This window comes from Rhizobium cerradonense (assembly GCF_030182455.1).
In the GTDB taxonomy this organism is placed as follows: Bacteria; Pseudomonadota; Alphaproteobacteria; order Rhizobiales; family Rhizobiaceae; genus Rhizobium.
The window spans coordinates 1-165,030 of sequence record NZ_JAQJCK010000014.1; the positions used below are offsets into that span (position 1 = coordinate 1).

Genomic DNA, 165,030 nt, shown 5'->3' on the forward strand with positions numbered 1-165,030 from the left:
GACTTTCGGACCGGTGGCTCCGCTCTTCCGCTTCAAGGATGAGGCCGATGTCATTGCCCAGGCCAACGACACCGAATTCGGTCTTGCCTCCTATTTCTATGCCAAGGATCTCGCCCGCGTCTTCCGCGTCGCAGAAGCGCTCGAATACGGCATGGTCGGCGTCAATACCGGCCTGATCTCGACGGCCGAAGCGCCATTCGGCGGCGTCAAACTCTCCGGTCTCGGCCGCGAGGGATCGCGCTACGGCATCGAGGAGTTCACCGAAATCAAATATGTCTGCCTCGGCGGCGTCGTCTGAGGCCAAGGAAGGCCCGAGATAAGCATGACCCATCCCAGCTTTCGTCTCACGGCGAGGCTGCAGCAATTGAAAGAGCCGGCTGTTCGCCGTGGAACATTGCGCAGGGGATGGCACAGCGCCGAGACAACGCAGTACCAAATAGGGAATGATATATGGACAGCGAAGAATTCCGTCATTGGTCTCGAAAAGTCGCCGACTGGGGCACCGATTATCGCGCGGGCCTGCGCGAGCGGCCGGTACGGGCGCAAACGAAGCCTGGCGACATCGCCCGGCAAATCGCTGATGCGGCACCAGAAGCGGGCGAGGCCATGGAGGCGATCTTCGCCGATTTCGAGCGCATCATTCCGGATGGTCTGACGCACTGGCAGCACCCTCGCTTCTTCGCCTATTTCCCGGCAAATGCCGCACCAGTCTCGGTGATCGCAGACTATCTCGTCACCTCCATTGCTGCGCAGTGCATGCTGTGGCAGACATCGCCGGCGGCGACAGAGCTTGAAACTCGCGTGGTCGACTGGCTGCGACAAGCTATGGGACTTCCGAATGGTTTTGCCGGTGTCATCCAGGATTCCGCCTCAACTGCGACGCTCGCAGCCGTCCTTGTGATGCGCGAAAAAGCTCTCGGCTGGAAGGGCAACAGCGAGGGGCTTTCAGCGCACAAGGCCGTACGCGTCTATGCCTCCAAACAGGTGCACACCTCCATTGACCGGGCGATCTGGATAGCCGGCATCGGCGAGGCGAATCTCGTGCGCGTTCCCACCAAGGGTCCGCTCAACGGCATGGACCCTGAAGCGCTCGATGCCGCGATCAAGGCCGACCTTGCCGCCGGCCATATTCCGGCCGGCGTCATCGCCTGCACGGGCGGCACCTCTATCGGCGCCTGCGACCCGATCCGCGCCGTTGCGGAAGTCGTGAAGGCGCACGGGCTCTACCTGCATGTCGACGCCGCCTGGGCCGGCTCCGCGATGATTTGCCCGGAGTTCCGTCGGCTTTGGGATGGTGTCGAGGCTGCGGACTCCATCGTCTTCAACCCTCACAAATGGCTCGGTGCCAATTTCGATTGCTCGGTACAGTTCATCCGCAGCCCGGAAGACCAGGTACGCACGCTCGCCATTCAGCCGGAATACCTGAAGACGCATGGCCATGACGGCATCATCGACTACTCCGAATGGTCCGTGCCGCTCGGCCGTCGTTTTCGCGCGCTGAAACTCTGGTTTCTCATGCGCTATCACGGGCTTGAAGGGCTGCGCACAATGATCCGCAACCATGTGGCCTGGTCGGAAGAACTGGCAAAACGACTTGCCGCCGAGCCGGATTTCGAACTCGTTAGCGAACCGGTGCTCTCGCTCTTCTCCTTCCGCCACAAAGGCGGTGAGGACGTCGACCGGCACAATATTGCGCTGGTCAACGCCATCAACGACGATGGCCGCATCTATCTCACGCAAACACGCGTCGACGGGCGTATCGCTATTCGCTTCCAGGCAGGCCAGTTCGAGATGACCCGCGATGACGCCGACATGGCCTTCACGGTGATCACCGAGATTGCCCGCAGTTTGACATAGGAGACCATTTTGACCGAACGGCCCCGCCTCGCCAGCTTTTCTCACCACGGCACCCTGAAATATGGTCTCGTCAAGACCGATGGTGTCGTCGACCTCTCTGCCCGCCATGGCGCAACATGGCCGACGCTCCGCGAAGTCATCGAGGCCGGTCGCCTCGCTCAACTCGCCGAGGAAGGCAAGGCGCTGAAGCCGGATTTCGCGTTCGACGACATCCGCTTCGAAATTCCCATTCCGTCGCCGGAAAAGATCATTTGCGTCGGGGTTAACTTCCCCGACCGCAACGAGGAATACAAGGATGGGCAGGCGGCCCCTTCCAACCCTTCCCTCTTCATCCGCTTTCCGCGGTCGTTCACTGGGCATGATCAGCCCTTGATCCGACCGCCGGAAAGCCCGCAGCTAGACTATGAAGGCGAGATCGTCATCATCATCGGCAGGGGTGGTCGCCGGATCGCCGAAGCCGATGCCTTCTCCCATATCGCGGCTTTGTCGCTCTGCAATGAGGGCACGATCCGCGACTGGGTGCGCCATGCGAAATTCAACGTCACCCAGGGCAAGAACTTCGATCGCACCGGCGCGATCGGGCCCTGGCTGATCCCCTTCACCGATGCAGCACAGCTTGAAGACATCGAGCTTAAGACTCGCGTCAACGGCGAAGTGCGCCAGAGCGACCACACGAGCCGGATGATCTTCTCCTTCCGCAAGATCATCAACTACATCTCTACCTTCACCACGCTCGTCCCCGGCGACGTCATCGTCACGGGCACGCCGACCGGCGCCGGCGCCCGCTTCGATCCGCCGATCTGGCTGAAACCCGGCGATGTCGTCGAAGTCGAAGCCGACGGCCTCGGTATCCTGAAGAACACGATCGCCGACGAGGTGCTCTGATGCTGTCCCATGACGAAATCCAGGCAGCCGCCGAAAGCCTCGATCAGGCAGAGCGGACCCGTGTCCAGACCGGGCTTCTCTCGCTCAAGCACCCGCAAATGACCATGGACGATTCCTATGCCGTCCAGAGCGCCTGGGTGAAAAAGAAGATTGCGAGCGGCCGCAAGCCAATCGGCTGGAAGATCGGGCTGACGTCGAAGGCGATGCAATATGCCCTCAACATCAATATTCCCGATTCCGGCGTGCTCTTCGACGATATGGTCTTCGAGGATGGTGCGACCGTACCGGCCGATCGCTTCATCCAGCCGCGCATCGAGGCCGAGATCGCCTTCGTGATGAAGGCTCCACTCAAGGGGCCTGATATCTCGATCTTCGATGTGCTGAATGCCACCGACTACGTGACGCCTGCCCTCGAAATCCTGGATACCCGTATCCTCCGGGTCGATCCGGAGACGAAGAAGGTGCGCACCATCGTCGACACCATCTCCGACAACGCCGCCAATGCCGGCATCGTCACCGGTGGTCGCGCCGTGCGGCCGGACCAGATCGACATGCGCTGGATGGGCGCGATCGTCAGCCGCAATGCCGAGGTCGAGGAAACCGGCCTTGGCGCCGGCGTGCTCAACCAGCCCGCACGCGGCATCGCCTGGCTTGCCAATCGACTGTCGCAATATGGCGATGGCATCGAAGCCGGCCAGATCGTGCTCGCCGGCTCCTTCATCCGCCCGATCGAGGCGCGGCACGGCGACACGATCAATGCCGATTTCGGTCCCTACGGCTCGGTCAGCCTGTTCTTTGCATGAGGGAGTGCAGCATGCCGGCGCCCAAGAATCTTTTCAAACAGGCCCTGAGGGAAGGGCGGGCGCAGATCGGCCTCTGGCAGGCGCTTGCCAATGCCTACACCGTCGAGATCTGCGCCGGCGCCGGATACGACTGGCTGCTGCTCGACGCCGAGCATGCGCCGAATGATGTGCCGCTTCTCGTGTCGCAATTGCAGGCGATGAAGGGCACTGCCAGCCATGCGGTGATCCGCCCGCCGATCGGCGAGACCTGGATCATCAAGCAGATGCTCGATATCGGCGCTCAGACCCTGCTGATCCCGATGGTCGACAGCAAGGAGATGGCCGAAGCCATGGTCAGGGCAGTGCGATATCCGCCGCATGGCGTGCGCGGTGTCGGTGCTGCCCTTGCCCGCGCTTCCGCCTTTAACCGTATTCCGGACTATCTGCCGACGGCGAATGACGAGATCTGTCTGCTCCTGCAGGTGGAAAACCGCGCCGGGCTTGCCGCGCTCGATGACATCGCCTCGACCGAGGGCGTCGATGGAATCTTCATCGGCCCCGCCGATCTCGCCGCAGATATGGGCTATCTCGGCAAGCCGGGCGCACCTGAAGTGCAGGCAGAAGTCGAAAAGGCGCTTGCGAAGATCCAGTCGCATGGCAAGGCGGCCGGCATCCTGATCGGCGACCTCTCGCTTGCGAAACGCTATCTCGAACTTGGCGCGACCTTCGTCGCGATTGGCAACGACGTCACCCTGCTTGCCAATGCCACGACCAAGCTCCTGGATGATTTCAAGAAGGCTGATGCCGCCAAGCCGCCGGCGGACGCAAAAGTCTACTGATTTCCTGAACCTCCTCGGACATTGCACGTTTGGCTGCTTCCAATCGTGGGGATTCCCCACGCGCGGGCTGCATTGTGCACGCTCAGTCAAAACAGACTGCAGAGCTGGACGCGACGCCTCCAGACACACCGGTCATCATGAGCCGGAAAGCCAGGAGGAGGAAACATGCGTTTCAAGAACAAGACCGCCTTGATCACCGGCGGCGGCACGGGCATCGGAGCGGCGGTCGCGCGCCGCATCCGGCAAGAGGGCGGCAATGTCGCACTCGTAGGTCGCCGTCCTGAACCGCTTCGCGCCGTTGCCGAAGAGATCGGCGCTGCCGTCGTCGTGGCTGATGCGGCCGATAGCGCCGCCATGAAAGCGGCTGTCGAAAAGGTCGTAGAAACCTTCGGAGGCCTCGATATCCTCATTGCCAATGCCGGCGGTCACGGCGTTGGGCCGACGGTCAGCATGTCGGACGAAACATGGGACCTCGCCGTCCGCCTCAATCTCAACACCGCCTTCGTCAGTGCCCGTGAATCCCTGCCGCATCTCATCAGGAGCCGGGGCAACATCGTCGTCCTCGCCTCGATTGCCGGGCTCTTCGCCGGGCCGGATGCGGCGGGCTACGTCACCATGAAGCATGGCTGCATCGGCCTCGCGAAATCTCTGGCCCGCGACTATGGCCGCAAGGGCGTGCGCACCAACAGCGTGTGCCCCGGCTGGGTCACGACAGCCATGGCCGACGAGCAGATGGAATTCATCGTCGAGAAATACAAGCTGAGCAGCATCGAGGAGGCCTACGCGCTCGTCACCAAGGACGTACCGCTTGGCCGGCCGGCGACCGCCGAGGATGTCGCCAATGCCGTCTGCTTCCTGGCTTCGGGCGAAGCATCGATGATCAACGGCGCGGTCCTAACCGTCGACGGCGGCGCCGGCACGGTCGATCTGCCGACCTTGGCATTTGCAGAATAACAGGGAGGAGACACTGATGAACCAGAATCCCAAGGACTGGAAAACCTACGACGAATTCGCCTATGGCATCGATACGAACCGCCTGCCTGCAACGGAGGCCCTGACCGGATCGTCTCACAGGATCTCGTTCGACGACGGTCGCACGCTGGAGCTTGCCTTTGTGAAGGGCGAAGTCAGATGGTCCGACGGCAAGGACGGTGGCACCGACATGTCCGAGGTGATCGAAGTAGCGCCGAAGACCTATTTCGTCGAGATCATCTTTGCCGGTCGCCCCAAGGAGGCCGAGACGCTGATCCTCAACACCGAAACGCGCCGCGTGCTTTCCATCTACTCCATCGTTCGGGATCTCAAGGATTCTGTCGGCGAGCCGCAGGTCGCACAGATCTTCCGGCCCGGCGTCATCGAGGGCGGTGCGGCGAGCGGGCTGGTGCCGCATGAGAGCCGCGATCTGATCGGGCTGAGGGCACATTTCACCTACAGTCCCAACCACGTCTACGAGCACACCTATCTCTCGTCTGAGCGCTATGCTTGGCAATGCCTTGTCGGCGTTCAACGCGGCCACGGCGACGTTGATCTCACCACGACCTATAAGTTCGACGACAACCTCTACATCTTCACTTTCCGCGAATTCAAGATCGCGGTCGCATCCACTTTTTTCTATAATTTCAATGACATGCGCTCTACAGGCAAGTTCCTGGGTATCACCGGCGACGGCCGCATCCAGAACAGCCCGGCCGGCGCCTTCATTCGCAAGGCGTCGATGACCTATTACCTGCCCGGCCAAGAACCTGTGTGAGGACGCCATGCGCAAAGCATTCGATATCGTAAAGGCGCATTACGACGCCAACGACCGCCGCGACGTGGATGGCATGCTCGCCGACATCGCCTCCGATTGCCGCTGGACGGAGATGGATGGCTTTCCCTGCGCCGGCACCTATGTCGGCCCGCAGGAAATCTTCAAGAACGTCTTCCAGGCGCTCGGGCGAGCCTTCGACGGATACACCTTCACGCTCGAACGTCTTCTCGACGCCGGTGACGAGGTCGTTGCCGTCGGAGGTTATAGCGGCACGAACAAGCAGACCGGAAAGGCCTTCAAAGCCCGTGTCGTGCATGTCTGGGGCGTGGCAGGAGGCAAGATCCGGCGTTTCGAGCAGTTCACGGATACGCTGAGGGTGGCCGAATCGATGCGATGAGGAACAAGATGGCTCGGCTCCAGCCGGGCCACCTTATCCGTCTAGGACATCCTGGCCTTGCGCCATTGCGACGGCGAAACACCGTAGCGATGGCGGAATGCGCGCGAAAAATGCGCGCTGGAGGAAAAGCCGAGAGCAAAGGCAATCTCGGATATTTCTCCCGCATAGCCGTCGGCGTCCTGCAACTGTGCCGCAGCTTTCTGCACGCGCAGATCCCAGATGTAATCCGAAGGAGTCAGGCACTCGACCTCGAATGCACGGTAGACGTAACGTACCGAGCAGCCCATGCGGCGCGCGATCATCGTTACCGTCAGATCCGGCCATTCGAGATTGATATCGATGAAATCCTTGATCCGCTGCAGCAGCACACCCAGCGGATTGGCAACCGGCCTAGCCTGTTGCTGATCGGCGCCAATCATGGTGCGCACGAGCTCGATCATGGTCTGGCCGACACTCGAACGCCGAGCCTCGTCAAGATGATCGATCTCATGGAAGGTCGAGTCCATGAGCGCGAGCAAAATTCGGCACATGCCGTCTTGCTCGGCATGGACAGTGAAAGGCTGTGCCAATCGTTCCACGGCCGCATGGGGCAGCGCGTGGCGCGGCAATTGCAACAGCAATTGGCGAACCGGCGTGCTGTTCGTCAGCATATAGGGGCGGCTGGGGTCGTAGATGACAAGCGCATTCCGCGAGACCGGGGCATGCAATCCGCCCTGTGCGAGCGAGGCGCTGCCTTCCGTCTGCACGATCAGCTTGATCGCGTCAGGATTATCAGGTGCCGCCATCACACAATCGCCGAACACGACATGCCGATCCGCCTCCAGCCGTGTCAGCCGGCAAGTGCCCAACATGGCCGAGATCAGCCGGCTCTTTTCTTCATCTGCGGTGCCGAAATCGAGCCGGACATTGCCGAAGAGATTGCGTGCCAGCCCCGCAAACGCTCGACCGCTGGCGCTGTCGACATGCCGATGAAGTGCTGCGGCCATGATTGCTGTCCTCAAAAAGGCGAAATATTTTCGTCGCTTCAGCTTGCCAGATAAGCGCCATGCAGAATGTCCGGCTGGGCCTTGAGCGTCGCGGCGGTGCCGGAAAAGACGAGGCGCCCGCGCTCCAAAACAAGAGCCTGATCGGCCAGATCGAGCGCGAGATTGGCAAACTGCTCGATCAGCAGGACGCCGATGCCGCGGTGGGCGGCGATTTTCAGCGCCTCGGCCAGCCGCTTGACGACGGCCGGCGCCAGGCCGAGCGATAGTTCGTCGACGATCATGAAGCGGGGTTTGGCAATAAAGGCCTGCGCCATGGCCACCATCTGCTTCTGACCGCCGGAAAGATCCGACGCCGACTGGCGCCGCCGCTCCGAAAGTTCCGGAAAAATCTCATAGGCATGCGCCAGACCTTCCCGCCGCGCAGCAGCTGATCCCTCAAGCGCCGCGACGAGAATATTATCTTCGACGGAAAGCTGCCCGAGCACGCGATGCCCTTCCGGCACGAGCGCAAGACCAGCCCGGCGAATGCGGTCGGGCGAAAACCCTTCGAACGCTGTGATGCCCAGGCGCACGGAACCGCCACGCGGCAGGACGCCCGCCATGGCCATGACCGTGCTCGACTTGCCGGACCCGTTGGCGCCGAGCAACGTCGTGATCTTCCCGGCCGCGACCGAAAAAGAAACGTCATGAATGACGCGCTTGCCGCCGCGCTCGACGACGAGATTTTCGACGCTGACTTCGGATGCGATGCCCATGTCAAAATTCCCCCAGATAGGCGCGCCGCACGTTCGGATCGGCCAGCACGGCCTGCGTTGGGCCGAGCGCCAGGAGCTTGCCGTAATCGAGCACCATGGTTTCGCCGCACATGGACCGGATGAGATCGACGTCATGGTCGATGATCAGCACCTGCGCCCGGAACTCCGCCGGAATGCGCAGCACCATTTCGCGAAAGGCTCTGCCTTCCTCTTCGGTCAGGCCTGCGGCCGGCTCGTCGAGCAGAATGAGTTTCGGCTCGCCGACTACGCATTTTGCCAACTCGACGAGGCGGCGCTGGAAAAGATTGAGGGATTGGCCGAGCCGATCGGCAACATCCGTCAGGCCGACAAAGGTAAGAGCCTGGTCGATCGCACGAGTATGATGCCCGGTGCTAACGACATGATCGGCGATTGCGGCGATGTTACCGGCAACCGTCAGATCCTCGACCACCTGCTCCGTCTGGAATGAACGGCGCAAGCCGGAACGCACCCGCTGCAGTGGCGTCAGCGGCAGCAACGCCCGCTCGCCAAGCGAGACTGTGCCGTGGATGGGTTTCACGAACCCGGAGAGTACGTTGAGCAACGTCGTCTTGCCCGCACCATTCGGGCCGATGAGTCCGGCGACAGGCGCTGTCAGCACGGCGCTGAGCTCATTGATCGGCCTGATACCACCGAATTGGACGATGAGATTGTCGATCTTGATCATCCTGCCCTCCCCCGGGAAAGAGCGGCATTCAGCCGGGCAATGAGAACCGATATCTGACCGGCAATGCCTGTCGGCGCGGTCGCCAGCGCATGGAACAGGGCGACGCCGAAGATCCCGATCGTGACATAGCCGTCAATGCCAAGGTCGGTCAGCAGTGCAGGTACTGCACGCAGCAGCAGGCCCGCAATGACGGCGCCGTACCAATTGAAGACACCGCCGACGATGGCGAGGGCGAAGAGGTTGAGGCTTTCGAAGGCACCGAAGGCGCGCCCGTCAAGCTGGCCGACATTGCCCGCCAGCAAACCGCCAGCAAGGCCGGCGAGAAAGCCGCTCAATGCAAATGCCCAGGCCTTGTAGATCAGCACATTGACGCCGCTTGCAACAGCAACCGTCTCGCCCTTGCGGATAAGCGCCCAAGCGCGGCCGGGATGGGCGAGCTTATGCCACTGCGCGATTAGCAGGCCGATTGCCGCTACCGCACAGACATAGAGGAAATAGGAGACTTCGCCATCGGCGATTGCCGGCCGTGCCAGCATCGCGCGGCCAGAACCATCCGCCCGACCCAGGAAACCGAGACCGCCATCGGGGAAGCCCCAGGCACTGATGACGATCTGGAAGGCGCCGGCCAGCATCAGCGTCACGAGCGCGAGATAGAGGCCACGCAGGCGCAGTGCCGGCACGCCGAATGCCAGTCCCACCACCGAAGCGACGACACCGCCCGCAAGCAGGCTCAATTCGAACGGCGGATGAAAAGCGTGCCCGACGCGAAGCGTCACCCAGCCGCCGACACCGACAAGCGCAAACTGGCAAAGGGAGACCAGACCAAGCTGACCATAGAGAATGGCAAGGCCCGCAACGGACAGCGACAAAGCGACCGCGGATGTTGCGGCGGACAGCCAGAAGGAATTGGCAAGGCAGGCGACGAGGATCGAAAAGACCAACATCGTCACGGGCGCATGAAGAAGCTGCTTGGGCAGGCGCACCATCGATATGCCTTCGGCGGTTGGGTCGATTGTTTGCTGCTGAATGCTCATCGGTCCTTCAACGCGACTTTCGCGGTGCCTCCCAGGATGGTGACTGCGATAAGCGCGATGACAAACGGTGCCGCTGCGCGATAGGGCGATATCCAGGCGATCGGCGTCAGCACGGCTTCGGCGATGCCGATCAGAATGCCAGCAACGGCCGTTTGCCACAGCGACTGCAACTGGCCGAGGATCGCAGCCGCGATTGCAGGTATGACCAGCAAGGTCAGAAAGGTTCCCTGCAGCCGGACGAGATCGGCCAGCAACAGGCCGGCAAAGCCCGAGAAGATGCCGGTCATGATCCAGGCAGCGGTCTCCGTATAAAGGATGCGCACGCCGAGAATGGCGCTGAGATCACGATCATTGGCAAGCGCGCGCATGTCGAGGCCCAGGCGCGTGCGGGTCAAAAGCAGCGTAATGGCAACGACCATGACGACGGCGAGGATGATGGCGATGATGCGCGTGAAGGTGAGGCGCACAGCGAAAATCGACACGAACATCTGGTCGGTCGGAAACTGCAGGCGACGCGGCAACTCGCCCCAGATGACGCCCATAATCGCGATCAGGATCAGCGCAGGCGCCAAGGTGCCGACGGCGCGCACGACGATATCGCGATGCGACAGCATGGGCGCGAATATCCGGCCATAGAGAAAGCTGATCGCCGTCGAGACGGCAACGGCGGCGAGGATGGCGACGGCGAGCGGCATCTTCCACTCCAGCAATTGCCACGCGCAATGCGCACCGATAGCGCCAACGGCACCGAATGCGAAGTTGAGTACGCCGGTCGCCCGAAACAGGACGACAAGTCCGACGCCGGACAGCGCATAGACAGCGCCAATGCCCAGCCCGGAAATGACGAAGGGTAGAAGATTCATTGAATCGATCCTTTCGGGTCGCTCGGCTCCGCGACGTCCGCCGCGGAACCGATGGCAAGCGTCAGGGCTCAGTTGATGCCGGCGGACTTTTCGAAGGCGCGGATGTCCTTCAGCTCCGGATCAGGCGACGGAGCGCAATCGGAGACGACCTTCCACTTTCCGCCCTCGGCGACGGCCATGCGCGTCGTCGAATTGGCGTTGTGGCGCGGCTGGCCATCACCGAAGTACCAGGGAGCGCAGAAGATATCGCTCTTGAAGTCCTTGATCCGGCGCACGGCGGCAGAGGCGGTCTCGCGATCGATCTTGCCTGGATCGAGCGTCATCAGCGCCGTTTCGGCGATGCGCGCCGCCAGATAACCGGCCTGGGCAAAGGTGTCGCGCGGGTCCGACTTCTGGCCGTACTGGTCCATGACGGCGAGCCAGTTCTGATTGTCCGGCGTCGTTGCCTCGAGATCATTGAATTCCATGTTGACATAAAACTTGCCGTCCCAACCCGAGCCGATGGTCGATGGAACCGAAAGATCATAGGCAGAGGCGGCGCTGAGGAAGGTGATCGTCTGATTGAGGCCCTGCTCTTCGGCAGCCGTCAGCAGCGGCACGGTCACGCCCTTCGACAGGCCGAGCACGATGACATCAGGCTTGCTCGAAGCCGCCTGCAGGATGATCGACGTGGCGTCGGCCGAGCCCGGATCCATCAGGATCGTCTGCGCGGCAAAACCCTTTTCCTTGGCGAGCAGCATCACGCCGTCGCAGGACCAGGTGCCGACATTCGGAATGTTCGGGCCGATGCAGACGACCGACTTGGCATTCAGCTTGTCGAGCGCATAGCCCATCGCGCCGAGCATCGAGACGCGCGGTCCGGCATTGGTCGGCGCATAATTTTCAGCAAAATAGCACTCACGCGGCACACCGACGCCGGCGACGACAAGAATGCCCGACTTCTTGTAGAAATCGGCGTTCGCACCGCACTCGACATAGCTGGAATTGCCGACCATCAGCACGGCCTTCTGGTCGTTGACGAGCTTTGCCGCCAGTTGCGCGGCGATCTCCGGGTTCCACTGATCGTCCTCGACCAGATATTTAACCGGTCGGCCCTTGATGCCGCCATTGGCGTTCAGGCAATCGAAATAGGCCTTTGCCGCCTTGGTGGAATTGGAAAAATCGTCGGGTCCGGTCTTGCCGGTAATGGCGCCGATGACGATCGGCTCGCCCGTTGCCGGCTTGCCGCTATTATCGCCGCAGGATGCGGCCGCATGTGCGCTGAACGCAGAAACCAGCGTCAGCAAAAGGCCGATTGCCAGCCCTCTCAGATTGATACGCATTGTCTCCTCCAGTTTGTTGTCCCGCTCCCCACGGGCTCTTTGCTTCCCCAATTTCCGGCTCAGCTGGAAATCGCCTTTCCTGTCATGAAGGCAGCAGCCTTTGCCGCGATCATCATCGTCGGGGCATTGGTGTTGCCCGACACAAGGGTCGGCATGACCGAGGCATCACAGACGCGCAGCCCCTCGATCCCACGCACCTTCAGGTCCGGCCCGACAACGGCCATGCGATCGTCCGCCCGGCCCATGCGCGCCGTTCCAGCCGGATGGAACACGGTCTTGCAGGATTGACGGATGTAATCGCGCAGTGCTTCGGGATCCTTCTCGACCCCCGGCTTCGGCAGCACCCGGCGCTTGACCAGCTTGGCAAGGGCCGGCGCATCGAGAATGCGGATCGCCGTTTCGACACCGCGCACCAAAGTTTCAAGATCGGCGGGATCGGAAAGCAGATTGGCGTTGAAATCCGTCTGCTCGTTCGGATTGGCGCTCTTCAGCCGTATCCAACCGCGCGAGCGCGGCCGCAGATAACATGGTCCGATGCTGAGGCCGTGACCTGGCTCCGGATCGCGGTCGACGAAGCCGATCAGGACCGGCAGAACGTGGAACTGCACATCCGGCTGCCCCGTGCCGGCGGTGTCGACGAAACCGCCGCACTCGACGACGTTCGACGACAACAGCCCACGATGCGAGGTCAGATAGCGCAGCATGTGACCGGCAGCCCGAAGGCCCTTGTCATGACCGAGGATCGAAATCGGCTCCCGCGTCTCACCCTGCACCGGAACTTCCAGATGATCCTGATAATTGCTCCCTACACCGGGCAGGTCCGCCACGACCTTGATGCCGAGTGAGGAGAGATGCCCGCCATCGCCGATGCCGGACAATTGCAGGATCTTCGGCGTTGCGATGGCGCCGGCGGTGAGCGCGATCTCGCGGGATGCCTTGAATATCGTACCGTCGAGCAGCTCGACGCCGACGGCCTTCTGCCCCTCGAACAGGATGCGGGCGACCTTGCGCTCCGTCAGCACGGTCAGGTTCGGCCGCTTCTCCGCCTCGCGTAGGAAGGCTTGGGCCGAACTCCAGCGTCGGCCGCCATAGGTCGTGCTTTGGTAGAAGCCGACGCCGGCCTGATCCGCGCCGTTGAAATCGTTATTATGAGGAATGCCGATCTCAGTCGCCGCCTTGACGAAGGCCTCGCTTAGCGGATGGCGGTGGCGGGGATCGGAAACGCGCAAGCTGCCCTTGCTGCCGTGGTATTCGCCGTTCAGCCGCTCGTTGTTTTCCAGCGAGCGGAAGGCCGGAAGCACATCCTCGTAGGACCAGCCCTGGCAGCCCATCTGCGACCAGGTATCGTAGTCGTTGCGATGGCCGCGAATATAGATCATCGCATTCACCGAGCTGCCGCCACCCAGCACATTGCCTTGCGGCACGATGCTCGGCCGGCCATTCAAACCCTTATCAGGGTTCGAGGCATAGGGATGAATATCGATGCCCTTGCCCAGGACCTTGAAGAAGGTCGCGGGGATATGGATCCAGGGATCGGAATCCCGACGCCCCGACTCGATCAGCAGCACCTTATGCGCCGGATTTTCCGAAAGCCGGTTTGCCAGTACGCAACCCGATGAGCCGCCGCCGACGATGATATAATCGTAAGTCGTCATGGCTCAGCTCAACACCGTCTGGATTGTCGTGAATTCCTTCAGTCCTTCCACGCCGAACTCGACGCCGATGCCGGACTGCTTCACGCCGCCGAAAGGTGCGTTCGGCTGGATCGTGCCGTGCTTGTTGATCCAGACCGAACCGCATTCGAGCTGCACGGCATAGGGCTTCGCCTTCTCCGCATCGGAGGACCAGACGGAACCGCCGAGACCGGCCGGGTTCTGATTGGCGCGGGCGACGACCTCGTCGATGTCGCTATAGCGGATGATCGGCAGGGCCGGACCGAATTGCTCCTCATCGACCAGCCGCACGCCATGGTCGACATCGGCAACGAGCGTGATCGGATAGAAATAGCCCGGGCGATCCATTGGCGCACCGCCGGTCAGGATGCGGCCGCCACGGGCACGCGCATCCTCGACCAGTTCGCGCACCTTGTTGAATTGCATCTCGTTCTGTATCGGCCCAAGGATGCTCGCCTCGTCCAGGCCATCACCGACGACGATCTTGGAAGCGTAATCAGCAAGGCCGTGGCAGACCTCTTCATAGATGCTGTCGTGCACATAGAGACGCTTCAGCGCCGCGCAGGTCTGACCGTTATTGATGAAGGCGCCCCAGAAGAGACCTTCGACGATAGCCTTGGGATCGGCATCGGGCAGGACGATGCCGGCATCATTGCCGCCGAGCTCCAGCGTCAGCCGCTTCAGGGTCGCGACCGCCGATGCCATGACCTTCTTGCCGGTTTCCGTCGAGCCGGTGAAGATCATCTTGGCGACGCCCGGATGGGCGGAGAGTGCTGCGCCGATGCTGTTTTCGCCGGTGACGATATTGACGACGCCGGGCGGCAGGACCTCGTTCATGATCTCGACGAGGCGGATCGTCGAAAGCGGGGTCAGGGGCGACGGCTTGATGACGACCGTGTTGCCGGCACGCACGGCCGGAACGATATGCCAGCAGGCGATCATCACTGGCCAGTTCCAGGGCGTGATCGAACCGACGACGCCGATCGGCTTGCGATGCAGCTCGACACGGCCTTCATTATCGTCCTGCAGGACCTCAACGGGCAGGTCGAGCTCGGCGGTATGGCGGGTCCAGGCGAGCGCGGCGCCGATCTCAAAGCGTGAGCCGAGGCCATTGAGCGGCTTGCCCTGCTCCCGCGTGAGGATCTGGGCAAGTTCCTCGGCATGTTCGTCGATCTTCTCCGCCATGTCGCGGCAAGCCTTGGCGCGCTCTTCGCTCGAAACTTGCGACCACGTCTTGAAGGCGGTGGCGGCGGCCGCAACGGCCTGATCGAGGTCTGCTTCGCCGGCAAGCGGCATATGACCGACCACCTCGCCATTCGACGGATTTGCGACCGGTGCATGATGGGACGTGGCAACAGGCTCGCCACCGATAAGCAGGGTATACTGCTTCACGACATTCTCCTCCCGTGACTTTCGGGAGGACTATGGCCGTTGCCGCAAAACTCGTCTTGGGGAGAAACGCGCCTCGTCTTGGACTGGAGCGCAGAGTATGCCTCAGTCCAATTTATAGGCGGGTTCGGCAGAGCGAAGCAATTCGCTCGGCGCACAATCGAACAGCTCTTTGAAGCTGCGATTGAAGTAGGAAATGTCGTTGAATCCGGCCGAATAGGCGACTTCGGCGATGGTCGTCTGGTTGCGCTGCTCCTTGAGCTGCTCGATCTTTTCGCGTGCGAAGCGCAGCCGCTTGTCGCGGATGACGGTCGTGCAGGTCATGCCCATGCCCTGGAAATCCTGCTGCAGGGTGCGGATCGACACGCCAAGCCTCGTCGCGAGCCACTTGGCATTCAGATCGCTGTCGGTCAGATGCTTGTCGATGAGAATATCGACCATTTGCATACGTTTGCTGGCGCTGTCGTGCAGCGAATTCAGGCTCGCCGTCTGAATACCCGTCGACAGAAACGCTTGGCGTGTCGTGTCGAACATGAGTTGGCGAAGGAACGGCGAGGCTGCTTCGCTGTCCGGCGTGGTCATCATCTTGGTGATCAGCGCGCGCAGCATCATCGCCATCGGATCGGTCGCAATCAGCTTTCGCGCCACGTCGAAATCGATCCTGCTGTCCGAATACATCAATTGCCGCGGCAGGTGCAGAGACAGATGATTGGAGAAATGGCCCCGGAAATAAAATGTCGTCGGTCGCGTAGAGTCCACGAGAATGCATTCGCCGACATCGAGGATGTTCTGTTGACCGGAATGTTCCACGCCGCAAGCACCCTCGAGCTGCAGGATCAGGAACAGATGCTCGTTGGCATCGCGGCGAATATCGTCCCAATCGCGGTGAACATAGTCGAGATCATTTGAAACATGGGCGAACTCCATGCCGCACACGTCGATCCGGCTCGCCGTACCGACCACCCTGTCGCCGCGGCTCATCGTATGCGCGTTGAAATTCCCACAGATGCTTTGAAGCTCATCCACCCATTGATCGTAAGGCGTCGGTGACCAAGCCCGATCCACGAGGCTGCGGTTCTGCAACAGGTCCAACTCTGCCTCCCAACAGTGTCAGCATGGTTTGAGACTGCAGCAGCCCAGGCAGATCGTCAACCATTTATTTAACACATTAATTAAGGGAGCCTGTGCGATGCTTGAAGCACTCACTCTTCGCCGCCCGCATCTCCTTCGAGCTTGAGCGCCGCCAGCTCGTCCAGCATATCCAACAATTGTTCGACGCGCTGCGGACCGAAGCGCTCGCCTATATCGGCATAGACCTTCAAACTCTCCGGCATGACCGCATCGATCAATGCGCGCCCTGCAGGCGTGATCCGCATCAAAACCCGTCGACCGTCAGCCTTGTCCTTATGCTTCGTGATGAAACCGCGCTCCTCCAACGAGCGAATCATACGCGTCAGGCTCGGCGCCAAGATAGAAGCCTTGTCCGCCACTTCGCTTGCATCGAGTGTACCAGCTTCAAACAGCACGCGGATGACCCGCCACTGCTGCTCGGTTACGTCATGCGCCGCCAAGATCGGCCGGAAGTGACTCATCACCGCTTCACGGGCGCGCAACAGCCCGATCGTCAAGGATCTCCGCCGCTCTTGCAGCGACTGGCCCATCGATGACGAGGGTGTTTGGGATTCATCCTGCTGCCCATTCTTCATGCGGGTTCTATCTTGCATTTCGGCCGATCGCGCCATTGTGGAATTTCGATCCTTTCCGAGCTTCGTGAAGCCGTTGGAAATCATACGGATAAGTTCATCAACATAGAAAGGAGTGATCACAAGCTCAACTCAGAAACAAGCAGGCCATGTTGAAAGGCTGCGTTTTCGATCGCATCGAGACCAGCCGTAAACGGAAACAGTTTTTAAGTAGCCATCAGGATGATCGTTGGGAGTACGAGCCAGACCCACCTCCACATCTTGGCGACCCATAGGAACAAAAATCCCTTTGTTGCCGTTTTAGCGCAGAGGTAGATCATGTTAACGCATGAAACATGGCAGGAGCCCGTAAGCCTGGAACTACACCGGATCGGCGAGTTTCGAACGATCAGGAGCAGTTTGGAAGCACTCGATTGTCTGTCGACGGATTGGCCCGCCGAAGAAGATCAGGCTTATGAGGATGCGTTGATGATCTGTCGCGCCGCAGTCGAAGGCAAATCCACTCCTGAGCTTGCGAGAGACGCCTTCATCGTCGCGGCGTACGAAGCCCGCATCTACATGAAGCTCGGTTGTTTCATCCCAGATTTTGTCACTATCGAGCCACCGAAAGCGCTATTCTGAAATCGCGATCGGCGCCCGCCCTGCATATCGTCCTTGATCGGCGCTGCGAAAGTGGTCTTGCCCGTCCTCGAACGAACCTCATATTTTGCCTACAAGCGAAAGTCAGAGCGAGGAAACATGATCATGGCCAGCCTGCCCGTTACCACACGCATCGTCCTTGCATCACGCCCATCCGGAAAGCCCGTAGCGGCGAATTTCCGGGTCGAGCAAGAAACGCTCCGGGATCTCGCCGAGGGCGAAGTGCTTCTCCAAATTCTTTATCTTTCCCTCGACCCCTATATGCGGGGCCGCATGGACGATGCAAAGTCCTATGCCAAGCCGGTCGAAATCGGCGACGTGATGGAAGGTGGAACGGTTGCCCGGGTCGTCAGCAGCCGCAATGCAACATTCAAGCCAGGGGATATCGTCCTTTCGCATTCCGGCTGGCAGAGCTATGCGATTTCAGACGGTACCGCATTGCGCAAGCTCGATCCCGAGGCGGCGCCGATCACGACCGCACTCGGCATTCTCGGAATGCCTGGCTTCACAGCCTATGCAGGGCTCCGCAATATCGGCAAACCGAAAGCCGGCGAAACACTTGTCGTCGCTGCGGCGAGTGGTGCTGTTGGCTCCGCCGTCGGCCAGATCGCCAGGATTTTCGGGGCGCGGGCTGTCGGAATAGCAGGCGGACGCGAGAAGTGCGAATATGTGCGCGAAGAACTCGGCTTCGACGCGGTGGTAGACCATCGTTCTGATGATTTTGCGGCAGAACTCGCCGCCGCCTGTCCGAAGGGGATCGATGTCTACTTCGAGAATGTCGGCGGCCACGTCTGGAGCGCGGTCTTTCCTCTGCTCAACGACTTTGCGCGCGTTCCGGTCTGCGGGCTGATCGCACACTACAACGAAACCGCTTCCGCCTCGAGCGGACATGATCAACTCCCCGTCGTGATGCGAGCCATTCTGCGCAAAAGCCTCACCATACGAGGCTTCATCCAGCGCGAATTCGCCGACCAGCGCCCTGACTTCTATCGCGAGGCCGGAACATGGATCGCCGACGGCCGGCTCAAATATAAGGAAGACATCGTGGACGGGCTCGAAAACGCTCCCTCGGCTTTTTTCGGTCTTCTGGAAGGAAGGAATTTTGGCAAGCTGATCGTCCGTGTCGCGTCGTGAGCATCAAGGTTTCTCCCTGAAGCGCAACAAGCCCCGCATCTCTTGGCCGCTCTGCGGATCGCACGAGCGGCAGAATCACGCAAACAATTGTCCCTATAGTCTATAAATATAGTTTGTTATTTCTCCCGATAGCCCGCTTTTTACCGTTACCCTTTTGACGGTGATATCAAGGGCCGTGCGGCCCTGAACAAAGGGGCTCAAAATGAATTTCAGGAACTTGATTGCGGCGATCGCTGTCGGCGTCGGCACTCTTACAACGGCGATCGTTGCCGATGCGGCGGACAAGAAGGTCGTCGTCGGCTATCAGACCGATGCCTTGCCCTCTTCCGTTGCGATCGCAAACGGCGAATTCGCCAAGGATACGGGATACGACATCGACTTCCGCAGGTTCAATTCGGGCGCCGAGATCTTCGCCGCCATTGCCTCCGGCGACGTTCAGGTCGGTTATGTCGGCTCCAGCCCGTTTGCGGCTGCGGTATCGCGCGGCCTCGAGGTCAAGGCCTTCTATCTCGCATCCATCTCGGGCATCGACGAGGCTCTTGTCGTGCGCAACGGTTCCGGGATCGAAAGCCTGAACGACCTGAAAGGCAAGAAGCTTGCCGCCGCGCCTGTCTCCACCGACCACTATCAGCTCCTGGCGCTCATCAAATCGCTGGGCCTGACCGAGAAGGACGTCCAGGTTTTCGCAATCCCTCAGCCCGAGATCGTCGCCAGCTATAACCGCGGCGACATCGATGGCGGCTTCGTCTGGGATCCGGCTCTGACCGAACTCAAGAAGAACGGAAAGGTCCTCGTGACCTCCAAGGATGTGGCGGACAAAGGCGCGCCGACCTTCTCAGCATGGGTCGCGACTTCGAAATTTGCCGCCGACAACCCGCAATTCCTGAAGGGTTTCGCTGCGGTCATCAACAAATATTACGCGTCCTTCGCCTCAGATAAGGCCGCCTGGGGTCCCGACAGTGATAACGCCAAGTCGCTCGCCAAACTCCTCGGCGGAACGCCCGAGCAGCAGGCCTCGGCCTTGAAGAACCTGACGCTGCTCACGCCTGAGGTCCAGGCATCGGATGCTTGGCTCGGCGGCGGGGAAAAGGCGGGGGCCGGCAAGATCCTCAAGGACACGGCATCGTTCCTGAAGGAGCAGGGCAAGGTGTCCGACGTGCTGGCGAATTATGGAGCCTTCGTAACCGCAGACGCACTCGCCAGCGTCAGCAACTGATCCTCCCTGACGCCGGCGCGACAGTCGCGCCGGCGTCGAACCCGCGAGCGCCAACATGCTTAAAGTCGATCACGCCAGCGTTTTCTTCGCAGCCCGTGACGGGCGGACCGTCCACGCGCTCGATCGCGTTTCCTTCGATATTCCCGAACGCGGCTTCGTCGTCGCACTCGGAGCCTCGGGATGCGGCAAATCCACCCTTCTCAACGCGATTGCCGGTTTCCTTCCGCTTTCCGATGGCCGGATAACACTCGATGGCCGCGCAGTCGCACGGCCGGGTGCCGATCGCGGCGTCGTCTTTCAGAAAGACTCGCTGCTGCCATGGAAGTCCGTTGTCGACAATGTCGCGCTCGGCCTGAAATTCGCCGGCGTCAACCGGAAGGAACGGCAAGCGCGTGCCTTGGAACTGCTGCGGCTCGTCGGTCTCGACGAATTCGCCGGCGCCTTTCCCTATGAGCTGTCGGGCGGCATGCGGCAGCGGGTCGGTATCGCACGCGCGCTCGCGACCAATCCCGACATCCTGCTGATGGACGAACCATTCGGCGCGCTCGACAGCCTGACACGCGAGCAGATGCAAGAGCTGCTGGTTTCCGTCTGGAATAAGACGGCAAAGAAGGTTTTCTTCATCACGCATTCGATCGAAGAGGCCTTGTTCCTGGGCACGCAGGTCCTGGTCATGTCACCTCGGCCGGGGCGCGTCGTTGCGCGCTTCGATCTCGATTTCGTCCGCCGCTTCGCCGAAACCGGCGATGCCCGCGCCATCAAGGCGTCGCCGGAATTTGCCGAGCTGCGCGAGGAGATCCGCGCCATCCTCCATAGCAGCGAAGATTTCAGGAGTGCCGCATGAGCGATATAGTCCAAGCCTCGCCGGTTGCGGCGTACAGAGAGGATCGCCAGGTCAAGCTGGTGAAGATGGCGAGCTTCGGTGCCGGGGAGAGGCCCACAGTCTTGATCAGCACTGTTACCGCCCTGGCCATATTGCTGTTGTGGTGGCTCGTATCCGCGCTCGGTGTTGTTTCCCACCTCTTCCTGCCGCGTCCGGGCGAAGTGCTGACGCAAATCGGTGTCATCTATCGCGACGGTTATGCCGGAGCGTCGCTTTCCGAGCATGTCTTTGCAAGCCTGTTCCGCATCGTGGTCGCAGCCTTCATCGCCATCTCCGCCGGCATTCCACTCGGATTGCTCATGGGTTTGAACCGCTGGGCAAAGGGGGTGCTGGATGCGCCGATCGAGTTCTACTGGCCGCTGCCGCCCCTCTCTTACCTGCCGCTGATGATCATCTGGCTCGGCATCGGCGAAACGTCGAAGATCACGCTGCTGGTGCTTGCGATGTTCGCACCAATCTGCCTCTCGGCCCAAGCGGGCGTTCGTTCGCTCCCGATCGAACGCGTCAATGCCGCGCGTTCGCTGGGCGCAAGCCGGCTGCAGCTCTTCATCGACATCGTGCTGCCGTCCGCCCTGCCCGAGATTCTCACCGGCATCCGAATTGCGCTTGGCGTCGGCTGGGGCACGCTGGTCGCCGCCGAATTGATCGCTTCCACACGCGGGATCGGCTTCATGATCATGTCAGCGTCGCAGTTCCTGGCGACCGACGTCGTCTTCGTGGGCATTGGCATCATCGCAATCTGCGCCTTCGCCTTCTCGGCCGCCATTCGCTTTCTGGAAGCTTTCCTCGTGCCCTGGAAGGGCAAACTGTAACCAGGGGCGGTTTTCCGTCGCTCTATTGAGTGGCCTCGACAGGGCGACTGATGGCTCCGGAATAACCCAGAGCCATCATTTCAGTGCATTCGCCTTCGGACGGACGCGGATGATCCCTATTTCACCCTTACAATCTTACCACAGGCGATCGGCAGGGTGACATGCGAGGGGACGGTGCCGAGCGAGCCGACGCTTGCCGGCAAGGCATGGCCCTCGGGAACGCCATGTACCATGGGCCTTTCGGCGATGGCTGAGAGAGGCGGCCACCACTTTTGCCTCGACCGCCGTCGTCCTCACCCCATGCGTTCGGAGGCATAGGAGCCGGGGCTTGCCGGGAAGACGACCGTGCGGTTGCCGTTGATGAAGATGCGGTGGTGGATGTGGGCATGGATGGCCCGTGCCAGCACCTGGCTTTCCACGTCGCGGCCGATCGAGACATAATCCTCCGCCGACTGCGCATGGGTGATGCGTGCGACGTCCTGTTCGATGATAGGACCCTCGTCGAGATCGGCGGTGACGTAGTGCGCCGTCGCGCCGATCAGCTTCACGCCACGCTCGTAGGCCTGCTTGTAGGGGTTGGCGCCCTTGAAGCTCGGCAGGAAGGAGTGGTGGATATTGATGATCCGACCGGACATCTCCCGGCAGAGCGCATCCGACAGGACCTGCATGTAGCGGGCAAGCACCACCAGATCGGCCTTTGTGTCCTGCACGATCTGCAGCAGCCGACCTTCCGCGTCCGGCTTATTGGCCTTGGTGACCGGCACATGGAAGAAAGGAATGTCGTGGTTGACCACCAGTTTCTGGTAATCGAGATGGTTCGATACGACGGCGACGATGTCGATCGGCAGGGCGCCGATGCGCCAGCGATAGAGCAGGTCGTTCAGGCAGTGGCCGAAGCGCGAGACCATAAGGACGACCTTCATGCGCTCCTCGGCATCATGGATGTCGAAGGTCATGCTGAATTTTTCGGCGATCGCGGCAAAGCCGTCGGCAAGTGCTGACCTGTCCCTGCCTTCTTCGGACAGGAAAGAGATGCGCATGAAAAACAGGCCGTTCTCCAGATCGTCAAACTGCGAGCTGTCGATGATGTAGCAACCCTGGCTCGCGAGATAGCCGGAGATCGCAGCGACAATGCCCCGGGTGGTCGGGCAGGCGACGGTCAGCACGAATTTCATCGGAGGAGGTCCTTCAGATCACGAGAAAAGAAAGTCCCGGATCGCTCCGGGACCAGTTGCGCCCTGGGAGGGACGGATCAGACGTCGAGCGTGGTCTGGTGTTCCCAGCTCGTGAACTGCGAGCAATAGGCGTTCCATTCGCCATGCTTGAGTTTGAGATAGGCCGCGGAAAACTCCTTGCCGAGCGCGGTCTGGAGCCCTTCATCTTCTTCATAGGCGCGCAGCGCATCGAGGAGGTTGAGCGGTAGCTTGGGCGCATCCGTGACCGTGTGACCGTCCTTGTACATGTCGATGTCATAGTGCGCGCCCGGATCGGCGTTGCTCTTGAGGCCGCTCAGACCCGCCGCGATGATGATGGCCTGCAACAGATAGGGGTTAACCGCGCCATCGGGCAGGCGAAGCTCGAAGCGGCCGGGGCCAGGCACGCGAACCATGTGGGTGCGGTTATTGCCGGTCCAGGTCACGGTGTTCGGCGCCCAAGTCGCACCGGAAATCGTGCGGGGCGCGTTGATCCGCTTATAGGAATTCACCGTCGGATTGGTGACGGCGGCAAGCGCCGAGGCGTGTTTCATGATGCCGCCGAGGAAGGTCTTGCCCTTGGCGGAAAGGCCGAACGGCATCTCCTTGTCGGCAAAGGCATTGACCTTGCCGTCGAGGTCCCAGACCGAGATATGGGCATGGCAGCCATTGCCGGTCAGGCCCTTGAACGGCTTGGGCATGAAGGTGGCGCGCAGGCCATGCTTTTCCGCAACCGACTTGACCATGAATTTGAAGAAGGAATGCTTGTCGGCCGTCTTCAGGGCGTCGTCGTATTCCCAGTTCATCTCGAACTGGCCGTTGGCGTCTTCATGGTCGTTCTGGTACGGCTTCCAGCCGAGCGCCAGCATATGGTCGCAGATTTCGGCGATGACGTCATAGCGGCGCATCAGGGCCTGCTGGTCGTAACAGGGCTTTTCCGCATTGTCGAATTCGTCGGAGATCTTCTCGCCGTCCGCCGAGATTAGGAAAAATTCCGGCTCGACGCCGGTCTTCACGCGAAGCCCCATTTCCGCTGCTTCCGCGACCAGTTTCTTCAACACCACCCGCGGCGCCTGGGCGACCGGCTGGCCTTCCATGACGCAATCGGCCGCGACCCAGGCAACATCCTTCTTCCACGGAAGCTGGATAACGGAGAATGCGTCGGGGATCGCGAAGAGATCCGGATGAGCCGGCGTCAGGTCGAGCCAGGTGGCGAAACCGGCAAAGCCGGCACCATCCTTCTGCATGTCGGCGATCGCTTCGGCCGGCACGAGCTTGGCGCGCTGGGCGCCGAACAGGTCGGTGTAGCTGATCATAAAATATTTTATGCCGCGCTCGGCGGCGAAGTTTGAAAGATCCTGTGTCACGTAGTTCCCCTGTTTTTATGGATTGAGACACATGTTGAAAGGAAAATGGCCGCATCCCTGGGAGCAGGACGCGGCCATTCGGTGTTAGAACCCGCCCTTACCCGGGTACCAGTTGGTGCCGGCGAGCGGCACCTGGGCCATGGCCGCTGCTTCCATGGTCAGCGCGCAGAGATCTTCCGGCTCAAGGTTGTGAAGCTTGTTCTTGCCGCAGGCGCGGGCAATCGTTTGCGCCTCGAGGGTCATGACCTTGAGGTAGTTGGCGAGGCGTCGGCCGGCGGCGACCGGGTCGAGACGGGCGGCAAGTTCCGGATCCTGGGTGGTGATCCCGGCGGGATCCTTGCCTTCGTGCCAGTCGTCATAGGCTCCTGCGGTCGTGCCGAGCTTGCGATATTCCTCCTCCCACTTCGGGTCGTTGTCGCCGATAGCGACGAGGGCTGCCGTGCCGATGGCAACAGCATCCGCACCAAGCGCCAGGGCCTTGGCGACATCGGCACCGGAGCGGATGCCGCCGGAGACGATCAGTTGCACCTTGCGATGCATGCCGAGGTCCTGCAGAGCCTGGACCGCCGGACGAATACAGGCGAGCGTCGGCATCCCGACATTTTCGATGAAGACATCTTGGGTCGCCGCCGTGCCGCCCTGCATGCCGTCCAGCACCACCACGTCGGCGCCGGCCTTCACGGCCAGTGCCGTATCGTAATAGGGCCGGGCGCCGCCGACCTTCACATAGATCGGCTTTTCCCAGTCGGTGATCTCGCGCAATTCGAGGATTTTGATTTCCAGGTCGTCGGGACCGGTCCAGTCCGGGTGGCGGCACGCCGAGCGCTGGTCGATGCCCTTGGGCAGGTTGCGCATGTTTGCGACGCGATCCGAAATCTTCTGGCCGAGCAGCATGCCGCCGCCGCCCGGCTTGGCGCCCTGGCCTACGACCACTTCGATCGCATCGGCCCGGCGCAGGTCCTTCGGGTTCATGCCATAGCGCGACGGCAGGTACTGGTAGACTAGCGTCTGGCTGTGGCCGCGCTCCTCGTCTGTCATGCCGCCGTCGCCCGTAGTGGTCGATGTGCCGGCAATCGTCGCGCCGCGTCCGAGGGCTTCCTTGGCATTGCCCGACAGCGCACCAAAACTCATGCCGGCGATCGTGATTGGTGTCTTGAGGTGGATCGGCTTCTTGGCAAACCGCGTGCCAAGCACCACGGAAGTATCGCACTTCTCGCGATAGCCTTCCAGCGGGTAACGCGAGATCGAGGCGCCGAGAAACAGCAGGTCGTCGAAATGCGGAACCTTGCGCTTGGTGCCGGCGCCGCGGATATCGTAGATGCCGGTCGCCGCCGCGCGGCGAATTTCAGCAAGCGTGTAGTCGTCGAAGGTTGCGGACTTACGCGGCGGGGTGAACGGGTTGTGATAGCTCATGATTTTTCCTCGCCTCAGTACGCGTCAGCGTTGTCGATATTGAAGTTGTAGAGCTTGCGGGCGGAGCCGTAGCGCTTGAATTCTTCCGGTCGGACGCCGCTGACGCCTGCCTTGTCGAGAAGCTCAGAAAGCTTTTCGAGATGCTCGGGCCGCATCTCCTTTTCGATGCAGTCGGTTCCCAGGCTCTTGACGGACCCGCGCACGAAAAGCTTGGCTTCGTAGAGGCTGTCGCCGAGCGCCTCTCCGGCATCGCCGAGAACGACGAGATGACCGGACTGGCCCATGAAGGCGGACATGTGCCCGATGGAACCGTGAACGACGATGTCGATGCCCTTCATCGAGATGCCGCAGCGCGAGGCGGCGTTGCCCTTGATGACGAGCAAACCGCCGCGGCCGGTGGCGCCCGCATACTGGCTGGCATCGCCTTCGATCACGACGGTGCCGGACATCATGTTTTCGGCAACGCCCGGACCGGCTGAGCCATGGACCGTGACCGTGCCGCCATCATTCATGCCGGCGCAGTAATAGCCGACCGAGCCCCTGACCTCGACGGTGACGGGAGCATCGATGCCGACGGCAACCGCATGGCTGCCGCGCGGATTGACCACCTCGAAGGCGGTGTCGTTGGCGCCGGCACCGAGATTGTGCAGGGCGCTGTTGAGTTCGCGCAGCGGCGTGTGAGAAAGATCGAAGACAGGCATGGAGCTAAAACTTTCTTGTCGTGAAGGGCGGGGCTTCAGGCGGCCTTTTCGTGATCCCAGAAATAGACGGTGGCCGGTTCCGGCTCCCAGACGCGTGCGCTCTCGATGCCTGGCAAATTGACCAGCGCGCGGTACTCCGATCCGAAGGCGACGTATTGATCTGTCTCGGCCATGACCGCAGGCTTGCAAGCGATCGGGTCACGCACGACGCCGAAGCCGGACTTGGTGCCGACGACGAACGTAAAGAAGCCGTCGAGGTCGTCGAGCGCGCCGGTCAGGGCCTCGCCGAGGTCTTTGCCCTTCGCCATTTCCGCTGTCAGGTAGGCAGCCGCCACTTCGGAGTCATTCTGCGTTTCGAAGGTCATGCCTTCCCGAATGAGTTCGCGGCGAAGATTGTTGTGATTGGAGAGCGAGCCGTTGTGCACGAGGCATTGGTCAGCCCCGGTCGAAAAGGGATGAGCGCCCAGTGTGGTTACAGCCGATTCCGTGGCCATGCGGGTATGGCCGATGCCGTGCGAACCGCTCATGGCGCGAACGTTGAAGCGCTCCACCACTTCCTTCGGAAGGCCAGTTTCCTTGTAGATTTCGACGCTGTCGCCGGAGCCCATGACGCGGATATCCGGGTGACTGGCCGCCAGAAACGCACGCAGCTCGCCAGCGCTGCCATTGGTTTCGACGACCGCGTGCGTGCTTTTGACGGTGACGGTCGCGGACAGGCCGGCGCTCTCCAATTCGCCCCGAAGCCCGGCGAAGGCAGTCTCCGGCGATGCCGACTGCAGCGTAAGCTTCGTCCTTCCTTCGGATGGGGCGCCGTAGATCGCAATGCCGGCGGAATCAGGCCCGCGGTCGGTCATTGTTATCAGCATATCGGACAGCATCTCGCCGAGTTTCGGCTCGAGCGTCCGGTCTTTCAAAAACAATCCAACAATGCCGCACATAACTTCCAACACCCTCCATTCGTTTGCCAATGGAGGGCTATCATACGGTATGCCGTATTTCAACTTAAAAGAATAAATTTTTCTTTTTAAGCAAAATTACTCATGGTTCGCTTTTTGCGGATAGGAGATGATCGAAAGATAACGGGCCGGCAATTTGACCAATTCCTCCGGCCCATGCGGCGCGTCAGCATCGAAGAACAGGCTGTCACCCGGCTGCATGGAGTAGAGCGTGTCCGCGTGTCGATAAACGACCTCGCCCGCCAGCATATAGAGGAACTCCATTCCCTCATGCTGAAAGGTTGGAAAGACGTCTGATTCCGTGGTGAGCGTGATCAGATAGGGCTCGACCGTAACGCCGCTGCTATTGTTGTCGATATGGCCGAGAAGACTGTATTGATGGCCAGCGCGCGTACCGCGGCGCTCGATGTTGACGCCCTCACCTGCCTTGACGAAAATCGCGGTACGCGGCTCCTCAAAGCGTCGGAAGAATGCCGTGAGCGGTACGCCGAGTGCTTTGGAAAGCGCCTGCAAAGTTGATAGCGAAGGCGAAATATTGCCATTTTCGATTTTTGACAGCATCCCCACCGACATATCGGTTGCCGCCGCCAGATCGGTCACGGTGATGCCGAGCTTCTTGCGGTAGGCGCGGACCTCATGACCGATCGCCATCTCGAGATTGTTTTCGCGCGGCTCGCGGACAGCATGCGGATTTTGTGCAAGAGCTGCCTTGCTTGCTGCCGCTTCTTTTTGGGTGTTCTTGGCCATCATTTCTCTTCCCTGTCTGCCTGCGGATCGCTTTCTACGGCGTCCGGCGGATTGCTCTAGCGGATTTTGGCGTCAGCCCAAAATGTTGTCTGAAGGCTCTCGAAAAATGCGAGGCGCTGGAAAAACCAGTGGCGAAAGCCAGTTCGGAGATCGATAGAGGGCTTTGTTCAAGCAGCCGACGGGCATGATCGAGCCGAATCCGATGATAGCTGTCATGGAAGCTGACACCAAGCTGTTCGGCAAACAAGCGGTCGAGATGACGGGGGCTCAGTCCGACGAGCTTTGCCATCGTCCGGCGATCCATCGGCTGTTCTATGGTGGCTTCCATCTTTTCCAGAACCGTGATCAGGGCCGGATGATGTGTGCCGAACCGCTCGCTCGAAGAGCCGCGCTGCGGTGCTGTCGGCTCCGCCACAGCCGTGTGGAGATACCAGTCGCTAACCCGTCTCGCAAAGGCCGTTCCCAGCCTGCCTTCGATCAGGGCATGCATCATGTCTAGCGGAGCCACGCCGCCGCCGCAGGTGATGCGGTCGCCATCCAGCACATAGCGCGCCTGCCGCGGGGAGAGATGGGGAAAGGCCTCGCGCATGGCCGGGGCATGCTCCCAATGGATGGTGAAATCGCGCCCATCCATCAGGCCGGCGGCGGCAAGAAGATAGGAGCCGCTGGAAATTCCGCCGATGCGCACGCCCTGGCGAGCCAGTCTGCGAAGCACGGGATGCAGGCCTGCGGCATCCTTCCAGTCGCCGGGATTGCCGCCGGCAACGACAAAGATCGTGTGGCAGCTCGCACCGATGACCGAAATGTCTTCGCAGGGAATTGCAAACCCGGAGGAGGACGCGACAGCCCTGCCGTCGACCGAAAGCGGGATGACCTCATAGAGGCCGGTCTGGGCAATCAGGTTTGCAGCACGCAAGGGCTCGGTCGCCGATGCGTAGGACATCAGCGCGAAATTCGGGGTCAGCGCGAAGCCGTAGCGTTGGGTGGAGGACGAGCTGTTATCACGCATGTCTTCAATTTATCCTGAAATGGCCTAATTCTGCAATTGTTGATCGCATTCCTGGCCTAGCCTTCCTTCAGTCTCACAAATCGAGCGGACACGGATGCGGTATTCGGCACTTTCGATCTTCCTCAATGGTCTTCGTGGCAACAGGAATTGGGCCGCTCACTGGCGGCAGCCAGAGCCGAAACCCCATTATGACGTGATCATCGTCGGTGGCGGCGGACATGGCCTGGCGACGGCCTACTACCTGTCGAAGACCTTCGGAATCAGAAATGTCGCCGTGCTGGAAAAGGGCTATATCGGCTCGGGCAATGTCGGGCGAAACACCACGATCATCCGCTCCAACTATCTGCTGCCCGGCAACAATCCCTTCTATGAGTTCTCGCTGAAGCTATGGGAAGGTCTGGAGCAGGACTTCAACTTTAACGCCATGGTCTCGCAGCGCGGTGTTCTCAATCTCTTTCATTCCGACGCCCAACGCGATGCCTATACGCGGCGCGGCAACGCCATGCGCCTGCATGGCGTCGATGCCGAGCTGCTGGACCGCACGGCGGTTCGTGCCATGCTGCCCTTTCTCGACTACGAGAATGCCCGCTTCCCGGTCCAGGGTGGCTTGCTGCAGCGGCGGGGCGGTACGGTGCGCCATGACGCAGTTGCCTGGGGTTACGCCCGCGGCGCCGACAGCCATGGAGTCGATATTATCCAGAATTGCGAGGTGACGGGTATCCGCCTTGAAAACGGTAGGGCGGTCGGGGTGGAAACCAGCCGCGGCTTCATCGCCTGCAATAAGCTCGCGCTTGCTGCTGCCGGCAATTCGTCACGCGTGGCGGAGATGGCCGGACTGAAGTTACCGATCGAGAGCCACGTGCTGCAGGCCTTCGTTTCCGAGGGCCTGAAACCATTCATCGACGGCGTTGTCACCTTCGGCGCCGGACATTTCTATGTCTCGCAATCCGATAAGGGCGGCCTGGTGTTCGGCGGCGATATCGACGGCTACAACTCCTATGCTCAACGCGGCAATCTGGCCACGGTCGAGCATGTCGCGGAAGCCGGCAAGGCCATGATCCCGGCGCTCTCGCGCATCCGCGTGCTGCGGTCCTGGGGTGGCATCATGGACATGTCGATGGATGGCTCGCCGATCATCGACAAGGTGCATCTCGATAATCTCTATCTGAACTCCGGCTGGTGTTATGGCGGTTTCAAAGCGACGCCCGCGTCGGGTTATTGCTTCGCCCACCTGATTGCCCGCGGCGAGCCGCATGAAACGGCGAGAGCGTTCCGCCTCGACCGCTTCCAGCGCGGCTACATGATCGATGAAAAGGGCCAGGGCGCCCAGCCGAACCTTCACTGATTTTTCCGAAAGCGACATGACATGGCCAGCCGTATTCCCTGCCCTCATTGCGGGCTTCGCCCGAAGGAAGAATTCACTGTGAAAGGCGCCGCCCTGCCGCGCCCCGCCGCCGACGCCGGAGCGGACCTATGGTTCGATTATGTCTATCTGCGCGACAATCCGCGTGGCGCTTACCAGGAATATTGGCACCACACGTCCGGGTGCCGCCGCTGGCTTGTGGTTTCGCGCGATACGGCCACGCATGAGATCCATGATTGCCGTGATGCTGCTGAACGAAAGGAGGTGCTTGCATGACCTCCTATCGTCTTCCGAAAGGCGGCCTGATCAAACGGGAGAAGGCGCTATCCTTTACCTTCGATGGTAAGCCGATGACGGGTCTGGTGGGTGATACGCTTGCTTCGGCCTTGCTGGCCAACGGTCAGCAACTGGTTGGACGCAGTTTCAAATATCACCGCCCGCGCGGCATCCTGACGGCTGGAGCGGCCGAACCCAATGCGCTGATGACCATCGGCCGCGGCGGGCGAACCGAGCCCAATACACGCGCCACCATGCAGGATCTCTATGAGGGCCTGGAAGCGAAGAGCCAAAACCGCTGGCCCTCGCTGGAGCATGATATCGGTGCGGTCAATGGCCTGCTTTCACCCTTTTTGTCTGCCGGCTTCTACTACAAGACCTTCATGTGGCCGGGCAAATTCTGGGAGAAGGTCTACGAACCCTTCATCCGCAAGGCGGCAGGTCTCGGCAGGGCATCCCATGAAACGGATCCGGATGCCTATGAGAAATGCTGGGCGCATTGCGATCTGCTGGTGATCGGCGCTGGGGCCGCGGGCCTGATGGCGGCGCTTGCCGCGGGCCGGGCCGGAGCGCGGGTAATCCTGGTCGATGAAAATGCGGCGCTTGGTGGCTACGCCTTGAGCGAAACGGCGCTGATCGGCGGACTGCCGGCATCCTCCTTTGCCGCAGGCGTGATTGCGGAACTGGAGAGCCTTTCCAATGTCCAGCTTTTGACACGCACGACGGTATTCGGCTGGTATGACGGCCAGGTTTTCGGGGCCGTGGAGCGTGTGCAGAAACATGTTGCCGCACCTCTGGCAAATCTGCCGGTCGAGCGCCTGTGGCGCATTGCGGCAAAAAAGGCCATTCTGGCAACGGGTGCCGAAGAGCGGCCGCTGGTCTTCGGCGGCAACGACATTCCCGGCGTCATGATGGCCGGCGCCATGCGCAGCTATCTCAATCACTATGGCGTTGCGCCGGGCAGGAAGACGGCGGTTTTCACCAGCAACGACAGCGGCTATGCGCTCGCCGCCGATCTGGAGGCTGCCGGCATGGAGGTGGCGGCGGTCATCGACAGCCGCCGTGATGCGCATATCGCCTACACCGGCAAGGCCCGGCTGGTGCGGGGCGGCTTTGTCTCGAACGTGCATGGCGGCAAGGCAGTCGAAGCGATCGACATCTGGCGCGAGGGGCAGTCGGAGCGGCTCGCGGTCGACAGTCTCGCCATGTCAGGCGGCTTCTCGCCGATCATCCACCTTGCCTGCCATCGCGGCGGCAAGCCGCGTTGGTCCGACGACCATTCCGCCCTCCTCGCGCCCGAGGGCTTGGCGGATCTGGCGCTTGCGGGCTCGGCCGCAGGTGTCTTTGGGCTGCATGCCTCCATGGCGTCGGGGCAGAAAGCGGCTGCGGCTGCACTTTCGGATCTCGGCTTTTCCCATTCTGTCAGCGAGATCCCGGTCGTCGAGCGTGAAACCGTGCCAGCCCCGGCCAAACCGCTCTGGTCTATTCCCGGCATCACCGGCAAGGCTTTCGTCGATTATCAGAACGACGTGCATCTGAAGGATCTCGGCCTTGCGGTGCAGGAAGGCTATGGTCACGTGGAGCTTGCCAAGCGCTATACGACCAACGGCATGGCGACCGATCAGGGCAAGCTTTCCAACATCAACGCCATCGGCCTCCTCTCCGAGGCGCGGCGTGTTTCGCCGGCCGAGGTCGGCACCACGACTTTCCGTCCCTTCTATACGCCCGTTTCCTTCGGCGCCCTGGCAGGAGCCTCGCACGGGAAGCATTTCCAGCCGGTGCGCAAGTCGCCACTGCACGATTGGGCGGCGAAAAACGGCGCGACCTTCGTCGAAACGGGCCTTTGGTATCGCTCCGCCTGGTTCCCGCGGGCGGGGGAAAATGGCTGGCGCGAAAGCGTCGACCGCGAGGTGAAGAATATCCGGCTGAATGTCGGCATCTGTGATGTCTCCATGCTCGGCAAGATCGAAGTGTGCGGGCCGGACGCTGCGGAGTTCCTCAATCGCGTCTATTGCAACGGTTTTCTGACGCTGCCGGTCGGTAAGGCTCGGTACGGGCTGATGCTGCGCGAAGACGGCTTTATATATGATGACGGAACGACCAGCCGACTTGCCGAGGACCGCTATTTCATGACGACGACCACGGCCTATGCCGCAGGTGTCATGAACCATCTCGAATTCTGCGCCCAGGCGCTTTGGCCGGAACTCGACGTGCGGCTGGCGTCGGTCACCGACCAATGGGCGCAGATGGCGGTCGCTGGCCCCAAGTCGCGGGCCGTGCTGCAGCAACTCGTCGATGACGACATGTCCAATGAAGCCTTCCCATATCTGGCGGCAAAAGAGGTTTCGCTGCTTGGCGGACGCTTGAAAGGCCGGCTGTTCCGCATATCGTTTTCCGGAGAGCTGGCCTATGAATTGGCCGTGCCGGCAGATTTCGGCGAGAGCGTTGCCAATCTCGTCATGCAGGCAGGCGCTGCCCACGGAATTTGTGCCTATGGTATCGAGGCGCTGGCTGTCCTGCGCATCGAGAAAGGGCATGTCACCCATAACGAGATCAACGGTACCGTGGTCCCAGCCGACCTCGGCTTCGGCAGGATGGTGTCCATGGCCAAGCAGGATTTCATCGGCAAGCACATGGTCGCGCGCGAGGGGCTAGTCAATCCGGATCGTCCGCAACTGGTCGGCGTCGTGCCGCTCGATCCGGCCGTCAGCTTCAGGACGGGTGCACATATTCTGAAGAAGGACGCAGCGGCCACGCTCGAAAACGACCAAGGTTATGTGTCTTCGAGCTGCTTCTCGCCCCATGTCGGTTCCACCATCGGCCTGGCCCTCGTCAAGGGCGGCGCATCCCGCCATGGCGAAGAGGTGCAGATCTGGAACGGCCTGCGCAACGAATTTACCGCCGGCCGCCTCGTCAGCCCGGTCTTTGTCGATCCTGCAAACGAGAAGCTCCATGTCTGAACGCGCGGCATCTGAGGCAGCCATGACCGAATTTGAACTCATCCGCCGCCCGGCACTTCGCGTCGGGGAACCAAAGGTGCTCGGGAATCTGGCGCTGGAGGCGGTCACCGACGGTGTGATCCTGCAGCTATTGGCCCGCCCCGGCGCTGTTACCGAGGCCGGCATTCTGGCGGCGATCGGGCAAACAGAAGGTCTCAGCCTGCGAAACTCCGGTCCCGGACAATGGTTCTTGGTCGCCGATGGCGCTGTTGATGTTGATGTCATCGCAGACCATCTGGCGACCGTCGCCTATCTGGCGGACCAAACGCACGGACGCAGCCGAATCCGCATCAAGGGTCCGCAGGTGCGTCAGCTCCTGGCAAAGGGTACGGGCGTGGACCTGCATGCCGATCAATTCCCCATCAACCATGCCGTGATGACGCTGATCGGCCATATCGGCGCCAACCTCGCCCGCACCAGCGAGGATTGCTACGAACTCCTCGTCCTGCGCGGATTTGCCGACAGTCTGTGGCATGAACTTGAGATCATGGCCGCGGAATTTACGTAAGAGACGTTCGTGATCGGCGATCTGGGCAGCGCCTAAACTTGCAAACTTTAACATGACATTAACTTCTCGACGTCAAAATTGGGCAGCGCGCAAAAGACGAGATGACGATGGGTTGTGTTGCAATAAAATACCTGGGCGATTTCAAGGATCTCTCCGAGGTTCCCGCCCATAGACAGCTACGCGACAGCGAACTGCTGGAACAGCTCAGGAAGGCGGTCGATTTCCGCCACATCGCTGTCGGCGGGCTGGATCTCGCCGGGTATCAAATTGGACGAGGCCATTCCATCGATACGGATATGCCGCCTGCTTTTATCGATACTTACTTCGGAGAAAAGCTCGGTCTGTCGGACCCGCTGGTCATCCAGTCGCTGAACCGAACGACGCCGCTGAGTGACGAAGAAGCTTTTGACATCTCGCCCCCCTCGCAACGCCTTCAGTATTTGCTGCGGGCCTACAGGATCGGGCTACGCTTGCAGGTGCCATTGGCGAGAGATGGCGTCGTCTACGGTGGCGTCTGCTTCACAAGAGAAAAACAATTCACAGCAAGCGAGCGGGATTTGCTCCTCTTCTTTGCCGAACCGCTGCATCGGGTAATCACGAAGCCTTTGATGGATCGCTTCGCCGCCGGCGTCCTTCGTCTGACGAACGGTGAGTTGCGAAGCCTTGAACTCGCCAGCAAAGGGTTGACGAGTGAGGAAATCGCCGATGCTTCGGATTATCGACCGGAAACCATCAATAGCTATCTGAAAAGCGCGACGAAAAAACTCGGTGCGGCCAATCGCGCCCATGCGGTCGCCGAAGCGATTCGCCGGAACCTCATAAACTGAGGCGACGGACCTTCCCGATCCCGCCTCCTCTTCGGAGTGCGCTTAGCGCCGCATAGACATATGCCGCTGCGTCCCTGCATTCGCCAAATCATCCCATCCGAAAAGCGCAGAAAATATCCGATATACGAAGACTTTAGCGATGTGCCTTGAGGATCTGACTTTGGTTAACGCCAAATAAAGGAAATCGCCCAAATTTGGGGCTTATCGAAAGGGCGGATGGACGCCAGCGCCGACATGACGACGGGTTTCGATGTGATTGAGGTATGTGCCCAATCGCGGTTTAAGCCCATTGTTTTCGAGGTCGAGAATGTCGAGTCGCTCCATGCATGCCAACAACAGCTCCAATTCCGCAGGCAACGGTGACGCCGCCGGCGCAAAGACCCGGCGTCAGAACGTCGAGCGCCGCCTCGACTTCATGCAGCTCGATCAGGACGGTCGCGCTGGCATCCGATCCCTAAAAACTCTGATCGAACGCGAACTGCCCCATGGTCTGGACAAGTTCTATGCGCAATTGCGCAAGAGCCCAGAGGTCAGCCGCTTTTTCTCCACGGAGGAGAACATCGCCCGGGCGAAGGGTGCGCAGATGGGCCATTGGCACAATATCGCCGATGGCAATTTCAATGAGGAATATGTCGGCAAGGTTCGTACAATCGGCACTGTGCATGCCCGCATCGGCCTGGAGCCACAATGGTACATTGGCGGCTACGCCATCATTATCGACCATCTGATCAAGAGCGCCGTCGAGGAAATCTTCCCCAAAGGCGGGATATTCTCACGAAAAACAATGAAGAGTGCGGACTTCGGCAAGGCACTTGCCAGTCTCGTCAAGGCTGTGATGTTGGACATGGACTTGGCGATCTCGGTCTATATCGATGAAGCTGAAATCGCAAAGCAGAAGGCTCAGGCCGAGGCGATCGACGCGGAACGCCAGCTCGTCTGCGACAGCTTCGGCAAAGCGATGGCGGCAATCGCCGCCAAGGATATCAGCTACCGGATCGATGACGACCTGCCGGCGGCGTATCACGCTCTGCGTGACAACTTCAACAACGCTCTTGACCAGTTGTCGGCGACGATCGAGCAAATCAATGGTGCCGCTTCACAGATCAACTCTGGCTCACAGGAAATTCGGTCCGCTGCGGATGATCTTTCCAAGCGTACCGAACAGCAGGCAGCCTCCATCGAGGAGACCGCTGCTGCACTTGAGGAAATCACCACCACGGTCAAGGATTCCAGCCGGCGTGCCGAGGAAGCTGGACAACTGGTTGCAAAGGCTCGTATCGGCGCCGAAAAATCCGGTGACATCGTGAGGCAAGCGGTCGCCGCAATGGGTGCAATCGACGGCTCTTCGCGGGAAATCTCGAATATTATCGGAGTGATTGACGAAATCGCCTTCCAGACGAACTTGCTGGCGCTGAATGCCGGTGTCGAAGCGGCTCGAGCCGGCGACGCAGGTAAGGGTTTTGCCGTCGTCGCGCAGGAGGTTCGCGAACTCGCCCAGCGCTCGGCCAAGGCCGCAAAGGAGATCAAAGAACTGATCAACAATTCGGGCGAGCAGGTAAAGGCGGGCGTGACTCTTGTTGGAGAAACCGGAGAAGCGCTTACGGTCATCGCTGACGAGGTCAAGGAGATTGATCGGCATATCGGCGCGATCGTTCGAGCATCCACAGAGCAAGCAACCGCCCTGCAGGAAATTAATACAGCCGTCAACTCGATGGATCAGGGCACGCAGCAGAATGCCGCGATGGTAGAGGAATCCACCGCCGCCAGCCATGCACTCACGCTGGAGGTCGGTCGCATCGCTGCAATGCTCAGTGAATTCAACATCGGCAAGGCATCGGTATCCCGGGCTCGCTCAGCTAAGCAAAGCGACATGCCCACGGCATCTCCTGCACGGGCGCTGGGAGCCAAACTCGCCAAGGCCTACGCGACGCAAGGCAACCTGGCGGTCGCGGCTACCAATTGGGAGGAATTCTAATCCGGTGCGGCTTTGGCGGGATTTGAATAGTTAGCCGAGCAAAGAAACTGCCCCGTACGCCTTTGGTTACGGGGCAGCAACACAGCTAGATGCTTGCAGCGTTTACCAGACAGAGACGTCGCTGGACGGCACGCTCGCTACGAAACAACCCGGTTGCGACCGCCCTTTTTCGCCGCATAGAGATTCTGATCGGCGATCTCCAAAATCTCGCTCGGAGAATTGGCGGACAGGCTACCGGCGACGCCTATGCTGATCGTGACGAGCAGCCCGTTGCAGATTTGCGACCAGTCCCAGCGTTCAATCGTCGAACGCAGCCTCTCGCAGACATCGGCCGCCCCTCCGGGAGGGCCTGCCAGCAGGACGACAAACTCCTCGCCGCCAAAGCGGATCGCCTGATCGGTAATCCGCAACTGGTTGCGCAATATGGTTCCAATGGCGCTAAGCACCTGGTCGCCGATCATATGGGAGAAGTTGTCGTTGATCGACTTGAAGTGATCGACATCCAGCATCGCGATGGAATATGGACGCGTCTCGGACGCCAGCTCCTTGAAGCGGCTGTCAAGATATTTGCGGTTATAGAGCCCAGTCAGCCCGTCAAGATAAACGGCGCTGGCAAGGATATCGGTTTCCTCCTGCAATTTCTGATAGGAGGCTTCCAGCGTTTCGGCGCGCTTCGACTCTGTCTCCGCGACTTCCTTGAGCCGCTTGGTTTCATAATAGATTTCGGCGAGACGCGCGCGCTGTTGGGTTCTCTCGGCGCTGTTCTGCAAATATGCCTGGTGGAACTTCTTATGCGTCTCCAGCGCCAGGTCAAACTGCCCCAGCCCTTCATAAGCCTGCGACAGATAAAGATAGATCTGGATATAGGAATCGAAACTGCCGCCGTCGCCGATCAGATCCAGCGCCTCGAGCAACAGCGATCGGGCGTCTACAAAGTTCCCGCAATTGATATGGACCTGGCCTAAAGTGTAGAGATATTGCTGCCTGTCGCGAACATAGCTGTTCTCCTGAAACGCCTCATAGCGGACCATGCACTGAAGCGCTTTGTCATGCTCGCCCAGATGACTGTAGTAGTCCGCTTCGTTGCCGAGACAAATGCGAGCGGCCCAGCTATCCCCGATCTCGATTGAGATGTCGAGCGCCTCTTCCGTCAGCTCCAGCGCTCTCATCAGCATCTGGTGTCCCACTTCCGGCTCGCCGCGCGCTTGCGCGATATATCCGCCTTCCGAATGGGCACCGCCAAGATTGATAAGCCACCAGCATTCATAGGTCTTGTCGCCGATCGATCTGGCGAGCTCGACGGATCTCTCGCTCATCAGAATGGCCCGGTCAGGCTGCTTGTTGTACCAGAAGATAATTCCAATGACGTTGGTGGCCAGGCTTTGCACCTTTAGGTCTTCAGTCCTGTCGGCCAAATCCAACGCGCGGGTAGCCTCTTCGATCGCTTCCTCGGGCAAGCCCAATTCCAGAAACAACCATCCGAGATACGCCCGGGCATAGGCTTCCTGGATGGGCTCCCCACTCAATTTCCAGAAGTCTACCGCCCTGCGGACATGCGTTATCCCGAGTTCGGCCTTGCCAATCTGCAAACAATACCAGGCTATATCCGTGTCGCATTGGGCGGCAATGCGATCGTCGCCCCGCGACTTGGCATCGGCATGAATTTGGCTGGCAAGTGTAAGTGCCTCAACCGAGCGGCCCGTACATCCAAGATGCCACGCTTCCTGTAGGCTGGAATTTGCTTTTTGAGTAATTGCCTCGATATCAATAGTTTGCATATTGAACGCCAATATTTGTCTTCTGGATAGCGGTAGCACCAGAAGCTTAACAATGATGCTATAGCCAACAAAACATGCGACAGGCCCATTTTTATCATGGCATGTAAGTTAACGCCGTCTCAATGTTCCCAGTTAACCTTGCTTTGAGGATTGCCCGGGAAGATGGCGCCCCATATCCCAGCGCCTAACCCAGCCGCGGCGCGGTATTGCCGGATTGGGCGCAGGCGAATGATTGAAAAATGAGCATGATTTCTAATTGACTATAAAGTGAGCTTGTCATAGCGTTAAAGCAAGAAATGGCATTGATCGCCAACGGCAAATGAGCCCCGCTTTCCGCACACCCTGCGGACGGGGCTTTTTTCGTGCCGTTTGGTCGGTCGTGCCAAGCGTTCAAACCGAGATTTTGGCGTGATCAAGAATACCCCCAACGAGGATAGTCCTTTGTCTTTCGAGCGGCGTGCAATCGGCCGCTGCCCATTCGGTGGGTTGCGGAACATCCTATGATCCGAAAGCCCGTCCCTCTCTCACTTCTTTATTCGACGACGGGCACTTATGCGACGCTGGGCCGCGATGCGGTGGACGGAGCCTTGGCGGCAATCGCCGAACTCAACGGTGATTCCAGCTATTTCTTCCAATTCGACCCGCGTGTCGATGACCCAGCCGGGAGTGCGGAACGCTATGCCGAACTCGCCGAGGTCGCCATCCGGCAAAGGGGATGTCGGCACATCGTCGGCGCGATCACGTCTTGGAGCCGGAAGGAAGTGCTTCCAGTCGTCGAACGCCACGGCGCGCTGCTCTGGTACGCCTTTCCGCACGAGGGCTATGAGACGAGTGACAGCGTCATCTATCTGGGCGCCTGTCCGAACCAGCATCTGTTGCCGCTGTTCGACTACGTCTTGCCGCGTTACGGCCGGCGGCCGTTCATCGTCGGCTCGAACTATATCTGGGGCTGGGAAATTGGCCGCATCGCCCGCGAGCTGACCGAGGCGGCGGGTGGCGAGGTGCTGGCAGAGCGCTTCGTGCCGCTCGGTTCGGAAGAGGTCGATCACCTGATTGCCGAAATCCGCCTGAAGCGGCCGGATTTCATCCTCTCCAACCTTGTTGGCCGTTCCGCCCATGCGTTCATCCGGGCCTATGCGGAACTGCGTGAGGAGAACGTCGATTTTAGCGCCGAACGCCGGCCGCTCGTGGCCTGCAATCTTTCGGAAATCGATCTCACCGACCTGAGTTCGCAAGCCAAGGCTGGGCACATCGTCACCAACATCTATCTGGACAGGCTCGACACTCAGGAAAATCGGCGTTTCAAGACGCGATTGGCAGCTCGCCGTGGCGACGGCCGGCCGGTCACAGGGCCATTTGCCTTCGCCTATATGGCGGTTTCCGTCCTGGCCCAGGCGATCGCCGATACCGGCACGGACGATCCGGATTTGATCCGCAAAGTGGTGACGCAGCGGCGTTTCGATACGCCCGTTGGGCCGATTTCGTTTGATCCGCGCACCCATTACGCCGGTTTGCGGCCGTATATCGGCAGGTCTGACAGCGAGGGCGGTTTCGAGATTTTTGACACCGAAACCCCTGTTGTCGAGGCAGACCCCTATCTGGTGCGTTCGATTTTTCCCGGCAGGCCGAGCGTTTATGGGCCGGGCGCGGGACTGAAGGTGGTCAAATGAGCCGCTTCGAACGACCGATGTTTTCCACTTGGCGCGCGGTGATCCTGCATCGACCGCATCCGTCCGTCGAGGCGCTGACGCGCCAGTTGGAGTCGCTGCACATCCAGGTCAAGGCCGTCTGGCCGCAGCTCGATGAGCAGGATGCACAGGCCGATGTGGTGTTCTTCGATGCCGACATGGGACACGACCAGCAATTTCCCTGGCCATCTGGTTTTTCGCCCATGCCGCTCGTCGCGCTGATCGGCTCGGAAGCGCCGGGGCGGATCGAATGGGTGCTCGCCCAGGGCTCGAACGCGCATCTGCTGAAACCGATCGGCTCGACAGGCGCCTATAGCGCGCTGCTGATCGCGTCGCATGCCTACCAGAAAGCCCGCAGCCATGCCGATGATATCCGTGCGCTCGAGGACCGATTGCGTCAGCGACCGATCGTGGTGCGCGCCGTATTGCAATTGATGCAGCAGGGATATGCCGGCGAAGCCGCCGCTTTCAAACGCTTGAGACGCATCTCGATGGATTGGGGCATGACGGTCGAAGAGGCCGCGGACGCCATCTGCAAGAACGACAGGCGTACCCACGGCGGACATTAGGAAGACGAACAAGAAGGAGACGAAATATGGAGGTAATCGAAGGCTATGCGCCCTATGGCAGTTACAGGACCTGGTACCGGATCACTGGAGACCTCGCATCCGGCAAGCCGCCGCTGATCGTCGCGCATGGCGGGCCTGGCTGCACGCATGATTATGTCGACAGTTTCAAGGATATCGCCGCCACCGGCCGCGCTGTCATCCACTATGACCAAGTGGGCAATGGCAAGTCCACGCACCTGCCGGAAAAGGGCGGTGATTTCTGGACGGTCGCCTTCTTCAAGGCGGAGCTCCATAACTTGATCGACCATCTGGGCATCCGGGACGCCTATTGCCTGCTCGGACAATCCTGGGGCGGCATGTTGTCGGCTGAATTCTCTGTCGATCGGCCGGCCGGTCTCAAGGCGCTCGTGATCGCCAATTCGCCCGCGGCAATGAAAACCTGGATTTCCGAGGCCAATCGCCTTCGCGAAGCCTTGCCGGCCGACGTGCAGGCCACGCTGCTCAAGCATGAACTGGCCGGCACCACGGGCAGCCCAGAATACGTCAAGGCAACAGACGTTTTCAACGAGCGCCATGTCTGCCGCGTCGTCCCCATGCCGCCGGAGGTAAAGCGCACCTTCGATGCCATAGCCGAGGACCCGACCGTCTACTACACGATGAACGGCCCCAACGAATTCCATGTCATTGGCACGATGAAGGATTGGTCGATCGTCGGTCGTCTTTCGACCATCGATGTCCCGACGCTGTTGATCTCTGGTCGCTACGACGAGGCGACGGAGGCTTGTGTGCAACCCTATGCCGATGAAATCCCGGATGTGCGCTGGCGGATCTTTGAACAGTCTAGCCACATGCCGCATGTCGAGGAACGCGCGGCCTGCATGGCCGAGATTGGCGCATTTCTGAATGAGAAAGCGCCGTGAAAGCAAGAGACTGTCAACGGACCGGTCGTAAATAGCAGCGGTATCGAACCATTTATAATAAGAGGGAACAGACAATCATGATGACACGGACAACAACATTTTTCCGCGCGGGGGCAGCTTTCGCCGGCCTTCTGCTCGCCCAGACCATGCTTTCGGGGGTGGCTCACGCCGAGGACCGGGCCGCGCTTATGGCTCAGCATCGCGGTGGCACGATGACGCTCTCGGCCGTTTCGGCGGCCGGCACCATCGATCCGATGCTCAACTATACGGCCCAGTATTGGCAGATCTACCAGATGAGCTATGACGGCCTCGTCAAGTTCAAGCAGGCGGGTGGTACGGAAGGCTTCAAGATCGTGCCCGCGATCGCCGAGGAAATGCCGGAGATCAAGAATGACGGGAAAACCTATGTCTTCAAGATCCGCAAGGGCATCAAGTTCTGGAACGGCAAGGACGTCACGCCGGCCGATGTCGTGGCCTCGTTTCAGCGGATCTTCAAGGTCAAGGGCCCAACCATGGGCAGTTTCTACAATGGTATCGTCGGCGCCGATAAATGCATGGCGGATGGTGATACCTGCACGCTTGATGGCGGTGTGATTGCCGACGAGAAGGCTGGCACCGTCACCATCAATCTCACCGCGGCGGATTCGGAGTTCTTCGCCAAGCTTGCGGTACCGCATGCGAGTATCGTCCCAGCCGATACGCCCGCCAAGGATGCCGGCACGAGCCCCGTACCGGGAACCGGTGCCTACATGATCGAAAGCTACAACCCGAATGAAAAGATGGTGTTGAAGCGCAATCCCTATTTCAAGGAATGGAGCGTCGATGCGCAGCCGGACGGCTATGCCGACGAAATCGACTATAAGTTCGGCATGACCGAGGAAGCCGGCATCAATGCCGTGATCAATGGTCAGGTGGACTGGATGTTCGACACGCCGCCGACGGATCGCCTGCCTGAGATCGGCTCGAAATACGCCAAGCAGGTTCGCATCGATCCGCTCGCGGCCTTTTGGTACGCGCCGATGAACGTCAATCTACCGCCCTTTAATAACATCAAGGCGCGACAGGCCCTGAACTATGCGCTCGATCGTGACGCACTCGTCGGGCTCTTCGGGGGGGAAGTGCTGGCACAGCCGACTTGCCAGATCCTGCCGCCCGATTTCCCCGGCCATGTCGATGATTGCATCTATACCAAGGACCCCGGCCCGAAGTGGTCGGAGGCAGATATGGACAAGGCCAAGCAACTGGTCGAGGAATCGGGCACGAAGGGTCAAAAGGTGACGGTGATCGCCGAAGACAACGCCGTTGCACGCGGCATCGGCACCTATATTCAGAGCGTCCTCAACGAGCTCGGCTATGATGCCTCGATGAAGGCGATCTCACCCAATATCGAGTTTGCCTACATTCAGAATACCAACAACAACGTCCAGATCAGCGTTACCCAGTGGTATATGGACTATCCGGCCGCGTCGGACTTTCTGAATGTGCTGCTCTCCTGCAGCAGCTTCAACAAAGGCAGCGATTCCTCGATCAATATCGCCGGCTATTGCAACAAGGACCTCGACGCCAAGATGAAGGCGGCCATGACCCTTTCGCTGACCGATGAGAAAGCCGCCAATGCCGAATGGGCCAAGATCGACAAGGCCTATATGGCTGAAGCGCCGCTGGTGCCGCTGTTCACGCCGAAGAGCGTGAATTTCACCTCCGCCCGCCTCGGAAATTATGCCTTCAACAAGCAGAACCGCTGGGTCATCTCCCAATCCTGGGTGAAGTAACCATCAGGCGGCGGCGCGATCAGCGCCGCCGCCTGCATGCGTGCCTGTTGTATATGACCCGTGCGGGAAAGCGAGATGAACGCCTTGGCCGATACCCCATCTTCCGAGATCGAAAGGCTCGACGCCGTTGCGACGCGTAGCGGCGCCGGTCCCTGGCGGCGGGCCTGGAGGCTCCTGAAACGCGACAAGCCAACGATCGCCGCCGTTTTCCTGCTCCTCGTGATCGTGTTGTCGAGCCTTGCCGCGCCATTCTACGCCGCCGATATCGCCGGCACGGATCCGTTCCGCTCCAACCTGAGCGGCAAGGTCACGGTCGACGGCAAAAAGATGAAGATCATGCAGGCCTCTACCGAGGGGCTGGGCCTCGGCGTGACTCCGATCGGGCCGACCTGGGGAACGCAATATTTCCTCGGTGCCGATACGCAGGGTCGCGACGTTGCCGCCCGCCTCCTCTATGGCGGAAGGAATTCCCTGCTGATCGCATCGGCTGCGACGGCCGTCTGTCTCGTGCTGGCCGCAGCCATCGGCATATCCGCGGGTTTTTTCGGCGGCCTCGCAGATATCGTGCTGTCGCGCATTCTCGACATTCTCTGGGCGTTTCCCGTCTATCTGCTGGCGATCTCGCTTTCGATCGTGATGATTTCGAAGGGCGTTGTGATCGGCCCGATTGAAATCACTGCCGACAGTCTGCTCCTGCCGATCGGCATCATCGGCATCATCTACGTGCCCTATGTCGCAAGACCCGTCCGCGGCCGGGTGCTCGCGCTCAAGGAGAGCGAATTCGTGCTCGCGGCGGTCGGGCTCGGTATTCCAGCCTGGCGCATTCTGCTCAAGGACATATTGCCGAACGTATCGACCATGCTCATCGTCTTCATACCGCTGATGATGGCGCTCAACATCGTCACCGAGTCGTCGCTTTCGTTCCTTTCGATCGGCGTACAGGCGCCGGATGCGAGCTGGGGAACAATCATTCAGGATGGGCAGACGCTGCTCTATACGCGCCCGGCCGTGGCGCTCGCGCCCGGCATCGTCATCGCGCTCACCGTTCTCTCCCTTAACGTGGTCGGCGACAGCATCCGTGACGTGCTTGATCCGCGCACCAAGATTGTCTGAGGGGCCGGGATGTTTGTCGCAATCTTCCAGCGTCTCACCCAGATGATCTTCGTGATGTTCGGCATCTCGGCGCTCGTCTTCCTAATCTTCTTTGCGACGCCCGGCTCCGATCCGGCTGCCCGCATCGCCGGCCGCAATGCCTCTCAGGAAACTATCCAGGCCATCCGATCCGAATTCGGCTTCGATCGGCCGCTGCCCGTGCAATATGCGATCATGATGAAGCGGCTTTTCGTGACGCAGGATCTCGCCTCTTACGTCAATCGCGGCATGCGCGTAGTGCCGGAAGTCGCCGTCGCGGCGCCGGTGACCTTGTCGCTCGTCTTCGGCGCGGCAGTTCTCTGGATCCTGGGCGGCGTGGTGACCGGGGTCGTGGCCACCATGACACGGGGCAGCCTACTCGATCGCGGGCTGATGATGCTTGCGCTCGTCGGCGTTTCCATGCCGGTCTACTGGCTTGGCGAGGTAATGAATCTGATCTCTCAGAGCCGCCTTCACGATACCTGGCTTTTTTCCTGGGTGCCCGCACTCGGCTACAAGCCGCTTTTCGAAGATCCGCTGGGCTGGTTCAAGACGCTGATCATTCCGTGGATCACATTGGCGACGCTCTATATCGGGATTTACGGCCGCGTCCTGCGCGCCAACTTGGTGGAAGCCTATCACGAAGATTATATCCGCACCGCTCGTGCCAAGGGGCTGAGCCCGGCGCGGGTAATGCTCAGGCACGCGCTCCGGACGTCGCTGATCCCGTTCGTTACCATGTTCGGCCTCGATTTCGGCGCACTGGTTGGCGGCGCCGCACTGCTTACCGAAGTCGTCTTCGGCCTCAACGGTGTCGGACGGCTGACTTATCAGGCGCTGCTCAATCTGGATCTGCCGATGATTCTTGGCACGGTGATGTATGCCTCCTTTTTCGTCGTCCTCGCCAATGCATGCGTGGACATCATCTACGTGTTGATCGATCCGCGCGTGAGGGGGAGTTGACGATGACCGGTTCCGACAAGCCTCTGCTTCTGGACGTCAAGGGTCTTACCGTGTCATTTGCGACCGACAAGGGCCTCGTCAAGGCTGTAGACGACGTCTCCTTTTCGGTTCGCCAGGGCGAAATTCTCTCCATTGTCGGCGAGTCCGGCTCTGGAAAATCGGTAACGCTTCTGTCGCTCCTCGGCCTTCACGATCCGAAGACCACCAGGGTCGACGGCGCGGTTGCCTTTCAAGGCGAGCGCATTCTCGAACTGCCGGCCAGCCGGATGCGAAGCATTCGCGGCAAGGGCATCGGCCTGATCTCGCAGGATCCGATGACCGCGCTGACCCCGGTCTATACGATCGGCTGGCAGATAGAAGAGCAGATTCGCGCTCATGAAAAACTCTCCGCTCGAGCAGCACGCAAACGCGCGATCGAACTTTTGGCGGAGGTGGGCTTCGCAAATCCGGCGGAGGCCGTCGGGCGCTATCCGCACCAGCTTTCCGGCGGCATGCGCCAGCGCGCCGTCATTGCGATGGCGATCTCCTGCAATCCGGCGCTCATCGTCGCCGATGAACCGACCACGGCGCTCGACGTGACCGTCCAGGCGCAGGTGCTCGATCTTCTGCTGCGGTTGCGCAAGGATTTTGGATCGGCGATCATCCTGATTACCCACGATATGGGTGTCGTTGCCGAAGTGGCCGATCAGGTCGCGGTCATGTATGCCGGCCGTATTGTGGAAAGCGGTCCGGCGAAAGCTATCTTTTCCCATCCCCTTCACCCCTATACCTGGGGCCTGATGGCCTCGATCCCGCCATTGACCGGCCCAAGACCCGAGCGGCTGATCTCGATCGGCGGCATGCCGCCCACACCCGAAAACATACCCGAGGGCTGCGGTTTTGCGCCGCGCTGTCGATTTGCCCGCGCCGAGTGCAACGCGCGGCCGCCGCTCAGACGGCTTGAGGATCAGGCCGGGCTCTGTGTGCTCGACGGCGACGAGCGGGAAACCCTGCGCCGGACCGTTCTTTCCCTGGAGGTGGCTGCGTGAGCACCGACCAAATGCGAAAGCCTCTCCTTTCGGCTCACCAACTGACCAAGAATTTCGTCGTCGGTAAGACCATGATACCGGGCTCGGGCCGGATATTGCATGCCGTTGACCAGATCAGCCTTGACGTGTTTCCGGGCGAGACGCTCGGCTTGGTCGGCGAGTCCGGCTCCGGCAAGTCCACCTTGGGTCGTTGCATGACCCGGCTTTACGACGTGACTTCGGGCAGCCTCACCTTCGAAGGTATCGAGATCGGCAAGGCGAATGCGCGGGCGCTGAAGCCCGTGCGGCGCAAAATGCAGATGATCTTCCAGGATCCTTCCTCCTCGCTCAATCCGCGCCGCAGGGTCCGCGATATCCTCGGCGAAGTGCTGAAGGTCCACGCGATCCGCACTGGTTCCGAAGTCGAGGATCGCCTTGCCGAACTCATGACTTTGGTGGGTCTGAGGCCTGAATATCTCGATCGTTATCCGCATGAATTTTCAGGCGGACAGCGCCAGCGGATCGGCATTGCGCGGGCGCTGGCGGTCGAACCGCAATTGATCGTCGCCGATGAACCGGTCTCCGCACTCGATGTTTCGGTACAGGCGCAGATCATCAATCTGTTCGCTGACCTCCGTGAGAGGCTGAACCTCACCTATTTGTTCATCGCTCACGATCTTCCCGTGGTTCGCCAGGTTTCGACCCGCGTGGCCGTCATGTATCTCGGTTCCATCGTGGAAATCGGCGAGACCGACACGCTCTACGCCGCCCCGCGCCATCCTTATACCCAGGCGCTGCTTTCAGCCATTCCGCAGCCGCATAAAGGGGGCAGACGCGAGCGCATCCTGCTCAAGGGCGAAATTCCAAGCCCGCTCAACCCTCCCAAGGGCTGCAAATTCTCGACCCGCTGTGCCTTTGCCCGAGATATCTGCCATGAAAGCCGCCCGCTTTTGACTGAAACCTCGACGAACCATGGGGTTGCCTGCCACTTTCCCCTGGAGTGAACCAGCCCGGAGATCGGGTCTAAAGACGTTTGTGGATTGTCATATGCTTACTCAGCCTTCAGCTCCTGAGCGCTTCCTCGTCTCCGATGGAGTTTCTCCAAATGTCTGCCGATAGGTCACCGCGAATCTTCCGAAATGGAAGAAGCCCCACTTCAAGCATATCTCTTTGATCGACGTGCGGTTGGACTGATCCAGAAGATCTGCCCGGGCGGCTTGCAGACGAATCCCCCGCAGATAAGCCATTGGGGTTGTTTCCCTGAAAGCCCGAAAGCCCCCTTCCAGCGCGCGAATGGAAACACCAACAGCCTCGGCGACCATTTGCATCGTTATTGGCCGGTCAATGTTTGCGTGCATGAAGTCGATGGCACGTCGAACATGCCGGGGAGCAACCAGGTGGGGCTTCTTGGCTAATAGGTGAGATAGCTGATGTGGCGTCGTCCGCAATATCAAATCGGCGAGCGCGTTGACCATATACGACATCGCCATCGGAGATTGAATGAGCGGTCCGTTGTAGCGCATACCCGCAATGATCGTTTGCACGAGATTTCCGACCAATTGACCGGCTGACGTGGACAGATCCAGGATCGGCGTCAGATCAAGTGAGCCATTCAATGGCATCTCAAACATTGCTGCAACCGTTTGCTTCATGACCGCCCAGTCCAGTCGGAGCACATCGGACATATTCGGCGCACCTTGCAGAAAGAAACGTTCCGGCTGCTTGTTATTGACAAGCAGCACCTGGCCCGGCTTGACGTCAATCACTCGGCGACCAAGCGCTACGCCCCAGCCTCCGATGCGAGGTACCGCAATCGATAGCCACTCAGGCATTTCGGCCAGAGGACGTGCTTGCCATTCAACCTGGTAGTGACTGGTGACCAAGGTTGCTGCCCCTCCGGTATGGAAGTCGGCCTGCCAAAGGAAATCTGCCCCCCGGCCCAACTGGCTGGCCTCAAAGGGACCGAAGTTTTTCGTGTATATTTCGACCATATCGTCGAAGGTTGAGCCATGAAATCGCAGCGAGGATTTCACCAGGATATTGTCTGACATATGATTATTCGTTTGTGCGTGGACCGCTTGAAAGGCAATGGCAGGTCAAATGGCAACTTCGTCCAGATATTATTTGGTCGGCGTCGAGATTTCGGAAGTCTGCGTGGGCGCAAACAAACCGCCGAGCAGCAAACGGCACGGGGGCATCCGATATTCTGACGGCCGTCAAAGCCCGACGAGTGCCTCTGTGTCGGCCAACTCTCTGGAACACCAAGAATCTGCACCGCGAGTACCAGTAGCGCCTCCTTGAAAGAACGGAATGTTAAGGCCGGTCTCTAAGCGGTTCTTCCTGGCGACAGTTCGGACTGAATCTCGTCACGCCATAGCGATCCTTTAGTTTTTACTGCCGCGAAATGCGGCACTATTTCATGATCGCTCTTACCACCATGGGATCGCGCCATCGTGTCCAGTTTCCGCCAACATATCCAGATTGAGCAGCAAAGTTCACTTGAGGTTGTGAGAACCGAGGCGCATCCACGAAAATCCAATCTTTGTTAAGGGTTCGCGTCAATTCGTGAGTGCATAGGCGCAGTTGCTGAGACGCGGTTGTCTTCCAAGGACAATCTCCTGCTCTCCGGCATAATCGAAAGCCTATTCGCGCTGCGCAAATGATTTGTGGCGGCTTTTCTCCACTACCTTCAGAGGGCCGATGACGGCACCCCTGTCTCCTTCGTTCCCGGAGAACGTCGTGCCTAACCTCATTCCATTTCCAGCCCAGAACCGCGCTCGACCAGACGTCCAAGCCTCGGATACCTTTTCCACGGCGCCCGAAGCACCTGACCTCTTACAGTTGCTGGCGCGCAAGCGTGAGATGCTGAGCAACGCGGCATATTATTTGGAGGCTCTTTGCGCGTCTCTGAAGGGCGATGTGACTGATGCGCCGCATCTTTCAATTAACGCTGACATGCGGCCCACGCAGAACGCGTGAAGGCTCACTTCTTCTTTCGTCTCTAACTGAAAATCATTCAATACGCCCGGCTTCAAGGGAGGAGGCTGCCGGCGGTGAAGACACAAAGGATTCATATGTCTTTCTTGGCAAACCTTAAGATCGGTACGAAGCTTGCGCTTTCGTCGGGTATCGGAATTGTACTGATCATCGGTATTCTCATAAATCAGCAGATCGCCAGCGGTGAAATCAGTTCGGCGAATGCGGCCGTTTCTCGTGAACAAACGATTCTCAACGGCATTCAGACTGCCGCGGTATCTCTCGCGGAAATGCGGACAGCCGCTCATGAAATCGGCTCTGCTACGACGGCAAAGGAAGTTGAAGCGTCGCTCAGCCAAGCCAAAATCAGCGACCAACAAGCATGGGATGGCCTTGAGCAGCCCATCAGTATCGCTCTGAAGCCTGATGTCTTGAAGGACATCCGCAATGGTTTGCGGGAGTATGATGGCCTCATAACAAAACGTGCCTCCGCTTTGACCGAAGCCATGGCCAAGAAGAATGGCTCGCCATTGAGCCCGGCAGAAGTCGAAGCGGCGTTGGGCGTCGTCTCCGAGGTGGATATCAACCAGGTTATGGAGCGCACTCACACGGCAACGGACGCCTCGATCCAGAACGCTCGCCACTTTACGCAGGAGGCAAGAGCTGCGCTGGCGGCCTCGGTTTCAACAGCGGAAACGATCTCTTTGATCGTCGGCGCAAGCGTTGTTCTTGTCTTGTTTGCATCAGCGATCGCGTTGATGATCGGCGTTGCCAAGCCCATCAAGCTGATGACCTCAGCAATGCGCCGGCTCGCTGATGGCGACATGAATGTCGATATCGCCTCCGTGACGCGTCGAGACGAAATAGGCGCCATGTATGAAGCCGTTAAGGTCTTCCAACAGAATGCAGTCGCCAACCGGCGCCTCGAAGAAGAGGCTACCGCCTCTCGCGGCCATCAGGAAGCCGAACGCGCCGAACTCCAGCGCCGCACGGAGCGTGAAGCCGAACAATTGCGCTTTGCCTCTGACAATCTCGCCTCAGGTCTGAAACGGCTTGCCGCCGGCGATCTGGCCTTCCAGATCAATGAGGCCTTCGCACCGGATTTCGAGCCGCTGCGCCGGGACTTCAATCAGTCGGTCCAGCAGCTTGGCGCCGCACTTTCGACGATCGCGGACAGCATTGGCGCCATGAACAATGGCACGCGCGAAATCTCGTCGGGTGCACAGGATCTCTCCAGACGGACGGAACAACAGGCCGCCTCACTCGAAGAAACCGCCGCCGCGCTCGACGAGATCGTCGTCAACGTTGGTTCGTCGACAAAGCTGACGGAAGAGGCCCGCACTGTCGCCAGCCAGGCCAATCAGAGCGCGCAGAAATCCGCTGAAGTGGTTTCTCATGCCGAGGAGGCGATGCGGCGGATCGAGGAGAGCTCGCAGCAAATCTCCAACATCATAGGCGTTATCGACGAGATCGCTTTCCAGACCAACCTTTTGGCGCTCAACGCCGGAGTGGAGGCAGCCCGAGCAGGCGAAGCGGGCAAGGGCTTTGCGGTCGTCGCACAGGAAGTGCGCGAGCTTGCTCAGCGCTCGGCGCAGGCGGCAAAGGAGATCAAGGGCCTGATCCAAACGTCGACCACCGAAGTGCAAAGCGGCGTCAAGCTGGTGCGCGATACCGGCGAGGCGCTAAACGTCATCGGCGGCTTCATTGGCCAGATCAACAATCACATGAATGCGATCGCCGTGTCCGCAAAGGAGCAGTCGACGGGTCTTGCCGAGATTAACACGGCGATCAATTCGATGGATCAGACGACGCAGCAGAATGCCGCCATGGTGGAGCAATCGACCGCTGCGGCTTCCAATCTTACGCAGGAGGCCGCGAAGCTACGGGATCTCATTGGCAACTTTAGGCTTGAAGACGCCGTCGGCCCGCGTGCCGTCCGCGAAACGACCAAGCCTGTTGCCTCTCCGGCCCGCGCCCTCAGCAACAAGCTCTCCCGCGTCTTCGGCGGAAAGACGGCAACTGCCGCCGCTGTAAAGGAATGGGAAGACTTCTGATCGAAGCAACACCTTCAGCCGCCAGTCAGGCCACGACGCTGGAAATCATCGCCTTCCGTCTCAGTGGCTAGCGGTTCTGCATTGAGACAACTTCGGTCTGGGAAATCCGGGATGGGCAGCGGTCACGCCGCTGCCCATCCCATGTTCTCGGCGTGATGAACTTGCAAGGCTCCGAACAATTGGTCCCTTTGCGTCAAGTCTACCATTCCGCCCTTTAAAGCAAATTCATAGGCAATTGCGAAAGCGAAATGCGGGACGATAAGCCGGCCGATAACGAGTGATCAGGTAAGGCTTTCAGAACGAGCGCGCCGACTAGGCACCGCTCCATCATCTGCCTGGCAAGCGTCAGCCGGTCACACCGACTTCAGCCTCCGTCACCGCCAGCTCGGCCATGGCGAGTGCAGCCTCGCGGGTCCTGGCGGCGGCGATGAAGCGGCCGCTGTGGCAAAAGCTCGCGCCCTCTATGCCGCAAGCCGCCTCCAGATCGCGATCGGTCAAGCCCGCCCAAGAGGCAGGCAGGTCTGCCCTCAGCTCGAACCCCTCATCCGCTCGGCGGATGCCGGTCAGACACCAATCATTTTCGCGCGGGTGAACGACAAACAGCAGGTGATCGGCGCCTGCCTTCACGATGGCGGGGCGGAAGGGCATTCCCATTGGGAGTTCCAGAATGCGCCCCTTGCCTGCATCCATGATTGCCTGGTGCACGAGCGCCTCGGCCCGCAACTTTGCGGCGCTTTGGGCTATCCTCGCCTCGACGAAACTTCGGGCAATGGCAAGAGCGTTTTGGAAACCGCGATCTTCGGCCTCGGGGTTTGCCTCGTCAAAAACGGGCTTTAAGGTTTCCAGCAGCGCCGGCAACGTGAGCCCAGCCAGCGCTCCCGCAACGGAGGGGCTGAGCGCACCATTGTCAACGAGATCGACCGGCAGCACAAAACTAGCATCGAAGGAGGCATGTACCGCCTCGATATGCGCTTCGGGAAGACCCGAGGCGGCGAGGTAATCACGGCCATAATGCTTCCAGATCAAACCGAACGAACTGTATGGTTGGCCACTCTCCCGCAGCGGCGCACCGCGCTGATGGTGATCGAAGATCTGCGCGGCGGCGTCATATCTGCCGCCCACATCGTAGATGATACGGTCTGGGCCGGGGGTGGTCCATTCCGGCATCCGGCTGCGGATGAGACGCGCCTGCGGAAAAAGCCGGGTCAGGATGACGCTGGACAACAGTTCGTCGGCATGGAAACCGCCGGAATGGGTGACGAGGAAATCTGGGATCATGCGGGGGCTATGCCTTGTTGTTCGCGGAGTATCCGCTGGGGGTCTAGCAGCAGATAGCCGTTGCTGCATCCCATCTCAACGGGCCATTTGCTTATTTGGGCGGGCTGGTCCGGCCTCCTTCGGGGGATTCGCTCGCGAGCAAACTTTTGTACGCCTCGAAGTTTTGATCCTGAAACCCCTCGATCTCCGACCAAAGGCGTTCCCGATCCGTCACTGCTATGTCTGCCGCATCGAGAACATGCGACAGAATCGTGCAGAGTCGATTGATACGAACTAGCTGATTTCCCAGCTCTTCAGCGGTAACCGGTCGCGACAGCTTGTCAGCGTCAAGGACAACGCTGTCCGGGCCGAAATCTTTAGCTTGCCATTTCACCATCCAGCTCACCTTCTGTCAGATTTTTACTTCTAGCAGACACAATGAGATCGGCGAGCCAAAGAGCGCTATATCGCGGATGCAAATTTTCCAAGCTCCCGATCCTTTACGATCCCGCTCATCCCGACCAAGCGCAGGCGGACTCGCTTTTCGGCATCTGGCTCCTGCCAGTCGTCCTTTTGCCACCGGCATTCCTCATCATCCTGATCGGAGCCACTATCCTGCGCCTCTAGCGGGCGCCTGTGAACGTCAGCAGTCTATCAAGCAACAGATTTCCAATGGATAATCGTCGATTGAGCTTCTGAAGATGCTGCCCCTATAGTTGGAAAAAATAAAAGCCGGCGGCACTGACACTGAAGTCAATTTTAGCCAGTCAGTCTTGATACATCGAGATTTCAGATATAAAACGTAATTTCAAGAATACTGGGGAGCGTAATGGAACACTCGTTCTTGACCATCGACGCCAGCGAGAACGAGAATGCTATAAGAGCGCTCTCGGCGCCTGTACGCATACAACTCCTCAAGTTGCTTTGCTCAAAAGGGCCGATGAACGTTAATGACATGGCGCGAACGCTCTCTTTGCCTCAGTCAACGGTCGCCACCGGCATTCAGATCTTGGAAGAGGCGGGACTGGTTGAATCCCGTCTTGCCAAGGCACGCAAGGGCAATCAAAAAATTTGCTCCGCGATTTATAATGAAATTCTGATCAGTTTCCAGGACACGACCGTTCAGAAGGACGACTTCATCGAGGTTGCGATGCCGGTCGGTCTCTATACGAGCTGTGACATTCATGCGCCCTGTGGTCTCTGCTCCACCGAAACTGTGCTCGGCCTTCTCGACGTGCCCGACTATTTCTTGGATCCACAACGCATGCAGGCGGGTCTCATCTGGTTTGGCAGAGGGCATGTCGAGTATAAATTCCCCAATAATGCCAAGGTCTTGAACAAGACCGTGCGCGCCATCGAATTTTCGATGGAATTGTCTTCTGAAGTGCCGGGCACCAATCCCGACTGGCCCTCCGACATTACGCTCTGGGTTAATGGAATGGCGATTGGAACCTGGACCTCGCCGGGCGACTATGGCGACAAGCGTGGTGCTTTTACGCCCGCATGGTGGAAGCTCGAGGGTTCGCAATACGGAAAGCTGAAGACCTGGCGCATTTCCACCCGCGGCACCTTCATCGACGGCATGGCCGCCTCCAATGTCACCGTCAGCGACCTCGCCCTTGCCCAACATTCCTCCATCCGGCTCCGCATCGGCATCGCCGAAAATGCCAGCAACACCGGCGGGGTCAATATTTTCGGCCGCGGCTTTGGAAATTATGGCCGAGACATCGTCATGCGGCTGTATGTTTGAAGATAGATATCGGAAATCCTGATTACTAAACCGCATTCTCTTCCCGTTCCAAGCCACCCATCCGCAAGGAGAACTACTTGTAATTAAATAGATTTTTCAGGAATTTGCACGGGAAAAATCAAAAGCGCGGCACAATTGACACTGCCATTTATCGCTATCAAGATAGATACAAGAAAACAAGAAATCTGATGCATAAATGGGAGGGTTCGTTGAAGGCGAACGTCATTGTCCATCGCGATTTCCAGGTCGCGACCATCGATTCCAGACTTTACAGCTCGTTCCTCGAACATCTCGGCAGGGCGATTTACGGCGGCATTTACGAGCCCGGACATCCGACTGCCGATGAGCACGGGTTCCGGCGCGATGTCATCGATCTCGTTCGCCAGCTCGATACGCCCTATTGCCGTTATCCCGGCGGCAACTTCGTATCGGCCTATAATTGGGAAGATGGAGTAGGCCCGCGCTCGGAGCGCCCGGTCCGTCTCGACCTTGCCTGGCGCACCCGCGAAAGCAACCAGATCGGCGTGAACGAATTCGTCGACTGGTGCAAGAAGGCAAATACCAAGCCGATGCTTGCCGTCAATCTCGGCTCGCGCGGCCTGGATGCAGCTCGCAATTTCCTCGAATATTGCAATCATCCCGGCGGCACCTATTGGTCGGACCTGCGCCGCAAGCATGGCTGGACAAATCCCCATGATGTCAAATTGTGGTGCCTCGGCAACGAGATGGACGGCCCTTGGCAAGTCGGCCACAAATCAGCCTATGAATATGGCCGGCTGGCCGATGAGACGGCGAAGGCCATGCGCGGCTTCGACAAATCTCTGGAACTGGTCGTCTGTGGCTCGTCGAATTCTGACATGAAGACCTATCCCGATTGGGAAGCGCAGGTTCTGGACCAGTGCTATGACAGCGCCGATCATATCTCATTGCACATGTATTTCGCCAATCGCGAAAAGAACACGCTCAACTATCTGGCCAAGGCCGAAAAGCTCGACCGCTACATCGTCACCATCGGTGGCGTCATCGATTATATCAAGGCGAAGAAGCGGTCGAAGAAGACGATCGGCATTTCCTTCGATGAGTGGAATGTCTGGTACCATTCCAACCAGCAGGACAAGGAGATCCTTGCTCGTGATGAATGGCCGGATGCGCCGCATTTGCTGGAAGACGTCTATAATTTCGAAGACGTTCTGCAGGTGGGCGGCATTCTCAACACCTTCATTCGCCGCTCGGATCGCGTGCGCATCGCCTGCATCGCCCAGCTCGTCAACGTCATTGCCCCGATCATGACCGAGGATGGCGGCCCGGCCTGGCGTCAGACGATTTACTATCCCTTCTATTTCGCCTCGAAATATGGGCGTGGATCGGCGCTACAATTGATCACCGACGGTCCGACCTACGATTGCGACGAGGCAAACGACGTTCCGTATCTCGATGCGTCAGCCGTTCTTTCCGACGACGGCAAGACCCTGACCTTCTTCGCCGTCAACCGCCACACGCAGACTGCGCTCGATTTCGACGCCCGCCTGGACGGCTTTGCAAATGCCCGCATTGTCGAGCAGGTGGAGATGACCCACGGCGACCTGCAGGCGGTCAACACCGCCACGCGGCCGGAAACGGTCGTCCCGGTCCATGTCGAAACCGCAAAAATCGAGGATGGCAGGCTGCGGGCGGCGCTGAAGCCGCTGTCCTACAGCGTCATCCGGCTGTCGGTGTGACGACCATTTGCCGGCAGGGCTACCGGCCCTGACCGAGGCATATCCGGCGCGCGTTGCGAGGAGGCAACCGAGCCGGAGGAATGGTTCGCAGAAGCCCAGGACCTGACTTGCTCGGTCCTGACGCGGCTGCGAACCGACAAACTGCGACGTGCCAGGCGTCCCTGCGGCCGCTCTCTCGTCGCTCTCAAAGGGAGGAGATCATGCAGCATTGGAAGAAGCTTGCATTCGGCGTCGCCCTGGCCACACTTGGCCTGATGGCGGCAGCGAAGGCCGATGACTATACCTCCTTGCCGCGCAAGGAGACGCTCATCGTCGAGAATCCGGAAGGGACGATCAAGAATCCCGGCTGGTTCAATATCTGGGTCAATGGCGGCGGCGGCGTTTCGACCGGCCTGCAGCAACTGACCATGGATACGCTCTGGTATATCGATCCCGAACAGGGACTTGGCGGCTCGACCTGGGACAATTCCCTGGCTGCCGACAAGCCGCAATATAATGCCGACTTCACCGAGATGACCGTGAAGCTGCGCAAGGGGCTTTATTGGAGCGACGGCGTGGAATTCACCGCCGACGACGTGGTCTATACCGTCAAGACGCAGATGGACCATCCCGGCATGGTTTGGAGTGCGGCCTTCTCTGTGCAGGTGGCAAGCGTCGAGGCGACCGATCCCTATACCGTCGTCTTCAAACTCAAGAAGCCCAATTCCCGCTTTCACGCGCTCTTCACCGTTCGTTGGAACGGCGCCTGGATCATGCCGAAGCATATTTTCGAGAAAGTGGCCGATCCGGTTCGGTATGATTTCGCCAATCCCATCTCGCTCGGGGCCTATAAGCTGAAGGCCTATGATCCCCAAGGCAAATGGTACACCTGGGAGAAGCGCGACGACTGGCAGCGCACCTCGCTTGCCCGCTTCGGCGAGCCGGCGCCGAAATATGTCACCTATGTCGATCCAGGCCCGCCGGATAAACGCACCATCGCTCAGATCGAGCACAATCTGGATATTATCCATGACAACACGCCCGAGGGCATGTTCACGCTCAAGGAGAAATCCAAGACAGTCGATAGCTGGTTCCCCGGCTTCCCCTTCGCTCATCCCGACCCGACGCTTCCTGCCGTGATCTTCAACACGCAGGATCCCACCTTCCAGAATCCGGATGTGCGCTGGGCGCTCGCGCTGCTTATCGACATCAAGGCCGTGGATATGGCGAGCTACCGTGGCGCCGCCACTCTTTCGGCGCTTGGCGTTCCGCCAACGGCCATCGCCATGAAGGATTACCAGGCGCCATTGCAGGACTGGCTCAAGACGTTCGAGATCGATACCGGCAAGCGTAAGATCAAGCCCTATGACCCGACGGTCGGCCAACAGATCGCCGATATCCTGCGCAAGCAGCCGAAATTCAAGGACCAGATCCCGACCGATCCGGCAGCCATCAACACCGCGTTCGGCTACGGCTGGTGGAAGCCGGATCCCCAGGCTGCAGCCGAGCTTCTGGAAAAGGCAGGCTTCAAGAAGACTGGCGGCAAATGGATGACGCCAGATGGCCAGCCGTTCAAGATCCGCATGAGTGTCGAAGGCGACACCCGCTCGGTCTTCACCCGCGCCGGCACGCTGATTGCCCAGCAATGGGCCGCTTTCGGCATCGATTCCAAAGCCGTTCCGTCCACCAGCCTGTGGCAGACGTCACTCCAGCCGGGTGACTTCCAGGTGGCGATCGCCTGGAGCGTCGAAACCTGGGGCGGCGATCCCGACCTCTCTTTCTTCCTCGATAGCTGGCATTCGGAATTCGTTGCCAAGAAGGGTGAAAACCAGCCGCCGCGCAATTGGCAGCGCTGGTCCAATCCCGAGCTCGATAAGATCATCGAGAGCATTCGCAAGGTCAGCGCCGACGATCCCAAGGGCATCGAACTGGGCAACGACTATCTGAAACTGGTGGCCCGTGAAATGCCGACCATTCCGCTGATGTCCTACAACGTCTTCACGTCGATGGATACCACCTACTGGAAAGGCTATCCGACCATTGCTGATCCTTATACCGATCCGGTTCCCAATTGGGCGAACTCCCGGTTGATGATGGTCAAGCTGAAGCCGGCGCAGCCATAATCCTCCCGACCCTGACGCGGTGTCCGCCGCGTCAGGTACCTGTCGCCGGACACTAGGCAGGTCCGGCGAACTTTCTTGAAGCAAGTGCCAGCAGCAAGGAACACCGCGGTATGGCGTCTTATCCTGTTTTCTTATTGAGGCGGTTCGGCCAGTTCCTGCTCGTGGTCTTCATCGGCATTTCCGCGACCTTCTTCGTTACGCATCTGACACCGATCGATCCTGTCGAGGAAAGCATCGGCTCGATTCAGCAGATGGGTCAGTCCGACCCGCGCGCCGTCGAATTGATGCGACAGTCCCTTCGTGCGCTTTACGGTCTCGAAGGGTCCATATGGCAGCAATACCTGCATTTCTGGGGCCGTCTTGCGACCGGCGATCTCGGCCCCTCGCTCTCGGCCTTCCCGACGCCCGTCTCCACAATCATCCTGCGCTCCCTGCCCTGGACGATTGGGCTCATGACAGTTTCGACGCTGATCACATTCATTCTTGGCAATATAGTCGGAGCGCTGGCTGGGTATTATCGGAAAAACATGGCGCTCAAGGCCGTGAGCCTCATCTTCATCGCCATGCAACCGATCCCCTACTATATCTTCGCTTTCGTGCTGATCATCCTCTTCGGTTACGTGTGGCCGATCCTGCCGATCAACGGCGGTTATGAGATGAACACCAATCTCAACCTGTCTCTGGCTCTGATCCTGGACATTCTGAAGCATTCGATCCTGCCGGCGCTTTCGCTGATTCTCGTCGGCACCGGCAGTTGGCTGATCGGCATGCGTGCCTTGGTCTCCAACATCATCACCGAGGATTACGTAGTCTTTGCCGAACTCGGCGGCGTCCAGAAAAGGCGCATTCTCCGCTCCTATATCGCTCGCAATGCCATGGTGCCGCAATTCACTGGCCTTGCGATGTCGCTCGGCGCCATCTTCAACGGCACGGTGATCACGGAGATCGTCTTCGGCTATCCCGGCATCGGCAACCTGCTGATTTCAGCGGTGCATGCCGGTGATTACAGCCTCGTCCTCGGCCTCAGCGCATTATCGATCGTCGGTGTCGCGGCGGCCGTCTTCATTATCGACGTCCTGAGCCCGCTTATCGATCCGCGCATCAAGGTGGAATAGAGCATGTTTACGATCATCCGCGACCTCGCGCGGCAAAACGTGGAGTTCTTGAGCGGCCTGCTGCTTTTCGCCGTCATCGTCGGCCTGATAGTCGTATCCTATTTCTCGCCATACGGCCCCACGGACATCTATCTTCTGCCGCCAGACATGCCGCCCGATAGCCAATATTGGCTCGGCACGACGTCGCGCGGCCAGGACGTCTTCTGGCAGCTCGCCACTGCGCTGCGCAACACGCTTTATTTCGGCATCGGCGTCGCCTTTCTCTCGCGCATCATATCGCTGGTGGTCGGTCTCGTTGCCGGCTATGCCGGCGGCGCGGTCGACCGGGTGCTGATGGCGATCAACGACAGCGTCATGGTTATCCCGCAATTTCCGCTGCTGATCCTGTTCTACTTCGTGCTAAAGGACAGCATGACCTGGAGCGTTCTCATCGTGGTGATGGCCTCGCTTGGCTGGTCCTATGACGCAAGGCTCATCCGCTCGGTCGCAATCAGCCTGAAGACAAGACCATTTACCACCCAGAGCGTCTATTCCGGCATGAGCATGCGAAAAATCCTCGTGGAGGAGCACCTTCCCTATGTGCTTCCGATCGTCTTCGCCACGACGATGAACAATATGATCTGGTCGATCGGCATGGAAATCACGCTCTCGGTGCTCGGCTTCACCGACATCGAGACGCCGACCATGGGCATGATGATCTATTGGGCCAATGCCCATTCGGCGCTGATCGCGGGAACATGGTGGTGGGTAGCGGCACCCGTTGCCGTCATCGTGCTTCTTTTCCTGGCGCTGTTCCTGCTGTCCATGTCGATGAACGAATACAACGATCCGCGCAGCCGGCTCAATCGGATGGGAGGTTAGCCATGGATGCCCTGGTCGAAATCGAGAATCTGAAAGCCTACTACCGCGCCTTCCTCTACGGCGTCGACCGCGAGGTGCGCGCCGTCGACGATATCAGCCTGACGATCGGCCGCGGCGAGATCTATGGCGTTGCCGGGGAGTCGAGCAGCGGCAAGACGACCCTGATCAAGACCATCGCCGGCGCCATCCGGCCGCCGCTCAGGGTCGTCTCAGGCAAGGTGACGTTCCATTTCGCCGGCGGCACGCAGGATATCTATGCCATGAAGCCGGAGCAGCGCATGGCGCTGCGCTGGCTGCATCTGTCCTATATCATGCAAGGCTCGATGAACGTGCTCAACCCGGTGCGTCGCATCCGTCATTCCTTCACGGATTTCGCACTTCGGCATATGAAAGTCGGCAGGGACCAGTTTTTCAACAAAGTCGCCACCCATCTGCAGCGGCTGAAGCTCGATCCAAATCTGCTCGACGCCTATCCCCATGAACTCTCCGGCGGCATGCGCCAGCGTATGACCATCGCGCTCGCCACGATCCTGACCCCGGAATTTATCATCGCGGACGAGCCGACGACCGCGCTCGACGTCATCGTCCAGCGCGATGTCCTCTCGATGATCCGCGAAATCCAGCACGAGATGGGCTCGTCCTTCCTGTTCGTCACGCATGATATGGGTGTGCATGCGACCGTCTCCGACCGCATCGGAATCGTCTATGCCGGCCGCCTGGTCGAGGAAGCGCCGACCCGCAAGCTCTTCAACATGCCGCTCCATCCCTATACGCAGCATCTGGTTGGGAGCCTCCCGCGCATCGGCGACGTCCAGACGCGACCGTCACTGGAGGGACGTCCTCCCAATCTTGCCATGCCGCCGGAGGGTTGCCGGTTTCATCCGCGCTGTCCGAAGCGAATGGATATCTGCACGCAGAAAGTTCCGCCGCTGGTTACAGTGGAGCCCGGCCGGCGCGTGGCATGTTTTGCCGTTACGGGAGACCAGGTTTGAGCGCTCTTCTTACCCTCTCGCATGTAACAAAGATCTTCCGGCAGGGCGGCATCCTCGGCCGGCGCCAGATCACGGCGGTCAAGGACGTCAGTTTCGAGCTCAGCGAAGAGCCGGAAATCCTGTCGATCGTCGGAGAGTCGGGCTCGGGGAAATCGACGATCGCGGCGATGATCCTCGGACAGATGACACCGTCCGCAGGCGAGCTGGATTTCCGCGGCAAGGCCGTCGCCATCCATGGCGCAGCCGAGCGCCGAGCCTTCATGAGAGAGGTGCAGCCCGTTCTGCAGAATCCTTTCGAGGCGTTCAATCCGCTGAAACGGGTCGACCGCTATCTCTTCGAAACGGCCCGCAACTTTTCGGCAGGCTCGCAGCGACCGGATCGTCAAGAGATCGAGCGGATAGCCGATGCCGCATTGGCGCATGTCGGCCTTAGCCTTGCGGAGGTGAAAGGCCGTTTCCCGCACGAACTGTCCGGCGGCCAGCTACAGCGCACGGCCATTGCGCGCGCCCTCATCCCCCAACCGCGCCTTCTCGTCGCCGATGAACCCGTTTCCATGGTAGACGCGTCGCTGCGCATGTCGATCGTCAATTTGTTCGGGCAGTTGAAAAGCGAGCTGGGGCTTTCGATCATCTACATCACCCACGATCTCGCGACGGCCTACTATATCAGCGACAAGATCATCATCATGCGCAAAGGCGAAATCGTCGAGCAGGGCCAGGCACGCGCCGTCCTCGACAATCCGCAGCATCCCTATTCCCGCGCACTGAAAGACGCGGTCCTTTCTGCCGACTTCGGATCGACCACGTTGGAGGCCCGGCGAAGGTCCTAGCCGTGGTCTCTCGTTCGACCAGAATCGCTACGCAGCCGTCACCCCATCTTCAAGATTTTTGACTTCAGTTCCGCCAAGTTCAAAACGCGCAAACTGGTCATGCAGCCGTTCGGCTTCCCCTGACAAAGCTGCCGTGCTGGCCGAGGCTTCTTCCACCATAGCGGCATTTTGCTGGGTCATATGATCCATGGAACGCACAGCGGAATTTACCGATGAGATGCTGGCAAATTGCTCCTGAGAGGAATTGGCGATTGCCTTGACGCGCTGGTGCATGTCGTTGACGTAGCGATCGATCTCCTGGAGTGTCCCACCACTTTCCGTAACAAGGCTGACGCCGGCAGTGACATCCGCGTTGGATGTGTTGATCAGGGAGGTGATCTCCTTGGCGGCCGTCGCCGATCTTGCCGCCAGTTCGCGGACCTCCTGCGCCACAACCGCGAAGCCGTTTCCAGCCTCGCCTGCTCGCGCCGCTTCTACGCCGGCATTGAGCGCGAGCAGGTTCGTCTGGAACGCAATATCGTCCATGACGGAGATGATCTGTCGGATTTTTTCCGACGATTGCTCGATCTTGGCCATGGCAGAAACCGCGTTTCGCACGACATCCTGCGCATGCGACGTCGCGTCGGATGTTTTCGCGGCAATCTGCCCGGCTTCGTTGGCGCGGTCGGCGGAGGCACTTACGGTGGCCGTGATCTCTTCCAAGGCGGCGGCTGTCTCCTCAAGAGACGTCGCCTGCTTTTCCGTCCGGCGAGAAAGGTCATTCACCGCCAAATCGAGTTCGCGCGTGTTGGAGCGGATGGAAGTGGCGCTTCGTTCGACATCAGACAAGGCGACGCGAAGATGCGCCTGCGCCGAATTGAAGTCTGTGCGCAACCGATCCAGTTCATCACTGAATTTTTCATCAATGTCGATGGAGATATCGCCGGCAGCAAGGCGTCTGAGACCGGCAGCCAAGGCATTGACGGCCTTTTGAAGCTTCGTGGCCTCCAGTAATTTTTCACGCTCGCGGTTGTTACGCTCGATCTCGCTTTCGCGTCGATTTTGTTCGGCCCTATCCTCGAGGGAGAGTTTTTCGATTGCGGTCGCTCGCAGAACCTGGACAGCTTTTGCCATGATGCCGATCTCGTCCCCACGATTAATGCCGGGGATGAGGACGTCGTTTTCGCCGCTTGCAAGCTTTCGGATGACGTCTGTCATGGATTGGATCGGGCGGCTGATGGCGAAGTTGAGCATGACGGCAAGGCAGATGCCGCCGGCAATCGCAAGCAGAACTGTGACTGCGATTTTGAATGTGGCAGAACCGGCTGCCGTATGAGCGGTATTAATTTGCTCGGCATTGAGCGTATCGATTTTCAAACTGACCTCAGTCGTCAGCTTCGCAAGCTGTTCCCGCTCCCTTGCCAGATCGGCCTGCGCAACAAGCATTTCCCTGAACGCCTTGTCAAAGATCGCAATCGAGACAGGGATTTGCTTTACGTCGTCGGCAATGGAGGGAAGTGCGGTTGCGGCAGTCGCAATGGTCTTTTCCAGCGCGACGAGGCCCTTAAGCTGCCCCTCGACCGGCGCCGGATCGGTATCGCCGAACCCACCGAACAGGTTGAGCATTTCGGCGCGGGCAGCGAGCGCCAATCTGCCGAGCGTTTCGGCCTGGACTGCAAGTTCCCTGAATTTGGAAAGCTCCGCCGATGATGCTGATGCCTTGTTCATGGCGGCATCCACCAGCGGAAAGGTCTGCGCCTGGATGCTTTGGGTCAAAGCGAGGATTTCGTTGACCGTTTTTCCGACGATCGTTTGCGCGTCGAATTTCCTCTTAAAATCCTCGGTGCTGCCAATGTCGTCCAGCGACTGTTCAAGCAGTTTGCCTGCCTGGGCGAGTTTCGGAAGCACCGCCGGGTCCAAACCGTCTATTTGCTGTCCATTGAGTTTTTCCGTCTCGGCGACGATGCTTTCAGCGACAGTTTTCGCCTGCTGAAGAAAATCGCCCAGGAACGCGCCGCCGCTTTCCTGCTGGATGCTTTTGATCGAGTTCGCACCCTGCTGCAGTTTGACCGCGCTGCCGAGCAGCCCATTGGCGGCGCTCAATTCCTTGTTCGCCGCGTCTGCTGCGACCCGGATTCGGCTCTCTTCCTTGCCCACGGCATCATTGATCGAGGCCGCCAGCGCTTCCAGATCCGAAATGCTTCGCTGAAGCGTGGCAAGGCGCTGTTGCTGCTGATCTGTCTGTGCAATCACTCTGTCAAATGTGGAAGCGAACTCATCGACCGTCGCCTTGACTTCCGCGACCTTGGCCGTGACCAACGGATCGTTCTTTACCGCTTCAGAAAGCGTTTCGAGCGCCGCGTTGAGATCCTTGATCCGCTGGCGCGTGGCGCTGGCACTCTCGATGCCAGGATCGAACAAATATCGCTCTCGCTGAAGCGATGTCGACTGCATCTCGTTGGTGACCTCTGCAGAACGACCAACGATGCTGAAGCGCGATGACAGGTCGACAATTGCGGAATATCCAACCGAGCCGACAATCGCAGCCAAAATCAATATGACAAGAAAGCCGCCTGCAACCTTGAATCTGAATTTAAGTCCGGAAAACCATTTTAAAAATAATTTCATTGCGCCCTGCTCCCGCTCTAGCAATAAAATTGGCTGATCTCATGAAATGAAGGTTCCTGTGTCAGAGCTCACCCGTCAGGAACTGCGCACGGCCATAACCGAACGACCAATCCTCATCGGAATTCTCGATGAATGAGACCATCACGTCGGAGGCTGGCACATCGCATTTGTCCGCGAGTGCCGAACATAGGTTCTGATAGAAGGCGACTTTCGCTTCTCGGCCGCGGGGTCGCGAGATGACCTCCACGAGCACAAATTTTTCAGTCCGCGGGATTCCCAGCCCGGTGTCGCAGGCCTGCATATAGGGATGCTGGTATTCCGACACGACCTGGTAACGGTCGTCCCGAGGCACGCCAAATGATTGCACCATCGCGTCATGGGCGGCGTCCAGCAGCAAGGCTACTTCGTCAGCCGTACGCCCTTTATGGAGATGAAACTTCAGCAGCGGCATGAGACGAATCTCCATGACACGACGGCTGGAAGTGCACGCTTGATCATTTTGCATCCCGCTCCATGATCCACTCGACCTCCGGCGCGCAGGCGATACAGCGAGAGGCCGACGAACCGCCAGCCTGCCGATTGAGGCGTAATCTCATGGACTTGGCCATGACTGCCAAAGGGTTTGCGCAAAAGATCGGCCATGCTCGATCGCCCTCAGTCGAAGGTCCGCTGGTCGCGGGCGTTTCGATTATAGTGTTCGCGGGCGCGCTCAAGCCGCTCGGGGCCGCCGGCCTGCGGGACGGCAACGTCCCACCAATGTCCGCCCGCTCCCGTGCCGGGGACCGCATCCGTATCGATGACGATGACCGTCGGTATCGAGCGCAAGCGTGCGTCGGCGATCTTCTTTTCCAAATCGGCGATGTCAGCGGCTTTTTCCGCTTGGGCACCCATCGAGCGCGCATGACCGACGAAATCGAGCTCAGGCATGACCTCTATGTTGGAGTCCTTGTACATATTGTTGAATTCGGCCCCGCCGCACTCGATTTGCAGGCGGTTGATGCAGCCATAGCCACGGTTGTCGGTAAGAACGACGGTGAAGGGAACGCGTCGCATCACTGCGGTCGCCAGTTCGGAATTGGCCATCATGTAGGAGCCGTCTCCGACAAAGCAGATGACCTCCTTATCGGGCGCCGCAAGCTTGATGCCCATGGCGCCTGCTACCTCATAACCCATGCAGGAATAGCCGTACTCCATGTGATAGCCACCCTTGACGGACTGCCACAGAACCTGCAGCGCACCCGGCATGGTGCCGGCGGCGCACATCACCACGGTCTTGTCGGTGGCCACGCGTTGAACGGCACCGATGACCTGGGCATCGGTGGGAAGATGGTTGACCAGGTCGGCTTCCGGCGCCGCCGTGACTGCCTTCACGGTCTCGTGCCATTGAACCCTGCTTTCCGCATCGAACGACGGAGCCCGATAGTTGCCCAGCAGGACGGAAAGCTTCTCGAGCGTCACACGTGCGTCGCCGACGACCGGCGCCGCACCATGTTTAGTGGCGTCGTAGCCATGCAGGTTGATGGAGATGAGCTTTCGCCCCTCGTTCTTGAACAGCGCCCATGATCCGGTGGTGAAATCCTGAAAGCGGGTACCGACCCCGATCACGAGGTCCGCCTTCTCCGACAGGCGATTGGCGCATTCGGATCCGGTAACGCCGGGCGAGCCGAAATTGAAGGCGTTATCCCATGCGTTCGCCCCCTTGCCTGCCTGGGTCTCCACGAACGGGATGTTGTGGCGTTTCGCGAATGCGGCGAGCGTATCTTCCGCGTCGGAATAAAGCACGCCGCCGCCCGAAATGATCACCGGGTTCTTGGCAGCGCCAATCAAGGCCGCGACCTCTTCCACTTCCCGCGGATCAGGCTCCGGCCGCCGGATACGCCAAACCTTGGGCTCAAAGAAGCTTTCGGGATAATCATAGGCATCCGCCTGCACATCCTGGCAGAAAGCAAGGCATACCGGCCCGCAATTGGCCGGATCCGTCATGACCGAGAAGGCGCGCGGCAGCGCGGTCAACAAATGTTCGGGCCGGGCAATGCGGTCGAAATAGCGCACGACAGGCCGAAAGGCATCGTTGGCGCTAACCGTGCCGTCATCGAAGTCCTCGATCTGCTGAAGAACGGGATCGGGCCGCCGGTTAGCAAAGATGTCACCCGGGATGAATAGCACCGGCAGGCGGTTGACATGCGCCAATGCTGCCGCCGTCACCATGTTGGTGGCTCCCGGCCCGATGGAGGAAGTCACGGCATGAGCGCGCTTGCGCCTTTTTGTCTTGGCATAGGCGATCGCCGCATGGGCCATGGTCTGTTCATTCTGACCACGCCACGTCGGCAATGCATCGCCGATGCCGTGCAGGGCTTCGCCGAGCCCCGCAACATTGCCGTGGCCGAAGATCGCCCAGACACCCTCGATGAAGCGCTCGCCATCCTCCGTCATCTGGACCGAGAGCCATTTGACCAGAGCCTGTGCGGCTGTAAGCTTGATTGTCTTTGTCATGCTGCCTTCTCCCGTGCGGCCGTCCGTGCTTCGTCCCAGATCGAGGACAAGCGTCGATAGCGCCTTGCCATCTCTTCAACGGCGGCGGCGTCTTTGATTTCACCATTCATCCAGGCGCGTGCGACGTCGCCGAAGATGGTTCGGCCAACGGCAAAGCCCCTGACCAGACTAAATCCGGCGGCGACCTCGAAGCTCGCGGCCAGCTCCGCCTCCGGCGCATCGAGGCCGAGCACGACGATGCCACGTGTATACCGGTCGTTCTCCTCGATGGCGGCGATGGCGTTGGACCAGCCGATGGCGGTTTTCATCGGCTCGAGCTTCCACCAATCGGGGAAGACGCCGATCTCGTAGAATTGCCGGATCAGGATCGCCGTCGTCGCGTCATTGACCGGCCCGACCTTCGACGGAATGATCTCGAGCAGGAACTCCAGATTGTTGCGGCGCGATGCCTCGAACAGGCGCTTCACGGTTGCTTCCTGATCGGCGCGCGTTGCGGCGTCGTCATCGGGATGGCAGAAGCAGAGCACCTTGACGACGTTTTCGCGCGCCCATTCGGCCAGGCCGCCATAGTCGCTGCCGAGTTCGGGTTCCAGTGTCAGAGGCCGCGAACCCGGCCATTCGCAGGGCCGCCCGATCCACAGACCGGCGCCGGAGGCTGCGTGCAGCGCCTTTCTGCCGATCCGGTTGTCGCAGAGGATGCCGTAACCGGAACGGCCGGCTTGGACCTGCACCGCCGCCTGCAGGCAAAGCTCCTTGAAGGCACCGCCTTTTTCGAGCGTATAGCCCGGCATCTGCTCAAGCTGAATGCGATGGTCGAAGGCGAATATCCGATAATCCGACCAATCTTGCCCATGATTGCGATGGCGATTGGTCGACCAATGGATCTGTTCGACGGCTTGATCGTTTCGCAAATCGCTGCGCTTGACGCCGCGTTTCAGAAAGAATTCCAACTCCTCAAGCGAGGGGTAGGCCGGCGTGCATCCGTGGCGGGATACGGCGAATGCGCCGCAGGCATTGGCGTATTTGAGCGACGTCGGCCAATCCTCGCCATCCAGCCAGCCTTTGAGAAGACCGGAGAAGAAGCCGTCTCCCGCGCCAAGCACATTGAAGACCTCGATCGGGAAGCCTTCGCCCGAAATGCCGGCATCGAGATTGTCCGGAATGGCGCCCTCAAACGCCACGGCCCCCTTGGCGCCGCGCTTGCAGACGAGTGTTGCAGACGAGACGGCACGAACGGCCTTCAGGGCCGCGACGGTATCCGCGGTTCCGCCGGCGATATGGAATTCTTCCTCCGTCCCCACGATCAGATCGAAAAGATGCAGCGTCGACTGAAGTTTCTGCGTGACCTCCCGGCTTGCGACAAACCGGCTCTCCCCTTCGCCATGACCGGCGACACCCCAGAGGTTCGGCCGATAGTCGATATCGAGGGCAGCCCTGGCGCCACTTTCGCGCGCAAAGCCGAGCGCCTTGAGGACGGCCGCTTCGGTCCGGGGATTGGAAAGATGCGTGCCGGTTACGACAACTGCGCGCGCCGAGGCGATGTAATCCCGACGTATGTCGTCTTCGCAAAGCGCCATGTCGGCGCAGTTCTCGCGGTAGAAGATCAGCGGGAACGTGTCCTCGTCGCGGATGCCGAGCAGTACGAGCGCCGTCAGACGCTCCGGATCGGTGACGACACCGCCGACATCCACGCCTTCGCGGGTCAACTGTTCACGGATGAAGCGACCCATATGCTCATCGCCAACCCGGGTGATGAGGCCGGATTTGAGGCCAAGCCGGGCGGCACCGCAGGCGATATTGGTGGGCGAGCCGCCAATGTATTTGTTGAACGAGCCCATGTCCTCGAGCCGGCCGCCGACCTGCAGACCGTAGAGGTCGACCGAGGATCGGCCGATCGTGATGACGTCGAGTGATTTCATGTCGAAACGCCCCGCTGTTTAGAAACCAACTTGTGTTAGAAACGACCGGCTGGCCGCCAGGTCATCGAGGATGCAGCCGGCGTTGCGCGGGTCGCGCTCCTGCTCGATCGTGATGTAGCCGCCGTAACCGAGTTCGGTGAGAAGAGCCCGCACCGCGGTGTAATCGATGGATCCGCGTCCAATTGGGCACATGACACCTTCGGCGCAGGCATCGAAGAACCGGATGCGCTTGCCCATCACGTCCTGATAGATTTTGGCGTCGATATCCTTGAAATGGATGTAGTCGACGCGATCCCAGTAGCGGCGCAAGGTGGCTACCGGATCCATGCCGGAATAGACCATGTGCCCTGTATCAAGGCAAAGACCGGCCAGGTCGGCGGGGATGTCATTGACGACACGCTCCAGCTCGTCGGCAAACTCTATGTAGCCACCGGCGTGTGGATGAATGGTCGCGCGCATGCCATATCGGTCACGGGCGAGCGTGGCGATGGCGCGGATATTTTCGACCATTCCGTTCCATGCAGCCTCTTTGAGGCGAGGAGCCCGATCGCTGTGACCTGCAGCATAGTCGCGCTCGTCATGGCCCCAATCCATGACGGTGAGGTAAGGCGCGGCGTAACGTTGGCCCGTATGGTTCTGAGGCCCCGGCAAATGGGTGATCAGCGCGCAGATTTCATCGGTCTGCCGCAAAAGGTTCTCGCGATTTCCAGTCGAAACAAGGTCATCGAATATGGTACCCGCGACGACCGTTAGCTCGCGCTTGTTCAGCGCCTCGGAGACCAGGCCGAGATCGAGGGGCAGATAGCCATAGGGCCCGAGCTCCAGCCCGCCGAAGCCGGCCTGCTGCGCCTCGTCCAGCACCTTTTCCCAGTGCGGCAGATGCGGATTTTTCACATCATCGACACCCCAGCAGCAGGGCGCGGTGGTTATGGTGGTGGAGTTGCGCATTCAGGTTTCAGCCGTGATTGTCTCGAAGGTAAAGGAGCGGTGAAAGGGTTCGTAGAATTCCAGGAAGCGTTGCGTGTGCTCCTGCAAAAGATGCTCCGCATAGGCGGTTTCGTCTCTCCAGGCCTCGACGAAAACCAAGCGGTTGGGGTCATCGGTGCAGGTGAAGTAGTCGTAGGAGAGACAACCGGTTTCCGCCCTCGTCCTCGCCTGTACGTCCGGGGCGCGGGCGAGGATTTCGTCCCGCGTCCCCGGAACAAGCTCAATCGTGACGATGAACTTGTACGGTCGTTTCATCGGCTGATCGTGGCCCGGAGCGCGTCGATCGAGGATTGGATGCCAGCGTCCGTCGACATGGTGAAATCTTCCATTTCGAGGCTGACCCAACCATTGTAGCCAACCATGCGAACGACGGAGAAGAACTCCTTCCACCATTGCAGATCGTGGCCGGCGCCGACGGCGACATAGTTCCAGCTACGGTTCGCGACGTCGGTGACGTCCTTGAGCTCAAGTAGCCCATTCACGTCAGCCAAACCGCGTTCGATGCGTGTATCCTTGCCGTGGCAATGATGGATCGCGCCGCCGAGCGCGCGCGCCGAAGCAATCGGGTCCGCACCCATCCACATCAGGTGGGACGGATCGAGATTCATCCCGACCGTCGGGCCGACTTCGTTGCGAAGGCGGAAAAGGGTCTCGGGATTCCACACCAGCATAGCCGAGAAGTTTTCGAGCGCGTATTTTTCGACGCCAACTTCTTTGGCCAGCTTCACCAGATCATGCCAGAGCGGGAAGGCCCGGTCTTCCCACTGATAGCGGTCACGCTCGGGCATCTCGTCAGGCCAGCTCTTGGTATAGACGAGCCAATTGGGAACGCTGTCGCCGGGAGCCGCTTCCGGCAGGCCCGACATGGTGACGATGGTCTTCACGCCGATCTCGCCGGCAAGGCGGATGGTCTGCTCCATTTCCCTGCGATGGCGCTTGCCCATGTCGCCTGGATCAAGCGGGTTTGCCGAGCAGTTGAGCGCGGCGATTTCGAGGCCACGCGCCTCGATCTCCTTCAGCTTTGTCTTGAGAAGCTGCCTGTCCTCGAGGAGCTCGTCGGCGCGGAAATGCGGTGCGCGCGACCAGCCGCCGCCGGTCATCTCGATACCCTCGACACCGAGTTTGACGCATTTGTCGAGCATCTCCGTGAAGGAAAGGTTCCCCATCACATCGGTGCAAATGGAAAGTTTCATGGCCTTGTCTTTCTTGTTGCGAGAGGGTTGGGGGCGCACTTGGGAGGAGTTGGGAGGGATCAGCGCGCCCCCGGTTGATCACTTGAAATCGATCCAGGCAGAGCCAGCGTCAGCCGAACGCACGCAATTCTCCAGCCAGCGGACACCTTCGGTGCCGGCCTTGATGCCCGGATAATGGTGATCTCTGAGAAACGCTTCGTCGCCGCGTCGCTTGGCGTCGATGGCCTGGGCAATCCAAAGGTAGATATTCGACCAACTGTCCCCGAGACCTTCGGTATGCAGCGCGCCCATGCGGTCAACTGCCAGGCTTTCCTTTTCGAGATAAGGCATGCCGTGATGCAGGATGCGGTTCGGCTCGCCCTGCACGTCATAGAGCAACTGGTCGGGATGGCTGTCGGACCATTCCACGGAAGCCTTGGAACCGACGAAGCGGTAACGCTGCGATCCCATGTTGCCAGCGTTGACGGAGGACACCCATAGCCGGCAGCGCGCGCCGTTGTCATAGTGCATGAGCACGGTGGCATGGTCTTCGAGCGGCGCGCGGCTCGGGATGAACGCCTTGCGGTCACACAGAAGCTTTTCGATCTTCAGGTGCGGCAGCACGACCTCGGACAGGTAATAGAGATGCGTGCCGATATCGCCGAGAACGAAGGTCGGGCCGGCGGTCGCGGGATTGGTGCGCCACTTCACGGCTTCGGGCGCATTCACATCATCGCCCGCGTTGAAGCCGTGCGTGTATTGCAGATCGACGATGCGGATCTCACCCAGCATGCCCTTGGCAACCATCGCCGCCATCTGATGCACCAGCGGGTGGCCGGTGAAGCCATAGGTCACGCCGACGATCAGGCCCTTTTCCTCTGCAAGCCTTTCGATCTCCTCGCATTCGGCGATGCTGAAGAACAGCGGCTTTTCGCAGATCACGTGAAGGCCGGCTTCGAGGCAGGCCTTGGTGATCTCATAGTGCGTGAAGTTCGGCGTGGCGATCGAGACGACGTCGACGCCGTCCTCACGCGCCGTCTCCTTGGCGATCAGCTCCTTGTAATCAGCATAGCAGCGCTCCGCGTCGACCCCGAGGTTCACGCCGAAATCGCGACCGCGTTCGGCGTCGAGGTCGAAGGCACCGCACACCAGCCGATAGGTGCCGTCGCGCAGCGCGCCGGTTCGGTGTTTGTATCCCACCTGCCCGGTGCGGCCGCCGCCTACCATCCCCCAACGCAGGGGGCGTTCGATAAGTCTTTCTCCGTTCAGCATGTATGAACCTTTCAGGACGCTGATTTCATTCGCTGTTGCGAAAATTGCCCGTGATCGGGCCGATCGTTTTTGGAAGCGTAGAGAGCCGGTCGGGTGACCATATCCACCTTTTCAAGAGCGCCACTTTCCACGGCTCGAAGAGCGGCGTCGGCAACCAGCGTCGCGGCATAGCCGTCCCATGTGGAAGGGCCGGTCGCAGTCCCCTGCCCCGCCGCGACGATCCACTCGCGGAATTCCTGATCGTAGGCCTCTATGAAGCGCTCGCGCCAATCTATGGGCACGGCCTGACGAACACCGTGGATGTCCCGGATAATGCTTGCGGGGCGAAGCGGCAGGCTCACCGTACCGGCTTCGCAACTGACCTCTCCGCGGATGTCATAGCCATAGGCAATGTTCACGGAGATCTCGACATCAACAAGCGCGCCGGAGGCCATGTGCAGGAGCACCACGACTGGATCGCGAAGCTCCTTGCCTCGGCTTGAACGCCGGGGCACGCGGACCTCAACGCCCGCAACCTCATCATCGAGCAGCCAACGCGAAATGTCGGCGTCGTGGACGAGCGTGTCGTTGAGCGGCATCTCCGACGTATATAGTCCCTCTGGGACAGAGGCGTTTCGATGCGTCGAGTGGAACATCAACGGGGCGCCGAGCGCGCCGTCGTCCAGAGTTGCTTTCAAGCGGCGATAATCGGCATCGAACCGCCGCATGAAACCGACTTGAACAAGACGCCGGCCGAAGGCGACTTCAGCGTCCATCACACGGCGGGCCGCCGCCGCCGTCGTCACCAACGGCTTTTCGCAGAAAACGGGCTTTCCGGCAGCGATGCATTCCAGAAGCTGTTCTTCGTGTGCCGGACCCCAGGAGCAGACGACAACCGCTTCGACGCTTTCGGACCGAATGAGTTCACGCGCTGTATCGAATACCGTTGCTCCATCCGGCGCGACCGAGGCGGCACGCGCGGCATCAATATCGTTCACTGCGACGACATTGACGCCGGAGAGCACCTTCGTCAGGCGGCGGATGTGATCCTGCCCAATCATGCCGGTGCCGATCACTCCAACGTTGAGGCTCATTTCGCGCTCCAATACTTGTCGACGTAACGCTGCATTTCGGAACGCATGAACTTGCCGGAGTGATCGGCCTTGTCTTCCCAGGCAAAGACGCAGGCCGTCATGATGCCGTCGAAACCGATGTCTGCGAGGGTGCTGAAGAAATCGTCCCAGGGGACTTCTCCCTGACCGATATTCAGATGCTGATGTACACGCGCCTGCGTGCCGGGCGGATTGAGGATGTAGCGCAGGCCGGAAGACGCCTTATGGTTAAACGTGTCGCCGACATGGACATGCGCGAGCACATCCTTGGCTTCGCGCAGCATCGCCTTGGTGTCGTCCCCGAAATAGAAGGTGTGAGGCGCGCAATAGAGGAACTTGACGTTCTTGGAATTGACCGTGCGGATGATGTCGAGCGCCGGCTGAAGGGTCTCGCACCAATCCTCCGGATGCGGCTCGACATGGAGGTTGATGCCCTCCTTTTCGAAAATCGGCACAAGCTCTTCCATCGAGCGCCACCAGGCGTTTTCGCAGGCTTCGATCATCGAGCCGGTATGGCAGCAATAGCAGGAGCCCTTGTCGGGATGCGGGCCGCGCCCGAATTCCGAGTTCATGACATCCACTTCCAGCTCGACCGCAATCTGGATGGCGCGCTTCCAGTGCTTGACCGCGGCTTGGCGCTCGACCTCATCATTCGAGGCCCAGCGGTACATCGGCAGGAGCGATGCAATGCCGACGTCCGCGTCTTTCAACGCGCGTTTGAACGATTTGATGCGTTCGGGAAACACGCGCGGCGCCTTGAACCATTCAAGGAAATCGCCGCGCGGAGAAAGTTCAATCCAATCGTAGCCGAGTTCCTTCACCTTCGAGGGCAGGTCCTCGAGTGAGAGATGGCGGTGCATAAAGGGGTCGATAGCGATTTTCATGAATGGTCACCCGAAAAAGGTTGCACTTGGAGATCCCACCCGCGAGGGCGGGTGAGCCGGTTTCGTGTTTGTCGTCGTGTCTCGTGTCGGTAGCGGTTCAGGCTACCGAGGCGTGCCCGCTGTTTGCATGGGCTTCGATCTCGGCCTCCAGCTCGGCCATCGCCTCGCCGCCCGCCATGAGATCGGTAATTTCTTCGCGGCTTTTCTCACCCTTGCGGAAGTCGGCCGCCTTTTCGCCCTTGATCAGGACCGCGAAATGATCGCCAACCGTCATCGCGTGGATGACATTGTGGGTAATGAAGATGACGGCCAGGCCGCGCTTTCGTGCCTCAAGCACGATGCGCAGCACGTGCGCTGCTTCCTTGACCCCGAGCGCGGCCGTGGGCTCATCCAGGATCAGCACGCGGGCGCCAAAATGGACCGCGCGGGCGATGGCGAGCGATTGGCGCTCGCCGCCGGAAAGGCCGCCGATGAGGCGATCGCCATCGTCAATCCGGGTAATGCCGAATTCACGAACCGCTTTGACGGCAATCTCATTGGCGGTCTTGCGATCGTAGATCTTGAAGGGACCGAGCCCTTTCGTCGGTTCCCGCCCCACAAAGAAGGATCGACCGATACTCATCAGCGGAAACGTGCCGCCAAATTGATGAACGGTGGCGATGCCCATATCGGCGGCTTCACGCGGGTTATTGAACGACAATGGCTGGCCTTCGAATTTCACGGTACCGCTGGTCGGCTTGTAGACGCCGGCAAAGGTCTTGATGAGCGTCGACTTGCCCGCACCATTGTCCCCGAGAAGGCAAAGGACTTCGCCGGAGTGAACTTGCAGATTGATGTTATGGAGGACATCGATGGGACCGAACGACTTGTTGACGTTCTCGAGTTCCATGATCGGCGTTTTCATTGGCCCGACCTCACTTCTTTTTCGGCGCGTAGGTAAGCGCCATGTTACGGAAAGTGTTGTTCATCAGCACAGCAACGAGCAGCATGATGCCGATGATGAGGCTCGACCAATTGCGGTCGATGCTGGTGAAGTAGATGCCCTGGTTGACGATGGCGAAGGTGATCGTTCCAAAGAAGATCCCGATGGCCGAACCAAATCCGCCCGTCAGAAGCACGCCGCCCACCACGACCGAGACGACCGCGTTGAATATGTAGTTCATCCCGCCGGAGACCTGGGCCGAATTGAACAGGATGGCGCCGCACATGCCGACGAACGATGCGCTGGTCGAGGAGAGCACGAAGAGCCAGACCGTCAGGCGGCGTGTCGGAATACCGGCGTTGCGCGCGCTTTCCTTGTCGCCGCCCATGGCAAAGATCCAGTTGCCGAAGCGGGTTTGATGGAGAACCACTGCATAAATCGCAGTCACCGCCAGCCACCAGAGAATGATGATCTGATAGTTGCCGCCGAGCAGTTGGCCGAAGATCATCTTGGCCCAATCAGGAGCATTCAAAGGAACGCTGGCGTTGCCCGTGATCAGCACGGAGGCCGTCAGCACAATGCCTTGCATGGCCACGAGGGTACCGAGGGTGATGATGAGCGAAGGCACCGAGGTGCGAACGGCGAGAATACCGTTCAGCAGGCCGACCAGAATACCGATCCCCAGCGCTGCCCCGATGCCGACGACGATTGGCAATCCATAGTAGCCGGAGATGACCGCAATGCTCATGGACCCTGCCGGGATCATCGCACCGATCGAGATGTCCAGTTCGCCGGCGATCATGAGCAAGCCGACGGGAAGCGCAACGATGCCGAGATTGGCCGCAAAGTTCACCCAGCTTGCCGCGCCGAAGAGATTGCCGAGCTGGACACCTCCGAAGATCACATAGAAGGCGATGACGACGATAAGGCTGAGAATCGATCCGGCCTCGGGACGCCGCACCAGATTTCTGAAATCGGGTCTGTACATAGCTTCCCCCTCAGTTCTTTTTCTTTGCGGAGTAAGACAACGCCATCTTGCGGAAGGTGTCGTTCATCAGAACAGCAACCAGCAAAAGTGCACCGATGATCACGCTGCCCATGTTGGGGTCGAAGCTCGTGAAAAAGATGCCCTGGTTGACCATCGCGAAAGTGATGGTGCCCAAAACCACGCCGATGATCGATCCGAAGCCGCCGGTCAGGAGAACGCCGCCGATCACCACGCACATGATGGAGTTGAATATGAAGGATTGGCCCGCCGCGACTTGGGCGCTCTGGTAGACCATTGCCTGGCTTACACCGACAAAGGCTGCGCAGAAGCTGCTGATCATGAAGAGCGAGATCGTCAGGCGCTCGGTCGGAATGCCGGCATTGCGGGCGCTTACCCTGTCGCCACCCATGGCAAAAATCCAATTGCCGTAGGGCGAAATGTGCAGCAGATAGGCCAGAAGGGCCGCGAAGAGAATCCACCAGAAGATCGTGACCTGGAACATGCCCGCGATGAACTGCCCGAACAACGCCTTCGACAACTCATGGGGAACGATGGCAGTGCTGGTGGAGCCGGTCAGCAAGACCGCGAAACCCAAGGTCAGCCCCATAACGGCGAACATGATGCCGATCGTGACGATGAGCGACGGAACGCCTGTTCGCAACACGAGATAGCCGTTCACGAAACCGACGAGAAGGCCCATGATCAGCGCCGCAGCGATACCAACGCTGTCCGGTGCGCCATAGTAGCCGGAGATGATTGCCACGGTCAGAGACGAGGCCGGAATGACGGCGCCGACGGACAGGTCGAGTTCACCGGCAATCATCAAAAGTCCGATCGGAAGCGCAACGATGCCGATTTCGGCTGCAACGTTCAACCAGCTCGCAAAGCCCGCCGCCGAAACAAAGACTTCTCCTGCGAAAATCGCAAAGAAAACAAACACGGCGATCATGCCGAGAAAGGAGCCTACTTCGGGCCGACGCGACAGTCGTCCAATTGAAGCCCGGAACCCTACGCTGGCGGGCATCGTGGTGGCGACCTTATTCTGGGTGGCTAAAGCCATTACTTCCTCCCCGAAGGTTAAGGGTGAACTCGACCGACGCCGCACCGCCCGGCGCTTATGGCCGGGCAATGCAGTCGTCGATTGCCCGCGACGCGCTTAGCGAGCGCCGCCCTTCACTCCCGCAAGCGTGGCTTCGACGTTTGACGCGTCGACAATCCCAGGACCGGTCAGGATTTCGCGGGTCGGCACGGTCAGGCCATAATTCACATTGCCGTTCAGGATCGACACGGCCAGATAGCCCTGCAGATAGCCTTGCTGGTCGATCGTGAACATCTGCGTGCCGCTCTTGATATTGTTGAGGATGGTCTCGTCCATGTTGACGCCGCCGACCTTGACCTTGCCGACTTTGCCGGACTGCATGATGCCGTTGATCGCGGAATTCGCGTCGACGTTTCCGATCGTGTAGACGCCGCCAACATCCGGATGCTGGAGCAGATAGGCTTTCACGGCCTGGGCAACCGCTGTGGAATTGCCGAAGGATGTTGCCGGCAGCGGCAATGTATCTCCCTTGCCGCCCGCTTCCTTGACGCCATCGGTCATGCCCTTGCAGTGCGCTTCGATGTTGGCTGCACCCGGAAGCGTGTTGATGCAGACTAGGCTTTTGATGTCGTTCTTCGCGAAATATTTGCCGGCGGCAACGCCAGCCTTGTAGTCGTCGCTGCCAATGTAATTCATGGCGCCCAGACGATCCGCAGCGGCAACACCGCCTGCATTATAAATGATCAGAGGGATCTTCTTGTCGACGACAGCCTTGAATGCAGGGTCCATCGCTTCCGGGACCCAGTCGGGGCCGACGATGGCGTCCGCGCCCTGGGAGATGGCTTGGCGGATCAGTTCAGCCGCATCGACGCCGAGATTGTCGTAGTTCTGGGGGCCGAGCCAAGTGACGGAACCGCCCTGTGCCTTCACAACAGCACCGGCATCCTCTGCACCGCGCTTTACGATCGACCAGAACGGGTCGTCAGGCTTTCCGCCGACGACAAAGATTTTTGCAGCGAACGCTGTCGTAGCACCCATGGACAGGGCAACAGTCGTCAGCAGCGCTGCACCGATAAACTTCATGCGTTTCATATCTTCCTCCCGAGCCCCATCAATTGGGGACCACAATGCGACACGATGTTTAATCCTTGAGATGCCATTGCGAAACTGTAATACTGACACGTAGGTGATTTTGTTTCATAACGTGTCTTTCAAAAATGACACTTTGCGGGAGCTGTCATGAATAGACCAACCATCGCCGATCTGGCGCGAGCATCGGATGTGAGCCTTTCGACAGTGAACAGGCTTCTCCACGGGACGGGCTCGGTCAGGCAAGACACAGTTGACCGCATTTTGAAGGCCGCAGACGAAATCGGCTTCTACGGCCTAGGCGCGCTACGCGAACGAAAGCGGGACAACCTGCCCCATCGAACGCTTGCCTTTCTGATGCAGCAGTCTCACAGACCGCTGTATCAAATGTGGGCCGAGGCGCTGACGAATTCGGCCTTGCGTCACCGCGATGTGGTCATTGAGCCCAATGTCGTATTCGAGGACGATCTTTCGCCCGAGGCGGTTTCTGCCAATCTCCTGAAAATGGGAGAAACCGCGGACGCCGTCGCGATGATTACGGCCGATCATCCGCTGGTCAGCCAGGCGATAGACGAATTGCGGAGCAAGGGGGTGCCGGCGGTCGCATTCGTGACCGACATCTCCGCAGCGAGCCGTGCGGGGTTCGTCGGCACGGACAACTGGAAAATCGGCCGCACCGCGGCGTGGTTTATAAACCAGGCGGCACATGAGCCCGGGAAAGTATTCCCCTTGATCGGAAGCAATCGCTACCAGTGCCAGGACATAGCGGATGCAAGCTTTCGGTCCTATATGCGCGAGCACGCACCGCAGCTCCATGTCAGCGAACCGCTGCTGACTTATGAAGAGCCCAACAATGCCTATGAAATCGTGCGGAACCTCTTGGCAGTTGAAAACGAGCTTTGCGGCCTGTTCGTCAATGGCGGGGGGATTTCCGGCGTATTGCGCGCCGTGCGTGAATTATCGCCGGACAGGCAGCATAAGGTGAAGATCGTATCCCGCGATGTCGGACCGGAGACGAGGAAGGGGTTGAGCGAGAGGCTCATCACGGCGTCGCTCTGCCATCCCTCGGAAAAGATGGCAGAGGAACTGATCGACGTCATGTTGCGGCGCGTCGAATCGAGAGACACGCCCTCGATCGAGCAGCGGATTGTTCCCTTCGATATCCTGACGCCGGAAAGCATGTGGACTTGATCCAACTCTACGCAGCAAGGGCGTCACGCCTCGCTGCGTACATGCTTATCCGTCGCGAACGCTTCAGTGCTCGACCCGCTGTGTCTCGTGCGCCTTGATGACCGCGTCCGCCTCCTTGCCGTAAAGCTCCTCGAAGTGATCGAAGGCCTTGGAGAAATAACCGATGCCTTGCGTCGCCGAGCGCAGCGCCCGCGCCAGATCGTCAAGGGCGCTGCCCGGAACGAGCGCGCGGAAAATATCCCATCCCTTGGCGGCTTCATCCCGGTCGAAGCCAAGTACCTGACCTTTGAGAGCGGAGACGATCTGGACGAGATTGCCCGAATAGACCGATGGAATATGGATTTCGCTGCGGAAGATCGGCTGCATCAGGACAGTCGATCCTTCGGAAAGCGCCTGCCGCACTCCCATTTTCGACGCCGTCCGGAAAGCGTGTTCCGAACTGTCGACGGCATGATGCTGGCCATCCGATAGGGTCACGCCGACATCGATGACCTGAAAACCGAGCGGCCCTTTCTCCATCGCTTCGCGTGCGCCCGCTTCGACAGCGGGGATGTAGTTGCGCGGAACAACGCCGCCCTTGACCGTTTCGTTGAAGGTGAAACCCTGGCCGCGGGCGTTGGGGTGGATGTTCAGCTTCACATCGGCGAATTGCCCCGCACCGCCCGTCTGTTTGCGATGGCGGTAGTGAACATCCGAAGATTTCGCGATCGTCTCGCGGTAGATCGGGCTGGGCGTCCGGTCGGTCACGTCGATATGAAAGACATCGGCCAGGGTTCGGCAGAGATCGCGCAGATGCACCGGTCCCTGGGCGCGAACGAGCTGGGCGCCGGTGCCCTCTTCCTGCAAGACGATCAGACCGCGATCCGTCTCGGAAAGTTTTGCCAGCGTTTCGGAGAGCTTGTTTTCATCGCGTTCACTGCCCGGAACCAGGATCCTTTCAAGCATCGGCGTCGGTGGCTCCGTCCACTCGGGCGGGGCGACCGTCGCGTCCGATGTCAACAGCGAAGGAACGGGCAGGTGATCGGATTTGACCGCCGCGAAGACATCTCCCGGCGCAGGTACGACAGCCGAATTGGACTTTCCGTTTGCGGGACCCTGCACGGCGCCGAGGCTGGAGCCGCCCAGCGATGCGCCCTGCCGCAGCCCCTCGCCCAGCGCACGCACCAACACCGTCTTGCCGATATTCTGACGATGATAGGCATGGAAGCTCACTGCTGACAGCCTTCCTTCCTCGACGGAGGCGGCACGAGCAAGACGCTGGCGAAGAGCCGTGACCTGCGGCGCCTCATGACGCAACGCCTTCATCAGCCTCATCATGCCGTTTCCGTGACTTGCGGCACCGATCAGCACCGGGATAACCCTGTTTTCCTTCAAGACCCGCGATGAAATGGCATAAAGCGCGTCGCTCGCCGGTTCCCGGTCCTCGATCAGTTCCTCGAGGAGCCAGTCGTCGAATTCGGACAGATGCTCCAGGAGCTCGGTGCGCGCTTCCTGCTCGCGTTCGGCGGCACTTTCGGGGATTGCGATCAGCGCCGAAGTCTGGCCTTCCCGGTACTGCCATGCCCGCTCCGAAATCAGATCGCAGCTCCCGACGATCCTGTCCCCTTCGCGGATCGGGACCTGGCGAAGCAGGAGGGCGTGATTGGCGTAATCCTGAAGCGCTGCAATCACATCCCTCAGCCGCCCCCTCGGTTCATCCATCCGGTTGACAAAGAGGATGCAAGGCGTCCCCGAGGACTCGATCACGCGCAGATAGGGCGCGGCGAGCACAGCCTCCTCGGGAGCCGGTGAAATGCACAGGATGCAGGCGTCGCTGGCAAGAAGGGCATGCTGCACATGCGCCAGCGCTTCGTTGGGTCCCGGCGCATCCAGCGCACACCAGGTTTCGTTCGCAAAGGTAAATTCCGTCAGGTTCAGCCCGTAAGGGGAGCTGGATTTTCTCGGCGGCCCTTCCAGGGAGCTGAGCTTTTCAACGACCGTCGATTTTCCGGTCTGCGAGGGTCCAAGTACGGTAAAACAGCGCATCGGTATTCCTCCAACTGCCATAAAGTACAATTTTCGGCCATCACAGGATGCCCCGAACCGCGGCGAGGCGCCAGAGGCACATTTTTCTTATTAAGATGTAGGTGAGATTAGCTTGGGTTCGCTGCAATCGTCTCGAGGTCGATTTGGTCGGACCGGTAAGCAAGAGCCTCCGTTGCGCCTCGCCTGCGGCGACCGTGTCGGCCGCCCGCCCACCCCTCATCGGGTTGCCAATCAGAATGAATTGACGATGTCGCCGCCGGACCGCATTTGCTGGACCATTTTATGCGCGTGATAATGCATGGCACATTTGATGGCATAGATCTGCAGGATCACGGGAGAACGACGGCGCAAAAGGAGTTTCCAGAGGCGTTGGCGATAAATATTGCGCAGCTCCGCATCCTGGACCCGGCGCATCAATCTCGTGAAAATGCCCGCAGCTTCAAAGGCCCATGTGAGATTTAAGGCGATGAGGCGGATGGGATGGCGACGCAGATGGCGCAGGCGCGAGCGTTCCGGCTGAATACGGGCATCGAGATAAAGCGCATCAAGCCTGTCGAAATAGGCAGCGGGCTGGTGAAGATCGCTCAACACGGAGAGATAGCCGTCGCGCAGGGTTTCCCGGCTGAGGTTGAGGGGAATGACATTGGTGCCAAAGGCTGGAGGATCATTGTGATCCAGCCGTCCCTCCTTCTCTAGGCGCGTATAAAGCGGCGTCTTGGGTATGGCGGCCAGCATGCCGATCATGGCATTGACGATCCGCGCATCCTTGATGAAGACGCGTTGGGCTTCGAAGATCGTCGTGTCGTCGCTGTCGAAACCCAAGATCATGCCGCACCACACTTCCATGCCGGTCTGCTGGATGATGTGGATTTTCTCCAGCATCGTGCCGCCCTTTCTGAGATTCTGGAGTTTCTTGGTTTCGCGCAGCGCTGCTTCGTTCGGCGTCTCGACGCCGATGAAGACGACACGGATATTGGCATCGACCATGAGCTGCATCAGCTCGTCATCGTCAGCAAGATCGATTGAGGCTTCGGTGAGGAACGTCATCGGATAGTGGTTGCGTTCCTGCCAAGCAACGACGTCGCGCAGAACCTCCTTGATCGCCTTCTTGTTACCAATGAGATTGTCGTCGACGATGAATGCCGTATCCATTCCGGCGGACAACAATGCCTCCATCTCGGCTATGATCTGTGCGCTGGCCTTGATCCGCGGCTTGCGCCCGAACACGACGATAATATCGCAGAAGTCACAGGTGAACGGACAGCCTCGCGAGAACTGGATGCTGCCGACCGCATATTCATCCATTTTCAGCAGATCGAAACGCGGGATCGGCACCTTGCTCATGTCGGTCTTGTCGGATTGCGCGTAACGCCCGGCATGACGACCCTCCGCCCATTCGAGCAAGAACTGCGGCCAGGTCTCCTCGGCCTCGCCGATGAAAGTGACGTCGACAAGTCCCTCGAAATAGTCCTCCTTGACCGTGACCCACGGTCCTCCGACCACGGTGAAACAATTGCGTTCTCGAAGCTCGGTCAGGATTTCCTTCATCCGAAACCGCTGGACGATCATGCCCGTGAGCGCGACGATATCCGCTTGCGCGCACAGATCGTAATCGATCGGCTCGACATTCTCGTCCACAAGCGTGACGGTGTGTTCGGCAGGCGTGAGCGCCGCCAGCAGAGGCAAGCAGGCGACTGGAAGGTTCGCCTTTACGTCAAACAATGGAAGCGCGTGTTCCATGCCCCAATAAGAGGTTTCGAAACGCGGATTGATGATGATGATATGAGCCATTGAATCCACCGCTCCATGACTTGGAGGATCTAGTACGGTATTCTGCTAAGGCTATTTTCGGTTGGATTGGGCTTGATGCTTGTTCCGCTATCCCAACCCGAACGGGAGCCATATCTCTGGCGGCAGCACAGAATGCAGTATTAGCAGCCGTAAATGAGCTCAAAATTAAATTTCGATGAGCTAACGAAAGGCGGTAGCTTATCGAGCGTCGGCAATTTCAATTCATCAGAACAGACCGTTGGTACACCGAGAACCGCTTGATCCGCTTTCCTGACACGGAGGACTATCCAATGGCAGAACCCGTGAACATCGCGCGGCGCTTCCTGGAACTTGCAAGCCGGGCAGGCGTTGACGAAGATTCGACATTGAGGTGGTCTGCCGTGTCTTTCCTCGCGCGGCTCGCCCTGACCTTATCCATTGGCCTCTTCCCAAGCTTGGCCGCGGCGGACGACAGCGGTTTCCTTCAATCTCTGCAGGGAAAATGGAGTGGCAAGGGAACCATCATCAGGCGGCTGGGAACCTCGCCAATCGACGTCACATGTACATTTGCAGTGACGGCGAGCGCGCCGTCGCTTTCCATGCGCGGCAATTGTCGGGCTTTACTCGTGGTAAGCCGTGCGATCTCGGCGGATCTTCGAGTGAACGGCCAGCGCTACAACGGCGTTTACGTCGGCCCCTCGGGGGGACGCTCCGGCCTGTCTGGAGTGCGTCAGGGCAATACCATCGATCTCGTCGTTCATTGGGCAAAAGAGGTCAACGGCGACCGGTCCGCGAACATGCTAATACAAAAAATCGGCGGCAATAGCCTCAATCTGCGAACGATAGACCGTGATCCGAAAACCGGAAAATCGGCGATAACCAGCGATATCGCGCTTCGACGGATCTAGAACAGTGAGCGGATCGGGGTCGTTTCGCCAACGAAAAGCGGTCTAACCAAGCATCTTCTGACTGCTGATGCCAAGAATGTCGTTTGCAAGAGCGATTGCGATCCCAGCCGCCACGATGAGCACCCCGATTAGAAAAAGACGGCGGGCGCGGTCGTATTTGACGACCAGCAGCGAATCCCTTGCGAGCAAATCGGCGAAGACTTTCACCTGCACGGCAATGCCGACGACCATGACCGCCATCGGCAGAATATCGACGCGGCTCCAGTCGTTCGGACCGGAAACCCAGCGATTGATGAAACTCAACGAGAAACCGACAATAATCCCAACGGCGGTCAAGGATCCGTTGCGAAAGGTCGAATCGATTTTTTCCTGATCGTCCGTTTCCGGCGCCATGTCGCTTTGTGATCCCGTCAATGACGACCAGGTCGTCGAGATAGTTGGTTCAGCCAAGCACCCCTGCTGCTTTCTGTCCAGACCTACCGAGCCTCCCGCTTACTCTGGCTCTCTGCCTTATGGGATTTGCCGAGATATTCTTCGTGCAACCCCTCGATCCGGCTCAGCAGATATTGCACGAAATCGTCGGGCACGGCTTTCGTGAAGGTAAGCTTGGTTCCCGACTTGGCGTAGTTGACCACGGCAAGCGTCAACCCCTTGGAAACGACGTCTTGAACGAGATCCGCAGGGGCTGGGGCAACCCTTTTTGTAGGAGAGACCGCATTCAACACGGCGGCAAATTTGTTATCGCTGGAAAGAGGCTGAATGTCCGGTTCCGCGAGAACACGCTCCGCAACCCCTGCGGCATCGGCATTTGCACTCCAACGCTCCGCCAATTGCGCCCAGCGCCGCCGGCCAGTTTCCGGAGCGGAGCCAATACCCGCTAGCACGGTTTTTGGGAAGCTTCTTGCGACCTGCAGCATCTCGGAGACGTGCGACTTTCCGGTCGCCAGCGAGGCACAGATCACTTCGCGCTTAAACCCTGCCTCTTCCTGGCTGAGGGCGAAAACGCACTTCTCGATAAAGGACAGGTCATCACGGTTGGCATTTTCTTCGCCCTGGATGACGATCGCCTGTTCGTCCGAAAGATCACGGACGATCGCTCTGAACTTAATGCCGAGAAGCTTTGCCGCCGCAAGACGGCGCCGGCCGAAGACGATCTGAAATTTGCCGCCCTCCCCGTCGACTGGCCGAACCAGACCGGGGGTGGTCTGTCCGTGCTCACGCATCGACTGTACAAGGTCCTGGAGCCGGTCGGCTTCGTAAGCACCGTCGAACCGATCCCGTATCTGCGACGGCAAAACCACGTCCACGTCAAGTTCGATAATATGATCCGCATTCCGTAGCAGCTTATCGGCAAGTTCGCCGCGCTCCTGAAGCTGGCGAACGCCGGCTGCGACCTTGAGGAGATGCGGCGATGGCGATGTCGCCAGCGGCGGCGTAGACGCCTCCTGGCCGAGCCCGACCAAGAGGTTGGCGAACATGCCTTTGGAATCTTTTCTGCTCATTCGCGCCCCCATGCTCTCCAAAAAAGCTCTTCGATTTCGGCATTCGCGGCATTGATTGATTCAATTGCGCGGTCATAGGTCTTCGGAGCGGAGAATCTGGCGCGCTGCACTTCGTAAAGGCTCTGCTTCCAAGTCAGGGCATCGGCGACAGCGGTTGACTTGATCACCGAATTCAAAAGAAGATCGTCGCCAAACACCTGCCGCATCAGCGCCGTCATATTCGCCTGCGGATGATCGTTCGGCTCGAATTTGGTGATCAGGAACTTGGCGAAATCCCATTGCGCCGAGGTGCCCACCTGCTCAAGGATCTGCATGTAGGATCCGGCAAGCTCGAGGAATTTTGCCGTCGAGTCGACATCGAGCATATGGGCGGGAACAGGGATCAGAACGCCCGTCGCCGCCGTGAGGGACGACAGGGTGAGAAAGTTCAGCGACGGCGCCGAATCCATCAGGATGATGTCGTAGCGATCCGCGATCTGCTCCAATGCCTGCGAAACGCGTAGCAGGAAGCTCGTGCCGGCGGATTTACGCATTTCCAGAGCGACGGCCGTTTCGAATTCCGTCAATTCGAGACCGGCGCAAATAACATCGAAGCCGGCAATATGCGTCTGATGGATCACCTGCTCGGTGGGCACGGGATCTTCGAAACGAATGGCCGAATAGAGCGTATCGCCATCGCGGTAATCGAAATCGGGCAGGCTTCCGTGAAGGCTGGTCAACGACGCCTGCGGATCGAGATCCACCGCAAGCACGCGATAACCTTTCAAGGCCAGATAATGGCCGAGATGGATCGTGGTCGATGTTTTGCTGGAACCGCCCTTGAAATTCGTGACCGCCAGGATCTGGCATTGTTCGGCGCCTATCCGGCGCGGGTTCATCCGCTTCTTCCGGCCATTTTGCGCAAGATGCATCCTGAGCTCGAGGATCTGCTCCATCGTGTAGAGACGCCGACCATTTGCGACTTCCGGCGACGGCCCCTGCTCTTTCAGCGAAATCTGCCTAATGTAGGCCTCGGTAACGTTGAGCAGCTCAGCGACCTCGGAGGAGCTGAATTTGCGCATCGTGCGGCGGGCATTCGGAGGAAATTGCGCGAGGCTAAGATTGCCCAGCGCAACGTCGAGTTTCGCAGAGAATGTCTGCATGAAGGCGAGGCTGCTCAGATGTCGTGTCACGGCACTCTCCCATTTTGGCCGGCTTACTAAGCGCCTCGATGGTAAATGTTTAATGAAAGATCTCGTAGTTACGCAGAATGCCGATATTACTCACATTTTGCGTAGATAAAGAGGTAGCGCGATTCTATCGGCGGGAGCAACCGCGCGGGTTCCCCGCGGGGAACTTTTACCCTGATATGTCAAAATAAGGGAGTTCCCCACGGGGAACATTGCGGTGCGGCAGGCGAGCTTGGTAGCGTAGTGCTGTTAAACGGCGCGCGCGCACCATCCTTTGTAACCAATTGTATCCGGAGCGGTAAAAGTTACATCCCCATTCAAACCCGAGGGGATCGCGACACATCGCGGATACATGGAAGCGGTTTCTTCATGACGACCCAAGGCCCTACTGGAGAGAGATCAATGTCCGAAGACATCAACCATCACCGCCGCCGCTTTTTTGGTACCGCGGCCATAACCATCGCCGCCGCTCAGCTTGGCATGTTCGGAATCGCACAAGCACAGTCCGCTGAGACCAAGCCCACGGCCCTGCCCGCGGTTAAGCCGGGGACGAATACATCCTTCGGCCCTCTCAAGCAGATTGATGCTGGCCTGCTGAATATCGGATATGCCGAAGCCGGCCCCGCCGATGGTCCGCCGGTCATTCTTCTGCATGGCTGGCCTTATGACATCCACAGCTTTGTCGACGTTGCTCCCTTGCTGGCGCAGCAAGGCTATCGTGTGATCATTCCCTATCTGCGCGGCTACGGCACGACGCGCTTTCTTTCAAAGGATACGGTCCGCAATGGCCAGCAAGCGGTCGTCGCTGTCGATATCCTTGCCTTGATGGATGCCCTGAAAATCCAGAAGGCGATCCTTGGCGGCTTCGATTGGGGTGCGCGAACGGTCAACATTCTCGCGGCGCTGTGGCCGGAGCGCTGCAAGGCCATGGTTTCCGTCAGCGGTTATCTGATCGGCAACCAGGAAGCCGGCAAGACTCCGCTGCCGCCGAAGGCCGAGCTTCAATGGTGGTACCAGTACTATTTTGCCACGGAGCGCGGGCAGGCGGGTTACGCAAAATATCGGAGCGACTTTGCCAGGCTTATCTGGCAGATCGCTTCGCCAAAGTGGAACTTCGACGACGCGACCTTCGAACGCAGCGCCGCATCCTTCGACAATTCGGATCACGTTGCCATCGTCATTCACAATTATCGCTGGCGACTGGGCCTCGCGGAAGGCGAGGCGCAATATGACGATCTGGAAAAGCGGCTGGCAAAGGCTCCGATGATCAGTGCGCCCACCATCACAATGGAAGGCGATGCGAACGGTGCGCCGCATCCCGAACCCGCCGCGTATCGCAATAAGTTTACGGGCAAGTATGAGCATCGGACCATCGATGGCGGCATCGGCCACAACCTGCCGCAGGAGGCCCCGCAAGCTTTCGCCCAGGCGGTCATCGACGTCGACAGATTCTGATCTTCCGAGCAGGGGGCCGGCACTGGTATAGAATACCGCTGCCGGCAATATTCTGTTCAGGGGCATCGAGCTACCGTTCAAAAATTGCTGCTGCGCCGTTGCGGACAGAAGAGGGCACCCAATGATGGATCACATCGACCACATCCTGATCGTTGATGACGATCGCGAAATCCGTGAGCTGGTGTCGAGCTATCTAAAAAAGAACGGGCTACGCGTCACCGTCGCCGCGGACGGCCGGCATATGCGGGCGTTTCTGGAAACAAGCTCCGTCGATCTCATCGTCCTCGATGTGATGATGCCGGGCGATGACGGCCTGGTTCTCTGTCGCGAGTTGCGCGCCGGCAAGCACAAGTCGACACCGATCCTGATGCTGACCGCACGCAACGATGAAACGGACCGTATCATCGGCCTGGAGATGGGCGCGGACGACTATCTGGTAAAGCCGTTTGCTGCACGCGAGCTCCTGGCCCGCATCAAGGCAATCCTGCGCCGCACCCGCATGCTTCCGCCCAATCTTCAGGTGACGGAAGTCGGTCAGCTCCTGTCCTTTGGCGATTGGCAGCTCGACACGACCGGCCGGCATCTGCTCGATCGCGAAGGAACGGCGATCGCGCTCAGCGGCGCGGAATATCGTCTGCTCCGTGTCTTCATCGACCATCCGCAACGCGTCCTTAACCGGGATCAGCTCCTGAACCTGACGCAGGGGCGGGACGCCGAATTGTTCGACCGGTCCATCGACCTGCTGGTGAGCCGGCTTCGCCAGCGCCTGGGCGATGATGCGCGCGAGCCTGCCTATATCAAAACCGTCCGCAGCGAAGGCTATGTTTTCGCAATGCCGGTCGAAATATCCGAGCTGCGCCGATGAGCGCCGTCGCGCGGTTTCGAGGATTCCGGCCCTGGCCTCGTACCTTGGGATCAAGGCTGTTTCTGATCCTTCTCGCCGGGCTGCTGCTGGCGCAGGGGCTTACCTTCAGCGTCCAGTTCCTCGAACGCTACATATCGGCCAAGACGGTGATGCTCAACACACTAGAGAACGATGTGGGGACCTCGATCGCCGTTCTCGACCGTCTGCCGGCCGCCGAGCGGGCCGATTGGCTGGACCGCCTCGATCGCGGAACCTACCGTTTTGTCCTCGGGCCAGGTCTTCCCGGCGTGCCCGATATGACGGAGCAGGGCAGGCAGATCGCCGGAAAAATACAGGATGCCGTCGGCAAGCGTTTCCCCATCCGCTTCGAATCGATACCGGGTGACGGCAAACGCCTCCAGGCCCATCTGACCCTAAGCGACGGCAATCCGCTGACGATCGACGTCAATCCCGCACCCATCATGCCGCTGGCCCAGTGGCTGCCTTTCGTTCTTCTCGTGCAACTCGGTCTTCTCATTTTCTGCACCTGGCTCGTCGTCCGGCAAGCGATCCGGCCGCTAGTGAACCTCGCCCATGCCGCCGACGCTCTTGATCCGAACAAGAAGACGCCGCGCCTGGCGGAAGCGGGGCCAACCGAGGTCGCCCATGCCGCCCGCGCCTTCAATGCGATGCGGGATCGCATCGCCCACTATCTTGAGGAGAGGGTGCAGATTCTCGCCGCGATCTCCCACGATCTTCAAACGCCCATCACGCGCATGAAGCTCCGCGCCGAAATCGCGGAAGATTCCGCAGAGAAGGAAAAGCTGGTTCAAGATCTCGCCGAAATCGAACGACTTGTCCACGAAGGGGTGGCCTATGCCCGCAGCGCCCATGGAAATACCGAGAAACCCTCCCGCATAGACATCGGCTCCTTCGTCGAGAGCCTTGCCTATGACTACCAGGACACCGGCAAAGCCGTGATGGTCGCCGACAAGATCGATGGCGCAATCGTCACGCGGCCTCATGCTCTGAGACGAATCCTGACAAACCTCATCGACAACGCGCTCAAGTTCGCGGGCACCGCGGAGATTTCCGTACAGAAGGACAGTACCGGGGCAGTCCTCATCAAAGTGCTCGACCGCGGTCCCGGCATTCCCGAGGATCAGCTCGACGCCGTAATGCAGCCCTTCTTCCGGCTCGAACAATCCCGCAGTCGCGGAACCGGCGGAACGGGCTTGGGATTAGCGATTGCCGGCCAACTCGCCCTTGCGATTGGCGGTTCGCTCACCTTGCGCAACCGCGTGGGCGGCGGGCTGTCGGCGGAAATCTCGGTCCGCTAAGAAGCGGAGGGCCGCGATCGGTTTGTATCCGAACGTAGCGGCTCCCCCTCATCAAACACTTCGTTACATTTTCGCCCGATCGGGACACATGCGGGATACGTCCGCTCCCCCTTATGCGGCCAGTGGCTGCTCGTCGGCCATTGCGCCTCGGCGCCCGATCAATCCCTTCAAAGGAAACGAAGATGACGCTACTTGTCATTGCCTATCTCGGGGGCATGCTGACAATCCTCAGCCCGTGTATTCTTCCCGTTCTTCCCTTTGTCTTTGCCCGTGCCGGGCAGCCCTTCGTTAAAAGCAGCCTGCCAATGCTCGCCGGCATGGCAATGACTTTTGCGGCAGTTGCGACCCTTGCAGCCGTCGGCGGTGGCTGGGCCGTCCATGCCAACGAGTATGGCCGCTACGCCGCCGTCACCTTGCTCGCCGTCTTCGGCGTGGCGCTTGTCTCGCCGCAAGCAGCCAGCATCCTGACCCGGCCGATCGTCGCCTTGGGAAACAGGCTGATGAATTCGCCCGGCCAACGCTCCGGCTCGACAGTTGGGAGTTCTCTGGTTCTCGGCATCGCAACCGGGTTGCTGTGGGCGCCCTGTGCCGGCCCTATCCTTGGCTTGATCCTGACAGGCGCCGCCCTTCAGGGGGCGAATGCCCGCACGACATTGCTGCTGCTGGCCTATGCGGCGGGTGCGGCAACATCACTCGCTGCTGCGCTTCTGATCAGCGGCCGGGTCTTCACCGCCTTGAAAAGCTCGGTTGGTTCCGGCGAAAGAATTCGCCAGGCGCTCGGCGCGGCGGTCCTCGCCGGAGTCGCGGCGATTGCGCTTGGCTTCGACACGGGATTTCTGGCCCGCCTGTCCTATGCCAGCACCTCGACATTCGAGCAGGCCGTTCTCGATAATTTCAACGCGGACCACCAGGAGCCGGCAGCGACGATGGTGGCCAGCAACACACCGATGATGGCCGCCGCAAAGCCTCGCCTCAAGAGCAAGCTTCCCGTCGAAGGCCGGCTTCCCTCGCTGGACGGCGCCGTCGAGTGGCTGAACTCGCCGCCGCTTACCGCTGAGCAATTGCGCGGCAAGGTCGTGCTGGTGGATTTCTGGACCTATTCCTGCATCAACTGCATCCGCACCATCCCCTACATCAAAGCCTGGGCGGAAAAATACCGGGATCAGGGGCTGGTCGTGATCGGCGTACATGCGCCAGAATTCGCCTTCGAGAAGAAGATCGAGAACGTCAAGGGAGCCCTCAAGGACTTCCAGATCGACTATCCCGTCGCCATCGATAACAATTACCGGATCTGGCAGGCGTTCCAGAACAGCTATTGGCCGGCTCTCTATTTCGTCGATGCCAGGGGGCAGATCAGGCACCATGTTTTCGGGGAGGGGGAATACGACACCTCCGAAAAGATCATTCAGGAACTGCTGGCCGATGCCGGCAGCCAGGTCTCCGAAAACAATATGGTCAGGCCGAACGCGCCCGGCGCCGAGGCAGCGCCCGATCTCGGCAATATCAAATCCGGCGAGACCTATATCGGCTATAAGGAGGCTTCGAACTTCGTATCGCCGGAAGGCCTGAGCGGGAATGCCGCCCAGGACTACACGACAGGCGAACCCGGTCTCAACGAATGGGGCCTCTCCGGCAACTGGACGATCGGTCCCGAACAGGGGACGCTTAACAAGGCCGGCGGCAGCGTCACCTATCGATTCAGCGCTCGTGACCTGCACCTCGTTCTGGGCCCCGGCGCTGACGGCAAGCCCGTGCGGTTTCAGGTGACGATCGATGGCAAGGCGCCTGGTGCAAGCCACGGCGCCGACACCGACGCCGAAGGCAACGGTACCGTTACTGAAACACGCCTCTATCAGCTCGTGCGCCAGCCCGGCGATGTCGGGGAACGGACTTTCACGGTCCGCTTCCTCGATCCCGGCGTAGAAGCCTACGTATTCACCTTTGGATGAGGAACGGAATGATGCAGATGAAAACGCGTTCGAAGTCTATCACCCGTTTCGGGATCGTCCGTCCCTTTCTGATTACCGGAGGTCTGCTCGGCTTTCTCGGTGCTGCGCTTCTCGGCAATTCATCGGCCGCCGAAGAACCGCGGCTGGTTCCACCCGCGATTCATGACGTGGCGGACACAACCAGCCAGCAAACCGCCGTGTTCGCCGGCGGATGTTTCTGGGGCATGCAAGGTGTGTTCCAGCATGTCGACGGCGTCATCAGCGCAACGTCCGGTTATGCCGGCGGCAGTGCGGAGACCGCGAACTACGAGCAGACGGAAACCGGAACCACGGGCCATGCCGAAGCCGTGCAAATCGTCTTCGATCCCAAGAAGATCAGCTATGGCAAGCTGCTGCAAATCTACTTCTCGGTCGCGCACGATCCCACACAGATCGACCGGCAAGGACCTGACAGCGGCACGCAGTATCGCTCCGCTATCTTTCCGGCCGACGCGGAGCAGGGGAAAGTCGCCTCGGATTATATCGCTCAGTTGGAAACGGCCCATGTCTTCAAGGCGAAGATTGCAACGGCCGTCGAGCCCGGCAACCCCTTCTACAAGGCCGAGGTCTACCATCAGAACTACATGGCCAACAATCCTGGCCAGCTCTATATCGTGATCAACGAGCAGCCGAAGGTCGACAATCTGAAGAACCTCTTTCCCCAAACCTATCGGGAGAAACCCGTTCTGGTCTCGGATAGCCAGGGCTGACAGTGCGTCGAAGCGCCTACTCTGCCTTATAAGCTTCTGACTGTCTGCCGAAACAAAACTCCTCTGGCGCCAAGCCGGAGGAGTTTTTCATTTCAAGAAGTGCCGGCCGGCTTGCTTTGTACGGCAATGTACACAGCCGCTGCTATCCCACACTCCGTTACACTTCGGCTCAATCAGGACACATGCCGGATACGTCACCAGCGCTTTATGCGGGCAATGGCTGGTCAGCAGTCATTGCGTCCCAAGAGGACGCTATCAACCGCTTCAAAGGAACCGACATCATGACCCAGACCGATAAGGTACTCTACACCGGCAAGACCCACACCACCGGCGGCCGCGACGGCGCGTCGCGCAGCTCCGATGGCCGTCTCGACGTCAAGCTTTCCTCTCCTGGCACCTCCGGCAGCGGCACCAATCCGGAGCAGCTCTTCGCTGCCGGCTGGTCAGCCTGCTTCGAAGGTGCGATTGGGCTTGCTGCCCGCAAGATGAAGATCGCCGTCCCGGCCGACGCAGCCATCGACGCCGAGGTAGATCTGTGCCTCGTCGACGGCGCCTATTTCCTGCAGGCCCGTCTCAACGTCAGCCTGCCGGGCGTGGAGCGCGACGTCGCACAGGCCCTCGTGGACGCTGCGCACCAGACCTGCCCCTATTCCAAAGCCACCCGCGGCAACATCGATGTCGTAATCAACGTGGTCTAAGCGAATCCGCCTTACAGACGCTGCGCCTCCTTCATTGGGATCATTATCGCACGCCGGCACGAGAGCCGGCGTGCGGTTGAATAAGTCGTCCTGGCGGACATCAAAGCTCTCCGCAGCTAGAGCCTCGCATCCCGACTTGAACGCAAGCCGACGCCCATCCATCTAATCTAAACGACAGCGTCATGGCGAACAGGCATCCCTGTGATCGCCGACGGCAGCGGCGATAGGCGCCGCTGTTTGAGGATCAAACGATGGGTTTCATAGATAAGGACATAGTGCCCGCGGACGACGGGGCACTGATAGATGCATATTCTCAATCGATAGCTGGGGCAGTGGATACGGTTGGCCCGGCGGTCAGCCGGATCGAGCGGGTTGGCGGCAGGGGCGGGCATGGTTCCGGCTTTGCCGTCTCGCCGGACGGGCTGATCGTCACCAACAACCATGTTGTCGACGATGCCAAGATTGTCCGCATCACCACACCTGACGGTTCCATCACGGAAGGGCGCGTCCTTGGACGCGACGTGGACACCGACATCGCTCTCATCCGAGCGAATTCCGGCGTCGGCGCCTGGGCCCGGCTCGGGGACTCCAAGCGTCTGCGCAGGGGCCACATCGCGATCGCCATCGGCAATCCGCTCGGCTTCGAGTGGACGGTGACCGCCGGCATCGTATCGGCACTCGGTCGCTCGATGCGGTCCGCGAGCGGGCGGCTGATGGACGACGTCATTCAGACCGACGCCGCGCTCAATCCCGGTAATTCCGGAGGCCCGCTGGTGTCGTCGAGCGGCGAGGTCATCGGGGTCAATACGGCCGTCATCCAGGGCGCGCAGAGCATCGCATTCGCGGTGGCCTCCAATACGGCGAACTTCGTGGTTTCGGAAATACTGCGGTATGGCCAGGTCCGGCGCGCTTTCATCGGGATCGCCGGCGATACGATCGAGCTGCCGCGCAGGATCGCCCTTGAAGCTGGCACCGGCCAGACAACCTCGGTGCGCGTCAGACGGGTGGAACCCGACGGTCCTGCCGACCGCGCAGGCTTGCGGGACGGCGACTACATTTTGGCGATCGACGGTACCCCGGTCGGCGGTGTCGACGATATCGTCAGATTGATGAGCGGCGAGAGAATCGGCCGAAACACCGATCTGCTCGTCTTCTCGGTCGCAGGCCGAATTGAGAAACGAAACTTGCTGCCGGTTGCCCGGTCGTAAATATCCGGCGAAAGCGGCCGTTCGAATTGGCAGCTCAGGTGCGAGCGGCACAGCGACGCGCGGGTGACGAGGGGCGTCCGCGCTTCTCATAGCGACCTCGACGGGGAACCGTGACGTGTCGCCGTCGTTATGACACAGGTATAGCGATGGAGAAACACCATGGAAATCGCAGGAAGACCGGGCTCGCATGCGCTCAGTGCATTTTTTGACGACGAGTCCGACGCCGAAAAGGCGTCCGAAGAGCTCATAGAGGCCGGCATCCCGAAAGACGCCATCACCATGACACCGGGAAACCGGCCCGACATACCGCCGATCGACCATATCGGCTTCCTCGACGCGCTGACCGGGTTCTTCTTCACGGAAGAGCAGCGCAAGAACTATGCGGAGGCGCTCCGGCGCGGGGGCGTCCTGCTAACCGTGCAGGAAGTGAGCAAGGCGCAGCACGACGCCGCGCTGAATATCCTGACGGAAAGGGGAAGCATCGATATGGATGAACGCGTGGAGGAGTGGCGGCGCGAGAATCGGAAATAGGTGGATCCGATAGCCGGGCATCCCTTCACCATCGCCTAACGCCGCATCAGCCGCGTGAAAGCTGGCGACCTCATCTCCGTTGCCATACGCGAACCCTTCGTTCATCCGTTCGATGAGACCGGATCCGCCGTAACCTTCATCGCACGTCCAAGAATAAAAATGATAGGACATGTCGAAATCACGCTGGCTCGAGCGTCTTAGGGAATGGATGGTGCTGCGGAGCGGGGCCGTCCATGCCAAGATCGATCGTGCAAAATGGGGTTGAGCGGATATGGGCGTTTCTTATCGTTGGGTCATCGTGGCCGCCGGCGCGCTGATGACCTGTGTTGCGCTGGGCGCAATGTTTTCACTGGCTATTTTTCAGGTGCCGATCGCTACCGCCACTAATTGGTCGCATGCCGGCATTGCGAGCGCGATGACGCTCAATTTCCTGGTCATGGGTCTCGGCGGTTTCCTGTGGGGCGCGGCAAGCGATCGCTTCGGTCCTCGTATTGTCGTACTGACGGGCGCAGTCCTGCTAGGCCTCGCGCTTGTCCTGGCAAGCCGGGCGGGATCGCTTCTCGAATTTCAATTGACCTACGGCATTCTCGTCGGCCTCGCCGCCAGCGCATTCTTCGCGCCGATGATCGCGGCCACGACCGCATGGTTCGATGAAAACCGCAGCCTCGCCGTTTCACTGGTCTCTGCCGGCATGGGGGTTGCGCCGATGACGATTTCGCCATTCGCCCGTTGGCTCATTTCGGCTTACGATTGGCAGACGGCCATGATGCTCATCGGTTTTCTCGCCTGGATACTGCTGGTGCCGGCGGCACTGCTCGTGCGACGCGCCCCTGCGGCTGCGGCGGGTCCGGATACCGATCCCGCGGCCGAAGGCCCCAACGTACCGCTCGGACAGATATTCCGATCGCCGCAATTTCTCGTTCTCGGCGGAACCTTCTTTGCCTGCTGCGCGGCGCATTCAGGGCCGATCTTCCACATGGTAAGCTATGCGACGATCTGCGGCGTGGCGCCGATGGCGGCGGTGAGCATCTACAGCGTCGAAGGGCTTGCGGGGCTCGGCGGCCGGCTTCTATATGGCACGCTTGCAGACAGGCTCGGCGTCAAGCCAGTCTTGGTCGCGGGCCTGCTGGTGCAGGCGGCGGCGCTCGCGACCTATCTCCTCGTCAGCCAGCTTAGCGAATTCTACGCGCTCGCGGTCATCTTCGGCAGCGCCTATGGCGGGGTTATGCCCCTCTATGCGGTGCTTGCGCGCGAGTATTTCGGACCACGCGTCATCGGCACTGTCTTCGGCGCGGCAACCATGCTGTCGAGTATCGGAATGGCATTCGGCCCACTGGCGGGCGGCTGGATCTTCGATACGTTCGGGAATTATTCCTGGCTCTTCATCGGATCGTCCATGGTAGGCCTCGGCGCAGTCGCCATCGCACTCGCCTTTCCACCATTGCAGCGCGTCAGGCTTCAACCGGCATAACCCAGGCTTGCAAGAAGACGCATTTACAGCGGATCTCCTGAGCCGGAGACAATGGCGTCAGGGGATCTTAGTTTCTGCGTTTCACCGCCTTACACACAGTTTTAGGCAGCGGACGCAAGTTGCTGGCATTGCATTTTTCAATTTTTGGTCAACACTTCTCCTGGGCATCAGGTGCGTGACCTCAGGGGGGAGGAAATCCGGAGGCGTTCACCAGCGCAGGTTTGCCGCGCCGATCGGCCGGAAAATCAAGCGCTATGCCAACATGGGAGGGTATGGCATGGCTCCCGCCGTCCATATCCTTGGTGCAACTGGGAGGAATAAAAATGGTAAGCACCTCTGTAGGTGAAACTTCTGGTCGGGGTATGACCAGGGAAGAGAAGAAGGTGATCTTTGCATCTTCGCTCGGAACTGTTTTCGAATGGTATGATTTCTATCTCTATGGTTCCTTGGCCACATTCATCGGTGCGGCCTTTTTCAGTGATTATCCGGAGGCGACCCGCAATATTTTCGCGCTGCTCGCTTTTGCAGCCGGCTTTCTTGTCCGGCCGTTCGGCGCGCTGGTCTTCGGACGGATCGGCGATCTCGTCGGCCGCAAATATACGTTTCTAGTCACGATCACGATCATGGGTCTGTCGACCTTCTTGGTCGGCGTCCTGCCCGGTTCGGCCAGTTGGGGCATCATCGCCCCGGTCATTCTAATCGGATTGCGCCTGTTGCAAGGCCTTGCGCTCGGCGGGGAGTATGGCGGCGCGGCGACCTATGTTGCGGAACATGCGCCCAACAACCGGCGCGGCTATTACACATCCTGGATCCAGACGACGGCAACGCTCGGGCTCTTCCTGTCGCTCATCGTCATTCTGGTCGTGCAGAATTGGCTTGGCAAAACCGCCTTTGCCGATTGGGGCTGGCGTATCCCCTTCATCCTGTCCTGCGTCCTTCTGGGCATTTCCGTTTGGATTCGACTGTCGCTCAGTGAATCCCCGGCCTTCCAAAGGATGAAGGAAGAGGGCAAGGGCTCCAAAGCACCCCTATCTGAGGCTTTTGGCCAGTGGAAGAACGCCAGGATCGCTCTGCTCGCGCTGCTCGGCCTCACCGCCGGCCAGGCGGTCGTCTGGTATGCGGGCCAGTTCTATTCGCTGTTCTTCCTGCAGAACGTGCTGAAGGTCGATGGCCAAACCGTCAATATCATGATCGCCATAGCGCTCTTGATTGGCAGCGGCTTCTTCGTCGTGTTCGGTTGGCTGTCCGACAAGATCGGCCGCAAGCCGATTATCATGGCCGGTCTCGCCTTGGCGATCCTGACCTATTTCCCGCTGTTCAACGCATTGACCCGCGCGGCAAACCCGGCTCTCGCCCAGGCGGAACAGACGATCCGCGCCACCGTCACCGCAGCACCCCACGATTGCACCTTCCAGTTCAACCCGGTCGGCACAGCGAAATTCAACAACTCCTGCGACATTGCGACTTCATTCCTGTCGAAGAGCTCCGTCCCCTATGCCATCGTCGATGGCCCCGCCGGCCAGCCGGCAACGGTAACGGTCGGCGATACGACCGTCACCTCGTACAATGCCGTCACCGCCGGCGCGGACGCTGCCGCAAAGAGCGCAGTATTCACGCATGATCTGAATCTTGCCTTGCAGAAGGCCGGCTTCCCGCTCGCGCGGGATCCCGCCAAGGTGCCTGAGGTCAAGCTGGATGGCTTCATTGCCGCAAACCCTGAACTCGGCCTCAATGCAACGACGATCCGCGCCGGCGACAAGACGGTCACGCCGGTGGCTGACCTCGTCAAGGCCAAGCTGCTCACGGCTGACCAAGCTGCGGGGGCGACGGAAATGCCGGTTTACACCATAGCGAACGGCGGCGCATTCAAGATGGTCGCCGATCCCAATGCGGTAAACTGGCCCCTCACCATCGCCATTCTCACCATTCTTGTTATCTATGTGACCATGGTCTATGGTCCCATTGCCGCGATATTGGTTGAGATGTTTCCGACCCGCATCCGCTATACCGGCATGTCCTTGCCCTATCATATCGGCAATGGTTGGTTCGGCGGCCTGCTTCCGGCAACGGTCTTTGCAATGAGTGCTGCCACAGGCGATATCTATTATGGTCTCTGGTATCCGATCGCGGTTGCCGCGATGAGCCTTGTCATCGGCCTCATCTTTATCCGCGACACCAAGGGCATTGATCTCAACGCCATCAAGTAGCAACATATGAAAAGCCCGGCGCAAAACCACATCGCGCCGGGCTTTTTTGTGCCGGACGTCCGGCACTTTCACGATTGGCAATGTTTGGGCAAGTCCTGTTCCACCCGCCATCCGTCTTGCCCGCCGAAGACGAAAATGAAGAGGGAAAGATGATCAAGCCGCATCCGCTGAAAGGCCCGAACCGGCTGAAGCTTGGCGTATTCTCCGCCAATGCCGATGGCGGGCTGGCGATCACCGATGTGCCGGAACGCTGGGCCGCTGGCTGGCAGGACAATCTGACCGCTGCGCAGATCGCCGATCGCGCCGGGCTGGAATTCTTTCTGCCGATTGCCCGCTGGCGAGGCTTCGGCGGTAAGAACCGGGTGCGCGAATGGTCGTTCGAGACTTTCACCTGGGCGGCGGCGCTGGCGGCCGCGACCGAGAAGATCGGCCTATTCATGACGGTGCATGTGCCGTTGGTGCATCCGCTTTATGCCGCCAAATCGCTGGCGACGGTCGATCATGTCAGCCAGGGGCGAGCAGGCCTCAACATCGTCTGCGGCTGGAACCCGAAGGAATTCGGCATGTTCGGCATTCCCCTGGTCGAGAAGGGCTACGACCAGGCGGCGGAATGGCTGGAGATCCTTGAAAAGGTCTACGCCTCCGACGATCCAGTCGACTATGCCGGCACCTATTACACGCTGAAGGAAGCCGTGAGCCGGCCGGCAAGTCTGCAGACGCCGCGGCCGGTGACGATGAACGCCGCTTTCGGCGGTCCGGGCCGCGATTTTGCGGCGGCGAGCTGCGACTATCTCTTCACCACCTTCACCGAGATCGCGGATGCAGGAAAACATGTCTTCGATATCCGCGAAAGGGCGGAGAGAAAGGGCAGGGATGTCGGCGTCTACACCGTCTGCCACGTCGTCTGCCGCCAGACGCAGCAGGAGGCGGAGGACTATTACACCCGCTACGCCGTCACCATGGCCGACCACGCCGCCGTCGATCAGCATATGGCCGGCAAGAAGGAATTCTCGCAATCGCACGACCGCGATGCCTATGACCGATACCGCCAGCGCTTCGCCGGCGGCGCGGGCAGCTATCCGTTGATCGGCACGCCGGAAAAGATCGTCGAGGATATGATCGCCATATCTGCCCAGGGCTATGCCGGCATAGCTCTGTCCTTCGTCAACTATACGCAGGAACTGCCCTATTTTTGCGATCGGGTCATCCCGCTTCTGAAAAAGGCGGGACTTCGAGTCGAATGAAGGAAAGGCGTCAATCTATTTCAGACGACGCTATCATCGCATGCGTTAGGCGCGCTCCGCCCAGAGTTTTGCCAGTTCGACAAGCGTCTTGACGCCCTTCTCCATGTCTTGCCGGCTGACCCATTCGAGCGGCGAGTGAAAGGCATGGCCTCCGGCGAAGATGTTGGCGCAGGGCAGGCCCATGAACGACAGTCGCGAACCGTCGGTGCCGCCTCGGATGCTGCCGCGCACGGGCGTCATGCCAGCGCGCCGGACGGCCTCGATGGCGTTGTCGGCGATCTCCGGATGGCGGTCGAGGATGGTCTTCATGTTGCGGTACTGCTGCCTGACCTTGAAGGAATAGGTGGAGCCGGGATATTCCGCCATCACCTCCTTTACGGTCGCCTCGAGCATAGCCTCCTTGGCAGCGAGACCATCATCGTTGAAATCGCGAATGATAAAGCTGAGGGCTGCCTTTTCCATCGAACCGGTCACACCGGTTGGATGGACAAAACCATCCCTGCCGTCTGTCGTCTCCGGCGCCATGTCTTCCGGAAGCCGGCTAATGATCGCGCCGGCGATTTTGATGGCGTTCTCCATCTTGCCCTTGGCAAAACCTGGGTGGATGGCAACGCCTTGAATGGTGATTTCGACGCCGTCGGCGGAAAAGGTTTCATCCTCGATATGGCCGGCCGTTTCGCCATCGACGGTGTAGGCGAACTCTGCGCCGAGCTTCGTCAGATCGACCTTGTCGACCCCACGTCCGATTTCCTCATCCGTCGTGAACAGAAGCTTGATCGTTCCGTGTTCGATCTCCGGATTGTCGACCAAAAACTGGGCCGCCGTCATAATTTCCGCAAGGCCGGCCTTATCATCGGCACCGAGCAGCGTCGTGCCGTCGGAGGTGATGATGTCATTGCCGATCTGGTCGCGCAGAACCGGATTGTCGCTGACGCGAATGACCTGTTGCGGATCGCCCGGGAGCTGAATGTCGCCGCCACCATAGTTTCGCAGGATTTGCGGCTTGACATTGGTGCCGGTGAAATCGGGCGCCGTATCCATATGCGAACAGAAGCAGATGACCGGCACTGGCCTGTCGACATTGGACGGGATGGTTGCATAGACGTAGCCGTGCTCATCGAGATGTGCATCGGAAAGGCCGATCGCCAGCAATTCCTCCACCAGGAGTCGGCCAAGATTCCTCTGTTTTTCCGTAGACGGCTGCGTCGATGACGTGGGATCCGATTGGGTGTCGATAACGACATAGCGAAGGAAGCGATCGATAACGGTATCAGTCATGAGTTCAGGTCCACGTATTCATCGACGATGGACAGCTATAGCCCTCGCGGACGCGGCCGTGAATGCATTTTCGTTTTGCCGAAGCGTTTTGTCGGTATAGCAAGAGATAACCTTAGGTGGTATAAAATACCACAAACATCCGAAGGGTGTGCCCTGCCACCAAGACCGCCGGCGGCGCGTTGTCTGGGACTGAAAATGCGTCAGCCAGGTAGTTGAGTAACCCAGCAAAGACAATCATTTGCACGATGACCACGTTTTAAAAGTGTCCCATCATGCATCCGTAGTCGCACCCTATGCGTACCCCTCCCTAGAGAAGATACGCACGGGGCGGAACTGGCAAATGAAGATACGCTTAGTCTATCGTGGTCAGCGTCACCGACGTACCTGTAGCGGCGACGTTGAGCCCGAGCTGGCCGGTTACACTGATTAGCTGCAGATGCACGGAGCCGGAGCTGCCACCGAGAAGAACGTTGGCACCAACGCCGGCACCAAGGGTCGCCTCCGCGGTAACGCCCGTATAAAGGCCGCTTAACGCACCATGATGATAGCCGGCTGTCGGAGCAAAAACGAGCCAGACAAGACGGCTGCGGGTGGTGAAGCCGAGATCGACGCCCAGTTTTCTGATCGCACCGCTATAATGGTCAATGCGCTCCTTTCCGACGGTCGAGCGGAAAACGCAGTCGGCCTCTTTTGCAGAGCCAAGCACATAGCCGACACCGCCGCCGACGTCGCACGTAAGATAGCCGATCTTTACCCCATTGCGCTCGTCCGGCTCCTGGTAGGTGGTCTGTAGGTCGGCCGCGCGTACCCCCGTCCCGCCGATGACGATCAATGCTGCTACTGAAAATGCCGTGGCGAGTAATTTATTCATCTTTCTCTCCTTGTCAGAGTATTCAGGGTGCAGGGCACCCGGTCGCCGAGCCGTTGAGTCGGCCCAAACTAACGTCCGTGATCGCAGAACGATCCCACGAAATTGAGGCGGCTATCGTCTTTCCACTCATCCTAATATACAAGAGACAACAGCCCTCGACACTTCACGTTTTGCGATCAGCTTTTTCGCTCCGCGAGGTCCAGAAAATGGACCGGGCATGATCTCGGAAACATATCAGGATCGTGCTTTGTGACGCGCTACGCTATTTCCATTCGTCGCAAAGGCGAAGACATCGACCGGTTCACCAAGACCCTTGAGGGGGAAGGCACCGAGGCTTTCCATCTCGATCTCGCAGCCTGCCATATCGACGAAGGCCTTGGACAACAAAACGGGCCGTTTGACCTCCTTGGTCAATGTCTCCAGTCGCGAAGCGACATTGACCGCCGGCCCGATGACGGTGAAATCGAGGCGGGTGCGCGAACCGATATTGCCATACATCACATCGCCGACATGCACGCCGACGCCGTAACGCAAAACCTCACGGCCATTCCGACTATTTTCCTCATTCAAGGCGCCGACCGCAGCCTCCGCCTCGCTGATCGCCTGAAGAAGGTTAGCGCAGGCCATGGGATCGCTCAGCGGAAAAATAGCCAGCAATCCATCCCCCATGAATTTGAGAATCTCGCCGCCATGTTTCTCGATCGGCTCCGACATCGCGTCGAAATAGCCGTTCAGAAGGTCGATCACGTCGTCGCGCGGCCACATGTCCGAAATCGTCGTGAAGTCGCGCAGGTCGCAGATGAGGATGGCCGCGCCGACGGTCGTGCCGCTGCCGCGGGTGGTAGCACCCGCAAGGATTTTCTCGCTGGCATGCGGCCCTACATAGGTGCGCAGAAGCGTCCGGGCCAGGATGTTCTTCAGCCGGATCTCGCTCACCAGCGTCAGGGCCGGCAGTAGGTCCTTCAGGAAGGTGACATGCTCTTCGGTAAAGCCGCCCGGTATGTCGGCGGCAAAGGTGACGATATGGCGCTTGCCGAGCGTATGGTAGATCGGCCAGGCGATATAGTCGGTCAATCCTTCGGCATGCATTTCCTCGTAGAGCGGATAGGCGGGCCGATCGGCCGTATCCAGCTTTTCGAGGTTCTGGCGAACCTCGGCGGCTCCATTGAAGATCTCGTTGATCGGGCTAGCCAGAAACTGCGGTGTCGTCTCCACCCCGTAGCTGAAGGTGCTGATGTTTGCCTCCTCCATCCCTATACGCCAGAGGATTCGTGCACCGAGCCATTGCGGATGAAGCGTTCTGAAATGCAACGTCGCCCGTGCGACCGGGATACCCGCTGCCCGCAGTCTCCTGCACAAGTCCACGAGGATATTGTCGATGAAGCGTTCGCCGCGGGTATCATGCATCAGCCAATCGAGGATATTACTCCGTCTTGCCGGCCATATACCCTGGCTCTCGACATGCGAGCGGGACGCCGCTTCCGATGACAATTGCATTACCCGTACCCCACAAATACCTGGTCTCTGTCGTCGCGCAACGATCCACGCCGAAGTGCGAATATACGCCAATTGTCATTTACCTGGAACGACAATCGGCTTCAGCCCATGATTTTATAAACCGAAGCGCGAACCTATACCGCGCCTCGTGCTACCTGGCCAAAGATAGATAGGTCGAATTCCGTATTCTTTAAACGTGAGGCGAACCGTCGCAGGCCGTCAAACGCATGGCAGACGATGAGCATGTCCCCGGGTCACAAATCAATTGACAGGCGGCACATATCTTGGGCCGTCTGCAAAGGTGACTATACTCGTATGCTGCTCGTCGTTATCTCTGGTACAGATCCGCTCCCGCCGGCATCGCGGCGATTTGTAAGACCTTCTGAAGGAGACTGTTCATGAACCCGTCCGAAGCATCGCGCATCATTGCGGATGAGGCCAAGAACTGGCGTCGCGAGATACATCAATATCCGGAACTTCTATTCGATCTGCCACGCACGTCGGCGATGGTGGCGGAGAAGCTGAGGGCGTTCGGCTGCGACGAGGTAGTGACCGGGATGGCCAAGTCCGGGGTCGTGGCGGTGATCTCGGGCAATCGAGGCAATGGCAAAACGATCGCGCTTCGCTGCGACATGGATGCGCTGCCGATGTCCGAACAGACGAACCTGCCCTACGCCTCGAAGATACCGAACATGATGCATGCCTGCGGACATGACGGTCACACCGCCATGCTCCTGGGTGCCGCCAAACGGTTTGCCGCCGATCGCAATTTTGCGGGCAAGATCGTTCTGATCTTCCAGCCGGCGGAAGAGGGCGGCGGCGGCGGGCGCGTGATGCTGGAGGAAGGTTTGCTCGATCGTTTCGGCATCGAGGAAGTCTATGGCATGCACAATCAGCCGGGCCTTCCCGTCGGCTCGTTCGCCATCCGCAGCGGCCCGATGATGGCTGCTGGCGACCGTTTCGTCATCACCATCCACGGACGCGGTGGCCACGCGGCTTCGCCGCATCTTGCCCGCGACCCCGTGCTGGTCGCTTCGCATGTCATCGTCGCGCTCCAGTCGATCGCATCGCGCTTCACCGATCCGTTCGATCCCGTTGTCGTTTCCGTTACCTTCATTAGCGGCGGCGACCGGAAGGCGCTGAACGTCATTCCGCCCGCCGTCGAAATCGGCGGCACGGTCCGCACGATGCTGCTGGCGACACGCCGCGCCGTAGAGCAACGGTTTCGCGATGTGGTGACGGGGACGGCGAAGCTCCATGACACGCAGGCCGAAATCGATTGGCGCCCGGGATATCCCGTGACTGTCAACAATGCCGAGAAGACCGCGGTTGCGATCGCCGCCGCCAGAAGCGTCGTCGGCGCGGAGCGCGTCAACGGCAACTGGCCGATGACGATGGGTTCGGAAGACTTTTCCTATATGCTCGAAAAGCGTCCCGGCGCACTCATCTGGGTCGGCAATGGCGACAGCGCCGATCTGCATAATCCGGCTTATGACTTCAATGACAATGCCATCGCCTACGGCATCGACTACTGGGCCGCCCTGGTTGCGCAGCAATTGTCATAGCTGAACGGAGAAGGCATTCGTGCGCGGGTTTACCATTCGATCGCCGCGGATTGACGCCTCGCAGGGCAAGGCCGCTTCATTTTCGGGCGGTCTCGATTCTGATCCAGTCCAGCTCCAACGTGTCCGAGGACGGTATATAGTCGCGGTATTGGCCGATCTTAAACTTGGTCATCGGCGGAGATAATGGATCAGGCTCATACCCGATCTTGCCGGTTACCCTGGCGATGAACCGGCCATCCTGGTGAATTTCGATGAAAGCGCTGCCGTCACGACCGGCCTGCACGCGATAACGCATCTCGACCCATTTCCCCGCCGGCGTCGACAGGATGGGATTGCGGCCATATTCCACCTTTAAATCGGGCGTACAGGCTTTGCCGTCGCTGTCCTCCGGCCGGATAGACTGGCAATAATGCGGCGTTCCGTTTTTCCAGGCGAGCTTGCTTCCCTTGGCTGGCGCCGAGGCGATCAAGCACCTACACATATCGTCCTGAACCGTGACATGCAGGATGCCGTCATCATAGCGCTGGGCGAGAAACGGGCTTGGTGACCAGCCCGCAAACTCCTGCGCGTACTTGCTATTTATAGCCTCCTGTTTCCATTGCGCCGTTATCCAGCGAATGGAATCCTTATCGTTCAAAACCTCTTTCGGCATGCGGAAGCGGAAGGAATAGACGAGCGGCACATCGGACCTTCGAAAGAAGGTCTTTTGCAGGCGAAGCTCTTCACGCTGAATGCATTCGTCCTCCTGGTGAGCTGCCTTGGCCCGGCTCCAGGCGTTGTCGTCGCAATAGGGATCAGGTTGGTTCGCCGTCGGCGCCCATGTCGGCTTCACTTTCGCAAAGAAGTTCGTGCCGAGAAACTCCGGTCTGCTGACTTCGGTCATCAAGAAGTGTTGCGCAGTCAGGACCTCCTGCGGCGCCTTGCAAGCAGGTTCGCACTTCTTGCCGCCGAGTGAGGATTCGTTGACGGTAATCCCGGCTATGTAATCCCTCCTTTCGGCTGGATCGGCCGAGAATGTTACCGGTGTATTTTTGTTATCGATCTGGCAGGAACACCATTGGCTCTGATCTAGCGTCGGCGACCTGAAATCATTGTAGAGAAGCTCGGCTGCCGACGCGCTGGATGTGACCGCGACAAAAAGCAAAAGAAACATAGTAGCAGGCGTCAAACGCCACATCTTCGTATCCCAATAGGCGCGCATCGCACCCTGGAGAAGGTTTAAACACAGAATCTCGTCGATTGAAATCCAGCGAAAAGGACGAGGACCCTGTCCCTTCGCGTTGCATCGCCGTCGTGTTGCCGGGCGTTTCAATCTGTCGCCAAATGACTGGAATTGTCAGGATGCAGGTTACTGAAAATAAGGCTAGGCGAGCTCATGCCTATAGAGTTGCTGCCGGGGTCTCCCGCTCCAAAACCTAGCCATTTTCTCCTTTTGCGGATGCAAATTATCCTATGTCTAAATGGCTGTTAAATCTAAGCTAAGCTGCCAAACGGAAGTAATTTCGGCTTTAACTTCCGTCACTCACTATACCCTTTGGAAGGGCTCAATTTCGATCAAAGGAATGTCCGGGAGGGGATAATCCGTCGCAGGCAAAACTGCTGAATTCGGATCGATTTGACGAGTAGGAGGTTACTACAATAACGCCGGAACGCAAAGTGAAATAGGTGACGTGATTGATCTTTTGGTGTCCGCGTCGTCTCCAACAGGGTCCTAACGACGGTCGCCGGAAATTTTCCTCCGAGAGCTCGCAGTTGTTCACGTAAGCATCCTTCCCATGTTCAAGTTCCGGCTCTTTTCTTGAGACAAAGTGTACGGGGTCTCGGCCTCGATCATCTTTACCATGAGGTAGGCTCTCGTGTCTGGTCATGCTCAACGATACGACGCTCCGGCCAAAGCTTGAGCAAGCGTACAAACTCGAGATCGTTCGCAAGGATCTTGTTCAACACCATTTCCTCCGGTCTTGCGCAGGAGGAAATGTTTCATGCCGCATTTCGTCCTGGCAGCCTGTGTGACCGCGCCAAAGCCATCAACATTGGGCCAATAGCGAATTCACCACATTGCGCTCTTCGCGTCAGATTGCGCAGATAACCTCCTGCCGAATTGATATGCTCCGCCCTCTGCAGCATGCAGGCGATGACGGTTGCTGCATTTTCAGGTCCCATGACGTTGCAAGCGTCCTGGTAAGCGGATGGGCTGATGCCCAACATGGTACGGATGACGATTGCCGCCGTCATGAGGTCTCGCCAGCTCTCGACCTTACCGGCATGGCCGTACGATACGACTTCAGGGCAAGCCTGGATCACAAGATCAAGCGGGAAAGACTTCAGCGGCTGAACAGAAGGATTACTTGGTCTTTGGGCTATGGCCACTCGATATACGTTGCCTGTGGGTATGGGAAGGTGATGCGAACTCTCCTGCCTGTCGCACGCATCAACGGTGTCGTCCTGGGTTGCGCCTCGAGCTGGTTGCGCGCGGGAGGCTGGTTCAGATTCAAGAATGTTTTTTAAATCTGTATTCTGTATATGGCGCTCAGTTTGGGATTCGGTGGCGCTTTGTTTTTGTGTTTCTAGCTGCTTTTCCAATCGGATAAGGATTTCATCCCGCAACATCTCCAGCTCGTCGAGCACTCCGCTTAAGTCGCCGACATGCGGCGCGCGCGGGATAGCTGCCAGGATCGACTGGAATGTCTTTTGGATCATCATCCAGTCGCCCGGGGCTTGTTCCTGCAGGGCGATCTCGATCAGCTTTGCGATGTCACGGCGGCAAATCGACAGACGTTCCTTGGTGACGCGCAGTCGCTGACGATCGGCGACGATTCTCGCCGCGTGGGCAAAGATTTCATCGGCGCGGGCGATGAGAGACGCCACGCTGAAGCCGAAGGCCTCGTCGATTTCGCCTTTCCGGTCACGCCTTGCATAGCGTTTGCCGTTCGGGCTGTCTTTGCGGATCAGCAGGCCTGCCGCCACCAGAGCAGCGAGATGGCGTCTCAATGTCGCCGGAGCAATGCCATGCGCCCGCAACGACAATTGCGCATTGGACGGAAAAACCACCAGGCCGTTTTCCTCCGACAAGGCATTTTCCGGATAAAAGCTCAAGAGTGCGTTCAATACGGCAAGGGCGCGGTCGGAAATTCCGAAAACGCTTCTGGCCTCGCAGAGAGCGCGAAACAGCTTCCACTTGTCGACGGATTTCCCGGGTTCGATATCCTTGGCGTCATACTGATTTGACAACATGCCAAGCGTCATCGACCGCCGCCCAAACGGCGTCGTTATGAAATTCGAATTGTGCATATCTTCGCCTCTGATCTCAGGCAAAGCGAATACGGCCACCGAAACGACTTCGATGCATTGACAACTGATTCGGGGGGAGCTATTGATATCTTCGCTACAAGAATGCAAAGGCTCTCGAATGGTTCGCCGTTTGGGGGCCTTTTCTTTTTGCCGTCGCTTACCTTTCTCTCTTCGTTTCAATCATGGTTTCTCGGTGTTTGACCGAGCGATTTCCGCTGATTAGCGGATACCAAACAGATCGAAGGTCGCGGCAAAAGAGCAATGATATCTTCGCTACAAGAATACAAAGGCTCTCGAATGGCTCGCCGTGAGGGCTTCATCCGTTGATAAGTTTATTCCAAATCCGCGCGGGGGCGCGGCGATAAAACCCTGTCAACTGACAGGGTTTATGAATCATCCTGTTTATCTGCGGCATCGAACTTCGCGATCAGCGCCGGTATTTCGCCTTCCAGGAAGGCTGCAAATCGGACACCTCGGTCGGTCTCTGGCACAAGCTTCAGTTCTTTCTTCGAAATCTGAAGCCTCGCCAGGGATTTGCCGCGTCCATCACGAATATCTCGACCGGGCAGGCGGGCCGCAGGAGTTTTCAACATTCCCATGGCCTGACTGAACCGCTCATTCGACATCAAGCGCAAAACCCTGTCAGATGACAGGGTTTCTCTGATCGCCCTAAGTGCATCAGGTTTCGCTTTTAACGATGCGCCGAATTCGACCCATCGCGGGCGCCCAATTTTAGGCGCCCTGCCAATGGCCTCGATGACGTCGAGAGGGACGACGCGATAGACGGAACGCATACGTGCAAGCTCTGCGTCGTCGATCCCAAGCGCTGCATAAATATCTCTCGGGCGGATGCCGGCTTCGTCCATACGCCATGCAAACAGCGCCCGTTCGATCCAGCTCAAATCCTGACGCGCAGCATTCTCGATCCCCTGAACGACAACAAGATCTCGATCGGACATGTCCAAGGTCAACGCCTTGATGGGGCGCTGAAGCTCACGGGCGGCGCGCAGGCGGCGATGGCCGTAGATCACCTGATATCGGCCTGCCAACGTCGGATGAAGGCGGACCTGGATGGGGATCTTCTGCCCATCTTCCTCGATGCTCTTCTTGAACTCCGCAAAAGACTCGTCGTTGTCGTCAGGAAGCCGGTCAGGAAAGGGCGACGGATCGATCAGATCGGTGTCGATTTCGGTCGAGCCGCCGGAGCCCGCCTCCAGCATGGCAAGAAGCCGGTCGCGCTCGTCCCTGATGTCACTGATCGCCTTATGGGTCGCGCCAATGACGCCGGCGCCCACACGGACAGGCGCCGAAGCGGACACCTGCTGCTCAACGCTGTTCTTCGTATCGGCATTGATATCGGCTGCCAGCAATCCGAAGCTTGCGGCAAGCGATGATCTTTTTGGGGACTTCGTCATCGCCTCCCCCAACTGCTTTTGATCAAATCCAGGATGGCATCGTTTACGGCATCCATTGCATCGCGGGCACGGCGATGGGTATCGCGGCCGACCTGACCCATCTCCAATTCGTACAGGCTGCGCTTGGCAAGACCTGCGGCCTCGACTGCCGTGCTTTCGATCGCCGTCGGCAAGATGACGTCGTCGCCAAAAAGATGGCGAAGCATGGCCACCACCTGCGACTGCGGCTGATCGTTCGGATCGTGGCGGGTGATGAGGTAGCGGAAAAAATCCTGCTTCAACACGGCACCGCTCTCGCCCAAAACCTGGATGAGATCTCCCATCATCAACAGGAACTGGCTCATCGACGAGACGTCCAGCATTGCCGGGTGGACAGTTACAATCATCCCCGTCGAAGCGTGAATGGCGCCAAGCGTCAGGAAACCCAGGGATGGCGGAGTGTCCAAGATCACCACATCGTAACGATGTCTGACTTCGTCCAATGCGAGCTTCAGCCGTTCGAAAAACATCCCCTCGCGACTGCCCAATCGCTGCGCCAGAATGCGAGGCGTCTCATGCTCGTATTCCATAACCTCGAGATTGCTCGGAATGAGATCGATGCCATCGAAGTAGGTTCGATGGATGATCTCTTTCATCGGCCGGCGTTCGTCGTCATACCGCAAAGCGGCATAGATGGTCTCGTTGGCTTGCACGTCGATCTCGGGCTGGAAACCGAACATCGCAGAAAGCGAGGCCTGCGGGTCGAGATCGATCGCCAGAACACGATAGCCGTGGAGCGCGAGATATTGTGCAAGGTGGACGCTGGTTGTCGTCTTGGCGCTGCCGCCTTTGAAGTTTGCGACCGCGAGCACCTGAAGATGCTCCCTGCCCTGCCGATAAGGAAGAAACCGCAATGCGTCCGAAGGCTTCTGCTCGGCAAACATGGCACGCAACTGATTGATCTGCTGCAGCGTATAGGCGCGATGGTTATTCTCTAGCCGGCTAGGAACCGGGCCGCGGCCCTCATTGGACAGCAGCTTCAGGGTCGAGTCGGGAATGGAGGTCAATTTCGAGACCTCATTCGTCATGAAATATCGCAGGCTCTTTTCCGCCTTCGGCGGATACATGCGGGTTCGCAGAGCCTGGAGCTGGTTCGAAAGCATGCCAGCATGCCGGACGATCTTCGTCGCAGCATCCTCGGAAAAAGCATTCTCCTGCTCGATTTGTTCTGTTAGCGCCATCTGTCCCTCTTGGCGGCCTACACTCGTTCTATCGGCCGCCACCCGCTAACAAAGGCCATGATTCTGTGTTTTCGTCCAGCAAAATAAGGTTAGAGCAATCCTAACGCCGTTTCCCGGCTAAGCAACGAATCACGATTCTCCCTGTTTTCTCCATCGGTTAGCCGCATTGCCCGATGAAGCGCCCATCTTGATTAGCGCTTTGGCATAAAGAGAAATGGTTGCGTTCGAGCGACCGAATTCGCCTTCGAGCCTCCAAACATTATGATGAGTCGCGACTCATTTTCGTGTCGATCGCCCGCTAACATTCTTCGTTTCCTGTTTAAACCGCGCTGGTCACGAGCCCCGATCTTCCAAGGTCTTCAGAAACTCCAGAAGCACCACTGCATGGTTGTGAACCGGATCCTTCGCGCCATACAGCAGTGTCACCGGTCCATCCTCAAAATGAAGCAATGCCTGCACCGCCGGATTCGACGCCAGTTCCTGCCGGTATCTTTCCCGAAAGTCCATGAACCGCTCCGGCCTGTGATCAAACCACTTCCGGAGCTCCGGCGATGGAGCCACTTCCTTGATCCAGTCGCTCAGTTCCGCATCTTTCTTGGATAGACCGCGTGGCCACAACCGATCGACAAGCACCCTGCGACCGTCTTCGTTCGAGGGTTCGTCATATACGCGTTTCAGTTTCAGAAGCGAATGAGCCATTCCGAAAGCCCTCGCTATTTCAGAGCCTATTGCCGATTACATAGCCCGCAACCATCACACCGGCAATCCGAGATGCTGCCATCTCCATACCCTCCACGTCCGTTGAGAATCGACCCCTATGCGAGTTTCGGATCGGCCTTCCTTGAAAAGAAAAGATGCGCGGTTAAATTGAATCCATACCATTCCATGGGGAGATTTAACGATGCTCAAAGTCTCACTCGCCACTGCAATGCTGGTCCTGTTGACGCTATCGTCTTGCGCAAACACGGTAAAGGGAATGGCGAAGGATGCAAAAGAAACCGGCCAGGCGATGGATTCGAGTACGCATCGGGTGCTGAAGGCGTCGAACTAGCCTAGTTCTCTGACGCCGGCCGCAAATTGCTCTGCGGGAACGAGCGCACGGCCGTGTATCAATGCGAAGATTCCCATGATAGCGTCCCCCAACTCGTCGGTCTTGACCGGCGGACAGCACTGGAGGCGGGCGCAATGCGTATTATTTTCCGATGTGACCCGGCTTTGGCCGAATATCTGCCGCGTCCCGTCCTTGCTCGCAGTGCGCTGCCGGACTGGCTGCGCACTATGCCCAACACCGCCTATTCGGCAATTCACGGTCGCGACGTGCGCACTTTGAAGCAGTGCCCTCCCGTGGTCGATGCGATGGCGTATGGATTCACGATACTTTTGCCGTGCGATGTGCTTGTGGATAAGGGTGCCTTTTCCTGGAATTGGGATATTCCGTCGCCAGCCACCGAGCGACATCCTCGATCGCCGCTCAGTTTTCATACGCCTGGGCAATTGACCGGCAGCCCGTTTGAAATCGCCGGGCAGGCGGCGGTCAAATTCAACAGTTTCTGGACAATCCAGCTCGATGATGGCTGGTCGCTCTTTGCAACACATCCCATCAACCGTGCCGATCTTCCCTTTCGGCTTGTCACAGGCCTTGTGGATTCCGACCGGTTTACTGACGGCGGGATCAATTTCCCGGCAATTTGGACTGAACCTGAATTCTCGGGGATCCTGGCCCGCGGAACGCCGGTCGCACAGTGTTTTGCGGTTCCACGCAGCATGCCCGAACTTGTTTTTGAGGAGTTGGATGAGCAACGGCAGGAAGCGTATACGCAGACGGTTGCCACCGTGCTTTCAACACCGGGCGTCTACCGCAAGCGATTTCGGGCCAAGCGCGGTCGCTCCGCTAACCAATGATTGACGCAGAACCTCCTCGTCGAGCCACAGCCGACCGCACGGCGCCGAGGTAAGAGCCATGGCAATGACGCCAAACGTGGATGCGTCCAGCGCATAAGCCGTCGAGAAGGCCGCCATCGCCTCGTCCATTCTGCCCGCCTCTTGCAATACGACACCCAAGTTGACGGCCGCCTCCGGCGCATCTGCGTTCATTTCGAGCACACGTTGGTAAGCCTCGGCTGCGCCGTCCAGGTTCTGCAGATCGTGCCGCACGAGTGCTAACTCAAACCAAATTTTTGGATGGTCTTCGAGGGCAACGGCGCGTTCGAGCAGTTGCTCTGCTTCAACGAGGGCGCCACGTCCTCTCGCTAGCGAACTGAGCCGATTCAAAGCTTCCAGGGATGTCGGCTTGGCATTGAGAACCATGCTCCAAGCATCGCGTGCAGCCGACTTGTTGCCCATCTGGTCGAAAATTCGGGCTTTCTCGACAAAAATCTCCAGCCGGACTTCCAGGCTTGCCGCTTTCTCAAGCTGCATCAATGCCGCTTCCAGTTTATGCTCTGCTCGATAAATTTTACCGGCGAGAATGAGGGCGGGGGCGTTCCTTGGTTGAGCTGCAAGACTCGTCTCTATTTTTTCCCGAGCACCGGAAAAATCTTCTTCTGCAAACAGAATAGCTGCCAAAAGATGAGAGAGCGACGGATCCGATGGAAACTGATTTAAACCGGCTTCGCAAAGCTGCTTTGCCAGCTCACGATTGCTCTCATTGAACGCCGCTATCGCGTTCGCAATGATCGCCAAACGCTCACTTTCTTTCATGCGCAGCCATCCAGATGCTCCCGAGCGCAATACCCCGTATCGCCATGACGGAGTTATCCGCCGCCGATATCGAGCCGTCAATTGTGGAATTTCATCCGCCCGATTGCGCTCAAACGGTCGGCCTTTGCCCTGTCAACGCCTTGTTGCGCTTCTACGATGAACCGCGACTCGCTATTCGAAGCGATAAACGTGCGACCAAGATGGATGAGGGAAGTAAAACATGACGGACGCCAAGAGCGGCATTTCTGGCCTAAGGCCAAACATTACTGTCATTGGCGTAGGAGGTGGCGGCGGAAATGCGATCAATAACATGATTGCTGAAAATCTGGCGGGTGTGGACTTCATCGCGGCAAACACGGACGCCCAGGTCCTCGCGACATCGAAGGCAGCTCGCCGCATCCAGCTCGGAGCAAATGTAACCGAAGGTCTCGGTGCAGGTTCGCTGCCGGAAGTTGGCCGCGCGGCTGCCGAGGAATCGATCGATGAGATCATGGATCATCTGAGCGGTTCGCACATGTGCTTCGTCACCGCCGGAATGGGCGGCGGAACGGGGACGGGTGCGGCGCCGGTGATCGCACAAGCTGCCCGTTCGGCTGGCATCCTAACCGTCGGCGTGGTCACCAAGCCGTTTTCGTTCGAGGGCAATCGCCGCATGAAGACAGCGGAGCTCGGCATCGAGGCGCTGCAGCAGGCAGCCGATACCGTCATCGTAATTCCCAATCAGAATTTGTTTCGCATAGCCGATGCAAAGACCACTTTCGCGGATGCCTTCATGACCGCCGATCGCGTGCTTTATTCCGGCGTTGGATGCATCACCGATCTCATCGTCAAGGAAGGCCTGATCAACCTTGATTTCGCTGACGTGAAATCGGTCATGCGAGGTATGGGCCGAGCTATGATGGGCACGGGCGAAGCGACCGGGGAAAACCGTGCGATGAGAGCGGCCGAGGCGGCAATCGCGAATCCGTTGCTGAACGACGTTTCAATGAGAGGTGCGAAGGGTGTTTTAGTCTCGATCTCCGGCGGCTCGGATATGACGCTCTTTGAGGTGGACGAGGCAGCGAGCCGCATTCGCGACGAAGTGGAAGGCGATGCGGAAATCGTCATCGGTGCGATCTTCGACCGCAATCTCGACGGTAGGTTCCGCCTCTCTGTTGTGGCGACCGGATTGGATGGCCGCAGAATGCTTGAACCGATGGACGCCTTTGTTCGGGATTTGGATCCGAAGCATACGCTACAGTAGCATGCGAGATTTTCGATGGGGCGGGAGAGAATTGGACGCCGAGGTGCCGGTCGGTCGCTTCGGCAGGCGACGGTCCTGCGAGGTGATGCTAGGATCAGGGCGGCAAAGATAAGGGAACTGAGATGCGCAAGTTTAACGTTATCGTCGCGAACGAAATCGAAGCTGATACCGCCGAAGAGGCCGCCCTGCTCATGTACCAGGAGCTGACGAAAGGGCAGCCACCGCTTCATTTTTCGGTCATGGATGACTCAAACTCCACTACCAGCATAACGCTGGATCGTGAAAAGGCAGATGAATTTGCCAGCATCGACCATACCGCAGACCCCGGCAACTGGTAACGAGATAGGTTCAAGAGGAGCGATCGAATTAAGATCAGTCGTCCATACGAAGCGACGAGCGCCCGTTTGTAAGATCATTTATGAGTTGTGCGACGGCTTGGACATCCTCTTGAGGCAATTGGATTGTCGCGTCGCAACCTTCGTCGGTGAAGTGCTGTTCGACAATGCGAACCTGATCGAGCGAGGCGAGGCGTGCCTTTACGAGAGCCAGATCGCTAAACTGAATTTTCGCTTGTCCGGCGATCATCGGCGTAAAAGCGATGAGCTTCGCTGCCCGCAGGCAGGCTGCGGCGCTCCCGCCATAGGCTCGCACGAGACCTCCCGTCCCAAGCAGAACGCCGCCGAACCATCTGGAAACGACCAGAATCACACGGTCAACTGACTGCCCGTCGATTGCAGCCAATATCGGCTTTCCGGCTGTCCCGCTCGGCTCGCCATCATCCGAAAAGCGGTAGGCTTGTCCGATGCGCCAGGCCCAGCAATTGTGATTGGCCCCTGTTGCTGTGGCGACGGTCTGAAGAGCCAGTTTCGCGGTCTCCTCGGTATCGACCGGGATTGCGACGGCGCGAAACGTGCTCTTCTTGATGATCTGTTCGAAACTGCACTGCTCTTCAAGGCGAAACATCTTAATCCCAGCGATATGGAGTGCGGTGCTTGGTTCCAAATCCATCGCAGGAACCATGTGCAGCAACCATAGTTTCTCCATAAATGATGGAGGCGCAAATGTATCGCGATTTAAATGGGTTCTATGGAGGAGGAGGGAGCCCTCGGAAGCCGGAAAGAAAGCCTCCGCACTTGACGCCGGGTCAGCAGAAATTGCTGATGTGGGCGCTCGGACTTGAACTCCTGCTCCTATTTTTAGCCCCGATCGGCGGCGTCTCTGTTGTCAGCGCGTTACTGTACATAGCGCGATGATCGGGCACGCCATTCCCAATCCCCTGGCATGCTTTAGCCCTGCCTTGCCGCGGCTCCGGCCGCGACCGTCAGGATGAAGTCGTCGAGCTCCCGCTCCAGACTTTCGACCGGCAGGCCGACGAACCGCCCTTCGAGGCTGATGCTGACGACGCCGTGAACGGCGCCGAACAAGGTTCGCGCACGGATGGCGCGCGCCGTCTCCGACATGGTCGGCTGCAGTTCGGCAAGCGGCTCGGCAATGATGCCCATCAAAAACATGTGCTCTTCCAGATGCCATTCGGGGCTCGGGCGATTATCCGGCGGCCGATGGTCGAAGAGCGCCTTCCATAGATTGCGATGAGCGACCGCGAACCGCAGATAACCGCGTGCGAGGTTGCGCAGGCGGTCCGTCGGCGTGTGATCCTTGACCTCCGCCAGCGTCAGCGAGGCTTCAAGCGCCTTCAGCGTCGACGAATTGACGTGAATGACGAGATCGTCGAGATCGGCAAAGACCGTATAGAGACCTCCAAGAGCGCAGCCGACATCCTGCGTGACGTCGCGTGCCCTGAGGTTGGAAAGGCCGTCGGCCGCGATGCGATTTCGCGCCGCCTCGATCAGCCGCAACCTCAGATCCTCGCGCTTTTCCAGGGTTTTTCTCGCCATTAACCATTCCAATCCGATTTTTGAACGTCGTTCAAAATTATTCTTGAACGTCGTTCACGATTCTGGCATACATCGTTTCATGAACATCGTTCATAAACGGGAGACGACAAATGTTCAATTCAATTCTGACGCTCATCCGCGGCCGGGCCTACGATGCGGAGCAGGCGTTCATCGATCGCAATGCCGTGCCGCTGCTTGCGCAGCAGATCCGCGACGCGGCGAGCGCCATCCAGTCGGCGCGGCGAGCAGTGGCGGTTGCCATTGCGCAGAATGAGCAGGAAAAGAGCCAGCACATGGCGATCACCGCGCGCATCGCGGATCTGGAAACCCGGGCCATTGCCGCCCTGCAGAAGGGCAGTGACGAGCTTGCCCGGGAAGCGGCAGAAGCGATTGCCCAGCTCGAGGCTGAGCGCGATGCCTCCGAGAAGGCACAGGCGCAATTCATCCAGACGATCGGTAAGCTCAAGGCAACCGTCCGCGCATCGGAAGCGCGTCTGCAGCAATTGCAGCGTGGCGAGCGGCTGGCTCGTGCCACCGAACAGACACAGAAGCTTAATGCCGTTAGCGACGCCGCCGCTGGCCTGGTTACGCTCGACGAGGCCGAGGAAACGCTTGCCCGCCTCCAGGCCTATCAAAATCGCTGCGAGATCACCGCATCGGCCATGAAGGAAATGGACGCCGCGAGCCGGCCCGAAATCGCCATCGAAAAACTCGCCAGCGCCGGCTTCGGCGCACCGCTTGGCCCCTCGGCCGATGGCGTGCTCGCCCGCCTTCGCGAACGCATGAATTCAGCAGCCTGAAACCAAACACATCAAACACATAAGAGAGGATACGATCATGAACGACAGCTTCCAGAAACACTCCCAGGCTTGGGTCAGCTTTTCCTACATCTCCTTCGGCGCCGCCGCCTTCATGCTGTTCGTCGGTCTCTACATGATGCCGATCGATCTCTGGGGCAAAGGCTATCTCGCCATGGGCATCCTGATGCTGGTGCAGACGGCGGTCAACGTGACCAAGACGATCCGCGACAATGCCGAGGCTGACAGGCTGATCCGCAAGGTAGAGGATGCCCGCACGGAAAAGCTGCTGGTTAAGTTCAATCGTGACGGTCAGGACTAAACTTTATTAACGACGCCGCAGAGTTGTATCCGCGCTCAACCTTTGCGTAATAACTCTGTGGCGTCTTGTTGGCTGAATGAGGGGTACGCCATGCAAAAGCACTTAATGAGATCGAGGAAGTTCGCGCCGCTGTTTTGGACGCAGTTCCTCACCGCTTTCAACGATAATTTTCTCAAGCAGACTCTGGTTTTTGTCATTCTAGCGCAGATGGCGACGGAGGGTGCGGCGCTGGTGACGCTTGCCGGCGGCATCTTCATCGTGCCGTTTCTGCTCTTGTCGGCGATTGCCGGCGAACTCGCCGACAAATATGACAAGGCGAAGATGGCTGAGCTTCTGAAGCGATGTGAGCTTGGCGTGGCAGCGATCTCCGTCGTCGGCATCGGCTTCTCGTCCATCTGGATCCTGATGCTCGCCCTTTTCGGCTTTGGCGTCATCTCCTCGCTCTTCGGGCCGATCAAATACGGCATCCTGCCGGATCATCTGGAAAGCCGGGATCTTCCCAAGGCCAATGCCTGGATCGAGGGCGGCACTTTCATCGCCATTCTCACGGGCACCATGGTTGCGGCAGTCGCCTTCCGCGAGGGCGAGAATGTCTGGATCTTCGGCCCGATGATGATGGGGCTTTCCATCCTCTGCTGGTTTGCTGCACGCATGATCCCCTCGACCGGTTCCAAGGCGCCGGATCTGGTCGTCGACACCAATGTCGTGCGTTCCAGCTACAGGCTCGTGAACGAACTTCGCGCCGATAGCCGCATCTGGCGCGCCTCGCTGATGAACTGCTGGTTCTGGTTCGTCGGCTCCTTCATCATGTCGATGCTGCCGGTCATGGTGACCGACATCCTCGGCGGCTCGGAAATTGTCGTCCCTGCTTATCTGGCGATCTTTGCCATCTCCGTTGCCATCGGCTCGGCCATCGCCGGCTGGATGGCTGCAGGCCGCATCGTGCTGCTGCCGGCGCCCGTGGGCATGCTGATTGTTGCGCTCTTCGGTCTCGATCTCGCCTGGAACCTGTGGGGCCTTCAGTCGACCGCCCACGCCGAAACCATTCTTGCCTTCTTTGCCGGACCGAAGACCATTCGCGTTGCCATCGACCTCGCCGGCATGGCAATCGGTGGTGCCTTCCTGGCCGTTCCGACTTTCTCGGCCATGCAGAGCTGGGCACATGAGGATCGCCGCGCCCGCGTCATCGGCGCATCGAATGTCCTGTCCGCTCTCTTCATTGCCGTCGGCCTGGCGCTCGTCGCTGTCCTGCAGGCTATCGGCCTGTCTGTTCCGGTCATCATTCTCAGCATCTCCGTGCTTAACATCGCGATCGCCTGGGTCATGCTGAAAATGCTGCCGACCAACGCCTTCCGCGATCTCATCTCCATCATCTTCCGCGCCTTCATGCGGCTGGAAGTCGAAGGTCTTGAAAACATCCGCAAGGCCGGCCCGGCGCCGATCATCGCGCTCAACCATGTGAGCCTGCTCGACGGTGCTCTGGCGCTTGCCATCACCGAGGAAGAGCCTGTCTTTGCGATCGACTATGCCTTCGCCAAGAAATGGTGGGTGCGCCCGCTGCTGACCAAGTGCAAGTTCCTGCCGCTCGACCCGACGAAGCCGATGGCGACGCGCTCGCTGATCAAGGTGATCCAGGATGGCAGCCCGGTCGGCATCTTCCCCGAGGGTCGCCTGACCGTCACCGGCACGCTGATGAAGGTCTATGACGGCGCGGCCATGGTCGCAGACAAGACCGGCGCGATGATCGTGCCCGTTCGCATCGATGGTCTGGAAAAGAGCTACGCCTCCTATCTGACCTCAAGCCACGTTCGCCGCCGTCTCTTCCCCAAGGTCAAGGTGACGATCCTTGAGCCGGTCAAGCTCGACGTTCCGGCGGAACTCAAGGGCAGGAAGCGGCGCATCGCGGCCGGTGCCGCTCTCTATCAGATCATGTCGACGCTGATGTTCCGCACCGCCGACACCGACAACACGGTGCTTGGCCGCGTCATCGAAAGCGCCCATGAATATGGCGGCAAGAAGCTCGCCGTCGAAGATCCGATTGCCGGCAAGCTGTCCTATGCCAAGCTCCTGACCGGTGCTGCGGTGCTGGGCGCGAAGTTCCGGAAGATGTTCCCGAACGAGAAGACGCTCGGCGTCATGCTGCCGAACGCCAACGGCACGGCCGCGACCGTCCTCGGCGTCATGTCGGCGGGCAAGGTTCCGGCCATGCTGAATTTTACCGCCGGCGCAGCCAACATCCTGTCCGCCTGCCGTACGGCAGAGGTCAAGCATGTCCTCTGCTCACGCGCCTTCATCACCCAGGCCAAGCTCGGCCCGGTGGTCGAGGAACTCGAAAAGCACGTGACGTTCGTGTGGCTGGACGAACTGCGCACGCAGGTCACCTCGCTGGACAAGATCGTCGGTCTCGTCCGCAAGTACCGGCCGCTGGTCAAGCGCAGTGCCGACGATCCGGCTGTGATCCTCTTTACCTCCGGTTCCGAAGGTGCGCCGAAGGGCGTGGTGCTCAGCCACCGCAATATCCTCTCGAACGCAGCCCAGGCGGCCTCGCGCATCGACTTCCACCCCGGCGACAAGGTGTTCAACATTCTGCCGATGTTCCATTCCTTCGGCCTGACGGCGGGCACGATCCTGCCGCTGGTTTCGGGCGTGCCGGTGTTCTTCTATCCGTCGCCGCTGCACTACCGCATCGTGCCGGAGCTGATCTACGTCTCGAACGCCACCATCGTCTTCGGCACGGATACGTTCCTGAACGGCTATGCGCGCACCGCTCATCCTTACGACCTCCGGTCGATCCGCTACATCTTCTCGGGCGCCGAGCCGGTGAAGGCGTCGACCCGCGAGGTCTATATGGAGAAATTCGGCCTGCGTATCCTGGAAGGCTATGGCGTGACCGAGGCAGCCCCAGTGATCTCGCTGAATACGCCGATGTACAACCGCACGGGAACGGTCGGCAAGATCATGCCGGGGATGGAATGGAAGCTCGATCCGGTTCCCGGCATCGACGAGGGCGGCCGTCTTCTTATTCGCGGCGCCAATGTGATGGCCGGCTACCTGCGCGCCGACAATCCCGGCGTCCTCGAGCCGCTGCGGGAGGGCTGGCACGATACCGGCGACATCGTCACCATCGATGAGGACGGTTTCGTCAAGATCCGCGGCCGGGCCAAGCGCTTTGCCAAGATTGGCGGCGAAATGATCTCGCTTGCCGCCGTGGAGACCCTTGCCGCGCAGCTCTGGCCTGGTGCTCTCAGCGTCGTATCGGCTATACCGGACGCGAAGAAAGGCGAGCGTCTTATCCTGCTGACCGATGCGCCGGATGCGAACCGAAGCGATTTCCTGGCATTCGCCAAATCGAAGGGCGCCACGGAAATGATGGTCCCTGCCGAAGTCACCGTCGGCAAGGTGCCGGTACTCGGCTCTGGCAAGATCGATTTCGTGACGGCGCGCGCCGTGGCGATGGAAGGACTGTCGCAGTCGCAAGCGGCGTGAGTTTCGTACCTGGGCAGCAAAGCGGTCGGTGGTTAACGCCTGCAATGCGCCCGGGCCGAAAACCGCGACCGCGGTGACGAGGGCAGGGCACATCAACAATGCGGGTGGTTATTTGCGTAACTTCACCCGCAAAGCGGAACGAGGCGAGTTTTCGCTTGGACCGATGTTGATGGTGTGTTTCAGGTTCCTGCTTAATCGAGCGGATAGGCCGACAAAAGCCTATCCGCACTAAATGAACGCAAACGTGGCTTTTCGCGCTTCGACAGCCGCGCGAAGGTTCGATTTGTGGCAGTTCTCGTAGAAGACGACGGTCTCCGCCGGCATCGCAGCCGGGACGTTGACAAAATCCTGTAGTCGTAGGCCGGGTCGCTCGTTTAGAGCCGGATCAGCCAAGTGTTCATCAGCTAGTTCGGCGACGCGGTCGCGCAATGCTGCGAAGTAGGAAAGGTTTTCGTCCACGACGGATGGTGCGGAGGTTTGGCCGTGCGCGAGGACAACGTGATTTGCCTTCAAATCACGGATCCGCTGCAACGATGAGCAAAGCGCATGAAGGTCAGCCGGAGCTTTGCTCCAAACTTCCGGAATCGGCGTCTCGACTGCGTCGACGGCCAGGCAGACGCGAATCTCGGGAATCCACACAGACACATGGTCGGGAGCGTGCCCGGGCGTATGAATGAGCTCCAGCGTGAGGTCCCCGCCATGAAGCGCCATCTCCTCGCCAGCGAAGGTGATATTGGGTGCGATGATCTCGACATCATGGAACCGCGCGCTTTCCTGCATCTTGTCGCTGAGAGTTTGCCGGGATGACGGATCATGCAACCGCTCGAGTGCTTTGGCATGCGCGACGATCGGCACTCCGCCGCGGAGTGCCGCATTGCCCCAGAAATGATCCCAGTCCATATGGGAGTTGACGACAACGAGCGGTCGATCCTGCAAATGACCGCCAAGCAGTTTGAGTGCCCTCGCACAGAGGGCCGGGGTCGCCAGCGTGTCAATCAGAACATTGAATCTCTCGGTGCGGACGAAGACGCTGTCGACTTCGTCCGCTGCTCTGATAATGGCGATGCGATCGTCGAGATCGGGATAAGAACACAATTCAACGGTGATATCCATCAAGGGCAGCTTTCAGTGGTTTTCGGCATAAGGCCTGTCGAAAGATCGCAATGCCGCGCCAGAGCGCATATCACTGTTCTTCCACACCATCGGCTTTTCTTAAGTGACGGGACTCGCCCCTTGCGTGAATCTTAGCCTGATTGGGTCGCTGGCGACAAAGCTCTCTCAGAAACACCTAGAGAATGCCAATTTCCCACCGGCGTCAGTAAACCAATCGAGCTCGTATCGTCCCCGGAATCTGGCGAAGCGCGTCAAGTATGTCATCCGGCGTCTCGCCAACGTCCTCGACTTCAATGACCACGTAACCCGTTTCGCCGTAGGTCTGCAGGAACTCACCGACGATATTCAGTCCACGGGACGAAAAAATCGTATTCAGATTGTTCAGGATGCCAGGGCGATTTTCATGAACATGGATGAAACGCGTTCCATTTGGACGTGGCGGCAATTGAACCTGGGGAAAATTGACCGCGCCCAGCGTCGAGCCGACGTCGGAATACTCGACAAGCTTCCTGGAGACTTCCCTTCCAATGCGCTCCTGGGCTTCTTCGGTCGACCCGCCGATGTGCGGAGTGAGAATGACATTATCCAAGCCTTGCAGCGGCGTTTCGAAGCGCTCGCTATTTGATGCCGGCTCCTTCGGGAACACGTCCACAGCCGCACCCGCGAGATGTCCTTCTTTCAAAACCTTGGCAAGCGCTTCGAGATCCACCACGGTCCCGCGCGAATTATTGATGAAAATGGCTCCCTTTTTCATCCTGCGCAGTTCGGCTTCAGTGATCATGTTTTGCGTCGAACTGGTTTCCGGAACATGCATCGTCACATAATCCGAGATTTCGAGAAGCTCGCCGAGCGTTGCCATCGACTCTGAATTGCCGTGGCGAAGCTTATCTGAAGGATCGAAATAGCGCACGATCATGCCCATGCTTTCCGCAAGGACGCTAAGTTGCGACCCAATGTTGCCGTAGCCGACGATGCCCAGCGTTTTCCCGCGCACCTCACGACTGCCTACGGCCGATTTTTCCCACCCACCTTTGTGGGCGGATGCTGAACGCGGGAAAATCTGCCTCGTCAGCATGATGATTTCGCCGATCACAAGCTCTGCAACCGAGCGCGTATTCGAATAAGGCGCGTTGAATACGGGGATTCCGCGTCGACGCGCTGCATTCAGATCGACCTGATTTGTCCCCACGGAAAAACAACCGACGGCGATAAGCTTTTTGGCGGATCTGAAAATTTCGTCTGTCAGATGTGTGCGTGAACGAATTCCGATAATATGCGCATCGGCTATATGACTTTTGAGATCCTTGTCATCCAGAGCCTTCGGCAAATGCGTGAGATTGACGTAGCCGGACGACGAAAAGTAGTCCACGGCGCTCTGACTGATGCCCTCAAGCAGAAGTACGGAAATCCGATCGCGCGGAAGAGAAAGATGTCGGGTCATTTGAATTGCCTTCGATTGTCGCATTCGATTAAGCCGAGGTCGCTTGTCGGCCAGAGAAACGCACAGATATGGCAACATGCTTTAGCGACCATCCGGCGGACAGCGCAAGAACAAACTCAACCATATTTGGCGGCAAAGGACCACGCCCATGGTCGACGACTTTTGGGGAATCGGCTCATAACCGATCGAAGATGAGAAAGCACGTTCGGCGATGTTTTGCGAGCGAGCGCAAGTGTTGTCGCCGCCCGAGGCTGCGTTCCTTCAATCGGGAAGATTGGCCCGTCCGCCAGCGCCGAGTCTGGCGAGAACTGGCGGCGAGGCGATCGGACGCCTGGACCACTTCAAAATATAGTCGCGGAAATGCTGTCGTTCCTCTGCGGAAGCGAAAATGCGATCAGGCCAGACATGCGCCCATGTCTTGGACATCCAGAAATAAAAAGTGCCATCCTCTTCCTCGATCGCGCGGAGCGACGGCCACGGGCAGCTCAGCGTCTGACCGTTCGCTGTAAAGCGGATACCTTCCTGATCCACCCATGCCTCGACCGGTACGCCCGCGCCGCCATTTTTGACCAGCCTTCGACGATACATGGCGCGCAGCAGCCCGCGCGCCGGCTTGATCAGGACGACCGTTGCCAGAGCGCATAGAGCCACCGTCGCGGCGACTACCAAGACAAACCGCACCACGTTGCCGGAGCGCCAGCTATCGTAGCTTGTGATGAGAGCGACGAACAGCGCAATGAACGAGATGGCAAGCACGGAAGACCGCAGTGGCAGTAGCTGGCGCGTCGTGTGCTGAATCGCCAGATGATCATCCAGGGTTAGTTCAAACACCTTATGGAAACCCGGCTCACGGCTTGCCGGCCAGATTTTGGGAACCGAAGTGCGGGGAATCTCAGACATAAGATGACCTATTGCAGAGTGGAGACTTCTCTTCCTGACACACATGGCCGAGGTGGATCGTGCAATGCGGGGTAGCAGAGCCGACCATCTCTTGCTCGGATTATTTCGACAAGCCCCTGGTTAAATACGCGGGTCGAACTCATATCCACAATTGCCTTCGAGGCCGGCTTCTCAGATCTTTCTTACTTTCAGCGAACATTCCGAAGAGCGTTCGGAAATACGCCGCGGGACTACCTCTCCGGTATCGCCGAAAGGGTTCATATCGATCTGGACGCCTCCCTCAACCATGATGGATCGGGTTCAGTTAAAGTCACATTGGTCGCGTGAGGGACCAGCGAGTTGCCGGTGGCGGCATACGAACCCAAACGAGCCTTCGCGCAGCGGCGAACTCCGCTCGGATTCTTCGGCTTGGGCTCGCCCGTCAGATCATAAATCGGATCGGGGAACGCGGTCGGAACTGACCTGCCGGAATCTTCTCCAGGCTTGCCGACCTGTCGAATTCCGCGAAAAACGATCATCGGGTGTTTTTGGGGCGAACAAATTCGCCAATACGATGAGTTGACCGTTTACTTGCATCAGAATTGCGAAGAATATTAGCAAATGGGAAAAAGCCTTCGGCCCCATTCCCGATAAATTGCGCTCGAACGGCTTTTCTCCCTCGGTTCAAGGGAGGACCAATCATGAGGCGGATTTTGCTGTACACGGTATCGGCCGCGGCACTATCACTTGGCATCTCGCATGCATTTGCGCAGTCCGGCAGCGTCGAGAAGGCGGTTGGCGGCTACAATTTCGCTGAAGCCGCCAAGGAAGATCCCGGCACGAAGAATTTCCATTCGGCTGATGGTCATTTGACCTTCGCAATTGTAACGCACACAGCGGGCAACGGCTTTTTTGACCCTGTCTATGTCGGCGCGACCGTTGCCGGCAACATGATCGGGGCCAAGATATTGCTGCTGGGTTCGGAATCGCCCGTGGACGATCCCGCCCGCGAGATCGAGATCCTCAACCAGATCGTTCAAGATCCGACCATTGACGGGATTATCATGACGACGCCGCAGGTCGGCGCCTATAATGATATCGTCAAGGCTGCCGAAGCGGCTGGTATCCCAGTTGCCACAACCAACTCGTTCGATGCGAACCTCTTGGACCGGAGCAGCATAAGCCATACCGGTCAGGATGCGTCGGCGGCGGCAATCGGCGGTGAGGCGCTCGCAAAATGCGTGCTCGCAAGCGGAGCGACCAGCGGCTCGATTGTCCTGCCGTCCTCCACTGCGATGGGCAACATCGAGGTGAACAATCGCGTGACCGCCGCTTTCAACGCCATCGTCAAGACGCTGAAGGACGCCGGTAAGCTCGACGCCTTCAAGGTTGACGCGGGTCCGGAGAATGTCGGCATCGACACCAACCCGAACGATCCGGTCAACGCACTTGTTTCGCTGTTCGAGTCCCGCGGCGACGTAGTCGGCGCCTTCACAGCCAACAACGTCTTTACGCCACCGCTCGTCAAGGCAGTGGCTCAGATGGGGCGGACCGGCAAGTTCTGCAGTTTTGGTTTCGATCTCGGCCCGGCGCAGCAGGAAGGTATTGCCGCTGGAAATCTGACCGGCTCGCTGGGACAGCAACCTTTCCTGCAGGGCTTCTGGCCTGTCATGCAGCTCTATCTGCAAATTGACCGTGGCATTGCGGCCGCCAATCTCGACACGCGAGCCCAGCTCGTGACGAAGGACACGGTCGCAAAGGTTGGCAAGCGCTTCGAAAACTAAGCCGCTCGAAGCATCTGGAGAATGCGGGAGGGCACAAGCCCTCCCGCAACGCGGGTGGCAAGGATTGGTCGGTAGAAATCATGGCGCTTACTGCGACGACATCGCTGGGCCGTGCGCCACCTCAGCTCGCTGGTGGCTGGGAGGTCGGGCTGCTGATCTTCCTTGCGTTGCTCTATCTTGGCGGCACTCTCGTCAATCCGGCGTTTTTCGGATCAACCGAAGCCCTGCATGCGCTTCTCCGTGACACTTCCCGTGTGGGGATCATCGCGGTAGGAATGACGTTTGTGATCGCCAACAGGGATCTCGATCTTTCGGTCGGATCGACATATGGCTTGGTCGCTGTCGTCTTTGCCAGACTCTTTGCCCCGAACTTTCTCGATTTCAGCGTTACGACGTCGGTGATCCTCTGTGTGCTGCTGGGCACGGCCATTGGCTTGATCAACGGCGCGCTTGTTACGATCCTGAAGGTACCTGCGTTCATAGCGACATTGACAATGCTTTTCATTGGTCGTGGCTTCGTGCTCGCGTTCACGCATGGACAGGCGATCTACTATTCCGAGAAGGCGAAAGACCATCCGCTGCTCTTCCACCTGGGGGAGACGAATGCTTTGGGGTTCAACAACCAGATTGCGATCTTCTTCCTCATCGCCGCCATCGGGGCCTATGTGCTTGCCGGGACCCGCTGGGGTTACGAGACTTTCGCCACCGGGGGAAACGAACAAGCGGCAGTCTATGCTGGCATTCGCACGCGCTGGGTGCGCATTCGCGCATATCTGCTCTCGTCGCTTTGCGCCACACTTGCCGCTCTCCTGTCGGCTGCGCAGGACAAGGGCGTGACGCCTCTCTACGGCGTAAGCTGGGAGCTCACCGTCATAGCATCCGTCATTATTGGTGGTGCGTCGATCCTTGGCGGGCGCGGGCGGGTCATCGGATCGTGTCTTGGCACTGCGGTCGTCGTCCTGATCGACAAGGTCTTGCGTGAAGGCTGGCCGATCACGCGGACTGTCGTTATCGACGGTGAAAGCATTGCGGTCGGCGCCAAGTTCACGTTGCCCGCGGGTGCGGTGCTGGTTTTTCTAGGTCTGCTTCTTGTTATCGCCGTGCTTGTTGAGCCTATCCTCATTCGCCGGCAGATCGCGGGCCGGCTTTGGGCGTGGCTTCGCGGTAGGCCGCCGCCGCCCGCTTATGAAATGGGTGGCGTGGCACTTGAGGGTGTCCAGACCAAGGGAGCTATGGCGACCGATACGGCACTGTCTGCGACGGGGCTCGGCAAATTTCTTGCCCGACGCGACGCTCTCGCGATTATCCTCACAGTCGTGTTGTGGCTGACGGGCCTCGCACTAAGGCCGGATTACTGGTGGTACCTGTCCAACACCTTTGCCATCCTGCTTAACTACACGGAGCTGGCAATCATTACAGTCGGTCTCACCTACGTCATCGCAGCCGGCGACATCGATCTCTCCGTCGGTGCAGTGCTCGCCCTGGCCGGCAGCACCGCAGCCTATTTCTTGAAGGTGCTGGGTGCCGATCCGCTCACCGCAGTTACGATGGCCTTGCTGGTGGGGATGGTCGCCGGACTCGTCAACGCCGTCGTGACAATCGGCTTCAAACTCCCCGCCTTCATAGCCACGCTCGGCATGTTTTACATTGCGCGCGGCATGGCCGCCTGGTTTGTCGCGGGACAACAACTGACCGGCTGGCCAGAAGGTTACAATCTTCTTGGTCGAAAAATGAATGACGTTCTCCTCCATTTCGGCCTTACGTTGCCGCCGGGGATCATTCGCACGGTGGCTGAGGTCGTCAGCGTCCAGACGATCTGGATGTTTTTCGTCGCCATTATCGCCGGCATCGTGCTTGCCTACACACCGTTCGGGCTGAAGGTTTGTGCCGCCGGCGGCAACGTCCGTGCCGCTGCCTACGCCGGCATCAACACGAACCGGGTACGCTTCATCTCCCTTTTGCTGGCCGCGCTCTGCGCAACGATGGCCGGCATCATCAACGTCGCATACTTCCGCAGCTTCAATCCGGTCGCCGGCCAGTTCCGTGAGCTTGACGCCATAGCTTCGGTCATCATTGGCGGCGGATCAATCTTCGGCGGTTATGGCACGGTGATCGGTTCGCTGGCGGGCGCGGCTGTGATCACGCTCGTCCGGGCACTCCTTCAGCTCAACGTTCAGGGGTTCAGCATGCCGCAGCACTGGATCAATGTCTTCATCGGCGTCATCCTCATTGTCGCGGTGCTGATCGATATATGGGTGCGCCAGGCCAATATCTTCGGACGCCTGCGGGCGCGCCTCGCAAGGGGCGCGCGAACAGAGGAAGGCATCCATGGCTGACGAGATAACACTACAGCCGATTGTGGAAATGCGAGGCGTCGAAAAGGCTTTCGGAGCTGTGCAGGCGCTCCGCAAAGTCGACCTGGTGCTCTATCCCGGGGAAATTCTTGGCCTGGTCGGTGACAACTCCGCCGGCAAATCCACTCTGATGAAAATCCTGACCGGTGCCTATCAACGGGATGCGGGTGAAATCCTTGTTGCCGGTCAAGCGGTGCACTTCAAGAGCCCGCATGAGAGCCGCGATGTCGGCATTGAAATGATCTATCAGGACTTCGCGCTTTGCGGGAACATGGACGTCGGTCAAAACATCTTTCTCGGCCGTTGGCCGCTCAAGGGCCCCTTCGTCAACCGCCGGAAGATGTATGCGGAAGCCGATGGCGTGCTGAAACGGCTCAAAGTCGACGTCAACTCCGTCTATCAAAAGGTTGAGAGCCTGTCGGGCGGCCGTCAGCAATCCGTGGCGATTGCCCGGGCGATCTCGTTCGACCCGCGCGTCGTAATTCTCGACGAGCCGACCGCCAACCTCTCCGTGATGGCGACCGAACGGCTGCTCGAAACCATGCTCGAGTTGAAGAAACAAGGCGTTGCTCAGATCATCATCTCGCACCGCCTGGTCGATATTTTCGCTGTGGGTGATCGCGTTATGGTCCTCAAGCGCGGTGAATATGTCGGCGACCGCTACATCAAAAACACTGACGAGCACGAAGTCTTGGAGATAATTGTTTCCGGCACGCGGGAGACTGCGCTGACAGCCGATGAGGCAAGAAATGCCTGATCGGCCACCTTATAGACCTTCGGAGGCGTTTTCATCACATTCGGACCGGCTTGGTTGCTCCGCTAGCGACAACAATCTTGTGAAAAACCTAATACTAGGGCACAATTTGTGAATGCACCTGAAGTGCGGAGCTAACTCGAATCCGGCCATCTCGCGCCGAGTGAGAGCTCGCGTGGGAGGGTCGCGTCGATGGATCAGGGGTTCTTTCTTCTGTTCGCTACGGTGTCCGTGATCGCGGCCCTGATGGTCGTCGTGGCGCGCAATCCGGTTCACAGCGCATTGGCGCTGATGGCGTGTTTCCTGCAGGTTTCCGCAATTTTCGTCTTGCTCGGGGCGCCGTTGCTCGCGGCCATCCAGATCTTCGTCTATGTCGGCGCGATCATGGTCCTGTTCCTATTCGTGATCATGATGATTGATGTGCGCGAAGCGGTGTTGCAGCGGTTCTTACCGGGTGGCAATCTGCCGGCTCTGGTGCTGCTCGTTCTGCTTGGCGTCGAGATGCTCGTGCTGGTTCTCCGGAGCCCGCGCTTTTCGGCCACGGAGCCCGTCGTTGCGCGTGGCGGCGATGAGATTAGGCAGCTCAGCACGACACTTTTTTCCGACTATCTTCTGCCGTTTGAAGTCGCCTCTGTCATTCTGCTGGCGGCACTGATCGGGGCTATCGTTCTGGCGCGAAAGGAGTCGAGCTGATGGTTCCGCTCTGGTGGTATATTTTGCTCGCAGTGGTCCTCTTCGTGATCGGAGCAGCGGGCGTGCTGCTCAGGCGCAATATTCTGGTCGTGCTGATGTCGCTGGAACTGCTGCTCAACTCGGTCAACATCAACTTCATCGCTTTTGGACGTCAATACGACGATTTCCGCGGGCAGATCTTCGCGATCTTCGTCATCGCAATTACCGCGGCGGAGGTTGCCGTCGCCCTCGGCATCTTGGTCGCCCTTGTGAGGAACAAATCCACCCTCAAGGTCGACGACGTTACCATGATGAAAGGATAGCGGCTTGGACCCGGTGATATCGATCCGGCCACTGCTTGCCGTCGCCGTCCCAGGCTTGGCGGCCCTAACAATTCTGCTTCTGAACAACCGCGAGAAACTCCGCGATATCGTATCGCCAATAGCAGCAATTGTTCTGTTTGCGATTGTCGCCTCAATGGCGCCGACGGTGCTGGCGGGGGGGACCGTCGACTTGCGCCTGTTCGAGATCCTGCCGGGGGTCGAGTTCGCTTTCCGGGCCGACGCGCTCGGCATGGTGTTCGCCACTATCTCGTCGCTTTTATGGATCGTGGCCGCATTCTATTCCATCGGCTATATGCGGCACTTGAACGAACATGCGCAGACCCGCTTCTTCGCCTGCTTCGCCACCAGCCTCGCGGCGGCCGTTGGGGGGGCCTTCGCCGCCAATCTGTTCACCTTGGTCATCTTCTACGAGGTGCTCAGCCTCGTTACCTATCCGCTTGTCTATCACCACGAGGATGAAGAGGGGTGGAGGGGTGCCCACAAATATCTCGTCTATTTGATGGGAGCCTCGAAAAGCGTCCTGCTCGCCGCGCTGGCACTGACCTACTCCATTGCCGGATCGCTCGATTTTAGGGAGGGCGGGCTGTTGGCGGGCGTCAACGCCTCGGCGGCGCTGCTGACGGTCGTCTATTTCTGCTATCTCTTCGGCTTCGCCAAGGCCGCGGTGATGCCGATGCACGCCTGGCTGCCTGCCGCGATGGTGGCGCCGACGCCGGTCAGCGCGCTCTTGCATGCCGTGGCCGTGGTCAAGATGGGCGTGTTTTGCCTGCTGCGAGTGGTGTTCCATGTCTTTGGCGTCAAGTTGGTCGGGGAGCTCGGCCTCGGCATCGCCACGGCCTATCTGGTCTCGTTCACGATCCTCATGGCGTCGATCTATGCCCTGACGCGGGACGACCTTAAGGCGAGGCTCGCCTATTCGACAGTTAGCCAGCTCTCCTACATCGTGTTGGGTGCGGTTCTGCTGTCGCCGGTCGCGATGGTTGGCGGCATTATCCACATGGCTGCCCACGCATTCTCGAAGATCACGCTGTTTTTCTGCGCGGGGTCGATCTATTGCGCGTCCGGTAAGCGCAACATCAGCGACATGGCGGGCATCGGCCGCAGGTTGCCATGGACGATGGGCGCATTTTTCATCGCTTCGCTGAGCATGATCGGGATACCGCCGACCGCGGGCTTCATCAGCAAGTGGTATCTGACTTTGGGGTCCGTGGAGGCAGGGCAGATCGCGTTCCTGGCCGTGCTCCTGGTGAGCTCGATCCTGAATGCCGCCTACTTCCTGCCAGTCAGCTATGCCGCCTTTTTCGGGGCGGAGGCGGAGGAAAACCCGGCGACGATCCGTGAAATCCCTATGGTCACGATCCCGCTCGTTGCGACCGCCATCCTGTCGGTGTTGATGGGCATCTTTCCCGGCTATTTCCTCACCCTGGCGGACGGAGTGGTCAAATGATCAAGCGTGTCATCGACTTCTTTGGTGACGAGGAATATGCGAGGCGCCGGCGCCGGCTATTCTATCTCGTGCTCATTCTGATCGTCGCGGCTGACTTTCTGGTCTCTCACGAACACGCCGAATATCTGTGGGACCACCTGCCTGGCTGGTCCGCCGTCTACGGCTTCGGCTCCTGCATACTGATCATCTTCGTTTCCAAGTTTCTCGGCCATCGGGCCGGGCTGATGCGGCGCGAGGATTATTATGACTGACTTCATCCATCCGGCTCTGCTCTTCATTCTCGGCGCTCTGCCGATCCCGTTCCTCAGTGGGTCGATCCGCAAGGCCTATCTGCTCGCAATCCCCGCGCTGGCGATCCTCGCCGTACTGGCGATGCAGCCGGGCAGCTATGGTGAGGCGCGGTTCATCGGGCAGGAAATCTTGATCGCGAAGGTCGACAAGCTGAGCATCGTCTTCGCCACCGTTTTCACCATCATGGCGTTGATCGGCATGGTCTATGCGCTGCACCTGACGGACGCTGGTCAGCACGTGGCGGCCTTCATCTATGTTGGCGGGGCACTCGGCGTGGTGTTCGCCGGTGATTACCTGACCCTCTACATGTTCTGGGAGGCCATGGCATTCGCTTCCGCCTACCTGGTCTTCGCGCAGCGCGGCGGGCCGGCGATCCGGGCAGGGTTCCGGTATCTCATGGTTCATATCACCGGCGGTGTCGTTCTGCTCGGCGGCATCATTCTCCATGGTCTCGCCACCGGCTCGCTGCTCTTTGGCCCGATGGAGTGGGGGCCGATCGACGGTGGAATGGGCGTGGGCGCCTATCTGATCCTCGCCGGGTTCATCCTTAACGCAGCGGTGCCGCCACTCAATGCCTGGCTGACCGATGCCTATCCGGAAGCGACCGTCACCGGGGCGGTGTTCATGAGCGCCTTCACCACCAAGACCGCCGTCTATGTCCTGGCGCGGGCGTTTCCAGGCACCGAGCTTCTTGTTTGGCTCGGCACGGCGATGGCGCTTTACGGTGTCATCTACGCGGTGTTGGAGAACGACTGCCGCCGGCTTCTGGCCTATCACATCGTCAGCCAGGTGGGCTACATGGTGGCGGGCATCGGCATCGGGACGGAGATGGCCGTGAATGGGGCCACCAGCCACGCCTTCGCGCATATCCTCTACAAGGCCCTGCTCTTCATGGGAGCCGGCGCAGTGATCTATGTTACCGGGCGGCGCAAGCTCACCGAGCTTGGCGGCCTCTACAAGAGCATGCCGCTTACCGTGGCACTCTACATGGTCGGCGCTTTCGCGATCTCGGCGTTTCCGTTCTTCTCGGGCTTTGTGACCAAGTCGATGGTGATAGCCGCCGCTGGAGCGGATCATCGGGCGCTGGTAGTGCTGGCGCTGACGATGGCGTCGTCTGGAACGTTCCTGCACACCGGGCTCAAGCTGCCGTATTATATGTTTTTCGGCACGGATCGGAAAATCGAGGCGCGGGAGGCGCCACGCAACATGCTGGTTGCAATGGCCATGGCGGCAGTGCTCTGCATTGGGATCGGAGTGTTCCCCCAGCCGCTCTATGCGCTTCTGCCTTATCCGGTCGACTTTGAACCCTACACAGGCCTCCATGTCACTGAGAGCCTCGGCCTCTTGATGTTCACCGCCCTGGGATTTGTGCTGTTCCTCAAGGCGCTCGATCCCGAGAACACGATCAGCATCGATACTGATTGGTTCTATCGCAAGGGCGCTCGGCTCTTCATGTGGCTCGCCGAAAAACCACTGGCGCGCTACGAGAAGGCGGTGAGCGACGTGTCCGAGACCGCAGCCCTGCCCTTCCTGCATGGAGCGGCGCGATCGGGACTGCAGATCGATCTCAGCGGGGTGGATGCCGCCGTGAACGGCGTTGCTCGCTCGATTCTGCGTGGTGGCGGGGCGCTGCGGCGGCTCCAGACCGGGGTCGTCACCCATTATGCGCTGGCGATGATCGTCGGTGTGATCGCAGCTACCGTTGTCTTCGCCGTGGTGTGGCGGTAGGGGGTGCGATGGGATTCCCGCTTCTTAGCCTGATCGTATTCACGCCCGCCGCGGGTGCTGCGGTTCTGATGTTTCTGCGCAGCGATGAAGCGGCGCGCTGGATGGCGCTTGCCGTCACCATTCTCGACCTTGCTCTCTGCATCGTCATGCTTGCGAACTTTGACACCACCAGCCACGCGATGCAGTTCACCGAGACGCGCCTGTGGGTGCCCGCACTCGGGATCAGCTATGCGCTTGGGATCGACGGAATCAGCGCGCTCTTCGTGTTCCTGACTGCGCTGTTGGGCTCAGTCTGCGTACTCGCCTCGTGGGTCGCGATCGACCGCAAGGTAAAGGGGTTCATGGCCAGTCTCCTGGTCATGCAGGCTCTTATGTTGGGGGTGTTCTGCGCGCTCGACCTCTTCTTGTTCTACGTCTTCTGGGAGGCCATGCTGATCCCGATGTATTTGATCATCGGCGTCTGGGGCGGCGACGGCCGGATCTATGCAGCGTTCAAATTCTTCCTCTACACGCTGGCGGGCAGCCTTCTGTTCCTGATCGGTGTCATCGTGCTCTATCTCCAGGGCGGCAAGACCTTCGACATCCTTGCGCTCACAGCTCAGGATTTGCCGTTCCGGCTCCAGTCGTGGGTATTCTTCGCCTTCCTGATCGCCTTCGCGGTCAAAGTGCCGATGGTCCCGGTTCATACTTGGCTGCCGGACGCTCATGTGCAGGCGCCGACGGCGGGCAGCATCATCCTTGCCGGCGTGCTCTTGAAGATGGGCGCCTATGGGTTCCTGCGGTTCTCGCTGCCGATGCTGCCGCAGGCGTCGGTGTATTATGGGCCGCTGATGCTGGGGCTTTCGGCGCTTGCGATCGTCTATGGCGGGTTGCTGGCGCTGGCGCAGGACGATCTGAAGAAGCTGGTGGCCTATTCCAGCATCAGCCACATGGGCTTCGTGACGCTGGGAATTTTTTCGCTGAATCTCCGCGGGCTCGAGGGCGGCATTCTGCAAATGTTCAATCATGGCATAACGACGGGTGCGTTGTTCCTGTTCGTCGGCCTGATCTACGAGCGAACACATACTCGCAGCATCGCGGATTATGGCGGGCTGATGAAGGTGGCGCCCGTTTACACAGCGTTTCTCGCGCTGTTCACCCTGTCATCAATGGCGCTGCCGGGAACGAATTCGTTCGTGGGCGAGTTGCTGGTGCTGTCGGGCGGGTTTGCGACCAACCTGGCGGCCGGCGCGGCCGCCGTTTTGGGCGCATTGCTGGGTGCCGCCTATCTGCTTGGCATGTATGGGAAAGTCGCGCTCGGTCCGCCCAGCGTCGGCATCCGGTTCAAGATACGCGATGTGAATGCCCGCGAAATGGCTGCGATCTTGCCGCTCGCCGTCTTCGTTCTTTGGGTCGGGCTCTACCCGAAACCTTTTCTCAACATCATAGACGTGTCGGTAAAGCATCTGCTGGCGCACGTACACGGTGAGGGGAATGGCCAATGACCGACGCCGCGCTTTTTCAATCGATCCTGGCGAGCATACCCGAGATCGTGGTGGTCACCGGAGCCTGCGTCCTGCTGATCCTGGGACAGTTTGTGCGAAAGGAGCAGGAATATTTCCTTGTCTGGGCTTCCGTCACGGTCGTGCTGATCGCCGCCCTGGCGACACTCATGCTGGCAAGCGAGGTGCGGCCGGCCTACGCGGGCATGTTCATCGCCGACCGCTTCGCGGTCTTCTTCAAGTTCGTATTCTACCTGGCGACTATCCTGACATTCCTCCTTTCACGAAAATATGCCGATATCGAAGGGATCGGCAGCAGCGAATATTATGTCCTGTTGCTCTTCGCGCTTTCGGGAATGATGATCATGGCCTCGGCGACCGATCTCCTGTCGATCTATGTGGGGCTCGAACTAATGGTGCTTTGCACCTATGTGCTGACCGGCTTCCTACGCCAGCAGCGTCGGTCGAACGAAGCGGCGCTGAAATATGTGATCCTCGGCTCGGTCTCGACCGGGATTTTCCTTTTCGGCGTTTCCCTTGTCTATGGGCTCACCGGCACGACGCAGCTAGACGGGATGGCTGCGGCAGTGACCGGTAATCCGCTTGACCCCGGATTACTGCTGGCGGTGGTTTTCATCGTCGCGGGGCTGGTCTTCAAAGTCGGCGCGGTCCCGTTCCATATGTGGGTGCCGGACGTTTACGAAGGCGCGCCGACGACGATCACGGCTTTCATGTCGGTTGGCCCCAAGGCTGCGGGGTTCGCGGTGATCCTGCGCGTGTTCCTCAATCCGCTCGTTGCAGCCTCGAATGTTTGGATCATCGTTGCGGTCATTGCGGTGGCGACGATGGCGCTCGGCAGTTTCGTGGCGCTGGTGCAGGATAATTTCAAGCGCCTCCTGGCCTATTCCAGCATCGCCCATGCCGGGTTCGCGATTTTTGGCGTGGCGGCAGGCGGCCCGGACGGCATCGCCAGCGTGATGCTCTACCTACTGATTTATTCTTTCATGAATCTCGGCATCTTCGGCACCGTCATCATGATGCGGAATGGCGATTTTTCGGGCGAGGTCATCGAAGACTATGCGGGGTTGGCGAAGTCCCATCCGGGGCTGGCACTTCTGATGCTGCTCTATCTCTTCTCGCTGGCCGGCATTCCACCGACGGCCGGGTTCTTCGCCAAGTTCTACGTGCTGGTCGCGCTCGTCGAGCGAGGTTTCGTCATGCTGGCGGTGATCGCAGTGCTGCTGAGCGCCGTTGCCGCCTACTTCTATATCCGCATCGTCATGGTGATCTATATGCGCGAGCCTGGGAGGGCCTTCGCCCCGGCGCTGACGCCATTGGTGCGCGCCACGCTCGCCTTCACCGCCGCCGGTACAATCGGTATCGGCCTATTTCCATCGTGGTTTCTGAGGCTTGCCCAGCATTCGGTGTTTGGCGGTTGATCAATTGGATTTGCAATGACCCGCCCGACGGAATAAACTGACAATTCAAGAAAGGATTGCCCAAGCCGCTTTCCGGAGCGACGCTTACCGGTCCAAACGAGGTCGGTTTGCCGAGGAAAGCCTCCAAGTGGGTAACCGGTGCAGTGTGCTATGACTGCAATGGAATTCTTGCCGGTTCTTTTCATGGTCGCCGGAGTCGTTCTGGTGGCGGGGGTGACGCTTTTCGTCTCCTCGCTACTGCGCCCATCCAATCCCTATCCCGCGAAGAACATGCCCTATGAATGTGGGATGGACGCTGCGGGAGAGGCGGCCGGTGGCCGTTTCAGGGTGCCGTTTTTTATTCTTGCCATCCTGCTGGTCGTCTTCGATGTCGAAGCAATGTTCCTCTTTCCCTGGGCTGTCGTCCTGAAAGAGATCGGGCTGGTCGGCTATGTCGAGATGTTCGTCTTCATGTTGCTGCTTCTTGTGGGCTTCGCCTACGCCTGGCTGAAGGGAGCGCTGGAATGGGAGGCGTAAATAATGCGATCCGCGACAGCGTGCTTTTCACAACGGCCGACAGCATTGTTAGCTGGGGTCGAAGGTCGGCGCTGTGGCCTGAGACTTTCGGAATTGCCTGCTGCGCCATCGAGATGATTTCGGCGGGTTGCGCTCGCTATGATCTTGACCGCTTCGGCGTGGTGTTCCGCCCGTCGCCTCGACAGTCCGATGTGATGATCATCGCCGGTACGGTGACCCGGAAATTCGCGCCCGTCGTGCGGCGGCTTTATGACCAGATGCCGGAACCGCGCTGGGTGATCGCAATGGGCACCTGCGCTATTTCAGGCGGGGTCTACAACACCTACGCCGTGGTGCAGGGGTCGGAAACCTTCGTGCCCGTCGACGTGCATGTGCCCGGCTGTCCACCGCGGCCGGAGGCGCTGATGCATGGCTTCCTCCTGCTTCAGGAGAAGATCAAGAGGTCCCGCGCGCTGGCCGGAACGCCTCTGGACCGGGTTGCAACGTCATGAGCGTGAAGCAGCCTCTCAATCCCGCCCTGATCATGGAGCGTTTCGGAGAAGCAATCGAGGATCTCGGCGTCGCCCACGGCATTCATGCCTTTGCTGTCCCACCTGCCGCGATCGTCGAGTTCTGCCGCTTCCTGAAAGAGCATCCGGCGCTGCAGTTCAATTTTCTTTCGGACATCTGCGGAGTCGATCATTATCCCGAAACACCGCGGTTCGAAGCGGTTTACCACCTCTATTCGCTATCCAACAGGTGGCGAGTTCGCATCAAATGCCGGCTTGGCGACCCACCGCAGCTTCCCTCGGTCACAGGCGTCTGGCGCACGGCCAACTGGCATGAGCGCGAGGCCTGGGACATGTATGGCATCAGGTTCGAGGGGCATCCCGACCTGCGCCGGATCTACATGTGGGAGGGCTTCGCGGGCTTCCCCCAGCGCAAGGATTTTCCCCTGCGCGGATACAAGGACAAGCTGAATCCCTTTGGTGCCGAAGGCCCACCGCCAACGCAGCCGGACCTCGCCACCAGGGACATTCCACAGGGGGTCCGTTCTACGCCGGAAAGTTGAGATGACCGAAGTCACCGAGCTCAGCAGGCCAGAGGGCGAAGCGCTCAATACCAGGGAAGTGCTTCTCAATCTCGGCCCGCAGCACCCCAGCACTCATGGGGTTCTCAGACTTGTCCTTGAGCTGGATGGCGAGTGCGTCGAGCGCGTAGACCCGCATATCGGCTACCTCCATCGCGGGACCGAAAAGCTGGCGGAGAGCTTCACCTATACCCAGATTTTCCCGCTGACGGATCGGCTCGACTATCTCTGCCCGCCCTCGAACAATCTGGCCTTTGCACTGGCGGTAGAGAAACTCCTCGGCATAGAAGCACCGCTCAGGGCGCAGTATGTCCGCGTGATGATGGCCGAGCTGGCGCGGATATCCGGTCATCTCCTGATCACTGGCGCGTTGCCGATGGACCTCGGCGCCATGACCGCGCTCCTTTACGCCATGCGCGAGCGCGAAATGATCATGGACCTGATGGAAATGATTACCGGTGCGCGAATGCACACCTCCTTCTGCAGGGTTGGCGGGTTGCGCGAAGACCTACCTGACGGCTTCCTGCCCAAGATCAGAGAGTTCTGCGACATCTTCCCGAACCGTATCCGCGACTATGAGCGGTTGCTCGAGAAAAATAGGGTGTTCCTCAAGCGCACCGAAGGAGTTGGCGTGATCTCCGCCGAGGACGCTATCGATCTCGGCTTGAGTGGCCCGAACCTGCGCGCTTCCGGAGTCGACTGGGACATCCGGCGCGACGAACCCTATGAAATTTATGACCGGCTCGATTTCAACGTCATCACCCGCAGCGAGGGCGATTGTTACGCACGCTGGAGGTGTCGGGTCGATGAGATGCGCGAAAGCATCCGGATTATCGAACAATGCATCGAGCAGATGCCCGAGGGGCCGTTCCAGATCGACATGCCGACCATCGCCTTCCCGATGGATAAGGATCGCGTGCACTGTTCGATGGAGGCGCTTATCCAGCATTTCGACCTGTCTGCCTACGGCTTCAAAGTGCCGAAGGGCGAGGTCTATTCGGCGATCGAAGCGCCAAAGGGCGAACTCGGCTTCTATATCATCAGCGACGGATCGCCAAAGCCATTCCGCATGAAGGTGAGGGCACCCTCCTTCGTCAACCTTCAGGCACTTTTCGGGGTCACCAACGCTCGTTACCTGGCGGACATGATCGCCGTGCTGGGCAGCCTCGACCCCGTGATGGCGGAGGTGGACAAGTAGCAGGGATTTGGATGCGATGACCATGCGCGAAAAGATCGAAGAGGCGGCAGTGCGGTATCCCGACCGGCGCTCGGCGATCATGCCCGCGCTTCTGATTGCCCAGAGGGAACATGGCCATCTGCCAGGCTCTGTGTTGGAAGAGGTTGCAGACATTCTCGGGGTCGAGCGGATCTGGGTCTACGAACTGGCGACCTTCTACACCCACTTCCATACCGAGCCGGTGGGGATGTTCCACCTGCAGCTCTGCGACAATGTTTCCTGCATGCTATGCGGATCCGAGAACCTGCTGACGTATCTGGAAACGGTGCTGGGGATCAAAAAGGGCGACACCACCCCGGACGGGCTGTTCACGCTCTCGACCGTCGAATGCCTTGGCGCTTGCGAGATGGCTCCGATGATGCAGGTCGGCGACGACTATCACGGAAATCTCGACATCGCGCGGATCGACGCACTCTTGGACCGCCTTCGGGCGACAGCCGGGCGGGCAACGAGCATTGAGCATGCCTCTGTGCGACCGCCGGGAGCGTAGCCATGTTCGAGCAGGTTCTACTCAAAAATGTCGGAGTGCCCGACGGTCATTTGCTCTCGACCTACGAGGCTGGCGGCGGCTACCAGGCACTGGCAAAGGTGCTGCGCGAGTGCGCGCCCGACGAGATCGTCGAACTCGTCAAGAAGTCCAACCTGCGTGGTCGCGGCGGTGCCGGATTCCCTACGGGCATGAAATGGAGCTTCGTGCCGAAGCGGGCCGATAAGCCGAAATATCTGTGCTGCAACGCCGATGAAGGCGAACCGGGTACCTTCAAGGACCGGATCATCATGGAGCGTGACCCGCATCAGCTCATCGAGGGGCTGGCAATTAGCGCTTACGCAATTGGAGCCGAGATCGCCTATGTTTATGTTCGCGGAGAATATGTAACGGCGATACGGCGCCTGGAGCAGGCGATCGCCGAGGCTCATGAAAAGCATTATCTCGGAAGGGGCATTCTGAGGTCGGACTTCAATTTCACAGTACACATTCACTGCGGCGCAGGCGCTTATATCTGCGGCGAGGAGACTGCGATGCTCGAGTCGCTCGAGGGCAAGCGGGCTCAGCCGCGATTGAAGCCGCCATTTCCGGCTGTGGCCGGGCTCTATGCCAGCCCGACCGTTATCAACAATGTCGAGACGCTGGTTTGCGTGCCGCACATTGTTATGCGAGGGCCTGATTGGTTCCGCAGCATCGGCCCGGAGAAGAGCCCTGGCCCGAAGCTCTATTGCCTCAGCGGACAGGTGCGCAAACCCGGCCTCTTCGAGTTGCCGATGGGCATCCCGCTGCGCGAACTGGTCGAGGAGCACGCCGGTGGCGCGCTGCCCGGGCGCAAGATTAAGGCGGTGATCCCCGGCGGCGTTTCGGCGCCGCTGATCCCGGAAAGGGGTCTGGACATGGGGATGGACTTTGATTCGCTGGCGGCTGTCGGCTCGATGCTCGGTTCGGCCGGGGTGATCGTGATCGACGACTCGACCTGCGTGGTCAAGGTCGCCACCAGGATCATCGAGTTCTTCCACCATGAGTCCTGCGGCAAGTGTACCCCTTGCCGCGAGGGGCTGAACTGGGTCGTGAAGGTGCTGCGCCGGCTTGAGGCCGGAGAGGGCGCACCGGGCGACCTGGAACAGTTAAAGGCACTCTGCAAGGGCATTTTCGGGAATACATTCTGTGCGCTCGGCGATGGTGCGGCCATGGGGCTGAGGGCGGCGCTGCAGCATTTCGAGCCTGAATTCGTCGCCCATATAGAGGAGCGGAGGTGTCCGTTTCACTGAGCAGAGCCGTTGGGTGAGACGCGTGAGGAAGCCATGGTTAGCATTACGATCGACACACAAACGCTGGAAGTTGAGGCCGGCTCGACCGTGCTGCAGGCCGCCCAGCGTTTGGGCATCGATATCCCGACCTTCTGCTATCTGAAGCGCCTGCCGGCGCTGGCCTCCTGCCGCATGTGTCTGGTGGAGATCGAGGGGCTGCGGCGGCTGCAGCCGTCCTGCGCCACCGCGGTCACCGACGGCATGGTGGTGCGGACGACTACGCCGCTCATTGAGGAAACGCGCTCTTCGATGCTCGACATGCTGCTCGCCAACCATCCTCTTGATTGCCCGATTTGCGACAAGGGCGGCGAATGCGAGCTTCAGAACATGGTGATGGCCTACGGGCCCCGTGAAAGTGGATTCCGCGATGAAAAGCGTGTGTTCCACTCCAAGGACATCCGCCTCAGCCCCGTGATCATCATGAACGTCAACCGCTGCATCCAGTGCCAGCGCTGCGTCCGGATGTGTGAGGAGGTCGTCGGCGCGGTCGCGCTCGGAACCGTCGAAAAAGGCATGGATACCGCCGTCACCGGTTTCGAGGGTAGCCTCGCGAGTTGTGATCAGTGCGGCAATTGCATCGAGGTCTGTCCGGTCGGCGCGCTGATGAGCTTCCCCTATCGCTATAAGGCGCGGCCCTGGGATCTGGTTGAAACGGATACTGTCTGCCCGCATTGCGGTACCGGTTGCCAGCTAACGGTGGGCACGCGCAAGGGCGAGTTCATGCGGGTGCGCTCGAAGTGGGATCACGGGCTCAACCGCGAAACGCTCTGCGTGCGAGGACGCTTCGGTCTGGATTTCGTCTCGAGCAGAGACCGGATCAAGCGGCCGATGATCCGTCGCGATGGCGCCCTGGTCCCGGTTTCCTGGGACGAGGCGGGGGACTATCTGCGCCGGCGGTTGTCGGACGTCGAGAGTAAGGCTGCCGGCGGGCTGGCCTCGCCGCGTTTGCCGAATGAAGTGCTTTATCAATTCCAGAAGCTGATGCGGACGGTGTTCCGGACCAACAACATTGATTGTTCAACGCGCTGGTCCACGCCCTTCGATATACTCGGCCCGTTGGCGGCAAGCTTCTACAGCCGCGCACCGTTCGAGGAAATGATCGGCAATGACTGCGTGCTGATCGTTGGCGGCAACGTCACCGAAGAGAACCCGGTTACCGAATACCTGCTGCGGGATGGCGCGCGGCGACGCCATACCGGATTGCTGATGCTTTCGGCGCGGCCATCCCGTTTGGACGCCGATTCCCCGGTGGTCGTTCGCGTTCCCCCAGGCGGAGAACCGGCGAGCCTCGCGGCGGTGGTCGCCGGGCTCTTGGCAGCGGCCGACCAGACTTTGCAGCGTGACGCTTTGGCCGACATCAGCGCAAAAATTGGTAGATCGGCGGCGAGTACCGGAAATGACCGGCCGGATCACCTCGTCGAAGCCCTCAATAACGGCGGCAGCGTCAGCGTGCTCGTCAGCGTTGAGCTGCTGAGATCACCCGAAGCGCGGGCGACGTTGCAACAGCTCAACAACCTGCTGCGAGTTCTCCGCATGCTCGGCAAGAGCCCTGCGATGCAGTTCCTCTTCGACCGCGCCAACCAGATGGGCGCCTGGGATATGGGGGTTTTGCCGGCGGCTCTGCCGGGGTTACAGGCGATCCATGATGACGCAGCGCGAGCCACACTCGCACGGAGCTGGGGGACCGAAATCCCGTCTGAATCCGGCGCGGGTCTCGACGCCATGTTGGAGCTCTGCGTCAGTGGGGAGATGGGCGCACTTTACATAGCCGGAGCCGATCCTCTGATCGCTTATCCCGACAGGGATTTCGTGACCCGGGCGCTTGGCGCCGCCGATCTGCTGATCGTGCAGGACACTTTCCTCACGGATACTGCGGGGTTGGCAGAGGTCGTCCTACCCGCGGCAGGTTACGGCGAAGAAACCGGCACCTTCACCAATAATGAAGGCCGGACTCAAACGGTCCGCAAATTTCGCGAACCCGCCTTCGAAGCGCGAGGCAATCTGGCGATCTTCGACTTCGTCGCGGCGCTTCGCAACCAAGCTTTGCGGCCATCGATACAAGGCGAAATTTTTGCCGAGATTACCCAATTGGTTCCCGCCTATCAGGGGCTGACACAGGCTGGGTTTGGCGCCGATGGCGCATTCACCAAGGCAGTCCCCGCAACACTGGCGGGCGAGTTCTTCGCGTCGCCACCTGCACCGAAAGCAGCCGACCGGCTCATGCTCATCACTGGCGACTGCCTATTCCACAACGGATATCTCTCCGAGCGCTCGGAAATCCTGAATACGGTCGCAGATGACCCTTATGTCGAGATGAGTGCGCAGGATGCCCTTCAACTCGGCCTTTCGGATCTCGATCAGGTCACCGTGCGATCCGCGCGGGGCGAGTTGACGGCGAAGCTCAAGGTCAACAGGCGCTTTCCCGAAGGGCTCGTATTCATTCCCGAAAACTACAGAGCTCTGCGCCTCAACGCATTGATGCGGCGGGGCGAATATCCATGCCCCGTCGACGTTCGAAAGGCGCACCCGGCCTTCGAGATTCCCACGGTCGCCGACGGAGACGCAAAATCCAATAGCTTGCGCTGAGGGCTCCTACTGCCAGCCTGGTCCCGCGTCTCTATATCAGGCCGGCATCATCAGTGATAACCGGTTCCGGCAATATAATCATGCAGCGCCTGCTCGTTGCGCAGCGATTCATCGAGCCGGTGCTTGACCACGTCGCCGATGCTCACCACCCCGACAGGGCTGCCGCCCTCCATGACCAACACATGGCGCGTGCGTCGTTTGGTCATAAGCGCCATCACAAAGGGCAGCAAATCCTGTGTCGAACAGGTCGCCACCCTGCGGTTCATGATGTCGGCAACCCGCATCATCGGAGCCTCGGTTCCGTATTCAGCCACCGCATTGCAGCAGTCCCGCTCCGACAGCGTACCCAGGCATTCCCCCGGTTTGCGGCCGACGACCACGAAGCCGATGTTGTTTTCCCTAAACAATCGCAGGACCTCCAACATGGGCCGATCTGGCCTGATCGAGATGAGCTCGGGCGATTTGGTTTTCAAGATTTGGCAAACAAGCATCTGAGCCTCCTGTCTGCGCGCTCCGGCTTGCCCGCGGGCGCGCTCATGTTCGCCGGATATTTCGCCACCAGTTGTAACCCTGCGGCTCGTTCGTCTCGACCCGAACATCTTGTCCGGCGTTCAGGCGCGCAGCGACCACGCCGCCGCCGGTTGTCGCCTTGCCCGGCTTGCCGAGCAGATCCTCGCGCCCGATCACCAGGTCACGGGAGGAAAAACTCGAGAATTCGTACTGCTGGCCAAGCGCGATCGCATCCGCGGGGCAGGCATCCTCGCAAAGCCCGCAAAACAGGCACCGGGCCGTGTCGATCTCGAATTTTGCCGGGTGCCTATTGCCCTTCGCATCCTCGTAGGGGACGACTTCGATGCAGTCGCAGGGACAAATCCGGGCGCAGAGTTCGCAGGCCACGCATTTGATCTCACCCTCGTCGTTGCGCGTCAGGAAGTGGTGCCCACGATAACGCGAGTAGGGCAACCATTTTTCCTTGTCAGGATATTGCATGGTTACGGACCTGGAGAACATGTAGCCGAGGGTCAAAGCCAAGCCGCCCGCCAGATCGGCGAAGAATGCCCAGCCGATCCATGTTCCAAGTCTGTCCTGTGCGCGCGACATTGTCGCCTCGCTGCGGAGCCGCCGTGGCCCCTAAAAGAAAGCGATACCACTTATGATTATGTTCGCGATCGACAGAGGAAGCAAGACTTTCCATCCGATCGCCATCAGTTGATCATAGCGGTAACGGGGGAAAGTGAAGCGGAACCACATAAACAAATAGACGACGAACGCGACCTTGAGCAGAAACCAGAGGAGTGGCGGTAAGGGGAGCAATATGCCGTTCCAGCCGCCCAAGAATAGGATCACCACCAGGACGGACACCAGCAAGACGATGGCATATTCGCTGACCATGAAGAACGCAAAGCGGATGCCGCTGTATTCGGTATGGAACCCAGCCCCCAGATCGCCTTCCGCTTCCGCCAAATCGAAGGGAATGCGCTGCGCTTCGGCCAGGCCGGCGACGAAGAACACGAAGAAGCCGATCGGTTGATAGACGATGTTCCAGACATCGGCTTGCGCTCGCACGATCTCAAGGAGACTCATGGATTGCGCCAGCATCACCACGCCGATGACCGAGAACCCCATCGGGATCTCATAGCTGATCATCTGCGCGCACGTCCTGAGACTGCCGAGGACAGCATATTTGCTGTTGGCGGCCCAGCCGCCGAAGATGACGCCATAGACCTCGATCCCGATCACCGCGAAGACGAACAGGATCGCCACATTCATGTTGGAGACGTAGAGCGTGATCTTGGTGCCGAGGACCGAGACGGTTTCGCCGAACGGGATCGCGACGAACACCACAAAGGGTGGGACAAGTGCCAGTATTGGCGCCAGTTTGAACAGGAAGCGATCGGCCTCGGCCGGGATATGGTCCTCTTTGGTGAAGAGCTTGATCCCATCCGCCATCGGCTGCAGCAGCCCGTGCCACCCCACGCGCATCGGGCCCATCCGCTGCTGCATGTGCCCGGCAATCTTGCGTTCCAGCCAGGTCAGCGGCAAGGGCAGCAGTAAAAGGATCGCAATCAGAAACGCGACCTTGAAGATGATCAGGCCAAGGGCGACAATAAGTTCCATATCCGCGGCTACTTATTCACGGGTTGAAACGCGATCGGACTTCGGCTCGGCTATCAATCGAGCACGCTACGCACTTGTCACCCTACAGAATACAACGGCGAAGCACCTCATACAATTGCCGTCCACCGATGGCGCCTATGACGGCAAAAACCTGGCACGCTCTCGCGCATCGTTCCGGCACTGACCGGGCCGGTAACCACATCGCGCAACGACACGCATATCGTCGTCACGGAATATGGATGGACGAACCTCAAGGCAAGTCCGTAGCCGAGCGAGCAAGGGCACTGATTACGCTCGCCCACCCGGATTTCCGCGCGGAGTTGGACCGGGCAGCCCATGGTGCAGGGTTTTATGCTGATACCGTGTTGAATTCACGAAGTTTAGACAGCCAGCATTGAGACGAGAAGGCCGTCGGTTCGGGTACCCTTCAAGAGCCCGGTTTTGTTATCCCGTTACCTGCCGAGCTCTTTCATGACGGGATCAGGCTACTCTGCCTCGCGGGTCAGGGCTGACCGTTTCGGCTTCAAGATCAACGCGGATGATCTCTGCCGTCTTCTCATAATGTTGCTGCAATAGCCGCTCAGCTTCAGCGGTATCTCGATCGAGCACGGCTTTCAGGATACGAGCATGTTCGTCACTGACCTTGCGGACCCGAAAGGCCTTGCGAATTGAAAGGGCTCGATAGCGGTAAAGCCGGTCAGCAAGCTGTTCGCAAAAGCCGATCAGAGGCTTCGATCCGCAGCCGCCAATGAGAAGCGCATGAAAGGCGCGATGGAACCTTTCCCATTCCGGATTGTCTTCAAAATGGTCCGGATTGAGCGAGCGCGGAGTGCGCTCCAGCCGGTGATGCGCCACCAGAAGCGCCTCCTCCCACTCGGGCGTTGCGTTCGCCATGGATTCGCGCAGCGCCAGCCCCTCCACCCAGCAACGCGTTTTCGTCAGTTCGTGTAATTCATCCAGACTGATCGGTTTCACGAAGAAGCCGCGCTGTTCCATTCCGATGACGAGATCCTCCGTCGTCAGGCGGTTCAGTGCCTCGCGCAATGGCGTCTGGCCGGCATCGTAATGCTCGATCAGAAAGCGCAATTGCAGCTTTCGGCCAGGCTCCAGTCGCGTTGAGAGGATGTCGGCTTTTAGCCGCTCATAGATGCTGGTTGCCAATGTCGCGGGGCTTTCAGCCCCTTTCTTCAGCGGGTTGACGTTCATGGCGCTCTCTGGCTTGCAAATTGCTTTTTATATACACGATGAAGCGTCCGCGCAAAATTTATAAATTTTTGCTTTACGCAGAAAAGTTTGTACATTATGAGGGGTGCTGATGAGGGAGGATCCAATGAGCGGAGCGGAAAAGGGAGCGCCGAGCGCCTTTTCGAGTGGCTGCACCTGCCGTGGCATCGATATCCATTGCCATGTGGTGCCTGCACGTTTTCCAGCTCTGGCCAACGGTGTGACAGTTCGCGGCTGGCCATCGATGGTGGCCGCGGACGCGTGTCATGCGACTGTCGTCATCGATGACAAGCCATACCGCACGGTCAGCGATGCTTGCTGGGTTGCTGAAAGACGGCTGGAGGAGATGGACAGGACCGGCGTTCGGATTCAGGCACTTTCGCCCATGCCGGAACTCTTCGGCTACTGGATCGAAACAAGCGCTGCCTGCGACCTGGTCCGACACGTCAATGATTCGATCGCCGCGATTGTTACCGAAGGAGAGGGGCGCTTTGTCGGACTTGGGGGTGTTCCCCTTCAGGATATCGATCTTGCCATCCTCGAATTGCATCGCATCGTCGGCGAACTCGGCTTTCGCGGTGTTGAGATCGGCAGCAACGTCAATGGTGTCACGATCGGCGATCCGCGTTTTCATCCGTTCTTTGCGGAAGCCAAGAAGCTTGGCGCCGCCGTGTTCGTACATGCGGTGCGTCCGACCGGTATGGACAGGCTGTTTGGGCCGGCTCCGCTTCAGCAGGTGCTCGGCTACCCGACCGATGTCGGATTGGCAGCCGCATCCGTGATTACCGGCGGGCTACTTCAGAAATTCCCGAAACTGCGGATCGCCTTTAGTCACGGCGGCGGCACGTTCGCTTCGCTGCTGCCGCGGCTGGAGCAAGGTTATTCGGCTTTCCCGGCCCTCAATGAGACCATGCCGGAGAGGCCCGCGGTACAGGCACGGCGGCTCTACGTGGACTCGCTGGTCTTCGATGCGGAAATGCTGCGCCGCTTGGTTTCTATTTTCGGCGAGGAGCGCGTGCTGCTCGGCACCGACTATCCCTTTAATTTCCGTGAGAACGAGCCTGTTACTCGCGTCGAGGAAGCGTTCGCGGATGCAGGTTTGCGCGAGCGCCTGACATTTGGGAATGCGCAAGCCTTCCTGGCTCTGGATGAGGGTTGATCCTATGACCGAATTTCCTGTTACCGCTCTGCGCAGCGTGGAACTGGGTACGCCCGATCTTGCGGCGTCCGTCGATTTCTACACCCGCGTATGGGGGCTGGACGTCGTTGCCGGGGTGGGGAACAAGGTTTTCCTAGCGGCAACGGGCGATGATTTTCATGTGCTGGAATTGAAGCAAAGCGACCGCTCGGAATTGCGCAAGATCAGCTTTCGCGTGAGTACGCCCGAAGAATTGAGATCGCTCTTCGCAAAAACAGTTACTGCAGGCTGCGCAGTCCTGCGCGAAATCGGGCCCGCCGATGCGCCCTCTGGCGGCGAGCGTTTCGTCATCCGCGAGCCACAAGGTTCGGTTCTGGAATTTGTGTACGGTGACCACCGCAAGCAAGGGCATGTGGTCCCCAATCGGCCCGGGCGGCTTGCCCATGTGAATATCAACAGCGCTCAGATCGAGGCGCTTTCGGAATTCTACCGCGATGTTCTTGGTTTCCGCCTGACCGACCGATCGAAGCTTATGGCCTTCCTGCGTTGCAACGACGACCATCATGCGGTCGTGCTGGCTGAAGCACCGGTCAATGGGCTGAATCATGTCGCCTTCCTGATGCCCGATCTCGAATCCGTCATGCGAGGCTCGGGCCGCGTCGTCGATCATGGCTATCCGATCGGCTGGGGCGTCGGCCGGCATGGGCCGGGCGACAACGTCTTCGCCTATTTTGTCGATCCGCAGGGCGTGGTGATCGAATACACCGCGGAAGTCCTGCAGGTCGATGACAGCTACCGTGCCCGAGGTCCGGAGGAATGGGTCTGGCCGCCCGGTCGGACCGACCACTGGGGCATTGCGCCTCCAAAGAGCGACGCCTGCAAGAAGGCGCAGATTTCCATCGGATTTTCCGGCGCCTGATGCGCCCAGTAGACACTTGCAGAGGCATGCCTGTGAAGAACGACAACGATATTTCAAATCATTATGACGTGCTGGTGGTCGGGTTCGGCCCGGCGGGAGCCGTGGCTGCCGGCATGCTTGGCGCACGCGGCCATTCCACGCTCGTCGTCGATCGGCTGACCGGTATTTACGACAAGCCGCGCGCCATCGCGCTCGACCACGAAATTTTGCGCCATTTCGACAATATGGGCATTGCCGACGAAGTGCTTCCCCATATCGCACCATTCACGGCATCCCAGCACTTTGGCGCTGAAGGGCAGCTCATTCGCCGTATCGATATGGTGCCCGAGCCCTATCCGCTCGGCTATACCCCCAGCATGGTGTTTACCCAGCCTCCGGTCGAGGCCGTCTTGAGGCATCATGTAGAGAGCTTCGGCTGCGTGACGATAGAGCTTGGTACGGAAATGGTCGCTCTTCAGCCGCGGTCTGATGAGGTCGTCGCGACGCTCAAGAATGCCTCCGGCGAATATCAGACGATCGCCGCAAAATATGTGATCGGCTGCGATGGCGCCTGGAGCCGCGTGCGCGAATTGTCCGGAATGAGGCTCGAAGATCTCGTCTTCGACGAGCCGTGGCTCGTCGTCGATGTGCAGGTGCATGAGGCTGCACTTGGTAACCTGCCGCAGACTTCGGCCCAGTTCTGCAATCCGGCGCGTCCGACAAGCTACATCATGGGGCCGAAGAACCACCGCCGGTGGGAAATCATGCTTCTGCCAGGCGAAGACCCACGCGAGATGGAAAAGCCGGAGAATGTCTGGCGGGTGCTGTCGCCCTGGTTGACGCCGGACGAGGGTGAGCTTTGGCGCGCCGCCGCCTATCGCTTTCATGCGCTGGTCGCCGACGAATGGCGACGGGGCAGGGTAATGATTGCCGGTGATGCCGCGCACCAGCAGCCGCCCTTCATCGGCCAAGGCATGTGCCAGGGCCTGCGCGACGTCTCCAATCTCGTCTGGCGGCTTGATCGCATCCTGAAGGGGCAATCGTCCGAAAAGCTGCTGGACACTTACACGGTCGAGCGCAAGCGGCATGTGCGGGCGCTGACCGGCAAGATCAAGGCGATCGGCCAGACGATCTGTGAACGCGACCCGGCGGCAGCTGCCGCACGCGACGCACGCATTCTCGCGGAGGGCGGCGGCAAACCACCCGTCCTGACCCGTCAGGAAATCGTACCGCCGATCGAGGATGGCCTGATCGCCATGGAAGGCACGCCGGCACGAGGATTGCTTTTCCCACAGCCGGCAATCGTCGAAGGCGCTTCTGCGCGCCTGATGGACGCTTTCACCGGGCCGGAATGGCGGCTGGTTCTCGACGGTCGCCGGATCGATGTCGCGGAAGGAGAAGCCCTGGCCGAAGCGATCGACGGGATCGTTGTGAAAGCCGTTGCGCGTCAAAACGATGATGCAGCCGATCCGTCGGCGCTTCGTGAAAAGGACGGCGTGCTTTCGGCCTGGTTCGACCGCCATGGCGCGGTCGCCGCGCTGGTGCGCCCTGATCATTATGTTTTTGGCGCCGCCAGCAACGTCGAGGCGCTTCGCCAGCAGATCGCCGATCTGCGTACTCGTCTCGCCTGACAGATGCGCCCGTCAGGAATTGCAGTTTTTTGTGGGGTTCTGGGAGGAACATATGACCAAGTCAACCGCCGATACCGCCAGCAATTGGCGACCTTTTGCCGTCCTTATCCTTCTCTTTCTGTTCCAAACGCTGAACTTCTTCGACAAGCTGGTTTTCGGACTGTCGGCTGTGTCGATCATGAAGGATCTTGGCATTTCGCCGCAGCAGTTCGGCCTGATCGGCAGCAGCTTCTTTCTCTTGTTCTCGATATCCGGCGTCCTCGTCGGCCTCTTCGTGATCGGCCGCGTTCCTGTCAAATGGATCCTTGTCATTCTTGCGGCAATCTGGTCGATCGCGCAGATCCCGATCTACTTCACCAGTTCGGTGACGGTTCTGGTCGCCTGCCGCATCCTGCTCGGCCTGGGGGAGGGACCGGGACTGCCGACGGCATTGCATGCCTGCCATAACTGGTTCAGCCCGCAAAAGCGCAGCGTGCCGAGCGCCGTCGTGCTGCAGGGCATTAGTGTCGGCCTACTCGCCGGCGGGCCGATCCTGACTTATGTGATCGTCAATTACGGCTGGCGTTCGGGCTTCCTCTTTTGCGGCCTGATCGGCGTCGCCTGGATCATCGCCTGGCTGCTCATAGGCGGCGAGGGGCCGCATGCCGTCGCGGAGAATGAAAAGGCTCGTGCTGTGGTGGGAGAGACCCCGATTCCAGCCCGCAAGCTCTGGCTCGACCCCACCGTGATCGGCGTCGTCATCATGTCGACCATGTCTTACTGGATCGTCGGCATGTCGGCCACGTGGCTGCCGCCTTTCCTGCAGCAGGGTCTCGGCTATTCGCAGACTGAGACCGGTTCGATCATCTCGGCTGTCTATATCTTCCAGTCGCCGCTGTTGCTCATCGGATCATGGATCGCGCAGCGCATGCTTCAGAAGGGCGTCAGCAAGCGTACCGCCCTCGGCAGCGCCTCGGGCTATGCCCTGCTTGTCAGCGGCCTGGCGCTGATTGCCTCGGTTCATGTCAGCGGTCCGCTGCAACTGGCGCTGATCGCGATTGCCTTTGCCGCTCCGAGTCTGACGACCATCTATGGCCCAATCACACTCGGTAGCGTCGCTCCCGCCGTTCAGCGCGGCCGGCTGATCGTTGTGATCTATTCGGCAAACGCTGTCTCTGCGCTCGCGTCCAACGCGGTCACCGGCATGATCGTGCAGGCGGCCGGACCCGATCATCTGGCCGCCGGCTATGCAAATGCCATGCTGTTTACGGCCGCAATCCTCATCATCGGCGCAATTTCCGCCTTCGCGCTGATCTTTCCGGATCGCACCATCGAGCGCTTCGGCAAGATGACGCGCTTCACCGATCAAATGCAGCGGGTGTGAAAGCGCCCGCCGCCAAGTCTGATCCCACTACAGGAGCAAGAGCCATGAGACTGTCCACCGTCAAGATCGCCGGCCGCACGACCTGGGGCGTCGTCGAGGGCGATCGTTTCCTCGATGTCGGCGCGGTTCTCGCGTCGCGCTATCCCGATCTCAAATCGGCTGTCGCCGCCGGTCTTGACGGCGTTGCCGAAGCAGCCGTTTCCGCTGCCGCCACGCCGCTCAGTGAAATCGAATGGCTGCCGGTCATTCCCAATCCCGACAAGATCCTCTGCGTCGGCTTGAACTATGAAATGCATCGCAAGGAGACGGGACGTGCGGAGGTGGAAAATCCGACGATCTTTGCTCGCTATGCCAATAGCCAGATAGGCCATCTCGGCCCGATCGTGCGTCCCAAGGTCTCGACGGAACTCGATTTCGAAGGCGAGCTGGCAGTCATTATCGGCAAGTCCGGCCGTTACATTACGCGGGATGAGGCCATGGGCTATGTCGCCGGCTATGCCTGCTACAACGATGGCAGCGTGCGCGACTTCCAGCGTCATACGCACCAGTTCACCCCGGGCAAGAACTTTCCCGACACCGGCGCCTTCGGGCCGTGGATGATGACGCCGGACGAGCTTGGCCCGCTGCCTGATCTCCGCATTCAGACCCGTCTGAACAGCGAGGTGGTTCAGGACGCGACATTTGGTCAGATGATTTTCGATATCGCCCGGCAGATTGAATATTGCTCCAGTTTCACTCGGTTGGAGCCAGGCGACGTCATTGTCAGCGGCACGCCGGGCGGCGTTGGCGCCAAGCGCCAGCCGCCGTTGTGGATGAAGCCCGGAGATGTCGTCGAGGTGGAAGTCGACAGACTTGGCATTCTGCGCAATCCGATTGTCGATGAACTACGTTAGCTATCGCTTACGGGTATGTGATTGCGCAATGAGGCGGCGCAGTCTGCGCTCCTTCAACTTAGTGGGATCGATTAGGATGCTTTTGGGAAGGATGCCATGAAATATTTCATTGCCATGTGCGCGCTCGGATCACTGTTCGCTTCGACGGCTTTGTCGCAGGAGCAGCCGGCGCTTTCCGCCCGCATCGCCAAAACGCTGAACGTGGACGGGCTGTCGTTCAAGGATCTCGATAGCAACGGCAAACTCGACCCTTATGAGGATTGGCGGCTGCCGGCCGCTGAGCGCGCTGCCGATCTCGTCGGGCGCATGACGATCGAGGAGAAGGCGGGCTTGATGATGCACGGCACGGCGCCTTCCGTCGGTCCCGGAGCCGGCATGGGTGTCGGTTCCCAATATGATCTCGACCGCGCCACGGAGATGATCGACAAGCGCAAGGTGGTCACCTTCATCACCCGATTGTCCGGCGATCCTGCTGTTCTCGCCGGAGAGAACAACAAGCTGCAGGAGATCGCGGAATCCGGCCGCCTCGGCGTTCCGGCGACGATCAGTACTGATCCTCGCAATCATTTCCAATTCGTGCTCGGTGCGAGCGTTTCTGCCGGCGGCTTCTCGAAGTGGCCTGAGGCTCTTGGTTTCGCGGCCATCGGCGATGCGGCGCTCGTGCGAAGGTTCGGCGACATTGCCCGCCAGGAATATCGCGCCGTCGGTATCCAGGAGGCGCTCTCTCCCCAGATCGACCTCGCAAGCGAACCCCGCTGGCCGCGCATCAACGGCACGTTCGGCGAGGATGCGCAACTTTCCAAATCCATGGCGGAAGCCTATGTCGCCGGTTTTCAGAACGGCGAGACCGGCATCAACCGCGATAGCGTCGTCGCCGTTGCTAAGCACTGGGTCGGTTATGGTGCTGCAAAGGACGGTTACGACAGTCACAACGCCTATGGCCGCCGTTCCGTTTTTCCCGGCAATAATTTCGCCGAGCATCTGATCCCCTTCGAAGGAGCGTTCAAGGCCAAGGTCGCAGGCGTGATGCCCACCTATTCGATCCTCGAGGGCGTTAACCTTGACGGCAAGCCGCTGCAACCGGTCGGAGCCGGATACAGCAAGCAGCTTCTGACCGACCTGCTGCGCGGGAAATACGGTTTCGACGGCGTCATCCTCAGCGATTGGCTTATCACCAACGATTGCAAGGGCACCTGCCTGGAAGGTGAGAAGCCGGGGGTAAAGCCAACTCTGAACGAGGAAACCTTCGGCATGCCCTGGGGCGTGGAGGACATGAGCCGTGTTGACCGGTTCGCAAAGGCCGTCAATGCCGGCGTCGATCAGTTCGGCGGCGTGACGTCCTCGGACCTTCTCGTCGAAGCGGTGAAGGATGAGGAAATCAGCGAAGAGCGCATCGATCAATCCGCGACCCGGATCCTGATACAGAAATTCGAGCAGGGCCTGTTCGAGAATCCCTATGTCGATCCGGAGAAGGCACGCTCGATCGTCGGCAATCCGACATTCGCAGCGGAAGCGACTGCCACGCAGGCCAAGGCAATGGTGTTGCTCGACAACAAAGCCAAGCTTCTGCCGGTCCGGAGCGGCAAGAAGGTGTTCCTTTATGGGGTCGATCCGAAAGTGGCAGCGGCCCGCGGCTTTACGGTCGTTGCTACGGCCGGCGAAGCTGATTTTGCGCTGATGCGGCTGAATGCACCCTATCAACAGCCGCATATGAATTATTTCTTCGGCTCCCGTCACCAAGAGGGCGATCTTGATTTCAAGGACGGCAATGCTGATTTCGAGGCCTTCAAAAGCGCCGCTAAGGAGGTTCCGACCATCGTCACGATCTATCTGGCGCGGCCGGCAATTCTCACCGGCCTCCGTGATCGGGCCGGTGCTATCCTCGCCAATTTCGGTGCCAGCGACGAAGCCCTGTTCGATGTGATCGAGGGTAAGCAGAAGGCGCAAGGCAAGCTGCCGTTCGAACTTCCCTCATCCATGGCCGAGGTGTTGGCGCAGAAATCCGACGTTCCGCACGACACGGCCAATCCGCTGTATCCGATCGGTTTCAGCATGCAGTACTGACATAGGGCCGTCCACTTGTCTGAATGAAATCGGTCCCAAGGGTCGTCTGCATCCGTTTCCACCGTCACTACGAGAGAGGTATCTGTGCCGCGGTCGCTTCGAAGAATCGAGGCAGAGGTCTTGATTTCAGCGAGCAGCCAGCCAGGCCCTAACGCCTGCAAGACTGTGGAAGTCATCCACTGCGCGCACCATGACTGAAGGCAGGGCAACGGCTGCCATTTCCGCCAGAGCACGGCCAGGCCCCAGTTCGAGGATCGCGGTCACGCCACGTTCGGCCACGGCTTCAACCATGCCTGCCCAATCGATCCTCTCGGCCAGTTGCCGTGCCAGACCTTTTTGAGCGCGATGCGGATCGGTAACAAGGGTGGCACCACTGGCGGTCATGAGGCGGAGGATCGGGCGGTTCATGACCGCCGAGGCAAGAGCGTTGTCAAACTGTGCGACCGCACCGGCGAGCCGTGGTGTATGAGAGGCGACATGCACCATCATCGGGGCGGCACGCGCGGCACCTTCCTGCAGCGCCGCTGCGCAGAGCGCATCGATTGATCGTCTGTCACCGCCAACGATGAAGAGGAGATCCGGGTTTACAATGGCGATTGCGCAGCCGAACCGGTTGGCTAGATGTTCCACTGCCACCTGTGGCAAACCGCGCACATAACCAAGCCCGTCATCCGACCCGCCCACAGCGTCCATTACCCGTGCCCGCTGATCGACGAGCTTCAAGGTATCCATGGGCGACCAGATGCCGGCCACCCCCCAAGCCGCCATTTCGCCGACGCTGTAGCCGGCCACCATCGTTTCGCTGGGCGCGCCGGTCGGGAAAAGGGCGCGAACAATCGCAAGCGCACGCGTCACGCACAGGATCTGGCCCTCGCGGTTTGCATGCAAGGCGGCTTCGGGGGCAGTTCGGCAGAAGTCCATTGGGTGGATCCCGAGCACGGCGGTTGCGGCCTCGAATATGGGCTGCGCTTCGGGTTCCGTTGTCAGCAGTCGGAACATCTCCCGGTTCTGATGGCCTTGGCCCGAACAGAACAGCGCGAGGGTCACAATTCCAACACCTCAGTAAACAGCGCCATGGCAAGCAGATCGGCACACCCACCCGGGCTGAGATTGCGCGCGACGAATGCCTCATGAATGGCTTTGGCATGCCATCGCCAGTTCGCTCGTCCGACCCCGCCATCTGCCAGGAAGGCGCGGGCCTTGTCGCGGGCGAAATTCAGCCCTTCAGGGCCGGCACGATAGAGCAAATTGCTGTCGTCGACCACCGCGATCAGGGCCATGCACGCATGGACCCTTGCCGCTTCTTCGTCACCCATGGCGAGGCGCCGCCCTTCGGCAAGAGCCGGGCGGGCAATATCGTAGACGGACGGCATGCCGGCGGCAGCCTCGGCCCTGGCGCCGCCGATATGGTAGCGTCGTGCCACGACGCTGCCGTGACTGTCATGCTCCGGCGCCTTGCCGATGATATCCTGTCCCCAACGCAGCTTGATCAGGGCACCGAGCGGTGCCTGCCAATCGCACGTTGCCGCCAAGCCGGCTGCCGCCGCCAGCAGGCCAAGACCGAAGATGGCGCCGCGATGGGTATTGACCCCTCCGGTCACACTCCGCATTGCGCTTTCCGCCTCTATACCGATTTGGCGCAGACGATCCATGCTCGCATCCATGGCGCCCGCCTCGGCAAGCGCGATGAAGAATGGTTCCAGCGTCCGAGCGCTCAGGCGCAGGAGATCAGCGTCCATGTCGGCGTGAGCGCCGTTGTCGATGTGGCTGACCAATCCCGGTTTGGGCCAAGTTTCCACCTCCCGAATGAGCGCTTGTGCGGCATACTGTCCGATTAGCTCGGGATCGCAATGCTTGACGATGACAGGGCATCGTTCAGCCAGCAATGGAAACGTCATGCAAAGAGCGCCTCCCGCGCAATCAGGGTCGATCCGGTATGGGATTTAACCAGTAGCTCCGGGTTTCCCGACAGCCATTCCCGCCATTGCACGGCCGTGCCGCAAGGCGTGATCAATTCCGCGTCGATACGCATCGGCGCGCGTTCGGCAACATGGTTCAGCAAAGTCGTCGCTCGCATCGCATCTGTGCTCGATCGACACTCGACCAAAAGATCGAGATCGGAAGTATTGCTCAGATAGGAAAGGCCGGTCAGGTATTGCCAAGCCAAACTCCCGAAGCAGCGACACGAGGCATTTGCCTCCAACAGTGCGCCAATGGTCGGGCGCCATCGTGCCGGTGCCGCGGGCAGCACCTCCCTCAGCAGAGGAGGAGGCGCCGTCCGTATCACGGCAGTCGGTGGGCAGGCGAGCGCAAGCCGTTTGCGCCCCATGCCCGGCGGAAGTGGCAGCCCCAAGGGTATGATATCTGTTGGATCGCTGCAGATTCGACGACGGAAAATTGTCGGTCGCCCCAATGTTGCCCATGCCAGCAGATCGGGCTCCATTTCCGCCTCGACTCGGCCTTGCAGCAGGCCGGGCCATGCCTCGGAGCGCACATAGGCAAGATCGTGGCGGCGGAGGGCAGCGACATCAATCATGGAGCAAAGCCAGCCGCTCTACTTCGGCCGCAATCATGGCGGCCTTCGGCCGGCCGCCTCGATCGGCGCCCAATCTAGCGCGCAGATCACTTGAAGCAGGCTTGGCAAGAAGTGCTACGAGTTGAGCGTTCAAAGAAGCCGCTGGATCCCAAACCTCTGCTATGGCGCCGGTTGCAAGAAGATTATCGAGGCCGGGCGCGAAGACGGGGGTCGTTTCGGCTTTTTCCTTCAACGTAGCGAGCGGCAGCTTTGTCACTCGGGCCATGGATGGCAGATCCATGACTTCGGGCCACGCGGTGGGCAGGGCTGCGAGCGATCCGCAGGCCAGTGCGGTGGCAATGAAGGCGCCGGCAGCGCTGCCACCGTAGAGCAGGCCGACCGTGCGATGTCCGGCACGCTCTGCCTGCCATAATGCCTTCGCCAGGTGCGCCAGTGCTTCGCTGAGACCCAGGAGTTCATCACGTCGGCTCATCCGTTGGCTGCCGGAGTCGACCAGGAACAGTAGGGGCGACCTGTCCGGCCGCCGGGCGACGGAAAGGACATGCGCTGCCAGGGCTAGCGCCTCATCGACGCCGGGATAGGTCTTGTCGGCTGCGCCGATCAGATCGATCCGGTTTTGTTGGTCCAACCGGCCCCAGCCGGTAACAAGCCCATCCGCCTGCGTTATCTCGTAGCCGGCTGGAAAGAGTGAAGAAAGAATATCAGCGAGCTGCATCGGCACTCTCCCGATGGATATTGGCTGTGGTGAGGAAAGTCTCGATATCCCGGTCCGGTATTTCGGCGGGATGTTCAATATGCAGCCGGGCCCATATCTCGGTGGCATCACGGGCATCTCCAAAACGGCGCAATCGATGTTCGAGCCGCGTCTGTTCCGCTTCCAGCACCGCTTGGTCCAAAGTGGCTGGCCGTTGTAGCGCGGCAATTGCACCGACCCGGAAAGCGGCGATATCGTCCTCGACGAAGACATCAACCCCGCCAATCAGGTAGCGATGCTTGCCGCCCATGGTCCGCCAGACCAAGGCTCGATCGCGGGAGTCGAATTCTTCCACGCCTTTGTTCGTCTCGATAACCTCCGGCCCGGAAACGGATAAACGCCCCTGCTCGGAGATGACGAGCGCCGAGCAGCAGCCGGCAATCAGGCTGCCGCCGCCATAGCAGCCCGCCCTGCCGCCAAGAAGACCGATGACACGCACGCCCCCGGATCGCGCCTCCAGCACGGCGCGCATGATCTCGGAGATCGCCAGCTCGCCGGCATTGGCCTCCTGGAGGCGCACGCCACCGGTGTCGAAGAGAATGACGATATCCCGCCGCATCTTGGCCGCGGCTTGCAGCAGGCCTGTCAGCTTGGCGCCGTGAACTTCGCCAATGGCGCCGCCCATGAAGCGCCCTTCCTGGGCGGCCACCAGCACGGGGCGACTGTCGATGCGGCCGGCACCGACGATGATGCCGTCGTCGAACTGCCGAGGCAAATCGAAGAGCGCAAGGTGCGGGCTTGTCTCCCGCCGCTCCGGACCCAGAAATTCGGTGAAACTGTCGGCATCGAGCAGATGCCTCAACCGGCCACGGGCAGATTCTTCGTACCAGCTTCGGCGTAGCGTGCGAGGATCGTTCATTCTGGCTTCTCCATCAGCCGCACGCCCTGGGCCAGGCGCAGCGCCACCATGTCAGGCCGTGCGCCGCCATCATTGATCGTGATGCGCAGACCGCCGGCGGCAGAGCGTGCCGCGAAATCTTCGGTGACCGCCGCCCACAACTCGGCGAAACCATGAGCCGGCGTCGCGATCTCGATGACGCACCGGTCGGGCGCTTCCCGCCGTTCAAGCAATATTTCGAGGTTACCTGAAGCGACGACGCCCACCAGAGCGACGGCGCGGGTTCCGCCGGTTTGTGTCGATTTCAATTCATAGAGCAGATTTTCCATGGTATCGGCCTTACCAATTGCGGAACCGGGTGGGCGGCCTGTAGAGGCCGCCGGAGGCAAGCATCAGATCCTTGATGGAATGGGCAGCCAGCAGACTGCGATCGGCATCCAATGGATCTATTCCAAGGTCTTCGGGACGCTGGATGACTTTGCGCTGACGCAGGTGCTCCACCATCTTGCGGTCCCGGGCGCGACCGATTTCGGTGTAGCCGGCCACGCCGCGGATCGCCTGCTCCCGTTCGTCCTTGTCACGGCACAACAGCAGATTGGCGATCCCCTCTTCCGTCACAATGTGAGTGACGTCGTCGCCGTAAACCATCACAGGAGCCAGATCGAGTTGCAGCTTGTCGGCTAAATCCAACGCGGCCAAACGCTCGACGAACATCGGCACCATGCGATCGCCAAAGGTCTCGCCAATCTGAACAACCAGTTTACGTCCTCGACGCAGGGCAGGGGTGGCTGCGGCGGGGTCGGCTTCCCTGCCGGCACGCAACCAGGCTTCGCTCGGATGACGCCGACCTCGGGCGTCCGATCCCATATTGGGGGCGCCGCCGAAACCTGCGACCCTGCTGCCAGTCACGGTCGAACTGTTGCCGGAAAGGTCGATCTGCAAGGTCGAGCCGATGAACATGTCGCAGGCATAAAGTCCGGCGGTCTGGCAGAAGGCACGGTTGGAGCGCAAGGAGCCGTCGGGTCCCGTGAAAAAAATGTCAGGGCGGGCCTGCATATAGTTTTCCATGCCCACTTCGGACCCGAAGCAATGAATCTGCTCCACCCATCCTGCTTCGATGGCAGGGATCAGGGTGGGGTGAGGGTTCAGCGCCCAGTGCGTGCAGACCTTGCCCTTCAATCCCAGCCGTTCGCCGTATGTCGGCAGCAGCAGTTCGATGGCCGCGGTATTAAAGCCGATGCCATGATTGAGGCGACGCACACCGTAGGGAGCATATAGTCCCTTGATGGCGAGCATTGCCGTCAGGATTTGCGTTTCGGTAATGGCCGCGGGATCGCGCGTGAACAGCGGTTCCACATAGAAGGGGCGCTTGGCGTCCACCACGAAATGAACCTGGTCGGCAGCAATGTCGACGCGCGGCACACGATCGACGATCTCGCCCACCTGGGCGACGACCAGTCCCTTGCCGAAGCTCGTCGCCTCGACGACCGTTGGCGTGTCTTCCGTATTCGGCCCGGTGTAGAGATTTCCGGCCTTGTCTGCGCTGACCGCGGCGATGAGGGCCACCTGCGGCGTCAGGTCGATAAAGTAACGGGCGAAGAGTTCCAGATAGGTGTGAACGGCACCCAGTTCGATCTGGCCGCCGAACATCATGCGCGCGATGCGGGCCGACTGCGGGCCGGAATAAGAAAAATCAAGCCGCCGGGCGACGCCACTTTCGAAAATGTCGAGATGCTCCGGCAGGACCACGCCCGACTGCACCATATGCAGGTCGTGTACCTTGTCGACATCGACCTTAGACAGCGCCTTGGCCAACAGGTCGGCCTGCTTCTGATTGTCGCCCTCAAGGCAAACTCGATCCCCGGGTCTCAGGATCGCTTCCAGGAAAGCTACGAGGTGCTGCGGGTCGACAAGCTTGCCGGCAGAGAAGCGCTGGCCGGCTTCTAGACGTGCCAGCCTTTCACGGCCCTTTGTGTTCCAATCTCGCATTTCGATTGCCCTTTGTATGCGCAAGAGAGCGTTTTCGTGCGTTCACTATATATACAATTGCCAAGAACGCAATAATGTGTATTTTAATTTCGATATACGGCATCTTTGTATTCATGGGAGGAGAACAAATGTCGATCTTGTATTTCTTCGGGCATGCATGTGGGGAGGATCATCCATGGTGATCTCCGGTGTCGCAATGCTTGCCCTTTGTACCCTCTTGGGGAGTATCCTCGGTGACCTCCTGGGGATGGTGCTTGGCGTAAAGGCGAATGTCGGCGGCGTCGGCATAGCCATGATCCTGCTCATCGCCACGCGGTTATGGCTGAGCAGGCGGGGTCTGTTGACGCTGCCGCTCAAACTCGGCGTCGAGTTCTGGGGCGCTCTCTATATTCCGATCGTCGTTGCCATGGCCGCTCAACAGAACGTGTTGGTGGCTGCGCGTAGCGGTCCGCTGGTGCTGATTGCCGGGATCGTGACGGTTTTCGTTTGCTTCGCGACCGTCGCGCTGATGAGCCGTCTCGGCGAGAGAGGCGAAACGATGGATGAAATCGAAGCGAGGGCCAGGGGTGAGCTTGCCACCTCCGGCAACGCGGCCTGAGGGAGGCTTTCATGGAGATCTTGAAACACGGCTTGACCGCCAACAGTCTGCTCACCGCGTTTGCGATCGTTGGATTGGTCATGTGGCTGTCGAACGCCATTTCTAAACATATCCTGTTCGGCCGCGTCCACGGCTCAGCCATTGCAATCGTTCTGGGGCTCGCTGCTGCCTTTGCCGCTGGTCTGTGGACCGGAGGCGAAAAAGGGGTTGTGGATATTCCCATCCTCAGCGGCATCGGCCTGATGGGCGGAGCCATGCTGCGCGATTTCGCCATCGTCGCCACGGCCTTTGAAGTGGACGTTGCGCAGGCGCGAAAGGCTGGTGCCGTCGGTGCACTGGCCCTTGGCCTCGGCACGCTGCTCCCGTTCATCGTTGGCTCGTTGCTCGCCGTCGCGTTCGGTTACACGGATGCCGTATCCATAACGACGATCGGTGCCGGTGCCGTTACCTACATTGTGGGACCTGTGACGGGTGCCGCTCTGGGCGCAAGCTCGGCCGTGATCGCGCTGTCCATTGCGACCGGTGTTTTCAAGGCGGTTCTTGTTATGGTCGGAACCCCGATCGTCGCCAGGGCGATCGGTCTCGACAATCCCCGTAGCGCCATGGTGTTCGGTGGCCTGATGGGAACCGTCAGCGGCGTGTCGGGCGGTTTGGCGGCGACCGATCGTCGTCTCGTTCCCTATGGCGCATTGACGGCGACGTTCCATACGGGGCTGGGCTGCCTCGTCGCACCTTCGATCCTTTATCTTGCCGTACGGGCGATTGTGGGAGGCTGAAGTGGCGTGAATAGGCCGGCCGGCATGCGGCTCAATGAAAGGGATTTGAGGGAGATCGCGGCGACATGGGTGCGTTTGGTGACCTAAACCACGACTTTGGGACGCAATCGCTCGATGAAGCCGAACCATGAACCTCATCCACGAATTGGGCGACAAAGATGCTGAGAGGGTGCCTATGTCGAATATTTTAGAGGCTTGATAAGGCCGCTGCGGGATCCCGCAGCGAGCCCACGGGAGGAGGAAATGATGTCGGAAAAGATTCATCCGGTGACGAAGCCGGTTCAAGCGCGCGCTTTGATCGACGCGGCGAAATATCAGAAATGGTACAAGCAAAGCGTCGAGGATCCCGACAGGTTCTGGGGCAAGCACGGCGAACGCATCGACTGGTTCAAGCCCTACACCAAGGTCAAGAACACGTCTTTCACGGGCAAGGTCTCAATCAAATGGTTCGAAGACGGACTGACCAACGTCTCCTACAATTGCATCGACCGCCACCTGAAGAAGCACGGCGATGACGTGGCCTTCATCTGGG

Annotated in this window: 148 protein-coding genes and 2 pseudogenes; 85 read left to right on the top strand and 65 right to left on the bottom strand. The window is 59.5% G+C overall.

The window, feature by feature from the left end; all coding sequences use genetic code 11:
- From PH547_RS24990 to PH547_RS25025, 8 genes are all read left to right on the top strand, one after another.
- Positions 1 to 298 (top strand): aldehyde dehydrogenase family protein (locus PH547_RS24990; protein WP_285169667.1); only part of this gene is annotated, 298 nt, incomplete at its 5' end.
- Positions 299 to 450: 152 nt separating this feature from the next.
- Complete coding sequence (locus PH547_RS24995; RefSeq protein WP_285169668.1) at positions 451 to 1,857, top strand: pyridoxal phosphate-dependent decarboxylase family protein; 1,407 nt, start codon at positions 451 to 453, stop codon at positions 1,855 to 1,857.
- Positions 1,858 to 1,911: 54 nt separating this feature from the next.
- Entirely contained in the window at positions 1,912 to 2,742 is an 831-nt protein-coding gene (locus PH547_RS25000; protein WP_483315580.1) for a fumarylacetoacetate hydrolase family protein, read from the top strand.
- Positions 2,742 to 3,545: a 2-oxo-hept-4-ene-1,7-dioate hydratase gene (hpaH, locus tag PH547_RS25005; RefSeq protein ID WP_285169670.1), complete on the top strand. Its 804-nt coding sequence runs from the start codon at positions 2,742 to 2,744 to the stop codon at positions 3,543 to 3,545. The genes PH547_RS25000 and hpaH overlap by 1 nt, the downstream gene beginning before the upstream one ends.
- An 11-nt stretch (positions 3,546 to 3,556) precedes the next feature.
- The gene (hpaI, locus tag PH547_RS25010; protein ID WP_285169671.1) at positions 3,557 to 4,363 is read left to right on the top strand and encodes a 4-hydroxy-2-oxoheptanedioate aldolase; all 807 of its coding nucleotides are present in this window, start codon (positions 3,557 to 3,559) and stop codon (positions 4,361 to 4,363) included.
- A 165-nt stretch (positions 4,364 to 4,528) separates the two neighbouring features.
- Positions 4,529 to 5,317: an SDR family NAD(P)-dependent oxidoreductase gene (locus PH547_RS25015; RefSeq protein ID WP_285169672.1), complete on the top strand. Its 789-nt coding sequence runs from the start codon at positions 4,529 to 4,531 to the stop codon at positions 5,315 to 5,317.
- Positions 5,318 to 5,333: 16 nt separating this feature from the next.
- Entirely contained in the window at positions 5,334 to 6,113 is a 780-nt protein-coding gene (locus PH547_RS25020; protein WP_285169673.1) for a MoaF C-terminal domain-containing protein, read from the top strand.
- A 7-nt stretch (positions 6,114 to 6,120) separates the two neighbouring features.
- A complete protein-coding gene (locus tag PH547_RS25025) occupies positions 6,121 to 6,510 on the top strand; it encodes a nuclear transport factor 2 family protein (protein ID WP_285169674.1) in 390 nt (129 codons plus the stop codon).
- Positions 6,511 to 6,551: 41 nt separating this feature from the next.
- Here PH547_RS25025 and PH547_RS25030 read toward each other — a convergent pair whose 3' ends face one another.
- The 10 genes from PH547_RS25030 to hpaR form a co-directional block, all read right to left on the bottom strand.
- Positions 6,552 to 7,496: an AraC-like ligand-binding domain-containing protein gene (locus tag PH547_RS25030; protein ID WP_104826031.1), complete on the bottom strand. Its 945-nt coding sequence runs from the start codon at positions 7,494 to 7,496 to the stop codon at positions 6,552 to 6,554.
- A 38-nt stretch (positions 7,497 to 7,534) separates the two neighbouring features.
- On the bottom strand, positions 7,535 to 8,251 hold the full coding sequence (locus PH547_RS25035; RefSeq protein WP_104826030.1) for an ABC transporter ATP-binding protein: 717 nt from the start codon (positions 8,249 to 8,251) through the stop codon (positions 7,535 to 7,537).
- Position 8,252: 1 nt separating this feature from the next.
- Positions 8,253 to 8,957 (bottom strand): ABC transporter ATP-binding protein, encoded by a 705-nt coding sequence (locus PH547_RS25040; RefSeq protein WP_285169675.1) that lies wholly within the window; start codon positions 8,955 to 8,957, stop codon positions 8,253 to 8,255.
- Positions 8,954 to 9,991: a branched-chain amino acid ABC transporter permease gene (locus PH547_RS25045; RefSeq protein ID WP_285169676.1), complete on the bottom strand. Its 1,038-nt coding sequence runs from the start codon at positions 9,989 to 9,991 to the stop codon at positions 8,954 to 8,956. Before PH547_RS25045 ends, PH547_RS25040 begins: the two co-directional genes overlap by 4 nt.
- Complete coding sequence (locus PH547_RS25050) at positions 9,988 to 10,854, bottom strand: branched-chain amino acid ABC transporter permease (RefSeq protein ID WP_285169677.1); 867 nt, start codon at positions 10,852 to 10,854, stop codon at positions 9,988 to 9,990. The genes PH547_RS25045 and PH547_RS25050 overlap by 4 nt, the downstream gene beginning before the upstream one ends.
- Positions 10,855 to 10,922: 68 nt before the next feature.
- Entirely contained in the window at positions 10,923 to 12,176 is a 1,254-nt protein-coding gene (locus PH547_RS25055; protein WP_285169678.1) for an ABC transporter substrate-binding protein, read from the bottom strand.
- Positions 12,177 to 12,235: 59 nt separating this feature from the next.
- Positions 12,236 to 13,831, bottom strand: coding sequence for a GMC family oxidoreductase (locus PH547_RS25060; protein WP_285169679.1), 1,596 nt, complete (start codon positions 13,829 to 13,831; stop codon positions 12,236 to 12,238).
- Between the two features lie 3 nt (positions 13,832 to 13,834).
- Positions 13,835 to 15,241: an aldehyde dehydrogenase family protein gene (locus PH547_RS25065; RefSeq protein ID WP_285169681.1), complete on the bottom strand. Its 1,407-nt coding sequence runs from the start codon at positions 15,239 to 15,241 to the stop codon at positions 13,835 to 13,837.
- Positions 15,242 to 15,343: 102 nt separating this feature from the next.
- Positions 15,344 to 16,330, bottom strand: a complete 987-nt coding sequence (locus PH547_RS25070; RefSeq protein ID WP_285169682.1) for a helix-turn-helix domain-containing protein — start codon at positions 16,328 to 16,330, stop codon at positions 15,344 to 15,346.
- 110 nt (positions 16,331 to 16,440) lie between these two features.
- Entirely contained in the window at positions 16,441 to 16,962 is a 522-nt protein-coding gene (hpaR, locus tag PH547_RS25075) for a homoprotocatechuate degradation operon regulator HpaR (protein WP_285169683.1), read from the bottom strand.
- Positions 16,963 to 17,259: 297 nt separating this feature from the next.
- Between hpaR and PH547_RS25080 the strand changes: the two genes are divergently transcribed.
- The 5 genes from PH547_RS25080 (at position 17,260) to PH547_RS25100 (ending at position 21,625) form a co-directional block, all read left to right on the top strand.
- Positions 17,260 to 17,562: a DUF982 domain-containing protein gene (locus tag PH547_RS25080; protein WP_104826021.1), complete on the top strand. Its 303-nt coding sequence runs from the start codon at positions 17,260 to 17,262 to the stop codon at positions 17,560 to 17,562.
- 123 nt (positions 17,563 to 17,685) lie between these two features.
- The gene (locus PH547_RS25085) at positions 17,686 to 18,714 is read left to right on the top strand and encodes an NADP-dependent oxidoreductase (RefSeq protein WP_104827817.1); all 1,029 of its coding nucleotides are present in this window, start codon (positions 17,686 to 17,688) and stop codon (positions 18,712 to 18,714) included.
- A 202-nt stretch (positions 18,715 to 18,916) separates the two neighbouring features.
- Entirely contained in the window at positions 18,917 to 19,930 is a 1,014-nt protein-coding gene (gene tauA, locus PH547_RS25090) for a taurine ABC transporter substrate-binding protein (protein WP_104826020.1), read from the top strand.
- Between the two features lie 55 nt (positions 19,931 to 19,985).
- Complete coding sequence (locus PH547_RS25095; protein WP_104826019.1) at positions 19,986 to 20,774, top strand: taurine ABC transporter ATP-binding protein; 789 nt, start codon at positions 19,986 to 19,988, stop codon at positions 20,772 to 20,774.
- Positions 20,771 to 21,625 (top strand): ABC transporter permease subunit, encoded by an 855-nt coding sequence (locus PH547_RS25100; RefSeq protein ID WP_104826018.1) that lies wholly within the window; start codon positions 20,771 to 20,773, stop codon positions 21,623 to 21,625. Before PH547_RS25095 ends, PH547_RS25100 begins: the two co-directional genes overlap by 4 nt.
- A 293-nt stretch (positions 21,626 to 21,918) precedes the next feature.
- Here PH547_RS25100 and purU read toward each other — a convergent pair whose 3' ends face one another.
- The 7 genes from purU to PH547_RS25135 all read right to left on the bottom strand — a co-directional run bounded on the left by purU (position 21,919) and on the right by PH547_RS25135 (position 29,011).
- Positions 21,919 to 22,800, bottom strand: a complete 882-nt coding sequence (purU, locus tag PH547_RS25105) for a formyltetrahydrofolate deformylase (protein ID WP_285169684.1) — start codon at positions 22,798 to 22,800, stop codon at positions 21,919 to 21,921.
- A gap of 77 nt (positions 22,801 to 22,877) precedes the next feature.
- The gene (gene glnT / locus PH547_RS25110; protein WP_283053090.1) at positions 22,878 to 24,185 is read right to left on the bottom strand and encodes a type III glutamate--ammonia ligase; all 1,308 of its coding nucleotides are present in this window, start codon (positions 24,183 to 24,185) and stop codon (positions 22,878 to 22,880) included.
- A gap of 84 nt (positions 24,186 to 24,269) precedes the next feature.
- On the bottom strand, positions 24,270 to 25,598 hold the full coding sequence (locus PH547_RS25115) for an FMN-binding glutamate synthase family protein (RefSeq protein WP_104826015.1): 1,329 nt from the start codon (positions 25,596 to 25,598) through the stop codon (positions 24,270 to 24,272).
- 14 nt (positions 25,599 to 25,612) lie between these two features.
- Positions 25,613 to 26,299 (bottom strand): GXGXG domain-containing protein, encoded by a 687-nt coding sequence (locus PH547_RS25120; RefSeq protein ID WP_285169685.1) that lies wholly within the window; start codon positions 26,297 to 26,299, stop codon positions 25,613 to 25,615.
- 35 nt (positions 26,300 to 26,334) lie between these two features.
- On the bottom strand, positions 26,335 to 27,237 hold the full coding sequence (locus PH547_RS25125; RefSeq protein ID WP_104826013.1) for a class II glutamine amidotransferase: 903 nt from the start codon (positions 27,235 to 27,237) through the stop codon (positions 26,335 to 26,337).
- Positions 27,238 to 27,333: 96 nt separating this feature from the next.
- On the bottom strand, positions 27,334 to 28,005 hold the full coding sequence (locus PH547_RS25130) for a helix-turn-helix domain-containing protein (RefSeq protein ID WP_104826012.1): 672 nt from the start codon (positions 28,003 to 28,005) through the stop codon (positions 27,334 to 27,336).
- Between the two features lie 31 nt (positions 28,006 to 28,036).
- Positions 28,037 to 29,011, bottom strand: coding sequence for a GlxA family transcriptional regulator (locus tag PH547_RS25135; protein ID WP_104826011.1), 975 nt, complete (start codon positions 29,009 to 29,011; stop codon positions 28,037 to 28,039).
- A gap of 94 nt (positions 29,012 to 29,105) precedes the next feature.
- Between PH547_RS25135 and PH547_RS25140 the strand changes: the two genes are divergently transcribed.
- From PH547_RS25140 to PH547_RS25165, 6 genes are all read left to right on the top strand, one after another.
- Positions 29,106 to 30,356, top strand: a complete 1,251-nt coding sequence (locus PH547_RS25140) for a sarcosine oxidase subunit beta family protein (RefSeq protein ID WP_285169686.1) — start codon at positions 29,106 to 29,108, stop codon at positions 30,354 to 30,356.
- A 21-nt stretch (positions 30,357 to 30,377) separates the two neighbouring features.
- Positions 30,378 to 30,650: a sarcosine oxidase subunit delta gene (locus tag PH547_RS25145; protein ID WP_104826009.1), complete on the top strand. Its 273-nt coding sequence runs from the start codon at positions 30,378 to 30,380 to the stop codon at positions 30,648 to 30,650.
- Positions 30,647 to 33,610 carry a sarcosine oxidase subunit alpha family protein gene (locus PH547_RS25150; protein WP_285169687.1) on the top strand — a complete coding sequence of 988 codons (2,964 nt, stop codon included), beginning with the start codon at positions 30,647 to 30,649 and terminating at the stop codon, positions 33,608 to 33,610. The genes PH547_RS25145 and PH547_RS25150 overlap by 4 nt, the downstream gene beginning before the upstream one ends.
- 22 nt (positions 33,611 to 33,632) lie before the next feature.
- Positions 33,633 to 34,157, top strand: a complete 525-nt coding sequence (locus PH547_RS25155; RefSeq protein WP_285169688.1) for a sarcosine oxidase subunit gamma — start codon at positions 33,633 to 33,635, stop codon at positions 34,155 to 34,157.
- Positions 34,158 to 34,264: 107 nt separating this feature from the next.
- Positions 34,265 to 34,984 (top strand): helix-turn-helix transcriptional regulator, encoded by a 720-nt coding sequence (locus PH547_RS25160; RefSeq protein ID WP_285169689.1) that lies wholly within the window; start codon positions 34,265 to 34,267, stop codon positions 34,982 to 34,984.
- A 307-nt stretch (positions 34,985 to 35,291) separates the two neighbouring features.
- Complete coding sequence (locus PH547_RS25165; RefSeq protein ID WP_283053074.1) at positions 35,292 to 36,959, top strand: globin-coupled sensor protein; 1,668 nt, start codon at positions 35,292 to 35,294, stop codon at positions 36,957 to 36,959.
- 137 nt (positions 36,960 to 37,096) lie between these two features.
- Here the strand turns inward: PH547_RS25165 and PH547_RS25170 are convergent, their stop codons facing one another.
- A complete protein-coding gene (locus PH547_RS25170) occupies positions 37,097 to 38,737 on the bottom strand; it encodes a diguanylate cyclase (protein ID WP_483315579.1) in 1,641 nt (546 codons plus the stop codon).
- A 500-nt stretch (positions 38,738 to 39,237) separates the two neighbouring features.
- Here PH547_RS25170 and PH547_RS25175 point away from each other — a divergent pair, with 500 nt between their 5' ends.
- From PH547_RS25175 to PH547_RS25210, 8 genes are all read left to right on the top strand, one after another.
- Positions 39,238 to 40,407, top strand: coding sequence for a transporter substrate-binding protein (locus tag PH547_RS25175; protein ID WP_285169691.1), 1,170 nt, complete (start codon positions 39,238 to 39,240; stop codon positions 40,405 to 40,407).
- Positions 40,404 to 40,994, top strand: coding sequence for an ANTAR domain-containing response regulator (locus PH547_RS25180; protein WP_283053070.1), 591 nt, complete (start codon positions 40,404 to 40,406; stop codon positions 40,992 to 40,994). Before PH547_RS25175 ends, PH547_RS25180 begins: the two co-directional genes overlap by 4 nt.
- Before the next feature lie 26 nt (positions 40,995 to 41,020).
- Complete coding sequence (locus PH547_RS25185) at positions 41,021 to 41,914, top strand: proline iminopeptidase-family hydrolase (RefSeq protein WP_283053068.1); 894 nt, start codon at positions 41,021 to 41,023, stop codon at positions 41,912 to 41,914.
- A gap of 77 nt (positions 41,915 to 41,991) precedes the next feature.
- Positions 41,992 to 43,686: an ABC transporter substrate-binding protein gene (locus tag PH547_RS25190; RefSeq protein ID WP_285169692.1), complete on the top strand. Its 1,695-nt coding sequence runs from the start codon at positions 41,992 to 41,994 to the stop codon at positions 43,684 to 43,686.
- A 75-nt stretch (positions 43,687 to 43,761) separates the two neighbouring features.
- Positions 43,762 to 44,799 carry an ABC transporter permease gene (locus PH547_RS25195; protein WP_283053065.1) on the top strand — a complete coding sequence of 346 codons (1,038 nt, stop codon included), beginning with the start codon at positions 43,762 to 43,764 and terminating at the stop codon, positions 44,797 to 44,799.
- 9 nt (positions 44,800 to 44,808) lie between these two features.
- Positions 44,809 to 45,780: an ABC transporter permease gene (locus PH547_RS25200; protein WP_285169693.1), complete on the top strand. Its 972-nt coding sequence runs from the start codon at positions 44,809 to 44,811 to the stop codon at positions 45,778 to 45,780.
- Between the two features lie 2 nt (positions 45,781 to 45,782).
- Positions 45,783 to 46,808, top strand: a complete 1,026-nt coding sequence (locus PH547_RS25205; protein ID WP_285169694.1) for an ABC transporter ATP-binding protein — start codon at positions 45,783 to 45,785, stop codon at positions 46,806 to 46,808.
- A complete protein-coding gene (locus PH547_RS25210; protein WP_285169695.1) occupies positions 46,805 to 47,791 on the top strand; it encodes an ABC transporter ATP-binding protein in 987 nt (328 codons plus the stop codon). Before PH547_RS25205 ends, PH547_RS25210 begins: the two co-directional genes overlap by 4 nt.
- Before the next feature lie 51 nt (positions 47,792 to 47,842).
- Here PH547_RS25210 and PH547_RS25215 read toward each other — a convergent pair whose 3' ends face one another.
- The gene (locus PH547_RS25215) at positions 47,843 to 48,838 is read right to left on the bottom strand and encodes an AraC family transcriptional regulator (RefSeq protein ID WP_104825997.1); all 996 of its coding nucleotides are present in this window, start codon (positions 48,836 to 48,838) and stop codon (positions 47,843 to 47,845) included.
- Between the two features lie 1,023 nt (positions 48,839 to 49,861).
- On the opposite strand from PH547_RS25215, the gene PH547_RS25220 reads away from it, so the two are divergent.
- Entirely contained in the window at positions 49,862 to 51,817 is a 1,956-nt protein-coding gene (locus tag PH547_RS25220) for a methyl-accepting chemotaxis protein (protein WP_285169696.1), read from the top strand.
- A gap of 345 nt (positions 51,818 to 52,162) precedes the next feature.
- On the opposite strand, the gene PH547_RS25225 is transcribed toward PH547_RS25220, so the two are convergent.
- Both PH547_RS25225 and PH547_RS25230 read right to left on the bottom strand, forming a co-directional pair.
- Positions 52,163 to 53,095 carry an MYG1 family protein gene (locus PH547_RS25225; RefSeq protein ID WP_283053057.1) on the bottom strand — a complete coding sequence of 311 codons (933 nt, stop codon included), beginning with the start codon at positions 53,093 to 53,095 and terminating at the stop codon, positions 52,163 to 52,165.
- 91 nt (positions 53,096 to 53,186) lie between these two features.
- Positions 53,187 to 53,471, bottom strand: a complete 285-nt coding sequence (locus PH547_RS25230; protein WP_104825994.1) for a hypothetical protein — start codon at positions 53,469 to 53,471, stop codon at positions 53,187 to 53,189.
- 432 nt (positions 53,472 to 53,903) lie between these two features.
- Here PH547_RS25230 and PH547_RS25235 point away from each other — a divergent pair, with 432 nt between their 5' ends.
- The 7 genes from PH547_RS25235 to PH547_RS25265 all read left to right on the top strand — a co-directional run bounded on the left by PH547_RS25235 (position 53,904) and on the right by PH547_RS25265 (position 62,442).
- Positions 53,904 to 54,824 (top strand): ArsR/SmtB family transcription factor, encoded by a 921-nt coding sequence (locus PH547_RS25235; RefSeq protein WP_104825992.1) that lies wholly within the window; start codon positions 53,904 to 53,906, stop codon positions 54,822 to 54,824.
- Positions 54,825 to 55,033: 209 nt separating this feature from the next.
- Entirely contained in the window at positions 55,034 to 56,542 is a 1,509-nt protein-coding gene (gene arfA, locus PH547_RS25240; protein WP_104827814.1) for an arabinosylfuranosidase ArfA, read from the top strand.
- Positions 56,543 to 56,742: 200 nt separating this feature from the next.
- Positions 56,743 to 58,644, top strand: coding sequence for an ABC transporter substrate-binding protein (locus PH547_RS25245; RefSeq protein WP_104825991.1), 1,902 nt, complete (start codon positions 56,743 to 56,745; stop codon positions 58,642 to 58,644).
- Between the two features lie 110 nt (positions 58,645 to 58,754).
- A complete protein-coding gene (locus PH547_RS25250) occupies positions 58,755 to 59,759 on the top strand; it encodes an ABC transporter permease (protein ID WP_104825990.1) in 1,005 nt (334 codons plus the stop codon).
- A gap of 3 nt (positions 59,760 to 59,762) precedes the next feature.
- A complete protein-coding gene (locus PH547_RS25255; protein ID WP_104825989.1) occupies positions 59,763 to 60,620 on the top strand; it encodes an ABC transporter permease in 858 nt (285 codons plus the stop codon).
- A gap of 2 nt (positions 60,621 to 60,622) precedes the next feature.
- Positions 60,623 to 61,612, top strand: coding sequence for an ABC transporter ATP-binding protein (locus PH547_RS25260; RefSeq protein ID WP_285169697.1), 990 nt, complete (start codon positions 60,623 to 60,625; stop codon positions 61,610 to 61,612).
- Positions 61,609 to 62,442 carry an ABC transporter ATP-binding protein gene (locus PH547_RS25265; protein ID WP_285169698.1) on the top strand — a complete coding sequence of 278 codons (834 nt, stop codon included), beginning with the start codon at positions 61,609 to 61,611 and terminating at the stop codon, positions 62,440 to 62,442. The genes PH547_RS25260 and PH547_RS25265 overlap by 4 nt, the downstream gene beginning before the upstream one ends.
- A gap of 27 nt (positions 62,443 to 62,469) precedes the next feature.
- On the opposite strand, the gene PH547_RS25270 is transcribed toward PH547_RS25265, so the two are convergent.
- From PH547_RS25270 to PH547_RS25340, 14 genes are all read right to left on the bottom strand, one after another.
- Entirely contained in the window at positions 62,470 to 65,049 is a 2,580-nt protein-coding gene (locus PH547_RS25270; protein WP_283053051.1) for a methyl-accepting chemotaxis protein, read from the bottom strand.
- A gap of 61 nt (positions 65,050 to 65,110) precedes the next feature.
- Complete coding sequence (locus tag PH547_RS25275) at positions 65,111 to 65,500, bottom strand: tautomerase family protein (protein WP_283053049.1); 390 nt, start codon at positions 65,498 to 65,500, stop codon at positions 65,111 to 65,113.
- A gap of 203 nt (positions 65,501 to 65,703) precedes the next feature.
- Positions 65,704 to 67,542 carry a 3D-(3,5/4)-trihydroxycyclohexane-1,2-dione acylhydrolase (decyclizing) gene (gene iolD / locus PH547_RS25285; protein ID WP_285169699.1) on the bottom strand — a complete coding sequence of 613 codons (1,839 nt, stop codon included), beginning with the start codon at positions 67,540 to 67,542 and terminating at the stop codon, positions 65,704 to 65,706.
- The gene (locus tag PH547_RS25290; RefSeq protein WP_285169700.1) at positions 67,539 to 69,461 is read right to left on the bottom strand and encodes a bifunctional 5-dehydro-2-deoxygluconokinase/5-dehydro-2-deoxyphosphogluconate aldolase; all 1,923 of its coding nucleotides are present in this window, start codon (positions 69,459 to 69,461) and stop codon (positions 67,539 to 67,541) included. Before PH547_RS25290 ends, iolD begins: the two co-directional genes overlap by 4 nt.
- Positions 69,462 to 69,479: 18 nt before the next feature.
- On the bottom strand, positions 69,480 to 70,409 hold the full coding sequence (locus PH547_RS25295; RefSeq protein WP_285169701.1) for a TIM barrel protein: 930 nt from the start codon (positions 70,407 to 70,409) through the stop codon (positions 69,480 to 69,482).
- Positions 70,410 to 70,703 carry a putative quinol monooxygenase gene (locus PH547_RS25300; protein WP_104825981.1) on the bottom strand — a complete coding sequence of 98 codons (294 nt, stop codon included), beginning with the start codon at positions 70,701 to 70,703 and terminating at the stop codon, positions 70,410 to 70,412.
- Entirely contained in the window at positions 70,700 to 71,641 is a 942-nt protein-coding gene (locus PH547_RS25305) for a sugar phosphate isomerase/epimerase family protein (RefSeq protein ID WP_104825980.1), read from the bottom strand. The genes PH547_RS25300 and PH547_RS25305 overlap by 4 nt, the downstream gene beginning before the upstream one ends.
- Before the next feature lie 78 nt (positions 71,642 to 71,719).
- A complete protein-coding gene (locus PH547_RS25310; RefSeq protein ID WP_285169702.1) occupies positions 71,720 to 72,892 on the bottom strand; it encodes a Gfo/Idh/MocA family protein in 1,173 nt (390 codons plus the stop codon).
- An 11-nt stretch (positions 72,893 to 72,903) separates the two neighbouring features.
- Positions 72,904 to 73,965, bottom strand: a complete 1,062-nt coding sequence (locus PH547_RS25315) for a Gfo/Idh/MocA family oxidoreductase (RefSeq protein WP_285169703.1) — start codon at positions 73,963 to 73,965, stop codon at positions 72,904 to 72,906.
- A complete protein-coding gene (locus PH547_RS25320) occupies positions 73,962 to 74,867 on the bottom strand; it encodes a sugar phosphate isomerase/epimerase family protein (protein WP_285169704.1) in 906 nt (301 codons plus the stop codon). The genes PH547_RS25315 and PH547_RS25320 overlap by 4 nt, the downstream gene beginning before the upstream one ends.
- 97 nt (positions 74,868 to 74,964) lie before the next feature.
- A complete protein-coding gene (locus PH547_RS25325; RefSeq protein ID WP_104825976.1) occupies positions 74,965 to 75,771 on the bottom strand; it encodes an ATP-binding cassette domain-containing protein in 807 nt (268 codons plus the stop codon).
- 10 nt (positions 75,772 to 75,781) lie between these two features.
- Positions 75,782 to 76,777 carry an ABC transporter permease gene (locus tag PH547_RS25330; RefSeq protein ID WP_104825975.1) on the bottom strand — a complete coding sequence of 332 codons (996 nt, stop codon included), beginning with the start codon at positions 76,775 to 76,777 and terminating at the stop codon, positions 75,782 to 75,784.
- Between the two features lie 10 nt (positions 76,778 to 76,787).
- Positions 76,788 to 77,801 (bottom strand): ABC transporter permease, encoded by a 1,014-nt coding sequence (locus PH547_RS25335; RefSeq protein ID WP_483315581.1) that lies wholly within the window; start codon positions 77,799 to 77,801, stop codon positions 76,788 to 76,790.
- A 132-nt stretch (positions 77,802 to 77,933) separates the two neighbouring features.
- Positions 77,934 to 78,908, bottom strand: a complete 975-nt coding sequence (locus tag PH547_RS25340) for a sugar ABC transporter substrate-binding protein (protein ID WP_285169706.1) — start codon at positions 78,906 to 78,908, stop codon at positions 77,934 to 77,936.
- Between the two features lie 147 nt (positions 78,909 to 79,055).
- Between PH547_RS25340 and PH547_RS25345 the strand changes: the two genes are divergently transcribed.
- Complete coding sequence (locus PH547_RS25345) at positions 79,056 to 80,096, top strand: LacI family DNA-binding transcriptional regulator (protein ID WP_285169707.1); 1,041 nt, start codon at positions 79,056 to 79,058, stop codon at positions 80,094 to 80,096.
- Between the two features lie 63 nt (positions 80,097 to 80,159).
- Here PH547_RS25345 and PH547_RS25350 read toward each other — a convergent pair whose 3' ends face one another.
- Both PH547_RS25350 and PH547_RS25355 read right to left on the bottom strand, forming a co-directional pair.
- On the bottom strand, positions 80,160 to 82,121 hold the full coding sequence (locus tag PH547_RS25350; protein ID WP_285169708.1) for an elongation factor G: 1,962 nt from the start codon (positions 82,119 to 82,121) through the stop codon (positions 80,160 to 80,162).
- A gap of 231 nt (positions 82,122 to 82,352) precedes the next feature.
- A complete protein-coding gene (locus tag PH547_RS25355; RefSeq protein WP_285169709.1) occupies positions 82,353 to 83,912 on the bottom strand; it encodes a B12-binding domain-containing radical SAM protein in 1,560 nt (519 codons plus the stop codon).
- A gap of 290 nt (positions 83,913 to 84,202) precedes the next feature.
- Here PH547_RS25355 and PH547_RS25360 point away from each other — a divergent pair, with 290 nt between their 5' ends.
- A complete protein-coding gene (locus PH547_RS25360; protein WP_245464138.1) occupies positions 84,203 to 84,799 on the top strand; it encodes a hypothetical protein in 597 nt (198 codons plus the stop codon).
- A gap of 42 nt (positions 84,800 to 84,841) precedes the next feature.
- On the opposite strand, the gene PH547_RS25365 is transcribed toward PH547_RS25360, so the two are convergent.
- From PH547_RS25365 to repA (PH547_RS25375), 3 genes are all read right to left on the bottom strand, one after another.
- Positions 84,842 to 85,192, bottom strand: a complete 351-nt coding sequence (locus tag PH547_RS25365; protein ID WP_104825970.1) for a hypothetical protein — start codon at positions 85,190 to 85,192, stop codon at positions 84,842 to 84,844.
- An 83-nt stretch (positions 85,193 to 85,275) separates the two neighbouring features.
- Complete coding sequence (gene repB / locus PH547_RS25370; RefSeq protein ID WP_283053024.1) at positions 85,276 to 86,301, bottom strand: plasmid partitioning protein RepB; 1,026 nt, start codon at positions 86,299 to 86,301, stop codon at positions 85,276 to 85,278.
- Entirely contained in the window at positions 86,298 to 87,473 is a 1,176-nt protein-coding gene (repA, locus tag PH547_RS25375) for a plasmid partitioning protein RepA (protein ID WP_283053023.1), read from the bottom strand. The genes repB (PH547_RS25370) and repA (PH547_RS25375) overlap by 4 nt, the downstream gene beginning before the upstream one ends.
- Positions 87,474 to 87,872: 399 nt before the next feature.
- Here repA (PH547_RS25375) and PH547_RS25380 point away from each other — a divergent pair, with 399 nt between their 5' ends.
- The 11 genes from PH547_RS25380 (at position 87,873) to PH547_RS25430 (ending at position 101,166) form a co-directional block, all read left to right on the top strand.
- Entirely contained in the window at positions 87,873 to 88,925 is a 1,053-nt protein-coding gene (locus tag PH547_RS25380; protein ID WP_285169710.1) for an alpha/beta fold hydrolase, read from the top strand.
- Positions 88,926 to 89,049: 124 nt separating this feature from the next.
- Positions 89,050 to 89,790, top strand: a complete 741-nt coding sequence (locus PH547_RS25385) for a response regulator (RefSeq protein ID WP_104827811.1) — start codon at positions 89,050 to 89,052, stop codon at positions 89,788 to 89,790.
- Positions 89,787 to 91,109 carry an ATP-binding protein gene (locus PH547_RS25390; protein ID WP_283053020.1) on the top strand — a complete coding sequence of 441 codons (1,323 nt, stop codon included), beginning with the start codon at positions 89,787 to 89,789 and terminating at the stop codon, positions 91,107 to 91,109. The genes PH547_RS25385 and PH547_RS25390 overlap by 4 nt, the downstream gene beginning before the upstream one ends.
- A gap of 182 nt (positions 91,110 to 91,291) precedes the next feature.
- Positions 91,292 to 93,058: a cytochrome c biogenesis protein DipZ gene (locus tag PH547_RS25395; RefSeq protein ID WP_285169711.1), complete on the top strand. Its 1,767-nt coding sequence runs from the start codon at positions 91,292 to 91,294 to the stop codon at positions 93,056 to 93,058.
- A 17-nt stretch (positions 93,059 to 93,075) separates the two neighbouring features.
- Positions 93,076 to 93,807 carry a peptide-methionine (S)-S-oxide reductase MsrA gene (gene msrA, locus PH547_RS25400; RefSeq protein ID WP_483315582.1) on the top strand — a complete coding sequence of 244 codons (732 nt, stop codon included), beginning with the start codon at positions 93,076 to 93,078 and terminating at the stop codon, positions 93,805 to 93,807.
- 281 nt (positions 93,808 to 94,088) lie between these two features.
- The gene (locus PH547_RS25405; RefSeq protein WP_285169712.1) at positions 94,089 to 94,505 is read left to right on the top strand and encodes an organic hydroperoxide resistance protein; all 417 of its coding nucleotides are present in this window, start codon (positions 94,089 to 94,091) and stop codon (positions 94,503 to 94,505) included.
- A gap of 251 nt (positions 94,506 to 94,756) precedes the next feature.
- Positions 94,757 to 95,713 (top strand): S1C family serine protease, encoded by a 957-nt coding sequence (locus PH547_RS25410; protein ID WP_283053015.1) that lies wholly within the window; start codon positions 94,757 to 94,759, stop codon positions 95,711 to 95,713.
- 159 nt (positions 95,714 to 95,872) lie between these two features.
- Positions 95,873 to 96,244 carry a hypothetical protein gene (locus PH547_RS25415; protein ID WP_285169713.1) on the top strand — a complete coding sequence of 124 codons (372 nt, stop codon included), beginning with the start codon at positions 95,873 to 95,875 and terminating at the stop codon, positions 96,242 to 96,244.
- A 271-nt stretch (positions 96,245 to 96,515) separates the two neighbouring features.
- Entirely contained in the window at positions 96,516 to 97,715 is a 1,200-nt protein-coding gene (locus tag PH547_RS25420) for an MFS transporter (protein ID WP_285169714.1), read from the top strand.
- Between the two features lie 323 nt (positions 97,716 to 98,038).
- The gene (locus PH547_RS25425) at positions 98,039 to 99,922 is read left to right on the top strand and encodes an MFS transporter (RefSeq protein ID WP_104825960.1); all 1,884 of its coding nucleotides are present in this window, start codon (positions 98,039 to 98,041) and stop codon (positions 99,920 to 99,922) included.
- 149 nt (positions 99,923 to 100,071) lie between these two features.
- Positions 100,072 to 101,166: an LLM class flavin-dependent oxidoreductase gene (locus PH547_RS25430; protein ID WP_285169715.1), complete on the top strand. Its 1,095-nt coding sequence runs from the start codon at positions 100,072 to 100,074 to the stop codon at positions 101,164 to 101,166.
- Positions 101,167 to 101,211: 45 nt separating this feature from the next.
- Here PH547_RS25430 and pepT read toward each other — a convergent pair whose 3' ends face one another.
- The 3 genes from pepT to PH547_RS25445 form a co-directional block, all read right to left on the bottom strand.
- A complete protein-coding gene (gene pepT / locus PH547_RS25435) occupies positions 101,212 to 102,444 on the bottom strand; it encodes a peptidase T (protein WP_285169716.1) in 1,233 nt (410 codons plus the stop codon).
- 352 nt (positions 102,445 to 102,796) lie between these two features.
- Complete coding sequence (locus PH547_RS25440) at positions 102,797 to 103,315, bottom strand: DUF992 domain-containing protein (protein ID WP_104825958.1); 519 nt, start codon at positions 103,313 to 103,315, stop codon at positions 102,797 to 102,799.
- A gap of 234 nt (positions 103,316 to 103,549) precedes the next feature.
- Positions 103,550 to 104,812 (bottom strand): adenylate/guanylate cyclase domain-containing protein, encoded by a 1,263-nt coding sequence (locus PH547_RS25445; protein ID WP_285169717.1) that lies wholly within the window; start codon positions 104,810 to 104,812, stop codon positions 103,550 to 103,552.
- A gap of 398 nt (positions 104,813 to 105,210) precedes the next feature.
- Here PH547_RS25445 and PH547_RS25450 point away from each other — a divergent pair, with 398 nt between their 5' ends.
- On the top strand, positions 105,211 to 106,377 hold the full coding sequence (locus PH547_RS25450) for a M20 aminoacylase family protein (RefSeq protein WP_285169718.1): 1,167 nt from the start codon (positions 105,211 to 105,213) through the stop codon (positions 106,375 to 106,377).
- 76 nt (positions 106,378 to 106,453) lie between these two features.
- On the opposite strand, the gene PH547_RS25455 is transcribed toward PH547_RS25450, so the two are convergent.
- From PH547_RS25455 to PH547_RS25475, 5 genes are all read right to left on the bottom strand, one after another.
- Positions 106,454 to 107,260, bottom strand: a complete 807-nt coding sequence (locus PH547_RS25455) for a heparin lyase I family protein (protein WP_285169719.1) — start codon at positions 107,258 to 107,260, stop codon at positions 106,454 to 106,456.
- 1,097 nt (positions 107,261 to 108,357) lie between these two features.
- Positions 108,358 to 109,668, bottom strand: coding sequence for a plasmid replication protein RepC (gene repC / locus PH547_RS25460; RefSeq protein WP_285169760.1), 1,311 nt, complete (start codon positions 109,666 to 109,668; stop codon positions 108,358 to 108,360).
- 386 nt (positions 109,669 to 110,054) lie between these two features.
- Positions 110,055 to 111,083, bottom strand: a complete 1,029-nt coding sequence (repB, locus tag PH547_RS25465) for a plasmid partitioning protein RepB (protein ID WP_285169720.1) — start codon at positions 111,081 to 111,083, stop codon at positions 110,055 to 110,057.
- Positions 111,080 to 112,303, bottom strand: a complete 1,224-nt coding sequence (gene repA, locus PH547_RS25470) for a plasmid partitioning protein RepA (RefSeq protein WP_104827806.1) — start codon at positions 112,301 to 112,303, stop codon at positions 111,080 to 111,082. Before repA (PH547_RS25470) ends, repB (PH547_RS25465) begins: the two co-directional genes overlap by 4 nt.
- 333 nt (positions 112,304 to 112,636) lie before the next feature.
- On the bottom strand, positions 112,637 to 113,002 hold the full coding sequence (locus PH547_RS25475) for a DUF488 domain-containing protein (protein ID WP_260304584.1): 366 nt from the start codon (positions 113,000 to 113,002) through the stop codon (positions 112,637 to 112,639).
- A gap of 202 nt (positions 113,003 to 113,204) precedes the next feature.
- On the opposite strand from PH547_RS25475, the gene PH547_RS25480 reads away from it, so the two are divergent.
- Positions 113,205 to 113,354 (top strand): entericidin, encoded by a 150-nt coding sequence (locus PH547_RS25480; protein ID WP_104827804.1) that lies wholly within the window; start codon positions 113,205 to 113,207, stop codon positions 113,352 to 113,354.
- 134 nt (positions 113,355 to 113,488) lie between these two features.
- Positions 113,489 to 114,205, top strand: coding sequence for a hypothetical protein (locus PH547_RS25485; RefSeq protein ID WP_104827803.1), 717 nt, complete (start codon positions 113,489 to 113,491; stop codon positions 114,203 to 114,205).
- Here the strand turns inward: PH547_RS25485 and PH547_RS25490 are convergent.
- Positions 114,143 to 115,003 carry a tetratricopeptide repeat protein gene (locus tag PH547_RS25490; RefSeq protein ID WP_285169721.1) on the bottom strand — a complete coding sequence of 287 codons (861 nt, stop codon included), beginning with the start codon at positions 115,001 to 115,003 and terminating at the stop codon, positions 114,143 to 114,145. The genes PH547_RS25485 and PH547_RS25490 overlap by 63 nt on opposite strands.
- 220 nt (positions 115,004 to 115,223) lie before the next feature.
- On the opposite strand from PH547_RS25490, the gene ftsZ reads away from it, so the two are divergent.
- Complete coding sequence (gene ftsZ / locus PH547_RS25495) at positions 115,224 to 116,246, top strand: cell division protein FtsZ (RefSeq protein WP_260304581.1); 1,023 nt, start codon at positions 115,224 to 115,226, stop codon at positions 116,244 to 116,246.
- 122 nt (positions 116,247 to 116,368) lie between these two features.
- Complete coding sequence (locus tag PH547_RS25500; RefSeq protein ID WP_260304580.1) at positions 116,369 to 116,584, top strand: hypothetical protein; 216 nt, start codon at positions 116,369 to 116,371, stop codon at positions 116,582 to 116,584.
- Between the two features lie 34 nt (positions 116,585 to 116,618).
- Here the strand turns inward: PH547_RS25500 and PH547_RS25505 are convergent, their stop codons facing one another.
- The gene (locus tag PH547_RS25505) at positions 116,619 to 117,209 is read right to left on the bottom strand and encodes an IMPACT family protein (RefSeq protein ID WP_104828001.1); all 591 of its coding nucleotides are present in this window, start codon (positions 117,207 to 117,209) and stop codon (positions 116,619 to 116,621) included.
- Between the two features lie 323 nt (positions 117,210 to 117,532).
- Entirely contained in the window at positions 117,533 to 118,141 is a 609-nt protein-coding gene (locus PH547_RS25510; protein WP_283052993.1) for a TetR/AcrR family transcriptional regulator, read from the bottom strand.
- Between the two features lie 110 nt (positions 118,142 to 118,251).
- On the opposite strand from PH547_RS25510, the gene PH547_RS25515 reads away from it, so the two are divergent.
- From PH547_RS25515 to repC (PH547_RS25530), 4 genes and pseudogenes are all read left to right on the top strand, one after another.
- Positions 118,252 to 118,941: a PspA/IM30 family protein gene (locus tag PH547_RS25515; RefSeq protein ID WP_285169723.1), complete on the top strand. Its 690-nt coding sequence runs from the start codon at positions 118,252 to 118,254 to the stop codon at positions 118,939 to 118,941.
- Between the two features lie 37 nt (positions 118,942 to 118,978).
- A complete protein-coding gene (locus PH547_RS25520; protein WP_104827797.1) occupies positions 118,979 to 119,260 on the top strand; it encodes a YiaA/YiaB family inner membrane protein in 282 nt (93 codons plus the stop codon).
- A 90-nt stretch (positions 119,261 to 119,350) separates the two neighbouring features.
- Positions 119,351 to 122,746, top strand: a complete 3,396-nt coding sequence (locus PH547_RS25525) for an acyl-[ACP]--phospholipid O-acyltransferase (protein ID WP_285169724.1) — start codon at positions 119,351 to 119,353, stop codon at positions 122,744 to 122,746.
- A 37-nt stretch (positions 122,747 to 122,783) separates the two neighbouring features.
- A pseudogene (gene repC / locus PH547_RS25530) lies at positions 122,784 to 122,978 on the top strand (replication initiation protein RepC); the annotation flags it as partial.
- On the opposite strand, the gene PH547_RS25535 reads toward repC (PH547_RS25530), so the two are convergent.
- The 3 genes from PH547_RS25535 to PH547_RS25545 form a co-directional block, all read right to left on the bottom strand.
- Positions 122,975 to 123,859 carry an MBL fold metallo-hydrolase gene (locus PH547_RS25535; RefSeq protein ID WP_285169725.1) on the bottom strand — a complete coding sequence of 295 codons (885 nt, stop codon included), beginning with the start codon at positions 123,857 to 123,859 and terminating at the stop codon, positions 122,975 to 122,977. The pseudogene repC (PH547_RS25530) and the gene PH547_RS25535 overlap by 4 nt on opposite strands.
- A 202-nt stretch (positions 123,860 to 124,061) precedes the next feature.
- Positions 124,062 to 125,300, bottom strand: coding sequence for a phosphoglycerate dehydrogenase (serA, locus tag PH547_RS25540; protein WP_283052988.1), 1,239 nt, complete (start codon positions 125,298 to 125,300; stop codon positions 124,062 to 124,064).
- Between the two features lie 261 nt (positions 125,301 to 125,561).
- Positions 125,562 to 126,200 (bottom strand): YcxB family protein, encoded by a 639-nt coding sequence (locus PH547_RS25545; protein WP_283052987.1) that lies wholly within the window; start codon positions 126,198 to 126,200, stop codon positions 125,562 to 125,564.
- 150 nt (positions 126,201 to 126,350) lie between these two features.
- Between PH547_RS25545 and PH547_RS25550 the strand changes: the two genes are divergently transcribed.
- The 18 genes from PH547_RS25550 to nuoG all read left to right on the top strand — a co-directional run bounded on the left by PH547_RS25550 (position 126,351) and on the right by nuoG (position 145,678).
- Positions 126,351 to 126,527 (top strand): AraC family transcriptional regulator, encoded by a 177-nt coding sequence (locus PH547_RS25550; protein WP_285169761.1) that lies wholly within the window; start codon positions 126,351 to 126,353, stop codon positions 126,525 to 126,527.
- A 353-nt stretch (positions 126,528 to 126,880) separates the two neighbouring features.
- Positions 126,881 to 127,963 (top strand): substrate-binding domain-containing protein, encoded by a 1,083-nt coding sequence (locus tag PH547_RS25555; protein WP_104827782.1) that lies wholly within the window; start codon positions 126,881 to 126,883, stop codon positions 127,961 to 127,963.
- Between the two features lie 80 nt (positions 127,964 to 128,043).
- A complete protein-coding gene (locus tag PH547_RS25560) occupies positions 128,044 to 130,299 on the top strand; it encodes an ABC transporter permease (RefSeq protein WP_285169726.1) in 2,256 nt (751 codons plus the stop codon).
- Positions 130,292 to 131,074, top strand: coding sequence for an ATP-binding cassette domain-containing protein (locus PH547_RS25565; RefSeq protein WP_285169727.1), 783 nt, complete (start codon positions 130,292 to 130,294; stop codon positions 131,072 to 131,074). Before PH547_RS25560 ends, PH547_RS25565 begins: the two co-directional genes overlap by 8 nt.
- Positions 131,075 to 131,263: 189 nt before the next feature.
- Complete coding sequence (locus tag PH547_RS25570) at positions 131,264 to 131,764, top strand: NADH-quinone oxidoreductase subunit J (protein WP_283052967.1); 501 nt, start codon at positions 131,264 to 131,266, stop codon at positions 131,762 to 131,764.
- Complete coding sequence (gene nuoK / locus PH547_RS25575; protein WP_183939980.1) at positions 131,764 to 132,066, top strand: NADH-quinone oxidoreductase subunit NuoK; 303 nt, start codon at positions 131,764 to 131,766, stop codon at positions 132,064 to 132,066. The genes PH547_RS25570 and nuoK overlap by 1 nt, the downstream gene beginning before the upstream one ends.
- Positions 132,067 to 132,070: 4 nt before the next feature.
- Complete coding sequence (locus PH547_RS25580; RefSeq protein WP_285169728.1) at positions 132,071 to 133,534, top strand: monovalent cation/H+ antiporter subunit D family protein; 1,464 nt, start codon at positions 132,071 to 132,073, stop codon at positions 133,532 to 133,534.
- Entirely contained in the window at positions 133,531 to 133,785 is a 255-nt protein-coding gene (locus PH547_RS25585; protein ID WP_283052964.1) for a hypothetical protein, read from the top strand. Before PH547_RS25580 ends, PH547_RS25585 begins: the two co-directional genes overlap by 4 nt.
- Positions 133,778 to 135,553 carry a Na(+)/H(+) antiporter subunit D gene (locus tag PH547_RS25590; protein WP_285169729.1) on the top strand — a complete coding sequence of 592 codons (1,776 nt, stop codon included), beginning with the start codon at positions 133,778 to 133,780 and terminating at the stop codon, positions 135,551 to 135,553. Before PH547_RS25585 ends, PH547_RS25590 begins: the two co-directional genes overlap by 8 nt.
- Positions 135,554 to 135,561: 8 nt before the next feature.
- Complete coding sequence (locus PH547_RS25595; protein WP_285169730.1) at positions 135,562 to 137,037, top strand: NADH-quinone oxidoreductase subunit M; 1,476 nt, start codon at positions 135,562 to 135,564, stop codon at positions 137,035 to 137,037.
- On the top strand, positions 137,034 to 138,473 hold the full coding sequence (locus PH547_RS25600) for an NADH-quinone oxidoreductase subunit N (RefSeq protein ID WP_285169731.1): 1,440 nt from the start codon (positions 137,034 to 137,036) through the stop codon (positions 138,471 to 138,473). Before PH547_RS25595 ends, PH547_RS25600 begins: the two co-directional genes overlap by 4 nt.
- A 150-nt stretch (positions 138,474 to 138,623) precedes the next feature.
- The gene (locus PH547_RS25605) at positions 138,624 to 138,989 is read left to right on the top strand and encodes an NADH-quinone oxidoreductase subunit A (protein ID WP_285169732.1); all 366 of its coding nucleotides are present in this window, start codon (positions 138,624 to 138,626) and stop codon (positions 138,987 to 138,989) included.
- The gene (locus PH547_RS25610; RefSeq protein WP_285169733.1) at positions 138,977 to 139,480 is read left to right on the top strand and encodes a NuoB/complex I 20 kDa subunit family protein; all 504 of its coding nucleotides are present in this window, start codon (positions 138,977 to 138,979) and stop codon (positions 139,478 to 139,480) included. Before PH547_RS25605 ends, PH547_RS25610 begins: the two co-directional genes overlap by 13 nt.
- On the top strand, positions 139,477 to 140,040 hold the full coding sequence (locus PH547_RS25615; protein ID WP_104827770.1) for an NADH-quinone oxidoreductase subunit C: 564 nt from the start codon (positions 139,477 to 139,479) through the stop codon (positions 140,038 to 140,040). Before PH547_RS25610 ends, PH547_RS25615 begins: the two co-directional genes overlap by 4 nt.
- 1 nt (position 140,041) lies before the next feature.
- Positions 140,042 to 141,256, top strand: a complete 1,215-nt coding sequence (gene nuoD / locus PH547_RS25620; RefSeq protein WP_285169736.1) for an NADH dehydrogenase (quinone) subunit D — start codon at positions 140,042 to 140,044, stop codon at positions 141,254 to 141,256.
- 16 nt (positions 141,257 to 141,272) lie between these two features.
- On the top strand, positions 141,273 to 141,785 hold the full coding sequence (gene nuoE, locus PH547_RS25625) for an NADH-quinone oxidoreductase subunit NuoE (protein ID WP_285169737.1): 513 nt from the start codon (positions 141,273 to 141,275) through the stop codon (positions 141,783 to 141,785).
- 2 nt (positions 141,786 to 141,787) lie between these two features.
- Entirely contained in the window at positions 141,788 to 143,053 is a 1,266-nt protein-coding gene (nuoF, locus tag PH547_RS25630) for an NADH-quinone oxidoreductase subunit NuoF (protein WP_285169738.1), read from the top strand.
- Positions 143,054 to 143,086: 33 nt separating this feature from the next.
- The gene (gene nuoG, locus PH547_RS25635; protein WP_285169739.1) at positions 143,087 to 145,678 is read left to right on the top strand and encodes an NADH-quinone oxidoreductase subunit NuoG; all 2,592 of its coding nucleotides are present in this window, start codon (positions 143,087 to 143,089) and stop codon (positions 145,676 to 145,678) included.
- 50 nt (positions 145,679 to 145,728) lie between these two features.
- Here the strand turns inward: nuoG and PH547_RS25640 are convergent, their stop codons facing one another.
- Genes PH547_RS25640 through nuoH form a run of 3 tightly spaced genes read right to left on the bottom strand, consistent with a single transcriptional unit; the run spans position 145,729 to position 147,796 of the window.
- On the bottom strand, positions 145,729 to 146,169 hold the full coding sequence (locus tag PH547_RS25640) for a CBS domain-containing protein (RefSeq protein ID WP_104827765.1): 441 nt from the start codon (positions 146,167 to 146,169) through the stop codon (positions 145,729 to 145,731).
- A 43-nt stretch (positions 146,170 to 146,212) separates the two neighbouring features.
- Positions 146,213 to 146,779, bottom strand: coding sequence for an NADH-quinone oxidoreductase subunit I (locus PH547_RS25645; protein ID WP_285169740.1), 567 nt, complete (start codon positions 146,777 to 146,779; stop codon positions 146,213 to 146,215).
- A 30-nt stretch (positions 146,780 to 146,809) separates the two neighbouring features.
- On the bottom strand, positions 146,810 to 147,796 hold the full coding sequence (gene nuoH, locus PH547_RS25650; protein ID WP_104827763.1) for an NADH-quinone oxidoreductase subunit NuoH: 987 nt from the start codon (positions 147,794 to 147,796) through the stop codon (positions 146,810 to 146,812).
- 159 nt (positions 147,797 to 147,955) lie between these two features.
- Between nuoH and PH547_RS25655 the strand changes: the two are divergent.
- Positions 147,956 to 148,194 (top strand): annotated as a pseudogene (locus PH547_RS25655) (acetyl-CoA hydrolase/transferase C-terminal domain-containing protein); the annotation flags it as partial.
- 82 nt (positions 148,195 to 148,276) lie between these two features.
- On the opposite strand, the gene PH547_RS25660 reads toward PH547_RS25655, so the two are convergent.
- The gene (locus PH547_RS25660) at positions 148,277 to 149,002 is read right to left on the bottom strand and encodes a GntR family transcriptional regulator (protein WP_285169741.1); all 726 of its coding nucleotides are present in this window, start codon (positions 149,000 to 149,002) and stop codon (positions 148,277 to 148,279) included.
- A gap of 124 nt (positions 149,003 to 149,126) precedes the next feature.
- Between PH547_RS25660 and PH547_RS25665 the strand changes: the two genes are divergently transcribed.
- The 6 genes from PH547_RS25665 (at position 149,127) to PH547_RS25690 (ending at position 157,007) form a co-directional block, all read left to right on the top strand.
- Positions 149,127 to 150,179 carry an amidohydrolase family protein gene (locus tag PH547_RS25665; protein WP_285169742.1) on the top strand — a complete coding sequence of 351 codons (1,053 nt, stop codon included), beginning with the start codon at positions 149,127 to 149,129 and terminating at the stop codon, positions 150,177 to 150,179.
- A gap of 4 nt (positions 150,180 to 150,183) precedes the next feature.
- Entirely contained in the window at positions 150,184 to 151,077 is an 894-nt protein-coding gene (locus PH547_RS25670; RefSeq protein ID WP_285169743.1) for a VOC family protein, read from the top strand.
- A 26-nt stretch (positions 151,078 to 151,103) separates the two neighbouring features.
- A complete protein-coding gene (locus tag PH547_RS25675) occupies positions 151,104 to 152,687 on the top strand; it encodes a bifunctional 3-(3-hydroxy-phenyl)propionate/3-hydroxycinnamic acid hydroxylase (protein ID WP_285169744.1) in 1,584 nt (527 codons plus the stop codon).
- A 52-nt stretch (positions 152,688 to 152,739) separates the two neighbouring features.
- On the top strand, positions 152,740 to 154,050 hold the full coding sequence (locus PH547_RS25680) for an MFS transporter (RefSeq protein ID WP_285169745.1): 1,311 nt from the start codon (positions 152,740 to 152,742) through the stop codon (positions 154,048 to 154,050).
- A gap of 44 nt (positions 154,051 to 154,094) precedes the next feature.
- On the top strand, positions 154,095 to 154,943 hold the full coding sequence (locus PH547_RS25685) for a fumarylacetoacetate hydrolase family protein (protein WP_285169746.1): 849 nt from the start codon (positions 154,095 to 154,097) through the stop codon (positions 154,941 to 154,943).
- Between the two features lie 96 nt (positions 154,944 to 155,039).
- Complete coding sequence (locus PH547_RS25690; protein ID WP_285169747.1) at positions 155,040 to 157,007, top strand: glycoside hydrolase family 3 protein; 1,968 nt, start codon at positions 155,040 to 155,042, stop codon at positions 157,005 to 157,007.
- Positions 157,008 to 157,133: 126 nt separating this feature from the next.
- Here PH547_RS25690 and PH547_RS25695 read toward each other — a convergent pair whose 3' ends face one another.
- Genes PH547_RS25695 through mdcA form a run of 7 tightly spaced genes read right to left on the bottom strand, consistent with a single transcriptional unit; the run spans position 157,134 to position 163,124 of the window.
- Complete coding sequence (locus PH547_RS25695) at positions 157,134 to 158,054, bottom strand: ACP S-malonyltransferase (protein WP_285169748.1); 921 nt, start codon at positions 158,052 to 158,054, stop codon at positions 157,134 to 157,136.
- Positions 158,051 to 158,905, bottom strand: a complete 855-nt coding sequence (mdcB, locus tag PH547_RS25700) for a triphosphoribosyl-dephospho-CoA synthase MdcB (protein WP_285169749.1) — start codon at positions 158,903 to 158,905, stop codon at positions 158,051 to 158,053. Before mdcB ends, PH547_RS25695 begins: the two co-directional genes overlap by 4 nt.
- Positions 158,902 to 159,543, bottom strand: a complete 642-nt coding sequence (gene mdcG / locus PH547_RS25705) for a malonate decarboxylase holo-[acyl-carrier-protein] synthase (protein ID WP_285169750.1) — start codon at positions 159,541 to 159,543, stop codon at positions 158,902 to 158,904. Before mdcG ends, mdcB begins: the two co-directional genes overlap by 4 nt.
- Complete coding sequence (locus PH547_RS25710; protein WP_285169751.1) at positions 159,536 to 160,258, bottom strand: biotin-independent malonate decarboxylase subunit gamma; 723 nt, start codon at positions 160,256 to 160,258, stop codon at positions 159,536 to 159,538. Before PH547_RS25710 ends, mdcG begins: the two co-directional genes overlap by 8 nt.
- A complete protein-coding gene (locus PH547_RS25715; protein ID WP_285169752.1) occupies positions 160,245 to 161,156 on the bottom strand; it encodes a biotin-independent malonate decarboxylase subunit beta in 912 nt (303 codons plus the stop codon). The genes PH547_RS25710 and PH547_RS25715 overlap by 14 nt, the downstream gene beginning before the upstream one ends.
- Positions 161,153 to 161,464, bottom strand: coding sequence for a malonate decarboxylase acyl carrier protein (gene mdcC / locus PH547_RS25720; protein ID WP_104827750.1), 312 nt, complete (start codon positions 161,462 to 161,464; stop codon positions 161,153 to 161,155). The genes PH547_RS25715 and mdcC overlap by 4 nt, the downstream gene beginning before the upstream one ends.
- Positions 161,465 to 161,474: 10 nt before the next feature.
- The gene (gene mdcA / locus PH547_RS25725) at positions 161,475 to 163,124 is read right to left on the bottom strand and encodes a malonate decarboxylase subunit alpha (RefSeq protein ID WP_285169754.1); all 1,650 of its coding nucleotides are present in this window, start codon (positions 163,122 to 163,124) and stop codon (positions 161,475 to 161,477) included.
- A 175-nt stretch (positions 163,125 to 163,299) separates the two neighbouring features.
- On the opposite strand from mdcA, the gene madL reads away from it, so the two are divergent.
- The 3 genes from madL to PH547_RS25740 form a co-directional block, all read left to right on the top strand.
- Positions 163,300 to 163,722: a malonate transporter subunit MadL gene (gene madL, locus PH547_RS25730; RefSeq protein ID WP_104827748.1), complete on the top strand. Its 423-nt coding sequence runs from the start codon at positions 163,300 to 163,302 to the stop codon at positions 163,720 to 163,722.
- An 11-nt stretch (positions 163,723 to 163,733) separates the two neighbouring features.
- The gene (madM, locus tag PH547_RS25735; RefSeq protein ID WP_285169755.1) at positions 163,734 to 164,498 is read left to right on the top strand and encodes a malonate transporter subunit MadM; all 765 of its coding nucleotides are present in this window, start codon (positions 163,734 to 163,736) and stop codon (positions 164,496 to 164,498) included.
- A gap of 246 nt (positions 164,499 to 164,744) precedes the next feature.
- Positions 164,745 to 165,030 (top strand): acetyl-coenzyme A synthetase N-terminal domain-containing protein (locus PH547_RS25740; protein WP_285169756.1); only part of this gene is annotated, 286 nt, incomplete at its 3' end.

Bases quoted from the DNA above. Each gene is read 5' to 3' on its own strand.
- PH547_RS24995 (WP_285169668.1), top strand. From the start codon at position 451: ATGGACAGCGAAGAATTCCGTCATTGGTCTCGAAAAGTCGCCGACTGG.
- hpaH (WP_285169670.1), top strand. From the start codon at position 2,742: ATGCTGTCCCATGACGAAATCCAGGCAGCCGCCGAAAGCCTCGATCAG.
- hpaI (WP_285169671.1), top strand. From the start codon at position 3,557: ATGCCGGCGCCCAAGAATCTTTTCAAACAGGCCCTGAGGGAAGGGCGG.
- PH547_RS25015 (WP_285169672.1), top strand. From the start codon at position 4,529: ATGCGTTTCAAGAACAAGACCGCCTTGATCACCGGCGGCGGCACGGGC.
- PH547_RS25020 (WP_285169673.1), top strand. From the start codon at position 5,334: ATGAACCAGAATCCCAAGGACTGGAAAACCTACGACGAATTCGCCTAT.
- PH547_RS25025 (WP_285169674.1), top strand. From the start codon at position 6,121: ATGCGCAAAGCATTCGATATCGTAAAGGCGCATTACGACGCCAACGAC.
- PH547_RS25030 (WP_104826031.1), bottom strand. From the start codon at position 7,496: ATGGCCGCAGCACTTCATCGGCATGTCGACAGCGCCAGCGGTCGAGCG.
- PH547_RS25035 (WP_104826030.1), bottom strand. From the start codon at position 8,251: ATGGGCATCGCATCCGAAGTCAGCGTCGAAAATCTCGTCGTCGAGCGC.
- PH547_RS25040 (WP_285169675.1), bottom strand. From the start codon at position 8,957: ATGATCAAGATCGACAATCTCATCGTCCAATTCGGTGGTATCAGGCCG.
- PH547_RS25045 (WP_285169676.1), bottom strand. From the start codon at position 9,991: ATGAGCATTCAGCAGCAAACAATCGACCCAACCGCCGAAGGCATATCG.
- PH547_RS25050 (WP_285169677.1), bottom strand. From the start codon at position 10,854: ATGAATCTTCTACCCTTCGTCATTTCCGGGCTGGGCATTGGCGCTGTC.
- PH547_RS25055 (WP_285169678.1), bottom strand. From the start codon at position 12,176: ATGCGTATCAATCTGAGAGGGCTGGCAATCGGCCTTTTGCTGACGCTG.
- PH547_RS25060 (WP_285169679.1), bottom strand. From the start codon at position 13,831: ATGACGACTTACGATTATATCATCGTCGGCGGCGGCTCATCGGGTTGC.
- hpaR (WP_285169683.1), bottom strand. From the start codon at position 16,962: ATGCAAGATAGAACCCGCATGAAGAATGGGCAGCAGGATGAATCCCAA.
- PH547_RS25080 (WP_104826021.1), top strand. From the start codon at position 17,260: ATGTTAACGCATGAAACATGGCAGGAGCCCGTAAGCCTGGAACTACAC.
- PH547_RS25085 (WP_104827817.1), top strand. From the start codon at position 17,686: ATGGCCAGCCTGCCCGTTACCACACGCATCGTCCTTGCATCACGCCCA.
- tauA (WP_104826020.1), top strand. From the start codon at position 18,917: ATGAATTTCAGGAACTTGATTGCGGCGATCGCTGTCGGCGTCGGCACT.
- PH547_RS25095 (WP_104826019.1), top strand. From the start codon at position 19,986: ATGCTTAAAGTCGATCACGCCAGCGTTTTCTTCGCAGCCCGTGACGGG.
- PH547_RS25100 (WP_104826018.1), top strand. From the start codon at position 20,771: ATGAGCGATATAGTCCAAGCCTCGCCGGTTGCGGCGTACAGAGAGGAT.
- purU (WP_285169684.1), bottom strand. From the start codon at position 22,800: ATGAAATTCGTGCTGACCGTCGCCTGCCCGACCACCCGGGGCATTGTC.
- PH547_RS25115 (WP_104826015.1), bottom strand. From the start codon at position 25,598: ATGAGCTATCACAACCCGTTCACCCCGCCGCGTAAGTCCGCAACCTTC.
- PH547_RS25120 (WP_285169685.1), bottom strand. From the start codon at position 26,299: ATGCCTGTCTTCGATCTTTCTCACACGCCGCTGCGCGAACTCAACAGC.
- PH547_RS25125 (WP_104826013.1), bottom strand. From the start codon at position 27,237: ATGTGCGGCATTGTTGGATTGTTTTTGAAAGACCGGACGCTCGAGCCG.
- PH547_RS25130 (WP_104826012.1), bottom strand. From the start codon at position 28,005: ATGATGGCCAAGAACACCCAAAAAGAAGCGGCAGCAAGCAAGGCAGCT.
- PH547_RS25135 (WP_104826011.1), bottom strand. From the start codon at position 29,011: ATGCGTGATAACAGCTCGTCCTCCACCCAACGCTACGGCTTCGCGCTG.
- PH547_RS25140 (WP_285169686.1), top strand. From the start codon at position 29,106: ATGCGGTATTCGGCACTTTCGATCTTCCTCAATGGTCTTCGTGGCAAC.
- PH547_RS25145 (WP_104826009.1), top strand. From the start codon at position 30,378: ATGGCCAGCCGTATTCCCTGCCCTCATTGCGGGCTTCGCCCGAAGGAA.
- PH547_RS25150 (WP_285169687.1), top strand. From the start codon at position 30,647: ATGACCTCCTATCGTCTTCCGAAAGGCGGCCTGATCAAACGGGAGAAG.
- PH547_RS25155 (WP_285169688.1), top strand. From the start codon at position 33,633: ATGACCGAATTTGAACTCATCCGCCGCCCGGCACTTCGCGTCGGGGAA.
- PH547_RS25160 (WP_285169689.1), top strand. From the start codon at position 34,265: ATGGGTTGTGTTGCAATAAAATACCTGGGCGATTTCAAGGATCTCTCC.
- PH547_RS25165 (WP_283053074.1), top strand. From the start codon at position 35,292: ATGTCGAGTCGCTCCATGCATGCCAACAACAGCTCCAATTCCGCAGGC.
- PH547_RS25170 (WP_483315579.1), bottom strand. From the start codon at position 38,737: ATGCAAACTATTGATATCGAGGCAATTACTCAAAAAGCAAATTCCAGC.
- PH547_RS25175 (WP_285169691.1), top strand. From the start codon at position 39,238: ATGATCCGAAAGCCCGTCCCTCTCTCACTTCTTTATTCGACGACGGGC.
- PH547_RS25180 (WP_283053070.1), top strand. From the start codon at position 40,404: ATGAGCCGCTTCGAACGACCGATGTTTTCCACTTGGCGCGCGGTGATC.
- PH547_RS25185 (WP_283053068.1), top strand. From the start codon at position 41,021: ATGGAGGTAATCGAAGGCTATGCGCCCTATGGCAGTTACAGGACCTGG.
- PH547_RS25190 (WP_285169692.1), top strand. From the start codon at position 41,992: ATGATGACACGGACAACAACATTTTTCCGCGCGGGGGCAGCTTTCGCC.
- PH547_RS25195 (WP_283053065.1), top strand. From the start codon at position 43,762: ATGAACGCCTTGGCCGATACCCCATCTTCCGAGATCGAAAGGCTCGAC.
- PH547_RS25200 (WP_285169693.1), top strand. From the start codon at position 44,809: ATGTTTGTCGCAATCTTCCAGCGTCTCACCCAGATGATCTTCGTGATG.
- PH547_RS25205 (WP_285169694.1), top strand. From the start codon at position 45,783: ATGACCGGTTCCGACAAGCCTCTGCTTCTGGACGTCAAGGGTCTTACC.
- PH547_RS25215 (WP_104825997.1), bottom strand. From the start codon at position 48,838: ATGTCAGACAATATCCTGGTGAAATCCTCGCTGCGATTTCATGGCTCA.
- PH547_RS25220 (WP_285169696.1), top strand. From the start codon at position 49,862: ATGTCTTTCTTGGCAAACCTTAAGATCGGTACGAAGCTTGCGCTTTCG.
- PH547_RS25225 (WP_283053057.1), bottom strand. From the start codon at position 53,095: ATGATCCCAGATTTCCTCGTCACCCATTCCGGCGGTTTCCATGCCGAC.
- PH547_RS25230 (WP_104825994.1), bottom strand. From the start codon at position 53,471: ATGGTGAAATGGCAAGCTAAAGATTTCGGCCCGGACAGCGTTGTCCTT.
- PH547_RS25235 (WP_104825992.1), top strand. From the start codon at position 53,904: ATGGAACACTCGTTCTTGACCATCGACGCCAGCGAGAACGAGAATGCT.
- PH547_RS25245 (WP_104825991.1), top strand. From the start codon at position 56,743: ATGCAGCATTGGAAGAAGCTTGCATTCGGCGTCGCCCTGGCCACACTT.
- PH547_RS25250 (WP_104825990.1), top strand. From the start codon at position 58,755: ATGGCGTCTTATCCTGTTTTCTTATTGAGGCGGTTCGGCCAGTTCCTG.
- PH547_RS25255 (WP_104825989.1), top strand. From the start codon at position 59,763: ATGTTTACGATCATCCGCGACCTCGCGCGGCAAAACGTGGAGTTCTTG.
- PH547_RS25260 (WP_285169697.1), top strand. From the start codon at position 60,623: ATGGATGCCCTGGTCGAAATCGAGAATCTGAAAGCCTACTACCGCGCC.
- PH547_RS25270 (WP_283053051.1), bottom strand. From the start codon at position 65,049: ATGAAATTATTTTTAAAATGGTTTTCCGGACTTAAATTCAGATTCAAG.
- PH547_RS25275 (WP_283053049.1), bottom strand. From the start codon at position 65,500: ATGCCGCTGCTGAAGTTTCATCTCCATAAAGGGCGTACGGCTGACGAA.
- iolD (WP_285169699.1), bottom strand. From the start codon at position 67,542: ATGACAAAGACAATCAAGCTTACAGCCGCACAGGCTCTGGTCAAATGG.
- PH547_RS25290 (WP_285169700.1), bottom strand. From the start codon at position 69,461: ATGAAATCACTCGACGTCATCACGATCGGCCGATCCTCGGTCGACCTC.
- PH547_RS25295 (WP_285169701.1), bottom strand. From the start codon at position 70,409: ATGCGCAACTCCACCACCATAACCACCGCGCCCTGCTGCTGGGGTGTC.
- PH547_RS25300 (WP_104825981.1), bottom strand. From the start codon at position 70,703: ATGAAACGACCGTACAAGTTCATCGTCACGATTGAGCTTGTTCCGGGG.
- PH547_RS25305 (WP_104825980.1), bottom strand. From the start codon at position 71,641: ATGAAACTTTCCATTTGCACCGATGTGATGGGGAACCTTTCCTTCACG.
- PH547_RS25310 (WP_285169702.1), bottom strand. From the start codon at position 72,892: ATGCTGAACGGAGAAAGACTTATCGAACGCCCCCTGCGTTGGGGGATG.
- PH547_RS25315 (WP_285169703.1), bottom strand. From the start codon at position 73,965: ATGAGCCTCAACGTTGGAGTGATCGGCACCGGCATGATTGGGCAGGAT.
- PH547_RS25320 (WP_285169704.1), bottom strand. From the start codon at position 74,867: ATGAAAATCGCTATCGACCCCTTTATGCACCGCCATCTCTCACTCGAG.
- PH547_RS25325 (WP_104825976.1), bottom strand. From the start codon at position 75,771: ATGAAAACGCCGATCATGGAACTCGAGAACGTCAACAAGTCGTTCGGT.
- PH547_RS25330 (WP_104825975.1), bottom strand. From the start codon at position 76,777: ATGTACAGACCCGATTTCAGAAATCTGGTGCGGCGTCCCGAGGCCGGA.
- PH547_RS25335 (WP_483315581.1), bottom strand. From the start codon at position 77,801: ATGCCCGCCAGCGTAGGGTTCCGGGCTTCAATTGGACGACTGTCGCGT.
- PH547_RS25340 (WP_285169706.1), bottom strand. From the start codon at position 78,908: ATGAAACGCATGAAGTTTATCGGTGCAGCGCTGCTGACGACTGTTGCC.
- PH547_RS25345 (WP_285169707.1), top strand. From the start codon at position 79,056: ATGAATAGACCAACCATCGCCGATCTGGCGCGAGCATCGGATGTGAGC.
- PH547_RS25350 (WP_285169708.1), bottom strand. From the start codon at position 82,121: ATGCGCTGTTTTACCGTACTTGGACCCTCGCAGACCGGAAAATCGACG.
- PH547_RS25355 (WP_285169709.1), bottom strand. From the start codon at position 83,912: ATGGCTCATATCATCATCATCAATCCGCGTTTCGAAACCTCTTATTGG.
- PH547_RS25360 (WP_245464138.1), top strand. From the start codon at position 84,203: ATGGCAGAACCCGTGAACATCGCGCGGCGCTTCCTGGAACTTGCAAGC.
- PH547_RS25365 (WP_104825970.1), bottom strand. From the start codon at position 85,192: ATGGCGCCGGAAACGGACGATCAGGAAAAAATCGATTCGACCTTTCGC.
- repB (WP_283053024.1), bottom strand. From the start codon at position 86,301: ATGAGCAGAAAAGATTCCAAAGGCATGTTCGCCAACCTCTTGGTCGGG.
- PH547_RS25380 (WP_285169710.1), top strand. From the start codon at position 87,873: ATGTCCGAAGACATCAACCATCACCGCCGCCGCTTTTTTGGTACCGCG.
- PH547_RS25385 (WP_104827811.1), top strand. From the start codon at position 89,050: ATGGATCACATCGACCACATCCTGATCGTTGATGACGATCGCGAAATC.
- PH547_RS25390 (WP_283053020.1), top strand. From the start codon at position 89,787: ATGAGCGCCGTCGCGCGGTTTCGAGGATTCCGGCCCTGGCCTCGTACC.
- PH547_RS25395 (WP_285169711.1), top strand. From the start codon at position 91,292: ATGACGCTACTTGTCATTGCCTATCTCGGGGGCATGCTGACAATCCTC.
- msrA (WP_483315582.1), top strand. From the start codon at position 93,076: ATGAAAACGCGTTCGAAGTCTATCACCCGTTTCGGGATCGTCCGTCCC.
- PH547_RS25405 (WP_285169712.1), top strand. From the start codon at position 94,089: ATGACCCAGACCGATAAGGTACTCTACACCGGCAAGACCCACACCACC.
- PH547_RS25410 (WP_283053015.1), top strand. From the start codon at position 94,757: ATGGGTTTCATAGATAAGGACATAGTGCCCGCGGACGACGGGGCACTG.
- PH547_RS25415 (WP_285169713.1), top strand. From the start codon at position 95,873: ATGGAAATCGCAGGAAGACCGGGCTCGCATGCGCTCAGTGCATTTTTT.
- PH547_RS25420 (WP_285169714.1), top strand. From the start codon at position 96,516: ATGGGCGTTTCTTATCGTTGGGTCATCGTGGCCGCCGGCGCGCTGATG.
- PH547_RS25425 (WP_104825960.1), top strand. From the start codon at position 98,039: ATGGTAAGCACCTCTGTAGGTGAAACTTCTGGTCGGGGTATGACCAGG.
- PH547_RS25430 (WP_285169715.1), top strand. From the start codon at position 100,072: ATGATCAAGCCGCATCCGCTGAAAGGCCCGAACCGGCTGAAGCTTGGC.
- pepT (WP_285169716.1), bottom strand. From the start codon at position 102,444: ATGACTGATACCGTTATCGATCGCTTCCTTCGCTATGTCGTTATCGAC.
- PH547_RS25440 (WP_104825958.1), bottom strand. From the start codon at position 103,315: ATGAATAAATTACTCGCCACGGCATTTTCAGTAGCAGCATTGATCGTC.
- PH547_RS25445 (WP_285169717.1), bottom strand. From the start codon at position 104,812: ATGCAATTGTCATCGGAAGCGGCGTCCCGCTCGCATGTCGAGAGCCAG.
- PH547_RS25450 (WP_285169718.1), top strand. From the start codon at position 105,211: ATGAACCCGTCCGAAGCATCGCGCATCATTGCGGATGAGGCCAAGAAC.
- PH547_RS25455 (WP_285169719.1), bottom strand. From the start codon at position 107,260: ATGACCGAAGTCAGCAGACCGGAGTTTCTCGGCACGAACTTCTTTGCG.
- repC (WP_285169760.1), bottom strand. From the start codon at position 109,668: ATGCACAATTCGAATTTCATAACGACGCCGTTTGGGCGGCGGTCGATG.
- repB (WP_285169720.1), bottom strand. From the start codon at position 111,083: ATGACGAAGTCCCCAAAAAGATCATCGCTTGCCGCAAGCTTCGGATTG.
- repA (WP_104827806.1), bottom strand. From the start codon at position 112,303: ATGGCGCTAACAGAACAAATCGAGCAGGAGAATGCTTTTTCCGAGGAT.
- PH547_RS25475 (WP_260304584.1), bottom strand. From the start codon at position 113,002: ATGGCTCATTCGCTTCTGAAACTGAAACGCGTATATGACGAACCCTCG.
- PH547_RS25480 (WP_104827804.1), top strand. From the start codon at position 113,205: ATGCTCAAAGTCTCACTCGCCACTGCAATGCTGGTCCTGTTGACGCTA.
- PH547_RS25485 (WP_104827803.1), top strand. From the start codon at position 113,489: ATGCGTATTATTTTCCGATGTGACCCGGCTTTGGCCGAATATCTGCCG.
- PH547_RS25490 (WP_285169721.1), bottom strand. From the start codon at position 115,003: ATGAAAGAAAGTGAGCGTTTGGCGATCATTGCGAACGCGATAGCGGCG.
- ftsZ (WP_260304581.1), top strand. From the start codon at position 115,224: ATGACGGACGCCAAGAGCGGCATTTCTGGCCTAAGGCCAAACATTACT.
- PH547_RS25500 (WP_260304580.1), top strand. From the start codon at position 116,369: ATGCGCAAGTTTAACGTTATCGTCGCGAACGAAATCGAAGCTGATACC.
- PH547_RS25505 (WP_104828001.1), bottom strand. From the start codon at position 117,209: ATGTTTCGCCTTGAAGAGCAGTGCAGTTTCGAACAGATCATCAAGAAG.
- PH547_RS25510 (WP_283052993.1), bottom strand. From the start codon at position 118,141: ATGGCGAGAAAAACCCTGGAAAAGCGCGAGGATCTGAGGTTGCGGCTG.
- PH547_RS25515 (WP_285169723.1), top strand. From the start codon at position 118,252: ATGTTCAATTCAATTCTGACGCTCATCCGCGGCCGGGCCTACGATGCG.
- PH547_RS25520 (WP_104827797.1), top strand. From the start codon at position 118,979: ATGAACGACAGCTTCCAGAAACACTCCCAGGCTTGGGTCAGCTTTTCC.
- PH547_RS25525 (WP_285169724.1), top strand. From the start codon at position 119,351: ATGCAAAAGCACTTAATGAGATCGAGGAAGTTCGCGCCGCTGTTTTGG.
- PH547_RS25535 (WP_285169725.1), bottom strand. From the start codon at position 123,859: ATGGATATCACCGTTGAATTGTGTTCTTATCCCGATCTCGACGATCGC.
- serA (WP_283052988.1), bottom strand. From the start codon at position 125,300: ATGACCCGACATCTTTCTCTTCCGCGCGATCGGATTTCCGTACTTCTG.
- PH547_RS25545 (WP_283052987.1), bottom strand. From the start codon at position 126,200: ATGTCTGAGATTCCCCGCACTTCGGTTCCCAAAATCTGGCCGGCAAGC.
- PH547_RS25555 (WP_104827782.1), top strand. From the start codon at position 126,881: ATGAGGCGGATTTTGCTGTACACGGTATCGGCCGCGGCACTATCACTT.
- PH547_RS25560 (WP_285169726.1), top strand. From the start codon at position 128,044: ATGGCGCTTACTGCGACGACATCGCTGGGCCGTGCGCCACCTCAGCTC.
- PH547_RS25565 (WP_285169727.1), top strand. From the start codon at position 130,292: ATGGCTGACGAGATAACACTACAGCCGATTGTGGAAATGCGAGGCGTC.
- PH547_RS25570 (WP_283052967.1), top strand. From the start codon at position 131,264: ATGGATCAGGGGTTCTTTCTTCTGTTCGCTACGGTGTCCGTGATCGCG.
- nuoK (WP_183939980.1), top strand. From the start codon at position 131,764: ATGGTTCCGCTCTGGTGGTATATTTTGCTCGCAGTGGTCCTCTTCGTG.
- PH547_RS25585 (WP_283052964.1), top strand. From the start codon at position 133,531: ATGATCAAGCGTGTCATCGACTTCTTTGGTGACGAGGAATATGCGAGG.
- PH547_RS25590 (WP_285169729.1), top strand. From the start codon at position 133,778: ATGACTGACTTCATCCATCCGGCTCTGCTCTTCATTCTCGGCGCTCTG.
- PH547_RS25595 (WP_285169730.1), top strand. From the start codon at position 135,562: ATGGGATTCCCGCTTCTTAGCCTGATCGTATTCACGCCCGCCGCGGGT.
- PH547_RS25600 (WP_285169731.1), top strand. From the start codon at position 137,034: ATGACCGACGCCGCGCTTTTTCAATCGATCCTGGCGAGCATACCCGAG.
- PH547_RS25605 (WP_285169732.1), top strand. From the start codon at position 138,624: ATGACTGCAATGGAATTCTTGCCGGTTCTTTTCATGGTCGCCGGAGTC.
- PH547_RS25610 (WP_285169733.1), top strand. From the start codon at position 138,977: ATGGGAGGCGTAAATAATGCGATCCGCGACAGCGTGCTTTTCACAACG.
- PH547_RS25615 (WP_104827770.1), top strand. From the start codon at position 139,477: ATGAGCGTGAAGCAGCCTCTCAATCCCGCCCTGATCATGGAGCGTTTC.
- nuoD (WP_285169736.1), top strand. From the start codon at position 140,042: ATGACCGAAGTCACCGAGCTCAGCAGGCCAGAGGGCGAAGCGCTCAAT.
- nuoE (WP_285169737.1), top strand. From the start codon at position 141,273: ATGACCATGCGCGAAAAGATCGAAGAGGCGGCAGTGCGGTATCCCGAC.
- nuoF (WP_285169738.1), top strand. From the start codon at position 141,788: ATGTTCGAGCAGGTTCTACTCAAAAATGTCGGAGTGCCCGACGGTCAT.
- nuoG (WP_285169739.1), top strand. From the start codon at position 143,087: ATGGTTAGCATTACGATCGACACACAAACGCTGGAAGTTGAGGCCGGC.
- PH547_RS25640 (WP_104827765.1), bottom strand. From the start codon at position 146,169: ATGCTTGTTTGCCAAATCTTGAAAACCAAATCGCCCGAGCTCATCTCG.
- PH547_RS25645 (WP_285169740.1), bottom strand. From the start codon at position 146,779: ATGTCGCGCGCACAGGACAGACTTGGAACATGGATCGGCTGGGCATTC.
- nuoH (WP_104827763.1), bottom strand. From the start codon at position 147,796: ATGGAACTTATTGTCGCCCTTGGCCTGATCATCTTCAAGGTCGCGTTT.
- PH547_RS25660 (WP_285169741.1), bottom strand. From the start codon at position 149,002: ATGAACGTCAACCCGCTGAAGAAAGGGGCTGAAAGCCCCGCGACATTG.
- PH547_RS25665 (WP_285169742.1), top strand. From the start codon at position 149,127: ATGAGCGGAGCGGAAAAGGGAGCGCCGAGCGCCTTTTCGAGTGGCTGC.
- PH547_RS25670 (WP_285169743.1), top strand. From the start codon at position 150,184: ATGACCGAATTTCCTGTTACCGCTCTGCGCAGCGTGGAACTGGGTACG.
- PH547_RS25675 (WP_285169744.1), top strand. From the start codon at position 151,104: ATGCCTGTGAAGAACGACAACGATATTTCAAATCATTATGACGTGCTG.
- PH547_RS25680 (WP_285169745.1), top strand. From the start codon at position 152,740: ATGACCAAGTCAACCGCCGATACCGCCAGCAATTGGCGACCTTTTGCC.
- PH547_RS25685 (WP_285169746.1), top strand. From the start codon at position 154,095: ATGAGACTGTCCACCGTCAAGATCGCCGGCCGCACGACCTGGGGCGTC.
- PH547_RS25690 (WP_285169747.1), top strand. From the start codon at position 155,040: ATGAAATATTTCATTGCCATGTGCGCGCTCGGATCACTGTTCGCTTCG.
- mdcB (WP_285169749.1), bottom strand. From the start codon at position 158,905: ATGACGTTTCCATTGCTGGCTGAACGATGCCCTGTCATCGTCAAGCAT.
- mdcG (WP_285169750.1), bottom strand. From the start codon at position 159,543: ATGATTGATGTCGCTGCCCTCCGCCGCCACGATCTTGCCTATGTGCGC.
- PH547_RS25710 (WP_285169751.1), bottom strand. From the start codon at position 160,258: ATGCAGCTCGCTGATATTCTTTCTTCACTCTTTCCAGCCGGCTACGAG.
- PH547_RS25715 (WP_285169752.1), bottom strand. From the start codon at position 161,156: ATGAACGATCCTCGCACGCTACGCCGAAGCTGGTACGAAGAATCTGCC.
- mdcC (WP_104827750.1), bottom strand. From the start codon at position 161,464: ATGGAAAATCTGCTCTATGAATTGAAATCGACACAAACCGGCGGAACC.
- mdcA (WP_285169754.1), bottom strand. From the start codon at position 163,124: ATGCGAGATTGGAACACAAAGGGCCGTGAAAGGCTGGCACGTCTAGAA.
- madL (WP_104827748.1), top strand. From the start codon at position 163,300: ATGGTGATCTCCGGTGTCGCAATGCTTGCCCTTTGTACCCTCTTGGGG.
- madM (WP_285169755.1), top strand. From the start codon at position 163,734: ATGGAGATCTTGAAACACGGCTTGACCGCCAACAGTCTGCTCACCGCG.